The 226,760-nt window shown below is 65.6% G+C and carries 202 protein-coding genes, 8 tRNA genes and 1 riboswitch (2 of these 211 cut by a window edge); of the genes, 123 read left to right on the top strand and 87 right to left on the bottom strand.

The features are described 5' to 3' along the window. On the top strand, positions 1-2,353 hold the 3' portion of the coding sequence (locus RPB_RS15395) for a type I restriction endonuclease subunit R (protein ID WP_011441938.1). 764 nt of this gene lie to the left of the window's left edge; only the last 2,353 of its 3,117 coding nucleotides appear in the window; its start codon lies beyond the left edge, outside the window; the stop codon is at positions 2,351-2,353. Positions 2,354-3,274: 921 nt separating this feature from the next. On the opposite strand, the gene RPB_RS15390 is transcribed toward RPB_RS15395, so the two are convergent. From RPB_RS15390 to RPB_RS24640, 3 genes are read right to left on the bottom strand one after another with little or no spacing between them, the layout of a single operon-like run. After that, the gene (locus RPB_RS15390) at positions 3,275-3,709 is read right to left on the bottom strand and encodes a hypothetical protein (RefSeq protein ID WP_011441937.1); all 435 of its coding nucleotides are present in this window, start codon (positions 3,707-3,709) and stop codon (positions 3,275-3,277) included. Next, positions 3,706-5,778 carry a relaxase/mobilization nuclease domain-containing protein gene (locus RPB_RS15385; RefSeq protein ID WP_245258235.1) on the bottom strand — a complete coding sequence of 691 codons (2,073 nt, stop codon included), beginning with the start codon at positions 5,776-5,778 and terminating at the stop codon, positions 3,706-3,708. Before RPB_RS15385 ends, RPB_RS15390 begins: the two co-directional genes overlap by 4 nt. Before the next feature lie 50 nt (positions 5,779-5,828). Next, positions 5,829-6,227, bottom strand: coding sequence for a hypothetical protein (locus tag RPB_RS24640; protein WP_157038835.1), 399 nt, complete (start codon positions 6,225-6,227; stop codon positions 5,829-5,831). Between the two features lie 455 nt (positions 6,228-6,682). Between RPB_RS24640 and RPB_RS24635 the strand changes: the two genes are divergently transcribed. Next, complete coding sequence (locus RPB_RS24635) at positions 6,683-6,910, top strand: hypothetical protein (protein WP_157038834.1); 228 nt, start codon at positions 6,683-6,685, stop codon at positions 6,908-6,910. Positions 6,911-6,990: 80 nt separating this feature from the next. On the opposite strand, the gene RPB_RS15375 is transcribed toward RPB_RS24635, so the two are convergent. From RPB_RS15375 to RPB_RS15355, 5 genes are all read right to left on the bottom strand, one after another. After that, positions 6,991-7,434, bottom strand: coding sequence for a hypothetical protein (locus RPB_RS15375; protein WP_011441935.1), 444 nt, complete (start codon positions 7,432-7,434; stop codon positions 6,991-6,993). A gap of 205 nt (positions 7,435-7,639) precedes the next feature. Continuing rightward, positions 7,640-7,909: a hypothetical protein gene (locus RPB_RS24630; protein ID WP_157038833.1), complete on the bottom strand. Its 270-nt coding sequence runs from the start codon at positions 7,907-7,909 to the stop codon at positions 7,640-7,642. A gap of 265 nt (positions 7,910-8,174) precedes the next feature. Then, positions 8,175-9,860: a hypothetical protein gene (locus tag RPB_RS24625; RefSeq protein ID WP_157038832.1), complete on the bottom strand. Its 1,686-nt coding sequence runs from the start codon at positions 9,858-9,860 to the stop codon at positions 8,175-8,177. A 552-nt stretch (positions 9,861-10,412) separates the two neighbouring features. Then, positions 10,413-12,059, bottom strand: a complete 1,647-nt coding sequence (locus RPB_RS15360; RefSeq protein ID WP_011441932.1) for a site-specific integrase — start codon at positions 12,057-12,059, stop codon at positions 10,413-10,415. Positions 12,060-12,144: 85 nt separating this feature from the next. After that, positions 12,145-12,234: transfer RNA gene (locus RPB_RS15355), tRNA-Ser, on the bottom strand. A gap of 338 nt (positions 12,235-12,572) precedes the next feature. On the opposite strand from RPB_RS15355, the gene RPB_RS15350 reads away from it, so the two are divergent. The 4 genes from RPB_RS15350 to RPB_RS24620 all read left to right on the top strand — a co-directional run bounded on the left by RPB_RS15350 (position 12,573) and on the right by RPB_RS24620 (position 15,759). After that, positions 12,573-13,565 (top strand): AraC family transcriptional regulator, encoded by a 993-nt coding sequence (locus RPB_RS15350; protein WP_011441931.1) that lies wholly within the window; start codon positions 12,573-12,575, stop codon positions 13,563-13,565. Between the two features lie 182 nt (positions 13,566-13,747). Beyond that, positions 13,748-14,506 carry an NAD(+)--dinitrogen-reductase ADP-D-ribosyltransferase gene (locus tag RPB_RS15345; protein WP_433993738.1) on the top strand — a complete coding sequence of 253 codons (759 nt, stop codon included), beginning with the start codon at positions 13,748-13,750 and terminating at the stop codon, positions 14,504-14,506. An 8-nt stretch (positions 14,507-14,514) separates the two neighbouring features. Further along, positions 14,515-15,411, top strand: a complete 897-nt coding sequence (gene draG, locus RPB_RS15340) for an ADP-ribosyl-[dinitrogen reductase] hydrolase (RefSeq protein ID WP_011441929.1) — start codon at positions 14,515-14,517, stop codon at positions 15,409-15,411. A gap of 66 nt (positions 15,412-15,477) precedes the next feature. Further along, the gene (locus RPB_RS24620; RefSeq protein WP_157038831.1) at positions 15,478-15,759 is read left to right on the top strand and encodes a hypothetical protein; all 282 of its coding nucleotides are present in this window, start codon (positions 15,478-15,480) and stop codon (positions 15,757-15,759) included. 18 nt (positions 15,760-15,777) lie between these two features. On the opposite strand, the gene RPB_RS15335 is transcribed toward RPB_RS24620, so the two are convergent. The 3 genes from RPB_RS15335 to nikR all read right to left on the bottom strand — a co-directional run bounded on the left by RPB_RS15335 (position 15,778) and on the right by nikR (position 17,045). Next, entirely contained in the window at positions 15,778-16,047 is a 270-nt protein-coding gene (locus RPB_RS15335) for a PilZ domain-containing protein (RefSeq protein WP_049824754.1), read from the bottom strand. Positions 16,048-16,113: 66 nt separating this feature from the next. Then, the gene (locus RPB_RS15330; protein WP_245258233.1) at positions 16,114-16,383 is read right to left on the bottom strand and encodes a hypothetical protein; all 270 of its coding nucleotides are present in this window, start codon (positions 16,381-16,383) and stop codon (positions 16,114-16,116) included. Positions 16,384-16,625: 242 nt separating this feature from the next. Further along, positions 16,626-17,045: a nickel-responsive transcriptional regulator NikR gene (gene nikR / locus RPB_RS15325; protein WP_011441925.1), complete on the bottom strand. Its 420-nt coding sequence runs from the start codon at positions 17,043-17,045 to the stop codon at positions 16,626-16,628. A 173-nt stretch (positions 17,046-17,218) separates the two neighbouring features. Here nikR and RPB_RS15320 point away from each other — a divergent pair, with 173 nt between their 5' ends. Both RPB_RS15320 and RPB_RS15315 read left to right on the top strand, forming a co-directional pair. Then, complete coding sequence (locus tag RPB_RS15320; protein WP_041798270.1) at positions 17,219-19,417, top strand: TonB-dependent receptor; 2,199 nt, start codon at positions 17,219-17,221, stop codon at positions 19,415-19,417. 99 nt (positions 19,418-19,516) lie between these two features. Next, complete coding sequence (locus RPB_RS15315; RefSeq protein ID WP_011441923.1) at positions 19,517-20,035, top strand: nuclear transport factor 2 family protein; 519 nt, start codon at positions 19,517-19,519, stop codon at positions 20,033-20,035. Between the two features lie 107 nt (positions 20,036-20,142). On the opposite strand, the gene RPB_RS15310 is transcribed toward RPB_RS15315, so the two are convergent. After that, positions 20,143-20,236 (bottom strand) — tRNA-Ser (locus RPB_RS15310). Between the two features lie 646 nt (positions 20,237-20,882). On the opposite strand from RPB_RS15310, the gene RPB_RS15305 reads away from it, so the two are divergent. Further along, on the top strand, positions 20,883-22,325 hold the full coding sequence (locus RPB_RS15305; protein WP_011441922.1) for a porin: 1,443 nt from the start codon (positions 20,883-20,885) through the stop codon (positions 22,323-22,325). A gap of 414 nt (positions 22,326-22,739) precedes the next feature. Here the strand turns inward: RPB_RS15305 and RPB_RS15300 are convergent, their stop codons facing one another. Continuing rightward, positions 22,740-25,031 carry a lytic transglycosylase domain-containing protein gene (locus RPB_RS15300; protein ID WP_433993719.1) on the bottom strand — a complete coding sequence of 764 codons (2,292 nt, stop codon included), beginning with the start codon at positions 25,029-25,031 and terminating at the stop codon, positions 22,740-22,742. Positions 25,032-25,250: 219 nt separating this feature from the next. Here RPB_RS15300 and RPB_RS15295 point away from each other — a divergent pair, with 219 nt between their 5' ends. After that, positions 25,251-26,147: a DMT family transporter gene (locus RPB_RS15295; protein WP_011441920.1), complete on the top strand. Its 897-nt coding sequence runs from the start codon at positions 25,251-25,253 to the stop codon at positions 26,145-26,147. A gap of 59 nt (positions 26,148-26,206) precedes the next feature. On the opposite strand, the gene RPB_RS23845 is transcribed toward RPB_RS15295, so the two are convergent. After that, positions 26,207-26,812 carry a BA14K family protein gene (locus RPB_RS23845; RefSeq protein ID WP_011441919.1) on the bottom strand — a complete coding sequence of 202 codons (606 nt, stop codon included), beginning with the start codon at positions 26,810-26,812 and terminating at the stop codon, positions 26,207-26,209. A gap of 237 nt (positions 26,813-27,049) precedes the next feature. Between RPB_RS23845 and RPB_RS15285 the strand changes: the two genes are divergently transcribed. Further along, complete coding sequence (locus RPB_RS15285) at positions 27,050-27,460, top strand: NADH:ubiquinone oxidoreductase subunit NDUFA12 (protein ID WP_011441918.1); 411 nt, start codon at positions 27,050-27,052, stop codon at positions 27,458-27,460. A 46-nt stretch (positions 27,461-27,506) separates the two neighbouring features. On the opposite strand, the gene RPB_RS15280 is transcribed toward RPB_RS15285, so the two are convergent. Further along, the gene (locus tag RPB_RS15280; RefSeq protein WP_011441917.1) at positions 27,507-28,211 is read right to left on the bottom strand and encodes a DJ-1/PfpI family protein; all 705 of its coding nucleotides are present in this window, start codon (positions 28,209-28,211) and stop codon (positions 27,507-27,509) included. Positions 28,212-28,339: 128 nt separating this feature from the next. On the opposite strand from RPB_RS15280, the gene RPB_RS15275 reads away from it, so the two are divergent. Then, on the top strand, positions 28,340-29,278 hold the full coding sequence (locus tag RPB_RS15275) for a GlxA family transcriptional regulator (protein WP_011441916.1): 939 nt from the start codon (positions 28,340-28,342) through the stop codon (positions 29,276-29,278). Here RPB_RS15275 and RPB_RS15270 read toward each other — a convergent pair whose 3' ends face one another. The 3 genes from RPB_RS15270 to RPB_RS15260 form a co-directional block, all read right to left on the bottom strand. Then, entirely contained in the window at positions 29,279-30,634 is a 1,356-nt protein-coding gene (locus RPB_RS15270) for a hypothetical protein (protein WP_011441915.1), read from the bottom strand. It abuts the gene before it with no gap. Between the two features lie 100 nt (positions 30,635-30,734). Continuing rightward, entirely contained in the window at positions 30,735-31,679 is a 945-nt protein-coding gene (locus RPB_RS15265; RefSeq protein ID WP_011441914.1) for an alpha/beta hydrolase, read from the bottom strand. Between the two features lie 30 nt (positions 31,680-31,709). Then, the gene (locus tag RPB_RS15260; RefSeq protein ID WP_011441913.1) at positions 31,710-32,489 is read right to left on the bottom strand and encodes an SDR family NAD(P)-dependent oxidoreductase; all 780 of its coding nucleotides are present in this window, start codon (positions 32,487-32,489) and stop codon (positions 31,710-31,712) included. Positions 32,490-32,720: 231 nt separating this feature from the next. On the opposite strand from RPB_RS15260, the gene RPB_RS15255 reads away from it, so the two are divergent. Beyond that, entirely contained in the window at positions 32,721-33,641 is a 921-nt protein-coding gene (locus RPB_RS15255) for a DUF2155 domain-containing protein (RefSeq protein WP_041798269.1), read from the top strand. A gap of 39 nt (positions 33,642-33,680) precedes the next feature. Here the strand turns inward: RPB_RS15255 and aat are convergent, their stop codons facing one another. From aat to aroQ, 8 genes are all read right to left on the bottom strand, one after another. Then, positions 33,681-34,355 carry a leucyl/phenylalanyl-tRNA--protein transferase gene (gene aat / locus RPB_RS15250; protein ID WP_011441911.1) on the bottom strand — a complete coding sequence of 225 codons (675 nt, stop codon included), beginning with the start codon at positions 34,353-34,355 and terminating at the stop codon, positions 33,681-33,683. 74 nt (positions 34,356-34,429) lie between these two features. After that, the gene (locus tag RPB_RS15245) at positions 34,430-35,650 is read right to left on the bottom strand and encodes a citrate transporter (protein WP_041798268.1); all 1,221 of its coding nucleotides are present in this window, start codon (positions 35,648-35,650) and stop codon (positions 34,430-34,432) included. A 235-nt stretch (positions 35,651-35,885) separates the two neighbouring features. After that, a complete protein-coding gene (locus RPB_RS15240; protein ID WP_011441909.1) occupies positions 35,886-36,971 on the bottom strand; it encodes a response regulator in 1,086 nt (361 codons plus the stop codon). Further along, positions 36,968-37,411: a response regulator gene (locus RPB_RS15235; RefSeq protein ID WP_011441908.1), complete on the bottom strand. Its 444-nt coding sequence runs from the start codon at positions 37,409-37,411 to the stop codon at positions 36,968-36,970. Before RPB_RS15235 ends, RPB_RS15240 begins: the two co-directional genes overlap by 4 nt. Next, positions 37,408-38,940 carry a sensor histidine kinase gene (locus tag RPB_RS15230; protein WP_011441907.1) on the bottom strand — a complete coding sequence of 511 codons (1,533 nt, stop codon included), beginning with the start codon at positions 38,938-38,940 and terminating at the stop codon, positions 37,408-37,410. Before RPB_RS15230 ends, RPB_RS15235 begins: the two co-directional genes overlap by 4 nt. A 116-nt stretch (positions 38,941-39,056) precedes the next feature. Beyond that, entirely contained in the window at positions 39,057-40,412 is a 1,356-nt protein-coding gene (accC, locus tag RPB_RS15225) for an acetyl-CoA carboxylase biotin carboxylase subunit (protein WP_011441906.1), read from the bottom strand. A 103-nt stretch (positions 40,413-40,515) separates the two neighbouring features. Continuing rightward, positions 40,516-41,028 carry an acetyl-CoA carboxylase biotin carboxyl carrier protein gene (gene accB, locus RPB_RS15220; protein WP_011441905.1) on the bottom strand — a complete coding sequence of 171 codons (513 nt, stop codon included), beginning with the start codon at positions 41,026-41,028 and terminating at the stop codon, positions 40,516-40,518. Between the two features lie 47 nt (positions 41,029-41,075). Beyond that, positions 41,076-41,531, bottom strand: a complete 456-nt coding sequence (gene aroQ, locus RPB_RS15215; RefSeq protein ID WP_011441904.1) for a type II 3-dehydroquinate dehydratase — start codon at positions 41,529-41,531, stop codon at positions 41,076-41,078. Between the two features lie 597 nt (positions 41,532-42,128). Between aroQ and RPB_RS15210 the strand changes: the two genes are divergently transcribed. After that, positions 42,129-42,341, top strand: coding sequence for a hypothetical protein (locus tag RPB_RS15210; protein ID WP_011441903.1), 213 nt, complete (start codon positions 42,129-42,131; stop codon positions 42,339-42,341). Positions 42,342-42,457: 116 nt separating this feature from the next. Here RPB_RS15210 and RPB_RS15205 read toward each other — a convergent pair whose 3' ends face one another. The 4 genes from RPB_RS15205 to RPB_RS15190 form a co-directional block, all read right to left on the bottom strand. Then, positions 42,458-43,225 (bottom strand): DsbA family protein, encoded by a 768-nt coding sequence (locus tag RPB_RS15205; protein WP_011441902.1) that lies wholly within the window; start codon positions 43,223-43,225, stop codon positions 42,458-42,460. A 220-nt stretch (positions 43,226-43,445) separates the two neighbouring features. Continuing rightward, a complete protein-coding gene (locus RPB_RS15200) occupies positions 43,446-44,075 on the bottom strand; it encodes a peroxiredoxin (RefSeq protein WP_011441901.1) in 630 nt (209 codons plus the stop codon). 205 nt (positions 44,076-44,280) lie between these two features. Next, a complete protein-coding gene (locus RPB_RS15195; protein WP_011441900.1) occupies positions 44,281-44,682 on the bottom strand; it encodes a BA14K family protein in 402 nt (133 codons plus the stop codon). A 158-nt stretch (positions 44,683-44,840) separates the two neighbouring features. Continuing rightward, positions 44,841-46,256: a M48 family metalloprotease gene (locus RPB_RS15190; RefSeq protein ID WP_041798743.1), complete on the bottom strand. Its 1,416-nt coding sequence runs from the start codon at positions 46,254-46,256 to the stop codon at positions 44,841-44,843. Between the two features lie 120 nt (positions 46,257-46,376). Here RPB_RS15190 and RPB_RS15185 point away from each other — a divergent pair, with 120 nt between their 5' ends. The 3 genes from RPB_RS15185 (at position 46,377) to RPB_RS15175 (ending at position 49,730) form a co-directional block, all read left to right on the top strand. Beyond that, the gene (locus RPB_RS15185) at positions 46,377-47,564 is read left to right on the top strand and encodes a pyridoxal phosphate-dependent aminotransferase (protein WP_011441898.1); all 1,188 of its coding nucleotides are present in this window, start codon (positions 46,377-46,379) and stop codon (positions 47,562-47,564) included. 156 nt (positions 47,565-47,720) lie between these two features. Further along, positions 47,721-48,284 (top strand): biotin transporter BioY, encoded by a 564-nt coding sequence (locus tag RPB_RS15180; RefSeq protein ID WP_011441897.1) that lies wholly within the window; start codon positions 47,721-47,723, stop codon positions 48,282-48,284. 108 nt (positions 48,285-48,392) lie between these two features. Further along, positions 48,393-49,730, top strand: coding sequence for a dicarboxylate/amino acid:cation symporter (locus RPB_RS15175; RefSeq protein WP_011441896.1), 1,338 nt, complete (start codon positions 48,393-48,395; stop codon positions 49,728-49,730). Between the two features lie 76 nt (positions 49,731-49,806). On the opposite strand, the gene RPB_RS15170 is transcribed toward RPB_RS15175, so the two are convergent. After that, positions 49,807-52,989 carry an Rne/Rng family ribonuclease gene (locus tag RPB_RS15170; RefSeq protein WP_011441895.1) on the bottom strand — a complete coding sequence of 1,061 codons (3,183 nt, stop codon included), beginning with the start codon at positions 52,987-52,989 and terminating at the stop codon, positions 49,807-49,809. A gap of 699 nt (positions 52,990-53,688) precedes the next feature. Between RPB_RS15170 and RPB_RS15165 the strand changes: the two genes are divergently transcribed. The 5 genes from RPB_RS15165 to RPB_RS15145 all read left to right on the top strand — a co-directional run bounded on the left by RPB_RS15165 (position 53,689) and on the right by RPB_RS15145 (position 60,843). Continuing rightward, entirely contained in the window at positions 53,689-54,999 is a 1,311-nt protein-coding gene (locus RPB_RS15165) for an N-acetylmuramoyl-L-alanine amidase (RefSeq protein ID WP_011441894.1), read from the top strand. A 193-nt stretch (positions 55,000-55,192) separates the two neighbouring features. Then, on the top strand, positions 55,193-57,685 hold the full coding sequence (locus tag RPB_RS15160) for a penicillin-binding protein 1A (protein ID WP_011441893.1): 2,493 nt from the start codon (positions 55,193-55,195) through the stop codon (positions 57,683-57,685). Positions 57,686-57,791: 106 nt separating this feature from the next. Continuing rightward, a protein-coding gene (gene prfB, locus RPB_RS15155) for a peptide chain release factor 2 (RefSeq protein WP_157038830.1) occupies positions 57,792-58,923 on the top strand; the annotation gives its coding sequence in 2 pieces (ribosomal slippage) (positions 57,792-57,860 and positions 57,862-58,923; 1,131 coding nt in all). Between the two features lie 2 nt (positions 58,924-58,925). Further along, positions 58,926-59,813: an NAD(P)-dependent oxidoreductase gene (locus RPB_RS15150; RefSeq protein ID WP_011441891.1), complete on the top strand. Its 888-nt coding sequence runs from the start codon at positions 58,926-58,928 to the stop codon at positions 59,811-59,813. A gap of 103 nt (positions 59,814-59,916) precedes the next feature. Continuing rightward, positions 59,917-60,843 carry a DMT family transporter gene (locus RPB_RS15145; protein ID WP_011441890.1) on the top strand — a complete coding sequence of 309 codons (927 nt, stop codon included), beginning with the start codon at positions 59,917-59,919 and terminating at the stop codon, positions 60,841-60,843. Here RPB_RS15145 and RPB_RS15140 read toward each other — a convergent pair. Both RPB_RS15140 and RPB_RS24200 read right to left on the bottom strand, forming a co-directional pair. Continuing rightward, complete coding sequence (locus RPB_RS15140) at positions 60,840-62,213, bottom strand: M23 family metallopeptidase (RefSeq protein ID WP_011441889.1); 1,374 nt, start codon at positions 62,211-62,213, stop codon at positions 60,840-60,842. The genes RPB_RS15145 and RPB_RS15140 overlap by 4 nt on opposite strands. 88 nt (positions 62,214-62,301) lie before the next feature. Beyond that, the gene (locus RPB_RS24200; RefSeq protein WP_011441888.1) at positions 62,302-62,970 is read right to left on the bottom strand and encodes a peroxiredoxin; all 669 of its coding nucleotides are present in this window, start codon (positions 62,968-62,970) and stop codon (positions 62,302-62,304) included. Positions 62,971-63,160: 190 nt separating this feature from the next. Between RPB_RS24200 and RPB_RS15130 the strand changes: the two genes are divergently transcribed. Further along, entirely contained in the window at positions 63,161-66,895 is a 3,735-nt protein-coding gene (locus RPB_RS15130; protein ID WP_011441887.1) for a YhdP family protein, read from the top strand. Between the two features lie 36 nt (positions 66,896-66,931). On the opposite strand, the gene RPB_RS15125 is transcribed toward RPB_RS15130, so the two are convergent. From RPB_RS15125 to tyrS, 3 genes are all read right to left on the bottom strand, one after another. After that, entirely contained in the window at positions 66,932-67,498 is a 567-nt protein-coding gene (locus RPB_RS15125; protein WP_011441886.1) for a cytochrome b, read from the bottom strand. A gap of 192 nt (positions 67,499-67,690) precedes the next feature. Then, entirely contained in the window at positions 67,691-68,917 is a 1,227-nt protein-coding gene (locus RPB_RS15120; protein WP_011441885.1) for an MFS transporter, read from the bottom strand. 77 nt (positions 68,918-68,994) lie between these two features. Then, positions 68,995-70,251: a tyrosine--tRNA ligase gene (gene tyrS, locus RPB_RS15115; protein ID WP_011441884.1), complete on the bottom strand. Its 1,257-nt coding sequence runs from the start codon at positions 70,249-70,251 to the stop codon at positions 68,995-68,997. A gap of 157 nt (positions 70,252-70,408) precedes the next feature. Here tyrS and RPB_RS15110 point away from each other — a divergent pair, with 157 nt between their 5' ends. Next, the gene (locus RPB_RS15110; RefSeq protein WP_041798266.1) at positions 70,409-71,512 is read left to right on the top strand and encodes an anhydro-N-acetylmuramic acid kinase; all 1,104 of its coding nucleotides are present in this window, start codon (positions 70,409-70,411) and stop codon (positions 71,510-71,512) included. Between the two features lie 172 nt (positions 71,513-71,684). Here the strand turns inward: RPB_RS15110 and RPB_RS15105 are convergent, their stop codons facing one another. Then, positions 71,685-72,332, bottom strand: a complete 648-nt coding sequence (locus RPB_RS15105) for an alpha/beta hydrolase (protein WP_011441882.1) — start codon at positions 72,330-72,332, stop codon at positions 71,685-71,687. Between the two features lie 243 nt (positions 72,333-72,575). On the opposite strand from RPB_RS15105, the gene RPB_RS15100 reads away from it, so the two are divergent. The 9 genes from RPB_RS15100 to RPB_RS15060 all read left to right on the top strand — a co-directional run bounded on the left by RPB_RS15100 (position 72,576) and on the right by RPB_RS15060 (position 80,648). Continuing rightward, on the top strand, positions 72,576-73,742 hold the full coding sequence (locus tag RPB_RS15100; protein WP_011441881.1) for a cysteine desulfurase family protein: 1,167 nt from the start codon (positions 72,576-72,578) through the stop codon (positions 73,740-73,742). Positions 73,743-73,824: 82 nt separating this feature from the next. Next, positions 73,825-75,321, top strand: a complete 1,497-nt coding sequence (sufB, locus tag RPB_RS15095) for a Fe-S cluster assembly protein SufB (RefSeq protein ID WP_011441880.1) — start codon at positions 73,825-73,827, stop codon at positions 75,319-75,321. An 84-nt stretch (positions 75,322-75,405) separates the two neighbouring features. After that, entirely contained in the window at positions 75,406-75,624 is a 219-nt protein-coding gene (locus tag RPB_RS15090) for a hypothetical protein (RefSeq protein ID WP_011441879.1), read from the top strand. 56 nt (positions 75,625-75,680) lie between these two features. Next, a complete protein-coding gene (gene sufC, locus RPB_RS15085) occupies positions 75,681-76,439 on the top strand; it encodes a Fe-S cluster assembly ATPase SufC (protein ID WP_011441878.1) in 759 nt (252 codons plus the stop codon). A 19-nt stretch (positions 76,440-76,458) separates the two neighbouring features. Next, positions 76,459-77,772 (top strand): Fe-S cluster assembly protein SufD, encoded by a 1,314-nt coding sequence (sufD, locus tag RPB_RS15080; RefSeq protein WP_011441877.1) that lies wholly within the window; start codon positions 76,459-76,461, stop codon positions 77,770-77,772. 231 nt (positions 77,773-78,003) lie between these two features. Next, positions 78,004-79,248, top strand: a complete 1,245-nt coding sequence (locus tag RPB_RS15075) for a cysteine desulfurase (RefSeq protein ID WP_041798265.1) — start codon at positions 78,004-78,006, stop codon at positions 79,246-79,248. Continuing rightward, positions 79,245-79,613, top strand: coding sequence for an SUF system Fe-S cluster assembly protein (locus RPB_RS15070; RefSeq protein WP_011441875.1), 369 nt, complete (start codon positions 79,245-79,247; stop codon positions 79,611-79,613). The genes RPB_RS15075 and RPB_RS15070 overlap by 4 nt, the downstream gene beginning before the upstream one ends. A 163-nt stretch (positions 79,614-79,776) precedes the next feature. Further along, positions 79,777-80,181, top strand: coding sequence for a HesB/IscA family protein (locus RPB_RS15065; RefSeq protein WP_011441874.1), 405 nt, complete (start codon positions 79,777-79,779; stop codon positions 80,179-80,181). Between the two features lie 65 nt (positions 80,182-80,246). Continuing rightward, entirely contained in the window at positions 80,247-80,648 is a 402-nt protein-coding gene (locus tag RPB_RS15060) for a TfoX/Sxy family protein (protein ID WP_011441873.1), read from the top strand. A gap of 8 nt (positions 80,649-80,656) precedes the next feature. Here the strand turns inward: RPB_RS15060 and RPB_RS15055 are convergent, their stop codons facing one another. From RPB_RS15055 to RPB_RS23840, 3 genes are all read right to left on the bottom strand, one after another. Then, complete coding sequence (locus RPB_RS15055) at positions 80,657-81,724, bottom strand: GGDEF domain-containing protein (RefSeq protein ID WP_085978200.1); 1,068 nt, start codon at positions 81,722-81,724, stop codon at positions 80,657-80,659. Between the two features lie 106 nt (positions 81,725-81,830). Beyond that, entirely contained in the window at positions 81,831-83,381 is a 1,551-nt protein-coding gene (locus tag RPB_RS15050) for a DEAD/DEAH box helicase (protein WP_011441871.1), read from the bottom strand. Between the two features lie 390 nt (positions 83,382-83,771). Beyond that, positions 83,772-84,872 (bottom strand): AraC family transcriptional regulator, encoded by a 1,101-nt coding sequence (locus RPB_RS23840; protein ID WP_245258231.1) that lies wholly within the window; start codon positions 84,870-84,872, stop codon positions 83,772-83,774. Between the two features lie 338 nt (positions 84,873-85,210). On the opposite strand from RPB_RS23840, the gene RPB_RS15040 reads away from it, so the two are divergent. Continuing rightward, positions 85,211-86,896, top strand: a complete 1,686-nt coding sequence (locus tag RPB_RS15040; protein WP_011441869.1) for a methyl-accepting chemotaxis protein — start codon at positions 85,211-85,213, stop codon at positions 86,894-86,896. A 153-nt stretch (positions 86,897-87,049) separates the two neighbouring features. Continuing rightward, on the top strand, positions 87,050-88,558 hold the full coding sequence (locus RPB_RS15035; protein ID WP_011441868.1) for a caspase family protein: 1,509 nt from the start codon (positions 87,050-87,052) through the stop codon (positions 88,556-88,558). 128 nt (positions 88,559-88,686) lie between these two features. Here the strand turns inward: RPB_RS15035 and RPB_RS15030 are convergent, their stop codons facing one another. From RPB_RS15030 to parE, 4 genes are all read right to left on the bottom strand, one after another. Continuing rightward, positions 88,687-88,875 (bottom strand): hypothetical protein, encoded by a 189-nt coding sequence (locus RPB_RS15030; protein ID WP_011441867.1) that lies wholly within the window; start codon positions 88,873-88,875, stop codon positions 88,687-88,689. Positions 88,876-88,941: 66 nt separating this feature from the next. Beyond that, complete coding sequence (locus tag RPB_RS24615; protein ID WP_011441866.1) at positions 88,942-89,445, bottom strand: hypothetical protein; 504 nt, start codon at positions 89,443-89,445, stop codon at positions 88,942-88,944. Continuing rightward, on the bottom strand, positions 89,429-90,823 hold the full coding sequence (locus tag RPB_RS15025) for an AAA family ATPase (protein WP_011441865.1): 1,395 nt from the start codon (positions 90,821-90,823) through the stop codon (positions 89,429-89,431). Before RPB_RS15025 ends, RPB_RS24615 begins: the two co-directional genes overlap by 17 nt. Positions 90,824-90,845: 22 nt before the next feature. Then, positions 90,846-92,900 carry a DNA topoisomerase IV subunit B gene (parE, locus tag RPB_RS15020; protein WP_011441864.1) on the bottom strand — a complete coding sequence of 685 codons (2,055 nt, stop codon included), beginning with the start codon at positions 92,898-92,900 and terminating at the stop codon, positions 90,846-90,848. 478 nt (positions 92,901-93,378) lie between these two features. On the opposite strand from parE, the gene RPB_RS15015 reads away from it, so the two are divergent. Both RPB_RS15015 and RPB_RS15010 read left to right on the top strand, forming a co-directional pair. Next, positions 93,379-93,909, top strand: coding sequence for a DedA family protein (locus RPB_RS15015; RefSeq protein ID WP_011441863.1), 531 nt, complete (start codon positions 93,379-93,381; stop codon positions 93,907-93,909). A 155-nt stretch (positions 93,910-94,064) separates the two neighbouring features. After that, on the top strand, positions 94,065-95,054 hold the full coding sequence (locus RPB_RS15010; RefSeq protein WP_011441862.1) for an MBL fold metallo-hydrolase: 990 nt from the start codon (positions 94,065-94,067) through the stop codon (positions 95,052-95,054). Between the two features lie 328 nt (positions 95,055-95,382). Here the strand turns inward: RPB_RS15010 and RPB_RS15005 are convergent, their stop codons facing one another. Both RPB_RS15005 and RPB_RS15000 read right to left on the bottom strand, forming a co-directional pair. Further along, positions 95,383-96,291, bottom strand: a complete 909-nt coding sequence (locus tag RPB_RS15005; protein ID WP_011441861.1) for an alpha/beta fold hydrolase — start codon at positions 96,289-96,291, stop codon at positions 95,383-95,385. Between the two features lie 34 nt (positions 96,292-96,325). Continuing rightward, on the bottom strand, positions 96,326-96,871 hold the full coding sequence (locus tag RPB_RS15000; protein WP_011441860.1) for a DUF2087 domain-containing protein: 546 nt from the start codon (positions 96,869-96,871) through the stop codon (positions 96,326-96,328). Between the two features lie 183 nt (positions 96,872-97,054). On the opposite strand from RPB_RS15000, the gene RPB_RS24610 reads away from it, so the two are divergent. The 5 genes from RPB_RS24610 to RPB_RS14980 all read left to right on the top strand — a co-directional run bounded on the left by RPB_RS24610 (position 97,055) and on the right by RPB_RS14980 (position 100,085). Next, complete coding sequence (locus RPB_RS24610) at positions 97,055-97,219, top strand: hypothetical protein (protein ID WP_157038829.1); 165 nt, start codon at positions 97,055-97,057, stop codon at positions 97,217-97,219. Positions 97,220-97,323: 104 nt separating this feature from the next. Further along, positions 97,324-97,992 carry an FMN-binding negative transcriptional regulator gene (locus tag RPB_RS14995; protein WP_011441859.1) on the top strand — a complete coding sequence of 223 codons (669 nt, stop codon included), beginning with the start codon at positions 97,324-97,326 and terminating at the stop codon, positions 97,990-97,992. An 11-nt stretch (positions 97,993-98,003) separates the two neighbouring features. Continuing rightward, positions 98,004-98,999 (top strand): N-acetyl-gamma-glutamyl-phosphate reductase, encoded by a 996-nt coding sequence (argC, locus tag RPB_RS14990; protein WP_011441858.1) that lies wholly within the window; start codon positions 98,004-98,006, stop codon positions 98,997-98,999. Positions 99,000-99,007: 8 nt separating this feature from the next. After that, positions 99,008-99,610 carry a class I SAM-dependent methyltransferase gene (locus RPB_RS14985; RefSeq protein ID WP_011441857.1) on the top strand — a complete coding sequence of 201 codons (603 nt, stop codon included), beginning with the start codon at positions 99,008-99,010 and terminating at the stop codon, positions 99,608-99,610. Positions 99,611-99,722: 112 nt separating this feature from the next. After that, positions 99,723-100,085, top strand: a complete 363-nt coding sequence (locus tag RPB_RS14980) for a hypothetical protein (RefSeq protein ID WP_011441856.1) — start codon at positions 99,723-99,725, stop codon at positions 100,083-100,085. Between the two features lie 25 nt (positions 100,086-100,110). Here RPB_RS14980 and RPB_RS14975 read toward each other — a convergent pair whose 3' ends face one another. Then, positions 100,111-101,916, bottom strand: a complete 1,806-nt coding sequence (locus tag RPB_RS14975) for a PHA/PHB synthase family protein (protein WP_011441855.1) — start codon at positions 101,914-101,916, stop codon at positions 100,111-100,113. Between the two features lie 342 nt (positions 101,917-102,258). On the opposite strand from RPB_RS14975, the gene RPB_RS14970 reads away from it, so the two are divergent. The 8 genes from RPB_RS14970 (at position 102,259) to RPB_RS14935 (ending at position 111,934) form a co-directional block, all read left to right on the top strand. After that, entirely contained in the window at positions 102,259-102,570 is a 312-nt protein-coding gene (locus tag RPB_RS14970) for a hypothetical protein (protein WP_011441854.1), read from the top strand. Between the two features lie 190 nt (positions 102,571-102,760). Further along, the gene (locus RPB_RS14965; RefSeq protein WP_011441853.1) at positions 102,761-103,981 is read left to right on the top strand and encodes an LL-diaminopimelate aminotransferase; all 1,221 of its coding nucleotides are present in this window, start codon (positions 102,761-102,763) and stop codon (positions 103,979-103,981) included. 120 nt (positions 103,982-104,101) lie between these two features. Beyond that, positions 104,102-105,424, top strand: coding sequence for a homoserine dehydrogenase (locus RPB_RS14960; protein ID WP_011441852.1), 1,323 nt, complete (start codon positions 104,102-104,104; stop codon positions 105,422-105,424). Between the two features lie 163 nt (positions 105,425-105,587). Continuing rightward, a complete protein-coding gene (gene glpX / locus RPB_RS14955; protein WP_011441851.1) occupies positions 105,588-106,592 on the top strand; it encodes a class II fructose-bisphosphatase in 1,005 nt (334 codons plus the stop codon). Positions 106,593-106,604: 12 nt separating this feature from the next. Beyond that, entirely contained in the window at positions 106,605-107,048 is a 444-nt protein-coding gene (locus RPB_RS14950; protein ID WP_011441850.1) for a GNAT family N-acetyltransferase, read from the top strand. A gap of 129 nt (positions 107,049-107,177) precedes the next feature. After that, a complete protein-coding gene (locus RPB_RS14945) occupies positions 107,178-107,903 on the top strand; it encodes a haloacid dehalogenase type II (RefSeq protein ID WP_011441849.1) in 726 nt (241 codons plus the stop codon). 218 nt (positions 107,904-108,121) lie between these two features. Further along, entirely contained in the window at positions 108,122-109,963 is a 1,842-nt protein-coding gene (gene recJ / locus RPB_RS14940) for a single-stranded-DNA-specific exonuclease RecJ (RefSeq protein WP_011441848.1), read from the top strand. A gap of 279 nt (positions 109,964-110,242) precedes the next feature. Then, positions 110,243-111,934 (top strand): methyl-accepting chemotaxis protein, encoded by a 1,692-nt coding sequence (locus RPB_RS14935; RefSeq protein WP_011441847.1) that lies wholly within the window; start codon positions 110,243-110,245, stop codon positions 111,932-111,934. A gap of 91 nt (positions 111,935-112,025) precedes the next feature. On the opposite strand, the gene RPB_RS14930 is transcribed toward RPB_RS14935, so the two are convergent. The 5 genes from RPB_RS14930 to efp form a co-directional block, all read right to left on the bottom strand. Then, complete coding sequence (locus tag RPB_RS14930) at positions 112,026-112,316, bottom strand: hypothetical protein (protein WP_011441846.1); 291 nt, start codon at positions 112,314-112,316, stop codon at positions 112,026-112,028. Between the two features lie 94 nt (positions 112,317-112,410). Continuing rightward, positions 112,411-113,526, bottom strand: a complete 1,116-nt coding sequence (locus tag RPB_RS14925; protein WP_011441845.1) for an FUSC family protein — start codon at positions 113,524-113,526, stop codon at positions 112,411-112,413. A gap of 12 nt (positions 113,527-113,538) precedes the next feature. Continuing rightward, positions 113,539-114,765, bottom strand: coding sequence for a lytic murein transglycosylase (locus RPB_RS14920; protein ID WP_011441844.1), 1,227 nt, complete (start codon positions 114,763-114,765; stop codon positions 113,539-113,541). A gap of 90 nt (positions 114,766-114,855) precedes the next feature. Beyond that, positions 114,856-116,478 (bottom strand): peptidoglycan DD-metalloendopeptidase family protein, encoded by a 1,623-nt coding sequence (locus RPB_RS14915; protein WP_011441843.1) that lies wholly within the window; start codon positions 116,476-116,478, stop codon positions 114,856-114,858. Between the two features lie 161 nt (positions 116,479-116,639). Beyond that, positions 116,640-117,206, bottom strand: coding sequence for an elongation factor P (gene efp, locus RPB_RS14910; RefSeq protein ID WP_011441842.1), 567 nt, complete (start codon positions 117,204-117,206; stop codon positions 116,640-116,642). Positions 117,207-117,346: 140 nt separating this feature from the next. Here efp and epmA point away from each other — a divergent pair, with 140 nt between their 5' ends. The 3 genes from epmA (at position 117,347) to RPB_RS14895 (ending at position 119,913) form a co-directional block, all read left to right on the top strand. Beyond that, positions 117,347-118,402, top strand: coding sequence for an EF-P lysine aminoacylase EpmA (gene epmA, locus RPB_RS14905; protein WP_011441841.1), 1,056 nt, complete (start codon positions 117,347-117,349; stop codon positions 118,400-118,402). After that, on the top strand, positions 118,399-119,490 hold the full coding sequence (locus RPB_RS14900) for a lysine-2,3-aminomutase-like protein (RefSeq protein WP_011441840.1): 1,092 nt from the start codon (positions 118,399-118,401) through the stop codon (positions 119,488-119,490). Before epmA ends, RPB_RS14900 begins: the two co-directional genes overlap by 4 nt. A gap of 96 nt (positions 119,491-119,586) precedes the next feature. Next, on the top strand, positions 119,587-119,913 hold the full coding sequence (locus RPB_RS14895) for a hypothetical protein (RefSeq protein ID WP_011441839.1): 327 nt from the start codon (positions 119,587-119,589) through the stop codon (positions 119,911-119,913). A gap of 40 nt (positions 119,914-119,953) precedes the next feature. On the opposite strand, the gene RPB_RS14890 is transcribed toward RPB_RS14895, so the two are convergent. Beyond that, the gene (locus tag RPB_RS14890) at positions 119,954-120,532 is read right to left on the bottom strand and encodes an HdeD family acid-resistance protein (protein WP_011441838.1); all 579 of its coding nucleotides are present in this window, start codon (positions 120,530-120,532) and stop codon (positions 119,954-119,956) included. Between the two features lie 289 nt (positions 120,533-120,821). Between RPB_RS14890 and RPB_RS14885 the strand changes: the two genes are divergently transcribed. After that, on the top strand, positions 120,822-121,022 hold the full coding sequence (locus RPB_RS14885) for a hypothetical protein (RefSeq protein WP_011441837.1): 201 nt from the start codon (positions 120,822-120,824) through the stop codon (positions 121,020-121,022). Positions 121,023-121,102: 80 nt separating this feature from the next. Here the strand turns inward: RPB_RS14885 and RPB_RS14880 are convergent, their stop codons facing one another. Continuing rightward, positions 121,103-121,477 (bottom strand): hypothetical protein, encoded by a 375-nt coding sequence (locus RPB_RS14880; RefSeq protein ID WP_011441836.1) that lies wholly within the window; start codon positions 121,475-121,477, stop codon positions 121,103-121,105. Positions 121,478-121,720: 243 nt separating this feature from the next. Beyond that, a riboswitch (Fluoride riboswitch) is annotated at positions 121,721-121,781 on the bottom strand. 363 nt (positions 121,782-122,144) lie between these two features. On the opposite strand from RPB_RS14880, the gene crcB (RPB_RS14875) reads away from it, so the two are divergent. The 8 genes from crcB (RPB_RS14875) to RPB_RS14845 all read left to right on the top strand — a co-directional run bounded on the left by crcB (RPB_RS14875) (position 122,145) and on the right by RPB_RS14845 (position 128,261). Then, positions 122,145-122,540, top strand: a complete 396-nt coding sequence (crcB, locus tag RPB_RS14875; RefSeq protein ID WP_011441835.1) for a fluoride efflux transporter CrcB — start codon at positions 122,145-122,147, stop codon at positions 122,538-122,540. Continuing rightward, positions 122,541-123,389, top strand: a complete 849-nt coding sequence (gene crcB / locus RPB_RS25275; RefSeq protein WP_433993718.1) for a fluoride efflux transporter CrcB — start codon at positions 122,541-122,543, stop codon at positions 123,387-123,389. A gap of 67 nt (positions 123,390-123,456) precedes the next feature. After that, positions 123,457-123,801 (top strand): DUF190 domain-containing protein, encoded by a 345-nt coding sequence (locus RPB_RS14865; protein WP_011441833.1) that lies wholly within the window; start codon positions 123,457-123,459, stop codon positions 123,799-123,801. 529 nt (positions 123,802-124,330) lie between these two features. Beyond that, positions 124,331-125,380 carry a sensor histidine kinase gene (locus tag RPB_RS14860; RefSeq protein ID WP_011441832.1) on the top strand — a complete coding sequence of 350 codons (1,050 nt, stop codon included), beginning with the start codon at positions 124,331-124,333 and terminating at the stop codon, positions 125,378-125,380. A gap of 60 nt (positions 125,381-125,440) precedes the next feature. Then, positions 125,441-125,815 (top strand): response regulator, encoded by a 375-nt coding sequence (locus tag RPB_RS14855; RefSeq protein WP_011441831.1) that lies wholly within the window; start codon positions 125,441-125,443, stop codon positions 125,813-125,815. A gap of 358 nt (positions 125,816-126,173) precedes the next feature. Further along, the gene (locus RPB_RS24195; RefSeq protein WP_011441830.1) at positions 126,174-126,338 is read left to right on the top strand and encodes a DUF3309 family protein; all 165 of its coding nucleotides are present in this window, start codon (positions 126,174-126,176) and stop codon (positions 126,336-126,338) included. A 127-nt stretch (positions 126,339-126,465) separates the two neighbouring features. Then, positions 126,466-126,831 (top strand): Spy/CpxP family protein refolding chaperone, encoded by a 366-nt coding sequence (locus RPB_RS14850; protein WP_245258230.1) that lies wholly within the window; start codon positions 126,466-126,468, stop codon positions 126,829-126,831. A 95-nt stretch (positions 126,832-126,926) separates the two neighbouring features. Then, positions 126,927-128,261 (top strand): ferredoxin reductase family protein, encoded by a 1,335-nt coding sequence (locus RPB_RS14845; protein ID WP_011441828.1) that lies wholly within the window; start codon positions 126,927-126,929, stop codon positions 128,259-128,261. A 191-nt stretch (positions 128,262-128,452) separates the two neighbouring features. On the opposite strand, the gene RPB_RS14840 is transcribed toward RPB_RS14845, so the two are convergent. Continuing rightward, a tRNA-Glu gene (locus RPB_RS14840) sits at positions 128,453-128,527 on the bottom strand. A 282-nt stretch (positions 128,528-128,809) separates the two neighbouring features. Between RPB_RS14840 and RPB_RS14835 the strand changes: the two genes are divergently transcribed. Next, positions 128,810-129,067, top strand: coding sequence for a PilZ domain-containing protein (locus RPB_RS14835; RefSeq protein WP_011441827.1), 258 nt, complete (start codon positions 128,810-128,812; stop codon positions 129,065-129,067). 327 nt (positions 129,068-129,394) lie between these two features. Here RPB_RS14835 and RPB_RS14830 read toward each other — a convergent pair whose 3' ends face one another. Next, the gene (locus tag RPB_RS14830) at positions 129,395-129,844 is read right to left on the bottom strand and encodes a VOC family protein (protein ID WP_011441826.1); all 450 of its coding nucleotides are present in this window, start codon (positions 129,842-129,844) and stop codon (positions 129,395-129,397) included. Between the two features lie 556 nt (positions 129,845-130,400). On the opposite strand from RPB_RS14830, the gene RPB_RS14825 reads away from it, so the two are divergent. The 4 genes from RPB_RS14825 (at position 130,401) to RPB_RS14810 (ending at position 132,811) form a co-directional block, all read left to right on the top strand. Continuing rightward, on the top strand, positions 130,401-131,162 hold the full coding sequence (locus RPB_RS14825; protein ID WP_011441825.1) for an SIR2 family NAD-dependent protein deacylase: 762 nt from the start codon (positions 130,401-130,403) through the stop codon (positions 131,160-131,162). A gap of 206 nt (positions 131,163-131,368) precedes the next feature. Continuing rightward, entirely contained in the window at positions 131,369-132,034 is a 666-nt protein-coding gene (locus RPB_RS14820; protein WP_011441824.1) for a cold-shock protein, read from the top strand. 163 nt (positions 132,035-132,197) lie between these two features. Beyond that, complete coding sequence (locus tag RPB_RS14815; RefSeq protein WP_011441823.1) at positions 132,198-132,677, top strand: DUF192 domain-containing protein; 480 nt, start codon at positions 132,198-132,200, stop codon at positions 132,675-132,677. A 57-nt stretch (positions 132,678-132,734) separates the two neighbouring features. After that, positions 132,735-132,811 (top strand) — tRNA-Pro (locus RPB_RS14810). Positions 132,812-132,862: 51 nt separating this feature from the next. Here the strand turns inward: RPB_RS14810 and RPB_RS14805 are convergent. Continuing rightward, complete coding sequence (locus tag RPB_RS14805) at positions 132,863-134,155, bottom strand: OpgC domain-containing protein (protein ID WP_011441822.1); 1,293 nt, start codon at positions 134,153-134,155, stop codon at positions 132,863-132,865. 266 nt (positions 134,156-134,421) lie between these two features. Here RPB_RS14805 and RPB_RS14800 point away from each other — a divergent pair, with 266 nt between their 5' ends. From RPB_RS14800 to RPB_RS14780, 5 genes are all read left to right on the top strand, one after another. After that, complete coding sequence (locus tag RPB_RS14800) at positions 134,422-134,727, top strand: ETC complex I subunit (protein ID WP_011441821.1); 306 nt, start codon at positions 134,422-134,424, stop codon at positions 134,725-134,727. A 234-nt stretch (positions 134,728-134,961) separates the two neighbouring features. Further along, complete coding sequence (locus tag RPB_RS14795) at positions 134,962-136,566, top strand: carboxyl transferase domain-containing protein (RefSeq protein ID WP_011441820.1); 1,605 nt, start codon at positions 134,962-134,964, stop codon at positions 136,564-136,566. 2 nt (positions 136,567-136,568) lie between these two features. Continuing rightward, entirely contained in the window at positions 136,569-138,581 is a 2,013-nt protein-coding gene (locus RPB_RS14790) for an acetyl/propionyl/methylcrotonyl-CoA carboxylase subunit alpha (RefSeq protein ID WP_085978199.1), read from the top strand. 6 nt (positions 138,582-138,587) lie between these two features. Continuing rightward, complete coding sequence (locus tag RPB_RS14785) at positions 138,588-139,493, top strand: hydroxymethylglutaryl-CoA lyase (RefSeq protein WP_011441818.1); 906 nt, start codon at positions 138,588-138,590, stop codon at positions 139,491-139,493. Between the two features lie 204 nt (positions 139,494-139,697). Next, positions 139,698-139,934 carry a pentapeptide MXKDX repeat protein gene (locus RPB_RS14780; RefSeq protein WP_011441817.1) on the top strand — a complete coding sequence of 79 codons (237 nt, stop codon included), beginning with the start codon at positions 139,698-139,700 and terminating at the stop codon, positions 139,932-139,934. 56 nt (positions 139,935-139,990) lie between these two features. Here RPB_RS14780 and RPB_RS14775 read toward each other — a convergent pair whose 3' ends face one another. Further along, positions 139,991-140,341: a GrlR family regulatory protein gene (locus RPB_RS14775; RefSeq protein ID WP_011441816.1), complete on the bottom strand. Its 351-nt coding sequence runs from the start codon at positions 140,339-140,341 to the stop codon at positions 139,991-139,993. A gap of 182 nt (positions 140,342-140,523) precedes the next feature. Between RPB_RS14775 and RPB_RS14770 the strand changes: the two genes are divergently transcribed. Further along, positions 140,524-140,988, top strand: a complete 465-nt coding sequence (locus RPB_RS14770; protein WP_011441815.1) for an FKBP-type peptidyl-prolyl cis-trans isomerase — start codon at positions 140,524-140,526, stop codon at positions 140,986-140,988. A 60-nt stretch (positions 140,989-141,048) separates the two neighbouring features. Here the strand turns inward: RPB_RS14770 and RPB_RS14765 are convergent, their stop codons facing one another. Further along, positions 141,049-141,474 carry a hypothetical protein gene (locus RPB_RS14765; protein WP_245258228.1) on the bottom strand — a complete coding sequence of 142 codons (426 nt, stop codon included), beginning with the start codon at positions 141,472-141,474 and terminating at the stop codon, positions 141,049-141,051. A 140-nt stretch (positions 141,475-141,614) separates the two neighbouring features. Between RPB_RS14765 and RPB_RS14760 the strand changes: the two genes are divergently transcribed. The 4 genes from RPB_RS14760 to RPB_RS14745 all read left to right on the top strand — a co-directional run bounded on the left by RPB_RS14760 (position 141,615) and on the right by RPB_RS14745 (position 145,037). Beyond that, on the top strand, positions 141,615-142,418 hold the full coding sequence (locus RPB_RS14760; RefSeq protein WP_011441813.1) for a threonine/serine exporter family protein: 804 nt from the start codon (positions 141,615-141,617) through the stop codon (positions 142,416-142,418). Then, the gene (locus tag RPB_RS14755; protein WP_011441812.1) at positions 142,415-142,894 is read left to right on the top strand and encodes a threonine/serine exporter family protein; all 480 of its coding nucleotides are present in this window, start codon (positions 142,415-142,417) and stop codon (positions 142,892-142,894) included. Before RPB_RS14760 ends, RPB_RS14755 begins: the two co-directional genes overlap by 4 nt. Before the next feature lie 46 nt (positions 142,895-142,940). Next, a complete protein-coding gene (locus RPB_RS14750) occupies positions 142,941-144,062 on the top strand; it encodes a glycosyltransferase family 4 protein (protein WP_011441811.1) in 1,122 nt (373 codons plus the stop codon). Between the two features lie 66 nt (positions 144,063-144,128). After that, entirely contained in the window at positions 144,129-145,037 is a 909-nt protein-coding gene (locus RPB_RS14745; protein ID WP_011441810.1) for a hypothetical protein, read from the top strand. 12 nt (positions 145,038-145,049) lie between these two features. Here RPB_RS14745 and RPB_RS14740 read toward each other — a convergent pair whose 3' ends face one another. Beyond that, positions 145,050-145,529: a DUF3833 family protein gene (locus RPB_RS14740; RefSeq protein WP_011441809.1), complete on the bottom strand. Its 480-nt coding sequence runs from the start codon at positions 145,527-145,529 to the stop codon at positions 145,050-145,052. A 159-nt stretch (positions 145,530-145,688) separates the two neighbouring features. Here RPB_RS14740 and RPB_RS14735 point away from each other — a divergent pair, with 159 nt between their 5' ends. Beyond that, a complete protein-coding gene (locus RPB_RS14735; protein ID WP_011441808.1) occupies positions 145,689-146,432 on the top strand; it encodes a DUF4336 domain-containing protein in 744 nt (247 codons plus the stop codon). Positions 146,433-146,618: 186 nt separating this feature from the next. Continuing rightward, positions 146,619-147,062, top strand: coding sequence for a hypothetical protein (locus tag RPB_RS14730; protein WP_011441807.1), 444 nt, complete (start codon positions 146,619-146,621; stop codon positions 147,060-147,062). A gap of 172 nt (positions 147,063-147,234) precedes the next feature. Here the strand turns inward: RPB_RS14730 and RPB_RS25270 are convergent, their stop codons facing one another. The 3 genes from RPB_RS25270 to RPB_RS14720 all read right to left on the bottom strand — a co-directional run bounded on the left by RPB_RS25270 (position 147,235) and on the right by RPB_RS14720 (position 148,362). Next, entirely contained in the window at positions 147,235-147,429 is a 195-nt protein-coding gene (locus RPB_RS25270; RefSeq protein WP_041798264.1) for a DUF2158 domain-containing protein, read from the bottom strand. A gap of 17 nt (positions 147,430-147,446) precedes the next feature. Continuing rightward, the gene (locus RPB_RS24185) at positions 147,447-148,163 is read right to left on the bottom strand and encodes a phosphatidylserine/phosphatidylglycerophosphate/cardiolipin synthase family protein (protein WP_157038828.1); all 717 of its coding nucleotides are present in this window, start codon (positions 148,161-148,163) and stop codon (positions 147,447-147,449) included. A 122-nt stretch (positions 148,164-148,285) separates the two neighbouring features. After that, positions 148,286-148,362: transfer RNA gene (locus tag RPB_RS14720), tRNA-Arg, on the bottom strand. A 312-nt stretch (positions 148,363-148,674) separates the two neighbouring features. Between RPB_RS14720 and RPB_RS14715 the strand changes: the two genes are divergently transcribed. From RPB_RS14715 to RPB_RS14690, 6 genes are all read left to right on the top strand, one after another. Then, the gene (locus RPB_RS14715; protein ID WP_011441805.1) at positions 148,675-153,888 is read left to right on the top strand and encodes an alpha-2-macroglobulin family protein; all 5,214 of its coding nucleotides are present in this window, start codon (positions 148,675-148,677) and stop codon (positions 153,886-153,888) included. Then, positions 153,885-156,080, top strand: a complete 2,196-nt coding sequence (pbpC, locus tag RPB_RS14710; RefSeq protein ID WP_011441804.1) for a penicillin-binding protein 1C — start codon at positions 153,885-153,887, stop codon at positions 156,078-156,080. Before RPB_RS14715 ends, pbpC begins: the two co-directional genes overlap by 4 nt. Before the next feature lie 51 nt (positions 156,081-156,131). After that, entirely contained in the window at positions 156,132-157,874 is a 1,743-nt protein-coding gene (locus RPB_RS14705; RefSeq protein ID WP_011441803.1) for an ArnT family glycosyltransferase, read from the top strand. A 1-nt stretch (position 157,875) separates the two neighbouring features. Then, positions 157,876-158,721 carry a phosphatase PAP2 family protein gene (locus RPB_RS14700; RefSeq protein ID WP_049824694.1) on the top strand — a complete coding sequence of 282 codons (846 nt, stop codon included), beginning with the start codon at positions 157,876-157,878 and terminating at the stop codon, positions 158,719-158,721. A gap of 95 nt (positions 158,722-158,816) precedes the next feature. Further along, positions 158,817-159,575, top strand: coding sequence for a glycosyltransferase family 2 protein (locus RPB_RS14695; RefSeq protein ID WP_011441801.1), 759 nt, complete (start codon positions 158,817-158,819; stop codon positions 159,573-159,575). Continuing rightward, on the top strand, positions 159,569-159,907 hold the full coding sequence (locus tag RPB_RS14690) for a lipid-A-disaccharide synthase N-terminal domain-containing protein (protein WP_011441800.1): 339 nt from the start codon (positions 159,569-159,571) through the stop codon (positions 159,905-159,907). The genes RPB_RS14695 and RPB_RS14690 overlap by 7 nt, the downstream gene beginning before the upstream one ends. Before the next feature lie 174 nt (positions 159,908-160,081). Here RPB_RS14690 and metC read toward each other — a convergent pair whose 3' ends face one another. Continuing rightward, a complete protein-coding gene (gene metC, locus RPB_RS14685) occupies positions 160,082-161,278 on the bottom strand; it encodes a cystathionine beta-lyase (RefSeq protein WP_011441799.1) in 1,197 nt (398 codons plus the stop codon). 330 nt (positions 161,279-161,608) lie between these two features. Here metC and RPB_RS14680 point away from each other — a divergent pair, with 330 nt between their 5' ends. Genes RPB_RS14680 through RPB_RS14665 form a run of 4 tightly spaced genes read left to right on the top strand, consistent with a single transcriptional unit; the run spans position 161,609 to position 166,103 of the window. After that, positions 161,609-162,622, top strand: coding sequence for an amino acid ABC transporter substrate-binding protein (locus tag RPB_RS14680; protein ID WP_011441798.1), 1,014 nt, complete (start codon positions 161,609-161,611; stop codon positions 162,620-162,622). Between the two features lie 16 nt (positions 162,623-162,638). Further along, positions 162,639-163,844: an amino acid ABC transporter permease gene (locus RPB_RS14675; RefSeq protein WP_011441797.1), complete on the top strand. Its 1,206-nt coding sequence runs from the start codon at positions 162,639-162,641 to the stop codon at positions 163,842-163,844. Continuing rightward, a complete protein-coding gene (locus tag RPB_RS14670; protein WP_011441796.1) occupies positions 163,841-165,346 on the top strand; it encodes an amino acid ABC transporter permease in 1,506 nt (501 codons plus the stop codon). The genes RPB_RS14675 and RPB_RS14670 overlap by 4 nt, the downstream gene beginning before the upstream one ends. A gap of 16 nt (positions 165,347-165,362) precedes the next feature. Continuing rightward, positions 165,363-166,103 carry an amino acid ABC transporter ATP-binding protein gene (locus RPB_RS14665; protein WP_011441795.1) on the top strand — a complete coding sequence of 247 codons (741 nt, stop codon included), beginning with the start codon at positions 165,363-165,365 and terminating at the stop codon, positions 166,101-166,103. 27 nt (positions 166,104-166,130) lie between these two features. Here RPB_RS14665 and RPB_RS14660 read toward each other — a convergent pair whose 3' ends face one another. The 5 genes from RPB_RS14660 to RPB_RS14640 all read right to left on the bottom strand — a co-directional run bounded on the left by RPB_RS14660 (position 166,131) and on the right by RPB_RS14640 (position 171,815). Continuing rightward, entirely contained in the window at positions 166,131-166,409 is a 279-nt protein-coding gene (locus tag RPB_RS14660; protein WP_011441794.1) for a hypothetical protein, read from the bottom strand. Positions 166,410-167,217: 808 nt separating this feature from the next. Continuing rightward, on the bottom strand, positions 167,218-168,255 hold the full coding sequence (locus RPB_RS14655; RefSeq protein WP_041798736.1) for a cysteine synthase A: 1,038 nt from the start codon (positions 168,253-168,255) through the stop codon (positions 167,218-167,220). 114 nt (positions 168,256-168,369) lie between these two features. Then, complete coding sequence (locus RPB_RS14650) at positions 168,370-169,599, bottom strand: SAM-dependent methyltransferase (RefSeq protein ID WP_011441792.1); 1,230 nt, start codon at positions 169,597-169,599, stop codon at positions 168,370-168,372. Between the two features lie 48 nt (positions 169,600-169,647). After that, positions 169,648-170,499 (bottom strand): DUF1365 domain-containing protein, encoded by an 852-nt coding sequence (locus tag RPB_RS14645; RefSeq protein ID WP_011441791.1) that lies wholly within the window; start codon positions 170,497-170,499, stop codon positions 169,648-169,650. A gap of 2 nt (positions 170,500-170,501) precedes the next feature. Further along, positions 170,502-171,815 (bottom strand): NAD(P)/FAD-dependent oxidoreductase, encoded by a 1,314-nt coding sequence (locus RPB_RS14640; protein ID WP_011441790.1) that lies wholly within the window; start codon positions 171,813-171,815, stop codon positions 170,502-170,504. Positions 171,816-172,248: 433 nt separating this feature from the next. On the opposite strand from RPB_RS14640, the gene RPB_RS14635 reads away from it, so the two are divergent. From RPB_RS14635 to RPB_RS14615, 5 genes are read left to right on the top strand one after another with little or no spacing between them, the layout of a single operon-like run. Next, on the top strand, positions 172,249-173,697 hold the full coding sequence (locus tag RPB_RS14635; protein ID WP_011441789.1) for an efflux transporter outer membrane subunit: 1,449 nt from the start codon (positions 172,249-172,251) through the stop codon (positions 173,695-173,697). Further along, on the top strand, positions 173,687-175,081 hold the full coding sequence (locus tag RPB_RS14630; RefSeq protein ID WP_011441788.1) for an efflux RND transporter periplasmic adaptor subunit: 1,395 nt from the start codon (positions 173,687-173,689) through the stop codon (positions 175,079-175,081). The genes RPB_RS14635 and RPB_RS14630 overlap by 11 nt, the downstream gene beginning before the upstream one ends. 54 nt (positions 175,082-175,135) lie before the next feature. Then, complete coding sequence (locus RPB_RS14625) at positions 175,136-178,252, top strand: multidrug efflux RND transporter permease subunit (protein WP_011441787.1); 3,117 nt, start codon at positions 175,136-175,138, stop codon at positions 178,250-178,252. Next, entirely contained in the window at positions 178,252-181,365 is a 3,114-nt protein-coding gene (locus RPB_RS14620) for an efflux RND transporter permease subunit (RefSeq protein ID WP_011441786.1), read from the top strand. Before RPB_RS14625 ends, RPB_RS14620 begins: the two co-directional genes overlap by 1 nt. An 8-nt stretch (positions 181,366-181,373) precedes the next feature. Then, positions 181,374-182,105: a tRNA-uridine aminocarboxypropyltransferase gene (locus RPB_RS14615; RefSeq protein ID WP_011441785.1), complete on the top strand. Its 732-nt coding sequence runs from the start codon at positions 181,374-181,376 to the stop codon at positions 182,103-182,105. A gap of 4 nt (positions 182,106-182,109) precedes the next feature. On the opposite strand, the gene RPB_RS24605 is transcribed toward RPB_RS14615, so the two are convergent. Beyond that, positions 182,110-182,274: a hypothetical protein gene (locus RPB_RS24605; RefSeq protein WP_157038827.1), complete on the bottom strand. Its 165-nt coding sequence runs from the start codon at positions 182,272-182,274 to the stop codon at positions 182,110-182,112. A 79-nt stretch (positions 182,275-182,353) separates the two neighbouring features. On the opposite strand from RPB_RS24605, the gene RPB_RS14610 reads away from it, so the two are divergent. Together RPB_RS14610 and RPB_RS14605 are read left to right on the top strand one after the other, a co-directional pair. Next, the gene (locus tag RPB_RS14610) at positions 182,354-183,127 is read left to right on the top strand and encodes an exodeoxyribonuclease III (protein WP_041798734.1); all 774 of its coding nucleotides are present in this window, start codon (positions 182,354-182,356) and stop codon (positions 183,125-183,127) included. Positions 183,128-183,243: 116 nt separating this feature from the next. After that, positions 183,244-183,317, top strand: a tRNA-Cys gene (locus RPB_RS14605). 84 nt (positions 183,318-183,401) lie between these two features. Here the strand turns inward: RPB_RS14605 and RPB_RS24895 are convergent. From RPB_RS24895 to RPB_RS14590, 3 genes are all read right to left on the bottom strand, one after another. Then, entirely contained in the window at positions 183,402-183,575 is a 174-nt protein-coding gene (locus RPB_RS24895; protein WP_011441783.1) for a hypothetical protein, read from the bottom strand. A gap of 242 nt (positions 183,576-183,817) precedes the next feature. Then, a complete protein-coding gene (locus tag RPB_RS14595; RefSeq protein ID WP_011441782.1) occupies positions 183,818-184,120 on the bottom strand; it encodes a hypothetical protein in 303 nt (100 codons plus the stop codon). Positions 184,121-184,679: 559 nt separating this feature from the next. Then, positions 184,680-184,754, bottom strand: a tRNA-Asn gene (locus RPB_RS14590). A 246-nt stretch (positions 184,755-185,000) separates the two neighbouring features. On the opposite strand from RPB_RS14590, the gene RPB_RS14585 reads away from it, so the two are divergent. From RPB_RS14585 to RPB_RS14560, 6 genes are all read left to right on the top strand, one after another. Further along, positions 185,001-185,669 (top strand): protein-L-isoaspartate O-methyltransferase family protein, encoded by a 669-nt coding sequence (locus RPB_RS14585; RefSeq protein WP_011441781.1) that lies wholly within the window; start codon positions 185,001-185,003, stop codon positions 185,667-185,669. Positions 185,670-185,873: 204 nt separating this feature from the next. Beyond that, entirely contained in the window at positions 185,874-187,265 is a 1,392-nt protein-coding gene (locus tag RPB_RS14580; protein ID WP_041798261.1) for a TolC family outer membrane protein, read from the top strand. A 290-nt stretch (positions 187,266-187,555) separates the two neighbouring features. Next, positions 187,556-188,386, top strand: coding sequence for a PopZ family protein (locus RPB_RS14575; protein WP_011441779.1), 831 nt, complete (start codon positions 187,556-187,558; stop codon positions 188,384-188,386). A 141-nt stretch (positions 188,387-188,527) separates the two neighbouring features. Further along, entirely contained in the window at positions 188,528-191,398 is a 2,871-nt protein-coding gene (locus RPB_RS14570) for a valine--tRNA ligase (protein ID WP_041798733.1), read from the top strand. A 240-nt stretch (positions 191,399-191,638) separates the two neighbouring features. Continuing rightward, a complete protein-coding gene (locus RPB_RS14565; RefSeq protein ID WP_011441777.1) occupies positions 191,639-191,821 on the top strand; it encodes a hypothetical protein in 183 nt (60 codons plus the stop codon). 217 nt (positions 191,822-192,038) lie between these two features. Further along, the gene (locus RPB_RS14560; protein WP_011441776.1) at positions 192,039-192,767 is read left to right on the top strand and encodes a hypothetical protein; all 729 of its coding nucleotides are present in this window, start codon (positions 192,039-192,041) and stop codon (positions 192,765-192,767) included. A 61-nt stretch (positions 192,768-192,828) separates the two neighbouring features. Here the strand turns inward: RPB_RS14560 and RPB_RS14555 are convergent, their stop codons facing one another. Continuing rightward, the gene (locus RPB_RS14555) at positions 192,829-193,434 is read right to left on the bottom strand and encodes a DNA-3-methyladenine glycosylase (protein ID WP_011441775.1); all 606 of its coding nucleotides are present in this window, start codon (positions 193,432-193,434) and stop codon (positions 192,829-192,831) included. A 155-nt stretch (positions 193,435-193,589) separates the two neighbouring features. Between RPB_RS14555 and lipA the strand changes: the two genes are divergently transcribed. Then, complete coding sequence (gene lipA / locus RPB_RS14550) at positions 193,590-194,549, top strand: lipoyl synthase (RefSeq protein ID WP_011441774.1); 960 nt, start codon at positions 193,590-193,592, stop codon at positions 194,547-194,549. Positions 194,550-194,573: 24 nt separating this feature from the next. Beyond that, positions 194,574-195,047: a type II toxin-antitoxin system RatA family toxin gene (locus tag RPB_RS14545; RefSeq protein ID WP_011441773.1), complete on the top strand. Its 474-nt coding sequence runs from the start codon at positions 194,574-194,576 to the stop codon at positions 195,045-195,047. Between the two features lie 342 nt (positions 195,048-195,389). Here RPB_RS14545 and RPB_RS14540 read toward each other — a convergent pair whose 3' ends face one another. Together RPB_RS14540 and RPB_RS14535 are read right to left on the bottom strand one after the other, a co-directional pair. Continuing rightward, positions 195,390-196,025: a CinA family protein gene (locus tag RPB_RS14540; protein WP_011441772.1), complete on the bottom strand. Its 636-nt coding sequence runs from the start codon at positions 196,023-196,025 to the stop codon at positions 195,390-195,392. A gap of 2 nt (positions 196,026-196,027) precedes the next feature. Then, on the bottom strand, positions 196,028-197,233 hold the full coding sequence (locus tag RPB_RS14535) for a bifunctional 2-C-methyl-D-erythritol 4-phosphate cytidylyltransferase/2-C-methyl-D-erythritol 2,4-cyclodiphosphate synthase (RefSeq protein WP_011441771.1): 1,206 nt from the start codon (positions 197,231-197,233) through the stop codon (positions 196,028-196,030). 198 nt (positions 197,234-197,431) lie between these two features. On the opposite strand from RPB_RS14535, the gene dusB reads away from it, so the two are divergent. The 9 genes from dusB to gyrA all read left to right on the top strand — a co-directional run bounded on the left by dusB (position 197,432) and on the right by gyrA (position 210,607). Next, positions 197,432-198,496 (top strand): tRNA dihydrouridine synthase DusB, encoded by a 1,065-nt coding sequence (gene dusB / locus RPB_RS14530; protein WP_011441770.1) that lies wholly within the window; start codon positions 197,432-197,434, stop codon positions 198,494-198,496. Then, the gene (locus RPB_RS14525) at positions 198,493-199,662 is read left to right on the top strand and encodes a two-component system sensor histidine kinase NtrB (protein ID WP_011441769.1); all 1,170 of its coding nucleotides are present in this window, start codon (positions 198,493-198,495) and stop codon (positions 199,660-199,662) included. Before dusB ends, RPB_RS14525 begins: the two co-directional genes overlap by 4 nt. Before the next feature lie 9 nt (positions 199,663-199,671). Next, the gene (ntrC, locus tag RPB_RS14520; RefSeq protein ID WP_011441768.1) at positions 199,672-201,114 is read left to right on the top strand and encodes a nitrogen regulation protein NR(I); all 1,443 of its coding nucleotides are present in this window, start codon (positions 199,672-199,674) and stop codon (positions 201,112-201,114) included. 156 nt (positions 201,115-201,270) lie between these two features. Next, a complete protein-coding gene (locus tag RPB_RS14515) occupies positions 201,271-203,559 on the top strand; it encodes a sensor histidine kinase NtrY-like (RefSeq protein ID WP_011441767.1) in 2,289 nt (762 codons plus the stop codon). 17 nt (positions 203,560-203,576) lie between these two features. Continuing rightward, positions 203,577-204,944 (top strand): sigma-54-dependent transcriptional regulator, encoded by a 1,368-nt coding sequence (locus RPB_RS14510; RefSeq protein ID WP_011441766.1) that lies wholly within the window; start codon positions 203,577-203,579, stop codon positions 204,942-204,944. 35 nt (positions 204,945-204,979) lie between these two features. Further along, positions 204,980-205,837 (top strand): D-amino-acid transaminase, encoded by an 858-nt coding sequence (locus RPB_RS14505; protein WP_011441765.1) that lies wholly within the window; start codon positions 204,980-204,982, stop codon positions 205,835-205,837. A 178-nt stretch (positions 205,838-206,015) separates the two neighbouring features. After that, positions 206,016-206,264, top strand: coding sequence for an RNA chaperone Hfq (gene hfq / locus RPB_RS14500; RefSeq protein ID WP_002711839.1), 249 nt, complete (start codon positions 206,016-206,018; stop codon positions 206,262-206,264). Positions 206,265-206,275: 11 nt separating this feature from the next. After that, on the top strand, positions 206,276-207,649 hold the full coding sequence (gene hflX, locus RPB_RS14495; protein WP_011441764.1) for a GTPase HflX: 1,374 nt from the start codon (positions 206,276-206,278) through the stop codon (positions 207,647-207,649). A 180-nt stretch (positions 207,650-207,829) separates the two neighbouring features. Continuing rightward, complete coding sequence (gene gyrA, locus RPB_RS14490; protein WP_011441763.1) at positions 207,830-210,607, top strand: DNA gyrase subunit A; 2,778 nt, start codon at positions 207,830-207,832, stop codon at positions 210,605-210,607. A 134-nt stretch (positions 210,608-210,741) separates the two neighbouring features. On the opposite strand, the gene RPB_RS14485 is transcribed toward gyrA, so the two are convergent. Then, positions 210,742-210,999 (bottom strand): hypothetical protein, encoded by a 258-nt coding sequence (locus RPB_RS14485; RefSeq protein WP_011441762.1) that lies wholly within the window; start codon positions 210,997-210,999, stop codon positions 210,742-210,744. A gap of 311 nt (positions 211,000-211,310) precedes the next feature. On the opposite strand from RPB_RS14485, the gene coaD reads away from it, so the two are divergent. The 6 genes from coaD to tgt all read left to right on the top strand — a co-directional run bounded on the left by coaD (position 211,311) and on the right by tgt (position 215,635). Continuing rightward, on the top strand, positions 211,311-211,808 hold the full coding sequence (gene coaD, locus RPB_RS14480; protein WP_011441761.1) for a pantetheine-phosphate adenylyltransferase: 498 nt from the start codon (positions 211,311-211,313) through the stop codon (positions 211,806-211,808). 25 nt (positions 211,809-211,833) lie between these two features. Further along, the gene (locus RPB_RS14475) at positions 211,834-212,397 is read left to right on the top strand and encodes a peptidylprolyl isomerase (protein ID WP_011441760.1); all 564 of its coding nucleotides are present in this window, start codon (positions 211,834-211,836) and stop codon (positions 212,395-212,397) included. 9 nt (positions 212,398-212,406) lie between these two features. Then, entirely contained in the window at positions 212,407-212,850 is a 444-nt protein-coding gene (locus tag RPB_RS14470; protein WP_011441759.1) for a hypothetical protein, read from the top strand. Then, a complete protein-coding gene (locus RPB_RS14465) occupies positions 212,826-213,293 on the top strand; it encodes a peptidylprolyl isomerase (RefSeq protein WP_011441758.1) in 468 nt (155 codons plus the stop codon). The genes RPB_RS14470 and RPB_RS14465 overlap by 25 nt, the downstream gene beginning before the upstream one ends. 126 nt (positions 213,294-213,419) lie before the next feature. Then, entirely contained in the window at positions 213,420-214,496 is a 1,077-nt protein-coding gene (gene queA, locus RPB_RS14460; protein ID WP_041798732.1) for a tRNA preQ1(34) S-adenosylmethionine ribosyltransferase-isomerase QueA, read from the top strand. Then, positions 214,493-215,635, top strand: a complete 1,143-nt coding sequence (gene tgt, locus RPB_RS14455; protein WP_011441756.1) for a tRNA guanosine(34) transglycosylase Tgt — start codon at positions 214,493-214,495, stop codon at positions 215,633-215,635. Before queA ends, tgt begins: the two co-directional genes overlap by 4 nt. A gap of 23 nt (positions 215,636-215,658) precedes the next feature. On the opposite strand, the gene RPB_RS14450 is transcribed toward tgt, so the two are convergent. Further along, complete coding sequence (locus tag RPB_RS14450; RefSeq protein ID WP_011441755.1) at positions 215,659-215,874, bottom strand: hypothetical protein; 216 nt, start codon at positions 215,872-215,874, stop codon at positions 215,659-215,661. A gap of 340 nt (positions 215,875-216,214) precedes the next feature. On the opposite strand from RPB_RS14450, the gene RPB_RS14445 reads away from it, so the two are divergent. Then, entirely contained in the window at positions 216,215-216,457 is a 243-nt protein-coding gene (locus RPB_RS14445) for a BrnA antitoxin family protein (RefSeq protein ID WP_011441754.1), read from the top strand. Positions 216,458-216,484: 27 nt separating this feature from the next. Here the strand turns inward: RPB_RS14445 and RPB_RS14440 are convergent, their stop codons facing one another. Next, the gene (locus RPB_RS14440) at positions 216,485-217,366 is read right to left on the bottom strand and encodes a DMT family transporter (protein ID WP_011441753.1); all 882 of its coding nucleotides are present in this window, start codon (positions 217,364-217,366) and stop codon (positions 216,485-216,487) included. Positions 217,367-217,542: 176 nt separating this feature from the next. Here RPB_RS14440 and RPB_RS14435 point away from each other — a divergent pair, with 176 nt between their 5' ends. Together RPB_RS14435 and RPB_RS14430 are read left to right on the top strand one after the other, a co-directional pair. After that, the gene (locus tag RPB_RS14435) at positions 217,543-217,944 is read left to right on the top strand and encodes a RidA family protein (RefSeq protein ID WP_011441752.1); all 402 of its coding nucleotides are present in this window, start codon (positions 217,543-217,545) and stop codon (positions 217,942-217,944) included. Between the two features lie 77 nt (positions 217,945-218,021). Next, positions 218,022-218,225 (top strand): hypothetical protein, encoded by a 204-nt coding sequence (locus tag RPB_RS14430; protein ID WP_011441751.1) that lies wholly within the window; start codon positions 218,022-218,024, stop codon positions 218,223-218,225. Between the two features lie 115 nt (positions 218,226-218,340). On the opposite strand, the gene RPB_RS14425 is transcribed toward RPB_RS14430, so the two are convergent. The 6 genes from RPB_RS14425 to RPB_RS14400 all read right to left on the bottom strand — a co-directional run bounded on the left by RPB_RS14425 (position 218,341) and on the right by RPB_RS14400 (position 223,217). Beyond that, positions 218,341-218,520: a light-harvesting protein gene (locus RPB_RS14425; RefSeq protein ID WP_011441750.1), complete on the bottom strand. Its 180-nt coding sequence runs from the start codon at positions 218,518-218,520 to the stop codon at positions 218,341-218,343. 12 nt (positions 218,521-218,532) lie between these two features. Beyond that, positions 218,533-218,676: a light-harvesting antenna LH1, beta subunit gene (pufB, locus tag RPB_RS14420; RefSeq protein WP_011441749.1), complete on the bottom strand. Its 144-nt coding sequence runs from the start codon at positions 218,674-218,676 to the stop codon at positions 218,533-218,535. A 173-nt stretch (positions 218,677-218,849) separates the two neighbouring features. Further along, complete coding sequence (locus RPB_RS14415) at positions 218,850-219,440, bottom strand: formyltransferase family protein (protein ID WP_011441748.1); 591 nt, start codon at positions 219,438-219,440, stop codon at positions 218,850-218,852. A gap of 61 nt (positions 219,441-219,501) precedes the next feature. Then, positions 219,502-219,577: transfer RNA gene (locus RPB_RS14410), tRNA-Lys, on the bottom strand. A 153-nt stretch (positions 219,578-219,730) separates the two neighbouring features. Further along, a complete protein-coding gene (locus RPB_RS14405) occupies positions 219,731-222,430 on the bottom strand; it encodes a glycosyltransferase (RefSeq protein WP_011441747.1) in 2,700 nt (899 codons plus the stop codon). A 184-nt stretch (positions 222,431-222,614) separates the two neighbouring features. Continuing rightward, positions 222,615-223,217, bottom strand: coding sequence for a hypothetical protein (locus RPB_RS14400; protein WP_011441746.1), 603 nt, complete (start codon positions 223,215-223,217; stop codon positions 222,615-222,617). A 218-nt stretch (positions 223,218-223,435) separates the two neighbouring features. Between RPB_RS14400 and RPB_RS14395 the strand changes: the two genes are divergently transcribed. Then, positions 223,436-225,112 (top strand): beta-1,6-glucan synthase, encoded by a 1,677-nt coding sequence (locus RPB_RS14395; RefSeq protein ID WP_011441745.1) that lies wholly within the window; start codon positions 223,436-223,438, stop codon positions 225,110-225,112. Here RPB_RS14395 and RPB_RS14390 read toward each other — a convergent pair. Together RPB_RS14390 and RPB_RS14385 are read right to left on the bottom strand one after the other, a co-directional pair. Continuing rightward, positions 225,072-225,452 (bottom strand): hypothetical protein, encoded by a 381-nt coding sequence (locus tag RPB_RS14390; RefSeq protein WP_011441744.1) that lies wholly within the window; start codon positions 225,450-225,452, stop codon positions 225,072-225,074. The genes RPB_RS14395 and RPB_RS14390 overlap by 41 nt on opposite strands. A 65-nt stretch (positions 225,453-225,517) precedes the next feature. Beyond that, a protein-coding gene (locus RPB_RS14385; protein ID WP_011441743.1) for an SPOR domain-containing protein crosses the window boundary here: on the bottom strand, positions 225,518-226,760 show its 3' portion. It continues 56 nt past the right edge of the window; only the last 1,243 of its 1,299 coding nucleotides appear in the window; its start codon lies off the right edge, out of view; it ends in the stop codon at positions 225,518-225,520.

The following is a 226,760-nucleotide window of genomic DNA, read 5'->3' as shown; positions in this document are numbered from 1 at the left end:
GAAGGTGTTGCTGGACTATTCCGTGTTTGATGTAAGCGATACCCTTTTGGTGATGCGCCCCTACCAGATCGCGGCGACAGAACGCATCCTAAGGAAAATCAGAAGCTCCTTCGAAGCCAAGACCTCTGAAGGCAAGATTTTGGGCAAGCCCGAAAGCGGCGGATTTATCTGGCACACGACAGGTTCAGGCAAGACGCTGACCAGCTTTAAGGCGGCGCGCCTCGCCACACAGCTCGACTTCATCGACAAGGTCTTTTTCGTGGTCGACCGCAAAGATCTCGATTACCAGACGATGAAGGAGTATCAGCGCTTCTCTCCGGACAGCGTGAACGGTTCAGACAGTACCGCCGGTTTGAAGCGCAATCTGTCCAAGGACGACAACAAAATCATCGTGACGACGATTCAGAAGCTCAACAATCTGATGAAAAGCGAAGGCGACCTGCCTGTCTATAGCCAGCGCGTTGTCGTCATTTTCGATGAGTGTCACCGCAGCCAGTTTGGTGAGGCGCAGAAGAACCTCAAACGCAAATTCAAATCCTTCTGCCAGTTTGGCTTCACTGGCACGCCGATCTTCCCTGAAAATGCTTCGGGTGGGGAGACAACGGCCAGCGTCTTCGGGAGCGAGCTTCACTCCTACGTCATCACCGACGCCATCCGTGACGAAAAGGTGCTGAAATTCAAGGTTGATTATAACGATGTGCGCCCGCAATTTAAGGTCATTGAGACCGAGCAGGATGAGAAGAAGCTGACTGCCGCTGAGAATAGGCAGGCGCTTCAGAATCCTCAGCGCATCGGCGAGATTTCCCAGTACATCCTAGACAACTTTCGCCGCAAAACGCATCGACTGTATGGGGACAATAAGGGCTTCAATGCCATGTTTGCCGTGAGCAGTGTCGAGGCGGCAAAGCTCTATTATGAGAGCCTGAACAAGCTGCAGGCAGACAGCGATAAAACATTGAAAATCGCGACGATCTTTTCATTTGCGGCTAATGAGGAGCAGGACGCAATTGGCGACATTCCCGACGAGAGCTTTGAGGTTTCCGCGCTAAACAGCAGCGCCAAGGAGTTCCTGAGCGCGGCCATCGCGGATTACAATGCGTTTTTCAAAACGAACTTCAGCGTCGATAGCAAAGGCTTCCAGAACTATTATCGGGATCTGGCCAAGCGGGTGAAGTCCAAAGAAGTGGATCTGCTCATTGTGGTGGGCATGTTCCTGACTGGCTTTGATGCGCCGACGCTCAACACGCTGTTCGTGGACAAGAACCTGCGCTTTCATGGTCTCATTCAGGCCTATTCCCGTACCAACCGCATTTATGATGCGACCAAGTCATTCGGAAACATCGTCACCTTCCGCGACCTTGAAGAGGCGACCGTCAAAGCGATTACGCTGTTCGGTAATGCGAACACCAGGAACGTCGTCCTCGAAAAAAGCTACTCGGAATACATGGAGGGCTTTACGGACCAGACGACCGGAGAAGCAAGACGCGGCTTCATGGATGTTGTGAAGGAGCTTGAAGAGCGTTTCCCCGACCCCTCGGCGATTGCAAAGGAGGCTGACAAAAAGGCCTTTGCGAAGCTCTTCGGTGAGTATCTCCGTGTTGAGAATATCCTGCAGAACTACGATGAATTTGCCAACCTCAGAGAGCTTCAGGAGATCGATCAGAGGGATGCCGAAGCTCTAACAGCCTTCAAAGAACGGCATCATCTGAGCGATGATGACGTTGAAAACCTGAAGACTGTCAAAATGCCCGAAGACCGGAGGATCCAGGACTACCGTTCGACCTACAACGATATCCGGGACTGGCTTCGCCGAGAAAAGGCAAGCTCTGAGCAAGTCGAGTCGAATATTGATTGGGGCGATGTTGTCTTCGAGGTTGATCTGCTGAAATCCCAGGAAATCAATCTTGATTACATTCTTGAGCTCATTTTTGAGCATAATAAAAAGACGAAAAGCAAGTCTGAGCTCGTCGGTGAAATTCGCCGCGTCATCCGCGCGAGTATCGGCAACCGTGCAAAGGAAAGCCTCATCGTCGATTTCATAAATCAGACAAATCTCGATGAACTCGGGGACAAAGCGGGGGTGATCGAGGCCTTCTTTGCATTCGCACAAGCGGAACAACGCCGCGAAGCGGAAGAGCTCATTATCGGCGAAAAGCTGAATCCGGACGCTGCGAAGCGCTATATCGCGACATCAATTAAGCGAGAGTATGCGAGCGAGAACGGTACGGAGCTGAATTCGATCCTGCCAAAAATGAGCCCCCTCAATCCGGAGTATCTCAACAAGAAACGCAACGTGTTCCAGCGCATTTCTGCTTTCGTTGAAAAGTTTAAAGGTGTTGGTGGAAAAATCTAATTGGAAGTATTCTCGGACGAGTATTGTTCGGCGCACTTCTCGCACTTGGGAAGGTTTCATTCGAGTTTTGTGGGTGAATGGATGCCAGCAGGCGGGCTGGCGTTTTCTGTGTCTGGTTTAAGGGGTCTGCGGCTCCGTCCTCCGTCAAGAGCAAGCCTTGGCGTTCACTTCGGCGCAGCTAGCGGTTTCCCCGACCTTCCGCGCTTCGCTTGTGCATGACGGGTGACCCCTCCGCTGGCGGCAGTTTTGACGGCTTCCCCCCGCTCATTGGCGCATTGGCGCGGGCCTAGTCCGGTTGCAGGGCAACCGACCATCCGAGAAATAAATGCGTTGGCAACGAAGCCAACCGCATCTGGTTTTGCGCAGCCGCATCAACTCCTGATGCGCAATCGTGCGCCGTGCTTTGATATCTTGCTGGAGTGCCTGGCGATCTTCGAGGTTCTTCAGGACAAGTGCGTCCTTTTCCGCGCGGTCACGGCGGAAGGCTTGGAGCGTTTCGCGCTCGTTCTCAGCCGCCTGCTATCGTCTTTCCCTGAGCGGAGCGAGCCCATTCCCCCCTCTGTCGTCCTGCCGCCGGTGCGGCAGTCATCTCCCAGCGGTGATGACCTTTCCCATCGCATCGCTCGCCCCGCGACCGTGAAGGCGCGCCGGTGCGTCGGCGCAAGGGGAGTGGTGCGGGCGCACGTAGGCCGAAGGCCGGAGGAGCCTCGGTCCCCTTGCGAGGCCCAGCAGGGGCCGCCCGGCGTGCCGATGTGCCAGGTCGAGGAAGGGGCGAGTGATGCGATGGGAAAGCGGTACTCAAAGACCAATTCGAAAAATGTGGCGGAAGCCTGCCACAATTCGAAGCATTTGCGCTTGTGTTTCTTGGCCTCCACGAGGGGGGCGTGGATGATTGCTCATCCCGAAAACGAACCCATCAGATCAACGCGGCAGCATGCTGCGCGGACCGGTGCCGCGAGACTCCGGCCAGTCGGATAGTGGTCCTCCGAAAGCCTCCGTGTTCGGATCGACGGCGGCGAGGATGAGCGCGCCGGCGGCGCGCCAGGACTTCAGGCAGCGGGTCGGATGCTGCATGACCTCGATCGCGAGGCGAGACCAGCCATCCGACGCGATTGTGAGAAAATACGTCTGCAATTGCAGGTCGTCCGCCACCTCAGTGCGATGACCGAGGACGTCGCACCACGGTACCCCGTCGATCCGGACTCGCCGGTGATGCTCGTAACGTCGCGCGGACGCCTCGACAGCGAGGATCCAAGCGCCAATGTCCGGCGCGTAGTATGACCATTCCGGGCGGGGCATGCGTCCGGCGGCTCGGTCGAGCACGTACCGCCGCAGGATATGCGGGGCGACGGTCATTGCGAATACGTGTGCGCGGCGTTGCGGTCGCGATCATCGCGACGCGGCTTCGGCGGCGTGAACGTGCGGCCGGTGCGCTCGTATTCCTCGAGTTCAGACTGACCGAGGTCGCGGAAGCGCGGCAAGGCGGCGGTGATGTCGGCGACGGACTGCCCAGACAGATGCCTGCGCTGATCGTCGTCGAGGTGTGAGACGACGAAGGCCTGCAACGGCTGCGGAAGCCGGTGCATAGCTTCGAGATCACCGGCGGCGGCATCGCGAACGTCTGTAGCTTCTGCGATTGCGGATCGCGCGGCGCAAATCGTTTTTATGGATTTCGCGGATGCGGCTTGCTCCCGCTGCCACGCATCTTGAATCGACAGCGACGGCTGGCAATTTTCGACTTTTACGCCCGCGCGCTGGGCGGCGATCCAGAGCTTATCTTGCTCATCTTGAGTCCAGTCGCCGTCGAGATACACGCCGCCGCCCCAAGCTTCCTTTGCTTTCAGGATCGTTGCATCGATGACTTTGACCGTCAGGCCGCCGTGAATCTCAAGCTGATCGCCAGTGTCTCGGATGCGAGCGTAGCCTGCCGTGACCCAGCATCCGTCTGGGCCGTCGGTCGCCGAATAGCCACGAGCGGTCCACCACAAAACCAGCGAGTTGACTGTGTCTTCCGACACTTTTGTCACTTTCAGAGCGTCGACATCGGCTCCGACTGATGCGGTTTTCGCCAGATGCTCCGGCTCGACGCCGAGCTTATCGGCGAGCGCGGCGGCGAGTATTTGCGCGCGGCCGGTGGGACCCCATGTTCGGATGCTACGCCCGGCTGCATCGTACTCAAGCCAGCCGCCATCGATCATCATAATCCGAGCCGCCGGTCGCGCGGGCGTCGGTTTCTGAATCATGCGCAGATCATCGGAAAATGCATGCGCGTTGAACCCCGCGGGGGCGACTTCTGCGAGGATTTTCGCCTTAAAGTTCTGAGCTCTTATCTTTGCCATCACTTCCCCCTTGTTACGAATTAAGTCTTGCAGATCGATGTCGCCTATGCGTTGCGCGGCGGCGTGGTCACGGATGCGCTTTCGAGCCGCTGCAACGCGCTCGTGTGATGACCCAAAATCTCGACGATCGCCTGCAACAAGCCCTTGAGCTCGTCCAACGGGCTCGTCTCGCCGGTCTGCTCGTCGAGGAGGCTCAGGAGCGGTAACAGGCGCTCCGATGCCTCCCGCGCGCCGGTCGCCTGAGTTAGTATTGCGTCGTTCTGATCGGGCATTTTTGGCTTCCTCCACATTTTGAAAGTTGATGCCGCGCAAGCGTGAGCGGACAGCCGCGGAGGTGATCTTTTCCACGCCTTCTGCACGTGCAGCTGCAGCGAGGACGCGATTCAGGCTATGCACGCTCCCGGACCGGTCGATCAGGACGTAGCCGCTCTCGCCGGTCGCGACCGAAAAATCAAAGGAGTGGAGCGCGACGGCGAACGACCGCGCGTCGTCCGATGCTTGCCACGCTGCGAGAGCTTGCGTCCGGATTTCGTCGAGCGGCACGGCAGTGCGCTCGGCTTGGGCGCGTTGGCGCGGCGTCGAATGCGCCACCGGTCGGCGACCATCGAGCAAACCGGCAGCAAGCATTGCGTCGGAAACGTCGGCGCGGCCCTCTTTCAGGAGCGCTGCCGCCGCACTGCGATTGTGTTTGCCCTTCGTGAACGGCAAACCGCATTCAAACTCCACGATTCTGCTGACTTTTTCTCTTCGCGCGTGATCGTGCGCGAGCGAGACAACGGAGCCGTCGTCACGAACGAGAGACCAGACGACGTGAGCGTGTTTGCGACCGGCCTTGACGTGATAAACACCCGCGCGCTGCGAGTTTTGTAGCCCGAATTCGGCTTCGTAACGATCGAGAAATGTCGCGATAACCGCGTCCGGATCGGAGCAGTCCGGCGGAGGATCGATATGCACGTGGTGCACCGGACGATCCGTCCGGCCGTGAGCGGATGACGCTACAAGCTCCCGAAGCTGATCGCGCAGATGCTCCGCCGCCAGCCCGCGTGCGGGCATGACTTCAACCGTTTGGCCGCCTTTGCGGGACATGAGATGTCGAGCAAGGGCGGGGCCGCCGGAACCTCGGGTTGCGCCTGCGATCACTCGGTCGCCTCTGCCGCTCGGAGACGATCGACGACGCTGACCAGATCGGCCTGCGTTGCGCGCAAATCGCGCAGAATCGTCTCAGTCGTCTCATGCTCCGGAGCGCAGCCCGTCTCACGCAGTGATCGCGCGAGTTGAATCGTCGCGCCTGTCAGTCTGCCGACTTCACCGGTGAGGCGAGAGACGGCGGCAACGTCATCAGACGGGATGCGGACAGGACGGCGACGCGGGCTCGGCGGCAACGGCGGAAGTGTCGCGCCGCCGTCCGGAAGGCGCATCCGGGCGGCGGCGCGGAGCCAGCCGGACACTGTGGTGCCTGCGGCGCGTGCGGCCTCCTGGACTGCTGTGCGGGTCGGCAAATCCGCGCGAAAAAATAGAACGGGAGGGATGGACATGACGCGGCCTCTTGATGAGTACTACGTCATGATGAGATCACCGGCGGAAATCGGACAAGCCATGTCGTCCGACGCGTGTGCCAGACAAGCCATGGTGTATGACGACAGCGGTGAGATAGCGCACCCATGTCGTCATACGGTGACGACGGAAAGGGCTCTCTGAAGCCGTCTGGTGGGGGTCCATGGGGGGGCACGCCTCCCCCTAGCCAGCTTGGGGTCATCGCGAAGCGTATGACACTATGGCTGGCTATCTTCGAGTTCGATAGTCAGGAATGATCAGTAAGCCATGTTATATGACGGTGGGGCGGTTCAAAAGAAAACGGCCCCTATACCGGGGCCATCTTCGTCTCGTTTACATTGTACAGCTCGCGTTCGTACTACGCATTCCGGGAATGATGATCTAGGGTGCCCCTCTGCGCGTCGGTAATAGCAAAGCGGAGTTCTTGGAGTTTATCGTGAACCTCGTAAGCAAGTCTGCCGAGTGCGAAGCACGTTGCAGCTTCATCAATATCGACCGTGCGACGATGAACGAGAGCGTTGTACGCATGCGCTACGTCTCTGAGGTCGTCAGCAAGCGCAACCACTCGTTCGTGTGTGATGGGCTTCTTGTCATCTGGCAACTCCGAAAACGCAAGCCCGTCGGTGTGAATTCGCTCGAACTTCATCACATGATTTCCCTCTAGTTCACTCGTTTCCAGCTAGCTTGGCCTTCTCGGATCGCAGCCGGGCTGTGGGCGTCATTCTTGACATCCTTCCCTCGCACTTATGCTGCGGCCGCAAAGTCGGAATCGACCAGAGACCTCACCGTCACGCGCAGGCGACGTCGCATCGTGTCGAACGACTTTTCCGCCTGGGCGGGTGTGATTTCGATTCTGATCCGCTCGGCGGTGCAGGGATACACATTACAGCAACTATAGTCAGTCATGCGCCAGCCGTCCTTTGCGCGACGCAGAACGACTTCCGCGCCGATCACAGAATATTTGTACGCCGTCGACGCCGGTCCAGCCGAGCGAGCCGTGACGCAAGCTCCGCGCCGGTGGGTCGTCGCGACGAACATTTGTTCGAGCCGTTGCTCGGCCAGATCGGCGATGCGACGGACGTCAGGCGCGGAAAGCGTCCAGGACCTCGCTTTTCCGCGGACTTTATCAATGTGCGTTTCAAGCGATGCGACGTCCGTCACCGCGAGTCCTGAAATTCGCTTTGCCATCGTTGTTAGCTCCTTCTACTGGTGTCCTACCGCAGTGAATGACTTAGTAGGTCACTCACAGACAGATGCTGTCCGCGCTCAGCAGAGAGAGTCAACTGCTTCGACGGAAGCGCTAGGGAGGCAATCGACGAAAATCCCGGGGATTGATTGAGGAATCGCCGATGAAGATTATTTTTCGGGCATAGGCGGGCGACGGTGCGTCTAGCTATCGCCCGCCATCATGATGCCTCTCAGCGAGGTGTCGTGTTGCAGCGGCAATCGCAACAGTTGTTGCGGCACTTATTGTGTCGACAAAGCCGCTGGCGATGACGTCATCCGCGACATTGACGATCTCCCAATACCATCCATCTGGCTCGGCGGCTTCGACGCCGAGCCCAACGACTACGGTAGAAGTGGATGCCTCCGCGCACTGAATTTCATCGCAGCCGGTCCAAAGCGAGAGTTCTGGTTGGGGCTGCAAAGTCATGATGGTCACTGCGTCTCTCCTGTAGTGAAAGAACATGGGTATCCGTGCTACGTCAGCGCCATCTATGAGTCCAGGGACTGGATGTCGCGTAACTAATCGAAATTGATCATCAAGAACTCAGGCCAAGGATTCGATTGGCGCACTCGTAAAGACTCGCCAATTGTTGACAAGGAATCGATGGATTGTCGGGAAGGAGTCGAAATTGTTGACAAGGAGTCGTGCGGTTAGAAAATGAATTCATTGGATGACGCGGTCACGGGTCGCAGAGCCGGTGTCAGGCTGCGCGTTGAACCACGCATTCCCTCATTTGAAACAAATCAGCTAGCACGCCTCTAAGGAGCGGCATTGCTGCTTCCGGGTGACCGTCAGCCCGTAGTGATGCGATGCGCTGTTCAATCATTCTATTGATGCTGAGCGGGTCTCGTTTTGCGCTGTGCAATACATGATAAGCGATGTTGCGCGTGATGATGCGTCGAACCTCCGCGTGTCCGGCGGCTTCGTCGGCGGCGTTTCTCTGGACTTTCGCGGCGCGTTTTAGAATGATGATGCCTTCCTGCCGGTCTGCATCAGCGGTTGTTTCGGCGACGAGACGTTCAAACCCGTCTCCGGAGATGTCTCCCGAGACCGTCTCGATCCGGGACAAGAATGTCCCGGCCAGTTTTGTTCGCAGAAAGCGGAGCCAAGTGAAAGTGTCGAGGTGTCCGACGACTTGTCCGCCGTCTTCGAACTGCTGATCGCCGCCGAGTTCGTCGTCTGCGGGAAGATTCAGAGTCTCCCGGAGTTTCGCGGTAATGACGCATGACCGAGTTCCTGGCATCACCTCAGCGTACTCGCGGAAACGCGCGTAAGCGTCGGTATCGCCTGCGTCGGCGTCTTCGACAATTTGCCAAATCGTTTGGCCCTTGGCATCGCTCTTATGTGCGACGCCGCCAGCCAGTTCCCATGACGTCCCCTTTGCGATGTAATCGCTTGCTGCCTCCGGGCTAGCGGCGATCTCGATGCCCTGGCCATCGATGACAGTCGTTCCGCCGCGTTTAGCGACTTGAGCGCGGAAATTCTCGATGAGAATGCGTCCAGCGGCGAGTGCTGCGTCCTCAATGGCTTCCGACTCTGCGTCGGTCAGTTCGTCGTCGCCATCGCAGGAAATGCACGAGACTCCGAAGTGCAAGTGAAAATGCCAGCCGTGGCGACCGTAGGTAACCTCGGGAGCGACTAGAACTCCGGCAACCCCCGCTTCTTCCGCAGCGCGCGCCCAGTTCTTCTGGCGGCGCGCGGCGGCGAAAGAGTCCGTCACGAGCTTCTTAACGTCCGCAAGCTTGTCCTTCTTCACGTGATGTACGGTAACCAGACCCATCAGAAACATGCCGTCGGCTTCCGTCGTCGCCTTAACGACCTCCCGGACAGCCTCCTGGCGCTTCCTGGCGACGGCCGGTGCGCAGGTTGGACATAGCCAGCCCGATTTGCAGCGATAGACGCCAGAAACCCAGGCGCGGCCTGCGTCGTTACGATGAACCGGGATTTGGAGACGGGCACCGTCGTCTTCATCGCGGTCGTAAGCGGCAGCACCGCAGCCGCAGACTGCGTGAGAGCGCTCGTCTTCGCTGAGACCGGTGCGGAGCATCCGGACCACGGCGTGTTTCAAATCGTACCGGTGCTTAGTCTCAGAAACCTCGGCGTTGGATTCCTCTATTTTCGCGTTGCCTCGTCCTTCGTTGGCATTGTCCAATTGATTGTTGATGTTTTCGTTGTCCGCGAATGTAGCTCCTCTACTGGCAAGCGACCGCCTGTCGGCGGTCGTGTCGGTATCACCCCAAAGCAGATCGATTCCAGCGGCGATTCCGGCGGGCAATGTGATAAACGGGCGACTGCATGCATCGATCGAGAGGTCGCGATCGAAACCATCGCGGCTGATATCACCGCCACGACTATTGTTGACATATCCTAGATTTGTAGTGACCATGATCTCACCCGTTGATGACCCCTGGCGAGCGCCTGCGAAGCGCGAAGACCCAGGGGTTGTCATCAATGGTGGGTATCAACTCACGCGCAGGTCAAACGCGCTCGGACCGTGCCGGTCGGCTCAACGCGCAAAATCCCAACGATTCATTGGGAAAGAATATTTTCGGGAGGATCGCGGTAAACGGGTCGGCAGCCGACAGCATATGACCGATCGTCATGCAAAAGTTGGAATCTTCAGAACGGAAGAACGCCAATACTTTCTTGGGTGCTCCGATGCAAAGCTGGATCGAGCGCGGTCTCCCTCGCTCCCCCCATGACGATTCTTCGTGGCTCTCGGCCGGGCCACGGGTCCCGGCCTTCGTGCGCCGTGCCGGCGCACCGCCACTCTCGGATAGTCATGGGGCCCCGTCGCTCGGTGACTAGTCGTTCGGGCCGCTCGCCCCGCGCAAGAGCGCGCGCCTAAGAAGGCGCTGCCGTCGAGCCCCTTGGGCTCGACGCAGGGACGAGTGTAGGCGGCCCTCGCGACCGTCAACCGCGTTCTGTTTGCTCGGTCTTACAAGCGTTTTTGGGAAAGATATGGAGCGATGTCGACACCCGGAAAGCTGACGCGCTCGATGACTGCGGTTTCGACATCCTCAAGTTCGGGATCGGTGTAGTGACCTTGGGCTCCGACGACGAGGTGGCCCATGATCCTGTCTTTCGTGCGATGGGGCACAAGCGCCCGCTCTAATGCAGCCGCGAAATTGTGGCGGAGACTGTAGAACGAGGTATCGTCGGTTTTCGCGCCAGCGCTCTTGATGTCGCGGTTTAGCCGTTTCCCGACGGCGGATGAAAAATATCCGTATTGATCCGGCCGCAGGTTGGGAAACAGGCGCGTGTACTTGGGGTGATTTCTCCGCTGATCGACAAAATCAATAAATCCGATCTTGATCAGGTCGTCGTGAATAGGAATTTGTCGGCGCGCCGATGCGGTCTTCAGTTTCAATCTCGCAGCAGACTTTTCCTCTTTTTTCATTCCTTTCACCGCGCGCTCGATCTCATCTCGATCGTAAATCGTCAGCAAATCGATATGCCAGCGGCCATTGTGTAGAATAATCCGGCGCGGCTCGATCTGGCAGAGTTCATTGAGGCGAGCACCGGTATATAGAGCCAGGATCGGCAGCCAAAAGTCTTCTGTCGCTCGCGATCGTTTCTGGACGATGTACCGGAAATAGGCATTGATCGGATCGGGCTTGAAAGCTCGCCGACCTTCGTCAGGTCGGTCGGTCCTGCGGCTTTCGCGTGTCCGCGAGGAGACGATGCCGATGGCAGGGGTCGCGGGAATCCAGAGATTCCGAACAAGATGCATGAAGAACGTTTTGACGGGTGTCAGATAGTCGTCGTCGACGGTTTTGTCATCGATAACTTCAAAGGGCCGTGCGCGCTTTTCGTTCCTTTCGGCGGCATCGGCAAGATTGTTGGTTTTGAACCGGTCGAAAGCTCGTTTCGGCGTGCGGTCCAAGATATCGCGATATCGTTCAAAATCCTGGCGTGTGTAGTCGCGGAGTGGCTTGTCGCCGATCGTTTCCAGAAAATTCCTGATCCGCGGCCCAATTGTCGAAACATGCTTCGTGCCGCCAAGCTCTTTGGCCTTGGCCTGAACGTAATCGTCGATCTTGGTCGACAGGAGGTCGGCGGACCACTGATTCTTGTGCGCGTTTTGAACGTCATTCCGGACCTTCGCCATCTCGTTCATCAAGTCGGCACGAAGGTCGGCAATCTCGCTTGAGGGAGCCTTCGCCGGTGCGGCGGTCAAGGCCGCTACGCGGTCGCCGATTACACGGATACGTTGATTGATCCCCGAAAGACGCTCCCGAGTTCCGGCCGTCGCCTTGTACTCGGTGATGGCTGCCTGGATTGCGTCCGCCTGCTGCCGGGTGCTGTCGGTCGCCTGCTGGCTTTCGACGAGACCCATCGCGTCGTCGAACATTTTCAGCAAAAGGGCGCGGTCGGGTTGTTCCAGATCATTCAATTGTGCTTGCCGGACCGCCTCCGACCATTCATCCATCGTCACTGCCAGCCTCATTGCCCGTCTCCGGGCCTTCCTACGGTCGCCGGTCCGGAGACTCGCGGCGGCGTCATTCGAGCCAACGTGAGCCTTCAGATCCTGCGGGATTGATCGGCGAAACCAATAAACGGTGCCGCGTTTCCATAGGTACATGAGCGCCTCGAAACGTTACATCAAATTGTAACAGAATCGAGTCGCTAGAATGCTTCTTACATTAGTAAAATCAATTGCTTAGACATGGCGGAAGGGGTGGGATTCGAACCCACGGTACCCTTGCGGGCACGCCGGTTTTCAAGACCGGTGCCTTAAACCGCTCGGCCACCCTTCCGTGCCGGAACAACAGCGGCATAGCAAAGCGCGACGGCGGGGGGAAGCGTCGCGCGATCGCGGGACGGCAGAGCTCGGAGACGGGTCCCCGGCGCCACAGTCGGGTCGGCGGCTCATCGGATTGGCGCTCGATCTGTGTCGCGCGGGGCTCTCGCGAGGGAGCGGTCTGTCAATATTGCGGCATTATTGCTACACTTTGCTGTAAATTTGTCATATGCGCGGTGGTTGAGCGAAGATGTTCGGTATTGAGCGGTGGGAGCGGTGTCGGACATCTAGGCTGGCGCCGAGCCTGGCTCGTCACAGCCGGGCAAAACTGGTTCTGGACGGAGTCCTCACCGCATGTCCGACGCTTCCGCGAGCGCCATCGTCCCCGATTACCCGCTGAATCGGACCCCGGTCGTCCACACCACAGACATCGCGGAAATGCGCCACGCACTGATCAATTTCTATGGTGCACGGGCGTTCTCGGCGGAGGCCGAGGGGTTCGAGGGGTTCGGCAGCTTCGTCAAGCTCGACGTGACGGCGTTCGGCTTTTGCCGCTACGCCTCGCAGGCTGTCGCGGAGTTTTCCGAAACCGATTTCGCGCGGCTGCAGATCGCGTTATGCGGCACCGGCCGGACCACCTCGGGCGGCTCGAGTGTCGAGGTCGACCCTTCGCGCTGGTGTGTTTCGTCGCCGGGGGCGCCGACGGTGCTGGAGTTCGGCGCCGACTACGAGCAGCTCATCATCCGGTTCTCCAATGAAAAGCTGATGGCCACGCTGGAGGCGATGCTGGGTGTCAAGCCGCGCGGCCGGCTGGTGTTCGCGCCATCGGTGCGGATCGACGATTGCGGCGCGCGTGCGCTGCGCGATCTCGGCCTGTTTCTCGCCCGGCATGTCGATCCGGCGCAGGCCCCGCTGCCGCCGCTGATGCTGCGCGAACTCGAACATACGCTGATGGTGTCGCTGCTCAGCGTGGCGCGGCACAATTTCAGCGACCAGCTCGACCGCGATGCGCCGGACTGCGCGCCGGACTATGTTCGCGTCGCGGAGGAGTTCATCGCGGCGTCTTGGAACAGGGCGATCACCATCAACGATCTCGCCGCCGTGACCAATGTCGGGGTCCGCAGCCTGTTCAAATCGTTTCAAAAGCACCGTGGCTATTCGCCGATGGCGTTCGCCAAGACGGTGCGGCTCAACAAGGCCCGCGAAATGCTGCTGCAGGGCGATCCGTCGCGCTCGGTCACCTCGGTCGCGTTCGCCTGCGGCTTCAGCAATCTCGGCCATTTCGCCCACGACTATCGCCAGAAACACGGAGAATTGCCGTCGGAAACGTTGGCCCGGGCGCGCTGACCGGACGCGCCCCTGGCGGCGGCGTGCGACGGTTAGCCGAGATGCGCATAGGCAGCTGCAGCCGGCTCCGCTAGACGGGGAGTGTGATATCACTGAAGCGCCCGCGGGCGCGAACGGCAGAGCCGGCACCATTGACCTCAACAGGGGGCATCGGTCATTCCACCAACCTCGTCGGCGTGCCGATGGGCTTCCTCACCGATGTCGGCTTCAACGACCAGCCGGTGCCGCTGCACATCGCCGGCGTACGCGAGATGAATCCGAGCCTGTTCGAGATGCTCGGTCAGGCGGCCGATCTCGCCGACGCTGGCGAGGCGTTCTCGTGCTACATGGCCGCGCTGTTCGGCATCGATGCGGAGCAACGGGTGCGCAGGGCCGACGGCCGCAGCCGCTTCCGCTCGTCGTTTCTCGATCTGATCAAGGGCTGGGGCTTCGACAGCAACGGGCCGGAGGGCGCCGTGCTGAAGGGCTGGGTGGAGAGCCGGTTCGGCATTTTTCCGACGTTTCACAAGGACGCGATCCGGCGGATCGCGAGCCCGGCATGGACGACCTATGTCGAAGAGAAGATGTCGAGCCGCTTCCACAACAACGCGATCTACGTGCAGCTCGATTTGCTGTTCGAATTCTGCCAATGGGCGCTGGCGCATTTTTCCGCCGCCGGCAGCACCCACGTCACACTCTATCGCGGCGTCAACGCATTCGACGAACACCAGATCGTACAGCGGATCGACAAGCGTCACGTGGTGATGCGGCTGAACAATCTGACGTCGTTCTCGTCGGACCGTAGCGTCGCCGACTGTTTCGGCGACACCATCCTGACCGTGCGGGTGCCGGTGCCGAAGATCCTGTTCTTCAACCGGCTGCTCGCCGCGCATCCCTTGAAGGGCGAAAGCGAGTATCTGGTGATCGGCGGCGCGTATCGCGTCACCGCGAGCTATTTCTGAGGACCGCCATGACGCAACCGAGCATCGAGGATCGGGCGCTGGCGGCCTATCTCGGCTTCGCCGTCGGCGATGCGCTCGGCGCCACCGTCGAATTCATGACGCCGTCCGAGATCGTCGAGCGTCACGGCGTTCACAAGGAGATCATCGGCGGCGGCTGGCTGCGGCTGAAGCCGGGGCAGGTGACCGACGACACCGACATGGCGCTGGCACTCGGCCGCTCGCTGATCCGCTGCGGCGGCTTCGACGTGCGTGACGTCTGCGACGAGTTCGCCGCCTGGCTCAGAACCGGCCCGGTCGATGTCGGCAGCACCTGCCGCCGTGGCATCCGCCGCTACATCACCAGCGGCACCGTCGAGGGGCCGTATTTCGAAGGCGACGCTGGCAACGGCGCCGCGATGCGGATCCTGCCGGTGGCGTTGGCGACATTCGGCCGGCCGGCGGAGGAGGCGGCAGCATGGACCGTGGCTCAGGGCCACATCACCCATCATCATCCGTTGTCCGACGGCGCGGCGCTGGCGCTGGTGCGGATGCTGCAGGCACTGCTCGCGGGCGAGGGGCGAACTGGTGCCCGTGTGATCGCGGACGAACTGGTCGAAGCGCACCGCAGCTTCAGGTTCGAGCCGTTTCGTTGCCAGTCGTCGGCCTACGTCGTCGATACGATGCAGACCGTGCTGCACTACTACTTCAACACGACGACGTTCGCGGATTGCGTGATCGCGACCGTCAACCACGGCGGCGATGCCGACACCACCGGGGCACTCGCGGCGATGCTCGCCGGCGCGACCTATGGTTCGGCCGCGATCCCGAAGCGCTGGCTGGACCGGCTCGATCGCCATGTCACAGCGGCGATCCACGATCAGGTGCCGCATCTCCTGGCCATCGCCCGACGCGACGGCGGCGCGTAAAATTCGCGCGGATTGACGCATCTCCCGCACTCAATTGTCACTGGTATTCCCCGGCATCCGGCCCATATGCTGATCATCGCAACGTCAGGCAGCCATCGTGATACGACGCGCGTTGCGCTCCCGCCGCCGCGCATGACAGGGAGACCTAGGATGCATTCACCACCGCCTCACGATCCAAAGCCTCTGCATCAACGGCCGCCCGAGCGAGCCGGCGAATGGCGCGAGCGGACCGAGGAGCGCGCGCCGACTGCCGAACGCGAGCGCCTGATCAAGCAGGCGCGCGAGCTCGATACCGCTGCGAACATTCAGGGATGGTTGTCGTCACCGGAACTGGAGCCGCCGAAATGATAGGTGCGGGCGGGCTGTTCAGCGCTTCACCTTCAGGAATCTGACGCCGATCTCGTCGCCGTTGACCCACGCCACCTCGCACCGCCGATAAGCGAGTCCGGTGGAAGACAGCAGAAGAAAAAACTCCTTCTCCTTCAATCCTTGCAGCGATGCCGGCATCAGCCGTGCGCCTTGGGCGGAGGCGTCCAGCATCTTGCAGGCGAGCCGCCATGTGCCGTCGATCGACATGATCCAGGCGTCGACGCCGCGATCGAATCCGACGCGAGGGAATTTGCGCTTTTCGGGGATGGAGACCACGGCGGACCTGCTTCAGATCGTGGCGCCCGGGGGCGCCGGAGGCCGATACTGGGCGGCCTAGTCCCCGATGCGCTTGAGGAGCGCGCGCATCGACAGGCTCGGCGTTTCTCGGGCGGAACCCTCGATCGAGACGTAGCCGTCGCTGGCGACGCCGTCGAAATCGACGTCGACCGGATCGATGCCGAACACCGAGTAGTGATCGGGATGATCGGCGTTGGCGTGACGGGTGCCGCGCAGATTGCCGAACACGCGGGCGCCGTCCTGGGTATAGGAGCCGACATAGGCGAAGCTGGAATCTCCGCCGCGGATCTGGCCATCCTGCAACATGACGACCCCGTGCGCCTTCTTCCGGGCCGTTTCAAATTCCGCCGTGTAAAAGCCCCTGAGACAATTCGTCATGTCAATCTCGCACGCTATGAATATGCGGCTGTCTACCACCGGAGCTTTACGGCTTTGCTAATGCGCTCGGTGCGCTTCCGACTTTTCACTCTGCGCCACAGCGTCGCGCGGCTGCGCTGATCGCCGCGACGGTGCCGGCTCGCGCTCGGGCGCCTGACGACCCGGGCCTGTCAGTCGTGCGCGTGTCCGTCGCCGCTTGTGGGGATCGTCACCAGCCGGCCGTAGCGCACGCCGCGTTCCGAAAAGATGTGATCGGCAAAATGCTGAATCTCGTTCGCCTTGCCGTCGAGGATGGTGACTTCGAGGCATTGGTCGTGATCGAGATGCACGTGCATGGTCGCGCGCGACAGCTCGTGGTGATTGTGGAAGCTCTGCGTCAGCTTGCGCGGAAGATCGCGCTTGGAATGATCGTAGGTGTAGACCATCGCCCCGACGCAGTGTTCTGCACTGGCGTGCGCCGAGGTCTGCTGAATTCCGATCCGCGCCAGATCGCGGATCGCCTCGGAGCGGTTCTGGTAGCCGCGGGCCTCGATGATGGCGTCGAGCTTCTTCATCAGATCGTCGTCCAGCGTGACGGTGACGCGGTGCATCGCAGGCCTCTATTGGTATGCAGATTTATTGACATTGTCATACTGCCCGTGCCACGCTTCCAGTTCGGGCGATCTGCCGGGACCGCCTGCGATAGCAGATTTGGGGTGCACGCGTCTTGCAGCCACGCAGCGACGCGGTGGGGGCGGGCGTGCTTGGTATTGATCTCCGGCAGATGGCTGGACGCGGCATCGCGGTCGGCTGTGTGATTTTCAGCAGCGGCTTATCATCGGCAACGGCGCAGGAGCAAACACCCCGGGCGCCGGTCGAAACCTTGCCGCAGATCGCGGTCGATGCCCCGCCGCGCGTGGCGCGCAGCGCGGTACGACGTCCGGTACGCCCGTCCGCGACATTCCCGGAACGTCGGGTGCCCGCACCGGCGCCAGCCGCGATCGCGGATGCGGCGCTCGCCGCCGCCAGCTCCGGGCCGGCGCCGCTCAGCGCCCCACAGAACCAGGCCGCCAGCGCGCGCGTGATCAGCGGTGCCGAAATCAACGCGATGCCGGTCGCACGGGTCGGTGAGGTGCTGGAGGCGGTGCCCGGGCTGGTCGTCACCCAGCACTCCGGCGAGGGCAAAGCGAACCAGTATTTCCTCCGCGGCTTCAATCTCGACCACGGCACCGATCTGGCGATCACCGTCGACGGCATGCCGGTCAACATGCCGACGCACGGCCACGGCCAGGGCTATGCCGATATCAATTTCATGATTCCGGAGTTGATCAGCGCCCTGACGCTACGCAAGGGACCCTATTTCGCCGATGTCGGCGATTTTGGTTCGGCAGGCGCCGTGGGTATCGATTATTTTCGCGCGATGCCGAAGACCATCGCCGAAGTCACGATGGGCAGCTTCGGCTATCGACGGCTGCTCGGCACCGGCTCGACGAAGGCGGGCGAGGGGACGGTGCTCGCCGCCTTCGAAGCACAAACCTATAACGGCCCCTGGGACGTGCCCGACAACGTCCGCAAGCTGAACGGCGTGCTGCGCTACAGCCAGGGCACGGTAACGGACGGCTTCTCGCTGACCGGCATGGCCTATGCCAACCGCTGGACCTCGACCGATCAGGTCGCGCAGCGCGCGATCGATCAGGGCGTGATCGGCCGCTACGGCTCGCTCGATCCGACCGACGGCGGCAATTCCAGCCGATTCAGCCTGTCCGGACGGTTCGCGCGCTCGAGCGACATCGGCCAGACCGATCTCAATGCCTATGTGATCCGGTCGTCGATGCAGCTCTACAACAATTTCACTTACTATCTCGACGATCCGGTCGACGGTGATCAGTTCAACCAGTACGACCGCCGCATGGTGATCGGGCTGAACGGCACCCAGCGCTTCGACTATCGGTTCGCAGGGCTACCGGTGGAAACGCGCGTCGGGCTTCAGAGCCGCGCCGACAGTATCGATCTGGGCCTCACCAAGACGTTGCAACGCAATTGGCTGTCGACGGTGCGCGCCGACGACGTCACCGAGCAGTCGCTCGGACTGTGGACCGACACCACGGTGCGCTGGACCGACTGGCTGCGCACCACGGCGGGTGTCCGCGAAGATTATGTCGGCGGCCGCGTGCGCAGCGACACGCCGGCGAATTCCGGCTCGGCCTCCGCGACGATGACCAGTCCCAAGGTCGGGATCGTGCTCGGCCCGTGGCTCGCGACCGAGTTCTTCGGCAATGCCGGCACCGGCCTGCACAGCAACGACATTCGCGGTGCGACCATCACTGTCGATCCGACCGACAAGATCACGCCGGCAGACCGTGTGCCGCTGCTGGTGCGCTCGAAAGGCGCCGAACTCGGCGTCCGCAATCGCCTGGTCCCTGGGTTGACCACGTCGCTGGCGGTGTTCGTGCTCGATTTCGATTCCGAACTGCTGTTCGTCGGTGACGCCGGCACCACCGAGGCGAGCCGGCCGAGCCGGCGCGTCGGCGTCGAGTGGACCAGCCAGTACAGGCCGCTGCCGTGGCTGGGGTTCGATTTCGACGTCGCCTACACGCGGGCTCGCTTCACCGATGTCGATCCGGCCGGCGATCTGATTCCCGGCGCGCCCGCCTGGGTGGCGAGCACCGGGCTGACGTTCGGACGGGAAACCGGCTGGTTCGGCGCGCTGAAAGGCCGCTATTTCGGACCCCGGCCGCTGATCGAGGACGGCAGCGAGCGCTCGCTGGCGTCACTGATTTTCAATGCCCGTGCGGGCTATCGCTTCGAAAACGGGCTGCGGTTTCAGCTCGACGTCTTGAACCTGTTCAACGCCAAGACCAACCAGATCGAGTACTACTATCTTTCCCGCCTGCCGGGCGAGCCGCTCGATGGCGTCGGCGACCGCCACGTCCATCCGGCGGAACCGCTGGCCGTGCGGCTGACATTGGCCGGCGCATTCTGACCGGATCGTTCCGACAGCCCCGCTGCCGCGACGGGTGGTGTCGCGCTTTGCAAATCGTCGATACGATGCCGCGCGATGCATTCGAACGTGGAGACCGGGATGACCCTCGATGAATTTCGACGCCTGCTCACGGAATTGACGCTCGCAGCGGAGGCAGCCGATGGCGAGCGCTTCGCCCGCTGTTTCACCGACGATGGCGTCTACTACGATTACATCTATGGTGTGCATCGCGGTCGCAAGGAGATCGCCCACATGCTGGTCGAATTGTTCCGGCGCGACGCCGACGATGACTATCGCTGGGAGATGTTCGACCCGGTGTTCGACGGCACCATGGGTTATGCTTGGTCGCTGTCGAGCTTCACCTCGCTGGTACCTCAGTTCAAAGGCCGGTTCGTCGTCATCGACGGCATGAGCCGCTTCGTCGTGCGAGACGGCCTGTTCAGCGAATACCGTGAATCGGTCAATGGCGGCGTCGCGATGCAGCAGCTCGGCGTCGAGCCCGCGCGGATGGCGAAAATCTTCAATCGCTGGGGTGGCTGGCTGAAAGAGCGGCCGGAAACGGTCGAGTATCTGGCGCGTCCGCGCGCGCTCGCCGCAAAGGCGCCTCGGCCGCGGTGAGAATCACAGGCGCCGCAGGCGGCCCTGATTGCCGGCAGCCCGGATCGCGCGGACGCGTTGCCGCGTTCCGTTATGAATAAAAATCTTCATTTTGGTCAGATGGTTAGTGGCGGAGACGGAGGGATTCGAACCCTCGATAGGGCTTTACAACCCTATAACGGTTTAGCAAACCGCCGCCTTCAGCCACTCGGCCACGTCTCCGGCTGGCCCGATATGCCCGACGCGGTCGCGGGCCGCAAGCGGGATTCCATGCTTGATAACCGCAACTTCCGGACCTGGGCCGTCCGGCCGCCGCGGAAATGCGGCGGTTCCGTTTCGGCGGGTGGCCGCGGCGGCCGCTCGACGCAATCCCGCCGATCGAGCCGGAAGATTCGCCCGTTGCAGGATTCGATTCTCAGCGATTTCGGGTGTGGTCCGCCGGAATCCGTCCGCGTCCCGCGTGCAACGGCAAATCTGGATGTTGCCAGCCAATGCTGCAGGGCGGTAGAGAGTTTGCATGAAGATTTGTAAAAGTACAATAAAAACAAAAGCTTGAACGAGTTCCAAAGTGGAAACGCAAGTGTTATTTGTGCAACACCACCCCAAAAACGGCGAGACTCCAGCCGTTCTGAGGCGTTCCTTTGTTGCGTGTGCATCACGGTTAGGTAATTCTCGTGACTGCGACGGAGGGGGGCATCCCGAGGTCGTCCCGGATTAGGTGGTTCGCTTAAGTCCCTCGCGTTCAGCGGGTGTGTCCGAAGGCGCGAAGCGGCTAGGCGGGTTTGATTGGGACAAGGGGACCACCCTGCGGATGCGACAGCATCCTGCGGTCAGGAACCTTCCCTAGAGAGCAAACTTGGAGGTTTACATGAACATGGTTAAGAGCCTTTTCCTTGGCTCCGCGGCGGCTCTCGTCGCCATGAGCGGCGCGCAGGCGGCCGATCTTCCGTTGAAGGCCAAAGCGGTCGAGTACGTGAAGGTTTGCTCGATCTACGGCGCCGGCTTCTACTACATCCCGGGCACCGACACCTGCATCAAGCTCGGCGGCTATCTGCGCGCCGACGTGACGATGTACGGTGGCGCCGCCTATAACGCCCCGGCCTGGAACGGCAACGCCGGCCAGCAGAACCGCCTCGCGAACAACACCATCTTCCGTTCGCGCCAGGACATCAACATCGACACCCGCACCGCCACTGAATACGGCGTGGTTCGCACCTACTTCGATGCGACCTTCAACTGGACCACGGGCGACGCCGTCGCCGGCGGTACGCTCGGCGTCTACTACGCCTTCATCCAGTTCGCCGGCTTCACCTTCGGTAAGGCCGTGTCGCAGTTCGATACGCCCTGGACCGGTTATCCGGGCAACAACACCTCGTTCCTGATCGGCGGCTACGACGACGTCACCGGCATCAACCAGGTCGCCTACACTGCGGAATTCGGCAACGGCGTGTCGGGCTCGATCTCGCTCGAAGACCAGTCGTCCTACCTGCAGTCGGCGCTGTACAACACCTCCGGCCTGACCAACGCCGGCTTCGCCTCGGGCGTGTTCGGCACCAACTCCTACGCCGGTACCCAGATCCCCGACATCGTCGGTAAGATCCGCGTCGACCAGGCCTGGGGTCTGTTCCAGGTGTCGGCTGCGGCCCACCAGGTTCGCGCTTCCTACTACACGCCGGCTCTCGAGACCTCGGGTCATCCGAGCGACACTTGGGGCTACGCGGTGCAGGGCGCAATCTCGCTCAAGAACCTGCCGACCGGCCCCGGCGACAGCATCAACTTCACGGCGACCTACTCGAACGGTGCGACCCGTTACGTGCTCGGCGGCGTGAGCCCGAGCTCGTTCGCGATGTACGGCAGCTCCGGCGTCGGCTACCAGAGCCTGGCTCTGGCGGGTGCGGCCGATGGTATCTTCGCGGGCACCAACAACATCAACGGCACCGGCATCACCAAGACCGATGCCTGGGGCGTCCGTGGCGCGTTCAACCACAACTGGAACCCCAACTGGTCGACCTCGCTGTTCGGTTCGTACACCTCGATCGACTACAACGGCACGGCGACTGCCCAGATCTGCGCCACGGCTGTCGGGTTCACCTGTAACCCGGACTTCCGTATCGCTCAGATCGGCACCGTCACCCGCTGGACCCCGGTCAAGAACCTGACGTTCTCGGGCGAAGTGATGTACACCTACCTCGACCAGAGCCATTCGGGTCTGGTGGCCCTGGCTCCGGGCGCGACCAAGCCGGCCGCGAACTACGAGCTCAAGGACCTCGGCACCTGGAGCGGCAACCTCCGCGTTCAGCGCGTGTTCTGATCCTGATCGTTCCGCAAGGAACGGGTCACGAAACCCCGGCGGGCAACCGCCGGGGTTTTTCGTTGTGGCATGAGCATTTGGCGGAAGGTGCGGGAGCCGGGGCCCCGGGGGGCGCTCTGGGTCGGCGGGAGCGAAGGCGAATCATCGGCGCAGTGAAGGCGGGCCCGCTGCCGGCCGGGTGTGGCCCGGGCGCATCAATCGGCTGATGCCAATCCATTGACGATTCGATCGGAAGGCGGGTGCCGAACTACCGGCGTCGGCGATCGACAGGGCCGACGCGGCGCTCGATGTCTTGCGGCAAACCGGTGGCAAAGCTGGGGCAGGCGTGCCGCAAGCGGACCAACCTGCCGAACCGCAGGCCGGGGCTCGCCGCAGCCGGCCTGATCCCCCAACGCGGATGGCGCGGGTGGGCTGCTACTCGACCGCCGCGGCGCCGCGGCGCAGATCGGCGTCGATCTGCAGACGATTGCCGCCGCCGAATCGCGCGCGATAGACCTGCAGGTTCTCCATGATGCGCTGCACGTAGTTGCGGGTCTCGGAGAACGGAATCAGTTCGACCCAGTCGACCGCGTCGACCTTCGGATCGCGGGGGTCGCCGTAACGCTCGACCCATTTGCGCACACTGCCGCGGCCGGCATTGTAGCCGGCGAAGGTCATGATGTAGGAGCCGCGGTAATCCTCGATCAGTCCGCCCAGCTCGGCCGCGCCGAGCGCGGCGTTGTAGACCGAATCGTCCTTCAATCGCCTGGCGTCGTAGGTGCAGCCGTGACGGCGACAGACATACTTCGCCGCGTCGGGCGTCACCTGCATCAGGCCATAGGCCTGCGCCGGCGACACCACGGCCGGATTGAAGCCGCTTTCCTGGCGCGCGATCGCGTAGACGATGCTGCGCTCGACCTCCGGGCCGAACTGCTTGAACTGCGGAATGCCCACCATCGGATAGGCGTAGTGATCGAACGGCAGGCCGCGGTTGAGCGCCGCCTTGCCGACCAGCAGCATCGCGCGCGCATCGTTGTTGCGGGCCGCGAGTTCGGACAGGCCGAGCAGGGCGTCGGTGTCGCCGTTCTCGCCGACATCGGCGAAAATCGGGATCGCGACGTCGCCTTCACCGATGGCGTAGAGCAATTGCACCGCGCGCACGACTTCGAGGCGCTCGACGCCGCGCCCATGGCTCGACGGTGCGCCGTTGAGGTCGAGCTGCGGCAGGCCGAGCTTGGCGCGCGCCAATTGCCCGTAATAGCTGGTCGATTGGGCGGCCGCCGCCGAGTAGGCCGCACGCGCATCCTGCGTCCGGCCCATCGCCTCCGCGGCCCGGCCCTGCCAATAGCCGGCGCGCGCCAGCGCGGTCGGATTGGTGGTGTCGGTGCCGATCCGGGCGAAATGCTGGGCGGCGGTCGCCGGGTCCTTGAGCAACCGCAGCGCGATCCATCCCGCGGTGAATTCATGCTCGGTCTTGTAGACTTCGCGCGTCGGCGTCGCGGCGTTGCGGGCGACCAGATAGGCCAGCCGATAGTCGCCGATATCGATCAGCTTGCGCGCCAGCAGCCGCCGCTCGATCCACCATTCGTCGAGATTGTGCAGCCGGTTGGGGTCGCGCGGGACGGTCAGCATCAGGCGTCCGGCCTCGGCGATCTTCTCATCGCGGCGCAACGTCTGGATGCTGGCGAACATATAGCCCGGGTCGCTGTGCAGGTCGGACGGCACCGCATCGAGCAAAGCCTTGCCCTGTCCGGACTTGTTGTCGACCGCGAGGCGGGCTCGCGCCAGCGCGAACTGCGCGGCACCCAGCCGTTTCGCGGCGCGTAGTCCGGGATCATTGTCGTTGCCGTAAAGGAACGCGTCCATCCGCGCCTTGTGATCACCCGGTGTGAGCAGCGCGCCGAACATCTCGATCGCGGAGGTTTCGAGCGCAGCCGACATCGAATCGTTGCGCCAGGCGTCGCGCACGAGCTGCTCCGCCGTGCGACGGTCGCCGCGCGCCAGCATCGCACGCGCCAGCGCCAGCTTGCCCTTTGCAGACAGGGGTCTCTCGTTGTCGAAATAGGCCAGCACCGCGTCGTCGTTGCGGTTGTCGTCCCACAGCGCGGCTTCGGCGCGGCGGCGGAAGAATGTCTGCGACGGCCAGCTCGGATTGGCGCGCACGAAGGCGCGATAGCGCTCGACGCTGGCGCCGTTGTATTCCGCGCGCAGGATGATCCATTCGGCGAGCTTGCGCGCCAGCGGATCGGACATCGTGTCCGCGATCTGCGTCGCATCGGCGGCCTTGCGCTTGCGGACCTGCTCGATGACGTTTTCGAGCGCGTTGGCGTCGGCCTGCGATGTCTGCGCCGTGGCCGCCACTGCCGACCGCGTGGCCGGCTTGCGAGTCACCATCGGGGGCGCCGCATGCGGACGCGCGGCATCGATCGCCGGCGCGGTGGGCGCGGCGATCGCGAGCGGCGCCGAGGGCTTGGGAATGGAGGCGACAGTCGCGGGGGCGGTCTTCGGCACGATGCTGCGCGAGATCGGTCGCGGCTTCGGCAGCGGGACTTTCTTGGAAGCGGCCTGGGCCTCGATCGAAAACCCGCTGAGTCCGATGCTCAACGCCAGCGTCGCCGTCGACGCACGCAACAGGGCGGCGAGGTGGGGGATGCGTCGGATGGATCGGTTGCTATGCAATCGCTGTGGTCCCCGGTGAGCGGGCGATTCGTGCGATTCTGTCAGCATCGGCCAGACAAGTGAAGGCAGTCCGGCGTCCAGGAACGTACGCTTCCCGCCGCTTGCACCCGAATACAGCGGCAAAAACAGGGCAAAGTCGGGCCTGCGACATGATCCGCCCGATGCCGCGACGAATAGCCCGCCTTGCTCCGGGCCACTTTCCCGGTGGCCGCGCCATTGGTTTTCAGTCATCGTGGCGTGAAAAGCACAGTCGGGGGCAACGCCTAGATGACGACGGTTCAAGACGCTTCGCGCGGCCGCATGTCGCCGCTCGGGCTGGCGTGTCTCGGCGTGGCCTCGATCGGCTGGGGCCTGAATTTCCCGATCATGAAGCACCTGCTGACCGAACTGCCGCCGCTGTCCTCGCGCGGCCTGTCGGGGATCATCGGCGCCATCGCGCTGGGGGCGATCGCGGTCTGGCGCGGGCAGACGATCACGGTGCCGCGTGGCCTATGGTCGCGACTTGTCCTGGTGTCGCTGCTGACGATCGGCGGATGGGTCGCGTGCATGGGGCTGGCGCTGTTGTGGCTGCGGGCAAGTGACGCGGCGGTGCTCGGCATTTCGATTCCGTTGTGGGTCGTGTTGCTGGCGTGGCCGGTGCTCGGCGAGCGGCCCTCGGCGGTTCGCGCGGTCACCTTGCTGATCTCGCTCGGCGGCATCACGGTGCTGATCGGCGGCGGTGGCTTCGACGCCAGTCTCGACAAGCTGCCCGGCATCCTGTTCGCGCTCGCCGGCGCCATCTGCGTCGCATCCGGCACCGTGCTGACGAAACACTTCCCTCTGGCGCTGCCGCCTTTGTCGCTCGCGGCCTGGCAGATCGGGCTGGGCTGCATCCCCGTGGCGGTTGCCGGGCTCGCGCTCGAGGATCCGCATTTCGCGGCTCTGTCGACGATCGGCTGGGCGTCGATGGTCTACATGACGCTGGTGCAGTTCTGCGTCTGCTACGTCTGCTGGTTCGTGGCGCTCGAGCGCTTGCCGGCGGCGACGGCCTCGATCGGCACGCTGCTGGTGCCGGTGGTCGGCGTGTTGGCGGCGGCGGCGATGCTGCACGAGCCGCTCGGGCTGCGCGAAGTGATCGCGCTGACGGTGACTCTGGCCGGCGTTGCGCTGGCCTTGCGATCCTGAGCCAAGCAGAAACGGCGCCCGGATGGGCGCCGTTCGAGCAGCTTCATTGCAGCCGGTGATTACGGGCAGGGATGACGCTTGCCGTCATAGCCCAGATAGGTGCCCGAGGCCGGATCGTAGGACTTGAAGCGCCGCGAGCAATAGGCGTCGTCGCGATCCTCGCCCGGTACGACGACCACAGAGGGTTCGTCGTAGTAACCGTAGCCATAGGGATCATTGTAGTAATAGGACGAGCCGAGGCCGCCGACGAAGGCGCCCGCATAGGCTCCCGGCCAATAACCGCCGTAATATCCGCCGCGATAGCCGCCGCCCGAAAACCGCGGGCCACGCGGGCCGCCGCCGTGGTAGCCGGGACGAGGCCCACCACCCTGGAAGCCGGGGCGAGGTCCGCCGCCGCCGGCGAATCCCGGACCGCGCGATCCACCGCCGCCGATCGCGGGTCCACCGCCACCGCCGCCACCGCGGCCGATGCTGCCACCGCCACCAATGCTGCCGGCGCCGCCGCCGCCGATCGCGGGTCCGCCGCCACCCCCGCCGCCGCCGCCACCCCCGCCGGCGGCACCGCCGCCACCGATGCTGCCTTGGGCGAAGCTGAGTTCAGCGGACGCCAGAGGCATCGCCATCGCGAGCGCGGCCACGGCGGTCAATGTCTTGAGATTCAACATCTTGGACTCCATCAGTGGGAAATCGAATGAAACCTTCCCCGACACAACACGCTCGAACTGGCGTCGTTCCGGCTTTTCAGACGAGCCTCCCAGATTGCGGTTGTATCGCTGATGAACGGATTGCGTTCATTTTGCGGAACAGGTGAATCCCGATGTTGGCATCCACTCGCAACGGCTGGACTTTCGCCGTCGCCGGTGGCATCAGGGGAGCCTGCCGCTATCGGATGGATGATCCTCATGAAACTGTTTTTGCTGCGGATTTTTACCTGGTGGAACGGTTTCACGTTCGGCACCCAAGTGTGGACTTGGCGGTTCGGCGAACTGGTCGGCACCGATGAGGGCGGAAACCGATACTTCCGCACCAAGGGCGGCAAGATCGATCCGACGCTCGGCTTCGAACGGCGCTGGGTGCTTTACAATGGCCTCGCCGAGGCCACGCGCGTTCCGCCGGAATGGCACGGCTGGCTGCATCACATCGTCGACGTGCCGCCGACAGAAGAGACCTATCAGCCGCGCGAGTGGCAGAAGCCGCATCAGCCCAACCTGACCGGCACGCCGCTGGCGTATCGCCCGTCCGGCTCGACGCTGGCGGCTGGCCGCCGGCCGAAGGCGACCGGCGACTATCAGCCCTGGACGCCGGGCAGCTGACGTCCGGCAACTGGCCGAGGACGTCTCGACCTGTTTCCGCGGCGGCTCAGGCCGCCGTTTCTGTTTCGGCCTGCAACCGCGCCGCGGCGCGCGCGACCGACTCGCTGCGGCGCTGCCGCGCACCCTGCAGCCGCTCTTTCAGCATCGCTACCACCGGCTCCGGCGCGGTCTCGGGCGAGCCGGCATTGAACGGCGGCGCCGGGTTGTACTCCAGCGTCAGTTGGATCGCCTGCGCGGTTGTGCGATCGGCCAGCAGTTCGACCAGCGTCAGCGCGAAATCGATGCCGGCGGTGACGCCGCCGCCGGTGATGCGGTTGCGGTCGATGCAGACGCGGCTGCGGTCGGGGATGGCGCCGAACGCCGCAAGGTCGTCGATCGCCGACCAATGCGTCGTGGCGCGATAGCCGCGCAGCAGTCCCGCCGCGCCGAGCACCAGCGAACCGGTGCACACCGAGGTCACATAGCGCGCGCCTTCCGCCTGCCGGCGCAGGAAGTCCAGCGTGTCGTCGTCGCCCACGAGGTCGTCGGTGCCGTATCCGCCGGGGACGCAGATCACGTCGAGCTGCGGGCAGTCCGCGAAGGTGATCGTCGGCGGCAGCAACAGCACCGCGTCGCTCGGCACCGGCGCCATCGTCTTGCTGATCAGATGCACGGTCGCGCCGGGAATGCGCGAGAGCACCTGCAGCGGCCCGGTGAGGTCGAGCTGGGTGAGGTTGGGAAACAGCAATAGTCCGATCTGCAACTGGGCCATGGGGGTCCTCCTCGATGCCTGGGTCGGCGCTTGACGAGGCGATCCTGGCATGGTCGGCTGATGTCCGAAATGGCATATATCCCTCGATTTCAGACAAGAGGTCGCGTGGACCATCGGCGGAGGGGGCGATGATCGGCGTATTGATCTATCCCGATTTCCAGTTGCTCGACGCGGCCGGTCCGATCGCCGCGTTCGAAATCGCCGGCCGCTACGCGCGCAATACCGAGCCGATCAGAACCATCGCCGCCACGCCCGGTGCGGTACGGAGTTCGTCCGGCGTCGAGATGCTGGCGCGCGGATTGCGGCACGACCGGGCGATGCGGACGCTGATCATCGCCGGAGGCGACGGGGTGCGCGCGGCCGCCGGCTGCTCCCGGACGCTGGCGTTCCTGAGGGCCGCGGCAGCGCGCGGCTGCCGCATCGCCAGTGTCTGTTCGGGCGCATACTTGCTCGCCGAGGCCGGGCTGCTCGACGGTCGGCGTGCGACCACGCATTGGAGTCGCACCCGCGATTTCCTCGAGCGCTATCCGCGGGTGCGGCTGGAGCCGGACCGAATCTTCGTCCGCGACGGCGAGGTCTGGACCTCGGCCGGGATCAGCGCCGGCATCGACCTGGCGCTGGCGATCATCGCCGAGCAGCATTCCGACGCCATCGCGCGCGACACCGCGCGGCAATTGGTGCTGGCACAGCGCCGCGCCGGTGGGCAGTCGCAATTCTCATCGTTGCTGGAGCTGCAGGCGCCGTCCGGACGGTTCGCGGCCTTGCTCGGCTGGGTGCGCGAACATCTCGGCGAACACCTCACCGTCGAGCGGCTGGCCGAGCAGGCCGGCATGAGCGCGCGACATTTCACCCGCGCCTTCATCGCCGAGACCGGGTCGACGCCGGCGAAAGCGGTGGAGCGGCTGCGGGTCGAGGCGGCGAAGAGCCGCGTGCAGGCGTCCGGCGAAGCGATCGAGCAGGTCGCAAGGACGACCGGCTTCGGCGATCCGGAGCGGATGCGCCGCGCCTTCCTTCGCGCCTTCGGCCAGCCGCCGCAGGCGTTGCGCCGGGCGGCGCGGGCGGCCTGATCAGGCCGCCGACGGCGTTGCGATGTGTCGCCGGACCTGCGCTGCGCCGGCGTGCAGCCATTCGGCGTCGTCATTGACCACCGTCATCGCCTCGGTCAGTTCGACATAAACCTCATCGTCGATGGTGACGACGCCGTAGTTGGAATTCTCGCCGTCCCAGCGGCCTTCCGCCGGCTGATCGGCGTGCAGGAACCAGTGATAGCCGATCAGGTTCGGGTGGCGCAGGCCGGCACCGACATAGCGCGCAAAGCCTGCGGCGCGATCCGCCTGCGTCTCGACGCGCGGCCCGGCGCCTTGCGTGTTCGGCAACCCGGCGTCGTCGCCGCGGAACGAGAACTCGCCGATCAGGCAGGGCCGGCCGCATTCGGCATAGGCGTCGATCACTGCGTCGGGCAAAGCGTCGTAGCAATTGATGCTGATGACGTCGCAATGCCGGCCGGCGGCAGCGATGACCTGCGGCTGCGGCGCGTAGGCGAAGCGGCTGCCGAGCACGAGATGATGCGGCGCGGCCGCGCGGATCGCCGCGGCGCTCACCGCCATGTAGCGCTCGGCGAGCAGCCCGGCGAAGGCATCGCAATCGGCGAAGTAACGCCCGCGCAACGGATCGCGTTCCTGCGCGTGATCATGTGTGAAGAAATTGCGGGTGAAGGGCGGGGCCGCGATCGGCACGGTCGCCAGCGCGTCCCACGATGATGCAGAGCATCGCCACGCTGTGTTGAACTCTGCGACGCTGGCGTAGCGGCGGCGCAGCAGGTCGACCGCTACCTGGCGTGAATGCGGCGCCGCGTTGTCGCGCAGGATCACCGGCAGCAGTTCGTTCTCGCCGCGCCAGTCCGGGCCCCATTGCAACTCGTTGTCGATGAACCAGCCGAGCACGCTCGGATCGTCACGCCGCGGCGCGCAGATCTCGCGGGCGCGTTGCTGCGCGAAGGTCTCGAAGGCCGGAGCGAACGGATCGGATTGCGGCCAGCCGCGGCCGTCACTGTAGGCGGTGGCGAGATAGACCACGCCGGCGGCCGAGGCCAGCGGGGCGCAGCCGGCCGATGCCACCTCCGGCTCCGACCACGCCCCGATCGTGTTGAAGCCCCAGCGGTGCAGGCGATCGGCGACGGCGCTGCGCCAGGCGTTGCGGCTGCCGTATTTGTGCAGGCTCGCCTCGCGATAGGGGTGACGCTCGGTGCCTTTGATACTGTCGTGGTCGAAATTCACCGCGGTGACGCCCTTCGACAGGAAGCGGCCGCCGTCCGGATCGATGAACCACCACACGCCGTCGATCTGCGCGACGCGGAAAAAGCCGGTGGCCGCAGCCTTGTCTTCGGCGAGGCCGCCCCAGCGGGTTCTCGGAATGTCGGTCATCGAACGCCGTTGCGCCGCGCGTCGGCGGCCCTCTGATTGCGGGGGGCCAACCTCGCCGGTTCGGCGCGCGACGACGTTGACGCCGGTCAATCCGCGCTGGCTACAGCGCCTTCAGCCAATCGCCGATTTCGACGACCGCGTCGTTCGCCTTCGGCAGCAGCTTGCCCATGGTGAAGAAGCCGTGGAATTGGCCGGGATAAGTCCGATGCGTCACCGGCACGCCGGCATCGGCGAGGCGACGCGCGTATTCGTCGCCTTCGTCGCGCAGCGGGTCGGCGCCGGCGGTGATGACGAAGGCCGGCGGCAGCCCGGCCAGGGTTTCGACGCGGGCCGGGGAGGCGCGCCAGTCCTGTTCGACCGGTGCGCCGCCGAGATAGTGATCGCGAAACCATCTGATCACGGAATGCGTCAGCAGCACGCTGGTCTCCGGTTCGCTGTGCGACGGATGGTCCATCGCGAAGTCGGTGGCCGGATAGATCAGCACCTGGCCGGCGAGCATCGGCCCGCCATGGTCGCGGGCGTGGATCGTCACCACGGCCGACAGATTGCCGCCGGCGCTGTCGCCGCCGACGCTGATGCGTTCGGGATCGATGCCGAGCTTGCGCGCATTGTCGGCGACCCATTGGGTCGCCGCGATCGCGTCCTCGACGGCGGCCGGGAATTTGTGCTCGGGGGCGAGCCGGTAGTCGACCGAGATGACGATCAGTTGGCCTTCGTCGGCGATGGCGCGGCAGACGACGTCATGGGTGTCGAGATTGCCGATCACCCAGCCGCCGCCGTGAAAGAACACCAGCGCCGGCGCCAGACCGTTGTCCTGACGCAGTGTCTTCGGCGTGTAGACGCGGGCCGGGATGTCGCCTGCGGGTCCAGGGATCGCGATCGACTGGATCGAGGCGAGTTCGCGCGGGTCGGGATTGCTGACGAGCCGGGCGGCGTCGTAGTACGCGCGCGCTTCCTCGGCCGTGAGATCTTCATAGGCGGGGCGGCCCGCGTCCTGGAACGCCTTGTAGACGGCGGCGGCATCGGGATCGAGTTTTGCTGGCATGGTTTTGCTGGACCTGGTGAGAGAGAACGATCAGCTCGCGGTGCGGCCGCCGTCGACGGTGTAGGCCGCGCCCGACACGTAGCTCGCCTCGTCGGAGGCGAGAAACGCCACCACCGAGGCGACCTCCGCGGCATGACCGAGCCGCCGCGCCGGAATCCGGTCGACGATCTTGTCGTTGGGCACCGGCGTCGGGCCGGGATTGCGGCCTTCGACGATCGCGCTGAGCATCCGGCTGTCGATCAGTCCGGGGCAGACGCAATTGACGCGCACGCCGCTGTCGCCGCATTCCAGCGCCGCCGTTTTCGTCATGCCGATCACGGCGTGTTTGCTGGCGGTGTAGGCGATGATGTCGTTGGAGCCGATCAATCCGGCGATCGAGGCGGTGTTGATGATGCTGCCGGAGCCCAGCTGCAGCATCGCCGGCAGCACGTGCTTCATGCCGAGAAACACGCCGACGACGTTGACGTCGAGCACGCGGCGGAAGGCGTCGAGCGAGGTGCGCACGATCGGCGCGATATCACCCTCGATACCGGCATTGTTGTAGAACACGTCGATCCGCCCGCAGCGCTCGAGCGCGGCGCGCACATAGGCCGCGACTTGATCTTCCTGGGTGACGTCGGCGGTGAGCGCCAGCGGTTGCGCCGAGGCGGGCAGGGCGGCGACCGCCTGATCGAGCGCCGTCCGATCGCGGTCGATGGCGACGATCCGGGCACCACGTTCTGCGAGCAGGTCGATGGTCGCGCGGCCGATCACTCCCGCGGCGCCGGTGACCAGCGCCACCCTGCCGTCCAGCCGAATTCGGTCGGTCATGCCCGTCGTCTCCCCGGTTCCTTCCGGTTCGATCCGGAATGGTGGCGGCGTCGGGTTGATCCCGCGCTTGCGCCTGCGACGATTATTTCAGCTGCGGCGGCGGATGGCCAGCGGGCAGGCCGCCGGCGGGTCGCCCTTCCCCCGCCGTATTCGGCGTGTTAACCGGGACCGATGCAAGCGGCCGAAGCTGTAGAATGTCGCAAGCCTGATTCGTCATTGAAGCCGCGCGGAATGTCCCGAAGCCTCTGTTTTGTCGGTCTTGCGGCGCTGATCGCCGCCCCGTTGATCACGCTCGCGCCGCCGGCGCAGGCGCAGATCGGCAATATTTTCTCCGACCCGGCGCCGCGTCCGCCCGGTGCGATCCCGCGTGGCGCGCCGCAGATGGACGACGAGGAAGAGGTTCCCGACCTGCCGCCGCAAGGCCGCGTGCTGCCGGCGCCGACCCGGCCGCCGCAGGGCTCGGCACTTCCAGGCCCGGTGCAGTCTCAGCCGCTGCCGCCGCCGCCCGGCACCACGATCATTCCGCAGACCCCGCCGGCCACGGCCAACGTGCCGCCCGGCCAGCCCGACAGCGGCGTCGCCAACGCGCCGCCGGGTGCCAATCCGCTGCCGGGCCTGCCGCCCGGTCAGCGCCAGCCGCGTGGCGCGCCGCCGACGCCGGCGACGCTGCAGCCCGGCGACGAGATCGTCACCGAGCCGCCGGCGCAGAAGATCGTCAACAAGAAGGCGAGCTTCACCGGCCTCGACAAGATCACCGGTCGCACCATCAATTTCGACGCCGACATCGGCGAGACGGTGCAGTTCGGCGCGTTGCGCGTGAAGACCGACGCCTGCTACACGCGGCCCTCGACCGAGGCTGCCAACACCGACGCCTTCGTCGAGGTCGACGAGATCACGCTGCAGGGCGAGGTGAAGCGGATCTTCTCCGGCTGGATGTTCGCCGCCAGTCCCGGCCTGCACGCGGTCGAGCATCCGATCTACGATATCTGGCTGACCGATTGTAAGAACCCCGAGACGCCGGTCGTCAGCGCCCAACCCGATGCGCCGAAGCCCGCCGCTGCACAACCGCAGCAGCAGCAGCGCCGCCGCCAGCCGCCACCGCGCCAGACCCAGCAGGCGCCGCCGCCGCCTTTGCCGGCATTCCGGCAGTAACCGCTCCCGGTCTGACAGAGGGATCGTTGATCGCCGTGCTCAGTGCGCCGCGATGATCTCCAGCGCTTTGGCGCCCGTCACGGGCTGATCCACCGGCAGCGCATCGAAGGCGGCGATGCCCTGCAGTGCGTCGTCGAGCATCGAACGGTAGCGTTGCCGCGGGACTTCGATTGCGCCGAAGCTGCGCAGATGGTCGGTGACGAACTGGGTGTCGAGCAGTTCATAACCGCCTGCAAGCAACCGGGCGACGAGATGCACCAGCGCCACCTTGGAGGCGTCGCGGGCGCGGTGAAACATGCTCTCGCCGAAGAAGGCGCGGCCGAGGCTGACGCCGTACAGACCGCCGGCGAGGTCGCCGTCCTGCCAGACCTCGACGCTGTGGCAATGGCCGATGCCGTGCAGGCCGATATACAGCTCGCGAATCCGGCGGTTGATCCAGGTGTCGTCGCGGCCTGGCTGCGGCGCGGCGCAGCCGTCGATCACGCCCTTGAAGTCGCGATTGACGGTGACGGTGAAAGCGTCCGACCGCACCGTGCGGGCGAGCCGGGAGGCGACGCGAAAGCCGCCGAGCGGAATGATGCCGCGCAATTCCGGCTCGACCCAGAACAGCGTCGGATCGTCGACGCTTTCGGCCATCGGAAAGATGCCGCAGGCATAAGCGCGCAGCAGCACTTCGGGGGTGATCTCGGCGGCGGCGGAGTCGCGGGATGTCATGCCCGAGCATAGCAGGGCGGGACGGAGGTCGCGAGCCGGGGCGGAAGCGAATGCCGATTGGGACCGGAGCGCGGTCAGCGGATCGGATCGGGATTCCAGCCGACCAGTGTCAGCAATGCGAAGAAGCCGATGAGATAGGCCACGGGGACGGGCCAGCCGAAGCGCAGCCATAGATAAACGGACTTGCCTTCGGGAAACATGTTGGTGAGGGCGACGCCGGCGGACGAGCCGAACCACATCATCGAGCCGCCGAAGCCGACGGCGTAAGCGAGGAATCCCCAGTCGTAGCCGCCCTGATTGAGCGCCAGCGCGGTGAGGGGAATGTTGTCGAAACCCGCCGAGACGAGTCCGAGGCCGAGCGCTGTTTGCCATGTTGCGGCCGGCAGCCGCTCGACCGGCATCAGCGATGCGATCACGACGAGCGCCAGCAGAAAGATGGTGCCCTTGAAGGTCGACGGCATCAGCTTCCAATCCGGCCGGCGAATCGGCGCGGTCAGTAGCAACACCGCCCAGATGGTGAGGCCGAGCAACGGAAGCCGGTGAAGCAGGTCCGGGAAATAGACATTGGCGCTGATATTGGCGGCCAGCGCCGCAATCAGGATCGCAGCGACGATGCCGACGCGGACCCATTCGATCCTCAGCCCGCGCGGCGCGTCCTTGACGATCGGCGCAAAGTTGTGCTGCTGGATCGAAGCCGGGACGGCGAACACCAGCAGCGCGGTGCCGGCAGCGACATAGGCCTCGACCACGCTGAGCGGGTTGACGCCGGCGATCCACATCATCGTGGTGGTGGTGTCGCCGATCACGCTGCCGGCCCCTCCGGCGTTGGAAGCCGCGACGATCGCCGCCAGGTAGCCGATATGGACCTTGCCGCGGAAGACGTGCCGCGCCACCGTGCCGCCGATCAGCGCGGCGGCGATGTTGTCGAGGAAACTCGACAAGACGAACACGATGCCCAGCAGCACGACCGGGCCCCTCCAATCGTTCGGCAGCAGCGCCGGCATTTCGTCGGGAATGCCGCTCTTCTCGAAATGCGCCGACAGCAGCGCGAAGCCCATCAGCAACAGGAACAGATTCGTCAGCGTCACCCATTCGTGGCCGAGATGGAGCGTCAATCCGAGCAGCCCGGGGCCGGTCGCGAAGCCGGTGAACATCAGCTTGTAAGCGATGGTGGCGGCGAGGCCGGTGAGTGCGATCCACAACGTGTGGCGGTGGAAAATCGCAACCCCCAAGAGGGTCAGCCCGAACAGGAAGAAGTCGAGCGGAATGCCCAGGATCAGGACTGGAGTCGTCACAAGCGCTTGGCCCTTCGCGCGGACTCGCGACTGGAGAGTTTGTTCGCCCGGGCGTGATCGACGCAGCGATGCCACGCGAGCCCTGCCTGCGAAAGCAAAGTCCCTGATGTGATGAGAAGATTCCGCCGCGTTCCCGCAGCGGCGCGCGCGGAACCTGCCCGAGCTCCGGCAAAATGGCAAGGCGGCTTTGGGATAGTGCGGCCGGATTCGTGGCCCGATTTGGCGGGGCGGCCGACTACGCGATGGCCGGCGTCGGCGCGGCGATGTTGGTGCGGCGGAATCGCAGCACCATGCGGGTGCCGGCATGCGCGGGGTCGCGCTCGACGCTGGCGTCGAGCTTGGTCGCCATCGCATTGACGATGCGCTGGCCCATGCCGGTCGAGTGCGGATTGGCCTTGACCGCAAGACCGACGCCGTCATCGGAAATTGCGAGTTCGAGGTCGTCGCCCTGGGCCTTCAGCACCACGTGGATCGGGCCCTTGCCTTCCGGATAGGCGTACTTCACCGCGTTCATCACCAACTCGTTGACGACGATGCCGATCGCGACCGCGCGGTCGGGATCGATCTCGACCGCCTCCGCATCGAGCGTCAGGCGCGACATCCGGTTGCCTTCGGCCGAACGACGCAAATCCTCGAGCAACGCTTCGAGATACTGGTTCAGCATCACGCTCTTGAGGTCGTGCGAGGTGTAGAGCCGGCGGTGGACTTGCGCCACCGCAGCGACGCGGCCCATCGCGTTGGTGAGCGCCGCCTTGACCTCGCTCTCCTTGCTGGACGAAGCCTGCAGATGCAGCAGCGACGCGATGATCTGCAGCGAATTGCCGACCCGGTGGTTGACCTCGCGCAGCAGCATTTCGCGCTCTGCGGCCAGCGCCGCATAGCGATCACGCGAGGCGCGGACTTCGGCTTCGGCGTCGTCGCGGGCCTTGCGGATCACGGCTTGGCGCAGCGCCTGATCGGCGGCGACCTGGAGCAGGGGGACGAAGTCGCCCTGGGTATCTTTCACCAGATAATCCGCGGCGCCGGCCTTCAGCGCGGTCACGGCGATGCTGGAATCCTGCGATGCGGTAACGAAGACCACCGGCGGCGCATCCGGAATGTTCTGGATCTGCTCCAGCGTTTCCAGCCCGTCGAGGCCGGGCATGTACTGATCCAGCGCCACCACGTCGACGCCGCCCTTGCGCAATCGCTCCAGCCCCGCCTCGCCGCTCAGCACGTGCTCGACGCAGAAACCCTGTCGCTTCAGGCCGCGTGAGACCAGGCGCCCGAGCGCCTCGTCGTCGTCGATATACAGCAGAGTCGGCGCAGCAGCAGGAGTCATGGAGCCTCGGTTTGAGGGACCTGGATCACGGAAAAGAACAGGCCGAGCTGACGGATCGCGTTGGCGAAGCTCTCGTAGTTCACCGGCTTGGTGATGTAGACGTTGCAGCCGAGCTCGTAGCAACGCTTGATTTCCTGCGCGTCGTCGGTGGTGGTCAACACCACGACGGGCGTGCATTTGAGATGATCGTTTTCCTTGACGCGCCGGAGAATATCGATGCCGCTGGTGTCGGGGAGGTTGAGATCGAGCAGCACCAGGAGCGCGCGATTCTGATGCTCGATGCCCGAGCCGTCGGCCCCGAACAGGTAGTTCAGCGCGGCTGTACCGGACGTGAACGGAACGATCTCGTTGTTGACGCCGGACCGGCGAATATTGCGCTCGATCAGGCGCGCGTGGCCCTCGTCGTCCTCGATCATGATGATGGTGACTGGGTTACTCATGAGCGGGGTTCCCGTTTGGTGGCCGTGGTCCATTTCATCGGCAAGGTGATGGTGAAGGTCGAGCCCTCGCCGAGCGCCGAGGACACCGACATGGTTCCACCCAGGCGGCGCACGAGCGCGCGAACATGAGCGAGCCCGATCCCCTGACCCGGCCTGTCCTGTGTACCGGCACGGCGGAAAAGATCAAAGATTCTCTGATGGTCCTTGGGATCGATCCCCCGTCCGTTGTCGGCGATCTCGAAGATCGCGAAGCCGAGCTTCTGGCGACCGCGGATCCGGATGTCTCCGGGGACACCGTTCCTGAGATATTTCAGAGCGTTGTCGATGAGATTCGAAAAGATCTGTTCGAGCGCGAGGCGGTCGCTGACGATTTCCGGCAACGGCTCGATGCGGATCTCGGCGTTGGCCTCGGCGGCCTGATGCGCCACCGTCGAGACGATGTTCTCGATCAGCTCCCGGGTGTCGATCGAAACCGGCTGGAACTGACGGCGGCCTTCGCGCGTGAGGTTGAGGATCGCGCTGATCAGCCGGTCCATCTTGCCGATCGACGATTTGATGAAGGCGAGTGCCTCGGTGAAGTCCTCCGACAATTGTTGGTCGGCCGGCTGCAGCTCCGGCTCGCCGTCGCTGTCGGCCTTCTCCGGCATCTGCTTGTCGGCGACTTCGCGGCTCAGCGTGGCGATGCGGCGAAAGATGTCGCTGCGCAGTTCTTCGAGCTCGCTGGTGAATCCCATGATGTTCACCAGCGGCGAGCGCAAATCGTGGCTCACGATATAGGCGAAGCGCTGGATCTCTTCGTTGGCCTCGCGCAGGTCGGCGGTGCGCTCGGACACGGTGCTCTCGAGGTTGAGATTGTTCTCGCGTAGCAGCGCTTCGGCGTCGTCACGGGCGCGCGCGGAGCGCCGCACCAGGAAGATCGAGAGCCCGGCCAGCACCAGCACCAGGCCGGAGCCGGTGGTGGTGACGATCGACGCCAGAGACTGGCTGCGATCGGCCGCCGCCGTCCGCATCACGAATAGCTTGTTTTCTTCGGCCCGCATCGCCGCCATGAAGTTGGCGAACTGGTTCATGGCCTCACGGCCGCTTTCGGCGCGCACGATGCGCCGAGCTTCCTCGGCGCGGTCCGCCTGCGCGAGCGCGATCAGTTCCCTGAACCGCTCGATCCTCGCCTGTGCGATGACGATGCTCTTGTCGACCAACCCGCGCTGCACCGGATTGTCGGCTACCCGCTGCTGCAGGCGTTGCAGCATCGGCACCACCTGGCCGGAGGAATTCTCGAACTCTTCGACGAATTCAGGCTGACTCGTCAGCAGAAAGCCTCGCTCCGCGCTTTCGGCACGGCGCATCTGCAGCTGGGCGAGGGAAATCTGGTTCTCGACTTCGAGCGTGTGGGCGACCCAGGCGCTGTCCTCCCGGGCTTTCTGCAACAGAAACACCGAGGCGACGCTGATCAGAACCAGCACGGCAAAAGACAGCGACAGCAACGTGATCTGGATGAAAGCGCGTCGCCGCGTGGATTCCGGCGTCACCGCGCGGTCTCCGACCATTTGAAACAAAGCAAGAACAATCCCCGCAAGGCGGCCAAATCTGCAGCCACGCTAACGCGGGAGCCGGAACTTGGTTCCACGCCCGACGCAAATATTCTTCAGCGGCCCTCGAGGGCGACGCCGGCGAGATACTGCTCCAGCCAGTGGATATGATAATCGCCGTCGATGATCCCCGGTTCCCGCACCAGTGCGCGGAACAGCGGCAGTGTGGTCTCGATGCCGTCGACCACCATCTCGTCCAGCGCCCGCCGCAGCCGCATCAGGCACTCGCCGCGGGTCTTGCCGTGGACGATCAGCTTGCCGACAAGCGAGTCGTAATAAGGCGGGATGGTGTAGCCTTGGAAGACTGCGGAATCGATCCGGACGCCGAGGCCGCCGGGTGGATGATAACGCGCGATCTTGCCCGGCGACGGCCGGAAGCTCACCGGATTCTCGGCGTTGATCCGGCACTCGATGGCGTGGCCGTTGAGCACGATCTCGTCCTGCGACACCGGCAGGTCGCCGCCGGCGGCGATCCGGATCTGCTCCAGCACCAGATCGATCCCGGTGATCATCTCCGTGACCGGATGCTCGACCTGGATCCGGGTGTTCATCTCGATGAAGTAGAATTCGCCGTCCTCGTAGAGGAATTCGATGGTGCCGACGCCGACATAGCTCATGTCCTGCATCGCCTTGGCGCAGATGCCGCCGATCCGGGCGCGGGCTTCCGCGCTGATCACCGGGGAGGGGCTCTCTTCCCAGACCTTCTGGTGCCGCCGCTGCAGCGAGCAGTCACGCTCGCCGAGATGGATCGCGCCGCCGCGGCCGTCACCCAGCACCTGGATTTCGATGTGGCGCGGCTTCTGCAGATACTTCTCCAGATAGACCGAGGCGTCGCCGAAGGCGGCCTTGGCCTCGTTGCCCGCGGTCGAGATCGCCATCGACAGGTCTTCGGCGGTGTGCGCGACCTTCATGCCGCGGCCACCGCCGCCGGCGGCGGCCTTGACCAGCACCGGAAAGCCGATCTCCCTGGCGATCGACATCGCGTCGTCGTCCGGGCCGACCGCGCCGTCCGAGCCCGGCACCACGGGGATGCCCAGGCGCCTGGCGGTCTTCTTCGCCTCGATCTTGTCGCCCATCAGCCGGATGTGCTCGGCCTTGGGGCCGATGAAATGCAGATTGTGGTCGGCGAGAATCTCGGCGAAACGGGCATTCTCGGATAGAAATCCATAGCCCGGATGCACCGCGTCGGCGCCGGTGATCTCGCAGGCCGCCAGCAGCGCCGGGATGTTGAGATAGCTGTCCTTGGACGGCGGCGGGCCGATACAGACGCTTTCGTCCGCGAGCCGGACATGCATCGCGTCCGCGTCGGCGGTCGAATGCACGGCGACCGTGGCAATGCCCAGTTCCTTGCACGCACGCAGAACCCGCAGAGCGATCTCGCCGCGATTGGCTATGAGAATTTTATCGAACATCGGGGCCACCGGATTGAGAGGCGAATTGCAAATGGCGAGTGGCGAATGGGGGGCGGATGGCGTTGCGATGCAGCTCTATTCGCCACTCGCCATTCGCGACTCGCTATTCGACCACCACCAGCGGCTCGCCGAACTCGACCGGTTGGCCGTCCTCGACGAGGATCTGGGTGACGGTGCCGGCCCGCGGCGACGGGATCTGGTTCATGGTCTTCATCGCCTCGATGATGAACAGCGTCTCGCCGGCGGACACCCGGGAGCCGACCTCGATGAACGGCTTGGCGCCGGGCTCGGGTGCCCAATACACGGTGCCGACCATCGGCGAGGGCACCACGCCAGGATGCTTGGCGATGTCGATCGCCGCGGTCTCGATCGCAGTGATCGCGCCTCCTGCGGCGGACGTCGGGGCGTAGCCCATCGGCACCGAGGCGGCGATGCTGACGTTGCGGGCGACGCGGACGCGAAGCCCGGCGCGCTCGATCTCGATCTCGGTGAGGTTGGTCTCGTCGAGCAGCAGCGCGAGATCGCGGATCAGCGTGCTGTCGTCGATCGCCGCCTTGTCCTCGGTTGCGGCGTCCTTCGGCTTGGCGGCGGTCTTGGTGTCAGGCTGGCGGGCCATGTTTCGATCCAGATGTCTTGAGTGAGTGGGGCGGGTCCGGCCTCGGGTCAGGCCTTGGCGCTGGTACCGATTTTCGCGGCGAGGCCGAGGATGGCCAGCCGGTAGCCGTCGATGCCGAAGCCGCACAGGCTGGCAAAGGCGGCCTTCGCGATGAAGGAATGATGGCGGAAGCTGTCGCGGGCGAAGACGTTGGAGACGTGGACTTCCACCGCCGGGATCTGCACGCCGACGAGCGCGTCATGCAGCGCCACCGAGGTGTGGGTGTAGCCGCCGGCGTTGAGCACAATTCCCACCGCCTGCTCGTCGCGCGCCTGGTGGATCCAGTCGATCAACTCGCCCTCGTGGTTGGACTGCCGGCAAACGGCTGAAAGACCACAACTGGCAGCGGTCTCGGTGCACAATCGTTCGACGTCGGCCAGCGTCGCGTGGCCGTAAATCGCCGGCTCCCGGGTCCCGAGCAGATTCAAGTTCGGGCCATTGAGCACGTAAATCGTTTGAGGCATCCGACTTTCCGGCAATGTCAGCGAAGGTCTCCGGCGGACGCGCCGTCGGGCCGAAATCCGGCGCTGCAGCACCGGTCCGGGCAAAATTCACTTGATTGTCGGCGTTATAGGTAACCTCACGGCTGAGGGGAAGCCTGAACACGGTCCAGCGGAGCCTGAATCGGGTGATGCTTTGGACGAGCATGCCGAGGCAAGCGCCGGGAAGTGCTTGCGATCCGTTTGCAGAGGGCTCCGCGAGAGCGGTTGTGGGTGGCTGATCGGCACACAGATAATGCCGTCTGCTCGTCCCGATTTCGCATCTTCGCTTGCGGGCGGCGATCCGATCGGCGGGGTTCGCGTGGAACAATCGCAGGGCGAGATCATTTCATTGAAAGACCAGCGCCGATCCGGCAGCCGCGACCAAACTTGACGAGCGTTGTCGCGGTTTTGTTTTGGCATCCGGAAACGGGAGGCGTAGTCTCCGAAATGACGATCCGGCGCGTCTCCGACGCGCCGATGCGCACGATGCCCCACCGCCCGAGCAACATGCCCGCGGTCGGACGCGCCTGATATCAGGCATGTGTCTTGAATGAAGAAGACGCTTAAACGGGAGGCACTATGGCCCGCTATACTGTGCGATTCATGAAGGACATCCTCGGCGAGAACGGCCGGCAGGCCGAGATTTGCCAGAGCTCCCTGGAGATCGAGGCGGCGAACAGCCGCGACGCGACCGAGATCGCCAAAGAAAAATTCTGTCAGATGGAGCGGCTGAAGGAATGGTCGCTCCATGCCGACCGTGTCCATGTCGCAGAGGCCGATTTTCCGTCGTAGACGACCGGACTCGACACGATGGCCGCAACACCGCCTGCGCAAGATCGCCGTGAGGCGGCGACCTCGGGAGTTCCCAATCAGCGACGTCGTCGGGTCGCCCGCGGATCCCGCAGGGCTCAGCACTTCTCCTTGCCGCAGCGGGCGAGCGCCACCTTCTGGCGCAGCGTGTCGAGGCCGACTGCGCCGACCACCACCTGCTTGCCGATCACGTAGCTCGGCGTGCCGTTCATGCCCATCGCTTCGGCGAGCTTGAAGCTCTCCTCGATGGTGGCGCGGACTTCCGGGCTCGCCATGTCCTTCTCGAGCCGGGCCATGTCGAAGCCGGCCTCCTTGGCGGCCGCCATCGCGCGGGCCTTGTCGGCCTGACCGCGGCCGCCCATCAGCTTCTGGTGGAAGTCGAGATACTTCTTACCATCGGGAGTCTGCATCCGCACCGCGATCGCAACCTGCGCCGCCTCGACCGAGGGCGGGCCGAGCACCGGAAATTCCTTCAGCACGATCTTGAGCTTGGGATCTTCCTTCATCAGCGCGATCATGTCGGTCATCGCGCGCTTGCAGTAGCCGCAATTGTAATCGAAGAATTCGACGAAGGTGACGTCGCCGTCCTTGTTGCCGAGCGTGATGCCGCGCGGCGAATTGAAGATCGCTTCGGCGTTGTCCTTGATCGCGGCCTGGTGCTTTTCGGCCGCGGCGTTGGCCTGCCGCTTGCCCAATTCGTCGGACGCTTCTTCCAGCACCTCGGGGTGAGACACCAGATAGTCCTTGATGATCTGTTCGATCTGGCTGCGCTGCTCGTCGGAGAATTTCTGCGCCGCGGCGGCAACTGGCGCGCCGACCAACAAGAGCGCGAGCAGGGCGGCGGCAAACGGACGGAACGACGGCATGGGCAATCCCTTCAGGGCAGAAATCGGACACGATCGGCGCACGGATTCGTGTGCTTCATAGCGCTTTTCCCGCCCAAATACGCGCAATTTGTGAACACGTGTCGGTCAGGCGCGCCGAAAACCCGCCGGCCGCGATGCGGCGGCGGCGGTGGCGATCGGGGCCGGCGCCGGCGTTCGTCGTCACGACCGCCGGCGCCGTCTGACTGTGGGGTGCCGCGGGCTACTTGACGGTGGTCAGGCGCAGATAGGGACGCGGCGCATCCCAGCCCTGGGGGAATGCCTTCACGGCGTCTTCGCCCTGCAGCGACAGCGGGATGATCACCTTGTCGCCTGGGCGCCAGTCGGCCGGCGCGGCGACGGTGTACTTGTCGGCCATCTGCAGCGCATCGATCACGCGCAGGATCTCGTCGAAGTTGCGCCCGACATTCATCGGGTAGGTCATGGTCAGGCGGACTTTCTTGTTCGGATCGATGATGAACACCGAACGCACCGCCGCGGTGTTGCTCTGGTTCGGGTGGATCATGTCGTAGAGCTTGGCGACCTTCAGCTCCTTGTCGGCGACGATCGGGAATTGCAGATCGGTCTGCTGGGTGTCGTTGACGTCCGCGATCCATTTGAGGTGCTCGTCGACGGTGTCGGTCGACAGCCCGATCGGCTTGACGTTGCGGGCGGCGAACTGTTGCGCGAGCTTCGAGGTTCTGCCCATCTCGGTGGTGCAGACCGGCGTGAAGTCGGCGGGATGGCTGAAGAAGAAGACCCAGGAATCGCCGATGAAGTCGTGAAACGAAATCGGCCCCTGGGTGGTGTCGGCGGTGAAATCGGGCGCGGTGTCGCCGATGTGGAGAGACATTGATCGAACTCCTGTGTGCCTATGAAATGAGCAAGCCCGCGCGCGGCGCGGGGAAGCCCGACAGTAGCGACGCTTTTTGGCACCGTGAAAGCGGGAACGGCTCGAGCCGTATCGAGGCGGCGCGGTGCGCGATCACCACTTCATTATAGCGAACGATCGCGCACCGTGGTCAGTGCTTTCAACGCAGATCAACCACGCATTTCGACTACGGGCAGGGGCGAGCCCGGCCGTCGTTGCCGATATAGGTCATGGTCGCCGGGTTGAACGAGCGGTAGCGCTGCGCGCAGTAGCCGATCGCATCGCGGCGGCGGGACTCTTCCGCGGCACTTGCCGCGATCGCGCCGCCGATGATCGCGGCGCCGATGCCGAGCCCGATCGCTGCGCCGGCATTGCCGCCGCCACCCCAGCCACGTCCACGCCCACCACCGCGTCCTCCGCCACGTCCGCGGCCGCGCTGTGCGTGGGCCGGCGTCACGCTCGCCGTCATCGCCAAGCCCGTGGTCGCGATCATGCCGAAGCCGTACATCGTCAGCAGCATGACGCCCGCCAACGCGCGCGTGATCAGCTTGCGCGCAGTGCCGCCGTCTTGCGTCCTCGATTTCATCATGGATGTCTCTCCCTCTTTTGGTCGCCGCGCGACTCTAGGCGCGAGGGCGCAGCATGGCAAACATCGAGACACTTTGTCGCCGCGATGTATTTGACATGGCCCAGACTGCGCCCGTGCGCGGCCGATGCTGCGTGTGATCCGCAATCACACGCAGTGCGCTATTTGGATGTTGATTTCGCTTCGACGATATCGTCCGCCTTGACCCAGCCCGGCGAGCCGACCGGGAAGCGGGTCTTGGCGCGCGCCGCGAGTGCGCGCGCGGTCTTGTTGTCGCCGCGCAGAAAGGCCGCCTGGGCCGACGCGAGATCGGCTTCGGCGTAGTCGCCCTTGCGGCCATAGGCCATCGCGAGTTGGCTGTAGCCGAGCGGCGCTTCAGCCTCGCGCGACAGCGCCGACTTCAGAATCCGGATCGCCTCTTCGGTCGAGGCGGCGCTGCCCGAGGCCACCAGCGCCTGGCCGAGCAGCATCTCGATCAGCGGGGCGCTGCGGCTGAGCGACAACGCCTTGCGCAGTGGCGCGATCGCTTCCTGCGGCCGACCGCCCTCGAGCAGCGCCTGGCCGCGCAACTCGTAGAAATAGGGATTGTTCGGCTCGGCCTGAATCAGGCCGTCGATCTGGGCCAGCGCCGAGCGCGGATCGCCGTGCAGATAGGTCGAGATGGCGCGGGCGTAGCGCGCGGGCAGGCTGGTGTTCGACGACGGATAGCGCCGGTAAACGGTGTCGGGACGCTCCATGAAGCCGGACGTCTTGGCACGCATCATGTCGTGGCGGAGCTGCAGTGCGGCGTCGTCCTTCTTGTCCCAATTCGGGCTGGAGCGCGCCAGCTCTTCCAGCGCGCGGACGCGTTCGGCCGGCATCGGATGCGACTGCGCATAAGGATCGGCGCCGCGCGCGGCGAACAGGCTCTCGTCGGTGAAACGACGGAACGTTTCGTACATGCCCTTCGCCGACTGGCCGGTGGCGTCGAGAAATTTCACTGCGGCCTTGTCGGCGTTCTCTTCCTGCTGCCGCTGATAGGACAGCAGATTGCGCCGGATCAATTCCTGCGGCGCCGAGATCGCGGCCGCACCGATATTGCCGGCGCCGCTGTTCGGGCCGGCCTTGGAGCCCGCCACCATCGCGCCGACGCCGAGCAGCATCGCCACGATCATCTGCGTCTGTGCTTGCGCGAGCTGGGTGCGGAGCTTGGACAGATGGCCGCCGGCGAGATGGCCGGTCTCGTGCGCCAGCACGCCGATCAACTGGTTCGGGGTTTGCGACTGCATCAGCGCACCGTAATTGACGAAGATGCGGCGGCCGTCGGCGACGAAGGCGTTGAAATTCGGATCGTTGATGATGGCGATCTGGATGTTCTGCTTTTCGAGGCCGGCGACGCGCAGGATCGGTCGCGTATAGTCGCGCAGCAGATTCTCGATCTCGGTGTCGCGCAGCAGCGGCGGCCCCTTCGGCTGCGGCGCCTGCGCGAGGCCGGGAACCGGGGCGAGCGCCAGCGCGGCGGCGCTCAGGATCGCCACCAGCCGCGACGCCTGCGCGCAGGCCTTCCGGCGCAATCCTCCGGGCAGAGTTTCAATCATCACATTGGGCATTGGCCGAGGTTCGAATAACGGATATCCCCTGATCAGCCCAGCAATACGGCAGCAGCGCGACGCCGCCGGGTTTCGCCGAACCGAACCGCGCGGGAGTAGCAGATTTCAATGCGCGATGCGACCACGACAGCCGCGGCGATTCGATCGTTGACAGCGTCCGCCCGGAGCGATGTGCCGCCCTTCATGGTGATGGACGTGATGGCGGCCGCGGAACGGATCGAGGCCGCCGGCGGTCACGTCATCCACATGGAGGTCGGTCAGCCGTGGGCGTCGGCACCACGCACGGCGCTCGCCGCCGCGCATCAGGCGCTGGAGCAGGGCCGCATCGACTACACGTCGGCGCTCGGCATTCCCTCGCTGCGCGCGCGGATCGCGCGGCACTATCGCGACGTCTACGGCGCCGACGTCGATCCGGACCGCATCGTCGTCACCACCGGGTCCTCCGGCGCCTTCATCCTGTCGTTCCTGGCGCTGTTCGAACCCGGCGATCGGGTCGCGGTGACGGTGCCCGGCTATCCGCCGTATCGCCACATCCTCACTGCGCTCGGCTGCGAGCCGGTGCTGATCGAGACCCACAGCGAGACGCGACATGCGTTGACCGGCGAGGCGCTGCTCGCCGCCCATCGCAAGGCGCCGCTGAAGGGCGTGCTGGTCGCCAGCCCGGCGAATCCGACCGGCACGATGATGACGCGTGCCGCGCTGACCGAACTGATCGCCGTCGCCGAGAGCGAGGGCATCCGGTTCATTTCCGACGAAATCTATCACGGCCTCGACTACGCATTCCCGGCGGTGACCGCGGCCGAGCTGTCGCCGAATGCCGTCGTGATCAATTCGTTCTCGAAGTACTTCTGCATGACCGGCTGGCGGGTCGGCTGGATGGTGCTGCCCGAGCCGCTGGTGCGGCCGGTCGAACGTCTGCAGCAGAATCTGGCGATCTCGGTGCCGACGCTGTCGCAGATCGCGGCCGAAGCGGCGTTCGAGGGCGGTGCCGAGATGGAGGCGGTGAAACGCGGCTACGAGGAGAACCGCAAAATCCTGATCACCGGTTTGCCGCAAGCGGGCCTGACGGATTTCCTGCCGGCCGACGGCGCGTTCTATCTCTACGCGGACGTCTCGAAATTCACCTCCGACAGTTTCGTCTTCACCAAGCGGATGCTGGCGGAAGCGCATGTCGCAGCCACCCCCGGGACCGATTTCGATCCGGTGCGTGGCATGAATTTCGTCCGTTTGTCCTATGCCCGCTCGGCCGACGATATGCGCGAAGCCGTGCGCCGGATTGCGGCCTGGCTCGCGTAAATCCGGCAATGTGACGGTGGAATGCAGATTCGAGGGTTGCTCTCAGCGGCATTTCGTCGCTATAGGCACCCGCGACTAATTCCTTCCTGGAGAAATCCCTTGCAGATCGCTTCGTCCGCGCCGCCGTCCTCGGGACGGCACGCCGCGCTTGCCGCGATGCTGTGGCCGCAGCGCGCGGGACAGTCCGCAGCCATTTGGCGCGCGATCGCCCTGATCGCCGTCGGCGCCGTGCTTCTGACCGCCTCGGCGAAATTCAACCTGCCGTTGCCGCTGGTGCCGATGACCCTTCAAACGCTGGTGGTCTTGCTGATCGGCGCGGCCTATGGCGCGCGGTTGGGTGGTGCGACCGTGCTGGCCTATCTGGCCGCGGGGGCGCTCGGCCTGCCGGTGTTCGCCGGACCGGCCGGCGGTCTGGCGCCGTTGACGGGGCCGACAGCCGGGTATCTGGCGGGCTTCGTCGCCGCCGCCGTCGTCGTCGGTTGGTTCGCCGAACGGGGCTGGGATCGCTCCGTGCCCAGGCTGTTCGTGGCGATGGCGCTCGGTCACATCGCGATCCTTGCGCTCGGCTTCGGCTGGCTCGCTTACGGCCTGCATCTCGGCGCGGCGAAGGCGTGGTCGGTGGGCGTGGTTCCCTTCCTCGCGGGGGCGCTGGTCAAGAACGCGCTCGGCGCGGCGATGCTGCCCACGGTCCGGCGGCTGGCCGACGGCCGGCGAGGGTGATCCGGCACGGCTCCGTTCAATTCTGAATCGATTTGGCCGACCGGTCTGCCTGCGGTCGTCCCGACGTCGTCGTCAAGACAGGCACATCGAGACCATTGGAGTGATGCCATGTCGACGATGACCGATGTCGGCGTTCCTGAAACGTCGCGACCGTCCAACGCCAAGCCTTGGTACAAGGTGCTCTATATCCAGGTCTTGATCGCGATCGTGCTCGGCGTGCTGGTCGGCTGGCTGTCTCCGCATCTGGCGACCAATCCGTGGATCAAGGCGCTCGGCGACGGATTCGTCAAACTGATCAAGATGGTGATAGCGCCGATCATCTTCTGCACGGTCGTCTCCGGCATCGCGCATATCCAGGACGCCCGCAAGGTCGGCCGGGTGGGCATCAAGGCACTGGTGTATTTCGAAGTGGTGTCGTCGTTCGCGCTGATCCTCGGTCTCGTCGTCGGCAATCTTCTGCCGGTCGGGCATGGGCTCGCAGCCAAGCCGGACGCCGGAGCCGTGGCGAAGTACGTCGACCAGGCCAGCCACATGCACGCGGTCGACTTCTTTCTCAACATCATTCCCGAGAGCGTCGTCGGCGCGTTCGCGAAGGGCGACATCCTGCAGGTGCTGCTGTTCGCCATCCTGTTCGGCTTCGCGCTGATGGCGCTCGGTGAGCGCGGGCATCGGCTGCGCGACGTGATCGACGACACCGCTCATGCGGTGTTCGGCGTGATCGCGATCGTGATGAAGGCCGCGCCGGTCGGTGCCTTCGGCGCGATGGCCTTCACCATCGGCAAATACGGCCCGGCCGCGCTCGGCAATCTGATCGGCCTGGTCGCGCTGTTCTATGCGACCGCGGCGTTGTTCGTGTTCGTGGTGCTGGGGGTGATCGCCAAATTCGTCGGCTTCAACATCTTCAAGTTCCTCGGCTACATCAAGGACGAGCTGTTGATCGTGCTCGGCACCTCGTCGTCCGAGAGCGCGCTGCCGCAACTGATGGAGAAGCTCGAGCGGCTGGGCTGCTCGAAGTCGGTTGTGGGCCTGGTGGTGCCGACCGGATACTCGTTCAATCTCGACGGCACCAACATCTACATGACGCTGGCGACGCTGTTCATCGCGCAGGCGCTCGGCATCGAGCTGTCGTTCTCCGAACAGGTCACGATCCTGCTGGTTGCGATGCTGACCTCGAAGGGCGCCAGCGGCGTCACCGGCGCTGGTTTCGTCACGCTGGCGGGGACGCTCGCCGCGGTCAATCCGGCTCTGGTGCCGGGCATGGCGATCGTATTCTCGATCGACAAGTTCATGAGCGAGGTGCGCGCGCTCACCAACATCACCGGCAACGGCGTCGCCACCGTGTTCGTGTCGTGGTGGGAGGGCGAGCTCGACCACGATCGGCTGCACGCCAATCTCGACAAGACGATCGACCCGTCGGACGTCGAGACTGCGGTCACCACCGGCTGATCGGTCGTTGCTGCCTGAAACGAAAACCGCCCGGCCTGATGGCCGGGCGGTTTCTTGTCGAGTTGACTGCGGCTGATCAGTTGCCGCCGCCGAAGCGGCGCGACCACCATCCGGCGCGACGGGAAGGTTCGGGAGCCGGCTCGGCAGCGGCCTGTGGCTCCGGAATGGCCGGTGCCGGTTCGGGCTGCTGCGCTGCCGGCTCGATCGCCAGCGGCGTCGACGCCTCCACCTTCGGTTCCGAGGACCCGAAATTCACCTTTTCGCGCACCGTCGACCGGCGGCGTGCGGCGGCGCGCTCGGCTGCGGCGTCGTCCTGGGCCTGCGCCGACGGAGCGGCGTCTTGGGCGGGGGCCGAGGCGACCGGCTCGCTCTGCTGCGCCTGCACCGGCTCTGCGCGTTCTTCCGGCTCGCTGGCAACGGGGGAAAGCGTAGCCGTGACCGGCTCTGCCATCTCATCGTCATCGATGTCCGGCTCGTGCCGCTTGCCGAGCAAGCGTCCGTCCGATCCACCGCCGTCCATATCGGCGGCCGCCTCGGCGGCCTCCGAGGTCTCCAACTCTCCGATGTCGTCGACGATCGAGCCGGAGGCGCCTTCTTCGAGGCCTCCCTCGGCAGCGCCACGCCGGCGGCGACCGCCGCGGCGGCCACGGCGACGCGGACGACGCTCGCCATTCGCCTGATCGGCCCGCGCGTCACCGTCCCCTTCAGCGCCGTCGGCGCTGTCGTCGCCGTCTTCGCTGTCGTCTTCGGAAACGGCTTCCAAAACCTCGGGAACGAGCGCAGCATCGCCGTCCTCGCGCGGCGCGCCCGCTTCACGGGCCTCGCCGGTGCGCGAGCGGCGGCGGCGGCGGCGCTTGCGCTTGCGGGCGTCGCCTTCTCCTTCGCCTTCGCCACTGTCGCTGGCGTGCTCATCGGCCAGGCCGACGGTCTCGTCGGTTTCGATCTCGGCCTCGAACTCGTAACCCTCGTCGTCCTCAAAAGGCTCTTCGGCCTGGACCGGATAGGCCGCGACCTGCGCCGCGAGCAGCGCCTTGGCGGATTCCAACGTGTGAACCTGCTCGCCGCGATCGATCACGAACGACTGCTGTCCGGTCACGGTCGGATCCGACACGACCGACAGCGTCACCCTGAAGCCGGTTTCGAGATCGCGCAGGTGCCCGCGCTTCTGATTGAGGACATAGAGGGCGACATCGGCGCGGGTGCGCACGATCAGATTATGGGTCGCGCCCTTCATCAGGATCTCTTCGAGACCGCGCAGCAATTGCAGCGCCACCGACGAGACCGACCGCACGTGGCCGGAGCCGCCGCAATGCGGGCAGGGCTCGGTCGAGCTTTCCAGCACGCTGGCGCGGATGCGCTGGCGCGACATTTCGAGCAGGCCGAAATGCGAGATCCGACCGACCTGGATGCGGGCGCGATCCTGCCGCAGGCAATCGCTGAGCTTGCGCTCGACAGCGCGATTGTTGCGCTTCTCGTCCATGTCGATGAAGTCGATGACGATCAGGCCGGCGAGGTCGCGCAGGCGCAGCTGCCGCGCGACTTCCTCCGAGGCCTCGAGGTTGGTCTTGAGCGCGGTGTCCTCGATATGGTGCTCGCGGGTCGAGCGACCGGAGTTGACGTCGATCGAGACCAACGCCTCGGTCTGGTTGATCACGATGTAGCCGCCGGACCGCAACTGCACGGTCGGCGAGAACATCGCGTCGAGCTGGCTCTCGACTCCCATTCGCGAGAACAGAGGTTGCCCGTCGCGATACAGCTTCACCGCGCGAACGTTGGACGGCATCAGCATGTGCATGAAGTCGCGCGCTTCCTGGTAGCCGGCTTCGCCCGCGACCTGGATTTCGTCGATCTCCTTGTTGTAGAGATCGCGTAGCGAGCGCTTGATCAGCGAGCCTTCCTCGTAGACGAGCGTCGGCGCCTGCGACTTCAGCGTGACGTCGCGGACCGTCTCCCACATCCGGATCAGATATTCGAAGTCGCGCTTGATCTCCGGCTTGGTGCGCGAGGCGCCGGCGGTGCGCAGGATGATGCCCATGCCTTCCGGCACGTCGAGATCCTGAACCACTTCCTTGAGGCGGGAGCGATCCTGCGCCGACGTGATCTTGCGGCTGATGCCGCCGCCGCGCGCGGTGTTCGGCATCAGAACGGCGTAACGGCCGGCGAGCGACAGGTAGGTCGTCAGCGCCGCGCCCTTGTTGCCGCGCTCTTCCTTGACCACCTGCACCAGCATCACCTGACGGCGCTTGATGACTTCCTGGATTTTGTACTGCCGGCGCGGCCGGAAGGCGCGTTCGGGAACTTCTTCCAGCACATCGTCGCCGCCGACGGATTCGACGATGTCTTCCTCGGCCTCGTCGTCCTCGTCCTCGTCTTCATCCTCGTCGTCTGCTTCGGTGTCGGACCGGGCAGCGTCCTCCAGGTCCGCGTCGCCATCCGCGTCGTTCAATTCGTCGCCGGCGTCATCGCCATGTTCTTGCTCAGCGCCTTCGGCGATCGGGAACGGCGCATCTTCGGCGTGACCGCTATTCTCTTCAACGTCCTGGGAGAGGGTCTGGGCGTGCGGCGTGGCGCCGAAGTCGGGCAGGGTGGGCTGCTCGCCGTCGGCGATGCTCGGCGCGACCGCCGTCTCGTCGAGATACTCAGCCGAAGCCGCATGGTATCCCTGGCGCTCGGCGTCGTGATGACCGTCGTGGCCTTCGGCATTGTCCGCCGAGGCCTGCGTCACATCGCCGGCGTCATCCGCAGGAATGTCGTGCATCGGCCGTTCGTGGTCGGCGTGCGCGTGTCCATTGTCGGCAGGATCGCTGTCGGCAAGATCGCTGAATTGATCGTGCGGCTCGGCCACGGCGCCGGCGGAAGCCTCGACGATCTCGCTGGTGACCCGTTCGCCACTGCCGCGGCGGCGATGGCTGCGGTGCCTCGACCGGCGGCGGGTCGAGCGCTGCTCGTTTTCTTCCTCGGCCTCGCGATGCGCCCGCTCGTCGGCCTCGATCAGGGCCTGACGATCGGCGACGGGGATCTGGTAGTAGTCGGGATGGATTTCGCTGAAAGCGAGGAATCCGTGCCGGTTGCCGCCGTATTCGATGAAGGCGGCCTGCAACGACGGTTCGACCCGTGTCACTTTGGCGAGGTAGATGTTGCCACGCAGTTGTTTGCGCTGTGCGGTCTCGAAATCAAACTCTTCGACGCGGTTGCCGCGGACCACGACCACCCGGGTCTCTTCCGGGTGGGTGGCGTCGATCAGCATCTTGTTGGGCATTTTTGAACTCTTGGCGGCGGAAAGCGCGCGAGACGGCCAGCGCAATAAGCGCGACCGGATAACGCGACGGTCCACCTGATTCGGGGGTGAGGGGAAGGCCGAAACGCACTTCACCGCGCCGTGCCGGCGTCGAACCCGAGGCGGTGCGCGTGGCGAAGCTGTTGCTTCGCGGCGGCGCGGCCTTTGCGTGGGTCCGGTTCGGCATCGCAATATGGCGCATCAAGCGTCGGCCCGTCTGAACGAGTGGCGGCAAAGCATCCGCCGTGTCTTCTTGCTGAAGGACCGGCCTTGCGCCGAAGCGCTCACCGGCATGGATCATCCGGCCGAAAGGCCGGACTGGTCGGTCATGAAGAGTCTGAACCGTCCCTGGTAGGATAGAGGCCCGGGGACCGGAAGCCGCTCGGGCTGAACCGACGCACCTGCCTGGCCGCGCACTGCGCTGGCTCGGAGGGGACGGAAAAACGCTAAACCCCACTGCTTGATTGTCGAGGGATTTGGCGCTGCGCCGATAGGCTGAACGCGACACAACCGGAAGATTAGACCGTCAGCACCAGATACATACGTGGATTGGGTCTCGCTTGCAAGGAGAGCGTCGCTGCCCGGCAACACTGCCTATTATTCGAATCGCGCGCCTTAAGCCGCGATTAACCACGCACTTCTAATGCAGTAAAAGGACCAGCGGAGAGGGGTCGGGATTCGTTGCAGGGGCGCGCAAATCATTTTGTTTTGTTCAGCGCCGTCTTCGCGTGCGCTGCAGCATGGATGTGCGCGTCGCCGACCCAGGGGTGGGCCGTGGAAGCCCTGCCTGCCCCCTCGACCCCAACCCAAAGCACTGCAGCGCCGGTCACAAACGGCTTTCCGATCGCGTCCGATGCCCGTCTGGCGGGTGACGAGAAGCAGACCCGGTTCATCGTCGATTTCGACACCAAGGTTCCGATCCGCGCGTTCGCGCTGGCGGATCCGTATCGCATCGTCATCGATCTGCCGCAGATCAATTTCCGCCTGCCGTCGGCCGCCAATGGTGCAAGTCGTGGCCTGATCAAGGCTTTTCGGTACGGCCTGGTGATGCCCGGCGGCTCGCGGATCGTGCTCGAACTGGCGGGGCCGGCGAAGATCGCCAAGGCCGATATGCTCGACGCAGCCAATGGGCAGCCGGCGCGGCTGGTGATCGAACTCGATTCGGTTGACCGCACGGCCTTCGTCGCGGCGCTTAGTGCCGAGAAGGCGCCCGAACTGCGACCTTCGGTCAGTATGGCGGATGCGACCTCGTCAGTGCCAGCTGCCGATGCGGCGAAGGACGATCCGCGGCCGGTCGTCGTGCTCGATCCGGGACATGGCGGGATCGACAACGGCACCCAATCCGCCAGTGGCATCGCCGAGAAGACGCTGGTGCTGGATTTCGCGCTGGCGTTGCGCGACCAGATGGAAAAGGGCGGCAAGTACCGCGTGGTGCTGACCCGCGCCGACGACACCTTCATTCCGCTCAACGACCGGGTGAAGATCGCGCGCGCGCAGTCCGCCGCGCTGTTCGTGTCGATTCATGCCGACGCGCTGCCGCGCGGCGAGGGCGATGCCCAGGGCGCCACCATCTACACGCTGTCCGACAGGGCCTCCGATGCCGAGGCGCAGCGGCTGGCGGATGCCGAAAACAGGGCCGACGCGATCGGCGGGGTCGATCTGACCGAAGAGCCGACCGAGGTCGCCGATATCCTGATCGACCTCGCGCAGCGCGAGACCAAGACGTTCTCGAACAGCTTCGCCCGGACCTTGATGCGGGAAATGAAGGGCGCGACCCGGCTGCACAAGAATCCTCTCAAATCCGCCGGCTTCCGGGTCCTGAAGGCGCCCGACGTGCCGTCGGTGCTGATCGAACTCGGCTATGTCTCCAACAAAGGCGACCTCAAGCAGCTGATTTCCGAACAGTGGCGCACCAAGACCGTCGGCGCGGTCTCCCAGGCGATCGATTCGTTTTTCGCCAGGCGGTTGGTCTCGGCCGGAAAGCCGAACTGACGCGGCATTGCGCGTGGCCGGGCCCTAGTTTGGCCACAGCGGAAGTTCTATAAGACCACGTTGCAGTTCGCGATTTCGGTGACGAAACGAGGCCGGCCCCGGCGAAGACGGGGGACTGGTTGCGGACAGTGCCAATCTCGTTCAAGGGAATTTCGCCGCGTCGCGCGGTCCTCGGTGAAACGGAACTCAATCGATGCGCTTGCTGCTGCGGTTTTTCGGCTTTCTGTTCGCAGCCGGGACCATCGTGTTCCTGGTCGGCGTGGCCGCTGCGGCCGGGATGATCTGGCATTTTTCCAAGGACTTGCCCGACTACTCTCAGCTCCAGGATTACGAACCGCCGGTGATGACGCGCGTCCATGCGACGGACGGCTCGCTGCTCGGCGAATATTCGAAAGAGCGACGGCTGTATCTGCCGATCCAGGCCGTGCCGAAGCTGGTGATCAACGCCTTCCTCGCCGCCGAAGACAAGAATTTCTACGAGCACGGCGGCATCGACTATCAGGGCATGGCGCGCGCCGCGATCCTGTACGCGCAGAACATCGGGTCCAACCGGCGGCCGCAGGGTGCGTCGACGATCACCCAGCAGGTCGCCAAGAACTTCCTGCTCACCAACGAAGTGTCGTTCACCCGTAAGATCAAGGAAGCCTTGCTGGCGATGCGGATCGAGCGGGCCTATTCGAAGGACCGCATCCTCGAACTGTATCTCAACGAGATCTATCTGGGACTCGGCGCTTACGGCGTCGCCGCCGCCTCACTGGTGTATTTCGACAAATCGGTCAACGAACTGACCCTGTCGGAAGCGGCCTATCTGGCGGCGCTGCCGAAGGCCCCCGCGGCGCTGCACCCGATCCGCAACCACGATCGCGCGGTCGAGCGCCGCAACTACGTCATCGACCGCCTGGTCGAAAACGGCTGGACCAAGCAGGCCGACGCCGACAAGGCGCGCAAGGAGCCGCTGACCGTCACCAGCCGCGGCACCGGCGCGCACACGTTCGCCGGCGAGTATTTCGCCGAGGAGGTCCGCCGCGATATCCTCGAGCGCTACGGCGAAAAGAAGCTCTACGAAGGCGGCCTGTCGGTCCGCACCTCGCTCGATCCGAAGCTGCAGGTCGAGGCGCGCAAGACGATGACCGCGGGCCTCGTCAAATTCGACGAGGCGCAGGGCTGGCGCGGGCCGGTCTCGAAGCTGGATATCAGCGGCGACTGGGGTGTGAAGCTGGCCGACGTCAAATCGCTGTCCGACATCTCGCCGTGGCGCATGGCTGTGGTGCTCGAGACCTCCGACCAGTCGGCGCGGATCGGCTTCCAGCCCGGCCGCGAACTCGGCGGCGCGGTGTCGAAGAAGCGCGAGACCGGATTGATCGCTCTCGACGGCGTGAAATGGGCGAAAGCCGCGGCGGGTCCGCAGCGCGGCCGGACGCCGGGCTCGGTGTCGCAGGTGTTGGCGGCCGGCGACGTCATCTATGCGGATTCGCTGCTCGACAAGGAAGGCAAGCCCGTCGAGGGCCAGTACCGGCTGCGACAGATCCCCGAAGTGTCGGGCGCGATGGTGGCGATGGATCCCTGGACCGGCCGCGTGGTGGCGATGGTCGGCGGCTTCTCGTTCGACCAGAGCCAGTTCAACCGCGCCACACAGGCCTATCGCCAGCCCGGCTCGTCGTTCAAGCCGCTGGTGTATTCGGCGGCGATGGACAACGGCTATACGCCGTCCACCGTGGTGATCGACGCGCCGATCGAAATCGATCAGGGGCAGGGCGCCGGCGTGTGGCGACCGGAGAACTATTCGACCGGCAAATATTACGGACCGGTCACGCTGCGCAACGCGCTGCAGCGCTCGCTCAACACCGTGACGGTGCGGCTGGCGCAGGACGTCGGCATGCCGCTGATCGGCGAATACGCCAAGCGCTTCGGCGTCTATGACGAATTGCCGAACTATCTGTCCTATGCGCTCGGCGCCGGCGAGACCACGGTGATGCGGATGGTCACCGCCTATTCGATGTTCGCCAATGGCGGACGGCGGGTGAAGGCGACGCTGATCGACCGCATTCAGGATCGCTACGGCCGCACCATCTTCAAGCACGACGCCCGCGAATGCCGCGGCTGCGATGCGCCGGAGGGTTGGAAGAACCAGCCCGAGCCGCAGCTCGTCGACCGTCGCGAGCAGGTGCTCGATCCGATGACCGCCTACCAGATCACGTCGATGATGGAGGGCGTGGTGCAGGCCGGCACCGCGACGGTGGTGCGCGAGGTCGGCAAGCCGATCGCCGGCAAGACCGGCACCACCAATGACGAGAAGGATGCCTGGTTCATCGGGTTCTCGCCGGACCTCGTGGTCGGGATCTATTTCGGCTACGACAAGCCGCGCAATCTCGGCCGCGGCGCCACCGGCGGCCATCTCGCCGCCCCCGTCGCCAAGGATTTCTTCAAGCTCGCGCTCGCCGACAAGCCGGCGGTGCCGTTCCGCGTGCCGGCGGGAATCAAGCTGGTCCGCGTCGACGCCAAGAGCGGGATGCGCGCCGGCCCGGGCGACGGCGGCCGCACCATCCTCGAGGCGTTCAAGCCGGGCACCGCGCCGCCCGACAATTATTCGGTGATCGGCGTCGCCGATGCCGATGGCCGCCAGCAGCAGGCGCCGCCGCCGGACGATCGCGGATTTTTCCGCCCCGGCACCGGCGGACTGTACTGACCGCCTTCCGGCCCAACGGGCGATTGCGCTTTGCCGCGTCGCCCGCTAAATCGCGTTTGACACATTCGCGGTCGCCTCGCGGTGGCCGCCGCCCAGCAGAGATTCCATGCGCGCAGAAATCGAACGCCTCGTCGAAGAGATCAAGCAGTCAGTCGGGCTGCTGAGGAGGCATCTTTGACGTCGACCAGTCGACCGTCCGCCTCGCGGAGCTGAACAAGCTCGCCGAGGATCCAGACCTCTGGAACGATCCGCAGAAGGCCCAGAAGCTGATGCAGGAGCGCACCTCGCTGGAGGATTCGCTCACCGGCATCGGCAAGGTCGAGCGTGAGCTCAGCGACAATATCGAGATGATCGAACTCGGCGAGGCCGAGGGCGACGAGGGCGTCGTCCGCGAGGCCGAGGCTGCGCTCAAGGCGCTGAAGAAGGAAGTCGCGCGGCGCGAACTCGAAGCGCTGCTGTCCGGCGAGGCCGATCGCTTCGACACTTATCTCGAAGTCCACGCCGGCGCCGGCGGCACCGAGAGCCAGGACTGGGCCTCGATGCTGCTGCGGATGTACACGCGCTGGGCCGAGAAGCACGGCTTCAAGGTCGAGTATCTCGAAGAATCCGAGGGCGAAGAGGCGGGGATCAAATCGGCGACGATCCAGATCTCGGGTCACAACGCCTATGGCTGGCTCAAGACCGAGGCCGGCGTGCACCGGCTGGTGCGCATCTCGCCGTTCGATTCCAACGCGCGGCGGCACACCTCGTTCTCGTCGGTGCAGATTTTCCCGGTGATCGACAATTCGATCAAGATCGACATCGCCGAGTCCGACGTCCGGGTCGACACGATGCGCTCCGGCGGCGCCGGCGGCCAGCACGTCAACAAGACCGAATCCGCGGTGCGCCTGACGCACGTCCCGACCGGCGTCGCGGTGGTCTGTCAGGCCGGCCGCTCGCAGCACAAGAACCGCGCCCAGGCGTGGGACATGCTGCGCGCGCGTCTTTACGAAATCGAGCTGAAGAAGCGCGAAGAGCAGGCTGCCGCCGATCAGGCCGCCAAGACCGAAATCGGCTGGGGCCACCAGATCCGCTCCTACGTGCTGCAGCCCTACCAGATGGTCAAGGACCTGCGCACCGGCGTGCAGACCTCCGACACCGCCGGCGTGCTCGACGGCGACCTCGACGAATTCATGGCCGCGACCCTGGCGCAGCGCGCGTTCGGCACGGGGCCGGGCAGTGTCGAGGACGTGGACTAAGCGTGGGCGCTCCCACAAAGGTCGGCTTCATCGGTCTCGGCAAGATGGGCCATGGCATGGCCGGCCGGCTGCTCGACGCCGGCTTCGACGTCGCGGTATGGAATCGCAATCCGGCAAAGGCCGACGCTCTGATCAGCCGCGGCGCGCGCCGCGCTGCGACGCCGGCCGAGGCCGCACACGCCGCCGATGCGATCGTGACCATGGTCGCCGATGACGAAGCGTCGCAAGCCGTCTGGCTCGGCGCCGATGGTGTCGCGACGACGGCCAAGGTTGGTGCTGTCGCGATCGAATGTTCGACCGTCTCGCATCAACATGCGCTCGAACTCGCCGCGGCGCTGCGCGCGCGTGGGTTGATCTACATCGATTGTCCCGTCACGGGCCTGCCCGACGCTGCCGCACGCGGCGAACTCACCTTGCTGATTGGCGCCGAGCCGAACGATCTCGACGCGGCGCGCCCCTATCTTGCGCCGCTTGGCCGGACGATCCGGCATTTCGGTCCGGTCGGGTCCGGCACTGTCTACAAGCTGATCAACAATCTGATGGGCGCGATCCAGATCGCCGGCCTTGCCGAAGGCATCGCGATCGCGGAGCGCGCCGGACTCGACATGGCACTGGTGCGTGAAGCGATCGCGGGCAGTGTCGTTGCCAGTCCGCAGGTGCTGCGGCAGGCACCTCGGATGATCGACCGCGACTTCACCAACGCCACCTTTACCGCGGGGCTCCGGCACAAAGACGCGCGCTACGCGATCGAACTGGCGAAAGCGCTGCGATTGGAGCTGCCGCTGTCGCTCGCAGCGGTCGCGAGTTATGCGCACGCGACCGATGCCGCGCCCGACGACGACGAGGCAAAGATCGTCGAGATCGTCTCGAAGCCACGCCCGCGCGAGTAACTCCCGGCACCGCGCCGTTGAACGGCCGTGCGCAACCGGCTTTCGGAATTCGGGTGGCGGCGTGACACTCTCTGCAGGATGACTGGCGTCGCGAGGTGCGATCATGGCGTCAGGAATTCATCCTATTCATCCACGGGATTGGACGCTGCTGATCGCGCTGTCGATCCTGTGGGGCGCATCGTTCTTTTTCGTGGGCGTGGCCCTGAAAGAGCTGCCGCCTTTCACCATCGTTTTTCTTCGGGCCGCGATCGCGGCGCTGGTCCTGTTCCTGATCGTTTGGGTCCGCAGGATTCCGATGCCGCGCGGTGTCGTCGGCTGGTGGCCCTTTGTCGGAATGGCCTGTCTCAACTTCGTCGTTCCGTTCTCCTGTCTCGTGACCGGTCAGACATTCATCTCGACCGGACTGGCGTCCGTGCTCAATGCGACGACACCTTTGTTCACCGTTGTCGTCATGGCGGCGGCCGGAGAGGAACGGCTGACGGCACGGCGTGTCATCGGAGTCGTGGCTGGCGTGGTCGGAGTCGCCGTCCTCCGTGGCCTGGACCTGCGGGAAGCCGAGACGGGGATCGGCGTGGCACTGTGTCTTTGCGCGGCGCTCTCGTATGGGCTGTCGGCGCTACTGGCCCGAAGGCTTCTGATCGGTTTCGCGCCGCTGACCACGGCGACTTCGCAGATGCTGGCGGCGGCCATCATCACGGGCGTCGTCGCGGCGTGTGTCGATCAGCCATTGAGCCTGCCGGTTCCGAGCTTGTCGGTCATTCTGGCTGTGGTGGCGCTCGGCACGCTCTCGACCGCGCTCGGCTACGTGCTGTTCTTCCGGATTGTCGCGCGGTCCGGGTCGACCAACGTCATGCTGGTGACGCTCCTGATCCCAGTCACTGCCATTCTGCTCGGCACCGTCGTGCTGCACGAAGATATAGGCCTTCGTGAACTGATGGGCGGCAGCATGATTGCCAGCGCGCTTCTTATCATCGACGGCCGAGCCTTGGCATGGATCGAAGCGCGCCGGTGGCGGACCGAGCGATCCTAACCCGCCCCCGCCAGCCGCACCCCCGCGCGCAGAAACTTCTGCGGGTCGACCGCTTCACCGTCGATGCGCGTTTCGTAGTGCAGATGCGGGCCGGTGGAGCGGCCGGTGGAGCCGATCTCGCCGATCATCTGGCCGATCTGGACGCTCTGGCCGACCTTGGCGATGATCTTCGACAGATGGCCGTAGCGCGTCGACAGGCCGTTGCCGTGGTCGATCTCGACCATCTGGCCGTAGCCGCCCTGCCAGCCCGCGTTGACCACCTTGCCGATCGCCGTGGCGCGGACCGGGTCGCCGCTGTTGCCGCGGAAATCGAGGCCGGTGTGCATGGCCGGACGGCCGAGAAACGGATCGGTGCGGACGCCGAAGCCCGAGGAGAATTCGACCTCGCCGACCACCGGCTTGCGATACGGCACCAGCGTCAGCGCGCGGTTGAGGCGGTCGAGCTGCGATCGGCTGAGATTGATCCGATAGAGCTGGCGGTCGAACGCGCTGGCATTGGCAGACGGCGCTTTCAGCGGCACGAACGGACCGCCGACGCCGGCCCGGGGCGCCGCGGCTTCCAGACCGCGGGCGGCGAGGCCGAGATCGGCCAGCACGCCGCGCATCCGGCGCGCGCGGGACTCGAAACTTTCCTCGACCGAGCCGAGCGTTGCGATCTGCCGCTTCTCGACCTGGTCGAGCGACTGCTCGAGTTTCGTCAGCGCGGTGTCGAGGCCCTGGGCCTTGGCGTATTGCGTCGTCGGCAGCGACGGCGCTGCAGCGGGGGAGCGTGATTCCAGCCGCGCTTCACGATCCGGCGGAGCGACGAAGATCACCGTGTCGTTGATCGGCGACGGCTTCAGCGGGCCGGCGGGCGTGCTGTCCGGTGCGGGCGTCCGTGAACTCTTGATGCTGCCGGTGACGGCGACGTCGGGCAGGGTGCTCATCGCGCTGGCGCGCGATTCCAGCATGGTCTGGCGGCGCATCACCTGGTCGAGCTTCTGGTCGAACTGCTCCTGATCGAGTAACTGCCGGCTGGTGGTGCGGTCGACCTTGGCGCGCAGCTCGGCGATGCGGTCCTCGTAGGCGTATTGCATCTCGGCCTGGCGGGCGATCAGCCGGGTCAGGACGTCGTCGCGGAACGCGAAATAGGTGGCGGTGGCGGCAGACCAGCAGCCGAGCGCGACGATGGTGCCGACGACGATCCAGAACAGCACGGGCCCGATCCGCACCTGCCGGCCGGCGTGAGCGAAGGTGTAGCTCGAGGCCTCCGCTGCGATCTGAGGCTGAGGCCCCGGCTGCGGGCGGCGAGCCCGGTACGGCGCTTGGCGGCCGTGATGCGGTGCGTGGTGCTGCGGATGGTCGGAATGGTGGCCAGAACGGTAGGGCATCGATACTCCCGCGCCGGACGGATACAGGTCGTCGGCTCAATGCGCGGGCAGATTTGACCCCCTCATGGTTAATTTTCGGAGAACGCAGTCACAGCAATTGCGCGGCGGCGAGGACCTGATCGGCATGGCCGTCGACCTTCACATTGCGCCACACCCGCGCGATTTTACCGTCGCGGCCGATCAGAACCGTACTGCGAACAATGCCCTCGAACTTTCGGCCGTATAAGGATTTTTCGCCCCATGCGCCGTACGCTTCGAGCATCGCGTGAGTGGGGTCGGACAGCAGCGGTGTCGCCAGGCCGTGCTTGTCGCGGAAGGAATCCTGCGCCTTGACCGAATCCGCCGAGACGCCGACCACCGCGGCGCCGCAGGTCTCGAAGGCGGGCTTCAGTCGGGTGAAGTCGATCGCCTCCTTGGTGCAGCCCGGCGTGTTGGCGCGCGGGTAGAAGAACAGCACGAGCTTCTTTCCGGAAAAGCTTGCCAGTGTGACGGTTTCGCCGCCGTCGCGGGTCAGCGTGAAGGCCGGCGCCTGGGCGCCCTCGGCAAGACCGGCGACAGCCGGAGCGGCGGGTTTGGCCGCGGGCGTTTTGGCCTTGGCCGGGCTCGCCGGCTTCGCCTTGGCCTTGGTCGTCTTGGTGGGGGACGACTTCTTGGTAGGGGACGACTTGGCAGCCATTCCGGCCGCGGCTGCCGATTTCGCCGCCGGCGTCTTCAGGCTTTCGGATTTCGAGGGATTCTTGCGCGTTTGCTTGGACATACGCCTTCCTTTCGTCGCTTTCGACGGGTCAAACAAGGCGCTCCGGAGTTCGCTGCGGCACTGCCGCTGCTGGGCAAATCCGCCGGCCTCGGGATATGGTTGCAAGGATTCGGCGTCCAGACCACCCGATTGTTGCGTCGGCCGCGGGCCGGCGGGCGAGTTCAAGAGTTCAACCGAGGATCGGGCAGAAATGCCGCCACAGGAGCGTATCCTGCGCGTCGGCGCAAAACCCTCCCTCGGCGATCAGGCTGCGACAAAGCGCGTGCACCGAGAGGCCATGGCCAGCGACCCATCGCAAAACGCATCCGGGCCGCATCCCCACCACGACGCCGATCATTGGCAGGAGAGCGGCTGGGATCCCGAGCACGAGGAGGCCGGGCGCCATCGCGCCCGCAAATTGCTGGCGAGACGGGGGCTCGGCTTTCACCGGGTGGACGATTCGATGCGGCGCTGGCAGCACCGATTGTCGGGAGCCCCCTGGTTGAGGCGGATGGCGATCGCACTGCTGGTGGTCGGCTTCGTGCTGGCGGCCGGTTTTGGTGGTCTGTGGCTGCGGCTCGGTGCCGGACCGATCAATCTCGATATGGCGACGCCCTGGCTGGCCGACGCGATCGAAGAGAACATCGGCAACGGCAACACCGTCGAGGTCGGCGGAACCCAGATCGAGCGGGTCGGACGGATTCGCGTCGCGGTTCGGATCCGCGATATCGTGGTGCGCGACCGCGACCATGTGGTTGTTGCCACTGCGCCGAAAGCGGAAGTCCGGCTGTCGGGCCGCGCCCTGCTGATCGGCAAATTGCGCGCGGAGAGTCTGCGCCTGGTCGATGCCGAACTGGCGATCCGGATCACGCCGGATGGCCAGGTGACGGTGTCGACCGGCGACACCGAGCGGCCGATTGCGACTGGCGTCGCCTCGACTCGCAAGCCACCGGAATTCACCTTGCCGGGCCAGTCGCCCGCCGCTGCCACGGCGCCCGGACAAGACGGCACAGTGTCGCCGGCGCAGCCGGGCGGTGCGGCGCCGCCCGCTGCGGCCGACCGGGACGGCGATGCGATGAAGAGCCTGCTCGCCGGGCTCGATTGGCTCGACAGCCTGAGCCTGACGGGGCTCGATGGCCAGAACCTCAACGAGATCGGCCTGAAGAACGGCAATCTCGTCGTCGACGACCAGCAGCGCGGCAATCGCTGGAGCTTCGAGAACATCAGTCTCAGCCTGCGCCGTCCCAGCCGCGGCGGCGTCGCGCTCAGCTTCGGCGAGGAGGGGGCGAAGGCGTGGTCGCTGCGGGTTCAGGTCGGTCCGCCTCAGGATGGCGTGCGCACCGTCGAGTTGCACGCCAATCAGGTGCCCACGCGCAACATCCTGCTGGCGCTGCGGCTGAAGAACCTGACTTACGGCGCCGACTTCCCGCTCACCGGCGATCTCAAGGGTGAAATCGGTCGCGACGGTCTGCCGACCTATTTCCGCGGCAAGCTGGTCGCCGGCGCCGGCACCGTGATCGATTACGACACGCCCGATTATCCGATGGCGATCGATCAGGCGGAATTCAATTTCGAATGGGATGCCAACCGCCGCGTGCTGATGGCGCCGTTCAAGATCATCGCCGGCGCCAACCGCGTCACGCTGCTGGCGGCGCTCGAGCCGCCGAACGGCAGTACACCGGATTGGCGGCTCGCTTTGTCGGGCGGCACCATCGTGCTGCCCGGCGCGGAAGGCGAAGCGCCGCTGATCTTCAACCGCATCGCCGTTCGAGTCAGCTTCGACACCGACCATCGCCGGGTGCTGCTGACCCAGGCCGACATCAACAACGGCGAGATCGGCGTCGCCGGCTCCGGCAGCATCGACTACAGCGGCGAGCCGCGACTGCAACTCGGACTGGCCGGTACGCCGATGTCGGTGTCGGCGCTGAAGCGGATGTGGCCGATCCTGGTGGTGCCGGAAGTTCGGGAATGGGTCTATGAGCGGATCGACAAGGGATCGATCCAGAGCATCGATATCGCCGTCAATTCACCGGTGAAAAACCTGTCGCGGCGAGGGCCGCCGATTCCGGACGAAGGGCTGCTGGTCAATATCATCGGCACCGGTGCGACCATCCACCCGGTCGACGGCATGCCTTGGGTGCGCGACGCAGATATGCGGGTTCGCGTCACCGGCCGCACCGCTGCGGTCGCGATCGCGCAAGCCGGCGCCGATACGCCCAGCGGCCGCAAGATCGCGCTATCGGATATCCTGTTCGAGGTGCCGGACATGGCGCCGAAGCCGTCGCCGTCGCGGATCAAGTTCAAGCTGGACGCACCGGTGCCGGCCGTCGCCGAGGTGCTGTCGTCGGGCCGGCTCAGCGACGTCAGCGACGTCCCGATGGATCCCAACACCAGCAAGGGCGCCGTCAGCGCGCAGGTCATGCTCGGCATGCCGATCCAGCGCGAACTGACCAAGGCCGACACCACTTATTCGATCAATGCCGACGTCACCGGCTTTTCCGCCGACAAGCTGGTGATGGGGCAGAAGCTCGAGGCGAACACGCTGAAGGTGAACGCCAACAATCAGGGCTATCAGGTCAAGGGCGACGTCAAGATCAACGGGCAGCCCGCGACGCTCGACTATCGCAAGCCGGCGCAGGGCGAGGCCGATGTCCGGTTGCAGTCGACGCTGGATGACGCCAGTCGCGCCAAGTTGGGGCTCGATCTCGGCAGCGCGGTTTCCGGCGCCGTGCCTGTGAAGCTGGTCGGCAAGATCGGCGACAGCGACCACGAGACCAAGTTCGGTATCGACGCGGACCTCACCGCCCTGAAGCTCGACAACATCCTGCCCGGCTGGACCAAGCCGTCGGGCAAGACGACCCGCGCGACGTTCAACGTCATTCAGAAGCCGCAGGCGATCCGGTTCGAGGACATTCAGATCGAAGGCAACGGCACGCTGATCAAGGGCTCGCTCGAAGTCGATGGCGACGGCGACCTGATCAACGCGAACTTTCCGGTGTATTCGCCCTCCGAAGGCGACAAGACGACGCTGAAGGCCGAGCGCGGCCAGGACGGCGTGCTCAAGGTGGTGATGCGCGGCGACGTGTTCGACGGCCGCGGTTTCATCAAGTCGGCGCTGTCGGGCACCCAGGCCGAACCGAAGGCCAAGACCAAGAGCCTCGATTTCGATCTCGATCTCAAGCTCGGCGCTGTCGCAGGCTATTTCGGCGAGGCGCTGCGCAGCCTCGACGTCAAAATGGTCCGCCGCAACGGTGCATTCCGCACCTTCACGCTGAGCGGCAAGCTCGGCCGCGATACGCCGATCACCGCCGAATTGCGCGGCAAGAATCGCGGCCGCGAGGTGATCGCTCTCGAGACCAACGACGCCGGCGCATTCCTGCGCTTCTCCGACACCTACTCGAAAATGTACGGCGGCCAGCTTGCGCTGGCGGTCGAGCCGCCGACCGCGGAGCCCCGCCAGAAGGAAGGGCTGATCAACGTCCGCGACTTCACCGTCAAGGGAGAGGCCGCCCTCGAGCGCGCCGCCGCCGGCGCGCCCGGCGGCACGTCGACGGGGGTGGCGTTCTCACGGCTGCGGGCCGAGTTCACCCGGGACAACGGCCAGCTGTCGGTGCGCGACGGCGTGGTGAAGGGGCCGACGATCGGTGCGACGATCGAGGGCTCGATCGACTATCCCGCCAACCAGGTCCGGATGAGCGGCACCTTCGTGCCGATGTATGGTTTGAACAACATGTTCGGGCAGATCCCGATCGTCGGCCTGTTTCTCGGCGGCGGCAGCAACGAGGGCCTGATCGGCGTGACCTATGAGGTCGTCGGGACGCCGGGGCAGCCGGTGCTGCGCGTCAATCCGATCTCGGCGATGGCGCCCGGCGTGCTGCGCAAGATCTTCGAATTCAACACCGGCCGGCAGAACAGCGGCGCCGATTTCCCGGCGCCGCCGAATTGATCCGCAATGCAATCGTCGTGGTGAGGCGCGAGGCGCTCACTCCTTGACGCGCAGCCAGGGCACCATGCGGCCGAGCGTGGCGTCGTGGCGGCCGTATTGATGCCACAGCGCGCCGATGACGTGGATGAACACCACGATGACCGTCGCCAGGAACAGCGGTCCGTGGGCCGCGTGCAGTGCGCCGGCCACCGCCTTGTTGGCTTCGAGCAGCGGCGGGATGCCGAGCAGATCGATGCCGCGGCCGGAGAACAGCGTCATGCCGACGCCGGTGGCGGGCAGGGCGATCAGCAGCAGATACAGCAGGCCGTGGCTGATCCGGGCGATCACCTCGGTGATCCGCGGCGACGGCACCAGGTCCGGCGCACCGTGGATCCTGATCCACAGAACGCGCAGCACCGCGAGGCCCAGCACCACCGTGCCGATCGCCTTGTGCCAATTGTACAGCGTGCCGCGCAGCGGGTCGGCTTTCTCCAGGCCCTGGGCATAATTCATGGAGGCGAACAGCGCGATCACGGCGAAGAAGATCAGCCAATGAAGGGCGACGGCGAAGCCGCCATACGTGCTCGGGCTCTTCCCCGTGGATTCAAAGGTGGTCGTGGTCATGATGTCTCCGAACAGTTTGGGCGCGCGAATGGCAGCGGCGCGAATAGCCGCTACGCTATCTTGCGCGCCGGGAGCGCCGGGGCGCTGATCGAGCGCAAATCGCCGTACACGATTTTCTGATTGGCGGCGTCGCATTGCCGCAATCCGCCGGCGATAACATGCGTTTTTGCGAATATATTGCAGGTGCTCGGATCAGGACCGCTCGCGCAGCGCCGGCACCACCAGAAACGGAATCATCCCGAGCAGCACGGCGACCAGCGCGAAGCCGATCACCGGGTCGTAGCTGCCGCTGAGGTCGTGGATCAGGCCGCCGCACCAGGAGCCGAACGCCGAGCCGAGCCCGCTGCCGATCGCGATCGTGCCGTAGATCAGGCCGACGTGCCGGCCGCGAAACAGCTTCATCGCGGTCGCGGTGATCAGCGGGCCGCGCGAGCCGATCATGCTGCCGAAGCAGACGACGAAGCCGGTCAGCAGGACGTAGTCGGGATAGGATTTCAGCAGCCACAGCATCACGATGCCGGCGATCGAGACCGCATAGGAGAAAAGGATCGAGGGCCGGCGGCCGATCACGCCGTCGAGCCAGCTCACGCCGAGCATGCCGATCACCAGCACCACGCCGGAGAAGCCCCAGGCGGTCGCCGCCTGCAGCGGCGGAAAGCCGGCGTCGATCAGATAGGCGACGACTTGGGCTGCGATCGCGTACATCCCGATCGCGGTGAAGAAGAACGTCGCGAACAGCGCCCAGAACGCGTGGTGCCGCATCGCCGCGCGCAGCGTCCAGCCGTCGTCGGGTGCGTCGAGCGAGGCGGCGTGCGCCGCGATGCCGCCCGGCGCACCCTGGGCATAGCGCCGCCACGGCAGCATCAGCAGCGGCACCAGCAGCAGCAGCATCGCCGCGCCCAGCAACTCGTAGGCGCCGCGCCAGCCGGAACGCTCGATCAGCAGCTGGGCGATCGGCAGCAGCAGCAGCACGCCGGCGCCGGTCGCGGAATACACCACGGCCATCGCGGTTGGCAGCCGCGGTCCGAACCAGCGGCCGAGCAGGATCGAGTTCGGCACGGTGCCGGTGAAGGCGATGCCGAGCCCGACGCAGAGGCCGACGGCGAGCTGCAATTGCCAGAGCTGCTGCGCGATGGCCGCACCGAGGAAGGCGCCGCCGAGCAGCAGCAGTCCGAGCATATAGACGAGGCGCGGGCCGGAGCGGTCGAACAGACGGCCGACGAAGGGCGAGGCGATGCCGCTGCACAGCGCAGTCAGCGAATAGATCGACACCACCTCGGCGCGGTCCCAGCCGAACGATTGCGAGATCGGCAGCAGGAAGACGGTGAAGCTCTCGCCCAGGCCGCGGCCGAGCAGCGACAGCACGAAGCACACGCCGAGCACGACGAGGCCGGTCCGCTGCGATGCGCGCTGGTCCAAGGTGCGGTCCTTCCCGAAAACGTTGGCTCCATGGAGCGCGTTTCCGCCGGAATGAACAGCGCCGCCGGCGAATGGGGCTATGCGAGCCTGAGCAGGACGTGCTTCTTCTTGCCCATCGACAGCTTGATCACGCCCTCAGGGGTGAGATCTGCCGGGGTCAGCGTCATCTTCTCGTCGGTCACGAGGACGTCGTTGACCCGCAGGCCGCCGGCCTTGATCTGCCGCCGCGCCTCGCCGTTGGAGGCGACGAGGCCGGCCTTCTCGGCGAACGCCGCGAGCACGCCGATCCCGGCGTCGAGCTCGGCGCGGGTGACGTCGATGCTCGGCAGGTCCTGCGCGGTGCCGCCTTGTTCGAACGTCGTCCGCGCCGTCGCCTCCGCCTTCTCCGCCGTCTCACGGCCGTGCATCAGTGCGGTCGCCTCGGTGGCGAGCACCTTCTTCGCCTCGTTGATCTCGGCTCCCTGCAGCTTCGCCAGCCGTTCGACCTCGTCGATCGGCAGCAGCGTGAACAGTTTGAGGAAGCGGCCGACGTCGGCGTCCTCGGTGTTGCGCCAGTACTGCCAGTAGTCGTAGGGCGCCAGCATGTCGCCGTTGAGCCAGACCGCGCCGGCGGCGGTCTTGCCCATCTTGGCGCCGGACGATGTCGTCAGCAGCGGGCAAGTCAGCGCGTGAAGCTGGTGCGTCCCCATGCGGCGGCCGAGGTCGACGCCGGTGACGATGTTGCCCCACTGGTCGGAGCCGCCCATCTGAAGGTTGCAATTGTAGCGCCGCGCCAGCTCGACGAAGTCGTAGGACTGCAGGATCATGTAATTGAACTCGATGAACGACAGCTCCTGCTCGCGCTCGAGCCGCATCCGCACCGAATCCATCGTCAGCATGCGGTTGATCGAGAAGTGGCGGCCGATGTCGCGCAGCATCTCGATGTAGTTCAGCTTGGTCAGCCATTCGGCGTTGTCGGCCATCAGCGCGTCGCTGGCGCCGTCGCCGAACTTGATGAACTTCGCGAACGTGCCCTTGATCGACTCCTTGTTGGCGTCGATCTGGTCGTAGGTGAGGATCTTGCGGGTCTCGTCGCGGCCGGACGGATCGCCGACGCGCGTGGTGCCGCCGCCCATCAGCGCGATCGGCTTGTTGCCGGTGGCCTGCAGCCAGTGCAGCATCATGATCGACAAGAGATGACCGACATGCAGCGACGGCGCGGTGCAGTCGTAGCCGACATAGGCGACGACCTCGCCGCGCGCTGCCAGCGCGTCCAGCGATTCCGGGTCGGACATCTGATGAACGAAGCCCCGCTGCTGGAGCACGTTCATAAAATCAGACTTAAATGCGGTCATCTTTTTGGATCTCTGATCACTGTTATTTCACGCTCGCCGCAGATCGGCAGCGCGGAATGCCTGCAAGGGCTTTCGATCGCGTTACCGTGTGGCATTATAAGAACTGGGTGTTTGACACAAGTTGGACCTTCCTCGGCTGCCGGAAAGGCGCGTTGCCATGATGATGACGGCGATCGGACTGATGAGCGGGACGTCGCTCGACGGGGTCGACGTCGCCCTGATCAAGACCGACGGCCGGCACGTGGCGGCGCTCGGCCCCTCCGGCTATCGCCCCTATACCGAGACCGAGCGCGGCCTGCTGCGCCAGGCTCTGGCGGAGGCGACCGGTCTCGACCGCCGTGACGCGCGGCCGGGCATCCTCGCCGAGGCCGAGCGCGCAGTGACGATCGCACACGCCGAGGCGGTCGCGGCCTTCGTCGCGCAGAACCGGATCACCGCCGGCGCCATCGACATCGTCGGCTTCCACGGCCAGACCGTGTTGCACCGGCCCGCGGCCAAATTGACGGTGCAGATCGGCGACGCCCAGGCACTGGCGAAGGCGATCCGGATTCCGGTGATGCACGATTTTCGCGCGGCCGATGTCGCGGCCGGCGGGCAGGGGGCGCCGTTCGTCCCGGTCTATCACCGCGCGCTGGCGCAATCGCTCGGCCGCGATGGGCCGATCGTGGTGGTCAATATCGGCGGCGTCTCCAACGTCACCTATATCGACGGAAACGATGCGCTGATCGCCTGCGATACAGGGCCTGGCAATGCGCTGCTCGACGATTTCGTGTTCCGCGCGATCGGCAAGCCGTTCGATTGTGAGGGCCGGCTCGCGGCCCAGGGCACAGCGGACGAAGGCTGGATCGCGGACGCCCTGCAGCATCCGTTCTTCGCCCAGCGGCCGCCGAAATCGCTCGACCGCAACGACTTCGCCTCGCTGGGATTGCGCGATTGGTCGCCGGCCGATGGCGCGGCGACGTTGACGGCGTTTACCGCGGGCGCGATCGCGGCCATCGTGCCGCTGCTGCCGAAGCCGCCGACCAGCTTCGTGATCACGGGCGGCGGTGCGCGCAATCTGACGATGATGCGGATGCTGCGCGAGCAACTCGAGCCGGCGCGGGTCGAAAGCGCCGACGCGCTCGGCTGGTCGGCCGATGCGATGGAGGCGCAGGCCTTTGGATTCCTGGCCGCGCGCGGCCTGAAAGGCCTGCCGCTCAGCTATCCGGCGACCACCGGGGTGTCGTTCCCGATGACCGGCGGGCTGCTGGCGCGACCGTAGTCCTTCTGCGTCATTGCGAGCCAACGGGTCGGCGCGAAGCGCCGCCCGATGACAGGCTCCGCGAAGCAATCCAGAGCGCAGTGCACGGAGCTGGATTGCTTCGTCGCGGAGCCTGTGCCCGGACGGCGCGCAGCGCCGATCCGGGTGCTCCTCGCAATGACGGGCGGAAGCGTCAGCGGACGTTGGCCAGCCGCATGTCGAGATAGGACGTCACCGTCTCCATCAGCGGCTCCATCTTGTCCTCGAAGAAGTGGTTGGCGCCGGGGATGGTCTGCTGGTCGATGATGATGCCCTTCTGGGTCTTCAGCTTTTCGACCAGCGTGTTGACGTCCTTGGCGGGCGCCACGATGTCCTTTTCGCCGTGCACGATCAGGCCGGACGACGGGCAGGGCGCCAGGAACGAGAAATCGTAGCGATTCGGCTCCGGCGCGATCGAGATGAAGCCCTCGACCTCGGGCCGCCGCATCAGGAGCTGCATGCCGATCCAGGCGCCGAACGAGAAGCCGGCGACCCAGCAGGCGCGCGCCTCGGGGTTGATGGTCTGGGCCCAGTCGAGCGCCGAGGCAGCATCGGACAATTCGCCGGTGCCGTGGTCGAACGACCCCTGGCTGCGGCCGACACCGCGGAAATTGAAGCGCAGCACCGAGAAACCGCGCGCCACGAAGGCGTAATACACCTGATAGACGATCGGGTGGTTCATGCTGCCGCGGAACTGCGGATGCGGGTGCAACACCATCGCGATCGGCGCGTTCTTCTGCTTGGCGGGGTGGTAGCGGCCCTCGAGGCGGCCTGCGGGACCGGTGAAAATGACTTCAGGCATCAGCGATCCTTGGTAGATTGGGGTGGGCCGGCGCGTCGGGCGCACGCGGGCCCTGCCAAAACGGCCGTTGGCCGCCGTCCGGCAGATCAGGCAACGGCGGGATGAACGGGGAGATGCGTTCTAGCATGGAGCGCAGGGCCAATTGCAAGCATATTGAACAGGGCAGCGCGCCAGATCCGACCCCGGATCGCGGGTTCTAAAAAATGGAACCGGCTCAGGCTGTTACAGAAGGACAGGAAATTCGTGACGGCCGACCGGGTGTATCTCGACTGGAATGCGACGACGCCGCTGCGGCCGCAGGCGCGGGCGGCGATGGCCGCGGCGATGGAGCTGGCAGGCAACCCCTCCTCGATTCACGCCGAGGGCCGGGCTGCGCGTGGGCTGGTCGAGCAGGCGCGGGCGATGGTCGCGGCGGCGGTCGGGGCCGCGCCGCGCAATGTCGTGTTTACGTCAGGCGGCACCGAGGCCAACACGCTGGCGCTCACGCCCGGACTCGGGATCGGCTCCCAACGCATTGAGCAGCTTGTCGTTTCGGCGATCGAACATGCTTCGGTGCTGACCGGCGGGCGGTTTCCGCACGGCAGCGTCGCGACCGTTCAAGTCTCACGTGAAGGCGTTGTCGATCTGGATCACCTGCGCGGGTTGCTGGCCGGCGGGCACCCGGCGCTGGTGTCGGTGATGCTCGCCAACAACGAGACCGGCGCGCTGCAACCCCTTCCGGCGATTGCTGAAATCGTCCATGCCGCGGACGGCCTGCTGCATGTCGATGCGATTCAGGCGCTGGGGAAAATCCCGTTCACGGTCAATGAATTGGGAGCCGACTTGGTGTCGCTGTCGGCACACAAGCTGGGCGGGCCGACCGGTGTCGGCGCTCTCGTGTTGACGGAGCGGCTGGCCGGTCTGGAGCCTCTGCTGCGGGGCGGCGGCCAGGAGCTGGGTCGGCGGGCCGGAACCGAGAATGTCGCCGGGATCGCAGGCTTCGGCGCGGCGGTTGCGGCGGCGATGGCGGGGATGGAATCCGACATGGCGCGGATCGAAAACCTGCGGAATCGGCTCGAGGCAAACCTGAGGCAAACCGAAGGCAGCGTCATCATCGCCGAATCCGTGCCGCGGCTGCCGAACACCACGCTGGTCGCGCTGCCCGGATTGCGCGCCGAGACCGCGGTGATCGGCTTCGACCTCGCCGGCGTCGCGGTGTCGTCCGGCTCCGCGTGTTCGTCGGGCAAAGTTCGCGCGTCGCATGTGCTGGAGGCGATGGGGTTTGGTCCGGAACTTGCTCAGTCGGCGATACGGCTCAGTCTCGGCTGGTCGAGTAGCGAATCCGACATTGATCGATGCTTGAAGGCTTGGCGAAAGCTTGCGGGCAACCTAACTAAAAGGGATCATGAAACAGAGCTTGAACGGTTCTAAGAGGGTTTCATCCCGCGCCGGATCGTGTAAGCATGTTCCAGTAGATCCACCGCGGTCCTTGAAACCGCGAGCGGAGGTTTAAATGGCTGCCGTCCAAGAGACCGTCGATCGGGTTCGCCAGATCGACGTCGATCAATATCGATATGGATTCGAGACGCTGATCGAATCCGACAAGGCCCCGAAGGGGCTTTCGGAAGACATCGTCCGCTTCATCTCAGCGAAGAAGAACGAGCCGGACTGGATGCTGCAGTGGCGGCTCGAGGCCTATCGTCGCTGGCTGACCATGACCGAGCCGACCTGGGCGCGGGTGGACTACCCGAAGATCGATTTCCAGGATCTCTATTACTATTCGGCGCCGAAGCCGAAGAAGACGATCGGCTCGCTCGACGAGATCGATCCCGAGATCCTGAAGACCTACGAGAAGCTCGGCATTCCGCTGCGTGAAGTCGCGCTGCTGGAAGGCGTCGAGCCGCGGCCGGGCGAGCCGAACACGCCGAGCCGCAAGATCGCGGTCGATGCGGTGTTCGATTCGGTCTCGGTGGCGACCACGTTCCAGGCCGAGCTGAAGAAGGCCGGCGTGATCTTCATGCCGATCTCGGAAGCGATCAAAGAACATCCCGACCTGGTGAAGAAATATCTCGGCACCGTGGTGCCGACGTCGGACAATTATTACGCGACGTTGAACTCCGCGGTGTTCTCCGACGGCTCGTTCGTCTACGTGCCGCCGGGCGTGCGCTGTCCGATGGAGCTGTCGACCTATTTCCGCATCAACGAGCGCAACACCGGCCAGTTCGAGCGCACGCTGATCATCGCCGACAAGGGCTCCTACGTTTCTTATCTCGAAGGCTGCACCGCGCCGCAGCGCGACGAGAACCAGTTGCACGCCGCGGTGGTCGAACTGGTCACGCACGACGACGCCGAGATCAAGTACTCGACGGTGCAGAACTGGTACCCGGGCAATTCGGAAGGCAAGGGCGGTATCTACAATTTCGTCACCAAGCGTGGCGATTGCCGCGGCAATAATTCCAAGATCTCCTGGACCCAGGTCGAGACCGGTTCGGCGATCACCTGGAAATATCCGAGCTGCATCCTGCGCGGTGATAATTCGCGCGGCGAGTTCTACTCGATCGCGATCTCGAACGGCTATCAGCAGGTCGATTCGGGCACCAAGATGATCCACCTCGGCAACAACACCACCAGCCGGATCATCTCCAAGGGCATCGCCGCAGGCCGATCGCAGAACACCTATCGCGGCCTCGTCACCGCGCATCGCAAGGCTAAGGGCGCGCGCAACTTCACCGCCTGCGATTCGCTGCTGATCGGCGACCAGTGCGGCGCGCACACTGTGCCGTATATCGAGGCGAAGAATTCCTCGGCGCTGTTCGAGCACGAAGCCACCACGTCGAAGATTTCCGAGGACGTGCTGTTCTACTGCGTCCAGCGTGGCCTCAGCCAGGAGGAGGCCGTCGGCCTCGTCGTCAACGGCTTCGTCAAGGACGTGCTGCAGCAACTGCCGATGGAATTCGCGGTGGAAGCGCAGAAGTTGATCTCGATCTCGCTCGAGGGGAGCGTCGGCTAACCAAAACGACAAGGACGTTTTGGCGCTGGCCAACAAAGCAAAGTCCGCCGATAGCCGTGTTGGAGAGAAGGACGGAGGTGGGTGATGGTCGAGCCGGACAATCTTGTGCTTGAGTATCTTCGCGAGATCCGGGGCGATATGGCCAAGATGTCGGACCGGATCAGCACGATGAGTGCGGAGATGACCACCGTCCGACAGTATCTCGCCGGCTTGGTGACCCTCGTTGAACACGATCACAGCGATATCGCCGTGATCAAAACCCGTCTCGACCGCATCGAAAAGCGGCTCGATCTCGTGGATTGAATTTACGGGGATGGCGCGCGCGTCGCGTATCTCCGACTGAGATAAAGGAAGCACCGATGTCCGCATTGCTCGAAGTCAAGAATCTCCAGGTCCGCGTCGCCGAGCGCGAGATCCTGCATGGGCTGACGCTCAGCGTGAATCCGGGTGAGGTGCACGCGATCATGGGGCCGAACGGCTCCGGCAAGTCGACGCTGTCGCATGTGATCGCCGGCAAGCCGGGCTACGAAGTCACCGGCGGCGAGATCCTGTTCAAGGGCGAGGATCTGCTGGCGATGGCGCCGGACGAGCGCGCCGCCAAGGGCGTGTTCCTGGCATTTCAGTATCCGGTCGAAATTCCCGGCGTGGCGACGATGACGTTCCTGCGCACCGCGCTGAACGCGCAGCGCAAGTCGCGCGGCGAAGCCGAACTGTCGACGCCGGATTTCCTCAAGCGCGTGCGTGAAGTGGCGGGTTCGCTCGGCATTCCGCAGGAGATGCTGAAGCGCGGCGTCAATGTCGGCTTCTCCGGCGGCGAGAAGAAGCGCAACGAAGTGCTGCAGATGGCGCTGTTTCAGCCGAGCCTGTGCATCCTCGACGAGATGGATTCCGGCCTCGACATCGACGCGCTGCGCATCGCCTCCGAAGGCGTCAACGCGCTGCGCACGCCGGACCGGGCGATGGTGGTGATCACGCATTATCAGCGGCTGCTCGACTACATCGTGCCGGACTTCGTGCATGTGATGTCGCGCGGCAAGGTGGTGAAGAGCGGCGGCAAGGAGCTGGCGCTCGAACTCGAAGCCAATGGCTACGCGCAATATCAGGACGCGGCGGCCTGAGGCGGATCGGACGGATCAGATGAATATCGCAGTGGCGAAGACCGACAAGATGGATATGGCCGGGGCGAATTTGGCCAGCGTCGTCGCGCGCCAGCCGGATGCCGGCCAGGTCGCCGACGCGCGCCGCGACGCGCTGGCCGCGTTCCAGCGCATCGGCCTGCCGCATCGCCGGATCGAGGATTGGAAGTACACCGACCTGCGCGCGCTGATGCGCGAGGTGCTGCCGGTGGCGCCGGCGCCGGATGCGGCTGCGCTGGCGCGCGCCGAAGCGGCGGTGAAGCTGCATGCGATCGACGGCGTGCGCCGGCTGGTGCTGGTCGACGGCGCGCTGGTGCCGTCGCTGTCCGATCTGACGGCGCTGGAGGCCGGGCTATCGATCCGCAGCCTGCGCGATGCGCTCGACGCCGGCGACGACCGGCTGCTGTCGCTCGACAATGCCAATCCGATGACGGCGCTCAACACCGCGCTGATGACCGACGGCGTGGTGATCGAGGTGGCCGACGGTGCCAAGCCGGCGCGGCCGCTGCACATTCTCCACATCGCGTCCGGTGGCGCACCCGCGGCGATGTTCACGCGCTCGCTGATTTCGATCGGCAACAATGCCGCCGCGACGGTGGTCGAAAGCTATGTCGCGAGCGAGGGTGCCGGCGTCTATCAGGTCCACGACGCGGCGGTGATCGCGATCGGCGACGGCGCGCGGCTGGATCACGTCCGGTTGATCGAAGATTCGCGCGAGGCGTTCAGCATCGCCGCCGCCGAAGTGCGCGTCGGCGCGCATGCACACTACAACGTCGTCGGAATCGCGACCGGCGCGCTGGTCAGCCGCTATTCGTCGACCGTGACGATCGCCGGCGAGCACGCGCAGGTCGAGACCAACGGCGTCAATCTGTTGAACGGCAAGCAGCATGCCGACACCACGCTGGTGATGAATCACGACGTGCCGCATTGCGTCAGCCGCGAAGGGTTTCGCGCGGTGGCCGATGATCGCGGACACTCGGTGTTCCAGGGCCGTATCAATGTGCGCCAGCCGGCGCAGCAGACCGATGCCAAGATGATGACGCGGGCGCTGCTGCTTTCCGACGAGGCCGAGGCCGACAACAAGCCGGAACTCGAGATCTTCGCCGACGACGTCACCTGCGGCCACGGCGCCGCGATCGGCGCGCTCGACGATCAACTGCTGTTCTATCTGCGCGCGCGCGGTCTCGCCGAGAAGGAGGCCGAGGCGCTGCTGATCCAGGCCTTCGTCGGCGAGGCGATCGAGGCGATCGCCGACGACAATCTGCGCGAACTCGCGATCGGCGCCGCCGAGCGCTGGCTGGCGGCGCGGGGGTAGGGCGGACAATCATGCAGTCGGCGTCCCGGAGCCAGAAGCGAGCACGCACTTCACCTCTCCCCGCGTGCGGGGAGAGGTCGGATCGTCGCGTAGCGATGATCCGGGTGAGGGGGCGTCTCGCCGAGTCTCGGCCTCGCGGACACGCCCCCTCACCCCAGCCCTCTCCCCGCGCGCGGGGAGAGGGAGTCGATGCGGCACTGCTGCGATCGCTCTCGAGTTGGAAGGCCTGACATGGCGCATCCCGCGGTTTCGAATGGGTCCTACGACGTCGCCAAAGTCCGCGAGGATTTTCCGGCGCTGGCGCTGAAGGTTTACGGCAAGGATCTGGTGTATCTCGACAACGCCGCCTCGGCGCAGAAGCCGCGCGCCGTGCTGGAGCGGATGACCAAGGCGTATGAGAGCGAATACGCCAATGTGCATCGCGGGCTGCATTATCTCGCCAACGCGGCGACCGAAGCCTATGAGGGCGGTCGCACCCGCGTGCAGCATTTCCTCAACGCCAAGCGGCCGGAAGAGATCATCTTCACCCGCAACGCCACCGAGGCGATCAATCTGGTGGCGTCGTCGTTCGGCGCGCCGAATATCGGCGAGGGCGACGAGATCGTGCTCTCGATCATGGAGCACCATTCCAACATCGTGCCGTGGCACTTCTTGCGCGAACGTCAGGGTGCTGTTCTCAAATGGGCGCCGGTCGACGACGACGGCAATTTCCTGATCGACGAATTCGAGAAGCTGCTGTCGCCGAAGACCAAGCTGGTCGCGATCACGCAGATGTCGAACGCGCTCGGCACCATCGTGCCGGTGAAAGAGGTGGTGAAGCTGGCGCACGACCGCGGCATTCCGGTGCTGGTCGACGGCAGCCAGGGCGCGGTGCATCTCACCATCGACGTCCAGGACATCGACTGCGATTTCTACATCATGACCGGCCACAAGCTGTACGGCCCGACCGGGATCGGCGTGCTGTACGGCAAATACGACGTCCTCGCCAAGATGCGGCCGTTCAACGGCGGCGGCGAGATGATTCGCGAAGTGGCGCAGGACTGGGTGACCTACGGCGACCCGCCGCACCGGTTCGAGGCCGGCACCCCGGCGATCGTCGAGGCGGTCGGGCTCGGGGCGGCGATCGACTACGTCAATTCGATCGGCAAGGAGCGCATCGCCGCGCACGAACACGATCTTTTGACGTATGCGGAACAGCGATTGCGCGAGATCAATTCGCTGCGCATCATCGGCACCGCCAAGGGCAAGGGGCCGGTGATTTCCTTCGAGATGAAGGGCGCGCACCCGCACGACATCGCCACCGTGATCGACCGCCAGGGCATCGCGGTGCGGGCGGGAACCCATTGCGTGATGCCGTTGCTGGAGCGGTTCCAGGTCACGGCGACGTGCCGGGCGTCGTTCGGCATGTATAATACCCGTGAGGAAGTCGACCAACTCGCTAATGCGCTGATCAAGGCGCGGGACCTGTTCGCATGACCGATACGATCGAAGCCAAGGCCAATATGCAGACCGTCTCGGCGCTGCCGCCCGAGGAGACCGAGCGGCTCGGCACCGAGATCGTCGCGGCGCTGAAGACGGTGTTCGACCCGGAAATTCCGGCCGACATTTACGAACTCGGCCTGATCTACAAGGTCGAGATCAAGGACGACCGCACCGTCGACGTCGACATGACGCTGACGACGCCGAACTGCCCAGCGGCGGCGGAACTGCCGACCATGGTCGAGAACGCGGTCGCCACCGTGCCCGGCGTCGGCGTGGTCAACGTCGCCATCGTCTGGGAGCCGCCGTGGACGCCGGAGCGGATGAGCGACGAGGCGCGGCTCGTGCTGAATATGTGGTGAGGTGACGTGCGAGGCCTCGCCGTCATTGCGAGGAGCGCAGCGACGAAGCAATCCATGCCCCGTGCACTGAACTGGATTGCTTCGCTTCGCTCGCAATGACGGGGTGAGGGTCTTAGATAATCAACCAACCGGGCGGCCTTGAACCGCCACGAGGATGGAAACGATGACCGAGACGACACCAGCAACGACCCCGACCAAGCCCGCGCGCCGCCCGCGGCCGCAGGTGATGCGCCTGACCGAGGCCGCCGCGACCCGCGTCAAGGACCTGATGTCGCGCGCCGACGGCGAGATCGTCGGGCTGCGCGTCGGCATCAAGAACGGCGGCTGCGCCGGCCAGTCCTACACGGTGGAATACGCCCGCGATCTGCAGGCGACCGACGAGGTGATCGAGGACAAGGGCGTCAAGATCCTGATCGACCCCAAGGCCGTGCTGTTCCTGCTCGGCACCGAGATGGACTACAAGGCCGACAAGATGCAGGCGCAGTTCGTGTTCAACAATCCGAACCAGATCTCGGCCTGCGGCTGCGGCGAGTCGGTCGAGCTGGTGCCGGCCAACGTCGACGGCTGAGGCGTCCGCCGTCGCGATCGCACGGGGGTAGACCCGGTGACGGGTCGAGAGCGGCGGGGGCGCCGATGGACCGCGAATTCCTCATCGATTTGTTTTCGCCGTTCGGGCCGGTGACGATCCGCCGGATGTTTTCCGGCTTCGGCATCTCCGCCGACGGCGTCAATTTCGCGCTGGTGATCCAGGGCGCGATTTATCTGCGCGCCGACGCCGAGACGATTCCGCGTTTCCAGGCCGAGGGCACGGCGCCGTTCCACTACACCACGCGGCTGCGCACGGTGACGGTCGGTTCGTATTGGCGGCTGCCGGACCGGCTGCTCGACGATCCCGACGAACTGGCGCAATGGGCGCGGGCGTCGCTCGCGGCGGCGGAGCGCGCGGCGCTGACGAAGACGCGGAAGCCGAAGAGCAAGCCGCGCGCGGCGGCCAGCGCCGCGAAGCCGAAGCGCGTGCGGCAGCGCGGAGCTTAGTTGCGGCGCTACGCGACCTTGGCGGGCGCGACGCTGCGGAATTCAGGATCGGTTTCGCAGATCACCCGGTTGCGGCCGTTGCGCTTGGCCGAATACAGGCAGGCGTCGGCGCGTTCGATCAGCGCGTCGGCGTCGTCGTCCGGCTTCAGCGTCGAGACGCCGGCCGACAGCGTCACCCGGCCGAGGATCTCGCCGGTCGACTTCTTCTTCAATTCCTTCGACATCACCACGCGGCGGATGTCGTCGGCGACCATCAGCGCCTGGCGCAGCGGCGTGTCCGGCAGCACCACGGCGAATTCCTCGCCGCCGTAGCGCGCCGGGACGTTCTTGGTCTTGATGCTCTGCTTCAACGTCATGCCGACCAGCCGCAGCACCTGATCGCCGGTGAGGTGGCCGTAATTGTCGTTGAACGACTTGAAGTGATCGATGTCCATCATCAGCAGCGACAGCGGCAGCCGGCTCACCGTGGCGCTGCGCACCGCTTCGGTGACGACGCGGTCGAAATGCTTGCGGTTGCCGAGGCCGGTCAAGGGATCGGTCAGGCTCTCGGCGCTGATCGCCTCGAGGCTGGCCTGCAGATTGGTGATTTCCTGCCGCGACGAGGACAGCCGCTCTTCGAGGGCGTGGTTGGCCTGCTGCATCTCGCGGGTCGACCCGACCAGCCGCTCGATGATCGCCTTGATCTGCTCGTGGTCGGTGGCGATCGACAGGTTCTGGCTCGCGCCCTGCAGGTTGTCGCCGAACGTCGCGGTGGTGCCGAGCGCATCGGACAGCAGCGACATCATGTCGTCGATCTCGTTGACGACGCGGGCGCCGATCCGGTCGATGCGCTCGTGGGTGCGGCCGTGCGACAAATAGCTATCGTGTAGCTGCTCGAGGTCGGCGTCCGACAGCCGGCCGTTCTGGGCCAGCGCCTCGTTGATCGCCTTGTTGAGCTCGGCGTTGTAGCCGGTGGCGTAGACGTACCAGATCTCGTAGTTGCGCGGCATCGCGCCCTGCCGCAGCGCCCGGATCTGGTTCAGCGCCAGCTCGGCATACGCCATGCTGCGTTCGTGGTCATTCTGCATGGCGGCCAGATGCTCCCCGTCGTGGGGGGACTGCCCCCAACCCTGCATCAACGGTTGCAAGGCTACGTTGCGAGGGTGAATGCCGGGTAAATGTCCCGGGTCAAACGACCGCGCGTCAGCCCCGTGCGCGCACAGGACGCAGCAGGAAGGCGGGCAGATGCGAATGGTCGCCCGGCTCGGACGACAGGTCGCGTGCCGGCGGCGCCGACCCGAACGAGGCATGGGCAGCCGGCGCGGCGGCGGGCGCCGCCGGCGCGTTGCGCGGTTCGCGGCGCGGCTTGCGGGCCTCGCGCGGTTCACGCGGCTCGCGAACCTCACGGGGCGCCTCACGGGCCTCGACCGGTGCGCGGGCCTCCCGCGGCTCACGCGCAGGGCGCGCTTCGCCACGTCCCTCGCCGCGCGGTTCGCGCCGCGGGCCACGCGACTCGCGGGCCGGGCGGTCTTCGCCCCGCACTTCGCGGCTGCGCGATTCGGACGAGCGCCGCGACGACCGCGCGGGCCGGTCGGTGTCTTCGGCCTGCTCGCGGTCGGCTTCGCCGACCGGGCCGGCGTCGACGCGGGGGATTTCCTTGCCGATCAGCTTCTCGATCGCGGCGATCGATTTCTGGTCGGACGGCGCGACGATCGAGATCGCGGTGCCGAGCCGTCCGGCGCGGCCGGTGCGGCCGACGCGATGGACGTAGTCGTCGGGATGATGCGGCACGTCGAAATTGAAGACGTGGCTGACTTCCGGAATGTCGAGGCCGCGCGCGGCGACGTCCGAGGCCACCAGGATCGGCAATTCGCCCTTGCGGAATTGATCCAGCGCCGCGGTGCGGGCGCTCTGGTCCATGTCGCCGTGTAGCGCGCCGACGCTGAAGCCGTGCTTCTGCAGCGATTTCGCCAGCAACGCCACTTCGCGCTTGCGGTTGCAGAAGATGATCGCGTTCTGCAGGTCGGTGGCGGCGCGGATCAGGCTGCGCAAGGTCTCGCGCTTCTCGTGCGGCTCGCGACCGCAGGCCACCTGCGACTGCGCCACCGTCACGGCGGTGGAAGCCGGCTTGGAGACTTCGATCTTCTCGGGATTGTGCAGGAAGGTCTCGGTGACGCGGCGGATTTCCGGCGGCATCGTCGCGGTGAAGAACAGCGTCTGGCGGGTGAACGGCACCAGCTTGCAGACCCGCTCGATGTCCGGAATGAAGCCCATGTCGAGCATCCGGTCGGCTTCGTCGATGATCAGCATCTCGACGCCGGTGAGCAGCAGGCCGCCGCGTTCGGTGTGGTCGAGCAGGCGGCCCGGGGTGGCGATCAGCACGTCGACGCCGCGGGTGAGTTTGAGGTCCTGATCACCGAACGAGACGCCGCCGATCAGCAAAGCGACGTTGAGCTTCTGGCCGGCGCCGTATTTGTCGAACTGTTCCTTGACCTGGGCGGCGAGCTCGCGGGTCGGCTCGAGGATCAGGGTGCGCGGCATCCGCGCGCGGGCGCGGCCCTTTTCCAGCATCGTCAGCATCGGCAGCACGAACGCCGCGGTCTTGCCGGTGCCGGTCTGGGCGATGCCGAGGACGTCTCGCCGGGCGAGCACGTGGGGGATCGCCTGTTCCTGGATCGGGGTGGGCGTCGTGTAGCCGCTGGCTGCGACAGCGGCGAGGACCTTGTCTGAAAGGCCGAGATTGTTGAAGGACATTGAGCCTCTGTTGTCGGCGCAACCTGACCCGGACCGAAATTTCGGAGTTCGGGATCACGCCATTGGTCGAAACCGCCGCCTTGAATCTGGAAATAGGCTGTCGCGCCCAACCCCGGAGCGGCACGCATTGTTGCACGGGGAAGTCTGATCGCTGACAGACGGCACAACGGGCATCGCGCTTCGATACCGGGCCGCTTCAAGGCCGGAACATAGGCCGGAATCGGCCAAAGTCAATGCGGCGGCGCATGAAACCGCTCGAAACACTTAATGAAACGGCGTTTCTGGCGGCATTTTGAGCAGCGCGGCCGGGGGAAGCCGACTCCGGCGACGGAGCGCGGTCGCGGGTGATGCGCAAGACGGAGGCGATCAGCGGATCGAAGCCGTCGATCGTCAGTCTTGCGGTCGCCGTCGCCGCAGCGTCTCGGTCGGCGACTCCCCGAACGCCTCGCGATAGTCCTTGGCGAAGCGGCTCGGATTGGCGAAGCCGCAGCGCAGCGCGACGCCGACCACCGTGCTGGCTGCGCGGGATTCGAGTAACTGTCTGGCGCGCGCCAGTTTGGCGCGCTTGATGAAAGCGGCGGGCGAGTAGCCGCGGTACTTCATAAACATCCGGGTCAGAGTCGAGACGCTGACGGCGCACGCTCGCGCAATATCGTCGACGCTGGCGTCGGACTCGCAGCGGCTCTCGATATAATGCTCGGCGATGCGGACCAGGCTGGGCACCGCGCCGAAATCTTCCGGACAGAGCACGCGACGGAGATTGTGCGATGTGCAGTACAGAAGTTGCGACACGCAGGCCAGCTCGAGTTGCGCGATCGTCGCCTTTGGCCAGGCGGAGAATGCGGCATCGAGGCTTCCGGCGAGCAGCAGCACGAGATCGCGGAAGCCTGCATAGTGCGGATCGTCGGTGATGATCTCGGGCTCGAACGCGATCGTCGTGTGCGGCCCCAACCCGGTCAGCGCGGCGAAGGTTCGCTCCAGCATCGGCACCGGGACGTGCAGCGCCAGTTCCTCATAGCCTGCGGCGAAATCGAGCAAAGCAGGCTTGCCGGGCGAACAGACGAACGCCTCGCCTTCGCCGATCTCGATGCGGCGGCGGTCATGTATCAGCGTGCCGCGGCCGCGCAGGCACAGGTGCACATGAGCGCCCTTGCTGTTCGGGATCTGCAGCGCGACGGGCGTGGAGTTGGCGCAGAAATATAGCGAAACATTTGGCAGTTCCGCGATGTTGGCCCGGGAGAAGAATCCTTCAATCCTCGGCGTCGATAGATTGAGGCCGAACCGACTCCAGACCAGCTTGCGCGCGGTGTCCGGATCATTGGTGCGAAGGATCGCGAAGTCCTTCAGTAGCTCGGTGGGAGGTGTCTGGCAGGTCGAATGAGCGTCGGACGGCGGTGGCATTGCGTACAGCGATCGACGGATGCCTGTTAGTTCGGCGCCAGCGTCGTCGTCGGCTTGAGCTATGTCAATCAGGTCGTGCCGTTTGTCCATTCTGACCGAATTCGTACACACGTGAGATTATGTGTTTGGCCTCATGCTGATCCCGTTGATTCAGAATCGCGATCGAGGGATGCCAATGCCGACTATGATCTGAGCTTCATCGCCTGCAACGCGCATTTTGTCGCTCCCTTGCTGACCACGGAATCCGACGTCGCGCGTTCACCAAAGCCTTGCGATTGCGCGGTTCGCGAGATGTGACCGGACATGCGCTGTTGTTGCGCCACTTCACCGACCAATGGCGACGTCACCGGCTGAGCTGCCGACCGCCGTCGATAGCATCGACGTCCGCAATTGGGGCGTCGCCTGAAATCTCAACATGGGGCACGGCCGTGAAACTTTCCAACGTCAAGATCCTCTACAAAATTCTCGCATGTTTTGTGCTGCTCAGCGTCGTGGTCGCGGGTGGCGTCTGGTTCGCTGCGGCGAAAATGGGCGAGATCGAGCGGCTGTATGCCGAGATGCTGGACAGGGATGTGCAGAGCATGAAGGCCAACATCCGGGCCAATGCGCGCGTCTACAATCTCGGTCGGCTGTCCTGGCGCGTGATCGCGGAGACCGATCAGGCCGAGCTGCAGAAGGTCAGTCAGGAGGCCGCGGCGGCGCAGAGAGAATTCGTCGACTACATCGCCGAGGCCAAGAAGGGGCTTCCCACCTATGCGGCGGATTTCGACCGCATCGTGCGGCAGTTCGAGGACGTCGTCGTGGCCAAATACGTACTCGTCGAGAAGGCGGCCATGGCCAATCAGAAAGAAGCGGCCGTGAAGCTGGCGAAAAGCATGGGGGACGACAACCAGGCGTTGCGTGTGGCGCAGACTGCGATCACAGTCCGTATCGACAAGGACATCCATGCGCGTCAGCAGGGCATTTCCGCCGACGTGGCGAGCGCCATCCGCCTCACCGTGCTGATGATCGGCGGCGCCTTCCTCGCGGTGCTGGCGATCGCCTTCGCGATCGTGCAGTTCGGCGTCGCGCGTCCGATCGGGCGGCTGGTCGGCGATCTGCAGGCGATGGCCCGCGGTGAGACGGTCGTGATCTCTGGCACCGAGCGTCGCGACGAAATCGGTCAGACTGCCAATGCCGTCGAAGGCATCAAGACGATGCTCGCCGACAAGGCGAAGCAGGAGGCCGAAGCCAAGGTCGAGCAGGACCTCAAGCTCGCGGCGCAGCGCAAGCAGGACATGAACAAGCTGGCGCACGACTTCGAAGCCGCGGTCGGCGAGGTGATCCAGACGGTGTCGTCGGCGTCGACCGAACTGGAAGCTTCCGCGACGACGCTGACCTCCAACGCGCGCCACGCCCAGGAAGTGACGACAACGGTCGCGGCGGCGTCCGAGCAGGCCTCCGCCAACGTGCAGTCGGTGGCGTCCGCGACCGAGGAGATGGCGTCGTCGGTGACCGAGATCAGCCGCCAGGTGCAGGAGTCCGCACGCATCGCCCGGGAAGCCGTGGGCCAGGCGCAGATCACCAACGAGCGCGTCGGCGAATTGTCCACCGCCGCGGCGCGGATCGGCGACGTGGTCGACCTGATCAACACCATCGCCGGCCAGACCAACCTGCTGGCGCTCAACGCCACCATCGAGGCGGCGCGCGCCGGCGATGCCGGGCGCGGCTTCGCGGTGGTCGCCTCTGAGGTGAAGGCGCTCGCCGAACAGACCGCGAAGGCGACCGGCGAGATCAGCCAGCAGATCAGCGGCATCCAGGCCGCGACCGATCAGTCGGTGTCGGCGATTCGGGAAATCGGCGCGACGATCGGCAAGATGTCCGAGATCGCCTCGACCATCGCCTCGGCGGTGGAAGAGCAGGGCGCCGCGACGCAGGAGATTTCGCGCAACGTGCAGCAGGCGGCGCAGGGCACCCAGCAGGTGTCGTCGAGCGTGATCGACGTCCAGCGCGGCGCCAGCGAAACCGGCTCGGCGTCGAGCCAGGTGCTGTCGGCGGCGCAGTCGCTCGCCAACGACAGCAACCGCCTCAAGCTCGAAGTCGGCAAGTTCCTCGAGACCGTCCGCGCAGCGTGAGCGCGGACGTGGCGCGGACCTCCCCCAGGTCCGCGCCACCCCCAAGGCCGGATCGCCTGCGATGCGCCATTTTCGGTTGAACCCGCTTCGGGTTTTGACCGACTATGGCGCAGGCGGCGCGATCCGGCCGTCTTGCTGTTCGGGGACTTCTGAATGCGATCGCTGGCGCGGTGGGGACTATCGGCGATCGGGATGATCGCCGCGGTGCTGATCGGCAGCGCGCCCGCCGAGGCCGCCAAGCGCGTCGCGCTGGTGGTCGGCAACAACGATTATCGCAACGTTCCGAAGCTGCAGAAAGCGGTGAACGACGCCCGCACCATGGGCGACGCGCTGCGCACGCTCGGCTTTCAGGTGATGGTGGCGGAGAATCAGAACCGCACGGCATTCAGCCAGAGCCTGCTGGCGTTCGATCAGGCGATCGAGCCCGGCGACACAGCGTTCTTCTTCTACGCCGGCCACGGTTTCGAAATTTCCGGCCAGAACTTCCTGCTGCCGACCGATGTGCCGGCGGCGACCGAAGGCCAGGAGGAGCTGGTCCGCGACGCCTCGGTGCTCGCCGACCGCATCGTCGAGCGGCTGCAGAATCGCGGCGCGCGCACTGCGATCCTGGTGTTCGACGCCTGCCGCAACAATCCGTTCGAGCGCCGCGGCGTCCGCGCGCTGAGTGGCCGCGGCGGGCTGGCGCCGATGACGACGCTGCCCGAGGGCGTGTTCTCGGTGTTCTCGGCCGGGCCGCGGCAGACCGCGCTCGACCGGCTGTCGGACACCGACGCCGATCCGAATTCGGTGTTCACCCGGGTGTTCGCCAAGCAACTGCTCGATCCCGGCGAGAACCTGGTGCAGGTCGCGCAGCGGACGCGCCGCGCCGTCAGCGAGATGGCCGACACCGTCGGCCATCGGCAGGTGCCGGTGTATTTCGACCAGATGGTCGACGACGTGTTTCTGAACGGCGCGGCGAAGCCCGCCGCAGCCGCGGCCGCGCCGGTAGCGTCCGCCGCGCCGCCGCAGAAGGTCGCCGCGCTGCCGCCGGTGGCGCCGCTGAAGCCGCCGACCTCGGAGAGTCTCAACGCGCCGATCGCCAGCTTCTCCCGCCACAATGGCGGCTGGACCGTGGTGTTCTCGATCGCTGATCCGACGCTCGGCATCTCCTGGCGGCTCGGCGACAGCGGCGAGTTCCGCGAGACCGGCTTCATGGACACGCTCGATCCGCGCACCCGCAAGCGGATGCCGAACCCGTCGATCCAGCTCCCCGCCGATGCCCAGGCCTCGACCATCGAGGTGCGCTATGTCGATGCGCTCGGCGAGACGCAGGGGCCGTTTCCGATCCGGTTCGAGCCGGAGGCTGCATTGCTGCGCGACCAGCGCAAGATCCTCGACATGACCGCGACGAGCTGGCTGTCGTTTCGCGACTACAACGGCCTGCTGGTCTACTACACGCATCTGATGTCGTATCGCTGCGCGATCCGCGAGGTGAGGATCGGCATCGACAGCGCGGTGCCCGACAAGGTGCTGAAACTGCCCGCCTGCGACCTGCGCGACCCGGTCGCGATCCCGAGCAGCGCCACGCCCTATCTGAAATTGTCGCCCGGCGTGAAGTCGGTGTCGGTCGAACTGACCTATCGCGACGGCTCGGTGTCGGAGATCAAGACGTTCCGGCGGTGAGGGGGTGGAAAGCCGGGTAGGGTGGGCAAAGGCGCGCAGCGCCGTGCCCACGCGTGATCCGGCAAAATCGCTCGTCGCGCGTGGGCTTCGCTGCGCTCAGCGCCACCCTACGTTCAGTGCTACGGACGTCACAACTTGCGCGAGATCATGATCAGCAGGAAGCCGCCGAACGCGGTGGAAGCGCCGTACCACATCCATTGCGACTGATTGATCATGAAGCTCTGTTCCGGCCATTGAATCAGCCCGGCGCCCTGGCCGGTCCAGACCAGGCCCATCAACAGGGCGATGATGCCGATGACGAGGAAGAGTATGCGCATGGGGAGGTCTCCAATTGTCATCGGCCTCGCTAAGCAGTGCCCTTTAAAGCCCTTGTATGGCCTTCGTTAGCCTTTTCGAAGACAGTCAGGGCATAGTTCAACGACCTCCACCCCAAACGAGCTTAAGTCTTTAATGTGAATTGAGTAGTCGCTGTCCACTGCATTTAAGATTGAACATCGATCAGACACCGCGCAAGCAAGTGCTACAAAGATCCGATCTGCTGGATCGAAGCGAGCTAAGCTAGCATCGACAGGAAAATCGGCAAAGCTGCCATCTTCGTTCCTTCTGAGTGCCTGTCTTCGAACCTTTCTAGGATTGTATTGATTCTCGACAATGTGCCGGAGGAATGCATCGCCAACGCCTGGCAGTCCCCGGCCATTCAGGTAATGGCGATATTTCGCAAGCACCTCACCCGCGTCATCCAATACAACAATCCCATTCTTAACAACTTTTTTCAGCGCATCGATGCACGCCATTCGACAAGCGATCGAGGCTTGAGGGGCTTGTTTGATCTGCCGCGAAACATCATTTGCGACAATCGCCACGTTTTCATCAACGATTGCGCGCACGTTTGCTCAATGCGGCTTGTTTCTGGATAGCCGCCTCCTCGCGCGCTGCGATCTCTCCAAATTGATCGCCGAAGAAATCGGTTGGCCAATTCTCGATCGAGCCGAACAAGTTCACCTTCAATTCCTCCGCTCGTGATTCTCCGTCACGAGCTTGGCAAAAATAAACCTTCATATCTTGGGGTTCAATCTCGGGATATGGTGACTTGTTACCCTCGGCTACTCGCCTCAATAGTCGCATGAGCAGATGCTCGCTGTGGCTCTCGAGAATGACCTGTATGTTGCGGGTCTTAATTGCGGTTATGATCAAGTCTGCAAGAGAAGACTGAATTGCGGGATGAAGATGTATTTCTGGTTGTTCGAGTACGATCGTCGATCCCTCAGGTGCGTAGTATAGTAGAACGAGAGCGGGAAGAATCTGAGAAATTCCGAATCCAACATCCGTTATAAGCGTTTCTGGAGATTCAGGGTCGCGCTTGATTACAGTTCGATAAAGTCCAGCACCAGAACCGATCTCCACGAGTTTAAATGAGTGGATGAGGCCCATTTCCCTAAGCCACCAAGCTATCATCTCTTGAAATGGCCTTAGTCGAGCTTTGGCGCGAAGGTTTCTGACTTCGTTCCGGGAGGTGGCGGCAAGTATAGCCTCGATAGTCCGCTCGCCGGTCCGCCCAACGTCGATCGGGCTAGATCCAGCCCAAATATACTGACGTTTGGGGTAGTCTCGGAGCGGGCCAAGATGAATCAGGCTATCCATCTGTTTGACGTACTCGTTCTCAAATTCGCTCAGAAACTGAGAATTTTGGAAGTAGAGTCGAGCTTGATCGGGAAAGGCGTAGGATTTTGTTGGGCCCGGCAAATCCCACTTGCGTCCCAGCGTTCGGATGAACCGAAAGTCGTTCGGACCTTGCGTGTCTAATTGAAACGCAGGTCGTTCTCTTGCGCGTTTGAGAGTAAATTGTGTTCCTGCAAAATCGTATTCGAGATACTCGCCGACCGCCTGCTTGTTACGAAGTCTAACTGAGGAAGAAATCTTGATCTCCCTTCCTTCAAACAGATAGTCAGTTCGCTTTCCGGATGGGTCTGCAATTTTTAGGTCGCTCTTGAGATGCCAGTCGAGTTGCCAGGAGATGGCATTATCTTCCTGGTGAAAGAAGACTGCATCCTTGAATGATCCAAGGTCTGCGGGGGATTCGACTCCTCCGAAGTCGAGCGCTAACGACCGGTCCTGCGAGTCCTTCGTTTGCTTCAGCATCAATAAGAACTGAATTATGCTGCTTTTCCCGGATGAATTAGCGCCATAGAGGGCTGTAAGTGGCGCGAGTGCGATATTGGCATTTCTCCAAGATTTGAAGTTTTGTAGTTTTAAATGCGTAAGCATGCGCAGCGCTTTCGTATCGGGTTCACACGTCCAGCAGATCCTCGCTCGCGAATTCCGCCTTGTCGCTGATGAAGGCGAACCTTGCTTCGGCCTTGGTGCCCATCAGGCGCTCGACGGAATCGGCGGTGCCGTCGCGGTCGATGTCCAGCAGGCTGACGCGCAGCAACGTGCGGCGCGCCGGGTCCATGGTGGTTTCCTTGAGCTGGGCGGGCATCATCTCGCCGAGGCCTTTGAAGCGGCCGACATCGACCTTGGCGTTGGCGTTGAATTCCTTCTTCAGCAGCTCGTCCTTGTGGGCGTCGTCGCGGGCGTAGACGGTCTTGGCGCCATGGGTCAGGCGGTACAGCGGCGGCACCGCGAGATAGAGGTGGCCTTCGTCGATCAGCTTCGGCATCTGCCGATAGAAGAAGGTGATCAGCAGCGAGGCGATATGCGCGCCGTCGACGTCGGCGTCGGTCATGATGATGATGCGCGCGTAGCGCAGATCTTCCTCGCGGTAGTTCACGCCGGTGCCGCAGCCGATCGCCTGCATCAGGTCGGAGAGCTGGGCGTTCGCCACCACCTTGTCCTTGGTCGCCGAGGCGACGTTGAGGATTTTGCCGCGCAAGGGGAGCACAGCTTGCGTCTTGCGGTCGCGCGCCTGCTTGGCGCTGCCGCCGGCCGAATCGCCCTCGACGATGAACAGTTCGGAGCCTTCGGCGGCGGTGTTGGTGCAGTCGGCGAGCTTGCCGGGCAGCCGCAGCTTCTTCACCGCGGTCTTGCGCGAGATTTCCTTTTCCTGGCGGCGGCGCAGCCGCTCCTCGGCGCGCTCGACGACGAAGTCCAGGAGCTTGTTGGCCTGCACCGGGTTGCCGGACAGCCAATGGTCGAACGGGTCCTTGATCGCCTGTTCGACGATCTTCTGCGCTTCGGCGGTGGCGAGGCGGTCCTTGGTCTGGCCCTGGAATTCCGGCTCGCGCACGAACACGCTGAGCATCACCGCGGCGCCGACCATGACGTCTTCGGAGGTGATCGACGAGGCGCGCTTGCCCTGGCCGACGCGCTCGGCGTGATCCTTGAGGCCGCGCAGCAAAGCGGAGCGCATGCCGGATTCATGGGTGCCGCCGTCGGGCGTCGGCACCGTGTTGCAGTAGGACGACAGGAAGCCGTCGGCGTCCGCGGTCCAGGCGACGGCCCATTCGCAGGCGCCGTGGGCGCCGTTGCGGCCGGACTTGCCGGAGAAAATGTCGGGATGCACCAGCGTGTCGGCGTGGATCGCCGCGCCGAGATAGTCCTTCAGGCCGCCGGGGAAGTGGAAGGTGTCCTCGGGCGGAACATCCTCGACACCCTTCAGCAATTCGGGGTCGCACTTCCAGCGGATCTCGACGCCGCCGAACAGATACGCCTTCGACCGCGCCATCTTGAACAGCCGCTGCGGCTTGAACGCCGCTTTGGCGCCGAAGATGTCGGTGTCGGGCTTGAAGCGGACGCGGGTGCCGCGGCGGTTGTTGATCTTGCCCAGGCTCTCCAGCTTGCCCTGCGGGATGCCGCGCGCGAACACCATGCGGTAGAGTTGCTGGCCGCGCGCGACTTCCACTTCAAGCAGCGACGACAACGCATTGACGACGCTGACGCCGACGCCGTGCAGACCGCCCGAGGTCTCGTACACCTTGCTGTCGAATTTGCCGCCGGCATGCAGCGTGCACATGATCACTTCGAGCGCCGACTTTTTCGGAAATTTCGGATGCGGATCAACGGGGATGCCGCGGCCGTTGTCGGAGACGGTGAGGTAGCCGTCGGCGCCGAGCTCGACCTCGATGAAGGTGGCGTGGCCGGCCAGCGCCTCGTCCATCGAGTTGTCGATCACTTCGGCGAACAGGTGATGCAGCGCCTTCTCGTCGGTGCCGCCGATATACATGCCGGGGCGGCGCCGCACCGGCTCCAGCCCTTCGAGCACCTCGATGTCGGCGGCGGTGTAACCGGCCTCGGCGCCGCCGGTCGGCTTGGCGGCCGCGCGCGGCGCACCGGATTTCGCCGCGGCTCCGAACAGGTCGGAGGCCGGTTTCGATTTGCTGCTCGCCTTCAATGCCTTGGCCATGAGTCCTGAAGCTGTGCTGGAGTCGTCTCGAGATCGGATTGCCTGCCGCCGGCGCCGCGCGCCCGCCGAATCGGTGCGGTCAACTATGCCATGGAAGCGCTGCGGATGGTGACGCCGGCAGGCCGGAGCGGGCATCCGGTCGCAGTCGCCGCCCTGCCGCGACCACCCGGCCGGCCCACCGCCGGAACGCGCATATAGGCCGGAGCCGGCGGAATGGGAAGGGCAGAGCCTGTCGCCATCCGCCGCATGATACCGCCGATCGCGGCTCGGTCGCGGTGGTGTGACGTGCAAACCGTCACCTGGGCGTGCAGAACCCCGGTTGCGAGCCCGTCGGCCGCATTCGGGCCATCGCGGTCTGCTTTGCGACCGGCCCCGGGCAATCCGTCACGGGGGGCGGCGCTTGTCGGAAGGGCGGGGGGCCGTGCTATGCGACAGCAAGATGAACCGCCGGCGGGTCGCCCGCAGGTCGGAAGGGACAATGGAAGAAGCATTTCGCGGCCTCATCGATTTCGTGCGCGAGCACCAGGCCTGGGCCGCGCCGGTGGTGCTGGTGCTGGCGTTCGGGGAATCGCTCGCCTTCATCTCGCTGGTGGTGCCGGCCTGGGGCGCGCTGGTGGCGATCGGCGCGCTGGTCGGCGCCAGCGGCATCAGTTTCTGGCCGGTGTGGCTCGGCGCTGCGCTCGGTGCCTCGCTTGGCGATTGGCTGTCGTACTGGTTCGGCTATCGCTACAAGGACAGCGTCGCCCAGATGTGGCCGCTGTCGAAGTTCCCCGGGCTGCTGCTGCGCGGCGAGGACTTCGTGCAGAAATGGGGGGTGCCGAGCATCTTCATCGGCCGCTTCTTCGGGCCGCTGCGCGCCTCGGTGCCGCTCGCGGCGGGCATCTTCGAGATGCCGTATTGGCATTTCCAGATCGCCAATGTGCTGTCGGCGCTGGTGTGGTCGGCGGTGCTGCTGCTGTTCGGCGATGCGCTGTCGATCGGAGCGAACTGGCTGGTGCGGTCGATCTGACGCAGAGCGGCAGCGGAATATGCAACGCCCGGCGGTGTTGTGGATCGGGTCGCGTGCTGCGTCCCGCGCGATCAAACTGTCGTCATGACGCAAACAAGTCATCGGCCGCGGCGTAGAGTGCCGCCGGCCCGAACCAACCCATCCGAGGAACCGCCATGGACATGACCCGACGTCACGCCCTGACTGCCGCCGCCGCACTCGCGGCCGCGCCGTTGCTGCGCAGTGCTCCCGCCGAGGCGGCCGCCCCGCTCGCCGACAAGCAGGCGCCGAGCTTCTACCGTTACAAGGTCGGCGACGCACAGGTGAACGTGATCTCCGACGGCGTGAACAGCTTTCCGCTCGGCGACAGCTTCGTGCTCAACGCCAAGAAGGACGAGGTCAACAAGGCGCTCGAAGCGGCCTTCCTGCCCAAGGACAGGATCTCGATCAACTTCGCCCCGCTGGTGATCAACACCGGCGGCAAGCTGGTCGTGGTCGACACCGGCAACGGCCCCGCCGCGTTTGCGTCGAGCAAGGGCAATGTCGGGCAGTTCGCCGGCAACATGGCGGCCGCCGGCCTCGATCCCAAGGCGGTCGACATCGTGGTGATCTCGCATTTCCACGGCGACCACATCAACGGCCTGCTCGGCGCCGACAACCAGCCGGCGTTTCCCAATGCCGAGGTGCTGGTGCCGGCGGCGGAGTGGAAGTACTTCATGGACGACGGCGAGATGAGCCGCGCCTCCGGCGAGCGGATGCAGGGCGTGTTCAAGAACGCCCGCCGGGTGTTCGAGGCCGGGCTGAACAAGAAGGTCACGCCGTATGAATGGGGCAAGGACGTCGCACCCGGCCTGCTCGCGGTGGAATCGGCCGGCCACACCCCGGGGCACACCTCGTTCGTGCTGTCGTCCGGTTCGGACAAGGTGTTCATTCAGTCCGACATCACCAATTTGCCGGCGCTGTTCGTCGCCAATCCCGGCTGGCACCTGATGTTCGACCAGGACCCGGCGATGGCCGAGACCACCCGCCGCAAGGTCTACGACATGCTGGTCGCCGACAAGATGCGGGTGCAGGGCTTCCACTATCCGTTCCCCGCCAACGGCTACGTCCAGAAGGACGGCAGCGGCTATCGCCTGGTGCCGGCGCCGTGGAGCCCGGTGATCTGAAGACCGTCGTCGGCGCGCGCTGATTTCGTCATTGCGAGCGAAGCGAAGCAATCCAGTGATCGATGCACTAATCTGGATTGCTTCGTCGCTTCGCTCCTCGCAATGACGGGAAGTCACCTCTCCCCGCGCGCGGGGAGAGGTCGTCCGGCGGAGCGCAGCGAAGCCGGGCGGGTGAGGGGGCGTCTCGACGAGGCCGAGCGCATCTGTTCTGCACTTGAGGCGAGAGTCCGCGACTCGTGTCGCCCCTCACCCCAACCCTCTCCCCGCAAGGGCGGGGCGAGGGAGCTCGCTGCCGGCTTGGCTGACGCCGCGATCAGATCGCGAGTGATCACGTGGAGCAGCATTTGCTGACGAAATCACCGACCCGCGCGCGCACCTCGTCGAGGTGGGTGAAGAGGCTGACGTGCTCGCCTCCCTCGATCGCCAGCAGCTCGCCGTGCGGCGCGGCGCGGGCGACGCGCTCGGCGTGGGCGAACGGCACCACCGCGTCGGCTGTGCCGTGGATCGCCAGCAGCGGCGGCGCCAGGGCCGAGACGTCGATCGGCGGCATCGCGGCAAAGGTCGCGGTGTCGGTCAGCGTGCCGGGCAGCCGCTGCGCCATCCGGGTGAACACGCCGGTCTGCAACTCTGCCAGCATCGCGCCGGCGATGGGGTGAGCCAGCGTCCGCGCGCGCAGCTCCGGATCGCGGATCGAGCGGCTTGCCGCCTTGTCCGGATCGCGCGCCGCACCCCAGCGCATCAGCGCGACGAGGCCCGGCACCCGGGCGATCCATTTCATCATCGGCAGGCGCGACCGTACCTGTGGCGGCACCTCGAGCGTGCCGGTGCAGCACGACACCAGCACCACGCCGGCGCAGCGCGACGGATGGCGCAGCCCGAAATGCAGTGCCGACGGCCCGCCGGCCGAGACCGCGATGACGATCGCTCTGTCGATGCCGAGTGTGTCGAGCAGCGCGGCATAGAGATCGGCCTGCTGCTCGGGCGTTGCGCCGCGCGCCTGCGGCGTGCCGAGATAGCCGGGGCGCGACAGCGCCAGCACGCGATGGCGTGGATCGTCGCCGAGCGTCGCGCGCGCCAGCAGCAGGCTCTGGTCATAGCCGCCCATGCCGCCATGCAGCGCCAGCACGGCAGGGCCGTCGCCGGATTCGGCGAGTTCGATGATGCCTCGCGCGGTGGGTACGAGGACGGGCAGGGCGGCGCGCGCAAAGGCGCGGCCCCGGTTCAGGGGATTCAGCATGGTGTGCCTCTTGAAATTGTCAGCCGGCGTGCCGTCAGGCCGCGCGGCGCGGCGCGAGGGCGCGGATCAGGGCCACGGCTTCGGGCGGCGGCTTCTGCTCGATCCGGCGATAGACCCGGCCGTCGCGCGTCCGCGTCATCAGGCCGTGATCGCACAGCTCGCGGCGCAGCAGCGCGTGGTCGCCGAAGCCGTGATGCGCGGCGAGCCATTCGTTGAACGGCTTCTCGCTCATCTCCTGGCCGGCGGGGACGCGCGACCACAGCACCCACAGGCACAACACGCGGTGGCTGGCCTTTTTCGGCCAGCGCGTCAGCCCGCCTGCGCCGTCGAAATAGCGGGCGACGCGGGCGACCTTTTGCAGATCCGCCACCGGCTCGGGTTCGGGCTGCCGCTGCAACTCGTCCGCGGCGTCGAACTGGGCGCGGAAATGCTGGAAGTTGCGGAAACCGGCGGCGCGGGTCAGGAGGTTCAGCAGCTGGACGTGGCCGAGCTTGCGGTCCTGCGCTTCGAGTTCGCGGCCGAGCGCGCGTGCCAGCGTCGAGACATCGGGCGCCGCATAGGGGAAAATAGTTCTGGTCATGACCTCATCCTCGATCGTGCCGAACGAAAATGTCGATGGTCGCTGACTTTCGACGCGGCACGGGACAAGTGTCTGCCGGATCAGGGAACGTGGCAGGTTTAGCTTCCCTTGCGGGACAGCGACGCCTTGGTGAACTGCCGACCAGTGCGCGGGAAATACAGCGCACCCGGTCGATTTGCAAGTATGCCGGGCGTTGCCGCCGATTTGTCAGAGCAGTGTTGCGGAGCCGCATCGCGGCTTGACGGTATCAATTTCTGCAACTATCAACGCGGCATGATCAACGCCGTGACCATCGCCAAAGCCAACCGCCGCCGCATTTGCGCGGTGGGAGCGGCTGTTCGCGATTGACAGCGTTGCCCCTGCCGCCGGTTTCGGTCCGCGGCAGGTCGATCTTCTTCCCCCCTTCCACACGCGAACTGATCCCGGCGGCTCCGTCTTAACAGGAGCCTGCCATGTACGTGCCGCCACCCTTCAAGTCCGACCGGTCGCAATGCCTTGCCTTTGCGGCGGCGCGTGGCTTTGGTCTCGTCTGCGCCCATGACGGCCGCAAGCCGGTGGCGTCGCCGCTGCCGTTCGCGGTCGGCTATTCCAGCAACGGCACGCCGCTGCTGTCGTTTCACGTCGCGCGCGGCAATCCGCTGGCGGCGCTCGCCGACAGCCGCACGTCGTGGCTGATGGCGGTGAGCGGGCCGGGGGCTTATGTCTCGGCGGACTGGTATGCCTCGCCCGATCAGGTGCCGACCTGGCTGTATCAGAGCGTGCATCTGACGGGGGCCGCCGCGGTGATGTCGGAGGCCGAGCTCGACTCCCATCTTGACGAGGTCAGCGCGGTCTTCGAAAGCTCGCTGGCGCCGAAGCGGCCGTGGACGGCGGCGAAGATGACGGCCGGGCGGCGCAGCGCGATGAAGAAGGCGATCGTCGGCGTCATGATGCGGGTGGATCTGGTCGAGGGCAGCTTCAAGCTGAACCAGCACAAATCCGACGCCGATCATGTCGCGGTGGCCATCGCGCTGGCGCGGCAGGGCGACCCGGCGGCGCAAGAGATCGCCGCGCAGATGATCGCGCTGCGGCCGCAGTTGGACTACATAGAGCCCGCGACGGCGTTCGCGCCGGCATTGTGAAGGAAACCGAGATGACCCTGACGGACACTCCAACGAACGATGCCGCCTCCGGCCGGAGCGGCAAGCCGGTCGTGTTCATCGACGGCGCCGCCGGCACCACCGGGCTCGGCATCCGCGAGCGGCTGGCCCGCCACGGTCAGGTCATCGTCAAGGATATCGCCGACGACAAGCGCAAGGACACGGCCGCCAAGCGCGCGCTGATGGCCGAGGTCGATCTCGTGATCCTGTGCCTGCCGGACGATGCGGCGAAAGAGACCGTGGCGACGATCGACGGCATGGGCGGCGACGCGCCGAAAGTGCTCGACGCCTCGACCGCGTTTCGCGTCGCGCCGGACTGGGCCTATGGCTTCGCCGAGCTGGCGCCGGACCAGCCCGAGAAGATCCGCGCCGCGCGAAAAGTCTCCAATCCGGGCTGCTACCCGACCGGCGGGGTCGCGCTGCTGCGGCCGCTGGTCGACGCCGGCCTGATCCCGCCGGACCACCCGGTGTCGATCAACGCGGTCAGCGGTTATTCCGGCGGCGGCAAGGCGATGATCGCGGCCTACGAGGCCGGCACCGCGCCGGCGTTCGAGCTCTACGGGCTCGGCTTCGCGCACAAGCATCTGGCCGAGACGCAGCTTTATGCGAAGCTGACGCGGCGGCCGATCTTCATCCCGTCGGTCGGCAATTTCCGGCAGGGCATGCTGGTGTCGGTGCCGCTGCATCTTGACACATTGCCGGGCAAGCCCGCGGTGGCGGACCTGCAGGCTGCTCTGGAGGCGCGCTATGCCGGCTGCGCCTATGTGTCGGTGCTGCCGCAGGACAGCGCGGCGATCAGCGACGGCCGGATCGAGCCGGAGGCGCTGAACGAGACCAACCGGCTGGAACTCTGCGTGTTCGGCAGCGATGCGCATCGTCAGGCGGTGCTGGTGGCGCGGCTCGACAATCTCGGCAAGGGCGCCTCGGGCGCCGCGGTGCAGAACATGCGGCTGATGCTGGGGTTGCCGGAAACGCCGGGTCTGGATTAGGCGCCGCCATGACCGACGCATTCGATCCGGAGACGCTCGCGTTCTATCAGGGCAACGCCGCGGACTACGCGGCGTGGAGCAAGCACCGCCATCTGCGGCTGAACCAGTTTCTGGCGTTGTTGCCGGCGGGCGCAGCGATCCTCGAACTCGGCTGCGGCGCCGGCGCCGACAGCGCGCATATGCTGGCGCAGGGCTTCGACGTCCGCCCGACCGACGGTTCGCCGCAGATGGCCGCGCAGGCCGCGCTCAAACTCGGCCGCCCGGTCGAGACGCTGCTGTTTCACCAGCTCGATGCCGAGGCGCTGTATGAGGGCGTCTGGGCCAATGCCTGTCTGCTGCACGTGCCGCGCGACCAGCTCGGCGACGTGCTGGCGCGAGTCCGGCGCGCGCTGAAGCCCGGCGGGTTGTTCTATGCGAGCTACAAGGCCGGCGACGGCGAGGGTCGCGACAAGCTCGCGCGCTACTACAACTACCCGTCGGAAGACTGGCTGCGCGAACGCTATGCCGAAGCCGGCACGTGGTCGTCGCTGGCGATCGAGGCCAATCGGGATGTGGGCTACGACAATGAGGCGGTGACCATCCTGCACGTCACCGCGCAAAAGGCGAACTGACGACTCCAGCATCCCGCGGCGCGTCGAGATCTGCGTCTCAGGTCGGACTTACCAGACGCGCCGGGCCGTGATTAGATCGCGACCTTTACCCGGCGCGACATGCGGAGGCGGTATGACGGCAACTCCTGTCCTGGTGATCCTGAGCGCTGCGACGGCGCTCGGGCTGTATCTGCTGCTGTTGTTCATGCGCGGCGAGCGCAGGCAGGGGCTGGTGGCGCTGCATCTGCTGCTCGGCTTCGGCGGGCTCGAGACGCTGGTGATGCTGCTGCACGGCACGCCGGACGGCGCGGCGCCGATGGGGGGCATTTCGTTCGGCAAGATCGCCGCCGGCCTGTTCGCGGTGTCGGCGTTCTCCGGCTTCATCGCCGCGCTGGCCCGCCGCTCGCCGGTGGCCGCCAATGTGCTGCTCGGCACCCACGTCACCGTGGGCCTCGCCGGCTTCGCGCTGGTGCTGGCCTGGGTGTCGGGGACCTGAGCCGCCGTCTATTCGCGACCGCCGCTCAGGATCGCACCCGGACGTAGCTGCCGGGGGCGTCCTCGATCGGCTGATAGGTCTCGTTGCCGATGCCGCGGGCAGGGACCTGTTCGGGATCGAAACTGCCGACCCATTCGCGCCAGTCCGGCCACCACGAACCCTTGTGCTCCTGCGCGCCCTTCAGCCATTCGGCGACCGAGCCGGCGCGGATGGTCTCGCTGGTCCAGTACTGATATTTGTTCGCCGCCGGCGGATTGATCACGCCGGCGATGTGGCCGGAGCCGGACAGCACGTATTTCACCGGGCCGCCGAAGAATTGCGAACCGTACAGCACGGATTCCGCCGGCGCGATGTGGTCCTCGCGGGTGGCGAGGTTGTAGATCGGCACCTTGACCTTCGACAGATCGAGCGGGGTGTCGTCGAGCACCATGGTGCCGGCCGACAGCTTGTTGTCGAGATAACAGTTGCGCAGATAGTAAGAGTGGTTCGCCGCCGGCATCCGGGTGGCGTCGGAATTCCAGTGCAGCAGGTCGAACGCGGCGGGCGGCTGGCCCTTCAGATAGTTGCTGACCACATAGGACCAGATCAGGTCGTTCGACCGCAGCATGTTGAACGCCATCGCCATCCTGGCGCCTTCGAGCACGCCGGTCGTCTGCATGTCGCGCTCCAGCGCCGAGATCTGGCCCTCGTCGACGAACACGCTGAGGTCGCCGGCATGGGTGAAATCGACCTGGGTGGTCAGGAAGGTCGCCGAGGTGACGCGCTGGCGGCGGCGCTCGGCCAGCCAGGCCAGCGTCGAGGCGAGCAGGGTGCCGCCGACGCAATAGCCGATGGTGTGCACCTTCAGCTCGCCGGTGACCTTCTCGATCACGTCCATCGCGGTCAGCGGCCCGAGCTTCATGTAGTCGGCGAAGCTCTTGTCGGCGAGGCGCTTGTCGGGATTGACCCAGGAGATCACGAACACGGTGAGACCCTGGTCGACGCAGTATTTGATGAACGACTTCTCGGGCTTGAGATCGAGAATGTAGAACTTGTTGATCCATGGCGGCACGATCAGCAGAGGCGTGCGCAGCACCGTCTCGGTCGCGGGCGTGTACTGGATCAGTTGCATGATCTCGTTCTGGAAGATCACCTTGCCGGGCGTCGTCGCCATGTTGACGCCGACTTCCAGATTGGACGGGTCGGACTGGCGAATCTTGAGATGGCCTTTGCCGGCGGCGATGTCCTCGGCGAGCATCTTCATGCCGCGCACCAGATTGTCGCCGCTGTTCTCGAGCGTCAGCCGGGTCAATTCCGGATTGGTCGGCACGAAGTTCGACGGCGCCATCGCGTTGGTGATCTGCTGGATGTAGAATGCGGCCTTTCGCTTGGTGTGCGGGTCGAGGCCGTCGGCCTTCTCGACCAGCTCGTTGGCCCATTGCGAGGTCAACAGATAGGCCTGCATGATGAATTCGTAGAACTGGTTCTTTCGCCAGTCCGGATCGGCGAAACGCTTGTCGCGCGCCGGCGGCTCGATGGTCGGGGCGACGGCCGTCTCGCCGGCGAGCTTCTTGGAGGCGTTGCCCCACAGCTCGAGATAGGATTTGCCGAGCTTCGTCTGCAGCTCCGCGGCGCGGGTCTGGTCGGACATCCAGTAGGTGGCGACGCTGGTGAGCGTCTTGACGATCTCCGTCAGTTCGGTCGGCGGCTTGACACCGTCGATCGGCTCGCTCGGCTTCAGCATCGTCGCCAGCGCCTGGCTGCCGCACTCCATCGCCTGCGCCAGATTACGCGCGAAAGCCTCGGGATCGAACTTCTTCGCCGTGCTGGTTTCTGGTAGCATGTCGCTCATGACCGGACGCTTCAACCCTGTTCGAAGACCTTAGACGATTTTGTCGTTGTCTCGCCGATGATGGCATAGTTCGGTAAACGGTGCTGAACTCGATGTGCTGCAGTGCGACAATTTGCGCTTGATTTAGCCACATTGGCATCCCACTGACTCGGGGCCGGATCGCCTAAGGTGCAACACCGTTCGCGGTTCATGTGCTGGCCGGCTCTGGGTCGCAGCGGGTTCGGCAGGATAAGATTTGACGGCCGCCTTGGTTCGGGCGGATCACGAAGAGGGCTCCGGTGCGCGTCTGGCCGCCGCGAGCAAGGGAACAGCGTTTTGCGCGTGATGCGAGAGGCGGGGCCGATGCCCGGAGCGAACGGCGGAGATCGGGGTCATCGGCGCGCCGGTCTGGCCGCGGCGGTGCTGCTGGCCGGGCTCTGCCTCGGCGGTTGCTCGATCTCGCTGTCCGACATGCCGCTGATGGGCGCCAGCGACAAGGTCGAGAAGCCGAAGGAGGCGGAAGCCTTCCCGGCGGTCAACGATTTGCCGGCCAACCGCGACGAGGCCGTGCTGGCTCCCGCCGAGCGCAACAAGATCGAGCAGGAACTGATTGCCGCCCGCGAGCGCCAGGCGAACGCCAATGCCAGCGCCGCCAAGCCGGCCGCCGCCAAATAGCCGTCAGCGTCGCCGGTGCACGAACGGCGACGGTGGCGGGTCACCGTTCGCAGGTCGGCGCAGCACAAACACCGTCCTCGACCCGATCCGCCGCAAAATCGTGCCAATGGGAGCGTTTCTGCGCCTGAATCGGATTCCCCTCCGATCAAGAACGCGGTAACGATCCAGCCGCACCCCGGAGTCGAGAACCATGGAAGAATTTTACCGCATCCGCCGCCTGCCGCCTTACGTGTTCGAACAGGTCAACCGGGCCAAGGCGGCCGCGCGGAATGCCGGGGCCGACATCATCGACATGGGGATGGGCAACCCGGACCTGCCGGCGCCGCCGCACGTGCTGGAGAAGCTCAAGGAGACGCTCGGCAAGCCGCGCACCGACCGCTATTCCGCCTCGCGCGGCATCACCGGGCTGCGCAAGGCCCAGGCGGCCTATTACGACCGCCGGTTCGGGGTGAAGCTGAATCCCGACACCCAGGTGGTCGCCACGCTCGGCTCCAAGGAAGGCTTCGCCAACGTCGCCCAGGCGATCACCGCGCCAGGCGACGTCGTGCTGTGCCCGAATCCGAGCTACCCGATCCACGCCTTCGGCTTCCTGATGGCCGGCGGCGTGATCCGCTCGGTGCCGTCCGAGCCGACCCCGGAATTCTTCGCCGCGGCCGAGCGCGCCATCATCCATTCGATCCCGAAGCCGATCGCGCTGATCGCCTGCTATCCGTCGAATCCGACCGCCTATGTGGCCAGCCTCGATTTCTACAAGGATCTGGTGGCGTTCGCGAAGAAGCACGAGATCATGATCCTGTCGGATCTGGCCTATGCCGAAGTCTATTTCGACGATGCCAACCCGCCGCCGTCGGTGCTGCAGGTGCCGGGCGCGATGGACGTCACCGTCGAGTTCACCTCGATGTCGAAGACGTTCTCGATGGCCGGCTGGCGGATGGGCTTTGCGGTCGGCAACGAGCGCATCATCGCCGCCCTGGCGCGGGTGAAGTCGTATCTCGATTACGGTGCGTTCACGCCGGTGCAGGTCGCCGCCACCGCGGCGCTGAACGGCCCGGACGATTGTATCCGCGAGATGCGCGAGACCTACAAGAAGCGCCGCGACGCGCTGGTCGAGAGCTTCGGCCGGGCCGGCTGGGAGATCCCGCCGCCGTCGGCCTCGATGTTCGCCTGGGCGCCGCTGCCGCCGGCATTTCGCGAGATCGGCAGCATGCAGTTCGCCACCCTGATGGTGGAGAAATCCGGCGTCGTGGTGTCGCCCGGCGTCGCCTTCGGCGAGCACGGCGAAGGCTATGTTCGCATCGCCATGGTGGAAAACGAGCAGCGCATCCGCCAGGCGGCGCGCGGCGTCCGGCGCTTCCTTGAAAGCGGCGTCGAAACGTTGCACAACGTGGTGCCTCTCGCCACCCGGCGATAGGCACGGTCGCCGAGGGCCTGCGCGGCCTTCGGCGCAGGTGCTTTGGTTTCTGGCCAGTCCGTTCGGGGCCGTCTCCGGTCCTTTCCGTCTCAACTCTTCCGGCAGCAGGTTCAGCGCGTCATGGTCGCGCCACTCAGAGTGGGTATTGCGGGTCTCGGCACCGTCGGCGCCGAAGTGGTCCGCGTCATCGAACAGCAGCAGCGCACGCTCGCGGCGCGCTGCGGCCGTCCCGTGCGTGTCGTCGCCGTCACCGCGCGGTCGAAGGCCAAGAAGCGCGGCGTCGACCTCTCCGGCATTAGATGGGCCAAGAGCCCGCTGGCGATCGCCACCGATCCCGAAGTCGACTGCTTCGTCGAACTGATCGGCGGCGTCGACGAGCCGGCCGGGCCGGCGATCGAGGCGGCGCTCGCCGCCGGCAAATCGGTGGTCACCGCCAACAAGGCGCTGATCGCCAAGCACGGCCTGAAACTCGCGGCGCTCGCCGAGAAGCACGGCGTCGCGCTGAACTACGAGGCCGCCGTCGGCGCCGCTATTCCCGTCATCAAGACGCTGCGCGAGGGCCTCGCCGGCACCGACATTCATCGCATCTACGGCATCCTCAACGGCACCTGCAACTACATCCTGACCCGGATGGAGCAGGAAGGGCTGTCGTTCGACGCGTGCCTGAAGGACGCGCAGCGGCTCGGCTACGCCGAGGCCAATCCGGCGTTCGACATCGACGGCCACGACACCGCGCAGAAGCTGTCCATTCTCGCCAGTCTGGCCTTCGGCACCAAGGTCGCGCAGAGCGCGGTCCATGTCGAAGGCATCACCTCGATTACGCCGGAGGATCTGCGCGCCGCCGCCGATCTCGGCTACCGCGTCAAGCTGCTCGGCGTCGCGGTGCGCACGCCGCAGGGCATCGAGCAGCGCGTGCATCCGACCATGGTGCCGAAGACCTCGTCGATCGCGCAAGTGATGGGCGTCACCAATGCGGTGACGATCGACGGCGACGGCATTCCGCCGATCACGCTGGTCGGCGCCGGCGCCGGCGCGGCCGCGACGGCCTCGGCCGTGGTCGCCGATATCGCCGACGTCGCGCGCGGCATTCGCGCCGAGCCGTTCGGCCGGCCGGTGGGCAAGCTCAAGGTGATCACCAAGGCGCCGATGCAGCGCCACGAGGGCGGCTATTATCTGCGGCTGATGGCGCGCGACCACGCCGGCACCGCGGCGACGATCGCGACCCGTCTGGCCGAACAGGAGATCTCGATCGAATCGATCGTGCAGCGCCAGCCCGAGCGGGCGATGGATGCCAACGGCAAGCCGTTGAAATCCGCGCCGGTGCCGGTGATCCTGATCACTTATGCGACCAGCGAAGACGCGGTGCGCCGCGCGCTGCAGGCGGTGCAGCGCGACAAGGTGATCAGCGGCCGGCCGCAGGTCATCCGGATCGAGAAGAACTAGAGCATGATCCCGAAAAGTGGATACCGGTTTTCGGATAAGATCATGCTCGAACAAGTAACCAGATCAGGATGACGGTTCGAAGATAAGTCATCCTGCTTTGGACCACGTCAGAGACAAGTACGCCCGCGCCGCTGGGGTGCAGGCAGAGTTCGAGGAGACGCCGATGTCGACCACCATTTCCGTTCCGCCGCAATTGCTGCTGGAGCGCATCCTGACGCTCGAGATCGTGCGCGTGACGGAGCGTGCGGCGGTGTCGGCGGCGCGGCTTCGCGGCCACGGCAACGAAAAGGGCGCCGACCAGGCCGCGGTCGACGCGATGCGCCGCGAACTCAACAAGATGCCGATCGAAGGCACCGTGGTGATCGGCGAGGGCGAGCGCGACGAGGCGCCGATGCTGTTCATCGGCGAGAAGGTCGGCGCCGGCATCGACGCCGGGCCGAAGGTCGACATCGCGGTCGATCCGCTCGAAGGCACCACGCTGTGCGCCAAGAACATGCCGGGCTCGATCGCCACCATGGCGATGGCCGAAGGCGGCACGCTGCTGCACGCGCCCGACGTCTACATGCAGAAGATCGCGATCGGCCCGGGCTACGACAAGGGCCTGATCGATATCGACGCGCCGCCGGAAGAGAACATCCGCCGCCTGGCGCAGGCCAAGGACGTGTCGGTGCACGACATCACCGTGCTGGTGCTCGACCGCCCGCGCCATGCCGAGCTGATCGCCAAGATCCGCGCCACCGGCGCCGGCGTCCAGCTGATCACCGACGGCGACGTCGCCGGCGTGATCCATTGCGCCGACCCGGACAACACCGGCGTCGACATCTACATGGGCACCGGCGGCGCGCCGGAGGGCGTGCTGGCTGCGGCGGCGCTGCGCTGCATCGGCGGCCAGATGCAGTGCCGGTTGCTGCTCGACACCTATTCGAAGCGCAATCGCGCCGAGTCGATGGGCATCGAGGACCCGAACTTCGTCTACCAGATCGAGGACATGGTGAAGGGTGACTGCCTGTTCGCCGCCACCGGCGTCACCGACGGCTCGCTCTTGTCCGGCGTCAAGTTCCGCAAGCACGTGATCCAGACCGAGACCGTGGTGATGCGCTCGGTGACCGGCACGGTGCGCTACATCAAGGCGGATCACCGCCAGTTCGAGAAATTCCACCTCGATTAAGGAGAGCCGGCCATGGCCGTCGAGATTCGTCCTGTCGGCCCCGACGAGCGCGCCGCCTGGGAGCCGCTGTGGGCCGGCTACCTCGAATTCTACAAGGCGACGCTCGCGCCGGGGACCAGTGACGTCACCTGGGCGCGGTTCCACGACGCCGCCGAGCCGATGTATCTGCTCGGCGCCTATGTCGACGGACGGCTCACCGGCATCGTGCAGTTCCTGTATCACCGCTCGTGCTGGACGGCCGGCGATTACTGCTACTTGCAGGACCTGTTCGTCGCCGACAGCGCGCGCGGGCTCGGCCTCGGCCGCAAGCTGATCGAGGCGGTGTACGCCCGCGCCAAGGCCGACGGCTGCAGCCGGGTGCATTGGCTGACGCAAACCGGCAACGCCACCGCGCGGCTGCTCTACGACCGCATCGCCGACGATTCCGGCTTCATGCAATATCGGAAGATTCTCTAGCCCGTCATTCCGGGCGCGCGCAGCGAAGCCGCGGGCGAACCCGGAATCTCGGACTTGCGCGGCGAGATTCCGGGTTCGCGCGTTCCGCGCGCCCCGGAATGACAACAAGAACAACAAGGGAGACGACCCATGCCCGCTGCCGAACCGATCGACGTCAAGGCCCTGGTGTTCGACATCTTCGGCACTGTGGTCGACTGGCGCTCCAGCCTGATCGCCGACTTCACGGCGTGGTCGGCGACGCGCGGCATCAGCGGCGACTGGGCCGGGCTGGTCGATGCGTGGCGGCAGGCCTATGTGCCGTCGATGGACGCGGTCCGCAAGAATCCGTCTGCCGGCTTCATCATGCTCGACGATCTGCATCGCCGCTCGCTGGAGAAGCTGGTGGTCGAGTTCGGCATCGCGGGGCTGACCGAGGACGATCTGCACTACATGACGACCGGCTGGCACCGGCTGAAGCCGTGGCCGGATGTCGTCGCGGGGCTCGCCCGGCTGAAATCGACCTACATCATCAGCCCGCTGTCGAACGGCAATGTCGGGCTGCTGACGCGGATGGCCAAGACAGTCGGGCTGCCGTGGGACCTGATCCTCGGCGGCGATCTGTTCGAGCACTACAAGCCCGACCCCGAGACTTATCTCGGCGCCGCGCGGCTGCTGAATCTTCCGCCCGGGCAGGTGATGATGGTCGCCGCCCACAACAACGACCTCGACGCGGCGCAGAAGCTCGGCCTGAAGACTGCCTTCGTCGCCCGGCCGACCGAATACGGCCCGCTGCAGAAGCAGGATTACGAGGCGACCGGCGCCTGGGACATCGTCGCCGCGGATTTCGGCGGCATCGCCGATCGGCTGGGGTGCTGATCTTCGGGTCTACCACAAGGCTTCCGTCATCCTGAGGTGCGCGCTCTTTCTTGCGCGCCTCGAAGGATGCGCGACGAGGGTCGTGCTCGCTGCCGCATCCTTCGAGGCGCGCCGTGCGGGCGAGCGCCTCAGGATGACGACGCGGTGCAGGTTGCGAGGCCCGCCGGCAAGAGGCATCGGTTTGCCTCGCCCTCGCTTCGTGCTTATCTCCACGCGCCATGACCTTGCCCGCATCCGCATTGCCGCCTGATCCCGTGTCGGCGTTTCTCGGCGTGACCCGTTCCGCCACCGGCAAGCTGTGGCGCGACCGGCTGGATGCGCGCGGCACCGCCAAGGCGCAGGCGATCGCGCAGCGCTATCAATTGCCGGAGATGCTGGCGCGGGTGATCGCCGGGCGCGGCATCGAGATCGACGCGGTCGCCGATTTCCTCGACCCGACCATCCGCAAGCTGATGCCCGATCCATCGACGGTGACGCAGATGGAGGCCGGCGCCAGCCGCATCGCCGACGCCGCGACGAAACGCGAGAAGGTGGCGATCTTCGGCGATTACGACGTCGACGGCGCGACCTCGGCCGCATTGCTGGCCTGGCATCTGCGGCATTGCGGGCTCGATCCGCTGATCCACATTCCCGACCGCATCTTCGAGGGCTACGGCCCGAATGTCGACGCCATCCGGATGCTGGCGGACAAGGGCGCGACGCTGCTGATCACGGTGGATTGCGGCACCACCAGCCTCGAGCCGCTGGCCGAGGCGCGCCGGCTCGGCATGAGCGTGGTGGTGATCGATCATCACCAGACCGCCGACGAACTGCCCGAGGTCGACGCGCTGATCAATCCGAACCGGCCCGATGATCTGTCCGGCCTCGGCCATCTCGCCGCCGTCGGGCTGGTGATGATGACGCTGGTCGCGGTCAATCGCGAGCTGCGCCATCGCGGCTTCTGGACGCTGGAGCGGCCGGAGCCGAATCTGCTCGACATGCTGCATCACGTCGCGCTCGGCACTGTCGCCGACGTGGCGCCCCTGATCGGGCTCAACCGCGCCTTCGTCGCCAAGGGGCTGATCGCGCTGCGCCGCCGCGATCATGTCGGCCACACCGCGCTGATGGACGTGGCGCGGCTCAACGGGCCACCCGAAGTCTGGCATCTCGGCTTCATGCTCGGGCCGCGGATCAATGCCGGCGGCCGGATCGGCCGCGCCGATCTCGGGGTGCGGCTGCTGCTCGAAGGTGATGTTTCGGAAGCCGCGCGGATCGCCGCCGAACTCGATCGCCTCAACACCGAGCGCCGCGTCATCGAGCAACACGCCGAAGCGCAGGCGGAGGCCGAGGCGATCGCCGCGCTCGGCCTCGAGGACAAGGGCGCGGTGATCGTCACCGCGTCCGAGGGCTGGCATCCCGGCGTGGTCGGCCTCGTCGCGTCGCGGCTGAAGGAAAAATTCGGCCGGCCGGCGTTCGCCATCGCGCTGGAGCCCGGCGGCATCGGCACCGGCTCGGGCCGCTCGATCGGCGGCGTCGATCTCGGCCGCGCGGTGCGCAACGCCGTGACCGAGGGCATCCTGATGAAAGGCGGCGGCCACGCGATGGCCGCCGGCGTGACGCTGCGCAAGGAACGCCTCGCCGAATTCCGCGGCTGGCTCGAAACCGCGCTCGCCGCCGACGTCGCCAAGTCGCGCCACGTCAACGAATTGTCGATCGACGGCGCGGTGTCGGCACGCGGTATCACGCCGGAATTCGCCGCCACGCTCAATCGCGCCGGGCCGTTCGGCGCCGGCAATCCCGAGCCGGTCATCGCGCTGCCGGCGCATCAACTGGTCTATGCCGACGAAGTCGGGCAGGCGCATCTGCGGCTGCGCTTCAAATCCGGCGACGGCGCCATCGTCAACGGCATTGCATTCCGCAGCGTCGGGCAGAAGCTCGGGCAGGCGCTCGCCGAGAACCGCGGCCATCCGCTGCATGTCGCCGGCTCGCTCGCGATCGACCGCTGGCAGGGCGCCGAACGCGTGCAGTTTCGCGTGATCGACGTCGCGGTGCCGGATCCCGGGCCGGCGATGATCAGATAGTCGACCGACGCGGTGATCACGCGGTACCTCGTACTAATACGGGGTATGCCTGCGGAGTGTCCAAAGGCGGGAACTATCAACGGCCGATTAACTGCACTCTCCTAAAGTTAGTTGCGGATCGTTCTTAGTAGCTGCGCGGGCCTGGCTCAACTTTGTCGTGCATCGGCTTTCATCGGTTCGTCGTGCGTCTGTGTCCCCAACTCACGCCGGACGTCCCCTCCGGCTGGGCCCGCCTCGTCAAAACCCGCCTTCTTGGCCATCGTGAAAGATCGTCCCCCTATGTGGAAAGCCCTGCTGAATATCAGAACGTCCTACAAGCTCGCCATCATCTTCACACTTCTCGGTCTCGTCGCGATCGCGTCCAACGTGGTCATCGCCCGAAACCTGTCGGTTCTCGAACAGAACAACGAGCGGACGACGCACACCTACAAGGTCATCGACCGCGCCAAGGCGATCGTCGCCGCGATGGTCGATGGTGAAACCGGCGTGCGTGGATTTCTGGTGAGCGGCGACGACAAATTCCTCGAGCCGTATCGAAACTCGGACAAGGCCTTGAAGACGGCGTGGAGCGAGATCAAGACTCTGACTTCGGACAATCCTGCGCAGCAGAAGCGGCTCGACCAGATCGATGCAGCGGCCTCCGAATGGCGGCAGAAGGTCGCCGAGCGTGAAATTGCTCTGATGAAGAATCCGCAGACGGTCAATGAAGCGCGCGGCCTCGAAGCTTCGGGCGCCGGCAAGGCGACGATGGATGCGATCCGCTCGCTGGTCGACGAGATCGTCAAGGCCGAGGCCTCGCTGCTGACGGTGCGTGCCGAAGCTGCGGCGGCTGCGGCGTCGTCGTCGTTCACGGCGATCATTGCGAGCGGCGTGGCCATGGTCGTGCTGATTGTTCTCGGCCTGCTGTTTCTCGGCCGCGTCGTCACCCGCGGCATCGTCGACATGACCTCCGCGATGGGAAAACTGGCGCAGAACGATCTGACGGTCGATATTCCGCACGCCGACCGGCGCGACGAGATCGGCAAGATGGCGATGGCGGTTCAGGTGTTCAAGGACAACGCCATCCGCGTCCGCCAGCTCGAGGCCGAGCAGCAGGAAAGCGACCGGATCCGCGCCGAGCAGCGCAAGGCGGAAATGAACAAGCTCGCTTCGGGCTTCGAAGCGGCCGTCGGCGAGATCGTCGGCACGGTGTCATCGGCCTCCACCGAGCTCGAGGCATCCGCACAAACGCTGACGTCGTCGGCGGAGCGCGCCCAGCATCTCAGCTCCACCGTCGCTGCAGCTTCCGAAGAAGCCTCCGCCAACGTCCAGTCGGTGGCTTCGGCGACCGAAGAGCTCAGCTCGTCGATCAGCGAGATCAGCCGGCAGGTTCAGGAGTCGGCGCGAATCGCGGTCGATGCGGTCAATCAGACGCGCAGCACCAACGAGCGGGTGAGCGAATTGTCCAAGGCCGCGGCGCGGATCGGCGACATCATCGAACTGATCAATACGATCGCCGGCCAGACCAATCTGCTGGCGCTCAACGCCACCATCGAGGCGGCCCGTGCCGGCGAGGCGGGGCGTGGCTTCGCTGTCGTCGCGTCCGAGGTCAAGGCGCTGGCGGAACAGACGGCCAAGGCCACCGGGGAGATCAGCCAGCAGATCTCCGGCATCCAGTCGGCGACCGGCGAGTCGGTCGACGCGATCAAGCAGGTCAGCATCACCATCGAGCGGCTGTCCGAGATCGCCTCCACGATCGCCGCGGCGGTCGAGGAGCAGGGCGCCGCGACGCAGGAGATTTCGCGCAACGTGCAGCAGGCCGCGCACGGCACGCAGCAGGTTTCGTCCAACGTCATCGACGTCCAGCGCGGCGCCACGGAGACCGGTTCGGCCTCATCTCAGGTGTTGTCGTCGGCACAATTGCTGGCGAAGGACAGCGCCCGGCTGAAGCTGGAAGTGTCGAAATTCGTCGACACGGTGAGGGCCGCCTGAGCGCTCGGCCGACACCGGCAAGTCATTCAACGAACACGTCGCCGGACGCGAGTCCGGCGACGTCTTCTTGACGAGCCGGGCCGGCGCGAACCTACGTACAGATCTCGCCCTGCATCACCATCTCGCGGAACAGCTCGACGGCTTTCGGGTTGAGCGCGCCTTCGTCGGGCAGCACCAGCGGCAAATCAGGCGGGGCGAGGATGGCGAACTGGCGGCCCCATTCGTAGACCCAGGCGAGACCGTCCTGAAACATCAGCTCGTCGTCGAATTTCGGCAAGCGCCCGGAGCGGGCTTCGGCGAAGCCGCGGCGGAAGGCGGTGTTCCAGACGATCTCGTCGAGCGGGGCCTGAAAGGTCTCGGCCTGCGGGCGCACATCGGTCACGGCACGATCCTGCGACACATCCAGCAATGAGGGCGAAGGCGGGTATTATCCCACGGCGGCCGGCGATCCGCACCCGGACTTTTGGCGGATTTTGTCACGGCTGCCGCGGCGCGCGGTCCGGCACCAGCCGCAGCGGCGTCAACCGGCGGATCATGGGCCGCACCAGCCGGCGGAAGCCGGCATTGTGCAGCAGGATGCCGCCGAAAAACCCGACCAGACAGCCCAGCACGGTGTCGATCAGCCGCGCCTCGATGATCTCGACCGGGATGCCGTGGCCGAGCGTGGCGGCATCGGCGAGGAAGATCGTCAGCGGCGTGATGAAGATGACTGCGAAGCCGTAATGCCGGATCACCGCGATCTCGATCACGAAGCTGAGGCCGAGCACCAGAAATGCGATGCTCCATTTTTCCAGCGGCAGCGACAGCAATCCCGCGGCGATCACCAGGCCGAGCACGGTGCCGAGAATGCGGTGCAGCTGCCGGTTCCAGATCGCGCGCACCGACAGGCCCTGGATCACCGCCAGGCAGCTCACCGGCACCCAATAGGGTCGCTCCAGTTGCAGCGCCTGCGCCAGCGCCAGCGAGACGCCGACGGCGCAGCCGATCAGCACCGAGTCGAGCACGACGACATCGAAATCGGCTTGCGCCAACGGCTCGATCGGCAACGGATCGCGGATCCGCGACACGTAGAGCGTGTAGACGAGGGCGATCAGGGTGGCGAGCAGGCTGCCCATCGCGAACAGCCCGACCTTCAGCGGCACCTGCATCAGATCGCTCGGCGTGTAGGCGGCGATCGAGGCCGCCATCACGAAGAACAGGCTACCGGGCGGTCCGACCCGATAGAACCGGCACACCATCGTCACCATGATGGCGACGAAGGTGAGCGCCGGCACGAGCAGGAACGGCAGCAGATGCACCACCAGGCCGACCGTGTAGCAGGCGAGGAAGCCGAACGACGCCGCCATCATCGCCGCCATGCGGTGATGCAGCGGCGTGCGCGGCAGATACAGAAACGCCATGCCGCCGAGCGACGAGATCAGGCCGTAATCGAGATGATCGAAATACGCGCCGATCAGCATCGGCAGCCCGGCGGCGAGCGCCACCGACGCCGGCATCTGCCAGGGCCGGTCGCTCGGATTGATGGTGACCAGCGCGCGCCACTCCTCGTGCGCGAGCGCCTTCACCCGGTGCCAGGTCCAATGATGTCGCATTGCGGAAATGACTTACGGGCCCTGCCGCAGCCGCGCAAGCAGCTTGAGGCCGCCATAGCCGTCGGCCGGCTGCATGCCGGCGCGCGCCTGATAATCGCGCACCGCTTTCATCGTATCGTTGCCGACGCGGCCGTCGGTGCCGCCGGTGTCGAAGCCGGCGCGGGTCAGCCGGGTCTGCATCTCCTGCACTTCGGCCAGCGTCATCGCCCGCTCCGAGCCCGGGAACGGATTCGCGAACGGGCCGGCGCCGAGGATGCGGTCGCCGAGATGGCAGATCGCGAGTGCGTAGTTCATCGACGGGTTGTAGCTGCGCACCGCGTAGAAATTCGGTCCCAGCAGAAACTGCGGACCGCCCGCGACCGGCACCCACATCTGCGCCATCGCCTGCGGATCGGGAAACGGCTCGCCGTCGACGCGGCTGACGCCGGAGCGCGACCACGCGAGATACGAACGGCTGCCGCTGATCGCGCCGCCGGGCCCGCGGACCTCGTAGCCCCAATGCTCGCCGCGGCGATATTTGCCGCGATTGACCAGATATTTTGCGCTGGAGCCGAGGGCGTCGTCGGGGCGGCCGAACGGCGAGACGCGACCGTCGCGGTCGTAGTCGATGCCGACATTGAGCCAGACTTCCGGCATCCATTGGGTATGCCCCATCGCGCCGGCCCAGGAGCCGCGCATCTCCTCGGGCGTCGACCAGCCGCGATCGACGATTCTGAGCGCGTTGATCAGTTCGGTTTCCCAATAGGCTTTGCGGCGCGGCTCGTTCCAGGCCAGCGCCGCGAGCGAGGGAAACACCGGCCGCATGTGGTTCTGCTGCACCAAGGGATCGCCATAGGCGCTCTCGACGCCCCACAGCGCCAGCAGCGTGCCGCGCTCGACGCCGAAGTCGCGCTCGATCCGGGCGAACAGCGGCTCGGTCTTCTGCAGCGCCAAGCGGCCGTTGGTGATGCGCCAGTCGGAGACGCGGCGGTTGATGTATTGCCAGAGCTGCTCGTGGAATTCGGGCTGCTTCTGGAAATTCTTGAACACGCTCATGTCCGGCTCGAGCCGGGCCATCGCGCGGTCCCAGGTCTGCGGCGTGATGCCCTTGGCGAGCGCGCGGCTGCGGAACCCGTCGCGCCACGCGTCGAAGCCGGCCGGGGCGGCGCGCGCGATGGCCGGCCACATCACAGCCGCGCCGAGCGCGGTTTGCAGCAGGCGGCGGCGGGTCGGCGTGAAGCGGGAATCGAAGCTGGCCATACGGCGCAGTGTAGCGGCTGAAGCCGGCGCGGGGCAGAGGCCCGCGAGCAATTGATCTCGGGCAGGGCAGAACGGCAGCCGCGGCGACGATCAGGGCGTGTCGACCGGATCATGGCCCGCGCGCGCCGCCGCGGCGCGGGTCACGTCCTCGGAGGCGGCGCTGACCTCGCTCTCCACCGGCTGTCCATCGGGCGCGACCTCCCGGCCGCGGCCGCCGAGCAGGCGTTCATAGGCGGCGACCAGCGTGGTGTAGGGATTGACCCAGAGCCAGCCGTCCGGGGTGAACACCTGGACGTCGAAATGCAGATGGCGTGAGGTGCCGTTGGGGCGATCGAGATAATTGCCGACCACGCCGAAGCGCTCGCCTTCATCGACGCGGCGGCCGTTGAGCACGCCATCGGCGTCGAGTTCCGTCGGCGACATGTGCATATAGCGGAAGCGGATGTGCTCGCGGCCGGTGTTGACCTGCAGCGTCACCGCCTGCTGCTTCGGCGAACGGATCAGCACACCGTCGCGGACCGCGACCACGCCCTGCTGCTTGACGTCGCAATCGGCCTGGCCCGGCAGGCAGGCGCCGGGGCGGATGTCCTGGCCCTGATGGCCGAAGCCGGTGGCGCACTGGCCGACGCCGAAGCTGCGGCTCTCGCAAAAATTGTCCCGCCACGGATAGGCATAGGGGCTGTGCGCGCCGACCGCGGGACGGTGCGGCACATAGGACTGCGACCGCGCATAGGCCGGCGGCTGCTCGATCGGAAACCGCATCTGAGCGTAAACGGTGGCATCGGGCCGGCCCTGCTGCTTGCGGAAGCCCGAATTGGCAATGATGTCGCCACTTGCCCGATAGGTGAAATCCGGCGACGGCGCCGCCGGCCGCTCGGCGGTCGCGGGCGCGATGTCGCGGCGCGGGCGATACGGCCGGCCGCCGGCGAGCCGCAGCGCTTTCAGGAAACGCTCGGCCACCGGATAGCTTTCGCGGCAGGCGAGGCGCTTGGCTTTCGGCACCGAGTCGAGGCACTGGATCGACACCACATAGGCAATGCCGAACCGCGTGAAGGCGTAACGCACGTAGCCTTCGCGGATGAAGCGGCGCAGGTCTGGATATTGCGCGGCCAGCGCCTTGACCGGCTCGCCTCTGCCGCCGAACGGGTCGGCGATGTCGTAGACTAGGTTCGACCCGGTGATCTGCACCTCGATGGGGCTGACGAATACCCGCGGCGGCATGTCGTCGCCGCCGGGCGCGAGCGCGAACACCGCGTCGTAGCCGGAGGGGCCGGCGTCGAACATCTCGGCCGGGCGGAAGCCGACCTGGACCCGCGCCAGCAATTCGGGATCCGGTTCGGCCTTCGGATCGGCGTCGAGCAGGGCGGCGATATCGAACGGCAGCAGCACCGGCACCGCGCTGCGGCCGATGCCGGGGAAGAACCGGGCGCTGATGCCATTGAGCCGGACCAGCGCCGGGATCCGGCGCGGATCATAGGCAGGAAGCCCGCGACGGCCGCTGAAGACGAACTCGGTGGCGACGGCGGGCGTGCCGGCCAGTTCGGAGCGCAACTGGTTCAGCGCCGCGCCCCAGTCGGCCCGCAGCGTGGTCACATTGGGGGTGCGGAAGTCGTCTGCGGCGGCCGGCGTAGCGGCGACGAGAGCGGCGATCAGCAGCAGCGGCAGCCCGCGCACCCGCCGCAGCAATGTCCGGCCGATCGATCCCGATCTCAAAACGCGACGCGCCTCCTGCAGTTCGGAGGCAATCTACCGGGGTTTTCGTCCGCCGGCCAAGCCCGGGGCGTTCGCAGGTGCCGCATGTGGGCTCCGTACCCACGAAAAAGCCCGCCGGGATGCGGCGGGCTGGTCGTGTTCGACAGGGAGATCGAGGCGCCTCAGTCCTTGGCGCGCTCGACATAGGAGCCGTCTTCGGTCAGCACCACGATCCGGGTGCCGACTCCGACATGCGGCGGGACCGCGGTGCGGACGCCGTTCGACAGCACCGCCGGCTTGTAGGACGACGACGCGGTCTGGCCCTTGGTGACCGGCTCGGTCTCGACCACTTCGAGGGTGGCGCGCTGCGGCAGCGTGATCGCGACCGCGACGGTGTCGTGCATCGACAGCTTCACCACCATGCCTTCCTGCAGATAGGGCGCGCTGTTGCCGACCACGTCCTTGGTGACCTGAACCTGGTCGAAGGATTCCGGCTCCATGAAGTGGAAGCCTTCGCCGTCTTCATACAGGAAGCTGTAATTGCGCTCTTCGATCGTGGCCTTTTCGACCTGGTCGGTGGTCTTGTAGCGCTCCGAGATCTTCACGCCGTCGCTGATTCGGCGCATTTCGATCTGGCTGACCGGAGTTCCCTTGCCGGGATGGATGTTTTCGGCTGACAGGACGACGTAAAGCTTCCCATCTTGCTCGAGGACGTTGCCCTTGCGAATAGAACTGGCGATGACTCTCAAAGGAATATTTCCTGTGGTTCAGATCCGGGCCCGATCCGGGCATTGGCATCCGGCGGCCTGCGAAACGGTTTCGGGCCGCAACATACCCATTTGCCCCGACTATGCCAGCGTTTTGCGCTTTCCGGCGGGGGCGACTTGAGATGCACAAAGAGGCCGGCGCGTCGCCCTGGTGGAATCGGGACAGGTATCTGGACCGACAGCCTTTTTTGCGCGCGCGGGGCGCCGTGACCCGGGCGGCCCGGGACTGGTTCGCGACCGCGGATTTCGCCGAGGTGGAGACCGCGATCCTGCAACTGTCGCCCGGCAACGAGACTCATCTGCACGCGCCGCGTACCGAACTCAAGGGCCCCGACGGCGCGCGGCGGACGCGATACCTGCGCACCTCGCCGGAATTCGCCTGCAAGAAGCTATTGGCCGCCGGCGAGCAGCGGATCTTCGAATTCGCCCGGGTGTTCCGCGACCGCGAGCGCGGGCGGTTGCATTTGCCGGAATTCACCATGCTGGAATGGTACCGGGCCTGCGAGCGCTATGAGGCGGTGATCGCCGATTGCGTCGCGCTGATCGCGCTGGCGGCGCGCACCACGGGAATCGGCGGCTTCACGTTGCGGGACCGGAGCTGCGATCCGCAGGCGGAGGCCGAGTTGCTGACGGTGGCCGCCGCGTTCGAGCGCTTCGCCGCGATCGATCTGCTGGCGACCATCATCGACGGCGAGGGCGATCGCGACGCGCTGGCGCGCGCGGCCGCCGCGAAAGTGCGCGTCGCCACCGACGACAATTGGTCGGATATTTTCAGCAAGGTGCTGGTCGAGCATGTCGAGCCGCGGCTCGGCGAGGGGCGGATGACGGTGCTGTGCGATTATCCGGCGCCGGAGGCGGCGCTGGCGCGGACCAAGGCCGGCGACCCGCGGGTCGCCGAGCGCTTCGAGGTCTATGCCTGCGGCGTCGAACTCGCCAACGGCTTCGGCGAACTGACTGATGCCGCCGAGCAGCGCGCGCGCTTCACCGCGGCGATGGACGAGAAGCAGCGCCGCTATGGCGAGCGCTATCCGCTCGACGAGGATTTCCTCGCCGCGGTCGGACAGATGCCCGAGGCGAGCGGCGTGGCGCTCGGCTTCGACCGGCTGGTGATGCTGGCGGCGGGCGCGACCAGCATCGATCAGGTGGTGTGGACGCCGCCGGCGGGCGAGGCGTCATGAGCAGGGTCACACGATTGCAAACGCCCGCCGCCACAACACTGCGGCAACCCTCTGAGCTGATCGCGCAAGGTCTCGCGCCGGCGGAGTCGCGCGACGATCTCGAACAGGTCGCGGCACGCTACGCGATCGCGGTGACGCCCGATGTCGCGGCGCTGATCGATCCGAACGATCCCCACGATCCGATCGCGCGGCAATACATCCCGCGTGCCGACGAACTCGTCACGCTGCCGATCGAGCGCGACGATCCGATCGGCGACGGCGCCCATGCGCCGGTCGAGGGCATCGTGCATCGCCACCGCGACCGCGTGCTGCTGAAGCTGGTGCATGTCTGCGCGGTGTATTGCCGGTTCTGTTTCCGCCGCGAGACGATCGGCCCCGGCAAGGACAACGCGCTGTCGCGCGAGGCGACCGCGGCGGCGCTCGACTACATCCGGGCCCACCCGGAAATCTGGGAGGTGATCTTCACCGGCGGCGATCCGTTGATGCTGTCGCCGCGCCGGATGGCCGAGATCATGGCCGAACTGGCGACCATCGCGCACGTCAAGATCATCCGCTTCCACACCCGCGTGCCGGTTGCCGATCCTGCGCGGATCACGCCGGAGCTGGTGCGGGCGTTGCAGACACCCGGGAAAACCACCTGGGTCGCGCTTCACGCCAACCACCCGCGCGAGCTCACCGCGGCTGCGCGCGCCGCGTGTGCGATGCTGATAGATGCCGGGATTCCGATGGTCAGCCAGTCGGTGCTGTTGCGCGGTGTGAACGATGATTCGGAGACGCTGGAAGCCTTGATGCGCGGCTTCGTCGAATGCCGGATCAAGCCGTATTATCTGCATCACGGCGACCTCGCGCCGGGCACCGCGCATCTGCGCACCACGATCGCGGAAGGGCAGGCGCTGATGCGGGCGCTGCGCGGCCGCGTCTCCGGCCTGTGCCAGCCGGAATACGTGCTCGACATTCCCGGCGGCTACGGCAAGGCGCCGATCGGTCCGAACTATTTGACGGGCGAGGATGGAACAGTCGCGGATTCGCGCTATCGTGTCCGCGACTATTGCGGTGACGTCCATCTCTATCCGCCCGGCTCGTGCTGAGCGACCTCGCGACGCAACGGGAGACGGCAACCGCAACGTCGATCATGCGTTGTCGCGCTGGATGCGGCCCGACAGCGCCACGGCAAGGAGAACGAGATGAGAAAGCTGATCATTGCGGCCACGGCCCTGACGCTCGCGAGTGGCGGTCTGGCGTTGGCGCAGTCGGGTGGTAGCGGCTCCGGCGGCATGAGCGGCGGAGCCGGATCCGGCGCCCGCAGTGGCGGCGCGGGCGGTGTGGGTGGTCCGGCCAACCCGTCGGTGCCGCCGGCCCTGACCAAGGATCAGGGCGTCACCGGGCAGGCCCCCGTCGGCCATCGGCAGCCGCGGCGCACGGACGTTCCGCCCGAGCGTTCGATCGACCAGGTCGATCCGGCCGATGCGGCGCTCGACCGCAAGATCAAGAGCATCTGCCGCGGCTGCTGAGCCGCGGCCAGACGCGTTTCAGCGGCGTCGCCTTACGGCATCATGACGCCTTGTTGCGGGCGGCGAGCGCCATCGCGATCAGCGAGGTGCCGCCGAACACCAGATTGATGCCGACCAGAAGGCCGACCGCCCAGGCCGCGGTGCCGGGCCATCCCGAGATGATGATGAACGCCACCAGGATGTCGAGCACGCCGGCGGCGAGCATCCAGCCCCAGCGTTCCGACAGCCGGCCGCGGTGCTGGAGCGCGTACATGATCGTCGCCACGCCTTCGGCCAGGAAGTAGATGCCGATCACCAAGGTGAGCGTCACCGTGATCTCCACCGGCATCGAGATCACGACGATGCCGGCGATCACCGCCAGGATTGCGGAGGCCAGCGACCACCAGAACCCCGGCGCCTGCCGCGCCCAGAAGCTGAAGGCGAGGCCGGCGATGCCGCTGACCAGGAAAAGCCAGCCGAGCAGGATCGTGATCGCGAGGCTGGCGAGCAGCGGCAGCAGGATCGCGGCGAAGCCGAAGACCAGAAGCAGGATGCCTTCGACCAGATAGGCCTTCCAGTGCTTGCCGATCGCCGCCTCGACCGTGGCCTGAAGCCGCTCGGGTCCGTCTGAGAGTGTCATGGGAATCTCCTGTGCCGTGAACACGCGGAACATACCCCTGCGCAACGGGTGGTGGCGCAAATTGTTCGCCGGTATTCCCGCTTGGCGCCGATTTGGCGCCGCCGGACGCGCAGGGCAGATGCGCGCCGCGCGAGGTCGTCCGAGACCATCCGAAGGTCGGCGGCGTCGAATTCCGACCGTCGGCCATGCGCGGCTTGCTCTGCGTCAATATCCGCGCGCGTCGCCGCCGTATCGTGATTCGCAGACTCAGGGCTCACAGTCGCCCGCTGCTACCTGATCAGGACCTGTCATGGATCGACGACGACGGCCCGAATGCACCGCATGCGGAGAGCGGACGGCGCTGGCGCGGATTTTTCCGATCGAGAACATCCACGAACTGCGCACCTTCGAATGCCTGACCTGCGGCCACGTCGACCGCTACGCCGTCAAGGCCGGGCCGGAATCATATTGGGTGCTGCTGCGCGAGCCGGGTGCACCGGCGGTCGCGTGAGAGCCTTGACGCGGCGCGGGTCGAAAGCTCCTCCCGAAACCCGCCCGTGGTCCATCGACCTGTTTCTGCGCGATGCCGAGTCACTCGGGTCGACCGTCGTGCGAGGTCGCTCGCTGAAGCTTCGCATTCCTGTTGTGCCGCATCCACGCGAGGATATCGGCGGCTTTGCCGGAAATCACCTTGAGGTGCTGGGTTTTGTGCGGCGCCGCCTTGGCGTCGTAAAAATTCCAAAGTTCGCCGATGATGACGACATGCCATGGCGGCTGCCCTTGCGCCTTCGATCGCAACTGGAGAATCTCGAGGGCGAACGAGTAGCTTGGTCCATTGTATCGGTGTCGTTCGCGAGAGCATTCCACGCCGTGAACCGTCCACGTGGCCTGGTCGGTGGCAGGGCTTGGCGCATCGATGACGAATTCAATGTCTGCAATCGTGCGGGCGTTCCCGATCCTGGCCATCGATCCCCCAAAGCGGCAACAACACGAGCTTCTGCTTCGCACCCGGGCCCAACGCCGGCATCATTTTCGCCGCAACGGCGGCCAAAGCGCAGAGCGCACAAGTACGTCCCGCGAGCATGACCAGCAAGGCACGCAGCGCGGCGACAAACGACATCGCTCGGCGACCTCTGCAGGTCGTCGAAACTGAAGTGTGTCGGGGGTTCTGTCGAAGGAGAGTTGGACACACTCCTACCGACGCGAACGCGCCCGGTAGGAGTCATCAGCCTCGCGGCGGTTGTCGGGGGACTCCATCCCCATCGCCGTTTTCCATACAAAGGACGCAACGGATCGTCAATCCGACAATGGCTTGGCGGCAGAGCGCGACAATACGTTCTTCTACGGTGTCGAAGCACTCGCCCGTTCGATAGGAGTCCAACCGGCGATGACAACTGATCACGAACGTTTGCGCAGTCTCGAGCTGCACAACAGCTTTGTTGATCGCTACACATTCGTTCGGTAGATCGTCGTGACCGTTTTGTTCGGGGCGGTATATTCAGCCCCCGAATGCACGGGTGTCCCACCGGGCGAACGCAACGGCGCTCTCCCGTTGCCGGCAACACCGTTGATAGTTGCCGCACAGCCGTGAATTCGTCGGCCAACACACGACACGTCGTAGCGAGCAGTGAGTATGGACATCATCTACGGGGCCATCTGGGTCGCACTCGGCAGCATGTTCGGCGGGGTGGCTCGATTTGGGATCTCTGGATTCGTCGCCCGCACTATTGGCGAGACGTTCCCGTGGGGCACCTTGACGGTCAACGCGACGGGAGCTCTTGCCATCGGGATTCTCGGTGGCTTGGCCAACAGTGGGCACGGGCTGTTGTCTCAGCCGGCCCCCTGGCTGTTCGCGGTCACGGGGTTTCTGGGGTGCTACACCACCGTCTCGTCCTTCAGCTTGCAGACCCTGACGCTTGCGCGTGAAGGCGAACGCTGGAGAGCCATCGGCAACGTCGCGATCTCCTTGATCCTATGTCTCGGCCTTGCCGCTATCGGTTTTATGCTCGCAACCGGGGATCTGCCGTGATTGCCATTCCAGCCGCCCGGAAACGGCAGTTTCGTCATGACAGATCGTAGAATTCCCGATTGGGCGATGCGCGCATGGGAGCGCTTCACGCTCTATGGCCTCATTGCATTGGGCAGCGTCATCGGCGGGTTGTCGCGGTACCTCGTCGGCGTTGCGCAATTGGCGCTCGTCGGCCCACCCTTTCCGTGGGCGATCCTGTTCGTCAACGTCACCGGATCTTTCATTATCGGCTTTTATGCCACCCTGACCGGGCCCGACGGGCGGATCTTTGCGGGGACACGCCAACGCCAATTCGTGATGACCGGAATCTGTGGGGGCTATACGACCTTCTCGGGATTCAGCCTCGACACGCTCCAGTTGATCCATCATGGCCATCGCGCCGCCGCATTGGCCAATGTCGCCGCATCTCCGGTCGCGTGGCTGATTGCCGTCTGGGTCGGATACGCCGTTGCGACAAGGCTGAACCGCTTGCGAACCGTGGCTGCGACAGGAGCGGAGGCTGAGAATCTCCAGATCCCCCGTCACGCGACGCTGCTGCGGATTTTCGTCGACGAATCCGACCAACACGACGGTATGCCGCTCTACGAGGCGATCGTGCTGAAGGCCCGTGAAATGCAGCTGGCCGGTGCCACCGTATTTCGCGGACCTGCCGGCTATGGGCAGTCCAGCCAGATGCATCTGGCAAACGCCCTCGGCGTTCCGGACACTCTCCCCCTGATCATCGAGATCATCGACGGCGAAGATGCTGTTTCGCGTTTTCTGCCCGCACTCGACGAGATGATGCCCGGCGGGATGGTGACGATGGAGAAGGTTGAAGTCCTGCAGTATGGACGGCCGGCCGGCCGCTAGCGGCGCGAGCAGGCAAGACGTGTTCGATGACCAATGCCGGTCCGAGCGAACCAATAGGACGAGTTCGATGCAACTACCTCGTGATGCCGTACTTCTCCGCATCTTCATCGGTGAAGACGACCGCTTCGACGGTCGGCCCCTCCATGAAGCGATCGTTCTGAAGGCGCGGGAGATGCACCTGGGCGGGGCGACCGTCTTGAGAGGGGCCGTCGGGTTCGGGCATTCAAGCCGTCTGCATACCAGCAAAATCCTGAGGCTCTCCGAAGACCTGCCGATCGTCATTGAAATCGTCGACGCGCCGGACAGGATCGATGCATTCCTTCCAGTACTGGACGGCATGATGGGCGGCGGTCTGATTACGAAGGAAAAGGTCCAGGTTCTGCAATACGGACCCGGACCGACTGAACGGTGAGGGCGGGCGGCCGAATGGTCTGAATACGGGGAGAAGAAAACGGCGCTCCCTCGCGGACGGCTAATTCGAATCGACGCTCACCAACTGAAAGCACGGAAAAGCGCCTTCGAACTGTGTCGGTTGAGCCTTCGAACTGTGTCGGTTGAGGTGTGTAGAATTGTGCCGCTGACGGCACCCAAGCATTGACCATCGCTGGTCGTAAGGTGAGCAACGGCGTGCCGACTGCGCACCCATGCTTCCTGCATTTGCTTCCTGCATTTGGGGCTCGTGACCCACCTCGGTCACGCGGAGATGGCGCGACCAGGGCCTCGCAGCCGACCCGGGGGGCCAGGGGCATGAACGCATGTGCGCTTGGCCCGGTTGGAGAGACCGTCCCATTTCGTGATCTTGGGGCGGGCCGCCCTAGCGGGATGCATTGTTGCACCCCACATGTTAGAGTAACTCAGGGCGTCAACCTTAGGCTGTGGAACCCGGCGCTCTTGCCGAGCTATGACTCCCATCGCGAGTCTCCGGCCCTAGAGGGCCAAATATGCTTCAGACCCCGACCGAACATTTCGAGGCAGCGAGCACACTTGCCGTTGTGGTGTCCTCGCACGAACCGCTCCTTTTCCTCTCGGAGGAGCAGAGGGTCATTGCGGCGAGCGCGTCGTTCTGCCGGGCCTTCGCGATCGATCCTGCGACGGTTTCGGGCAAATGCCTCAGCGAACTCGGCAACGGTGAGTGGGCGATGCCCAAGCTTGCTTCGCTGCTGAGGGCGACAGCGTCGGGAAGTGCACAGATCGAAGCCTATGAAATCGACCTCGAGAGGCCGAACCAGACAGCCCGGAACTTGGTCGTCAATGCCCGGACTCTCGATGACGGAGACAGAGATCATGTCCGGCTGCTCCTGGCGGTTACCGATGTGACCGATGAGCGCGCCGCAGCGCGACTCAAAGACGATCTCATCCGTGAAAAGGCGATCCTTCTGCAAGAAGTGCAGCATCGGGTTGCGAACAGCCTCCAGATCATTGCAAGCGTGCTTATGCAGAGCGCCCGTCGGGTCCAGTCCGAAGAAGCGCGCGGTCAGCTCCGCAATGCCCACAACCGGGTCATGTCGATCGCTGCTCTCCAACGCCAGCTCTCGACCGCGAGTGGGGAAACCGTAGAACTCCGGACCTATTTTATCCAACTCTCCCAGAGCCTCGGTGCGTCGATGATCGATGACCCGGACCGCCTCTCGATCCTTGTAAAATCGGACGACACCACGGTGAGCGCGGGAGTATCCGTCAGTCTCGGCCTTATCGTCACCGAACTGGTGATCAATGCCCTCAAGCACGCATTCCCGGATCAGCCCACGGGCCAAATCGTGATCGACTATCATTCGTCCGGCAAGGACTGGACACTTTCGGTTGCGGATAACGGCGTCGGCATGCCTTTGGGTGGCGATGCGCCAAAGGCAGGTTTGGGCACCGGAATCGTCGAGGCGCTCGCGAAGAACCTGTCAGGAACGGTTGCCGCGACGGACGCAAACCCCGGCACGATTGTGACGATCAGCCATCGGGAGAATTCCGATAGCCGAGATGGCCTTCCACAGGCGTGACAGCACCGTGCCTTCAAATCTTCGGACGAACCGAACACCACTTACGAAGCTGAGTGACTTATGAACAACGGCAAGGCAGTTGTCTTGGTAGTCGAAGACAGCACCATCATTCGGATGGGAGCTGTCGATCTTGTGCTGTCAGCCGGGTACGAAGCGCTGGAGGCGAACGACGCGGAGGAGGCGATTCGCATTCTCGAATCCCGAAATGACGTCGATCTGGTTTTTACCGACGTGCAGATGCCGGGTACGATGGACGGCATCAAGCTATCGCACTACATCCGCGATCGATGGCCGCCTGTTCAGCTGATCGTTGCGTCCGGCGAGGCCATTCTTGAAGAGAGCAGTCTGCCGACAGGAAGTAAGTTCTTCTCGAAGCCCTATGACGAGCGCACGATCATCGAGACGATGGCGTTGCTGATGTTGAAGGACGTTTGAGCGATTCACGGAGGAGTGTTTCCGCTTTAGCGAGGGATGTCACGTGGTGTCCCGACGGGACCATCCTTCACGCACCTCGATGCACAAGTGGCAAACCGCGGGCTCTCGTCGTTGGGACTTGTTCGCAACAAGCCGCCTTCGCGATTTAGTTCTGCCGGAATGGAACTATCGAGTTCCAAGTGCGTCGTCGCGAGTGACGATGCCAGCTCGCTGAGCGACCAATCCTCAACGCCATTGATGACTGATTGTCGACGAGAGCACCGTCCGAGCCACATCATGGCAGGCCCTTGAATCCTGATCATTCGTTCTCGTTCTGACGTCCCGACGCTGTTGGAACGACACCAGACAGGAGTCTCACATGTCACTCGGAACGATCATTCTCATCATCCTGATCATCGCGCTGTTGGGAGGCTTCACCGGAATCGGAGGTGGGCCGTTCTACGGCACTGGATATTACGGCGGCGGCGGTCTCGGCCTTGTGGTCGTCATTCTGCTGATTCTGCTGTTGCTCGGAAAGCTATGAACGCAGGAACTCAACTCCGGAAAAGGACGATATCATGCGAAGAACCATCACATCATTGGCGGTCGCTGCTGTGTTGATCGGGTCGGCGACAATCGGGCCCGCGATGGCGCGGGATCGATCCGACCGTGTGGAATTGACTGCGAGCCAGCTCGCGGATCACGCCGCGGCCCGTGCCGCCCAGCTCAAGGCGGACCTTCGGTTGACGCCCGAACAGGACAAGAACTGGTCGGGCGTCCAGGCCGAACTGGTCAATGTCTGGAGGAAGCAGGGCGAACAGCGCCAATCGTGGCGGAATGCGCGCGCCAACCAGGCGAGCAACGTCGACCTGATCGAGCAGATGCGCAAGGACGGCGACTCTCGGATCGAACACGGCAACGATCTGAAGAAGCTCGCCGACGCGGCTCAGCCTCTCTACGCATCGCTCGACGATCGGCAGAAGCGGCGCTTCGGCGAGGCGCTGTTTCAGCGCTCGCGTGATCGCCGCTCGGACTAGAGCGCAGGATTTCCCACGAGCAGTTTCGCAAGAGCGGGCTTGCCCTCCGGGCGGCCCGCAAATCTTGCATTTGGCGATGGCGATCGAGGCGAACCATGCAGACTCCGAGAGTGGCGACCGCATTCGTTGGAGCAGTCGGTATACTGCTGGGATTGTGGCTGCTCAGCCTGGCGCCGGACGACTTCAGGCAAGGGTTCTGGGCCACACGCACGACGCTGGTTTATGGCACCGGCGTGATGGCGCTCGGCCTGATGTCGATCGGCGTGATTCTGGCGGCCCGGCCGGTGTGGTTCGAGACCCCCTTGGGTGGTCTCGACAAATTCTATCGCCTGCACAAATGGCTCGGGATTTCAGTGCTGGGGTTCGCGATTGCGCATTGGCTGCTGCGCAAGGGGCCGTCGTGGATCAGCGAAACTGGGCTGTTCGCGATCCCGCCGAAGCCGCCGCATGCGGAAGGAGTTGAACCCGGCTTCAACCTGTTTGCATACCTCAAGCATCCGGCCGCGGAAATCGGCGAGTGGGCGCTCTATGCCCTCATTGCATTGGTGGCGATCGCGCTGTGGAAACGGTTTCCCTACAAATATTTCTTCATGACGCATCGGCTGATGCCGGCGGTCTATCTGGTGCTGGTGTTTCACGCCTTCATCCTGATCGACCGCAGCTACTGGACCAAACCGCTCGGTCCGGTGCTGGCAGTTCTGTTGCTCGCCGGCACGGTTGCGGCGCTGACCTCGCTGTTTGGGCGGATCGGCAGATCGCGAAAGGCAACCGGAGCGATCGCGACGCTGTCGCTGCACGATGACAACCAGATGCTCGAAGTCGGTGTCCGGCTGCAAACCGCCTGGCGCGGGCACGAGGCCGGCCAATTTGCATTCGTCGACTTCGATGATGTCGAGGCGGCACATCCGTTCACCATCACCTCGGCCTGGCACGACGACGGGTTGCTCGAGTTCTCGATCAAGGGGCTCGGCGACTACACACGAACGCTCGCGGCCAGCTTGCACGTGGGGCAGGGGGTCGTTGTCGAGGGTCCCTATGGCCGGTTCGATTTCCAGGGCGATGGCAGCCGGCAGATCTGGATCGGCGGCGGGGTCGGAATTACGCCCTTCATTGCGCGCCTGAAACAACTCGTTCGGGTCGGCCGGTCTGATCCGATCGACCTGTTCTATGCGACGAATACGCCGGACTCCGGCTTCATCGCTCCAATCCGGCGACTAGCTCAGCAGACCGGGACCGTGTTTCATCTGGTGGATGGTTCGCAGAACGACCGCCTCACCGTGGAGAAGCTCGCCGCCATGGTGCCGGAATGGAAGCAAGCCGACATCTGGTTTTGCGGCCCAAGCGCCTTCGGCGACGCCATGCGCCGAACGATGATCACGCAAGGACTGCCGGCTTCCCGCTTTCATCAGGAGCTGTTCGAAATGCGTTAGTCAATCGGCCAGTGAAGTGGGCCGGCTTAGCCGCCGGCCACAATCGTAAGTGCCCCGGATCCGCCAGACAGCGCGCCCGACCAAAGCGTCAATGTTGCCTGCACTGGCCGTGCCACCACGTGTGAAAAACTATCCTTGCGAAAAACATAGGCCGAATTGCATTTTTCTAAATGATTTCAGAAGGTTGGATTTGGCGCTCCCTAGCGGAATCGAACCGCTCTCTCCACCGTGAAAGGGTGGCGTCCTAACCGATAGACGAAGGGAGCGAAGCCGCGTGGCTGGCGAACCGGATTCGGGATCGCTGGCCGGCGGAAACGCACGGTCGTACGTCGTATTCACGAGCCGTATCAACGGGTTACGTTGACGGTCGGAGCCTCCGCGCAAGCGGCCCAAGGGCCCCGGGCGTCAGCGGCGCGCGAACGTATAGTGGCGTTTGCCGGGTCGGGCAAGTCCGCCGCGTCAAGAAGCGTGAATACCCGGACATTTCGATCAAGTTTGCAACGTTTTTTCAATGTCGCGGGGCTAGACCGGAATGCAACGGAGCGGACATGGCCAAAGAGCGAAGCAAGCGCGAATCGCGCAAATCGGTTCGGCAAAGCGGGTGGATCACGCTGGACGGCGGATTCGCGGCGCGGCCCTGCGAGGTGATCGACCTGTCCACCACCGGCGCCAAGCTCAATCTCGCCGACGCGCTCTCGCTCGGACCCAAGCTCCGGCTGGCGTTTTCACGCGATTCCCGGACCGGCCGGAATTGCGAAGTGGTCTGGCGGCGCGGCACGACGGTCGGAGTCAAATTCGTCGTCTGAACGTGCAGCCGCATCGGCCCCGTCGCTCGACATTCGTCGCTCTGCACGCAAACAGGCCCCGCGATGACGGGGCCTGTTGCGTTTCGATGGTCGATCGCACTCAGCTGCCGAAGAACAGCCAGAGCAGAATGATGATCGGGATCGGAATGCCGATCAGCCAGAGAAGTAGTCCACGTGCCATGTCAGCCTCCATGATTTGCAGGACCAACGTCATGCAATGGTGCTGGTTCCTGGAAGCCGACTGATTTCGAAGCCCGATCATCCGGAACAAAACGCATCGATGTGAATGCGATGCGTGTTAGTTCGCCGCGCTGCGGGCCGCCGCGATTACCAGTGGCCGGTGTTGGGCATCGATGCCCACGGCTCCTGCGGCGGCAACGCATCGCCCTTCTGCAGCAACTCGACGGAATGCAGATCGGGAGAACGCACGAACGCCATCTGACCGTCGCGCGGCGGCCTGTTGATGGTGATGCCCATCTTCATCAGCCGCTCGCACGTGGCGTAGATGTCGTCGACCTCGTAAGCGAGATGGCCGAAGAAGCGATCCTCGCCGTACGATTCCGCGTCCCAATTGTGCGTGAGTTCGATCGTCGGCGCCGGGCGCCCGGGCGATTGCCTGACCAGTTCCACGTCTTCTGGCGCGCACAGAAACAGCAGCGTGAATCGTCCCTTGTCGTTGTCGATGCGTCGGACTTCCTGAAGGCCGAGCGCGCCGCTGAAGAATTGCAGCGCGGTGTCGAGATCGCGGACGCGCAGCATGGTGTGCAGAAAACGCATGTTGGTGGTGTCTCCGTGAGGCGAGCGAGAGCGCGATCTTGCGACGAAACGGCGGCTTTGGAAAGCGCTGGCGGAGCGCGCTCGGCCGCGCGGGCGATGGCGCAAAGCGTCACTCGCGTGATGGCGATATCGGACGCGCGGGATGACAGCGGCATCGCGGAAAGAAATAGGGCCCCGGAGCAGTGCTCCGGGGCCCGTCGTTTCTCGAACGCATGCAGGGGAGTGCGGCGAACCAGACGAAAATCGAAGGACGACCCGGCCGACGAAGCAGCGAAACGGACGGACGCAGGTCCAGCGGAACGAAGTCCGACGAAAAAAGAGCCCCGCCTTGGAGGTCACGGGGCTCTTTTCGGGGAGGTCATCCGTAGAGACGCCCCGACTATCGGCTCGGTTCGGCCCCGTTGCAATTCAAAAAAATGTGGGTTCGAATCCGTGCATCGGGAACCCGGACCGGCGAGGCGCGTGGTCGAGCCGGTCGCATATCCGGGCCGCGTCCGATCGGCTTGCGGAAGGCGCGGCAAATTGCGAGATGTCGAATGTCACGGGACTGGAAGCCATGATCGCACCCGACCTGCGTAGCGGCGTCGAGCGGCTCGGCGACATGATCGCCGGCGCCTCGGTGATCGTGCCGTTCACCGGCGCCGGGATTTCCACCGAATCCGGCATTCCGGATTTTCGCTCGCCGGGCGGGCTGTGGACCCGCAACCGGCCGATCCCGTTCGAGGAATTCGTCGCGCGGCAGGATGCGCGCGACGAGGCCTGGCGGCGGCGCTTCGCGATGGACGACACCTTCGCGGCGGCGCAGCCGGGACGCGGCCATCGCGCGCTCGCGGCGCTGTACAAGGCCGGCAAGGTGCCGGCGATCATCACCCAGAACATCGACAATCTGCATCAGGCTTCCGGCTTCGCCGCTGGCGATGTCGTGGAGCTGCACGGTAACACCACCTATGCGCGCTGCATCGGCTGCGGCAAACGCCACGAGCTCGATTGGGTGCGGCAGTGGTTTCGACGCGCCGGCCATGCGCCGCATTGCACCGCCTGCGACGAGCCGGTGAAGACCGCGACGATCTCGTTCGGCCAGGCGATGCCCGTCGACGAGATGCGCTACGCGAGCCAGCTCGCGCAGAATTGCGATTTGTTTCTGGTGATCGGATCGTCGCTGGTGGTGTGGCCGGCCGCGGGGATTCCGATGCTCGCGAAAGAGTCCGGCGCCAAGCTCGTGATCATCAACAACGAGCCGACCGAGCAGGACGAGATCGCCGATCTGGTGATCCGGCACGACATCGGCGAGACGCTCGGACCGTTCGTCGGCAACTGAATCCCCGTATGATTCGCAGGTATTCAAGCCTGTTCATAGCTGTCGCATCACGCGTTTTTTGTCTTTGCGGCGGGCATCGCGGTGTTATCTTTAGATTAATAGATTCGCGGCGGCGCAATCCTGATTAGTCATGGAACTGGGGCACGCGGATTGCTGGCGTCGCAGGAGCGGCACGGTTGAAATTTTGACGCGCGGGGTCCGGGGTCATGGGGTCGGACGGTTTTGAGTCCAAAAAGCCAGGCGTGATGGCGACCGGCGGTGCCGGGCGGTCAGGGGCCGTTGAATTCGCGCCTCGCGACGAATTCACGCATCGCGACGGTGTCGGCGCTGCCTTCGCCGGCATCGGCGAAACCGCGAACCTGGTCGAGATCGGCGGCGTCATCAAATGGTTCGACGCCTCGAAGGGGTACGGCTTCATCGTCCCCGACAACGGCGCTGCGGATGTGTTGCTGCACGTCACCGTGCTGCGCCGGGACGGCTATCAGACCGCCTATGAGGGCGCACGGATCGTCGTCGAATGCGTCCAGCGCGCCAAGGGCTATCAGGCGTTCCGGGTCGTCTCGATGGACGAATCCACCGCGATCCATCCGGCCCAGATGCTGCCGCCGCGCACCCATGTCAGCGTCACGCCGACCAGCGGGCTCGAGCGCGCCCAGGTGAAATGGTTCAACCGGCTGCGCGGTTTCGGCTTCCTGACCTGCGGAGAGGGCACGCCGGACATCTTCGTACACATGGAGACGCTGCGCCGCTACGGCATGACCGAGCTGCGCCCCGGCCAGTATGTGCTGGTGCGGTTCGGGCCGGGCTCCAAGGGGATGATGGCGGCGGAGATCCAGCCGGAGAACGGCGCCCCCGGCCTGTCCTCGCACTGACGGTCCCCGCGTCGGCCTTTCAGACCACGCCGCTCCCCAGATCGCCGATTTGTGATCCGTCGCCGCCTTGGCGCGGCCGTTCCGTTCATCGCGGTCTGGCGTTGGCCATGATCGTCGCGCTAGGGTCGCGCCGATTTCAATCCGGACTGACGGACAGGTCGCGATGACAAGCTTTCGTTTTGGACGTTTCGGCCGCCTGCTGGGCGCGCTGGCTGCTGCGTTGCTGTTGTGCGCGTTCGCCGCGCAGACCGCGCAGGCGGCCAAGATGGAGACGCTGGAGATCGTCACCCGGACCGGCGTGCATGTGTTCAGCGTCGAGATCGCCACCACCGAGCAGGAGCGCGAGACCGGCCTGATGTATCGCAAGCAATTGCCCGAAGGGCAGGGCATGCTGTTCGACTTCCGGCCGGAGCAGCCGGTGTCGATGTGGATGAAGAACACCTACATCCCGCTCGACATGATCTTCATCAGCGCCGACGGCCGCATCCTGCGGATCGCCGAGAACACCGAACCGCTGTCGACGAAGATCATCGCCTCCGGCGGGCCGGTGACCGGCGTGCTCGAAGTCGTCGGCGGCACCGCGAAGAAGCTCGGCATCGCAGCCGGCGACCGGGTCGGGCATCCGCTGTTCAAGGGCCGCTGAGCCGGTGGCTTGCTGGGGTCGGCGGAAGCGTGTATCGACGGCGGACCGACACGGCATCGGGGTATAGCGCAGCCTGGTAGCGCGGCAGTTTTGGGTACTGCAGGTCACAGGTTCGAATCCTGTTGCCCCGACCACATTCGCAGCGGAACGTCCGCGACGCCTCGCGCCGGCTCAGCCTTTCAAAATCACGTCTTCGTCGCTCCGGCCGACGGCACCGATTGCGTCGCCGCCGCAGAGGCTGGGGGTGAGGCGGCCGCACGGGAGGCGTCCGGCCCGAGCCCGGCCGCCGCCACGCTCGTCGCCGACGCCGCCATGCCGGCCGGCTGGGCCGCCGGTGCCGCCGCGGCGACCGCCGGCCTCAGCGGCTTGTCCTGCTTCTTCGACCAGGTGATGTAATAGGCCACCAGCGTCATCAGAGCGATGCCGGTGACGCTGACCACGATCTGCGCCAGCAGCGAGCCCGAGCTCATCATCAGTTCGAAATGGGCGACGAAGGACAGGAATACGCCGACGCAGAACACCGCGAGCGACTGCTGGCCGCATTTGATCAGCGGGTCGAAAATCGGCGACTCCAGACCTTTCCACTCCTTCGGCACGAACCGGACCACCAGCACGACCAGCACCGCGAAATGCAGGAAGCGATAGGGCGCCAGATTGGTCTTGTCGTTGGGGTTGAAGGTCTCGAACAGCCAGGTCGGGAACATTTCGCCGAGGGTCGGAAACCGGCCGGCCATCGTCATCACCAGCGCGAACAGCATGTAGGCGATGCAGAACCACAGCATATAGCTGGAGTTGATGATCGAGCGCGAGCGCATGGTGCCGCCGAGCGCGCACCATGCGCCGAACACGAACAACAGCTGCCAGCAGAACGGGTTGAAGTACCAGGTGCCGGCCGGATAGGACGGCAGATTCCATTCGTAATAGCGCGCGGCGAAATACAGCGCGATCGAGGCGATCATCACCGTGTCGGGCTTGCGCAGCATCAGCCACAGCACCGGCGGAAACAGCCCCATCAGCACGATATAGAGCGGCAGCACGTCGAGATTGACCGGCTTGAATTTCAGCAGCAGGCCCTGGCGCAGCGTCTCGATCGGGTTGTCGACCAGGCCCGCGACATTGAACTCGTTGATGATGTCGGGATCGCTGAAACGCACCGCGACATAGCCGATCGCGACGATGTAGATCACGAACAGCACGATGTGGGCGACGTAGAGCTGCCACACCCGCTTGGTCAGCCTTGTGCCGCCGACGATGAAGCCGCGCTCCAGCATCATCTTGGCGTAGACGAAGGAGGCGGTGTAGCCGGAAATGAACACGAACAGGTCGGCGGCGTCGCTGAAACCGTAGTTCCGGGTGGTGATCCAGTTCACCACATTGTCCGGGATGTGATCCAGGTAGATCGCCCAGTTGGCCACGCCGCGGAACAGATCCAGCCGCAGATCGCGGCCCTTGCCGGGGAGAATTGCCTGAATTTCCATGGAGCCGTTCGTCCCGTGTCTTATTCTGAAACCGTTGTGGTCCGGTCCCGATCGATTGTCATGGCGTCGGGGACCGAATATACCCATTTCCGAAACCAGCCGCCTCGCGATGGAATCACAAGTGGCCCGTACCGATCACGAACTCCTGCGTTTCGCGACCCTTGTCATGTCACGCAAATGTTCGACTTCGATAGACACACCAAGGTACACTATGAGCGCCGCTTTCACCAAACCGCAGCAATGCACCTGACAGGCCCGAACCTTCGATGACCGCACGGATCTTCAAGCCCGCCAAGAACGCGATGCAGTCCGGGACCGCCAAGACCCGCGACTGGCAGCTCGACTACGAGCCCGAGCAACCCCGGATGATCGAGCCGCTGATGGGCTGGACCTCGTCCACCGACATGCAGCAGCAGATCAGCCTGCGCTTCCACAGCCGCGAGGAGGCGATCGCCTATTGCGAGCGTGAAGGCATCCCGTATCAGGTGCTGGAGCCGAAGGAGCCGGTGCGCCGGCGCGCGGCCTATGCCGACAATTTCGCCTTCCGCCGCGGCGAGCCCTGGACGCACTGACCGGATACGCCGGCCGTCCTCTCCGCCGGACCGCCCGCCGATGGCAGGCTCCGGCGCCGAGGCGTTTTGATCGGCCGGCGCGTGACCTGTCGGCGCAAGCCGGAGGCGAGCCGTACCGCTATGGGCTGCGCCTGTTCGGAGCGCCGCAGGTTGGGGTTGCGTCCTGCGCCCGCGCGATGACACCATGATCCGAACGCTTCATCCCCGAGGCGAGCCATAAAAGCCGGAAACGCCATGTCGCTGCATTCCCAGATCGATCCCGGCTCGTCCGAATTCGCGCGCAATGCCGAGGCGATGCGCGCGCTGGTCGCAGAGCTGAAGGACAAGCTCGACGACGTCGCCGGCGGTGGTGGCGGGGCGTCGCGCGCCAAGCACACCGCGCGCGGCAAGCTGCTGGCGCGCGACCGCGTCGACCTACTGCTCGACCCCGGCACCGCGTTTCTCGAACTGTCGCCGCTCGCCGCCAACGGCCTCTATGGCGGCGACGTGCATTCGGCCTCGATCGTCACCGGCGTCGGTCGCGTCATGGGCCGCGAATGCATGATCGTCGCCAACGACGCCACGGTGAAGGGCGGCACCTATTATCCGCTGACGGTGAAGAAGCATCTGCGCGCGCAGGACATCGCGCGGCAGAACAACTTGCCGTGCATCTACATGGTCGACTCCGGCGGCGCCTTCCTGCCGCAGCAGGACGAGGTGTTTCCCGACGAGCGGCATTTCGGCCGGATCTTCTTCAACCAGGCCAACATGTCGGCTGCGGGCATCCCGCAGATCGCAGTGGTGATGGGCTCGTGCACCGCCGGCGGCGCTTACGTGCCGGCGATGTCGGACGAGAGCATCATCGTGCGCAATCAGGGCACCATCTTCCTCGGCGGCCCGCCGCTGGTGAAGGCCGCGACCGGCGAGGTGGTCTCCGCCGAAGAGCTCGGCGGCGCCGACGTGCATTCCCGGCAGTCCGGCGTCACCGATCACTACGCGCAGAACGACGCCCACGCCATCGGCATCGCGCGGAAAATCGTCGGCACCTTGAAGCCGCCGCAGCGGGCGCTTCTCAACATGCGCGCGCCGCGCGAGCCGCTGTATCCGGCCGAGCAGCTCTATGGAATTGTCCCGGCTGAGCAGCGCAAGCCGTTCGACGTGCGCGATATCATCGCCCGGATCGTCGACGGCTCGGAGTTCGACGAGTTCAAGAAGCTGTACGGCCAGACGCTGGTCTGCGGCTTCGCGCATATCTGGGGCTTTCCGGTCGGCATCATCGCCAATAACGGCATCCTGTTCAGCGAATCTTCGCTGAAGGGCGCGCATTTCATCGAGCTGTGCTGCCAGCGCGGCATCCCGCTGGTGTTCCTGCAGAACATCACCGGCTTCATGGTCGGCAAGAAGTACGAGGCCGGCGGCATTGCCCGCGACGGCGCCAAGCTGGTCACCGCGGTCGCCACCGCCAATGTGCCGAAATTCACCATCGTGATCGGCGGCTCCTACGGCGCGGGCAATTACGGCATGTGCGGCCGGGCCTATTCGCCGCGATTTCTGTGGATGTGGCCGAACGCGCGGATCTCGGTGATGGGCGGCGAGCAGGCGGCGATGGTGCTGAGCACGCTGCGCCGCGACAACATCGAGGCCAAGGGCGGCGCCTGGAGCACGGAGGAGGAAGAGGAATTCCGCTCCCCGATCCGCGCCCAATACGAGACGCAGGGCAGCCCGTATTACGCGACCGCGCGGCTGTGGGACGACGGGGTGATCGACCCCGCCGACACCCGGCTGGTGCTGGGTCTCGGGCTGTCGGCGTCGGCGAATGCGCCGATCGAGCCGACGACATTCGGCCTGTTCAGGATGTGATGATGGCAACGACAGGCTTGTACAAGCGCTTCCGCACGCTGCTGATCGCCAACCGCGGCGAGATCGCCTGCCGCGTCATCCGCACCGCGCGGGCGATGGGACTGCGCACCGTCGCGGTGTATTCCGAAGCCGATGCCGGCGCGCTGCATGTCGGCGAGGCGGACGAGGCGGTGCTGATCGGCCCGGCGAAGGCGGCCGACAGCTATCTGAACATTCCGCGCATCATTGAAGCCGCGCGCGCGAGCGGCGCCGAGGCGGTGCATCCGGGTTACGGCTTTCTCTCCGAGAGTGCCGAATTCGCGCAGGCCTGCGCCGATGCCGGTCTGGTGTTCGTCGGGCCGACGCCGCAGATGATCATCGCGATGGGCTCGAAATCGGGCTCCAAGGCGCTGATGGAGAAGGCCGGCGTGCCGCTGGTGCCGGGCTATCACGGCGCCGCGCAGGACGAGGCGACGCTGTCGGCCGCGGCCGACAAGATCGGCTTTCCGGTGCTGGTGAAGGCCTCGGCCGGCGGCGGCGGTCGCGGCATGCGCGTGGTGCGGGCGGCGAGCGAACTCATTGATGCGATCGCCAGCGCCAAGCGCGAGGCCAAGGCGGCGTTCGGCGACGACACGCTGCTGATCGAGAAATACGTCGACAATCCGCGCCATATCGAAGTGCAGATCGTCGGCGACAGCCACGGCAATCTGGTGTCGCTGTTCGAGCGCGAATGCACGCTGCAGCGCCGCCACCAGAAGGTTATCGAGGAGGCGCCGTCGCCGACGCTCGACGCCGCCGGGCGCGACAAAGTCTGCGAGGCGGCGCGGCGCGCGGCCGGCGCTGTGAATTATGTCGGTGCCGGCACCATCGAATTCGTCTCCGACGGCCGCGACGTGTTCTTCATCGAGATGAACACCCGCCTGCAGGTCGAGCATCCGGTCACCGAACTGATCTCGGGCGTCGATCTGGTCGAATGGCAGCTTCGCGTCGCGTTCGGCGAGGCATTGCCGATGACGCAGGACCAACTCGTACTGCGCGGCCACGCCATCGAGGCGCGGGTCTATGCGGAAAATCCGGCGAAGAATTTCATGCCGTCGGTCGGCAAGATCACGACCTGGCGGACGCCGGCCGAGACAGACGGTCTGCGGATCGACGCCGGCTATCGCGCCGGGGACAGCGTGTCGCCGTATTACGATGCGATGCTCGCCAAGGTGATCGCGTTCGCGCCGACGCGCGAAGCTGCGATCGACCGGATCGACCGCGGCCTGAACGAGACCGATATCCGTGGCGTCGTGACGAATATTCCGTTTTTGTCGGCGCTGGTGACGCACCCCGAGGTGGGCGCCAACGCCATCGACACCGGCTTCATCGAGCGCCATCTCGCGGCGCTCACCGCGGCGCCGGAGACGGTCGGCGATCTCGAACTGGCGACCGCGGTCGCGGCGATCCTGCGCAGCGAGGACGACGCCGCGCGTGCCGAAGGGCCGACGCCGTGGCGCGCGTCGGGCTGGATGCCGGTCGGACGGCGCAAGCGCAGCTTTGTGTTCCGGCGCGGGCAGGGACACGACCACACCGATCACGCGGCGCAACTCGCTTACGGCGTCGGCGCCGCAACACTGACGATCGACGGCCGCGATGTCGTGTTCGCGTGGTCGGTCAATGGCGAGGGTATCGACGTGACGCTCGGCGAGACGCGCTCGCGCGTTCACGCCGTGCTCGACGGGCACGAATTGTATTTGCGCACGCGCAACGGCCGGTTCGATCTGCACCTCGTCGATCCGTTCGGCGGCGAGAGCGAGGAGGCCGTCGGCGAGGACAAGATTGTCGCGCCGCTGCCCGGCACCGTGGTCGCGTTGCTCGCGGAAGCCGGCGCCAGGCTCGACAAGGGCGCGGCGATCCTGACCCTCGAAGTGATGAAGATGGAGCAGACCCTGCGCGCGCCGTTCGCCGGCACGCTGACGGCGATCAAGTGCAAGGTCGGCGACATCGTCCAGGAGGGCGCCGAACTCGCCGAGATCGAGCCGGACGCGGAGTAGCGCAGCATGACCGACACCGTCCGCATCGTCGAAGTCGGCCCACGCGACGGGCTGCAGAACGAGAAGACGCCGATCAGCGTCGCGGATCGGATCGCCTTCGTCGAGGGCCTCGTCGCGGCTGGCCTGTCCATCGTCGAGGTCGGTGCGTTCGTGTCGCCGAAGGCGGTGCCACAGATGCAAGGTTCCGACGAGGTGCTGCGCGCATCGCTGAAACTGCCCGGCGAATTCCACGTGCTGGTGCCCAACGAGAAGGGCTACGATGCCGCGCGCGCCGCCGGCGCGCAGGTGGTCGCGGTGTTCGCCTCGGCGTCGGAAGGCTTTTCACGCGCCAACATCAATTGCTCGGTCGCGGAATCGATCGAGCGGTTCAAGCCGGTGATCGCGCGGGCGCAGGCGGACAATGTGAAAGTCCGCGGTTATGTGTCCTGCGTGCTCGGCTGTCCCTTTGATGGAAATGTGCCGGTGCAGGCGGTGGTCGATACCGCGACCACGCTGTGGGATCTCGGCTGCTACGAAGTCTCGCTCGGCGACACGATCGGGGTCGGCACGCCGAACAAGGTCCGCGAATTGCTGCGCGCCTGCGCCGACGCGGTCCCGATGGCCGCGCTGGCGATGCATTTCCACGACACCTACGGCCAGGCCCTTGCCAATCTCTATGCCGGGCTGGAGGAGGGCGCGCGCGTCATCGACAGCGCCGCCGGCGGCCTTGGCGGCTGTCCTTACGCGCCGGGTGCCACCGGCAATGTCGCGACGGAGGACGTCGTGTACATGCTGGAAGGCATGGGGATCGCGACCGGCATCGACATGGACAAGCTCATCGCCGCGACCAACGGCGTCGCGTCGCTACTCGGCCGCCCGCCGGTCAGTCGGGTGGTGAATGCGTTGAATGCCAAGCGGAAGCGGGCGGGTTAGCAAAAGCTTGCGTTCGGCTGCTCTGAGCGAAGCTCACGCCGGTATGTTCGACGCAGCGCGTGCATCGTGTTGCGGTGCACCCGGATAATCGCGAGGCATTCGGGAATATTCGCCGTCCGCGCGTAACAAAGTCATCGCCGCGTCCGTCTGGACCTGTAGCGGCTCTCGCCGCGTCCCGATTGATCGCAACAGGATGACAGCAACATGACCATCAGCACCCGTATCGCTCTCGGCCTCACCGCCGCCGTCGTCTCTCTCAGCCTCGCCGCCGCGCCGGCGGCCTTCGCCATGGACAAGACCGACACCATGAAGAAGGACACCATGTCCAAGGACGGCATGAAAAAGGACACGATGGCGAAGGATTCGATGTCGAAAGACGGCATGAAGAAGGACGACGGCATGCACAAGGACAACATGTCGAAGGACGGCATGAAGAAGTAAGCGCGGCCTGCGGTGGGCCCGTTCCGGTACGATCGGGCCCAGCCGGGCCGACGATGTCAGTTGATATCGGAGAGCCGGCGCAGCGTGGCGCGGAAGCTGACGCTGCGGCTTCCGACCAGCGACGTGCCGAACACTTCGGAGCGATCGTCGGCGAAGGTGCCGGTGAAGCCTGTCGTGACGTCGCGCCCGGCGAACACCGGCCGGGCCGGGGTCTCCGCATAGGGCGTGTGCTGGCGCGTCAGCAATTCGCCCTTCCAATGGCCGTCGCCGATCGTGTAGTCGCCCACCGTCCAGAAATACGGATCGCCGCCGAGCAGCCTGCCGTCGCGCAGGATGATGATCCCGTTGGACCGGCCACGGACCCCGTCGAGCATCCTGATGTGGATCGAATACAGCCCGTTTCGCATCGGTGCGCCAATGTCCCGCCTGAGCTTACCGCCGGGAGCGGTTCGCGCAATGCGCGAGTGGCCGGAACGGCCCCCGATTGTGGGCGGGCGGATGAGTTCCGCCGGGCGGTTGTGATGTGGGTCTGTTCTGTCTAGAACGGGGCCTCGCTCGCGATCGACCCGACCTGTCCGAGGACAATCCGATGCCTTTCGCCCCCCGCGCCAGCGCCATGCTGGCCATCGCTTTCGTCGCGGCGCTGTCCGCAACCGCGACCCTGACAATGAGTACCCCAGCAATGTCCGAATCCGCCAAGACCGTCACCACGCCCTCCGGCCTCAAGATCGAGGATGCCACCGTCGGCAGCGGCGCATCGCCCGCGCGCGGCCAGATCTGCGTGATGCACTACACCGGCTGGCTGTACGAGAACGGCGTCAAGGGCAAGAAATTCGACTCCTCGGTCGATCGCAACGAGCCGTTCGAATTCCCGATCGGAATGGGCCGTGTGATCAAGGGCTGGGACGAGGGCGTCGCCAGCATGAAGGTCGGCGGCAAGCGCACGCTGATCATTCCGCCCGAGCTCGGCTACGGCGCGCGGGGCGCCGGCGGCGTGATTCCGCCGAATGCCACGCTGATCTTCGAGGTCGAGCTGCTCGGCGTGAAGGGCTGAGCGGTCGAACGGATCGTGCGGCCGCCCGCCATCGCAGGCGGCTGCACGTCGGTGGCCGGCTTATGGGCGACCGCAATAGACCAGGATGCTACCCGCCTTGTTGCCGCAGGTCGCGGTCATCTTGTCCTGTTCGACCCGCAGCATATCGGAGAAGCGGCCCTTGCTGCCGCTGATGCAGATCGCCGACAGCAGGATCTCGCCCGACTCGCACGACACCGGGCAACCGTCCGAGGCGCAGCTGGACGAGGTGAGGGTCCTGACCGGGCTGATCGGTGCAAGCGCGCTCACCGACGGGTCGGTGGTCGACGCGTTCGGTGCGACCTCGCGTTGGGAGTTCATCGCGACAAATGCAATCACTGCGGCGGCGACGAGCGCCACGATCAACACCGGAAATTTCATGTCCAACCTCATTCCTCGAAAGGGCATCACGCCAGGAACCGGGTCAGCATAGTCCTGTGCTTCTGAATTGGAAGTGATCGCAATCAATGACTCGCGATCTCATTCGGCGAACTACCACATGTTACCATCGTCCGAATATCGTGCGTCAGGCGCGGAATCGCCACGAAGTTTGCGGATCGCCGAGGTTCGAACGTCCCTTTCACGGGCCTGATAACTGAAATCGCAAGATGGAAACCCATTCGGATACCGCTGACGGAGATCGTCTGCATCACCACGCGCTCGACCGCATCGCGCATGCGACGTTGCGCGCCGGCGCCATCCTGGCGCAGAGCGGCGCCTCCGTCCGCGTCGTGCATGAAGGCGCGCGGATGATCGCCGGCGGGCTCGGCGTTGAGGTGCTGGGGATACGATCCGGCTATGCCTCGTTCGAGATCACGCTGGAACGCGACCGCCATACCATCACCCGCATGACGCAGATCGGCCCCCACGGCGTCAATCACCGGCTCGACTTCGCGGTGCGCGATCTGGTGCTGCGCGTCTCGCGCGGGGGAATGTCCCCGGAGGAGATCGAAAGCGAGCTCGACCGGCTGCTGCGCGACACCCCACGGCATCCGCCGTGGCTGGTGGCGATCGCCACCGGCGCCGCCTGCGCGGCGTTCGGCCGGCTGCTCGGCGCCGACTGGCTGTCGTTCGGGCCGATGCTGGCGGCGGCAGGGATCGGCCAGCGGCTCCGGCATGCGCTGCTCGGGCGCCATGTCAACGTGTTCGTGGTCGCCGCGATCATCGGTTGCGTCGCCGCGACCCTCGGCGGCCTCGGCGCGCGTCTGGCCGGCAGCAGCACGGTCGAGCTGGCGATGATGGCCTCGATCCTGCTGCTGGTGCCGGGCGTGCCATCGACCAACGCGCAGACCGACGTGCTCGACGGCTACCCGACGATGGGCAGCGCCCGCGCGGTCTGGGTGGTGATGATCATGGTGTTTGCGGTCACCGGGCTGTGGATCGCCGAATTCGTATTGAGGGTGCCGGTGTGAGCAATGAACTGATCGCCATGCTTGCTCACCTCGCGCATCAGGCCGCGTTCGGCGCTGTCGCTGCCGCCGGCTTCGGCGTGCTGTTCAATTTCGGCTGGCGCTCGCTGGCGTGGTGCGCGGTCGCCGGCGCGCTGGCGCTCGGCATCCGCACCTTCAGCCAGACATCCGGTGCCAGCCTCGAGGCCGCGACCTTCCTCGCCGCGATCGGCACCTCCTGCATCGCGATCCTGGCGCGGCGCTGGCTCGGCGTCGCCTGCAACGCCATCGCGCTCGCCGGCTGCATCCCGATGGTGCCGGGCGCGTTTTTCGGCCAGGCGATGATCGGCTACATCTCGGTCGCCGCCGATACGTCGGGGCAGTCGGTCGAACAGCTCGTCGCGTCGGCCCAGGCTTTCATTCGCGTCGTCTCCATCGTCGGCGCGATCGGCGCGGGGCTGGCGATCCCGGCCTATCTGTTGCGGAGCCGGCAGTTCTGAGCAACCCTCACGCTTCCGGCGTCGCCGCCGCTTCGAAAGTCGATCGATGAAAATTGCGTTCGCCATCGTCACGTTGTTTTCCGCCGGTGGTCTGCAGCGCGACTGCATGGCGATCGCGGCGCGGCTCGCGGCGCGTGGTCACGAGGTGACGATCTTCGCCGAGCGCTGCAAGGGCGACATCCCGGCCGGCCTCAACGTCGAATTGCTGCCCAACCGCGCCGTCAGCAATCACCGCCGCGACCTGAAATTCGCCGAGGCGGTGGTCGCGCGCTGCGCGGGCCGGTTCGATCGGGTGGTCGGGTTCGGCAAGCTGCTCGGCCTCGACGTGCTGTATTGCGCCGATCCGTGCCTCGCGGCGCGCCGCGTCGGCTGGCTGGCGCGATGGAGCGCGCGCCGACGGATTCAGTTGCTGCTCGAAGCCGACAGTTTCAGGCAGGGGCTGGCGACGGTCTGCATGCTGCTGAGCGACAATCAGGCGCGCGACTATCGCAGCGTCTGGTCGACCGAACCCGACCGCGTCGAGGTCCTGCCGCCGACCATCGATCTCGGGCGGCGGCATCCCGAGTATCGCACCGACGGCACCCGCGAGCGGCTGCGCGAGGGCCTGGGCATTGCGGCTTCGGATCAGCTCTGGCTCTCGATCGCCAACCAGCCGAGCGTCAAGGGGCTGGATCGGACGTTGACGGCGATGCGGCCGCTGCCGGAGGTCCGACTGGCGGTTGCCGGAATCAAGCAGGGCAGCAAGCAGGCCGGGCAGGTGCTGAGCTGGGCCCGCGGCGTCGGCGTCGCCGACCGCGTTCACCTGCTCGGCTTCCGAGCCGACATCCCGGAACTGATGGCGGCGGCGGATCTGTTGGTGCACCCGGCGCGCTACGACACCACCGGCACCGTGATCCTCGAAAGCCTGATCAACGGCCTGCCGGTGATCACCACGGCCGATTGCGGCTACGCGGCCCACGTCGTCAAGGCGAAGGCGGGGCAGGTGATTTCGACGCCGTTCACCGAGGAGGCGCTGACCGCGGCCCTGGCCGCGGCGGCGCCTGCGGTGCAGCGCGACCGCTGGAGCGCGAACGGCATCGCCTACGGCCTGGCCGAGGATCTGTATCGCGGACTCGACAGGGCCGCCGACATCATCGAGAACCCGCAGCTTCTGGCCGACGGCCGATGAGTGCGCGCGACGACTGCCGCGGCCGCGCGGGCCGCCGATTCACCTGAAAGCGTTGCGGACGACAGCATGCCGAAGCCGTTGAGCGAATACACCTGGGCGGACTGGAAGCGATTGCGGCCGCTGTCGCACGGCCTCAAGACCGCGCGCTATCGCTGGATCGACCGGCAGTATCGCCGCGCGCCGGCGTTGGTCGGCGATCCCGCCGCCGTGGCGCGGACCATCACCGGCCGCAAGGTGCTGGTGACGGTTGCCTATAGGGACCCGGAGGCGATCGACCTGCAGGCGACGCTGCTGCGGCATTTCTTTCCCGAGACGTTGTATGTCGTGGTCGACAATTCGCCGGAGGACGAGGTCGCGCGACAGATCGAACGCGTCGCCGCGGAGCACGGCGTCGCTTATCTGCGCGCCCCGGAGAACCCGTGGAAGAAGAGCAGCCGCTCGCACGGCATCGCGCTGAACTGGATCTGGCACAATGTGCTGCGGCCGGGCGCGCCGGAAGCGTTCGGGCTGCTCGATCACGACCTGTTTCCGACCGCGCCCGACGATCCGTTCGCGCCGCTGGCGGCGCAGGACATCTACGGCTACGTCCGCTTCGCCGAGCCGGACAACGGCCGCTGGTTTCTGTGGGCCGGCTTCACGATGATGCGGTTCGGCGCGGTGCGCGACCTCGCGCTCGATTTCGGTCAGGACTGGTTCATCGGGCTCGACACCGGCGGCGCCAATTGGGGGCCGGTGTTCAGCCGGTACGAACTCGGCAAGCTCGAACAATCGCCATCGCGCTTCGTGCCGTATTGCGACGGCATCGGCACCTATGACGGCCCGCTGCAATGGTGCGGCTCCTGGCTGCACGAAGTCGGCCAGATGGGCGAGCCCGAGGTGATGCGCGACAAGCGCCGCGTGGTGAAGGAGATCCTCGCGCCGCATCTCGACGCGGCGCGGGCAGGGTCGGCTCCGGCGATCAGCACGGAGCGGTGATACAAGCTCGCCTCATGTCAGCTTGCGATAGGTCACATGCGCGGTCGCAAACGGAATGCCGGCGCGGCCGGCGCTGCCGCGCACCATGCAGGCGCTTTCGTCGATCCGGTAGAACCAGTCGTCGAAATTGAGCCTGGTGGTCGAGCCGTCCGGCTGCGGCGTGTCGCGGGTGTATTGCCAATGGAAGGCGCAGCCGGCCTGTTCGCCTTGGGCCTCGCCGTCGAGCCGCGGTTCGGCGCCGCTGTAGCGGCCCGGCGCGAGCTTGCGGATGGTCCAGTGCAGCGTGTCGACGTGGCCATCGTCGAACCGGTAGGTCTCGGTGAAATGCACCGATTGGGTCTGCTCGTCCCATCGGCCCTCGGCCTCGATGGTGCTGCGCTTCTGCAGCCCGCCGATCAGGCTCTCCAGCACGCCCCAGCCTTCCAGCCGGCCGTCGAAGAATTCCTCGGGCAGGAACGCCGGCGTAGTCCCTTTGAAATCGTCGATGGACATGTCGTCTCCTCCGTTGCGGGACACGAACCCTGATCTGTCGATGCTGTTCCGCCGCGCCGCGAGGTTCTGGAACGAAAAGGTCGGGAGCGCCTTGGAGCCAGCAAGAGCAATGGCCGATCCGCGGCCACCGCCGACCCGAACCCGACGAAAGAGCACGCGATGCCCGAGCCGCACGCCGTCGCCTATCAGCCGACCGACACGTTGAAGCCGGTGGCCGAGGATATCTGGATCGTCGACAGCGGCCCGCTCAGCGCGATGGGGCTGGAGGTTCCGGTGCGGATGACCGTGGTTCGGCTGGCGTCGGGCGAAGTCTGGCTGCATTCGCCGACAAGCTATTCCGATGATCTGAAAGCCGCGATCGAGCGTCTCGGGCCGATTGCGCATCTGGTCGCGCCGAACGTCGCGCACTGGCAGTTCGTGAAGGAGTGGAAAGACCGCTGTCCGGATGCGAAGACCTGGGCCGTCCCGGGCCTGCGGACGCGCGCGCCCGTGATCAAGTCGGGCGTGGTGCTGGACCAGGACCTCGGCGAATCGCCGCCCGGCGCATGGTCCGCCGATCTCGACCAGTTGCTGATCACCGGCGGCTTCGGCGTCAACGAAGTCGCGTTCTTTCATCGCGCCAGCAAGACGCTGATCCTGACCGATTTCGTCGAGAACCTCGAGCCCGCGAAGCTCGGCCCGGTGGCGCGTCCGCTGGCGTGGCTGGCGGGCGCGACGGCGCCCGACGGCATGGCGCCTGCGCATTATCGCTTCGCGATGAACCGGCAGCGCGACGCCACCAAAGACGCCGCGCGCCATCTGTTGGGGTGGGCACCGGAGCGCGTGATCTTCGCCCACGGAAGCTGGTTCGAGACCGACGGCACAAAGCGCCTGCGCCATTCGCTGCGCTGGCTGCTGGACTGAGGCGCGCCGTTACGGGCGAGGCGAGGGCGGCCACGCCCGACGTTGGCACATCGACGGTCACGTCGGCCGTGTGGACAATGCAAAGACCTTTGACCCTGCGTCTCATCTGCGGCCTCCGCCGGCGGCGCGGGCTTGAATTCCCTCTGAAACGTTGCGCTTTGGTGCGCCGGTAACAGGGGGATTAGGATGCGCTTGTGGATTGGCGCGGTTTCGGCCGCATTGCTGCTGTCGGGCTGCGCGTCGGTGACGCGCGGCACCACCGAAACCATCTCGATCGCCAGCACGCCGTCCGGCGCGCTGGCCAATGTCGCAGGCACCGATGCCCCGTTCTCCTGCGTCACGCCCTGCGTCGTCGAGGTCAACCGCAACGCCGACATCACCGTCAGCCTCAGCAAAGAAGGCTACCAGCCGCAGATCATCCCGCTGACCCGCGAAATCTCCGGCGGCGGCGGCGCCGGCTTTGCCGGCAACATCCTGCTCGGCGGCGTCGTCGGCATGGGCGTCGACGCGGCGACGGGGGCCGCGATGGATCACAAGCCGAACCCGGTGGTGGTGACGCTGCAGCCGGTTGCGCCAGCGGCGGTGGCGCCGGTGGTGAGGAAGCGGAAGCCGAGGGTGCCGGTGAGCTAGTAGTAGAAGGGAGTAATTACACCAACGAAATGTGCACGGCGTGAGTGGTGAAGGTCAACTATCGTTCGTGCGGTGCTGCGGTTGGCGCGGTAGTAGCCTATTGGTCTCGCCATGGGGCGGCGAGTACGGCCCGCAGATCGATTCCCGTCAGATGTGTCAGCGTCTTCAATCTCTATGGTTCAAGCAATTTCAAGGAAGACAATGGAAATAGCTTTTCCTCGGCCTTCCACGGAGCTTTGTCTTGAACGAACCACTGACAGAGTGCCCCATGCTCGCCGAGTCCGTTCTCGCCAACCCATTTCACCGTCATTGAGGGGCCCCCTGATTTAAGACGAACTACGCTTCCATCTGTGATTTCTTCAGTCATGGTGTGTCTTGTCTTTCTCAAGGGCAAAGTTGAGCTGCGTGCCAAAGGGCGTCGTACGCGGAGATCTTCAATGAAGCAGTATCATCGACCCGTACAAGTTCGGCGGGTGATCTTTTCGCAAGATCCTTTAGTGACTGAGTGACAGTCCAAGCTATTGCATTGTCAATAAAGATCGCTCGGTCGTGAAGCGTACGCGCAGGCGATAAGCGAACTTCGACTGGTCGAGAAGGGTACTGCACCTTCCAACGGGCTACCGCCGGCGCAAGGCTGGGTTTGACAGTGGCTTCGTCTGTTAACAAGCGGACCGGAACGCCTTCCGGAGCGCAGCCTCCAAAGTCGACCAAGACCGAATCGTCCAGATATGGGTCGACGAGCAATACGTCGTGACGTGCCGAGCCCAGTATCTTTGAAACCGCAGAGAATGCATCGAATGTATTACCAACGGGGACAAACGAGCCCTTCGCATCAGCAGGCGCAATCAGTTCCGCTTCACCCAGGGCCTTGTATAGCGTAATCATAATTTTCTGAAATGAATCCGCGCGGCCTGGATGCTGTAAACCGTCAATCGCAATTGATATTTCAGCCTGCAGCAGCAAATTTTTCGTGTCCGCGATGACTGCGGACACCTGTCCTACCCAGCGCATTAGTTCCAGCGACAAATTATCATTGCGAGGCGCCGGCGGAGCAATTTCTATCAGGCGTCCAATTTGGCGATAACGCTGATCGGGCTGCATGTACAATCCAAATGTTCCGGTGCCGTTGGGAAGCTGTTGCGATGAGATTCTTGATGACCATAGATTTGCGGTAAAAGCCACAAAACGGAATTACGGGGGAATTGCGATCTTAGAGAATAAGGTGGCGATCCCAGCAGGATTCGAACCTGCAACCCGCGGAGTAGAAATCCGCTACTCTATCCAGTTGAGCTATGGGACCGTCGGGGACTTTCTAGCACCGCGGATACAAAAAATCCGCTTCCGCGGCAACCGCGTCGAACCAATTGCGGAGATCGGCCGTCCAAGGGGGGCGGCGCGTTGTGTTCGGCGCGCCGGCGCGCGAAGATGCGAATCTGATGGACCCGATACAAGACACCGGACGGCAGACATTGGACCGTCACGGTCATCCGGCTAGGCTGCGGCGCCCGGCGGTGCGGACGCGGGGCCATCGGCGCGTCATTTTCAGGCATTTGTTTCAGGCATTTGCTTTCGTCTCGGAACGCGGCGCACGTCCGCGGCAGGGGAGTTCGACATGATCGGTTTGGTTCGCGCCATCACGCTTTGCGCCACGCTGGCGCTCGGGCTGGCCACCGCGCAGGCCGCCGACAAGGCGTTCAAACGCGACGATCTGGCGGATTCGGCGATCAAGCTCGAGGCCCAGATCAAGAGCGAGGCCGGCGCCATCGCCAAGCCGGCGGCGGGCCTGCGCACCGACGCCGACGCCGCCTTCAAGCGCGGCGACTACCGCACCGGGCTGCAGATCATGGGCCAGATCGCCACCGTCGATCCGTCCGACGGCAGCAACTGGCTGCGACTCGCCAAGACCGTGTTCCAGATCAAGGCGCCGACCAGCTCGGAACGGACCTTCCTGCTGGAGCGCGCCTCGACCGCCGCCTATCTCGCCTATCAGCGCGCCGGCAATGCCGGCGAGGAGGCCGAGGCGCTGGCGGTGCTCGGCCGCGCCATGGCCGACCGGCGGCTGTGGCGGCCGGCGCTGGATGCGCTGCGGCTGTCGCTCGACCTGCGCGAAGTCGCCGAGGTTCGCGGCCAATACGAGAAGCTGCGCGACGATCACGGTTTCCGGCTGCTCGATTATACCGTCGACTCGGATTCGGCGTCGCCGCGGGCGTGCTTCCAGTTCTCCGAGGACCTCGCCAAGCGCACCGACTTCGCGCCCTATTTGGCGCTGGCCGGCACCGACAAGCCGGCGCTGACCTCCGAAGACAAGCAGCTCTGCGTCGAAGGGCTCAAGCACGGCGAGCGCTACAACATCAATCTGCGCGCCGGACTGCCGTCGACCGTCAAGGAGACGCTGCCGAAATCGGCCGAGTTCAACATCTATGTCCGCGACCGCAAGCCGCTGGTGCGCTTCACCGGCCGCGCCTATGTGCTGCCGCGCACCGGCCAGCGCGGCATTCCGCTCGTCAGCGTCAACACGCCCACGGTGTCGGCGCAGGTGTTCCGGATCGGCGACCGCAATTTGATCAACACCGTGGTCGACAGCGACTTCCAGCGCACGCTGAGCCGCTACCAGCTCGACGAGCTCGGCAGCCAGCGCGGCGTCAAGGTGTGGTCGGGCGAACTCGACACCGCGCCGGCGGCGCTCAATGCCGACGTCACCACCGCGTTCGCGGTGGATCAGGTGCTCGGCGACCTGCAACCCGGCGTCTATGTGATGACCGCGTCGCCGAAAGGGCCGGTCGCCAATGCCGACGACGACGGCCAGCTCGCGACGCAATGGTTCATCGTCTCCGATCTCGGCGTCACCGCGTTCTCCGGCAATGACGGCATCCACGTCTTCGTCAATTCGCTGGCCTCGACCGACCCGGTCGGCAAAGCCGATGTCCGGCTGATCGCCCGCAACAACGAGATTCTGGCCACCCGCAAAACCGACGCCTCCGGCCACGTGCTGTTCGAGGCCGGGCTGGCGCGCGGCGAGGGCGGGATGTCGCCGGCACTGCTGACGGTCACCGGCGAGAAGGCCGACTATGCCTTCCTCAGCCTCAAATCCAACGCCTTCGACCTGTCCGACCGCGGCGTCACCGGCCGCGCGGTGCCGGCCGGCGCCGACGCCTTCGTCTATGCCGAGCGCGGCGTCTATCGCGGCAGCGAGACCGTGCATCTCACCGCGCTGCTGCGCGACGGCCAGGGCAACGCGCTCGTCGGCGGCCCGATGACGCTGGTGATCGAGCGGCCGGACGGCGTCGAATTCCGCCGCGCCGTGCTGTCCGATCAGGGCGCCGGCGGCCGCAGCCTCGACGTCGCGCTCAACTCGGCGGTGCCGACCGGCACCTGGCGGGTGCGCGCCTTCACCGACCCGAAGGGCGCCAGCATCGGCGAGACCACCTTCATGGTCGAGGACTACGTCCCCGACCGGATCGAATTCGATATCTCCACCAAGGACAAGCAGATCAAAGCTGATGCTCCTGTGGAACTGAAGGTCGACGGTCGCTTCCTGTATGGCGCGCCGGCCTCCGGGCTGGCGCTGGAAGGCGACCTGCTGGTCGCGCCGGCCGCGAGTCGTCCCGGTTTTCCCGGCTACCAGTTCGGCGTCGCCGACGCGGAGACCACCAGCAACGAGCGCGCCCCGCTGGAGAACCTGCCCGAAGCCGACGACAACGGCAGCGCGACCTTCCCGTTGGTCCTGCCGAAGCCGCCGTCGTCGACCCGGCCGCAGGAGGCGCAGATCTTCATCCGGATGCGCGAGGCCGGCGGCCGCGCCGTCGAGCGCAAGCTGGTGCTGCCGGTCGCGCCGACTGCGGCGATGATCGGCGTCAAGCCGCTGTTCGCCGACAAGAACGTCGCCGACGGCGACGCCGCCAAGTTCGAGGTCGCCTTCGTCGATCCGGACGGCACCGCGCTGACGCGATCCGGCCTGCGCTACGAGCTGCTGAAAATTGAATCGCATTATCAATGGTACCGGCAGAATTCCTCATGGGATTTCGAGCCGGTGAAATCGACCAAGCGGGTCGCCGATGGCGACCTTGCGGTCGCGCCCGGCCAACCCGGACAATTGTCGTTCCAGCCCGAAAGCGGCCGCTACCGGCTCGACGTCAAGACCGCCGATGCCGACGGCCCGGTCACCTCGGTGCAGTTCGACGTCGGCTGGTATTCCGACGGCTCGGCCGATACGCCCGATCTGCTGGAGACCTCCGTCGACAAACCCGAATACGCCTCCGGCGACACCATGACGGTGACGGTCAATGCGCGGACCGCAGGGCTGCTGACCGTCAACGTGCTCGGCGACCGGCTGCTGACGACGCAGTCGGTGGCGGTGAAGCAGGGCACGTCGCAGGTCAAGATCCCGGTCGGCAAGGATTGGGGCACCGGCGCCTATGTGGTGACGACGCTGCGCCGGCCGCTCGATGCCGCCGCCCAGCGGATGCCCGGCCGCGCCATCGGCGTGCAATGGGTGTCGATCGACAGGAAGGCGCGGACGCTGCAGGTCGCGCTGTCGCCGCCGGCGCTGGTGCGGCCGTCGACCACGTTGAAACTGCCGGTCAAGCTCGGCGGACTCGCGCCCGGCGAGGACGCCAAGATCGTGGTCGCCGCGGTCGACGTCGGCATTCTCAACCTCACCAACTACAAGCCGCCGGCGCCGGACGATTATTATCTCGGCCAGCGCCGCATGACCTCCGAGATCCGCGATCTCTATGGCCAATTGATCGACGGCATGCAGGGCACGCGCGGCCAGATTCGCTCCGGCGGCGACGGCGCCGGCGCCGAGCTGCAGGGCAGCCCGCCGACGCAGAAGCCGCTGGCGCTGTATTCGGGGATCGTCACCGTCGGAGCCGACGGCAGCGCCGAGATCAGCTTCGAGATTCCTGAATTCGCCGGCACCGCGCGGGTGATGGCGGTGGCGTGGACCGCCACCAAGGTCGGCCGCGCCAATGTTGACGTGACGGTGCGCGACCCGGTGGTGCTGACCACGACGCTGCCGCGCTTCCTGCGCAATGGCGATCGCGGCACCATGGCGTTCGACCTCGACAATGTCGAAGGCGCGCCCGGTGATTTCACCATCAAGGTGACCGCGACGGGGCCCGTGAAGTTCGCAGGGCCGGCGTCGACCACGCTGAAGCTCGCCGCCAAACAGCGCGGCTCGGCCTCGCTCGCCGTCGAGGCCGGCGGCGCCGGCACCGCAGCGCTCGACGTCGCCATCAGCGGCCCGAACGGGCTGACGCTGGCACGGCACTACGCGCTCGACGTCCGCCCCGCCAACCAGACGCTGGCGCGGCGTTCGATCCGCACGCTCGCCAAGCAGGAAAGCCTGACGCTGACCTCGGACATGTTCGCCGATCTGGTGCCGGGCACCGGCGGGGTGTCACTGTCGGTTAGTCTCTCGACCGCGCTGGACGCGGCGACCATTCTCAAGGCGCTCGATCGCTATCCGTTCGGCTGCTCCGAGCAGATCGCCAGCCGCGCGCTGCCGCTGTTGTACGTCAACGATCTCGCCGCCGGCGCGCATCTGGCGATGGATGCGAGCGCCGACGAGCGGATCAGGACCTCGATCGATCGGCTGCTGGCGCGGCAGGGCTCGAATGGTTCATTCGGGCTGTGGTCGACCGGCGGCGACGATGCCTGGCTCGATGCTTACGTCACCGACTTCCTGACCCGCGCCCGCGAGAAGAACTTCGTGGTGCCGGACGTGGCGTTCCGCAGCGCGCTCGACCGCATCCGCAACGCGGTGGTGAACGCCGAGGAGCCGGAGAAGGACGGCGGCCGCAATCTCGCTTACGGGCTGTATGTGCTGGCCCGCAACGGCGCGGCGCCGATCGGCGATCTGCGCTATCTCGCCGACACCAAGCTCGACAAGCTGGCGACGCCGATCGCCAAGGCGCAGCTCGCCGCCGCGCTGGCGCTGGTTGGGGATCGCGCGCGTGCGGAGCGGGTCTATGCGGTGGCGGCGGGCGATCTCGCGCCGAAGCCGGTGATCCAGTTCGGCCGGGTCGACTACGGCTCGGCACTGCGCGACGCCGCGGCATTGGTGTCGCTCGCCAGCGAGGGCAACGCGCCGAAAGCGACGCTGACCACGGCGGTGCAGCGCGTCGAAGCGGCGAGGGGCCTGACGCCCTACACCTCGACGCAGGAAAATGCCTGGCTGGTGCTGGCGGCGCGCGCGCTCGCCAAGGAGACGATGAGCCTCGACATCAACGGCAGCGCGGCGAAGTCCGCGGTGTATCGCAGCTACAAGGCCGACGAGCTGCGCGGCCAGCCGATCCGCATCGCCAACACCGGCGACGCGCCGGTGCAGGCGGTGGTCACCGTCAGCGGTTCGCCGGTGACGCCGGAGCCGGCCGCCAGCAACGGCTTCAAGATCGAGCGCAACTACTTCACGCTCAGTGGCGAGCCGGCCGACATCACCAAGGCGAAGCAGAACGATCGCTTCGCGGTGGTGCTGACGGTCACCGAGGCCAAGCCGGAGTACGGTCACATCATGGTGGCGGACTATCTGCCGGCCGGCCTCGAGATCGACAATCCGCATCTGGTGTCGTCCGGCGATAGCGGCACGCTCGACTGGATCGAGAACGGCGAGGAGCCGGTCAACACCGAATTCCGCGACGACCGCTTCACCGCCGCGATCGACCGTGGCACCGAGGACAAGGCGGTGTTCACGGTGGCCTATATCGTCCGCGCGGTGTCGCCCGGCAAATACGTGCTCCCGCAGGCCATCGTCGAGGACATGTACAACCCCTCGCGTTACGGCCGCACCGGCACCGGCAGCGTCGAGGTGACTAAGGCGAAATGAGCGGGGACCGCCTCACACGCTTGCTCTCGTCATTGCGAGGAGCGGAGCGACGAAGCAATCCAGAGGTGGCAACCGTGGCCCCTGGATTGCTTCGCTCCGCTCGCAATGACGGGTGGAAAGGGTGGTGGTGGATCAAGACGACAGCAATCGTTTCGGCCGTCCTCGTCATCGCTGCGATCGGCGCCATCGCGGCCTACGTCGCCTCGCTCGGGCCGCTGCCGCTCGACGAGGCGCGCCGGACCTCGGTCAGCGTGGTGGATCGCCAGGGCAAGCTGCTGCGCGCTTATGCGATGGCCGACGGCCGCTGGCGGCTGCCGGTCGATGCGCAGACGCAGGTCGATCCGCGCTATCTCACGCAACTGATCGCCTATGAGGACAAGCGGTTCTGGTCGCATCGCGGCGTCGATCCCTGGGCGATCGGCCGCGCCGCGCTGCAGCTCGCGACCCATGGCCAGATCGTGTCCGGCGGATCGACCATCACCATGCAGCTCGCCCGGCTGATGGAGCCACGGCGGGAACGCTCGCTCTCGGCCAAGCTGCGCCAGATGGTCCGCGCCATCGAGCTCGAACGCACACTGAGCAAGCCGCAGATCCTCGATCTGTATCTGGCGCTGGCGCCGTATGGCGGCAATCTCGAAGGCATCCGCGCCGCCTCGATCGCGTATTTCGGCAAGGAGCCCAAGCGGCTGACATTGGCCGAATCCGCGTTGCTGGTGGCGATTCCGCAATCGCCCGAGCGGCGGCGGCTCGACCGCCATCCGGCGACGGCGCAGGCGGCGCGCGATCGCGTGCTGACGCGGCTGGTCGAGGATCAGGTGGTCAGCACCGAGGACGCCGCGCAGGCGAGGGCGGTGCCGGTCGCGCGCGCGCGCAAGCCGATGCCGGTGCTGGCGCCGCATTCGGCCGATCAGGCGACCGCCGTGATCAAAGACAAGCCGGTGATCCGGTTGACGCTCGACGCCGGCATTCAGCACGCGCTGGAAGCGCTGGCGCGCGACCGTGCTGTGGCGCTCGGCCCCGACATCTCGATCGGCATCGTCGCGGTGGATAACGAAACCGGCGACGTGCTGGCCCATGTCGGCTCGGCCGACTATTTCGACGACCGCCGTGCCGGCCAGGTCGACATGACCCGCGCGGTGCGCTCGCCCGGCTCGACACTGAAGCCATTCATCTACGGGCTCGCCTTCGAGGACGGTTTCGTCCATCCGGAGAGCTTGATCGACGACCGGCCGGTCCGCTACGGCGCCTATGCGCCGGAGAATTTCGACATGACGTTCCAGGGCACGGTGCCGGTGCGCAAGGCGCTGCAATTGTCGCTCAACGTCCCGGCGATCGAGCTGCTCGACCGGGTCGGTCCGCACCGGCTGGCGTCGCGGCTGAAGCAGGCCGGCGTCGGCCTGGTGCTGCCGAAGGACGAAGCGCCCGGGCTGGCGATGGGGCTCGGCGGCGTCGGCGTTCGGCTGACCGATCTGGTGCAGCTCTTCAGCGGCGTCGCGCGCCTCGGCAGCGTCGTGCCGTTGCGGGAAATCGCCAGCGATGCCAAGGACGAACGCGAGACTCTGCGACTCCTGGATAAAGTCGCGGCCTGGCAGGTCGGCAACGTCCTGCTCGGCACCCCGCCGCCGGACAACGCCGCCCGCAACCAGATCGCGTTCAAGACCGGCACCTCTTACGGCTATCGCGACGCCTGGTCGGTGGGTTTCGACGGCCGGATGACGATCGGCGTCTGGGTCGGCCGGCCCGACGGCGCGCCGGTGCCGGGCCTGATCGGCCGCGTCGCCGCCGCGCCGGTGCTGTTCGACGCCTTCGCCCGCACCGGCCAATTGCGCGCGCCGCTGCCGAAACCGCCACGCGGAACGCTGATCGCCGGCAACGCCCAGTTGCCGCTGCCGCTGCGCCGGTTCCGGCCGGCGGGCGAGCTGGTTCGTGCCGGCGGCGAGCAGGCTTTGAAGATCCAGTTTCCGCTGAACGGCTCGCGGATCGACGCGCTGAGCCAGGCGTCCACCGGCGCACTGCCCGTCAAGGTCTCCGGCGGCGTGCTGCCGATGACGGTGATGGTCAACGGCCTGTCGGCCGGCGAAATCGACGGCCGGCGTCAGCGGCTGATCGCGCCGCCCGGCCCGGGCTTCGTCCGGCTCACCGTGATGGACGCCGTCGGCGCGGCGGCAACAGTCGTGGTGAGAATCCAGTAGCAGCCCGGCCAAGTGGTTGTCCGACTATCGGTTTCAGCGTATGCGAAACCGATGATCGAGACCTCTGCAACACGCCGCTTTGGCGCCCCCCGCGAGCCGAAATCCGCCATCGACCCCGGCCGCGGGCTGGTGGCCGTGCTGGATTTCGTGTCCGTCAGCCACTTTCGCGCCGTGATCTTTCTCGCTCTGGTCGGGCTGGTGTTCTTCCTGCCGGGCTTCTTCAACATCCCGCCGATCGACCGCGACGAGGCCCGCTTCGCGCAGGCCACCAAGCAGATGGTCGAGACCGGCGATTTCGTCGACATCCGTTTCCAGGACGAGGTCCGCTACAAGAAGCCGGTCGGGATCTACTGGCTGCAGGCCGCGGTGGTCGAGACCGCGTCGAAACTCGGCCTACCGCGCGCCCAGGTCCGGATCTGGCTGTACCGCGTGCCGTCGATGGCGGGTGCGATCGGCGCCGTGCTGATGACCTATTGGGCGGCGCTGGCCTTCATCGGCCGGCGCGGCGCCGTCGTCGCCGGGCTGCTGTTGTGCAGTTCGATCCTGCTCGGGGTCGAGGCGCGGCTGGCCAAGACCGACGCCTTCCTGCTGTTCACCGTCACCGCCGCATTGGGCGCGATGGCGCACGTCTATCTCGCCTGGCAGCGCGGCGACGATCGCACCAATTCATGGGCGACGCCGGCGGTGTTCTGGACCGCGCTCGCCGCGGGCATCCTGCTCAAGGGCCCGCTGATCCTGATGTTCATCGCGCTGACGGTGATCCCGCTGGCGATCATGGATCGTTCGGTGGCTTGGCTGTGGCGGCTGAAGCCGCTCGCAGGCATCCCGTGGATGCTGCTGCTGGTGCTGCCCTGGTTCATCGCGATCTTCCTGCGCGCCGGCGATACGTTCTTCACCGATTCGGTCGGCGGTGACATGCTGAGCAAGATCGCCAGCCCGAAGGAATCTCACGGCGCGCCGCCGGGCCTGTATTTCCTGCTGTTCTGGGTGACGTTCTGGCCCGGCGCGCCGCTCGCCGCGATGGCGGCGCCGGCGATCTGGCGGGCCCGGCGCGAGCCCGGCGCGCAATTTCTGCTGGCGTGGCTGATCCCGTCCTGGGTCGTGTTCGAGATCGTGATCACCAAGCTGCCGCACTACGTGCTGCCGCTGTATCCGGCGATCGCGATCATGACCGCGGGCGCGATCGAGCGCAGCGTGCTGTCGCGCTCGTGGCTGACCCGCGGCGCGGCGTGGTGGTTCGGAATCCCTGTGGTGGTGCTGTCGCTGGCGATCGTCGGTGCGATGGTCCTGACCCGGCAGCCGGCGTTTCTGGCCTGGCCGTTCGTGGCGGCGTCGCTGATCTTCGGGCTGTTCGCCTGGCGGCTGTTCGACGAGAATCGCGCCGAGGCTTCGCTGCTCAACGCCTCGCTGGCGTCGCTGTTTCTGATCACCGCGACGCTCGGCGTGGTGGTGCCGACGCTGCGGCCGGTGTTCCCGAGTGTCGAGATCGCGCAGGCGCTGCGCAAGGTGGTGTGCGTCGGGCCGAAGGTCGCGGCCGTCGGCTATCACGAGCCGAGCCTGGTGTTCATGACCGGCACCGACACGCTGCTGACCGACGGCTCCGGCGCCGCCGACTTCCTGCTCGGCGGCAGCTGCCGCTTCGCCCTGGTGGAAGCCCGCAGCGAGCGCGTCTTCGCGCAGCGGGCCGAGGCGATCGGGCTGCGCTACAACGTGGCGACGCGCATCGACGGCTACAATTTCTCGCAGGGCAAGCCGGTCTCGATCGCGATCTTCCGCTCCGAAGGCACGCAGTGAGATGAAGCCGGGCGAGGGCGCCGTGACGTCGCGCGGCTATGCGGTGGACTTGATCATGCTGGTCGGGCAGTCGCTGGCGCGGCTTTTGCGCACGCCGTCGCATTCGCGCCGGTCCATCGCCGCACGGCGCGGGGCGCGGCACATGCTGCTGGTGTCGGCGGTTCTGGCTGCGGTGATCGTGATCCTGATGGTCGCGGTCGATGCGTTCGAGATCGGGCTGATGCCGCCGCGTGGCACGCCCAGTCTGTGGCCGCTCAAGATCGTCAACGATTTCGGCAAGTCCACCTACGTGCTGTGGGCTCTGCTGGCGCTGATGGTCGCCGTGGCGGTGCTGCTGCCGCGGCTCGCCGGGGCGTCGCGCGCGGTGATGATCGGGATCGGCACCCGCGTGCAATACGTGTTCCTCGCCGTGCTGGTGCCTGTGCTCGCCGGCGAGGTGCTGAAGGGCGCGATCGGGCGTGGCCGACCATTCGTCGGGGGCGCGGCCAATCCGTTCAATTTCTCGGCTTTCTCGTGGAGCGAGGCCTATGCCAGCCTGCCGTCGGGCCACGCCATCACCGCCTTCGCGCTGGCCGCCGCGGTGTCGGCGCTGTTCCCGCGGTTGCGGCTGTTGATGTTTCTGTATGCGATCACGATCGGCGTCTGCCGGCTGGTGCTGCTGGCGCATCACCCGAGCGACGTCGTTGCCGGCGCCCTGCTGGGGATCATCGGCGCGCTCGCCGTGCGCTATTGGTTCGCCGCGCGTCGGCTGGCGTTCACGATCCGCCCGGACGGCACCATCGAACCGCTGCCCGGGCCGTCCTGGGAGCGCGTCAAAAGGGTTGCCCGGGACGCCTTTGCCCCATAAGCCTTTGCCCCATAAGCCTTGGCCCCGTAAGAAGCGGTCGCGCCGGCGTGCGCCCCGGCCGCAAGTTCCCGACGCCCCCCGGATTGTCCCGAGCCATGCCTGAATTGATGCCAGACTCCGGTGCGCCGCCTGCGGTGTCCATTGTGGTGCCGGTGCGCAACGAGGCCGACAATGTCGCCCCGCTGATTGCCGAGATCGCCGCCGCGCTCGACGGGCGCTGGGCCTACGAGATCGTCTATGTCGACGACGGCTCGACCGACGCCACGCCGCAACGCCTGATGGCGCTGCGCCGCGAGCGCGCCAATCTGCGCCAGATCCGCCATGCGAAGTCCTGCGGCCAGTCGGCGGCGGTGCGCACCGGCGTCCGCGCCGCGCGCGGCGGGATCGTGGCGACGCTCGACGGCGACGGCCAGAACAATCCGGCGTTCATCCCCGATCTGATCCGGGCGCTGGAACAGGGCGGCGAGCGCTGCGGTCTCGCCGCCGGTCAGCGTGTCGGCCGCAAGGACACCGGCTTCAAGAAGCTGCAGTCCCGCGTCGCCAACAAGGTGCGCGACGCCATCCTGCGCGACGGAACCCGCGATTCCGGTTGCGGCCTGAAGGCGTTTCGCCGCGAGGTGTTCTTGGCGCTGCCGTATTTCGATGGCTTGCATCGTTTCCTGCCGGCGCTGGTGCGCCGCGAAGGCTACGACATCGTTTATGTCGACGTTGCCGACCGGCCGCGGCTGTCCGGCGTATCCAACTATGGCTTCTTCGATCGGCTGTGGGTCGGTCTGATGGATCTCGCCGGCGTGTGGTGGCTGATCCGCCGCAAGAAGGCCGTGCCCGCAGCGGCCGAGGTGAACGAATGCTGATTCAATACGGGCAAGCGCTCGGCGACTATCTCTACGACGTGTTCGTCGCCAAGTTCGATTTCTGGCTGGCCTTCGGCCTGGTCGCGCAATTGCTGTTCACCGCGCGCTTCGTGGTGCAGTGGATTTCCAGCGAGCGCGCCGGCAAGAGCGTGGTGCCGATGGCGTTCTGGTTCTTCTCGATGGGCGGCGGGCTGATGACGCTGGTCTACGGCATCGCCAAGCGCGAGCCGGTGATCATCCTCGGCCAGTCGATGGCGACGGTGATCTACATCCGCAACATCATGCTGATCATCAAGAACCATTCGAAAGGCTCGGAGAGCCTGCCGAACTGATATCGACCTGTTTGCCTGACCGTCATCCTGAGGTGCGAGCGCAGCGAGCCTCGAAGGATGACTGCGTCGCGTGCCTGTGGCTCATCCTTCGAGGCCCATCGCACCGCGCTTGATGCGCGGTTCGATGGGCACCTCAGGATGACGCTTCCGGGTATCAAATCAAATAGCGCGCGCTCAGCGCGCCGCGTTGAACGCCGCGAAGCCGCGTTCCAGATCGGCCTTGAGATCGTCGGTGCTCTCGAGCCCGATATGCAGCCGCAGCGCCGGTCCACCGGGGTTCCATTGCGTCGCGCTGCGATACGTCGTGCAGTCGAACGGGATCGCCAAACTCTCGAATCCTCCCCAGGAATAGCCCATGCCGAACAGCTTCACGGTGTCGAGCAGCGCATCGACGGCCTTCTGCGGCGCGGGCTGCAGCACGATCGAGAACAGGCCGGACGCGCCGGTGAAATCGCGCTTCCAGATCGCGTGTCCCGGGTCGCTTTCCAGCGCCGGGTGCAGCACGCGCTGCACCTCGGGGCGCTCGCCGAGCCAGCGCGCCATCTCCAGCCCGGATTGCTGATGCTGCGCCAGCCGCACCGCCAGCGTGCGCAGGCCGCGCAGCGCCAGGAACACGTCGTCCGGCCCGGCGCAGACGCCGAGCTGGCGAATCCCCTCGGCCACCTGCGGCCACGCCCTTTTGTTGGCTGCGATGGTGCCGAACATGATGTCGGAATGGCCGCCGATATATTTGGTGCCGGCCTGGATCGAGATGTCGACGCCCTGATCGAGCGAGCGGTGATACAGCGGCGTCGCCCAGGTGTTGTCGTCGATCACCAGCGCGCCATGCGCATGCGCGACCTCGGCGATCGCCGGAATGTCGGGCATTTCGAAGGACTGCGAGCCGGGCGCCTCGACCATCACCACGGCCGTATTGGGCTTGAGGTGCGCGGCGATTCCGGCCCCGATCAAGGGATCGAAATAGCTGGTCTCGATGCCGTAGCGCTTCAGCATCTGGTCGCAGAACAGCCGGGTCGGGCGATAGGCGTTGTCACACACCAGGACATGATCGCCGGCTTTCAGCACCGCCAGCAGGGCGGTCGAGATCGCCGAGACGCCGGACGGCGCCAGGCCGACGCCGGCGCATTGCGGGCCTTCCAGCGCCATCAGCGCCTGCTGCAGCGCCCTCGTGGTCGGCGTGCCGTGGCGTCCATACGAATACTCGCCGCGGTGCGCGTGCAGGTCTTCGGCCGTCGGGTACAATACCGTCGAGCCGCGCACCACCGGGGGATTGACGAAGCCCTTCTGCGCCTTGGTGTCGCGGCCGGAGGTGACCAGCCGGGTCTGCGGGCTGAGCGGCGATGCCGGGTCGCCGTGATCGGAAGAGTTCATACTGGCTCGCTGATGAATTAACCGCCATGGTGATCGCGCAACGAGCGCCGGGCGGCTGCCGAAACGATCTGCCTAATAGCAGGCTTGGGAAGACGGCCGTCAACCCCTTGACCCGGCGTCCAACTCGTTCTGTGATGCAACAAGCTGTCTGGACGCCGTGCGGAGGGACTCGCGCAGATGTCGACCCGGGGTCATCCCTCACGGAGCCACAGCGACGGCCATGCGGGCAAGATGCGCGGATCCACCGGCTGCTCCTGCTGCGCTTGCCGCAACCACGCAACACCGCGATGCCGGCCAGACGCCGCAACTCATTCCTTGAAAGGTTTTTCGATGAAACGCGTATCCCTCGTCGCCGCCGCCGTCGTCGCCTGCTTCGCGGCCCAGAGCGCGGGCGCGCAGACGCTGAAGACGGTCAAGGACCGCGGCATTCTGTCCTGCGGCGTCAGCCAGGGGCTTCCGGGATTCTCGGCGCCCGACGACAAGGGCAACTGGACCGGCCTCGACGTCGACGTCTGCCGCGGCATCGCGGCGGCGATCTTCGACGACCCGAGCAAGGTGAAATTCGTGCCGCTGTCGGCCAAGGACCGCTTCACCGCGCTGCAATCCGGCGAGATCGACGTGCTGTCGCGCAACACCACCTGGACGCTGTCGCGCGACACCTCGCTCGGCGTCAACTTCGCCGGCGTCAGCTATTACGACGGGCAGGGCTTCCTGGTGAAGAAGGCGCTCAAGGTCAATTCCGCGCTCGAGCTCAACAGCGCCTCGGTCTGCGTGCAGACCGGCACCACCAACGAGCAGAACGTCGCCGACTACTTCAAGGGCAACAACATGAAGTACGAGGTGATCGCTTTCGCCAACGCCGACGAGGCGATCAAGGCCTATGAGTCCGGCCGCTGCGACGTGTTCACCTCGGACGTGTCCCAGCTCTACGCGCAGCGGCTGAAGCTGGCGACGCCGGCCGACCACGTCGTGCTGCCGGAAGTGATCTCCAAGGAGCCGCTCGGTCCGCTGGTCCGGCACGGCGACGACCAGTGGTTCGACGTGGTCAAGTGGACGCTGTTCGCGATGATCAATGCCGAGGAACTCGGCGTCACCCAGAGCAACGTCGCCGAGATGGCCAAGTCCGACAAGCCGGAACTGCGGCGCGTGTTCGGCACCGACGGCAATCTCGGCGAGCAGCTCGGCCTGACCAAGGACTGGGTCGCGCGGATCATCAAGGCGACCGGCAATTACGGCGAATCGTTCGAGCGCAACGTCGGCGCCGGCTCCAAGCTCGAAATCGCCCGCGGCCTGAACAAGCCCTGGAACAAGGGCGGCATCATGTACGCGCCGCCGATCCGCTGACGCGCGGATCACGGCCGTGGCGATCGACGCCCGACCACCGCCGTCGCAATTCGGCGCGAGATTGCGCCGGGCGCTCGGCGGTCGATCCGGCTGGAAGGGGCTGATCGCGCAGCTGCTGTTCGTCGCGGTGCTGTGCTGGATCGGCTACGCGATCGTCGACAATGCGCGCGACAACCTCACCAATCAGCGGATCGCGTCCGGCTTCGGCTTCATGTCGCAGACCGCCGGCTTCGGCGTCAGCCAGACGCTGATCCCGTATGCGGAGTCGGACAGCTACACCCGGGTTTTTCTGGTCGGCCTCGTCAATACGCTGGTGGTGTCGGTGATCGGCATCTTCTTCGCGACGCTGCTCGGCTTTCTCGTGGCACTCGGCCGGCTGTCGCCGAACTGGCTGATCGCGCGGATCGCCGGCGGTTATGTCGAGCTGATCCGCAACCTGCCGCTGCTGTTCCAGATCCTGTTCTGGTATCTCGCCGTGCTCGGCGCGCTGCCGGGCCCGCGCCAGAGTGTGTCGGTGTTCGACAGCTTCTTTCTGTCGAACCGCGGCATCGTCGTGCCGCGTCCGGTCGGCGAAGCCGGGCTCGACGGTTTTCTCGTGGCGCTGCTGATCGCCGTGATCGCGGCGATCGTGCTGCCGATCTATGCGCGGCGGCGATTGTTCGACACCGGCAAGCCGATGAAGGTCTGGCCGTGGAGCGTCGGCCTGCTGATCGGCCTGCCGCTGATCGCGGTGCTGATCTTCGGCCGGCCGTTCGGCTTTGAAATCCCGGCGCTGAAAGGTTTCAATTTCGCCGGCGGCGCGCGGATCGCGCCGGAGTTCGTGGCGCTGACGCTGGCGCTCGCGACCTACACGGCGGGGTTCATCGCCGAGATCGTCCGCGCCGGCATCCTGTCGGTGCACAAGGGCCAGATGGAAGCCGGCGCGTCGCTCGGCCTGTCGCGCGGTGCGACGTTGCGGCTCGTCGTGATCCCGCAGGCGATGCGGGTGATCCTGCCGCCACTGACCAACCAATATCTCAACCTGACCAAGAATTCGTCGCTGGCGGTGGCGATCGGCTATCCCGATCTGTTCTCGGTGTTCGCCGGCACCACGCTGAGCCAGACCGGGCAGGCGATCGAGGTGATCGCGATCACCATGGGCGTGTATCTGCTGATCTCGCTGATCACCAGCGCGCTGATGAGCCTGTACAGTTGGCGGATCAACCGGAGCATGGGCGCATGAGCGAACTCGGTTCGATCACGCCGGCCTTCGTGCGCGCCGAGCTGGTGCCCGAGCGCGCCGCGCCGGTGAAGACCACCGGCTTCATCGGCGTGATGCGGGGGCGGCTGTTCAATTCGCCCACCAACATCCTGCTGACCATCGTCGGCGCGCTGCTGATGTACTTCACCGTGGTGCCGACGGTGAAATTTCTGCTGGTGGACGCGGTCTGGACCGGCAGCAACCGCACCGATTGCCTGGCCGAAACGCTGCATCGCGACGTCGGCGCGTGCTGGCCGTTCGTGCAGGCGAAGGCTTCGCAATTCGTCTACGGCTTCTATCCGCAGCCGGAGCGCTGGCGCGTCGACCTGACCTTCGCGCTCGCCGCCTTGCTGCTGCTGCCGCTCTTGATCCCGCGCGCGCCGGCGAAGACGTTGAATGCCGGATTGTTCTTCGTCGCTTTCCCGGTGCTTGCGTTCTTTCTGCTGCATGGCGGCGGGCTGCAGGGCTTCATGGTGAGCTGGACCGCGGACCTGCTGTCCGGCCTGGTCGGCAGTCTCGGCGAAGCGGGCAGCGAGCTCGCGCGCGGCGGCGCGCTCGCGGTCGGCATCGGCAAGCCGGTGCTGTGGATCGCCACCGCGCTGAGCTGGCTGATCGCGCCGCTGGTCTGGCTGCGCGACTGGATCGCGGCCTCCGGCCAGCCGGTGTGGATCGATCTCGGCCTGACGGCGCTGATCGTCACCGCGCTGGTCGCCGTTCTGACCGGGCTGCGCAACGGCGGACGACCGCTGCTAATGACGCTCGCGACCTTCATCGGCATCGCCGTGGTGATTGCTTGGCTGCGGCTCGATCGCGGCGGCTTGCCGATCGTCGGCACGCGGCAATGGGGCGGATTGCTGGTGACGCTGGTCGTCTCGGTCACCGGCATCGTCGCCTCGATGCCGATCGGCATCGCGCTGGCGCTCGGCCGGCGCTCGACGATTCCGCTGATCCGGCTGTTCTCGGTCGGCTTCATCGAGTTCTGGCGCGGCGTGCCGCTGATCACCGTGCTGTTCTTCGCGACCTATATGCTGCCGCTGTTCCTGCCCGGCAACTTCACCATCGACGGGCTGATGCGGGTGCTGATCGGCGTCGCGCTGTTCGCCGGCGCCTACAACGCCGAAGTGGTGCGCGGCGGGCTCAACGCGATTCCGCGCGGCCAGGCCGAAGCCGCCAGCGCGCTCGGGCTGTCCTATGCCAAGACCACGGGTCTGATCGTGCTGCCGCAGGCGCTGCGCCACGTCATCCCGGGCCTCGTCAACAGCTTCATCGCGCTGTTCAAGGACACCTCGCTGGTGTCGATCGTGGCGCTGTTCGATCTCCTGGGCCAGCTCCGCGCCGCCTTCGCCGATCCGACCTGGTCGACGCCGACCACGCTGTTCACCGGCTTCGCCTTCACCGGGCTGATCTACTTCGTGTTCTGCTTCGGCATGTCGCGCTATTCGTTGTTCGTCGAACATCGGCTCAATGCCCACCGGCGCACCTGACAGAGGACTCTCGTTGATGGCGGAGAAACCGATCGTCTCGATCGCGGCGCTGAACAAATGGTACGGCGATTTCCACGTGCTGCGCGACATCAATCTCGATGTCCGTCGCGGCGAGCGCATTGTGATCTGCGGCCCGTCGGGCTCCGGCAAGTCGACGCTGATCCGCTGCATCAACGCGCTCGAGGAATTTCAGGAAGGCGAGATCGTGGTCGACGGCATCGACCTCGGCCCGAGCCTGAAGCATGTCGACGCCGTCCGCCGCGAAGTCGGCATGGTGTTCCAGAGCTTCAACCTGTTTCCGCATCTCACCGTGCTGGAGAACTGCACGCTGGCGCCGATCTGGGTCCGCAACGTCCCGAAGAAGGACGCCGAGGCGACCGCGATGAAATATCTCGAGCGGGTGCGGATTCCCGACAAGGCCGGCAAATATCCGGGCCAGATTTCCGGCGGTCAGCAGCAGCGCGTGGCGATAGCGCGGGCGCTGTCGATGAACCCGAAGGTGATGCTGTTCGACGAGCCGACCTCGGCGCTCGATCCCGAAATGGTCAAGGAAGTGCTCGACACCATGGTCGACCTCGCCGACGAGGGCATGACCATGCTGGTCGTCACCCACGAGATGGGCTTCGCCCGCGAAGTCGCGAATCGCGTGGTGTTCATGGATGCGGGCCAGATCATCGAGGCCAACGAGCCCGAGGAGTTCTTCGCGCATCCGCAGCACGCGCGGACCAAATTGTTCTTGAGCCAGATCCTGCGCTGACGTCGAAGGGTCCGAGGCGCCGGCGCGTCAGATCGCGCGGGATGCCGCCGAGGCGCGCTTCAGACGTTTGCCGTCGCTCGCCGAGAATTGTCCGAACACCTGCCTGACGCGATCGGCCGGCGTGACGTCGTCGGCGAAGCTGCGCTCGCGTCGCGCGTCGGCGGCCGCCACGCGAGGCGCATAGATGGCGCTGCTGAAGATGGCGTCGTTGAACCGCGGCGGTCCCTCCCCGTACACGGCATCGATGACGATCAGCAGTGCCAGCAAGGCCGGCCCGACGGTGACGAAGTATCTGAAGACGGGCATGACGCGCTCCTTGTTCGCCGTAGGAAGCGCCGTCAGGCGTGAAGGTCGGGTTGATGACGCCGCCGGCGCTACGAGTGCGGTTGCCGCCCGGTTAACCGGATCGCGACAATGCGTCGGTTGCGGGCGATCCCAAGCGTCAATCTGTCAAACAGCCACGGCGATGTGCTCTCGCGGCGCCGGAGCGTCCGAGGTTTGCACCCGTCGCTGTCACAGCGAGGGGTGGGGGCGCGCCGGTCGGCGCGGTTTGGTGGTGGTTCTCGCGATGACTTGCGAAGTCATCGCGCAACGCCTTCCGGCGCGCCCACCGCGGCGCTTTCTGTCTTCGGGCCCGTGCTTCCGTCGACAGGCAAGGGTAGTGAAACCCCACGGTCCGGCGGATTACGCCGCCTTCGCCTGCCCCCGTGCAGCGAACTAACAAGTCGCAGAGCCTCGTAGTAGGCCCGGACGGGTCCCCGAAGCCTCCCGGACGTGCGGGTGCGAGCCGCAACGCGCAGGACGCCGCGTCCGTTCGACTCCACCGGCGCCATGCCGGCTTGATCGAACTATCATCGGGGCCGGTGACCCGGCCCGTCCGATCTGTCCCGCTTGTACGACGCCTCGCGAAGCGCCCCTCACGGACAGGACGAGCGGACTATAAGCCTATTAGGAATGTAGTCAAGAGGCTTGCGAAGCTTTTTGCTACTTCAACCCATGATCCCCGAACGAGAGGGATTTACGACATCACGCCGGAGAGTTCATCGAGCGTGCACGCGGTCCTCGATTGCGCTTCGCTTCATCGAGGCTATGGTCTCGGCGCTTCGCTGCCTGCTCACACCGCCGCGAACGGCACGGCGATCGTGCTCTTGGTCTCCATCCACTCCGGCACCGGCAGGTTCTTGCTGCGCATGAAGTCCGGGTTGAACAGTTTGGACTGATAGCGGCTGCCATAGTCGCACAGAATGGTGACGATGGTGGCGCCGGGGCCGAGATCCTTGGCGAGGCGGATCGCGCCGGCGACGTTGATGCCGCTGCTGCCGCCGAGGCAGAGGCCCTCGTGCTCGAGCAGATCGTAGACGATCGCGACCGCTTCCTCGTCGGGGATCTGATAGGCGTCATCGATCACCGCGCCGTCGAGATTGGCGGTGATGCGGCCCTGGCCGATGCCTTCGGTGATCGATGAGCCTTCGGATTTCAGCGCGCCGTTCTTGTAGTAATTGTAAAGCGCCGAGCCCATCGGGTCGGCGAGCACGGCGCGGATCTTCGGGTTGTTCTGCTTGAGCCCGATCGAGACGCCGGCCAGCGTGCCGCCGGAGCCGACCGCGGCGACGAAGCCGTCGACCTTGCCGTCGGTCTGATTCCAGATCTCCGGCGCCGTGGTGTCGATATGCGCCTGGCGGTTGGCGACGTTGTCGAACTGATTGGCCCAGATCGCGCCGTTCGGCTCGGTCTCGGCAAGCTGCGCGGCGAGCCGGCCGGACAGTTTCACGTAGTTGTTGGGGTTGGCGTAGGGCACCGCCGGCACCTCGATCAGTTCGGCGCCGCACAGCCGCAGCATGTCCTTCTTTTCCTGGCTCTGCGTGTTCGGGATCACGATCACGGTGCGGAAGCCGAGCGCGTTGGCGACCAGCGCCAGCCCGATGCCGGTGTTGCCCGCGGTACCCTCGACCACGACCCCACCGGGGCGCAGCGCGCCGCGCGCGATCGCATCCTTGATGATGAACAGCGCCGCACGGTCCTTCACCGACTGGCCCGGATTCATAAACTCGGCCTTGCCGAGAATGGTGCAGCCGGTCGCCTCCGACGCGCGCTTCAACTTGATCAGGGGCGTGTTGCCGATGGCGTCGACGACGTCGTTCTTGATGATCATCATATCCGGAGCTGGGATGCGGTTGCGGGACCACAACCTAGGTGACGCGCCGGCACGGCACAAGGCAGCGCTGCTGCTTCATTGTGCAGCGCATGCGGTCGCGGGGGCGCGGTCTCAGTTGGTCTTGGCGAACACCACCTGCCGGACGTCGATATTGCCGGACAGGAATCCGGCCTCGCAATAAGCGAGATAGTACTCCCACAGCCGCCGGAAGCGGTCGTCGAAGCCGAGCGGCGTCAGGGTCGGCCACGCCTCGCGGAAATTGTCTCTCCAGGTCGCGAGCGTCTTGGCATAATCTTCTCCGAAGATGCGCTCGCGAATGACCGGGACGCCGAACCTGTCGCCGAGCGATTTCAGCACGCCGGGCGAGGGCAGCATCCCGCCGGGGAACACGTAGCGCTGGATGAAGTCGACCTCGCGGCGATAGGCCTGGAAGAAGCGGTCCTGAATCGTGATCGCCTGAATCCCGACCAGCCCGCCGGGCATCAGCCGGTCGCGCAATTGTGAGAAATAGCGCGGCCAGAATTCCTCGCCGACCGCCTCGATCATTTCGATCGAGGCGATGCGGTCGTATTGGCCGCGTTCGTCGCGATAGTCCTGCAGCCGGATTTCGACCTTGTCGGCGAGGCCGGCGCGCTGCATCCGCTCCTGGGCGAAGTCGCGCTGTTCCTTGCTGATGGTGAGGCCGACGACGCGGGCGTCGAAATTCTTCGCGGCGTATTCGGCGAAACCGCCCCAGCCGCAGCCGATCTCCAGCACGGTCTGGCCCGGCCGCAGGTCGATCGCTTCGGCGAGCCGCTGATATTTGTTGATCTGCGCCGCGGTCAGGTCCTGGGTGTGATCCTCGAACAGCGCCGAGGAATAGGTCATGCTCGGATCGAGCCAGGCCGAATAGAACGCGTTGCCGATGTCGTAATGCGCGTAGATGTTGCGCCGCGCCTGCCGCTTGGTGTTGCGGTTGAACCAGTGCCGGACCACCTGGACGAAGCGCATCATCGGATTGTCGCCGAGCATCGCCTGGATCAGCTCGTGATTGACGCAGAACAGATACAGGAACTGGGTCAGGTCCGGCGTGTCCCAATCGCCGTTGAGATAGGCTTCGGCGATGCCGATGTCGCCGCCGTTGATCAGCCGCGAGGCGAAGGCGTAATTGTGCAGCCGCATTTCGGCGGCGGGGCCCGGCTCGGCGCCGCCCATGCGGAACCTGCGGCCATCGGGCAGGGTGACGTCGAGCGTGCCGCGGCGCAGCCGCGCACCGAAGGCGAGCGCCATTCGCACCACGCGCGGCATCCCGGCGAGCTTCGAGTCAACATTGTCGGGGGTCAGCAGCACCAGCTCGTACATTTCACTTCCATCGATCTCGCCCAGGTCGGACAGATGGAAACGCTGGGCTCACGTATGATTACTATAAGCATCGTGCGGCCGCGCTGCAAAGCCGTTCGACGGCGGCGGCGCAGGCGGACGCGGCACCAATCGCGCACCTTTGATCCACAGACGCAGCGCTTCCCAGTGAATCGCCGCCATCACCTTGATGGTCATCAGCGGCAGCGCGACGAACGAGCGCAGCAGCGATGCGCTCGACAGCGGCCGGCGACGGCCGTTGAAGGTGGCCGACAGCAGCGGACCGGTGGCATCGGTCTCGAGAATCCGGACTTTCACGGCCTCGCCGGGCGGCGACACCCGGAAATGGTAGCGCATCGCCATCTCGATGAAGGGCGAGACGTAGAACAGCTTGTCCTGCGCCTGGCGCAGGCCGGCGGCGGTGATCTCGCCGGGTTTCACCGGCAGCGCGTATGAATGGATGTCGCCGAAGGTGTTGCGGACCTCGTAGACCACCATCGCGAGATCGCCGTCGGCGCCGTAACAGAAATACACCGACAGCGGATTGAAGGTGTAGCCGAGCAGGCGCGGATAGGTCAGCAGCAGCACGCGGCCGCCCGCGAGATCGACGCCCTGCGCCACGGCGCAGCGCTCGACATAGCCGCGCAGCGGCGCGCCGTCGCGATCGCCGTGATCCTTTTCGTGAAAGGCGTACAGCGCGCGGCGGTTGACGCCGAACAGCGGCGTCATCCGGTCAGCCTCGGCCAACCGGTCGAGGTCGATCAGCAGCGACATCACCCGGTAGTTGAAGCGGTGGCCCATCGGCTTCAGCCGGGCATGCATCACGTCGCCGAAATACAGCACGGCTGCGGCAGCGGGCGGGCCGCCGGTCGTCGCTGGAGCCTTGTCGGCGGGCTGCGTCATGATTATTCCGCGGCTTCCCTGACTTCGGGCCGCGGCGCCCGCCACGGCACCGGCGCCCCCAGATTTTCGGCAACCGCGAGGCCGGAGCGCAGCCCGTCCTCGTGGAAGCCGTAGCCGGTCCAGGCGCCGCAGAACCAGGTGCGGCGCTGGCCCTGGATCTCGCCGATCCGGCGCTGCGCGGCGAAGGCTGCGGCCGTGTACTGCGGATGGTCGCAGTCGTAACGCCCGAAGGTCAAGGCCGGATCGGGCGCGAACGGCGGGTTGAGGCTGACGAACAACGGCTTGGAGTCGTCGATGCCCTGCAGCCGGTTCATCCAATAGGTCACCGCGACGTCGTTGACCGGCGAGCCGTCGCGCTGCCAGCGCAGGAAGTTCCACGACGCCCAGGCGTGCTTGCGCTTCGGCATCAGCCGCGGATCGCGGTGCAGATAGACCAGGTTCGGCGCATAGCCGATCGCGCCCAGAATATCCCGCTCCTCGTCGCTGGGATCGGCCAGCATCGCCAGCGCCTGATTGCTGTGCGCGCCGATCACGACGTGATCATAGACGTCGGCGTGGCCGAGGCTGTCGCGCACGATCACGCCCTTCGGCGAGCGCTCGATCGCCGTCACCGCCGCACCGAGCCGGAGATGATCCTTGAAGCCCGCGGTGAGCTTCTCGACATAGCGCGCGCTGCCGCCCTTGACGGTGCGCCAGATCGGACGTTCGTAATGCAGCAGCCGATGGTTGTTGAAGAAGGCGACGAAATTCTCGGCCGGGAAGTCGAGGATTTCCGCCGCCGGCGCCGACCAGATCGCAGCGCCCATCGGCGCCAGATAATCGGTCAAGAGCCGCGGCGCGAATTTTCGACTGGTGAAATATTCGCCGAGCGACAGACCCGCCAGCGCGCCGGACTTGAAGTCGGCGACGCTCTGCTCGTTGAACACCAGAATGTGCCGCAGCATCTTCAGATAAGACGGCGACAGCAGATTGCTCGGCTGCGCGAACAGGCCGCGCGCGGTTTCGAGCCAGTTCGAGCCGCCGCCTTTCCATTCGAATCGGCCGGCATCTGCCGAGACCGCGAAGCTCATGCAGCTCTCGACCGTTTCGATGCCGAGATGGGCGAACAGCGCGGTGAGATCGGGATAATTGAGCTGGTTGTAGACGATGAAGCCGATATCGACCGGGATCGGTGTGCCGCCGTAATCGACCGTGACGGTGTGGCTGTGACCGCCCGCGCGCAATTCGCGCTCATAGACCGTCACGGGATATCGCGACGACAGTGCCCAAGCGGCGGCATTGCCTGCGATTCCCGTTCCAACAACTGCGACGCGCATTCTCTAAGCCCCCTTAGCCCGCTGGTTCCCGAGTTACGACGGGGCGCCGCAGGAGTTTCAGCACGATCGAAAGTGCTTTGACGGGGTGAGCGGGCAGTGTCGAATCCACAGGCGGGCAACAATCAGATGAAATCTTGGTAAGCTTTGCCGTATTCGCCAAACCCGTCAAGTTGGTTAGAACCCTACAAAATAAGGCGATCCTCGCTGTCGCACGTCGCCGCCGTCGCGCCTCGACCGCTCTGCCGGCGCCGTCTCGGGCGCGGACGGGTCTGTGCGGCGTGAATTCCTGCAGCTAGAATGCCAATGGGCTTCGAGAAAGCATTCTCCCGGTGATCGTTTTGCAAGTGGCTGGCAAGAGGCGTCGTCCGTCGGAATTGATTCCGGCGCGGGGTGCGTGGCGAAACGCCGCGCCCTGCGATGAGTCGCGGCCCGCATGAGCACCATATTGCGCTACCTTGGTCGGTCCGTGAGGATGGTTGCCGCCTCGGCGTTCGTCCTCGGCGCCGGCGGCTGCATCCTGACCAAGGACCTGCCGGACCCGGCGCTGGATCTGCCGCCGCGCTACAAGTCGGCGTCGCTGAACACCGTCGACGCGCCGCCGGCGCTCGACTGGTGGCGCGGCTTCCGTTCGGCCGAGCTGACGCAATTGATGGAAGAGGCGCAGACCGTCAATCTCGACATTGCCGCGGCGACCGCGCGCATCCTGCAGGCGGACGCCCAGGCGCGGATCACCGGGGCGGCGCTGCTGCCCTCGATCACCGGCAACGGCAGCGGCTCGCAGAACAAGACCTCGGGCAGCAATGTCTCGAACACCACGATCGCCGGCCGCCGCTACGCCACCTATTCGGCATCGCTGAGCGCGAGCTACGAAATCGATTTCTGGGGCAAAAATCACGACGCCGCGCTGGCGGCCGAGGAGACCGCGACCGCCACGAGGTTCGACCGCGACGTGGTCGCGCTGACCACGATGGCGAGCGTCGCCAACGCCTATTTCCAGGTGCTGGCGACCCAGGACCGGCTCCGCACCTCGCGCGAGAACATCGCCAGCGCGCAGCGGATTCTCGACGCCATCAAGCAGCGGCTCGCCGCCGGCACCGGTAGCGATCTCGACGTCGCCCAGCAGGAGAGCGTGCTGGCGAATCAGCGCGCCGCGGTGCCGCCGCTGCAATTGACGCTGGCGCAGAACATCAACACGCTGGCGACGCTGGTGTCCCGTCCGCCGGAAAGCGTGAAGATCGTCGGCGGCTCGCTGAACCGGATCTCGTCGCCGCGGGTGACGCCGGGGCTGCCGTCCGAACTGCTGACGCAGCGGCCGGACATCCGCCGCCAGGAGGCGCAGCTCGCGTCCGCGACGGCCAATGTCGGCAGCGCGCGGGCGCAGTTCTTCCCGAGCATTCAATTGACCGGGCAGGGCGGCTATCAGAGCGCGGTGCTGGCCTCGCTGTTCACGCCGCAGGCGACCTTCTCCAGCCTCGCGGCCGGGCTGACCCAGCCGATCTTCGACGGCGGCCGCATCCAGGGCAATTTCGACCTGACCCGGGCGCAGCAGGAGGAACTGCTGCAGACCTACCGCAAGACCGTGGTGTCGGCCTTCGCCGACGTCGACAACGCGCTCGAATCGATCAAGCAGAACACCGAGCGGCTGCGTCTGCAGCGACAGGTGGTGGCGTCGTCGCGGCGGGCTTTCAATTTGGCCGAACAGCAACTACGTGCAGGAACGGCCGACATCGTCACCGTTCTCAACACGCAACTGACACTGTTCACGGCGGAAGATGCGCTGATCCAGACGCAATTGGCGCGCTATCTGGCGATCGTCAGCCTGTTTCAGGCGCTCGGGGGCGGCTGGGAGCCGAGGATGGAAAGACCGCTCAATGCTCTTTAAGCCGGAGACCAACGACGCGTCCGGCACCGGGCCCGGCGCAAACAGTCTGGCGTCGCGCGCCCGGCGGCGGACGGTGTCGTTGCTGGTGACCGCGATCATCCTCGCCGGGCTCGGCTACATCGCCTGGACCGCGTTCCAGACCAAGCCGGCGGCCGTCACGGGGCGCGGTGGACCGCGTGGCGACATGGCGGTGCCGGTGCTGGCGGCGACGCCCAAGATTCAGGACGTGCCGGTGTATCTCGACGGCGTCGGCTCGGTGAAGGCGCTCGCCAATGTCACCGTGCGCGCCCAGGTCGACGGCAAGCTGGTCGCGGTGAACTTCACCGAAGGTCAGGACGTCAAGGCCGGGGATGTGCTGGCCGAGATCGATCCGGCGATCTATCAGGCGCAATACGATCAGGCGGTGGCGAAAAAGGCGCAGGACGAGGCGCAGCTCGCCAACGCCAAGATCGATCTCGCCCGCTATCAGCAACTCGCGGCGTCGAACGCCGGCTCGAAGCAGCAGGCCGACACCCAGAAGGCGACCGTGGCGCAGCTCGACGCGCTGGTGCGCTCCGATCAGGCGGCGATCGACAACGCCGCGGCGACGCTGAGCTACACCAAGGTGGTGGCGCCGATCTCCGGCCGCGCCGGCCTGCGCCAGGTCGACAAGGGCAATCTCGTCAAGTCGGCCGACACCACCGGCATCGTGGTGATCACGCAGTTGCAGCCGATCGCGGTGCAGTTCAGCCTGCCGCAACAGCAGATCGTGCGCGTCAACGCCGCGTCGGCGAAGGGCGCGCTGGCGGTCGACGTGTTCGGCAATGACGGCGTCACCGTCATCGATACCGGCGTGCTCAGGGGCATCGACAATCAGGTCGATCAAACCACCGGCACGGTGAAGCTGAAGGCGGAATTTCCGAACACCAGATTCCAGCTCTGGCCCGGGCAATTCGTCAATGTCCGACTCAAGGTCGAGACGCTGAACCAGGTCGTGGTGGTGCCGACCTCGGCGGTGCAGCGCGGACCGGCCGGGACATTCAGCTACGTCATCGACCAGGACAATGTGGTGCATGCGCAGCCCGTCAAGGTGACGCAGCAGAACGAAACCGAGGCGGTAATCGCCAGCGGGCTGACGCCCGCGGATCGTGTCGTCACCACCGGATTCGCCAATCTGTCCGAGGGTGCCAAGGTCAGGATCGGCGACGGCGGCCAGGCGCCGGCCGTCGATCTGGCGCCGCGCAAGCGCCGCGGCCCGCCCGGCGATCAGGCCAAGCCGGGCGAAGGTGGCGCCGCCGAACAGGGCAAGCGCCGCCGCGGCGAGGGCGGCGCAGGGGCGCCGGGACAGACCGGGCAGGCGCCCGCGGCGGGCGCCGAACCGGCGGGGGCTGCGAAGGCGCAGTGAGCCTTCGCCGCCGCCGATGTGACGACATGAAGCCGCAGCGCTGAGGACAGAAGCATGAGCGTCTCCGAGCCGTTCATCCGGCGCCCGATCGCAACCTCGCTGCTCGGCGTGGCGTTGCTGCTCGGCGGCGTGCTCGGCTATTTTTCGCTACCGGTGTCGGCGCTGCCTCAGGTCGATTTTCCGACCGTGCAGGTCTCGACCCGGCTGCCGGGCGCGAGCCCCGACGTGGTGGCGTCGCTGATCACCGCGCCGCTGGAGCGGCAGCTCGGCCAGATTCCGTCGCTGACGGCGATGACCTCGACCTCATCGTTCGGCGTCAGCCAGGTGTCGCTGCAGTTCGACCTCAACCGCGATATCGACGGCGCCACCCAGGACGTTCAGGCGGCGATCAACGCCGCCGCCGGCATCCTGCCGAAGAACCTGCCGTACCCGCCGACCTACGCCAAGGTGAACCCGGCCGACGCCCCGGTGATGACGCTGGCGCTGACCTCGACCACCGCCTCGCTGCGGGCGATGAGCGACATCGCCGATACGATGCTGGCGCAGCGGCTGGCGCAGATCAGCGGCGTCGGCCGGGTCGCGGTGCTCGGCGGATTGAAGCCGGCGGTGCGGGTCCAGGCCGATCTCGCCCGGCTCGCCGCCTATGGCATCTCGATGGAAGACCTGCGCACGGCGATCGCCGGCGCCAATGTCTCCGGCCCGAAGGGCTCGCTCGACGGCGCGCAACAGGCCTACACCATCGCCGCCAACGACCAGATCGCCACGGCAGAGGCTTACAAGCCGATCATCGTTGCCTATCGCAACGGCTCGCCGGTGACGATCGGCGACGTCGCGAATATTCTCGATGGATTGGAGAACGACCGCACCGGCGCCTGGTACCAAGGCACGCCCTCGGTGATCCTCGACATCCAGCGCCAGCCGGGCGCCAATGTCATCGAAGTGGTCCGCGGCATCCGCGCCGAGATCCCCAAGCTGCAACGCATCATCCCGGCCGGCGTCAAGCTCACCGTGGTCAGCGACCGCACCGAGACGATCCGCGCCTCGGTCAACGACGTGCAGTTCACGCTGCTGCTCAGCGTCGGGCTGGTGACGCTGGTGGTGCTGCTGTTCCTGCGCTCGATGCGGGCGACGATCATCGCCGGCGTGGCGCTGCCGCTGTCGCTGATCACCTCGTTCGGGGTGATGTATTTCGCCGGCTTCAGCCTCGACAATCTGTCGCTGATGGCGCTGACGATCGGCACCGGCTTCGTCGTCGACGACGCCATCGTGATGATCGAGAACATCGTCCGCCATATGGAGGAGGGCGAAAACCCGATGCAGGCGGCGCTGTCCGGCGCCTCCGAAATCGGCTTCACCGTGATCTCGCTGACGATGTCGCTGATCGCGGTATTCATCCCGCTGTTGTTCATGTCGGGCCTGGTCGGCCGGATGTTCCGCGAATTCGCGCTGACGCTGACGATCGCCGTGGTGACGTCCGCCATCGTGTCGCTGACGCTGACGCCGATGATGTGCTCGCGGCTGCTCAAACACGCCCACGAGGAGCGCCAGGTGCCCGGCCTCGCGGCCATCACCCGCTGGATCGATCGCGGTGCCGAGGCCTATCACCGCAGCCTGCTCTGGGTACTGAAGCATCAGCGCGCCACGCTGGTGGTGACGTTCCTCACCATCGTGGCGACGCTGGCGCTCTATGTGGTCGCGCCGAAGGGCTTCCTGCCGCTGCAGGACACCGCCTCGATCACCGCCGTGACGGAGGCCGGGCAGGACGTCTCCTTCGCCGAGATGCAGGCGCGGCAGACCGAGGCGGCCGACGCGATCAAGGCCGATCCGGACGTGATCGGCGTGGTGTCGGTGATCGGCGCCGGCACGGTCAATCCGACCACCAATGTCGGCCGGCTGGTGATGACGCTGAAGCCGCGCGGTGACCGCAAGGCCGGCGTCGCCGAGGTGATCGAGCGGCTGAAGCAGCGGGTGGCGTCGATCCCCGGCATGACGGTGTACTTCCAGGCGGTGCAGGACGTGCAGATCTCGACCCAGTCGAGCCGCTCGCAATATCAGTACACGCTGACCGCCACGGATGCGGCGCTGGTCTCGGAATGGGCGGCGAAGCTGGTCGCCGAGCTGCGCGACGATCCCTTGTTCCGCGACGTCTCGTCGGAAGCGCAGGAGCGGGGCCTGCGCGCCGCGCTCGACGTCAATCGGCAGCGCGCCGGCCAGCTCGGCGTCAGCCTCCAGGCGATCAACGACACGCTGAACGACGCCTTCGCGCAACGTCAGATCTCGACGATCTACGGCCAGGCCAACCAGTACCGCGTGGTGCTGGAGGCGATGCCGATTTACCAGAAGGACCCGTCGATCCTGTCGAAGCTGTACGTGCCCGGCACCGACGGCGCGCAGGTGCCGATCTCGGCGGTGGCGGAATTGAAGCGGACCACCGCGCCGCTGTCGATCTCGCACCAGGCGCAGTTTCCGTCGGTGGCGCTGAGCTTCAATCTGGCGCCGGGGGCGTCGCTCGGCGAGGCGGTCGACGAGATCAAGGTGATCGAGACCCGGATCGGGATGCCCGGCAGCATCGTCGGCGTGTTCTACGGCGACGCCGCCGAGTTCTCGAAATCGCTGTCCGGCCAGCCCTGGCTGATCCTCGCAGCACTGGTGACGATCTACATCGTGCTCGGCGTGCTGTACGAGAGCTTCATCCACCCGATCACCATCCTGTCGACGCTGCCCTCTGCGGGCGTCGGCGCGATCCTGGCCTTGATGCTGTTCGGGCAGGACCTCTCGGTGATCGGGCTGATCGGCATCATCCTGTTGATGGGTATCGTCAAGAAGAACGCGATCATGATGATCGACTTCGCGCTGGAGGCGGAGCGGCACAAGGGGATGTCGTCCTACGACGCGATCGTGCAGGCCTGCCGGCTGCGGTTCCGTCCGATCATGATGACGACGCTGGCGGCGCTGTTCGGCGCGCTGCCGCTCGCGGTCGAAAGCGGCACCGGCTCCGAGCTGCGGTTTCCGCTCGGCATCTCGATCATCGGCGGCCTGCTGCTCAGCCAGTTGTTGACGCTGTACACCACGCCGGTGATCTATCTGGCGCTCGACCGGATCAACCGGAAGTTCGAGCGGGCGCTGCCGCCGGCGCCGCCGCTGGCCGGCCCGGCGGAGGAGGCGCGCTGATGGCCTCGATGTCCGGGCCTTTCATCGCCCGACCGGTCGGCACCACGCTGCTGGCGATCGGGCTGTTTCTGCTCGGCATGGTGTCCTACGCCGTGCTGCCGGTGGCGGCGATCCCCAACGTCGATTTCCCGATGGTGATGGTGACGGCGTCGCGGCCGGGCGCGGCACCCTCGGTGATGGCGGCGACGGTCGCCGCGCCGCTGGAGCGGCGGCTCGGCGAGATCGCGGGGCTGGACAAAATCACCTCGACCAGTTCGCTCGGCACCACGCGGATCCAGTTGCAGTTCTCGATCGGCCGCAACATCGACAAGGCCGCCCGCGACGTCCAGGCGGCGATCAACGCCTCGGTCAGCGACCTGCCGACCGACCTGCCGACGCTGCCGAAATTCCGCAAATTCAACTCCGCCGCGGCGCCGGTGTTCATCCTGGCGCTGACCTCCAAGACGATGCCGGTGAGCGCGATCTACGACGTCGCCGACACCGTGCTGGCGCAACGCATCTCGCAGGTGCCCGGCGTCGGCGACGTCACGGTCTCCGGCGCCGACCAGCCGGCGGTGCGGATCGCGCTCAATCCGGTGGCGCTGTCGAATGCAGGCATCGCGACCGACGACGTTCGCACCGCGATCATCAACGCCAATCCGGTCGGCCCGGTCGGCACCTTCGACGGCGACCGCCAGAGCGAGACGATCGCGACCAATCCGCAGATGCGCACCGCGGCGCAATTCCGGGACATCGTGATCAAAAGCGGCAACGGCAACACGCTGCGGCTGTCGGACGTCGCCACGGTGTCCGACGCCACCCGCAACAGCCGTCAGATCGCCTGGTACAACAAGCAGCCCGCGGTGCTGATCCAGATCACCAAACAGGGCGACGCCAACGTGATCGAGACGGTCGATCGCGTGAAGGCGCTGCTGCCGGAACTGAAACGCTGGATGCCGGCGTCGGTGGAGATCTCGGTGGTGACCGACCGCACCGGAACGATCCGCGCCAGCGTCGACGACATGCTGTGGACGCTGCTGGCCACCGCCGTGCTGGTGATGGTGGTGGTGCTGACCTTCCTCCGGCGGCTGACGCCGACGATCGCCGCCGGCGTCTCGGTGCCGCTGGCGCTGGCCGGCACCTGCGCCGGGATGTGGCTCACCGGCTTCTCGATCAACAATCTGTCGCTGATGGCGCTGGCGATCGCGGTCGGCTTCGTCGTCGACGACGCCATCGTGATGATCGAGAACATGTACCGCAATCTCGAGCGCGGAATGGAGCCGGTCCGCGCCGCGACCGAAGGGGCGAAGCAGATCGGCTTCACCGTGCTGTCGATCAGCCTGTCGCTGGTCGCGGCGTTCGCGCCGCTGATCTTCATGGACGGGCTGGTCGGCCGGCTGTTGCGCGAATTCTCGCTGACGCTGACCTATGCGATCGCGGTGTCGACCGTGGTGTCGCTGACGGTGACGCCGATGATTTGTGCGCATTTCATTCGCGCCGAAACGACGCCGCGCCAGCCGAACTGGTACGACCGCGTGGTCGACGGCACGCTGAACCGCATCGTCGGATTCTATGCCTGGACGCTGCGCGCGGTACTCGGCTTTCCCGGCCTCACCATGCTGGTGTTCTTCGCCACTATCGCACTGACCGTGACGCTCTACGTCAAGGTGCCGAAGGGCTTCTTCCCGATCGACGATTCGGGCTTCGTGATCGGATCGACGCGCGCTTCGGCCGACGTCTCGTTCCAGGCGATGCGCAAGCTGCAGGAACAACTCGCCGACATCGTGATGGCCGATCCCGCCGTCGCCGGCGTCGGTTCGGTGCTGGGCGGCGGCGGCGGGCCGGGCGGCGGCGGCTCCAATCGCGGCACCATGTTCATCAATCTCAAGCCGTCGGCGGAGCGCGACGGCGTCACCACGCAGCAGGTGATCGACCGGCTGCGCCGCCAGCTCGGCCAGGTCGCCGGCATCCGGCTGTTCATGTTCGCGGCGCAGGATCTGCGCGCTGGCGGGCGGCAGAGCGATTCCAATTATCAGTACACCATCGCCAGCCCGGACCTCGATCTGTTGCAGAAATGGGCGCCGATCATCGGCACGCGGATGCAGACGGTGGAGGGCATCACCGACGTCTCCAGCGACCGCGACGACGGCGGCCTCGAACTGACGCTGTCGATCGACCGCAACATGGCGTCGCGGCTCGGCGTCTCGGTGCAGGACATCGACAACGCCCTCAACAACGCGTTTTCGCAGCGTCAGATCGCGACGATCTATACCCAGCGCAACCAGTATCAGGTGGTGCTGGAGATCGACCCGAAATTCCAGAACGACCCGACCGATCTGGATCGGATCTTCGTCGCCGGCGCCGATGGCGCGCAGGTGCCGCTGTCGGCGGTGGTGAAGGCCAGACGCGGGCTGTCGCCGCTGGCGGTGTTCCACTCGCAGTCGATCCCCTCGACCACGGTGTCGTTCAACCTGCTGCCGGATGTGCCGTTGCAAGACGCGACGGCCAATATCCAGCGCGCGGTCGACGAATTGCACATGCCGGAGGGCATCCGCGGCTCGTTCGACGGCACCGCCGGCGATTTCGGCGCCGCCTCCAGCAAGCAGCCGCTGCTGCTGCTGGCGGCCCTGATTGCGATGTACATCGTGCTCGGCGTGCTCTACGAGAGCCTGGCGCATCCGCTGACGATCATTTCGACGCTGCCCTCCGCCGGTCTCGGCGCGCTGCTGGCGCTGTTGGTCACCGGCACGCAACTGACGGTGATCGCGTTCGTCGGCATCATCATGCTGATCGGCATCGTCAAGAAAAACGGAATCATGATGGTGGATTTTGCGCTGGAGGCCGAACGCGTGCGCGGGATGTCGTCCGCGGACGCGATCTTCGAGGCCTGCATCGTCCGCTTTCGGCCGATCCTGATGACCACGCTGGCCGCCTTGTTCGCCGCGATCCCGCTGGTGGTCGCGGTCGGGCCCGGCACCGAGCTGCGCCGGCCGCTCGGCATCACCATCATCGGCGGATTGTTGGTGTCGCAGGTGCTGACGCTGTACACCACGCCGGTGATCTATCTGCTGATCGACCGGGCGCGACAATGGCGCAGGCGCAAGCCCGCGCCCGTCGCGGCCCCCGCGGAGTAGGCGACACCATGGCAACCCCGTCGAAACCCCAGACGCCGCCGCGCGCCGAGCCGATCCCGGAATGCGCGCGCTGCGGCAAGCCGCTGCCGCTGTGCATCTGCGACAGCGTCGAGCCGCTGACCAGCAAGATCCAGCTCCTGGTCCTGCAGCATCCGCAGGAGCAGGACCGCGGGCTCGGCAGCGCGCGGCTGGCCGCGCAGCATTTCGACAACGCCGTGGTCAAGATCGGGCTGTCGTGGCCGAGCCTGTCGAAGGCGCTCGGCCGCACCGTGCACGATCCGTCGCGCTGGGCGGTGCTGTATCTCGGCTCGGCGCGTGCGTCGGAGCTCGCCACCGGCGCCGAGATCATCGCGATCGATCGCAAGGGCCAGGCCGAGCCGTATCAGGACGACATTCTCGACAGCATCCAGGGCGTGATCCTGCTCGACGGCACCTGGAGCCAGGCCAAGGCGCTGTGGTGGCGCAATGCCTGGATGCTGAAATGCCAGCGCGTGATCCTCGATCCGGCGGCGCCCTCGCGCTACGGCAAGCTGCGCAAGGAGCCGCGCAGCGACGGCCTGTCGACGCTGGAAGCCGCCGCGCTGTTGCTCAGCCGGCTGCAGCATCGCCCCGACATCGAGACCACGCTGCTGGCCGCGTTCGACCGCATGCTGGCGCGCTATCGCGAGGTCCAGGCGGAGATGCCGGAGCTGGCGCCGAAGCCGAAGAAGCGGGACTACCGTCGCAAGAAGCGCGGGTGAGGTGCTAACCCTTTTCGGATTCGCGTTTGGCCGCCGCGGCGTCTTCGGCCGCGCCCGGCGAGGGATTGTCGCCGGTGCCGGGCGCCTGCTGCTGGCCCTTGGTCGCCGCCGGATCGACGGTGGCCGCGCGGCCCGCGATCGGGGTGGGCTGATGGTCGTCTTTGGACATGATGGCCTCCTGCAATGAACAGCCATGCAACTGCCGCCCGACGCACGCGTTCCCTCGTGGAGCGAGCGAGGAAGCGCCCCTGAAGATCGCCACCTTCAACGTCAACAACGTCAACAAGCGGCTGCCGGTGCTGCTCGGCTGGCTGAAGGCGGCGAAGCCGGACATCGTCTGCCTGCAGGAGCTGAAGGCGGCGCAGGACGACTTTCCGGAAGCGGCGCTGCTCAAGGCTGGCTATTCCGCCGCCTGGGTCGGACAGAAGACCTGGAACGGTGTCGCGATTCTCGCCCGCAAGCGCGCCGAGATCGTGGTCACCCGCCGGGCCTTGCCGGGCGACGCCAAGGATCTGCAGAGCCGCTATCTGGAAGCCGCGGTCGCCGGGATGATCGTCGGCTGCCTGTACGCGCCGAACGGCAATCCACAGCCCGGGCCGAAATTCCAGTACAAGCTGGCCTGGATGAAACGGCTCAACCGGCATGCGGCCAAGCTGCTGAAGAGCGGTGTGCCGGTGGTGCTGGCCGGCGATTTCAACGTGGTGCCGACGCCGGCCGACATCTACCCGACGCGGTCGTGGGACAAGGATGCGCTGCTGCAGCCGGAGCCGCGGGCGCTGTTCGCCGCCTTGCTGAAGCAGGGCTGGACTGACGCGCTGCGCGCGCTGCATCCCGAGCAGGCGCCGTACACGTTCTGGACCTACTGGCGAAACCGGTTCGAGCGCGACCACGGGCTGCGGATCGATCATTTGCTGCTCGACCCGGCCAGTGCGCAGCGGCTGGCGCGCGGCGGCGTCGACCGCGCGATCCGCGGCGCTCCGGACGCCAGCGACCATGCGCCGGCCTGGATCGTGCTGAAATAGAGCGGCGCGCCGGTCCGCCGCGACGGCAGGAGAGGCGGGGATCGCAGCCTCGGCGCATTGGTCCGGCGCGAGGCTGTTGCCTCTCCGGCTCCGGGCCTATAGAAGTCCGCCGTTGGGGCCACGTGGCGGAGTGGTTACGCGCCGGTCTGCAAAACCGTTTACTCGGGTTCGATTCCCGACGTGGCCTCCAACCATCCCAGCCGAATTCCAGCGCGATCGACGGTCGGAGCGGGCAGGCGACAACAGTCGCCTGATCGGACGCGTCGCCGTGGTGTCAGGACGCGTGAAAGTCGGACGGGAACGGGATCAGCGGCCATTCGATCGAATTGTCGTTGGCGGCGCGGCGCATCGACATCACCTGACCCGGCATGCGGGCATTGTCCTGGTCGCCTTCGGCGAAAGCGTGGCTGACGTCGTCCAGCAAACGGGCGTATTCGGCTTCACTCATGGTCGGCTCCCTGTCGAGCCGCACTGTGCCGAGTACATTTTGGGTTCAGGTTGAACCGATCATTCGAATTTTATCGATCCCCGTTTTTTCGCTGCGAGCCGGGTGCCTGATCGAGCGCTGCGGGATCAATCGATTATGGTTGATACTTCGTTGCGACGACGCATCCGCCCGGCGTCGAACCGGCACCCAGCAAAAAGCCGCCCCCGAAGGGACGGCTTTCGCTCACAGCCTTTGCGCGCTGCTTACTGGCAGAGATGCATCCGGCCGTCTTCGCCGCGGAAGGTGGTGCCGGGCATGCAGACGAAGCCGTTGCGCCGGGCGTAGGATTCGGTGACGCCGCCGTTCCATCCGTAGTCCTGCTGGTAGCCGGTCTGGAACGGCGCGGTAGCGATCGCGCCGGCTGCGCCGATCGCGCCGCCGACCACGCCGGCGGCGACATTGCCCGGCCAGAACGCATTGCTGTCGCGATAGTGACGGCGCGCCTGATGCGTGCCGTTATACGGGCTGTTCATGTTGTAGCCGCGGCAGTCCGCGTTCGGATACATCTGCGAGCAGGCGCCCGGATATTGCGCGGCGCGCTGCGCCGAGGCGGGGGTGGCGATGGCCAGCGCAACGGTCGCTGCAGCAGCGGCAAAAGCGATTGATCGAAACTTGGGAGGGTCTCCTGTTGATGATCTTGATCACGTCGATCCCGATAGCGACGCAACGTGATGCAGGGAGAGAGGTTCCCGCGATGCAACAGGCCCGTTTCAATGCAGCGTGAGCAGTCGACCTTGATCAGGGGCGCATGGGCCGCGCGACTGCCGCCAGAGCGAGTCGATGGGCCGCGACGGATCGGATCGGGGCAACCGGCCCGTCACGCGCGCTTGCAATGCGCGGAGGGTGCCGGTCGCGGATCAGGGGTGCGCGAGCGGGCGCTGCATGTGGATCGCGCGAACCACGAGGATTTGATGGGTGCGCACCCGACCGGACGATCACGCAGTGAGCTGCGCACGCAGTGAGTTGCGGCGCGACCAGGAGCACGCCGCTCGCGGTCGATCGCCGTCGTCGGTCGCCATCGTCGAGCGACGGCGCCAGATCGATGGCGATGTCCGAAAAAAATGTTGGCTCCCCGGGCCGGATTCGAACCAGCGACCAACCGGTTAACAGCCGGTTGCTCTACCACTGAGCTACCAGGGAACGAGGCGAAGCGAACTTCGCGGGGCAGCGTATAACAAAGCCGTTCGGCAATGGAAAGCGGAAATCCACATGTCGTGACGCCGGAATGACGCCGCCGCCGATCGGGCCGACTCGCTCTTTCATCTGGTGTTTTCCGCGTCGATCAAAAGGGGCGCCGGCCCGGTGTTTTGCAGGGTTTGCGGATTGTTGCGTTTTCGACCGCGTTGCATCATGGATGGCGCGGCTTCACCTCTGCAGGGAACACCGATGTCCGATTTCGCACGCGCACGCTTGAACATGGTCGACGGTCAGATCCGGCCGCACAGCGTGACGGACTGGCGAATCATCGATGCGATGCGGGTGGTCCCGCGTGAGGCGTTCGTGCGGGACGATCAGAAGTGTCTGGCCTATCTCGACCAGGACATCGATCTCGACGGAACCGGCGGCGACTTTCGCCATGTGCTGCTCGATCCGACCGTGACGGCACGGCTGCTGCAATCGGCCGAGATCGGCCATGGCGAGAATGTCCTGGTGGTCGGCGGCGCCACCGGCTACGTCGCCGCGCTGGTCGCCAAGCTGGCGGATCGGGTCGTCACCACGGTCGACGACGAAGCGATGGCCGCGCAGGCGAGGGCGACTCTCGCCGAACTCGGACTGGCCAATGTGACGGTCCGCGTCGCGCCGTGCGGCGAAGGCGCGCCGGCCGACGCGCCGTTCGACGTCATCATCCTCAACGGCGCCACCGAAATCGAGCCAACCGGGCTGTACGACCAGCTGAAGCTCAACGGCCGTCTGGTCGGGGCATTCGCCACCGAGCGGCCGCAGCGGGCCACCGTGATCACCCGGTCGCATTGCGATTTCGGATCGCGGGTGCTGTTCGATACCTCGGTCCCGGTTTTGCCGGGCCTTCGACGGGTTCCAACCTTCGTTTTCTAGCGCAATCGGACGAATTTCCGTTGCAAAACAGAAGTGTGGCCCGGATGCCCCAATTCAGAAGTTTCAGCCGGCGGGAAGCGGCGGGGGTTCCTTCGCTTCGTTCGGTGTCTTAATGTTCGGCGGGACTTGCGGCGGCTGAATGCCGGCGTGATACGCAGGGTTGCTCGCCCCGCGGTAATGAACTGCAAGATTGGATTGCCTGGGATGAATGGGGTGAAGCGGTTATCCGGTCTTATGACTGCCGGCGTCGTTCTGGCGTGTTTGGGTCCGGCCCCTGTGCTGGCCGAAACGATCGAGGCTGCCTTGATCCGCGCCTACCAGACCAACCCCCAGCTCAATGCCCAACGCGCCTCGGTGCGCTCGACCGACGAATCGGTTCCGCAGGCGCTGTCGGGCTATCGTCCCAAGGTTTCGGTGACGGCGAGCGGCGGCTATCAATACACCGACGTCGCCGGCGTCCAACTCGGCAACCGGTATCAGCTCAACGGCACGCAGGTTCCGCGGTCGGTCGGCATCACCGCGACGCAGACGCTGTTCAACGGCAACCAGACCGCCAACCGCACTCGCGCGGCCGAGGGCCAGGTCTCATCGGCGCGCGAGGGACTTCGCGTGCTGGAACAATCCGTGCTGCTGTCGGCCGCGACCATCTACATGGACTATCTGCGCGACGCGGCGACGGTCGAGGTGCAGAAGTCCAACGTCCGCGTGCTCGACCAGACGCTGAAGCAGACCAACGACCGCTTCAATGTCGGCGAGGTCACCCGTACCGACGTCGCGCAATCGCAGGCGCAGCTTGCGGCCGGTAACACCCAGTTGCTCACCGCCGAATCCAATCTCACGACCACCCGCGCGAATTACCGCCGGATCATCGGCAGCGAGCCGACCGGGCTGGCGCCGGGATCGCCCGTCGATCGCTTCCTGCCGGCAACGCTGGCGAAGGCGGTCGAACTCGGCATGGTCGAGAATCCGAACGTCACCTCGGCGATGTACGGGGTCGACGTCAATTATCTCAACGTGAAGATCAACGAAGGCGCGCTGTTCCCGACCGTCACTCTGCAGGCGAACGCGCAGCAATCATGGGAATCGTCGATCACGACGAGCAAGCAGTTCGTCGCCGGGGCGACCGCCCAAGTGTCGATTCCGATCTATCAGGGTGGCTCCGAATATTCGCTGATCAGGCAATCGAAGGAATCGCTGGCGCAGCAGCGTCTCTATCTCGAGCAGGTGCGCGACCAGACCCGCGCGACCATCGTGCAGGCCTGGGGCCAGCTCGAAGCGGGCCGGGCCCAGGTCGCCTCGGCACAGTCCCAGGTCAAGGCATCGGAGATCGCGCTTAACGGCGTGCGCGAAGAGGCGCGGGCCGGCCAGCGCACCACGCTCGACGTCCTCAACGCGCAGCAGGCGCTGGTCAATGCGCGGGTGTCGCTGGTGACGGCGCAGCATGATCGCGTGGTGGCGTCGTATTCGGTGCTGAGTGCGATCGGGCGGCTGGCGCCGCAGGTGCTCGGCCTGAAGACCGATGTCTACGATCCGAGTGTGCACTACCATCAGGTCCGCGATTCCTGGGTCGGCGTTCGGACGCCCGACGGTCGCTGATCTCGTCCCGGACGGCGCGCCGTTTCGGCGCGCGTCGTCTCCCTTGCTTGCAAACAATTCGTCGCGTGCCGTAGCGTAGTCGGTATGGTCGGAGGCGATTCGTGTCGCCCACGCATGATCGCGTGTCGCTTCGCGATGCGTGGCGTGCCGACCGTCGATCGCACGGCACTTGAGCTGGGGACAAGTCGGGCGTTCGCTGATGAAAGTCGGCCGCGCCGATCCGGAACCGGGCCGTCCCGCAGAGCTTTGGTGTACAACGCCGACAAGGGCGTGATGATGTGGAGTCGGAGATGACGCAGCCTGCAAGGGCCCAAGAGCCTTCCATGGAGGAGATTCTGGCGTCGATCCGTCGTATCATCGCGGACGATGAAGCCAAGCCCGCGACCGCGGCCAAACCGCCGGTCGCCGCCGCCCCGAAGCCGGAGCCGCCGAAACCGGTTCCAACGCCGAGCAAGCCCGCGGCCATGACCCCACCTCCGCCCGCCCCGAGCCCGGCCCCGCAGGCCGCAGCCCCCAAGCCAGTCGCGCCGCCGAAACCGGCGCCTGCGCCACCGCCGCCCGCGCCGGCCGCGGCGGAGGCCAGCAACAATCAGGACGACATCGACGCGCTGCTGGCGGGGCTCGATGCCTCGACCACCGAGGAAGAGGTGCGGCCGCCGCAGCCCGACGGCGACGTGCTCGAACTGACCGACGAGATGGCCCTGCCGGAGCCTGAGCCGGAGCCGGAGCCGGAGCCTGCTCCGACGCCGACCCCGCTGCCGCAGGCGTCGTACCGCAAGCCGGTCGAAGACGATCTCGAATTCGCCGAAGCCGCGGCGCCCAGGCCGGCGGCGCCGGAGCCGAAGCCGGCGATGCCGGAGCCCGCCTACCAGCCGTCGACATCCTCCTGGTCCGAGGATCCGCCGCAGGCGCCGATCATGTCGCGCGCCACGGTGTCGGCCGTGGAATCGGCGTTCAATTCGCTCGCCAACACGGTGCTCAGCAACAACGCGCGCACCCTCGAGGATCTCGTCAAGGAGATGCTCCGGCCGATGCTGAAATCCTGGCTCGACGACAATCTGCCGACCCTGGTCGAGCGGATCGTGCGCCAGGAAATCGAGCGGGTGTCGCGCGGCCGCTAGGCGAGGGCGCTCCGCTGCGGGGCGCCGGTTCGAATTGCTGGTCTTCCCCATGTTGACTTGCGGCGCGCCGGCGGGTTTCTAGCCGCGTACCGGATGCGCGCGCTCGCCCGCCCGGCAAGCCCCCATTTTGATTGCATGGCCATGATCGAGAAAACCTACCAGCCCGCCGACATCGAAAGCCGCATCGCGCGCGCCTGGGAAGACGCCGAGGCGTTCAAGGCCGGCCGCGCCGACCGCCGCGACGCCGAGCCGTATTCGATCGTGATCCCGCCGCCGAACGTCACCGGCTCGCTGCATATGGGCCACGCGCTCAACAATACGCTCCAGGACATCCTGTGCCGGTTCGAGCGGATGCGCGGCCGCGACGTGCTGTGGCAGCCCGGCACCGACCACGCCGGCATCGCCACCCAGATGGTCGTCGAGCGGCAACTGATGGAGCGGCAGGAGCCGGGCCGGCGTGAGATGGGCCGGGCGAAATTCCTGGAGCGGGTGTGGCAGTGGAAGGCCGAGAGCGGTGGCGTCATCGTCAACCAGCTCAAGCGGCTCGGCGCCTCCTGCGACTGGTCGCGCGAGCGCTTCACCATGGACGAGGGCCTGTCCCGCGCGGTGGTGAAGGTGTTCGTCGAACTGCACCGGCAGGGGCTGATCTACAAGGACAAGCGGCTGGTCAATTGGGACCCGAAGCTGCTCACCGCGATCTCCGATCTCGAAGTGCAGCAGATCGAAGTGAAGGGCCATCTCTGGCACCTGCGCTACCCGCTCGAAGGCGTGCCGTTCGATCCCGAGAATCCGTCGAGCTACATCGTCGTCGCCACCACGCGGCCGGAAACCATGCTCGGCGATACCGCGGTCGCGGTGAATCCGGACGATGATCGCTATGTCGATCTGATCGGCAAGCACGTCGTCCTGCCGCTGGTCGGCCGGCGGATTCCGATCGTCGCCGACGAATATTCCGATCCCGAGAAGGGCTCCGGCGCGGTGAAGATCACGCCGGCGCACGACTTCAACGATTTCGAGGTCGGCCGCCGGCACCACCTGCCGCAGATCAACGTGCTCGACATCGAGGGCCGCATCGCGGTCGCCGACAACAGCGCCTATCTCGACGGCCTGCCGGAAGGCGCGCGCGACTTCGCCGCCGAGATGGAAGGCGTCGATCGATTCGTCGCGCGAAAGATCATCGTGCAGCGGCTCGACGATTTCGGCTTCCTGGAGAAGATCGAGCCCAACGTCCACATGGTGCCGCATGGCGACCGATCGGGCGTGGTGATCGAGCCGTTCCTGACCGACCAATGGTACGTCGACGCCAAGACCATGGCGCAGCCGGCGATCGCCGCGGTGCGCTCGGGTGCGACGAATTTCGTGCCGAAGAACTGGGAGAAGACCTACTACGAGTGGATGGAGAACATCCAGCCCTGGTGCATTTCACGGCAATTGTGGTGGGGCCATCAGATCCCGGCCTGGTACGGGCCGGACGGCCGTGTGTTCGTCGCCGAGACCGAGGAAGAGGCGGTGGGCAATGCGCTCGGCTATTATGTCGAGCAGGAGGTGCTGACACCCGAGCAGGCGCACGACATGGCGGAAGATCCGCTCAAGCGCGAGGGCTTCATCACCCGCGATGAAGACGTGCTCGACACCTGGTTCTCCTCGGCGCTGTGGCCGTTCTCGACGCTGGGCTGGCCGGACGAGACGCCGGAGCTCGATCGCTACTACCCGACCAACGTGCTGGTCACCGGCTTCGACATCATCTTCTTCTGGGTCGCCCGGATGATGATGATGGGGCTGCACTTCAAGAGCGATGTGCCGTTCCCGACGGTCTACATCCACGCCCTCGTCCGCGATGAGAAGGGCGCCAAGATGTCGAAGTCGAAGGGCAACGTCATCGATCCGCTCAACCTGATCGACCAATACGGCGCCGACGCGCTGCGCTTCACACTGGCGGCGATGGCGGCGCAGGGCCGCGACATCAAGCTGGCGTCGAGCCGCGTCGAAGGCTATCGCAACTTCGCCACCAAGCTGTGGAACGCCTGCCGCTTCGCCGAAATGAACGGCTGCGCGGCGCCGAAGGAATTCGACTACACCGCGGCGAAGGAAACGCTGAACCGCTGGATCGCGCACGAGGCGGTGCGCGCGACCCGCGAGGTCACCGAGGCGATCGAGAGCTATCGCTTCAACGACGCGGCGGGCGCGGCCTATCGCTTCGTCTGGAACGTGTATTGCGACTGGTATCTCGAACTCGCCAAACCCGTGCTGATGGGCGAGGAGAGCGCCGCCAAGGCCGAGACCCGCGCGATGGTGGCGTGGGCGCGCGACGAGATCCTCAAACTGCTGCATCCGTTCATGCCGTTCATCACCGAGGAGCTGTGGGCGGTGACGGCGTCGCGTGACGGCCTGCTGGTGCTGGCGCCGTGGTCGCGCAAATCCGGGATGAGTGACGAGCAGATCGCGGTGATGAGCGCGTCGGCGGCGAGCGATCCGATGGTCGGGGCGGCGCTGCTCAGCATTCCGGCCGCTGCGCCGGACTTCACCGACGACGCGGCCGAAGCCGAGATCGGCTGGGTGGTCGATCTGATCACCGCGATGCGCTCGGTGCGCGCCGAGATGAACATCACGCCGGCGACGCTAACGCCGCTGGTGCTGGTCGGCGCCTCCGCCGCCACGCGCGGCCGCGCCGAGCGCTGGAGCGACGTGATCAAGCGGCTGGCGCGCGTCGGCGAGATTTCGTTCGCCGACAGCGCACCGCAGGGCGCCGTGCAGTTGCTGGTGCGCGGCGACGTCGCCGCCTTGCCGCTGAAAGGGCTGATCGACTTCGCCGCCGAGCAGGCGCGGCTGGAGAAGGAGCTCGGCAAGGCCGAAGCCGACATCAAGCGCGCGGAAGCCAAGCTGGCCAACGAGAAATTCGTCGCCAACGCCGCCGAAGAAGTCGTCGAGGAAGAGAAGGAAAAGCGCGAGGCCGCGGTCGCCCGCAAGATGAAGATCCTCGAAGCGCTGCTGCGGATCAAGAACGCGTCGTAACCGTCTCATTCAAGGCAGTGCCGTCATCCTGAGGTGCTCGCGCAGCGAGCCTCGAAGGGTGACAGCCACGGTGTGTGTGGCTCATCCTTCGAGACGCCCGGCTGCCCTGCGGGCTGCCGGGCTCCTTAAGGATGACGCGTCGGTGACAAGGCGACGCGGAACGCTGCTGTTGATCCGCGCCAAGGACGCGCGTGGGTCGTCTTGTCTGGGATCGGCGCATCTCAACAGGATCCGCGCCCGATGCTCGCCGTCGTCAAGATCGTGCTCTCCTTCGCCCCCTGGCTGTCGTTTCTGATTATCGCCCGCGCTTTGTCGGAGCTCGGCTACGAGCTGATCTCCTACGCCATCCTGATCGGTACCGCGATCTTCACAGCCTGGTATCCGGAGCATTTGCGCCGCGCACGGGCGGCGATGCGGTCGTAGAGTTGAACGTTGCGACAAGTCGATCGTTATCATCACTGGTAAACGATGACCGATCGATGTCGTCATGATGGTAACTAATCACTTGTTGATGGATAGTTCTTTTCGTTGCTGCTTTGTGTTAAATTGCAACTTATTGTTCGCGTGCCTAGCGTTATTCTCATTTCACGGCGGGAGCGGTCATCCCGATCCGCGCCCCGCGATTTGGGAGGGGCATTTCATGATCACGCTGAAGTTTCTATCCGGCTGTTTCGTGGCCGCATTGGCGGCACAGCTGGCATTGTGGCCCACCGCTGCGGCTGCGCAGCCGGCCGGCCACGGAATCTCGGAGGCGCAGGCGGAGATCTCGTTCCGCGAAGCGGTCGACGATTTCATTTCCAAGCAGGTTGTGACCAACGACTACAGCCGCGTGCGCGTCCGGCTGTACAATCTGGTTCGCGTCTACAATCCCAAGATCGGTTGGATCGCGATCGCTGAGTTCGACGGCGCGGTGGTGCCGAACAAATGGATGCCGGGCGAAACCCAGAAATACTACCACGGCATCATCAAGATCGCCGCGGACAAGAGCGGGATGCCGCAGGCGCCCGTGATCAACGAGGGCCAGGGTCTGTGGGAGAGCGAAGCGAAGGTGGCCAATCTCTACAAGGAACTGCAGGAGGACGTCGGACAATGGAAGGACTGGGTCGGCGACCGGATGGCGCCGCGCGCGCCAAGCAGCACGGCGACGGTCGTGCCCAATGTCACGGGGCCGCAGTTTCCTCTTCCGGTCGGTCCGCCGTCGACGAAGCCGAACACCGGCGATCCGGCGATCCGGCAGAAATATGCCGAGATGAATGCCCTGAAGACGAAGTGTTTTGATCGGAACAATCCCAATCGGCAGAAGGATTGCGCGGACTACCAGAAGCTGTATCAGGAGTTGACCGGGCAGATCGCCAATATTCCATTTTAGCCGCGGTGATCTTTCGGACGGTCGCCGGGGCGGTCGTGGCGCAGGCGGTGCGAATGATCGGCTATTTGAAGGGGACGCTGACGAACCGCGACCCCTTCAGCCCGAACCGCCACGGATAGTCCGCCGCCTTGGTGATGCCGATGCGCGGGCCGGTGACGATGTCCGGCTCGCCGATCCGGCGATGGATCGCGAATGGCGGGGCGTCGAGTGGCAGGCCGTTGTGGGCGATGCTGATGCCGAGCGCCTGGGCCAGCTTGCCGGGGCCGGAACAGAGGCTGCGCGCGTCGTCGAGGCCGCGGCGGGCGCGCATCGCTTCCACCCCGTGGGTCGGCTGCAGCGCGCGGATCAGCACGGCGCTGGCCGAGCCCTCCGCCTCGCAGACGACATTGACGCACCAATGGATGCCGTAGGAGCGATACACATAGGCGAATCCGGGCGGACCGAACATCACGGCGTTGCGCGCGGTCTGCCCGCCGTAGGAATGCGCCGCCGGGTCGGTGTGGTGATAGGCCTCGACCTCGACGATGACGCCGCCGACACCCTCGACTAACAGCGTCGCGCCGATCAGCTCGGGTGCCACCTCGTGCACGCTGCGCGCGAAGAAACGCCGTCGGAGCGGCGGGCCGAGCGCGCCGGGCGCCGGGGCGGAAACGCGGGAGGACATCATGGGGCCGAGGGCTCGCGAGGGCGGGCAGCGCCGCGCGCCGCCGGAATGCCGAGAAATCGAGCATTATTCCAAGGGATAAGCGCCCGCAAGCAGCCCGGGTTGCGGGACGGGGGCGCTCGGATTAGGTAGGGTTCTCGCTCACCTTCAGGCAGCCCATGGTCGTCCTCGTCGATACGGTCTCGTCCACCCCCGTCCGCCCCCGGCATCCGGAGAAGGCGGCGCGGCCGGACGCGCTGTCGCCGAAGAAGCCGGACTGGATCCGCGTCCGCGCGCCGACCACCCGCGGCTATGGCGAGACCCGCTCGATCGTCAAGGAGAACGGCCTCGTCACGGTGTGCGAGGAGGCCGGCTGCCCGAATATCGGCGAGTGCTGGGACAAGAAGCACGCCACCTTCATGATCATGGGGGACACCTGCACCCGGGCCTGCGCGTTCTGCAACGTCAAGACCGGGATGCCCGGCGCGCTCGATCCGAACGAGCCGGCCTATGTGGCTGAAGCCACCCGCAAGCTCGGGCTCGAACATCTGGTGATCACCTCGGTCGACCGCGACGATCTCGCCGACGGCGGCGCCGCGCATTTCGCCGCGACCATCCGCGCGGTCCGCGAGGCGTGCCCGACCACCACGATCGAAATTCTCACGCCGGACTTTTTGCGCAAGGACGGCGCGCTCGAGGTCGTGGTCGCCGCCAAGCCGGACGTGTTCAACCACAATCTCGAAACCGTGCCGTCGCGCTACCTGTCGGTGCGGCCGGGCGCGCGCTACTTCCATTCGATCCGGCTGTTGCAGCGGGTGAAGGAGCTGGACCCGACGCTGTTCACCAAATCCGGCATCATGGTCGGGCTCGGCGAGGAGCGCCACGAGGTGTTGCAGGTGATGGACGATCTGCGCTCCGCCGAGGTCGATTTCCTCACCATCGGGCAATATCTGCAGCCGACCCGCAAGCATCACGCGGTGATGCGCTACGTCACGCCGGACGAGTTCGGCGGCTACGCCAAGACGGCTTACGCCAAGGGCTTCCTGATGGTGTCGGCGAGCCCGATGACGCGCTCTTCGCATCACGCCGGCGACGATTTCGCCAAGCTGCGGGCAGCGCGCGCGGCGCTGGCGCGCTGAGTTCAGGACGCCGGGTTCGCAACGATGCCGCAATTTTCCAGCAAGCGCCGGGTGCCGCACAGCGCCGAACAGATGTTCGATCTGGTCGCCGACGTCGAGCGCTATCCGCAATTCGTGCCGCTCTGCAAGGCGCTGAAGATCCGGCAGCGCACGCCGCAGGACGACGGCACCGAAGTGATCATCGCCGACATGACGGTGTCGTTCAAACTGGTGCAGGAAACCTTCACCAGCCGCGTCACGCTCGACCGCGCCAATCTCAAGATTCTCGTCGAATATCTGCAGGGCCCGTTCAGCAATCTGGAAAACCGCTGGACCTTCGTGGCGAAGACCGAGCGCGCCAGCGAAGTCGGCTTCTTCATCGCCTATGAATTCAAGAGTCGCATCCTGGCGACGCTGATGGGCGCGATGTTCGACACCGCCTTCCACCGCTTCGCCGCCGCCTTCGAGAGCCGCGCCGATCAGGTCTATGGCGGCGCCCCGAAGCTGTCGCGGGCGTAGTGCTTCGTCATTGCGAGCGAAGCGAAGCAATCCAGCGCGCCGAGCACAAGCGTCTGGATTGCTTCGTCGCGGAGCCTGTGCCCGGACGGCGCAAAGCGCCGATCCGGGTGCTCCTCGCAATGACGCTGAGGTCTAGCAATAACGGGATCCCTCTCGCCACACTCCCTCGTCATCGCCCGGCTTGTCCGGGCGACCCGGTATTCCAGAGCGCTTCGAAAGAACACGTGCGCTCTGGGATACTGGGCCCTCCGCTTTCGCGGAGGGTGACGGCGATGGCGGGGCCATGCCGTGCACCTCCTGTCGCCGCAAGATCGCACGTCGCCGCGACGCGTGACGTCGTCGCTAAGTCTTCTTCGGCTTGACCGGCCGCTTCGGCGGCACGCGCTTGCTGGCGGCGGTGCGCCTCGGCGAGCGGGCGACGCGTTTGTGCAGGCCGGTGGCGGCTGTGCGCTTCGCCTTCACCGCCGGCTTTGGGCCGCGTGCGACCTCCAGCAGCATCCGCAATGCTTCGACGACGGAACGCTGACGCACATTGCTGCGGCCGATCGCGCCGAAGCGCTGCTCGCGATGGGTGATGCGGCCGTCGCGCGCCGCCACCGCAAAATGCACAAGCCCGACCGGCTTGCCCGGGGTCGCGCCGCCGGGGCCGGCGATGCCGGTGATCGACACCGCCAGATCGACGTCGGCATGCTCCAGCGCGCCGACCGCCATCGCCAGCGCAGTCTCCTTGCTGACGGCGCCGAAGGTGGTGAGCGTCGCGGTCTCGACGCCGAGCATGTCGTGCTTGGCTTCGTTCGAATAGGTGACGAAGCCGCGGTCGATCACGTCGGACGAGCCGGGGATGTCGGTGAGGGCGCCGGCGACCAAGCCGCCGGTGCAGGATTCAGCCGTGGCGATGGTGAGCTTGCGCGAGCGGCAGAGGTCGAGCAACGAGCGGGCCAAGGCACGGGAATCGGTGCGGGCGTCGTTGCCGCTCATCGTCAGGAGGCCTGTCCTTCGGCGCCCCAAGGGGACCAAGGCAGCCGGATGGTGGCCGACGCGGTGGCGGCGATGCCTTCCTCGCGGCCGGTGAAGCCGAGCCGCTCGCTGGTGGTCGCCTTCACGGCGACGCGCGACACCGGAACGCCGGTGATCTCGGCGATGCGCTGCCGCATCGGGTCGCGCAGCGGGCCGATCTTCGGCCGCTCGCAGATCATCGTCACTTCGAGATTGGCGATGCGGCCGCCGCGCGCGGCGACGCGGTCGACCGCGTATTTCAGGAACTTGTCGGAGGCCGCGCCCTTCCATTGCGGGTCGGTCGGCGGGAAGTGCGAGCCGATGTCGCCGTCGGCCAGCGCGCCGAGGATGGCGTCGACCAGCGCGTGCAGTCCGACGTCGCCGTCGGAATGCGCCAGGAAGCCGCGATTGTGCGGCACCTTCAGCCCGCACAGCCAGACGTGATCGCCGTCGCCGAAGGCGTGGACGTCGTAGCCGGTGCCGGTGCGGATGTCGCCGAGCGCCGCGGTGAGGCGGCTCTCTTCGCGCGAGAAGTCTTCCGGCGTGGTCAGTTTCATGTTGGCAGCATCGCCCTCGAACGTGGACACCGTCAATCCCGCCCATTCGGCGATCGCGGCGTCGTCGGTGAAGTCATCGCGACCATCGCGCGCGGCGCGGCGGTGCGCGTCGAGAATCACGTCGAAACGGAAGGCCTGCGGCGTCTGCGCGATCCGCAATTGCGCGCGGTCCGGCGTCGCCACGACGCAGCCCTCGGCATCGACCTGCTTGACGGTGTCGTTGACCGCGATCACCGGCAGCGCCGCGCCGGTCTGGCCGGCCGCGACGATCGCACGCGAGATCAGATCCGGCGTGACAAAGGGACGCGCCGCGTCGTGGATCAGCACGATGTCGGGGTTCAGTTCGGCCAGCGCTTCCAGCCCGGCGCGAACCGACGCCTGCCGGGTCGCGCCGCCACCGACCGCAGGTCGGAAATCGAGCCCGGCGACCGCCTCGTTGAACGTCGCGGTGTCGTCCGGATTGGTCACGGGCTGGACCGCAAAGACCTCCGGGTGCGTACAAAACGGCTGCAAAGCCCTGGCAATCACCGGCCGTCCGGCGAGCGTGCGGTATTGTTTGGGGCCGCCCGCGCCAGCGCGGAGGCCGCGGCCGGCGGCGACGATGATGGCGGCGGTACGGGGAGGTTTCTGCATCGGCAAGGATCAGTTTCTCGATCGGGGACAGCAGGCGAGGGGGCGGGGAGAGCCCTTAGCATGCCTGAGCGTCGATTCCGCGTGATTCGCGCGCCGTCAGGCGGGAGAATTGCTGCAACGCACTTGCATGTCTGGTATAACTGGCTAAACTGTAGGCAATGACCTATAATGCTCAAACATTGAGCTAGACCGGTCGCAATGACGCGCTGGCGACAGAATGAGCAGCTTGTGACCCGACCTACAGTAACAGGTTCGCCGCCTTTGAGAATTGGCAAAATTGCGGTGGCCAATCGCGTGCTGCTGGCGCCGATGTCCGGCATTACAGATGCGCCGTTTCGCAAACAGGTCGCAGCTCTCGGCGCCGGGCTCGTGGTATCCGAGATGACCGCCAGCGAAGATCTTGTGCAGGGGCGCGCGATGTCTGTCCGCCGCTGCGACGCCATCGACGACGGGCCGCATGTGGTTCAGCTCGCCGGCTGCGAGCCGCACTGGATGGCGGAAGCCGCCCGGATCGCGGAAGCCGGCGGCGCCGATATCATCGACATCAATATGGGCTGCCCGGCGCGGCATGTGACCGGCGGCCAGTCCGGATCGGCCTTGATGCGTGATCTCGATCACGCGCTGACGCTGATCGAGGCAACGATCGGCGCGGTGCGCGTGCCGGTGACGCTGAAGATGCGGCTCGGCTGGGACGATCGCTCGCGCAACGCGCCGGAACTGGCGCGGCGAGCCGAGGCCGCCGGCGTGCAACTCGTGACCGTGCATGGCCGCACCCGCAGTCAGTTCTACAAGGGCGAAGCCGACTGGCGTGCCGTCCGCGCGGTCCGCGACGCCGTCGGCATTCCGCTGGTCGTCAATGGCGATATCACCTCGTATCAGATGGCGGTCGAGGCGCTGGATCAGTCCGGCGCCGACGCGGTGATGATCGGCCGCGGGGCGCAGGGGCAGCCGTGGCTGCCGGGCCAGATCGGTCGCCGCCTGCAGACCGGGATCGCCGAAGCGATGCCGTCGCTCACCGATCAGCTCGCTTATCTGCGCGCGCTGTATGACGGCGTGCTCGGCCTGTATGGCGAGCGCATCGGGCTGCGCCATGCGCGCAAACATCTCGGCTGGTCGCTCGACGTCGCCGCCGCCGCCAGCGGCGCGCCGCCGGCGACGCTGAAGCGGTGGAGGACGACGATCCTCACCGACGACAGCCCGACCCGTGTGCATCATGCGCTCACTGACGCCTACGACGATTTCGCCTGGAGAGCCGCCGCATGAACGCCGTCCTCGAACCGCGCCACGCCAAGCCGACCGAAAGCGATGCGATCCTCAACGCGCTGCCGAATCCCGTGCTGTTGATCGGCCCGGACGGCAAGATCATCGACGCCAACATGGCGGCGGAATCGTTCTTCGAGATTTCGACGCAGCTCCTTCGGCGCCAATCGCTGACCGAGCTGGTGCCGTTCGGCAGCCCGCTGCTGGCGTTGATCGAGCAGGTGCGTAGCGGCAATTCGCCGGTCAACGAGTACAAGGTCGATCTCGGCACGCCGCGGATCGGCGCCGACCGTCAGGTCGATCTGCATGTTGCGCCGCTGAACGAACGCCCCGGCCACATCGTGGTGATGCTGCAGGAGCGCACCATCGCCGACAAGATGGACCGGCAGCTCACCCATCGCAGCGCCGCGCGTTCGGTGATCGCGCTGGCGGCGATGCTGGCGCACGAGATCAAGAACCCGCTGTCCGGCATCCGCGGCGCGGCTCAGCTCCTCGAGCAGCAGGCGTCGTCGGAAGACCGGATGCTGACGCGGCTGATCTGCGACGAGGCCGATCGGATCGTCACGCTGGTCGATCGGATGGAAGTTTTCGGCGACGACCGCCCGGTGGCGCGCGGCCCGGTCAACATCCATTCGGTGCTCGATCACGTCAAACGGCTCGCGCAGTCCGGCTTCGCGCGCAACATCAAGTTCGTCGAGGACTACGACCCGTCGCTGCCGCCGGTGCTCGCCAATCAGGATCAACTGATCCAGGTGTTTCTGAATCTGGTGAAGAACGCCGCCGAGGCCGTGATCGATCTCGGCAGCGACGCCGAGATCCAGCTCACCACCGCGTTCCGTCCCGGCGTGCGGCTGTCGGTGCCCGGCAAGAAGACCCGGGTGTCGCTGCCGCTGGAATTCTGCGTCAAGGACAACGGGCCCGGCGTGCCGGAAGACCTGATGCCGAACCTGTTCGATCCGTTCGTCACCACCAAGGCGTCGGGCTCAGGCCTCGGCCTCGCGCTCGTCGCCAAGATCGTCGGCGACCACGGCGGAATCATCGAATGTGAATCGCAGCCGCGCAAGACCACGTTTCGCGTGCTGCTGCCGATGTACAACACGGCGAAGAACTACAATCAGAGCAACGGCGAGGACGTGCCGGCGTCATCCGCCTCACAGACTGCAAGATGAGGACGAGCAATGCCCGCAGGTAGTATTCTTGTCGCCGATGACGACACCGCCATCCGCACGGTGTTGAACCAGGCGCTGTCGCGCGCCGGATACGAAGTGCGGCTGACCGGCAATGCCGCGACGCTGTGGCGCTGGGTCAGCCAGGGCGAGGGCGATCTGGTGATCACCGACGTGGTGATGCCGGACGAAAACGCCTTCGACCTGCTGCCGCGGATCAAGAAGATGCGGCCGAACCTGCCGGTCATCGTGATGAGCGCGCAGAACACCTTCATGACCGCGATCCGCGCCTCGGAGAAGGGCGCCTACGAATATCTGCCGAAGCCGTTCGACCTCAAGGAGCTGATCGCGATCGTCGGCCGCGCGCTGGCCGAGCCGAAGGAGCGCTCCAGCAACCAGAACGACGAGAGCGAATTCGATTCGATCCCGCTGGTCGGCCGCTCGCCGGCGATGCAGGAAATCTACCGCGTGCTGGCGCGGCTGATGCAGACCGACCTCACCGTGATGATCTCCGGCGAGAGCGGCACCGGCAAGGAACTGGTGGCGCGCGCGCTGCACGATTACGGCAAGCGCCGCAACGGCCCGTTCGTCGCGGTCAACATGGCGGCGATCCCGCGCGACCTGATCGAGTCGGAATTGTTCGGCCACGAGCGCGGCGCCTTTACCGGTGCCAACACCCGCGCCTCCGGCCGGTTCGAACAGGCCGAGGGCGGCACGCTGTTTCTCGACGAGATCGGCGACATGCCGATGGAGGCGCAGACGCGGTTGCTGCGGGTGCTGCAGCAGGGCGAATACACCACCGTCGGCGGCCGCACCCCGATCAAGACCGACGTGCGGATCGTTGCAGCCTCCAACAAGGATTTGCGCATCCTGATCCAGCAGGGTCTGTTCCGGGAGGATTTGTTCTTTCGTCTCAACGTGGTGCCGCTGCGGCTTCCTCCATTGCGCGAACACATCGAGGATCTGCCGGACCTGGTGCGGCACTTCTTCGCGCTGGCGGAGAAGGACGGCCTACCGGCCAAGAAGCTCGACAGCGCGGCGCTGGAGCGGATGAAGCAGCATCGCTGGCCGGGCAACGTCCGCGAGCTGGAGAATCTGGCGCGGCGGCTGGCGGCGCTGTATCCGCAGGACGTCATCACCGCCTCGGTGATCGACGGCGAACTGGCACCGCCCGCGGTGGTGTCCGGCGGCAGCGTCGCCCACACCGTCGACAATCTCGGCGGAGCGGTCGAAATGTACCTTTCGTCGCATTTTTCGGGCTTCCCGAACGGCGTCCCGCCGCCGGGGCTCTACCATCGCGTGCTGCGCGAGATCGAAGTGCCGCTCTTGACCGCGGCGCTGGCGGCGACTCGCGGCAACCAGATCAGGGCGGCCGATCTGCTCGGTCTGAACCGCAATACGCTGCGGAAGAAGATCCGCGACCTCGATATTCAGGTTTATCGGACCGGCGGCTGACACGCTGGGTCAAGGTTTTATGCTGTGCACTGCGTAGCCGCCCGAGGTTCTTCGGGCGGCGCGCCGCGATATTGTCGTAATTGAGCAACAATGTTGTAGGAATGCATCACTTGCCTTTGCGGCGGTGACCCGTCGCATTCATTGATTATTGCCAGAATGACCAGCGCAGAGACGTCGACCCCAACCGTTGACGACCCGTCGATCGCCGAGCCGCGCGCCGCCTTCTGGCGCCGGCTGCTGGCGCCGATCGCGGTGTGCGTGGCGCTGCTGTCGGCCTTCCTCACCTTCGTCATCCTGACCGGACTGACGCCGATTGCGCCCACCCGGGCCGTCGTCGTCACCTTCCTGCTGATCAACGGCGCCACCATCCTGCTGCTGGTGGCGATCATCGTCCGCGAGGTCTGGAAGATCATCCAGGCCCGGCGGCGCGGACGGGCGGCGGCGCGGCTCCACGTCCAGATCGTCAGCCTGTTCTCGGTGATCGCCGTGCTGCCGGCGGTGCTGGTGTCGGTCGTCGCCAATGTCACGCTCGACCGCGGCCTCGACCGGCTGTTCTCAGGGCCGACCCGGGCGGTGATCCAGAATTCGCTGATCGTCGCCAATGCCTATCTGCACGAACACGGCCAGCTGATCCGCGGCGACATCATCGGCATGGCGAACGACATCTCGCGGGTCCGGCCGCTGTTCGACCAGGACCGCAAGTCCTTCCGCGAATTTCTCACCACCGATGCCGCGTCGCGCAATCTTCCCGGCGCGATGCTGATCGACAAGGACCGCAACATCGTGGAGTCGGCCCAGACCGGCATCCAGCGCGATTTCGACACGCCGGCCCCCGAATTCCTCAGCAATGTCGACGACACCGAGCCGCAGATCGCGGTGTTCATCGAGGCCAATTACGTCGCCGCGGTGATCCGGCTGAAGGGCTTCGACGACACCTTCCTGTATGTCGCGCGGCTGCTCGACCCCCGCGTGGTGGCGCAATTGCGGCAGACCCAGGCCAGCGTCGCCGAATATGCCGAGATCGAGGCGCGCCGGCTCGGCGTTCAGGTCGCGTTCGCGCTGATGTTCACGGTGATCGCGCTGACGGTGCTGATGTCGTCGGTGCTGATCGGGCTGAACTTCGCCAATTGGCTGGTGGCGCCGATCCGCCGCCTGATGGGCGCGGCGCAGATGGTCTCGACCGGCGATCTGCACGTCCAGGTGCCGGTGTTCAAATCCGAGGGCGACCTGTCGCAACTCGGCGAGACTTTCAACAAGATGACGCAGGAGCTGCGGACCCAGCGCGACGAACTGGTCAGCGCCAGCGATCTGATCGACAGTCGCCGCCGCTTCATCGAAGCGGTGCTGTCGTCGGCCAGCGCCGGCATCATCGGCGTCGACGGCTCGCTCAGCATCGGCATTCTCAACCGCTCGGCGGAGAAGCTGATCGGGCATTCGGAATCCGAGACGCTGGGGCATCCGCTGTCCGAGGTGATTCCCGAGCTCGACGAAATGATGGCCGCGGCCTGCGAAGGCGCGCAGCGTCTGGTGCAGGGCCAGATCACCATCACCCGCGATGGCCGCGAACGCATTCTCTCGGTGCGCGTCACGGCCGAGCAGACCGGCCACGCCCGCGACAGCTACATCATCACGCTCGACGATATCACCGAGCTGGTGTCGGCGCAGCGGACCTCGGCCTGGGGCGATGTCGCGCGCCGGATCGCGCACGAGATCAAGAACCCGCTGACCCCGATCCAGCTGTCGGCGGAGCGGATCAAGCGCAAGTTCGGCAAGGTGATCGTCGAGGACAAGGGCATCTTCGAGCAGTGCACCGACACCATCGTGCGCCAGGTCGACGACATCCGCCGCATGGTCGACGAATTCTCGCGCTTCGCGCGGATGCCGAAGCCGGTAATCGAAGGCGAGGATGTCGCCGACACCGTGCGCCAGGTGGTGTTCCTGATGCGCGTCGGCCATCCCGAGGTCGAGATCGAGACCGAGATCAAGGACGACCCGCTGCGGGCGCGGTTCGACCGCCGTCTGATTTCGCAGGCGTTGACCAACATCATCAAGAACGCGGCCGAGGCGATCGAGGCGGTGCCGCCGGAGGAACTCGGCAAGGGCAGGATCGAGGTGGTGGCGGCGCGCGACGGCGACGACGTCGTCATCGACGTCGTCGACAACGGCATCGGTCTGCCCAAACAAAGCCGCTCACGCCTGCTCGAACCCTACGTGACCACGCGCGAGAAGGGCACCGGCCTCGGGCTCGCGATCGTCGGGCGCGTGCTGGTCGATCATGGCGGCGGCATCGAACTCAACGACGCATCCGACTTCCGGCCCGGGCAACGTGGCGCGTGGATGCGGTTACGATTTGCGATGTCCGGACAGCCCGTGGCACCGCCTGCCGGTGAACCAAAAGCCAAGGCCGGCAACGAACCGAAGATAGAAGCGGCGAACAGCGGCTAGAATGACAGGCTCGACAAATGGCGAATGACATTTTGATCGTCGATGACGAAGCGGATATCCGCGATCTCGTCGCCGGCATTCTCGAGGACGAAGGCTTCACGTCGCGCACCGCGCGCGACAGCGATTCCGCGTTGGCGGAGATCGCGAACCGGCGTCCGAATTTGATCTTCCTCGACATCTGGCTGCAGGGCAGCAAGCTCGACGGCCTGCAGTTGCTCGAGCAGATCAAGAAGGAGCACGCCGAGGTGCCGGTGGTGATGATCTCCGGCCACGGCAACATCGAGACCGCGGTGGCGGCGATCAAACGCGGCGCCTACGACTTCATCGAGAAGCCGTTCAAATCCGACCGCCTGCTTCTGGTCGCGACGCGTGCGCTGGAGACCTCGCGGCTGAAACGCGAGGTGCGCGAACTGAAGCAGCAGGCGCCGTCGGCCTCGACGCTGATGGGCCGCTCGGCCTGCATGAACCAGTTGCGCCAGACCATCGAGCGCGCCGCCAAGGCCAACAGCCGGATTCTGATCGTCGGCCCGTCGGGGGCCGGCAAGGAACTCGCGGCGCGGACGCTGCACAACGCCTCCGGCCGCGCCGATGGCCCGTTCGTGGTGATCAACGCCGCCGCGATCACGCCGGAGCGGATGGAGGTCGAGCTGTTCGGCATCGAGCCGAACGGCGAGCACGCGCGCAAGGCGGGAGCGCTGGAAGAGGCCCATGGCGGCACGCTGTTCATCGACGAAATCGCCGACATGCCGCGCGAGACCCAGAACAAGATCCTGCGGGTGCTGGTCGAGCAGACCTTCCAGCGCTCCGGCGGCACCGCCAAGGTCAATGTCGACGTTCGCATCATCTCGTCGACGGCGCGCAATCTCGAAGAGGAGATCGCCGAGGGACGCTTCCGCGAGGACCTGTATCACCGGCTGTCGGTGGTGCCGATCCGGGTGCCGCCGCTGTCGGAACGGCGCGAGGACATTCCCGAATTGATCGAGTATTTCATGGACCAGATTTCGGCAGCGACCGGCCTGCCGAAGCGGCAGATCGGGCAGGATGCGATGGCCGTGCTGCAGTCGCATGTCTGGCCGGGCAACGTCCGTCAGCTCCGCAACAATGTCGAGCGGGTGATGATCCTCGCCGGCGGCGGCCCGGATGCGGTGATCACCGCCGACATGCTGCCGCAGGACGTCGGCTCGATGGTGCCGACGATGCCGACCGGCAACAATGGCGAGCACATCATGGGGCTGCCGCTGCGCGAGGCCCGCGAGGTGTTCGAGCGCGACTACCTCATCGCGCAGATCAGCCGGTTCTCCGGCAACATCTCGCGCACCGCCGAATTCGTCGGCATGGAGCGCTCGGCGCTGCATCGCAAGCTCAAGGCGCTCGGCGTCGGCTGATCGTTTTTCTCTGACCTCTCAACCGGAATTGCTCGATGTCGCGCATCGCCTATGTGAACGGCCGCTATCAGGAGATGCGCGACGCCAGCGTCAGCATCGAGGATCGCGGCTATCAGTTTGCCGACGGCGTCTACGAGGTCTGCGAGGTGCGCGACGGCCGGCTGGTCGACATGCCGCGGCATCTGACGCGGCTGCAGCGATCCCTGAGCGAATTGCGGATCGCGCTGCCGATGCCGCTGTCGTCGCTGGCTGTGATCCTGCACGAGGTGGTGCGGCGTAATCGCGTGCGCTTCGGGATCGTCTATCTGCAGATCAGCCGCGGCGTTGCGCGGCGGGACCACGGTTTTCCGCTGAGCCGTGTGAAGCCCAGTCTGGTGGTGACCGCGCGCACGATCAATCCGGCCAAGGGCGCGGAGAATGCGGCGCGCGGCATCAAGGTGATCACCGTGCCGGAGAATCGCTGGCCGCGGGTCGACATCAAGTCGACCGCGCTGCTGCCGAATGTGCTGGCGAAGCAGGCGGCACGCGAAGCCGGCGCCTACGAAGCCTGGTATGTCGACGGCGACGGCTTCGTCACCGAAGGCTCGTCGAGCAATGCCTGGATCGTCACCAAGCAGGGGCGGGTGGTGACCCGGCCCGACAGCTCGGGGATTCTGTCGGGTATCACCCGGGGCGTGCTGATCGAGGCGCTGGAGGCGCTGCAGATCCGGTTCGAGGAGCGTCCGTTCACGCCCGCCGAGGCGGCCGACGCAGCAGAGGCCTTCGTCACGGCGGCGAGCATGATCGTGATGCCGGTGGTCGCGATCGACGGCCATGCCATCGGAAGTGGCACGCCGGGCCCAGTTGCCCGCCGCCTGCGCGAACAGTTTCACCGATTTGCGGCCTTTTCCTGAATTTTGTGTCGCGCGCAGCACGGCGTCCGATTTAGCTGCTTGCCTAACAAGCACGCGTGCCGTCTAATCTCCTTGTCAGCCTCCGGAGGGGGATCTCAGGGGGGCCGACAACCGAGGTGAAGCTCCGCAGAGAGACGCGCCGCGGCAAAAAAAGACAATTCCAATTGCGGGAATAAAAATGGCGGCAGACCGCGCACAAAATCTACAAGACACCTTCCTGAACCACGTTCGAAAGACCAAGACTCCTTTGACGATTTTCCTGGTGAACGGGGTCAAATTGCAAGGCATTGTCACTTGGTTCGATAATTTTTGCCTGTTGCTGCGGCGCGATGGTCATTCGCAGCTGGTCTACAAGCATGCGATTTCGACGATTATGCCAGGCGCGCCGATCCAGTTGTTCGAAGGCGGCGAGGATTCTCCAGCTTGAGAAGGTCCTGATTGGAACCCCGCAGCTTTGACGGGGGCGCCGACCGGCCGCGGTCGGCGACAGACGGCCAGACCGGGCGGGTAATCGTCGTCGGGCCGTATCTTCGTGTCCGCAAGACCGATCCCGATGCCGGCGGAATGAATGCCGTGCGCGACAGCGACGCCCGCCTCGACGAGGCGGCGGGGCTTGCGCGCGCCATCGATCTGGAGATCGCCGAGGCGGTGCTGACGCCGATCAGTCAGATCCGCCCGGCGACCTATCTCGGCAAGGGCAAGGTCGAAGAGATCCTCGGCATCATCAAAGGCCACGAGGCCGATCTCGTGGTGATGGATTGCGCGCTGTCGCCGATCCAGCAGCGCAATCTGGAGAAGGCGTGGAGCGCCAAGGTGCTCGATCGTACCGGGCTGATCCTGGAGATCTTCGGCCGCCGCGCCAAGACCAAGGAAGGCGCGCTGCAGGTCGAACTCGCGCATCTGAACTATCAACGCTCGCGGCTGGTGCGATCCTGGACCCATCTCGAACGCCAGCGCGGCGGCTTCGGCTTCATGGGCGGCCCCGGCGAAACCCAGATCGAGGCCGACCGGCGGCTGATCGGCGATCGAATCTCGCGGCTCGAAAACGAACTGAAGAAGGTGCAGGCGACGCGGCGGCTGCACCGCGCCGGCCGCCAGCGCGTGCCGTATCGCGTCGTCGCACTGGTCGGCTACACCAATGCCGGCAAGTCGACGCTGTTCAACCGGCTGACCCGCGCCGACGTGCAGGCCGCCGACATGCTGTTCGCGACGCTGGACCCGACGCTGCGCGCCTTGACCTTGCCGCACGGCGGCAAGGCGATGCTGTCCGACACCGTGGGTTTCATTTCCAACCTCCCGACCCAACTCGTTGCGGCGTTCCGCGCCACGCTGGAGGAGGTGCTGGAAGCCGATCTGATCCTGCACGTCCGCGACATCTCGCACGAAGATGCCGAGGCCCAGGAGCGCGACGTCGACGCGGTGCTGCGCCAGCTCGGCGTCGAGGCCGACGGCGGGCGCATCCTCGAAATCTGGAACAAGATCGACCGCTTCGAGCCGGAGCAGCGCGAAGAGCTGCGCAACATCGCGGCGCGGCGGTCCGAGGATCGCCCGTGCTTCATGGTGTCGGCGGTGAGCGGCGAGGGCGTCGACGAGCTGTTGCTGGCGATCGAGCAGCGGCTGGCGGCCTGGCGTTCGGTGCTCGACCTGACCATCGACGCCGCCGACGGGGCCGGCGTGAGCTGGCTGCATCGCAACGCCGAGGTGCTGTCCAAGGAGCTGCGCGACGGCCGCTACGCCATGACGGTGCGGGTCGACGAGACCAAGCGCGACGTCGTCGTCGAGCGCTTCGGCGCGGTGCTGCGCGAGGACTGATCGGGGCGCGCCGCCGACGTTTCGGGGCGATCCGGGAAGGCGCTTCGGGCGCCCAGCCAAACTCCGGCTAAGTCATTGGAAAATCGGCTGGAAAAAGCCGCGAAAAGGCGACCGCGAGGGTGGCTTGCGCGGCCTCGATGCGGTATATGATTCGCATCAGAATCTGACCGGAACTCACCCTTGTCCGACAAAGACGACGAGAAGCCCGGGGAGCCTCAGGCGCCCTCGGATATTCGCCCCGTATCCATTCTCGACGAGATGAAGCGCAGCTATCTCGATTACGCGATGAGCGTGATCGTGGCGCGAGCGCTGCCGGATGCGCGCGACGGATTGAAACCGGTGCATCGCCGGATTCTCTTCGGCATGTACGAGAACGGATTCGAGTGGAACAAGCCGTATCGCAAATCGGCGCGCACCGTCGGCGACGTCATCGGTAAGTATCACCCGCACGGCGACCAGTCGGTGTACGACGCGATGGTGCGCATGGCGCAGGACTTTTCCATGCGCGTGCCGCTGATCGACGGTCAGGGCAATTTCGGCTCGGTCGACGGCGACGCGCCGGCCGCGATGCGATACACCGAATCGCGCCTGACCAAGATCGCGCAATTGCTGCTCGACGATCTCGACAAGGACACCGTCGACTATCAGGACAACTACGACGGCTCGTTCAACGAGCCGCAGGTGCTGCCGGCGAAGTTCCCGAACCTGCTGGTCAACGGCGCCGGCGGCATCGCCGTCGGCATGGCGACCAACATTCCGCCGCACAATCTCGGCGAGGTGATCGACGCCTGTATCGCATTGATCGACGATCCGGCGCTGTCGATCGACGATCTGAACGTCATCATCCCGGGCCCCGACTTCCCGACCGGCGGCATCATTCTCGGCCGCGCCGGCATTCGTCTCGCCTACCACACCGGCCGCGGTTCGATCGTGATGCGCGGCAAGGTCGAGATCGAAACGGTCCGCAAGGACCGCGAGGCGATCATCATCTCGGAGATCCCTTACCAGGTGAACAAGGCCACCATGGTCGAGCGGATCGCCGATCTGGTGCGCGAGAAGAAGATCGAGGGCATCTCCGATCTGCGCGATGAATCCGACCGCGACGGCTTCCGCGTCGTGATCGAGCTGCGGCGGGACGCGGTGCCGGACGTGGTGCTGAACCAGCTCTACCGCTTCACGCCACTGCAGACCAATTTCGGCGCCAACATGGTGGCGCTCGACGCCGGCCGTCCGCAACTGATGAACCTCAAGGATCTGCTGACGCTGTTCGTCGCGTTCCGCGAGCAGGTGGTCACGCGGCGGACCAAATATCTGCTGAACAAGGCGCGCGACCGCGCTCATATTTTGGTCGGCCTCGCCATCGCGGTGGCGAATATCGACGAGATCATTCGCGTCATCCGCAATTCGCCCGATCCGAACACGGCGCGCGAAACCCTGATGTCGCGCGACTGGCCGGCGGCCGACGTCGCCGCGATGATCACGTTGATCGACGACCCGCGCCACAAGCTCAACGAGGACGGCACCGCGCGGCTGTCGTTCGAGCAGGCCAAGGCGATCCTCGATCTGCGGCTGCAGCGCCTGACGGCGTTGGGTCGCGAGGAAATCGCCGAGGAACTCGACAAGCTCGCGCTCGAGATCGCCGACTATCTCGACATCCTGCGTTCGCGGGCGCGGGTGCAGACCATCGTCAAGGACGAACTGATCGCGGTGAAGACGGAATTCGCCACGCCGCGCAAGACCGTGATCATCGAGCAGGAAGGCGAGGTCGAAGACGAGGACCTGATCCAGCGCGAGGACATGGTGGTGACGGTGTCGCACGCCGGCTACGTCAAGCGCGTGCCGCTGTCGACCTATCGGGCGCAACGCCGCGGCGGCAAGGGCCGCTCCGGCATGGCGACCCGCGAGGAGGATTTCGTCTCCAGGCTGTTCGTCGCCTCGACGCACACGCCGGTGCTGTTCTTCTCGTCGCGCGGCCAGGTCTACAAAGAAAAGGTGTGGCGGCTGCCGATCGCGCCGCCGAACGGCCGCGGCAAGGCGCTGATCAACATCCTGCCGCTGGAGCAGGGCGAGCGCATCACCACGATCATGCCGCTGCCGGAGGACGAGCAGTCCTGGGCCGCGCTCGACGTGATGTTCGCGACCACCGGCGGCAATGTCCGCCGCAACAAGCTGTCCGACTTCGTCGACGTGCGCCGCTCCGGCATCATCGCGATGAAGCTCGACGACGGCGAGGCGATCGTCGACGTGCAGATCTGCACCGAGCGCGACGACGTGTTGCTGACAACTGCCAATGGTCAGTGCATTCGATTTCCTGTCTCGGACCAAAGAGACGGCAAGGAATTCGGTGTCCGAGTCTTCCAAGGTCGTTCATCCATGGGCGTGCGCGGCATTGCTCTAGCGCCCGAGGACAAGGTGATCTCGCTTAGCATCCTGCGCCATCTCGACGCCGGATCCGAGGAGCGCGCCGCCTATCTGCGCCGCGCCAATGCGGTGCGTCGCGGCGGCGTCGAGGAGCGGGCGGCGGTGGAGGACGAGGCCGCGGGGGTCGAGGGCGAGGACGCCTCGGTCGGCGCGATCGAGCTCGGCGAGCAGCGCTATGTCGAGATGTCGGCGTCCGAGCAGTTCGTGCTGACGATCTCGGAGAACGGCTACGGCAAGCGGACCTCGTCGTTCGAGTACCGCACAACCAACCGCGGCGGCAAAGGCATCGTGGCGATGTCGGTCAACAACCGCAACGGCAAGCTGGTGGCGTCGTTCCCGGTGGAGGATTCGGACCAGATCATGCTGGTGACCGACAACGGCCAGTTGATCCGCTGCCCGGTCGAAGGCATCCGGGTCGCTGGGCGCTCGACCCAGGGCGTGATCGTGTTCGACACCGCAGACGACGAGAAGGTGGTGTCGGTCGAGCACATTCCCGAGGCGGAAGAGACCGAGAACGGAAACGGTAACGGCGGCTGATCAGCCGCCGGAATCCATAGAGAACCCAAGCAAAGCACGAATCGAAAGGCCCCCGGCGGGCACACCGGGGGCCTTCGAAGAGCGCTCCTGGAGGACAGCGCTTGGGTGGTTCTGTGTATCCTAACGCACGATCCTTAAGGACGTTCCGCGGTGACCAGACGGGCTTCGCGGACCGGCGCGGTGCGGGTTTCGGCATTGCGCAGGCAGGACGGCTCGAAATTCGGCCAAGCCTGTGCGGAGCAATTCGTTCCCAGCGGGCGGATGTCGAGCCGGTCGCCCTTGGCGAGCGCCACCGGCACGCTGGCTTCGACGCGCGGCGCAAAGCCCGGGAGAATGGTGAGGGCGGCAGCGACGAACGCTGCAATGGCGACTGCGGAAAGAGCCTTGATCATGACGGTCCCCTGTCGTCGGGCCTTGCGACCCGTTGGATTGTCGCTTCCCAATGCCGGTGGTGTAGCCAAGCCCGGTTTCAGAACATCTTCGTCGCCGCACCAATTGGTTTCATGGCCGCGCAAATTTGTTTCTCCGGTAAAGGCTCCGTGAAACAATGCGGAAAAAACCGTAATGTTTTCAGCAGCCCACCTGTCGCGGAATAGACGCGCGAGGTGGCCTTCCGGTTCGATCCGCAGAGCGAAATAAAACCCCGGACAGGGCCGGAACCAGATCGGCTTGCGGGCGTCATGCGGCCGCGCTAGACGGAAGCATGTCCCGTATCGCGCTGTATCCCGGCTCCTTCGACCCCGTCACCAACGGCCATCTCGACGTCGTCCGCCACGCGGTCGAATTGTGCGACAGGCTGGTGGTGGCGATCGGCATCCACCCCGGCAAGAAGCCGCTGTTCACCACCGAGGAGCGGCTGGTGATGGTGCGACGCGTGTTCGAGCCGGTCGCCGAGGCCGCCGGCTGTGCGTTCGATTGCACCACCTACGACAATCTCACGGTCACCGCGGCGCAGCAGGTCGGCGCGTCGCTGATGATCCGCGGGCTGCGCGACGGCACTGATCTCGACTACGAAATGCAGATCGCCGGCATGAACGAGACCATGGCGCCGGGGGTCCACACGGTGTTTTTGCCGGCGTCGGTCGGCGTGCGCCCGATCACCGCCACACTGGTGCGGCAGATCGCTGCGATGGGCGGCGACGTCTCCGCCTTCGTGCCGCCCGATGTCGCGGCCAGTCTGAAATCGAAATTCGCCGGCTAGCCGGCTTTTGCAATCCGGAGTTTCCATGATCCGTTTGATAGGCATCATCGCCGCGCTGGTGTTCGCTCTGCCCGCGCTGGCGCAGCCGCTGCCCGCCGGCCTCGACAAGCAGAACGCCATCGTCATCGACAGCACCAAGGGGCGGATCGTGATCCAGCTCCGGCCGGACATCGCGCCGCAGCACGCCGAACGCATCAAGCAGCTCGCCCGCGACGGCTTCTACAACAACGTGCCGTTCCACCGCGTGATGGCCGGCTTCATGGCGCAGACCGGCGACGGCGAGAAGTTCAACGGCACCGGCGGTTCGAAATATCCGAACCTGAAGCAGGAGTTCTCCAAGGTGCCGTTCAAACGCGGCATCGTCGGCATGGCCCGGCGCGGCGACAGCGTCGACAGCGCGAACGCGCAGTTCTTCATCATGTTCGACGACGGGCCGAGCCTGAACGGGCAGTACACCGTGATCGGCGAAGTGGTGTCCGGCATGGATGTCGTCGACAAGCTGAAGAAGGCCTCGCCCGGCTCGCCCGGCGGCTCGGTGACCGACCCCGACAAGATGGTCAAGGTCCAGGTCGCCGCCGACGTCAAGTAAGCGGCCGACATGCCGCCGCGCCGACGAAACGTTGTCGCGGCGGTGCTGATCGCATCTGCGATCGGCGCATTGGGCCGTGCCGCGGTCGCGCAGGAGGCACGGATCGACAATCTCGACGGGTTGTTTGCGGCGCTGAAACAATGCTGGCGTCCGCCACAGCTCGCGCCCGGCGATCCGGGCAAGCAGATCACGGTGCTGGTGAGTTTCAAGCGCGACGGCCAGATCCTCGGCAAGCCGCGGATCACCTTCGAAAGTGCGACGACGCCGGGATTCGACAGTCTCGCTTATCGGATCGCGGTGATGGAGACATTGCAGCGGTGTACGCCGTTGCCGTTCACGCAAAGCATGGGCAACGCAGTTGCCGGACGTCCCTTCACGCTGCGGTTCGACGATCGCAGAACATTCCCCCAACCGAACGAGAAGAGAGCATGGCTGACAACGACAACATCCTGATCCTCGAAACCACCCAAGGCGACGTCAAGATCGAGATGCGTCCCGATCTGGCGCCGAACCACGTCGCCCGCATCAAGGAGCTGGTGCGCGAAGGCTTCTACGACGGCATCGTGTTTCACCGCGTGATCGAGGGCTTCATGGCGCAGACCGGCTGCCCGCAGGGCACCGGCACCGGCGGCTCCGGCAAGAAGCTGAAGGCCGAGTTCAACAAGGAGCCGCACGTTCGCGGCACGACCTCGATGGCGCGCGCCGCCAGCCCGGATTCCGGCGACAGCCAGTTCTTCATCTGCTTCGACGACGCCCGCTTCCTCGACAACCAGTACACGGTGTGGGGCAAGGTGATCGAGGGCATGGAGAACGTCGACAAGATCAAGCGCGGCGAACCGGTGCAGAACCCCGACAAGATCGTCAAGGCGACGATGGCCGCCGACGCGGCGGCTTGAGCTGCCGAGGTCGGCTCCTGACGCCGACGGCGCCACATAGAAGGTGTCATGCCCGGGCTTGACCCGGGCATCCATCTTTCGAAGAGGATGGATCGCCGGATCAAGTCCGGCGATGACGGATACCGGATGCGCACCGACCTGTTCGACTTCGACCTGCCTGCCGAGAACATCGCGCTGCGGCCGATGAGCCCGCGCGATGCCGCGCGGATGCTGGTGGTGCGCCCCGGCGCGGCGCCGGAGGATCGCGTCGTGCGCGACCTGCCGGCGCTGCTGCAGCCCGGCGATCAGCTCGTCGTCAACGATACGCGGGTGATCGCCGCGCAGCTCTCAGGCCGCCGGATCGGCCGCGCCACCGAGCCGAAGATCGAGGCGACGCTGATCAAGCGGCTCGACGGCTCGCGCTGGCAGGCGCTGGTCAAGCCGGCGAAGAAGCTCGCCGAGGGCGACGTCGTCCGCTTCGGCCATGACGGGCGGGTCTGTCTGCTCGGCCATCTCGACGCCACCGTCGAGGTCAAGGGCGAGGCCGGCGAGGTGACGCTGGCGTTCTGCTTCCACGGGCCCGCGCTCGATCAGGCGATCGCCGAGCTCGGCGCGACGCCGCTGCCGCCCTATATCGCGTCCAAGCGCGCGCCCGACGATCGGGACGCGGCCGACTATCAGACCATGTTCGCCGCCAACGAGGGCGCCGTCGCGGCGCCGACCGCGGGGCTGCACTTCACGCCGGAACTCGACGCGGCACTCGCGGCGCGGGGCGTGACGGTGCACCGGGTGACGCTGCATGTCGGGGCGGGGACGTTCCTGCCGGTGAAGACCGACGACACCGCCGAGCATCGGATGCACGCCGAATGGGGCACGATCGGCCGTGACACCGCCGCGGCGCTGAACGCGGCGCGCGCGCAAGGCGGCCGCATCGTCGCGGTCGGCACCACCTCGCTGCGGCTGCTGGAAAGCGCGGCGCGCGACGACGGCACGATCGCGCCGTTCGCCGACGAAACCGCGATCTTCATCACGCCGGGCTACAAATTTCGTGCGGTCGACGTGCTGATGACCAATTTCCATCTGCCGCGGTCGACGCTGTTCATGCTGGTGTCTGCGTTCTGCGGGCTGGAGACGATGCAGGCGGCCTACCGCCACGCCATCGAAACCGGCTATCGGTTCTATTCCTATGGCGACGCCAGCCTGCTGTTCCGGGAGCCCACATGAGCGTGCCGAACCATTTCGACCTGCTCGCGACCGACGGCGCGGCCCGCACCGGCCGGCTGACCACGCCGCATGGCGTGGTGCGGACGCCGGCCTTCATGCCGGTCGGCACCGCGGGCGCGATGAAGGGGCTGCACTGGCGCGAGGTGCGCGACGCCGGCGCCGATATCGTGCTCGGCAACACCTATCATCTGATGCTGCGCCCGGGTGCGGAGCGGATCGCGGCGCTCGGCGGCTTGCAGCGCTTCACCACCTGGAACGGGCCGATGCTGACCGACAGCGGCGGCTTCCAGGTGATGTCGCTGGCGCAGCTCCGCAAAGTCTCCGAGAAGGCGGTGAACTTCCGCTCGCATATCGACGGCGCCGCAATCGAATTGTCGCCGGAACGCGCCATCGAAGTGCAGCTTCTGCTCGGCAGCGACATCGCGATGCAGCTCGACGAATGCGTCCGGCTGCCGGCGGAGCGCGCCGACATCGAGCGCGCGATGCAACTGTCGCTGCGCTGGGCCGAGCGCTGCAAGCGCGCGTTCGAGACGGCGCCGGACGGCCACATGCTGTTCGGCATCGTCCAGGGCGGCGACGTGCCGGAACTGCGCCACGCCAGCGCGCGCGGGCTGATCGAGCTCGGCTTCCACGGCTATGCGATCGGCGGCCTCGCGGTCGGCGAGCCGCAGGAGGTGATGCTTGCGATGATCGAGGAGGCGGCGCCGATCCTGCCGGCCGACCGGCCGCGCTATCTGATGGGCGTCGGTACGCCCGAGGACATGCTCGAAGCGGTGGCGCGCGGCATCGACATGTTCGACTGCGTGATGCCGACCCGCAACGGCCGCCACGGCGTGGCGTTCACCAGGTTCGGACCGGTCAATCTGCGCAACGCCCGCCACGCCGACGATCCGCGCCCGCTGGACGAGGCGAGCGACTGGCCCTCGACCCGCAACTGCTCACGGGCCTATCTCCATCATCTGATCAAGTCGGGCGAAACGCTCGGCGCGATGCTGCTGTCGGAGATCAACATCGCGTACTATCAGCGGCTGATGCGCGATATCCGCGAAGCGATCACGCGCGGCTCGTTCGAGACGTTCCGGATGCAGACCCGAGCCGACTGGGAGCAGGGCGATATCGCATCAAGAGACCCCGCATGACCGCGAGAAACGCAGCGCCGAGATCAGTTACAGGCGAAGCGTTTCATCGAATGCTTGGTTACAAAGCCATACCCGCAGGTGTCGCAGGTCCAGAGATAGCTCACGATGCTCTCCGTCAGAAACGCAGAGGCTTCCGCCGCGACCATCGAATCTGCGCAGACCGGGCAGGTCGGCAGATCGTTTCCACGCGGCGCAGGACGAGGGGCGTTGGTCGACAGAACTTCAGCGATCGCTGGCATCGTGACCTCCTCAACATCCAGTGGATTGAGCAGTGGACTTAGCCTTCCGTTGCATGAACTCTACACCAGGAACTCTGACGATGTCGCAACACAAATGCGGTCGTTCTGCGAAATTCGATTCTGCAATGCAGCGGGACGATGGCGGTTGGAAAACCTGCCGAATTGTCGCCGGTTCAGTTGATTCATTCGTGCGCAGTTCCCATCGTGGTCATCCGCGTGCGATGCATCGTGAACGGTTGGTTACCGCGTCTCGTCAAGTCATCGTGAAACCTCGTCGCGCTGCGTATTCCGTGCTCGTTCCGTCCGTCGTTCCGACTCAAGACTCATCGAAGAGGACCTCATGTCTCAGCCGCCACGCCGCCCGCGCACATTGAACGATGCCCGCACCGAAGCTGAAGCCGCCTTCAAGAAGGCGACCACCAAGCCCGTCGAGGCGCCGGTGGTTCAGAGGCGTGCGCTTCCCGGCGTCAAGGAAATGGTCTCGCTGCGGATCGATCAGGACGTGCTCGAGCACTTCCAGGGCGATGGTCCCGGCTGGCAGGAGCGCATCAACGCCGCGCTGCGCAAGGCCGCGGGGCTGTAGGGGCCTGTCGAGCGCTGTGGGGCCGTCTCACGTCTTGCTGGGTGCGACGGTGGCCGATCGGGCGGTGCGCAGGTTGAGCAGGTTTCCGGCGAGAATCAGCACCGCACCGAGCACGGTGTAGGCATCGAGCCGTTCGCCGTAGAGCAGCCAACCGGCGGTTGCGCTGAGTGGCACGCGCAGGAAGTCCATCGGCACCACCACCGTGGCGTCGGCATAGGACAGCGCCCGCGCCATGCAGTAGTGCGAGAACGTGCCGCAGAACGCGATCACCACGATCCAGATCCAGGCGTAATTCGACGGCCACTGCCAGACATACAGCGCCGGGAAGAAGCCGAGCGCCGACTGGATGATCAGCATCCAGAAGATGATCGTCAGCGTGCTCTCGGTCCGCGTCAGCGCCTTGACCAGCGTGATCGTCACAGCGAAGCCGAAGGCGGCGCCGAGCGCGATCAGCTGGCCGGGATCGATCGTCCCGGTGGCAGGGCGGACGATCACGATGACGCCGAGGAGTCCCAATGCGACCGCCGCGACTCTCCAGACGTTCAGGCGTTCGCCCAGAAAGGTCGCCGCAAGGATCGCGATCCAGATCGGCATGGTGAACTCGATCGCGACGACCTGGCCGATCGGGATCAGCGTCAGCGCGAAGAACCAGCCGAGCTGCGCCGCATAGTGCACCAGATTGCGGGCGAGGTGCGGCAGCGGTCGCGCCGTCGCCATGGTGGCAAAGCCGCCGGCGGCGTGCACCAGCGGATACAGCATCGCAAAGCCGATCACCGATCGCAGTTCCATGACCTGGAACACGTTCAGCTCGCGCAACGTCTCGCGACCGGCGACCGCGATGATCAGCATCAGGCTGAGCCAGCCGGACATCCACAGCGCGGCCATGCTCTTCGAAGGGGGGCGGGTCATCGGCGGATTGTTCTGCTGTTCTGTCGCCAGGCGTTTCCGCTTGCTCTATCGGCGACCGTGCCGGGATTGGCAACCCGCGCGAATGCAGATCGGCGTGGTTGATTTCCGGCGGCTGCTGTGCCCGACTGGGCCGAAGAGCCGCGCAAGCCGGCTCGCAGACAATGGGAGGATCAGTGATGCGAACCTTGCAGCCGGCCGACTGGGCGAAGCCACGCGGTTTCTCACACGGCGTTGCCTTCATCGGGCCAGGGCAGTGGCTGGTGCTGGCCGGCCAGACCGGCACCAACGACAAAGGCGAATACGAATCGGACGATCTCGCCGACCAGGTCGGCGCGGCTTTGAAGCGGATCGTGACGCTGCTGGCCGAGGCTGCCGCAGGACCGGAGCACATCGTCCGGCTGACCTGGTATCTCACCAGCCGCGAGGATTACGCCGCCGCCGGTCCCGGCATCGCCGCGGCATGGCGTGACACGCTGGGGCGGCACTTTCCGCCGTCGACCTTGCTCTACATCTCCGGGCTGGTCGATCCCCGCGCCAAGGTCGAAATCGAGGTCACCGCCTTCGTGCCGGCGCGATAGCGCGGCAGACGCGGACGGCCCTTGCAAGGAACCCGGGTTTCGGCCAACAAGCCGGCACCTTGCAAGGAGTTCGATCGATGACCCAGCGTTCCACTTCGGCGGATTTCGTCACCGCGTTCGCCACCGGCTGGCCGGAACACCAGCCCGATGTGCTGATTCTGTCGCTGACGACGCAGAAGGGCGTGCAGGATTTCGCGCTGACCAAGGAGCAGGCGCTGCTGGTCGCCAAGACGATCAAGCGCACCGCGACGCAGTTGGCCGCGCCGAAGCGGCAGTCCTGAGCGGGCCGGCGGGCGGCATCTCCTCAAGGGCGCGTCTTCTCAGACGCATCGGCCCAAACAAAAACCGGGCCCCCAATGGGAGCCCGGTCCTGTCGCGAAGCTCGATTGAGCCGAATCAGCCGACCTGCACGGTCGAGGTGATCGCCGCGGTCTTGCCGTTCCAGTACTTCGGGAACCAGGTGGTGTTGCTGAGAACAGCGGCATGCACCAGGATCGCGATGACGGTGACGCTGCCGAGCAGCAGGGGCAGGCCGACGGTCGGGCTGACCACAGTCCAGATTCTACCTTGATTCATGGTCAGTACTCCTTAGTGCAGCCAGGGCGAGTAAACGTAGGCGAGGAAGTGAGCGACGATCGCGATCGCACCGAAGATGCGGGTGCCATCGATCACGTGCTTGTGGAGCTCTTCCGACTCCTCGACCGACAGGCCGGTCAGTGTCTTTTCAGCCATTTTGAAAACCTCAAACGAGTTGTTCTGTGAATCGAACAGCCGCAAGCAGCGTGTTCGATGGACGCACTATGGTCGCGAGCGGGGGCGGCCACATTGCGCAGGAACAATTTTTCGTGAGTACGAAAGTCGTAGATTTGGTGGTGGCCGGTATCGAGATGGCGATCCGGCTTGCGTCACATTGTCGTTCGGGGCGCTCGCGTGGCGAATCGCTCGTCTTGCGGCTGCGCCGGCAGTTCCGCATGGGTGCGGGCGTGGTCGATCACCTGCGCCAGCAGTTTGATCCCGAGCGGCGCCAGCACGCGCTCCCACAATTCGCGGGCGGTTTCGCCCTTGTGCACGAAGCACCATTCCTGCAGCGCGATCGCACCGGCATCCATCCGGTCGGCGAGGTGATAGACCGTGCCGCCGGCGATCGGATCGCCCTCGCGGATGGTCCATTCCACCGCGGCGATGCCGCGATGCCGCGGCAGCAGCGACGGGTGATAGCCGATGCCGCCGAGCCGGGCCGCCGCCAGCGCGTCGCGATCGACCCGGGCGTGGCAGTGCGCGGCGACGATCAGATCAGTGTCCGGTGCGATCTCCGCGGCGGTGACGAGCTTCGGGCTGGCCTGCACCGTCACCGCAATCCCGGCCGTCTCGGCCGCTAGCGCCAGCCGGTCGCCGCCGTCCGCCACAACCACGCGCGGCACCGCGATGCCGCGGCTGCGCAGCATCTCCAGGGTGGCCACGCCGAAATGTCGCGAGCCGACGAGGGTGATGCGCATGAACTCTGTGGTCCGAGGAGGATCGGGATGGGCGAAGCGACTGCACCGGAATCGGTCAGTGTGGTGAGCGCGGAGGGACTCGAACCCTCGACCCCATGATTAAAAGTCACGTGCTCTACCGGCTGAGCTACGCGCTCACGTGCCGCGCTGTGTAGGGGGCGGGGCGGCCCGGGTCAATAGCCGCGGGCCGGGCGACCGGCGCCGGTTTGCGTGAAATTGGTCCGAGCACACAGATATTTACGCGCCTCTCCTCGTCCAACCAGTCAGCCGCCGATGGGTCTGAAAAGTCCTCAGGCGGCGTCGTGGTGGATTTCCTGGGCGACCTTCTGCCGGGCCGGGATCGCCGGGGGCAGCGTCACCGGGCGCAGACCGATCAGCTCGGCGGTACGGATTCGGGTGTCGGTCCACCACTGGAACGAATTGATTCGCGAATTCTCCAGGATCGCGATCGCCACCGCCGCCAGGAACGGCAGGCTCTGCAACACCAGCACGCCGGCGAAGATATAGATCTCGTGAATCTGGCGGAAGGAGTTCGAGGCGATCAGAACGCCGGCGCCGATCAGCAGCAGCACGCCGATCACGGCCTCCCAGAACGCCTGGAATTCGACCGACATCAGGGTGAGGCCGCCTTTCGAGGTGCGGGCGAAGGCGAGGTGCTCGGTGATCAGGCCCTGCGCCACCGCGCGGGACACCGTCCACTGCACCGACATCGCCGCGATCATGGCGCCGAACATCCGCGGCGCGTTGATCTTCACCCGCAGCCGGTACAGCACCACGAAATGCGCCAGCGTCACCACGAAGGACGCGATGATCGGCAACGTCAGGATCTTGTCGGGAATGGCGATGTCGGCGAAGGCGACGATCGGCACCCAGATCAGATTGAGGATCGCCACCACCACGCCGAGGCTCTCGGCGCCGAGCCAGTTCAGCCAGCCGAGACCGAATTCGCGACGCTGGTCGCGGGAGAGGCGGCTGTTGCCGGGCAGGAAGCGGCGCCAGTGCTTCTTGATGATCTGGAAGCCGCCATAGGCCCAGCGGTGGCGCTGCTTCTTGAACGCCTCGTAGGTGTCCGGCAGCAGGCCGTAGCCGTAGCGGGTGTTGGTGTAGTGGGTGAGCCAGCCATGCTCCATGATCTCGAGGCCGAGGTCGGAATCCTCGCAGATCGTGTCGCTCGACCAGCCGCCGGCCATGTCCATCGCGGCGCGGCGGATCAGGCACATCGTGCCGTGCACGATGATGCCGTTGACCTCGTTGCGCTGGACCATGCCGATGTCGAAGAAGCCGGCATATTCGCCGTTCATGATGTAGTGCATCAGCGAGCGGTCGCCGTCGCGATGCTCCTGCGGGGCCTGGACCAGGCCGACCCGGGGATCGTCGAACGCCGGCACCAGATCCTTCAGCCAGTCCGGCGTCACCACATAGTCGGCGTCGATGATGCCGATGATCTCGGCATCGGCGGCGGTGCGGTCCATCGCGATCCGCAAGGCGCCGGCCTTGAAGCCCTGGACTTTCTCGGCGTTGATGAATTTGAAGCGCTCGCCGAGCTCGCGGCAATGGTCCTGGATCGGCTGGGTGAAGGCCGGGTCCGGCGTGTTGTTGATGATCACCACGCATTCGAAATTCGGATAGTCGAGCCTGGCCACCGCATCGAGCGTCTGTTTGAGCATCTCCGGCGGTTCGAAATAGGCCGGGACGTGGATCGACACTTTGGGGAAGCGCACCGGTTCGCCCTTGGCCAGCGCCGCGGTCTGCTTCTTCTCCTGGACGTCTGTCATCGCGCGGGTGATCAGCCGCCGCGGCTTGCGGCCGAACGCGACGACGGCGATTTCCTCGATCCGCGCCAGCGCGATCGCGACCAAAGGCACCAGCAGGATCATGCCGAGCGTGAGCGCGAAGGCCGAGCCGAACAGGAAGTAGTGCCCGGTCCAATAGGCGAACACCGTGGCGACCCAGGCGCCGACGCCGTGCGCGGCCGACGACAACAGCAGCGTCTGCATCGCCGTGGGGGCGGCGAGCTGCAGAATCGGCAGCGACAGCAGAATGCCGACCAGCAGCGCGATGCCGGCGAGCTTCCAATAGGCCGGGTCGACCACCGGGCCGGTCCAGGCGAATTTCGGCTCACGCGACGCGTTGAGGATGCCCCAATACGGCCCGACGCCGCCTTCGAAGAACTTCCACGGCTGATCGATCGCCTCGACGATGTTGTATTCCATCCCGATGGCTTCGGCGCGGCTGACGAAATTGCGCAGCGTCACCGCCTGCTCGAACGGGCCGGGGATCGCCGATTTGAGATTGTAGCCCGCGCTCGGCCAGCCGAATTCGGCGATCACGATGCGCTTGCCGGGGAAGGCGTCGCGCAGTTTCTGGTAGATGATCAGCGCCTGATCGACCGCCTGCTTGTCCGAGAACCCTTCCCAATAGGGCAGGATGTGGGCGGCGATGAAGTCGACCGAGGACGCCAGTTCGGGATTCTCGATCCAGATGTTCCAGATCTCGCCGGTGGTGACCGGCACGTTGACCTGGCTCTTCACCCGCTGGATCAGTTTGATCAGGTCCTCGACCTTCTGGTCGGCGCGGTAGATCGTTTCGTTGCCGACGACGATGCCGTTGACGTTGCTGTTGCGCTTGGCGAGCTCGATCGCCGCCTGCATTTCGCGCTCGTTGCGGTCGCTGAACTTGTCGATCCAGGCGCCGACCGTGACTTTCAGGCCGACCTCGTTGGCGATCGGCGGCACCAGCTCGACGCCGCCGGTCGACGAGTACAGACGGATCGCCCGGGTCATCGGCGACAGCGTCTTCAGGTCGCTGCGGATGCGCTCGGCGCTCGGAATGTTGTCGACGTCGGGATGCGCCGAGCCGTCGAACGGCGCGTAAGACACGCTCGGCAGAATGCCGGTGAAGTCGGGAGCTTTCTGTTTGTCCCTGAGCAGCCCCCAGAGACCAGCGTGAGCGGCAACGACCAGCAGCAGAACAGCGACGACGGCGCGCATCGCACTAAACCATACGGGGGCCAGAGGGCTGGTCAGCGGACCCGTCCCCGAGGTCCGACCAAGGCGGTAGCACTTCAAGCATAACGCTGAGCCCCGTCGGCGATCAATTCATACGCCGCCGTGGCGATTTAAGGGCGAACGCACGCCAACCGCGAAAATATCAGAACGTTCCGACTGCGCCGGCTTATTTGGCCGGCGCAGGGGATGGGGCCTGACCCGGCGCCGGTGCCGGCGTTGCCGGCGCAGCAGGCTGCGGGTTCGCCGCCGGCTTTCCGGACGGTGTCGCCGGAGCCGCCGCCGCGGCCGGCTGAGGCTGCGCATTGGGATTGATCCAGCAGGCGTGGACGCGTCCGCTCAGGCCTTCCGGCACCTTCGGATCGATCGGGCCGGAGCGGACCAGGCAGCGGAACGAGGCCTGGATATGGCCGGTCGGGCAACCGAAGCGGTCATACAGATCGAGGTGGCGGAACGCGGTGTCGAGGTCGTCGCGCCACATCAGCACCACGACGCGGCGACCGAGCCAGACGCATTCCGGGTTGCCGGCAGGCCCGTTGATCGCTTGCGCGGCCTCGACGAACTCGTCGGTCTTGCGCTGGCTTTCCTTGAGGGCATCGGCAGGAGCCTGCGCCGGCTGATTGGCATTGGTCGCGGGCTTGTTGTTCTGATCCTGGGCGCGCAGGTCACCGCTCTGGGCGATCGCGCCGCCGATGCCGATCAGCAGGGCAAGTCCGGTCGCGGCCAGGCCACGCCACAGCGCGTTCTGGAACTCAAGGAATACTCGTCGCATAGCGTCCCCGATCTGGTTGGCAGGATCACAACGGCCTCGATCCCCATCCGCCCCGACGCTACCGAATTTGCGCCGAATACAGCCTGACCCTGCACGATTTTCCATGACGGACATTTCGCGATTTGTCCAGCAATGGCAATCGATCGGCGACGACATGGCGGCGAATTCACGTTGCTTAACGCGCGTTCATTTTGGAGCGCGTCGGGTTGCGTCAGCTTATGCCCTTGGCAGATTGCCTGCGAGCGGGTAATCGACGGTCATTCTGGAGGACGGAACCCATTTCTTTTCGCACGCCGCTGGCGCTTCTCCCGATTTCTCTCGGCATCATCTTCGGCGTCTGGTGGTGGATCGCCACGCCGGTCGATCTGGCGCGCGCGCCGATCGATCCGAACGACAAGCTCGAATGCGTTTCTTATGCGCCGTTCCGTGGCGCGCAGACGCCGCTCGATCCGACGACGCAGATCGGCGCCGACCAGATCGAGCAGGATCTGACGCAGCTCGCCAAGATATCCAAATGCGTGCGCACTTACTCGGTCGACAACGGCCTCGAAAAACTGCCGGCGATCGCCGGCAAGGTCGGGCTGAAGGTGCTGCAGGGCATCTGGCTCGGCAACGAGCGCGCCAAGAACCTGGCGCAGATCGCCGTCGCCGTCGGTCTCGCCAAGGACTATCCGGATGTCATCAGTTCACTGGTAGTCGGCAACGAAGTGCTGTTGCGCGGCGAGATGACCGCGGGCGATCTCGCCGCGACGATTCGTCTGGTGAAGTCGCAGGTGAAGACGCCCGTGACCTACGCGGATGTCTGGGAATACTGGCTGCGTCATCGCGAGATCTACGAGGCGGTCGATTTCGTCACGATCCACATCCTGCCGTATTGGGAAGACCTGCCGATTCGCGCGCGCAATGCCGCCGCGCACGTCGATCAGATTCGCAAGCGCGTCGCGGTCGCATTCCCGGCCAAGGAAATCCTGATCGGCGAGACCGGCTGGCCGAGCGCGGGACGGATGCGCGAGGGCGCGCTGCCGTCGCGCACCAACCAGGCGCGGGTCGTGTCGGAAATTCTGGGGCTCGCCAAGGCGGAGAACTTTCGCGTCAACCTGATCGAAGCCTACGATCAGCCGTGGAAGCGCGATCTCGAGGGCACGGTCGGTGGTTACTGGGGCCTGATCGACGCCGACAATCGCGCGCTGAAGTACCCGGCAGGTGTGCCGATCAGCAATTTCCCGCAGTGGAAATTGTCGATGGCCGCCGGCATGGCGCTCAGCCTGGTGGTGTTTGCGACCGCGATGCTGACGCTGCGGCGCAGGCCCTGGGCGCCGCGGCTGGCCGCCTGGCTCGCCGTGGGGGTGTCGGCGACAGCGGGCGGCGTGCTGCTCGGCATCGCCGTCGACAAGATGCTGGTGGAGAGCTACGGCTGGGGCCGCTGGCTGCAATGGGGATTGCTGCTGGCGAGCGGCGTGCTGACGCCGATTCTGGCGGCGCATGCGCTGATGGTGGGCCGGGCGGTCCCGACCTTCCTCGAACTGTTCGGCCCGCTGGAGCAGCGCAACCGATCGTTCCTGACCTATGCGCTCGGTTTGTCGGTCGTGGTGACCACGCTGATCGGCGCCCAGACCGCGCTCGGCTTCACCTTCGATCCGCGCTATCGCGATTTCCCGTTCGCGTCGTTGACGATGGCGGTGCTGCCGCTGTTCCTGTTGATGCTGCTGAACCGTCCGCAGCAGGGCGCGCGGCCGATCGCCGAGGCGGTGTTCGCCGGGGTGTTCGCGGTCTGCGCGCTTTACATCGTCTTCAACGAAGGGCCGAAGAACTGGCAGTCGCTGTGGACCTGCGCGGTGTACGCGATGCTGGCGCTTACGCTGTGGCGGGCGCGGGTCGTGCAAATCCCAAAATAAGCAGCCCGATCGCGATCCCCGACAGGCCGATATTGTAGAGCACGATGCCGAAGCCGGCGGCGACCAGACCCGCGGTCAGCAGCACGATCGACGGCCGGATGACATGCAGCACGGCGATCACCACCGCCGCGATTCCGAACACGGAATTGCGGAACAGGTAGGTCATCAGCAGCCGCGTCTTGCACAGCATCGATTGCAGCCCGGCGTCGCAGGCGAGCCCCACGGTCGAGAGTTCGATCGCGAGATAGCGCAGATACAACGCATAACCCACGGTGAGGAAGCCGACGATCAGGAGCCACTGCACCTGATACGGGGTGAGGCGGAACGGGTGTTTTTTCATGCGGCGATTATGCTGCGGTTTGCGGCTGCGAACAAGCCGCCGCGCTGGACCGGCTCCGACCGGCGTCAGCGGATGCCGAGAAACGTCGTCAGCGATGCCGGCTTCGGCGCGGGCTGCGGCGGCTCCGGTGGGGGCGGCGGCTCGGGTGCTGCGGTGACTTTGGGCGGGCGTTTGCGCGGCGCCCGGGACGGCGGAGCCGTCGAAATCAGTGGCAGGCGCTGGCCGTCGAACACCGATGTCTCGCAGCCGGCGGCGCCGAGCGTCGCGCAAAGCCTGGCCGCGGCGGCCGCGTCATTGAGCGGGCCGACCACGAGCCGGAGTTGGCCGCCACCGGCGTTTTCCTTGACCATGATGATCGGCCGCATCTCCTTCAGCTCCGGGTGAGCCTTGGACAACCGGCGCCACAGATTGCGCAGTCCCTCGACCGAATTGGATCCACCCAGTTCGGCGCCGAATTCGGTCCGGGGTACGATGACCGGCGTCTCTTCCGGTGAGTCGGAGTCCGGCTCGGCGTCCGGGGTGCCGGGTGGGGCGAGCGCCTGCGGCTCGAGCAGCTTGCCGGCGGCGGCATCCGGCGGCGCCAGCATCGACCGGGACGGCATCAAGGGGGAAGTGGGGGAGGCCGCGGCCAGCGTCAACTTGTCGGCCCGCTTGGCTTCCGCCTGAACGGGAGGCGGCGCCGGCGCCGGTGCCGAGGCAGACGGCGTTGCGGCTGCCACCGGGGCCGGCGGCTCGGGCGGTTCGATCCTGGCCGATGCAGGCGCGGCTTCGGCCGCCGCTGCGGCGGCGGGGCGTTTCGATGGCGAGGGCGGCGGCTGCACCACGGCAACAGCGGGCTGAGCCGGCGGGGGCGCCGGTGAACTGGCTCTGGAATCGACCGCGGCGATCGGCGGCGCCGGCGAATCCTTGACCGGAATATCCGGGAGCGTCGTGGCGACCGCTTTGTCCGGACCCGTCGCCGGCTTGGCGGAGGCCTGCACGCGCGCGATCGAGCCGGTCACCGATTCCAATCCCTGCTCGAGCGAGCCGAGCCGCGAATACAGCCGGTCGCGATCGGTGTTCAGCGTTTCGATCGCCGCGGCCAGCCGGCTGGCCTCGCTCTGGCTTTCCTTGGCGACCCGCTGAATCTGCTGCGACTGTCGCGCCAGATCGACCGCGGCCACCTGGTCGCGCTTGCGCTCGGTGGCCGTCTGCGTCGCGAGGATCGCGATCACCAGGGCGCCGAGGGAACCAGCCGCCCATGATGCCAGCCGCCATTTGGCGCGGGTGTCGAGGTCTTCCTCGTCGGCCACGAAACGCGCCAGCCAG

The sequence above is a fragment of the Rhodopseudomonas palustris HaA2 genome, from assembly GCF_000013365.1.
GTDB classification, from domain to species: domain Bacteria; phylum Pseudomonadota; class Alphaproteobacteria; order Rhizobiales; family Xanthobacteraceae; genus Rhodopseudomonas; species Rhodopseudomonas palustris_J.
Note: the sequence above shows the minus strand (reverse complement) of the source record. Positions and strands in the feature narration are given on the sequence as shown.

What these genes read in the sequence shown, in the direction of transcription:
- RPB_RS15390 (WP_011441937.1), bottom strand. Translation starts at nt 3,709, where the DNA reads ATGACCGTCGCCCCGCATATCCTGCGGCGGTACGTGCTCGACCGAGCC.
- RPB_RS15385 (WP_245258235.1), bottom strand. Translation starts at nt 5,778, where the DNA reads ATGTCCCGCAAAGGCGGCCAAACGGTTGAAGTCATGCCCGCACGCGGG.
- RPB_RS24640 (WP_157038835.1), bottom strand. Translation starts at nt 6,227, where the DNA reads ATGTCCATCCCTCCCGTTCTATTTTTTCGCGCGGATTTGCCGACCCGC.
- RPB_RS15375 (WP_011441935.1), bottom strand. Translation starts at nt 7,434, where the DNA reads ATGGCAAAGCGAATTTCAGGACTCGCGGTGACGGACGTCGCATCGCTT.
- RPB_RS24625 (WP_157038832.1), bottom strand. Translation starts at nt 9,860, where the DNA reads ATGGTCACTACAAATCTAGGATATGTCAACAATAGTCGTGGCGGTGAT.
- RPB_RS15360 (WP_011441932.1), bottom strand. Translation starts at nt 12,059, where the DNA reads ATGTACCTATGGAAACGCGGCACCGTTTATTGGTTTCGCCGATCAATC.
- RPB_RS15350 (WP_011441931.1), top strand. Translation starts at nt 12,573, where the DNA reads ATGTCCGACGCTTCCGCGAGCGCCATCGTCCCCGATTACCCGCTGAAT.
- RPB_RS15345 (WP_433993738.1), top strand. Translation starts at nt 13,748, where the DNA reads ATGGGCTTCCTCACCGATGTCGGCTTCAACGACCAGCCGGTGCCGCTG.
- draG (WP_011441929.1), top strand. Translation starts at nt 14,515, where the DNA reads ATGACGCAACCGAGCATCGAGGATCGGGCGCTGGCGGCCTATCTCGGC.
- RPB_RS24620 (WP_157038831.1), top strand. Translation starts at nt 15,478, where the DNA reads ATGCTGATCATCGCAACGTCAGGCAGCCATCGTGATACGACGCGCGTT.
- RPB_RS15330 (WP_245258233.1), bottom strand. Translation starts at nt 16,383, where the DNA reads ATGTTGCAGGATGGCCAGATCCGCGGCGGAGATTCCAGCTTCGCCTAT.
- nikR (WP_011441925.1), bottom strand. Translation starts at nt 17,045, where the DNA reads ATGCACCGCGTCACCGTCACGCTGGACGACGATCTGATGAAGAAGCTC.
- RPB_RS15320 (WP_041798270.1), top strand. Translation starts at nt 17,219, where the DNA reads ATGGCTGGACGCGGCATCGCGGTCGGCTGTGTGATTTTCAGCAGCGGC.
- RPB_RS15315 (WP_011441923.1), top strand. Translation starts at nt 19,517, where the DNA reads ATGACCCTCGATGAATTTCGACGCCTGCTCACGGAATTGACGCTCGCA.
- RPB_RS15305 (WP_011441922.1), top strand. Translation starts at nt 20,883, where the DNA reads ATGAACATGGTTAAGAGCCTTTTCCTTGGCTCCGCGGCGGCTCTCGTC.
- RPB_RS15300 (WP_433993719.1), bottom strand. Translation starts at nt 25,031, where the DNA reads ATGCTGACAGAATCGCACGAATCGCCCGCTCACCGGGGACCACAGCGA.
- RPB_RS15295 (WP_011441920.1), top strand. Translation starts at nt 25,251, where the DNA reads ATGACGACGGTTCAAGACGCTTCGCGCGGCCGCATGTCGCCGCTCGGG.
- RPB_RS23845 (WP_011441919.1), bottom strand. Translation starts at nt 26,812, where the DNA reads ATGTTGAATCTCAAGACATTGACCGCCGTGGCCGCGCTCGCGATGGCG.
- RPB_RS15285 (WP_011441918.1), top strand. Translation starts at nt 27,050, where the DNA reads ATGAAACTGTTTTTGCTGCGGATTTTTACCTGGTGGAACGGTTTCACG.
- RPB_RS15280 (WP_011441917.1), bottom strand. Translation starts at nt 28,211, where the DNA reads ATGGCCCAGTTGCAGATCGGACTATTGCTGTTTCCCAACCTCACCCAG.
- RPB_RS15275 (WP_011441916.1), top strand. Translation starts at nt 28,340, where the DNA reads ATGATCGGCGTATTGATCTATCCCGATTTCCAGTTGCTCGACGCGGCC.
- RPB_RS15270 (WP_011441915.1), bottom strand. Translation starts at nt 30,634, where the DNA reads ATGACCGACATTCCGAGAACCCGCTGGGGCGGCCTCGCCGAAGACAAG.
- RPB_RS15265 (WP_011441914.1), bottom strand. Translation starts at nt 31,679, where the DNA reads ATGCCAGCAAAACTCGATCCCGATGCCGCCGCCGTCTACAAGGCGTTC.
- RPB_RS15260 (WP_011441913.1), bottom strand. Translation starts at nt 32,489, where the DNA reads ATGACCGACCGAATTCGGCTGGACGGCAGGGTGGCGCTGGTCACCGGC.
- RPB_RS15255 (WP_041798269.1), top strand. Translation starts at nt 32,721, where the DNA reads ATGTCCCGAAGCCTCTGTTTTGTCGGTCTTGCGGCGCTGATCGCCGCC.
- aat (WP_011441911.1), bottom strand. Translation starts at nt 34,355, where the DNA reads ATGACATCCCGCGACTCCGCCGCCGCCGAGATCACCCCCGAAGTGCTG.
- RPB_RS15240 (WP_011441909.1), bottom strand. Translation starts at nt 36,971, where the DNA reads ATGACTCCTGCTGCTGCGCCGACTCTGCTGTATATCGACGACGACGAG.
- RPB_RS15235 (WP_011441908.1), bottom strand. Translation starts at nt 37,411, where the DNA reads ATGAGTAACCCAGTCACCATCATCATGATCGAGGACGACGAGGGCCAC.
- accC (WP_011441906.1), bottom strand. Translation starts at nt 40,412, where the DNA reads ATGTTCGATAAAATTCTCATAGCCAATCGCGGCGAGATCGCTCTGCGG.
- accB (WP_011441905.1), bottom strand. Translation starts at nt 41,028, where the DNA reads ATGGCCCGCCAGCCTGACACCAAGACCGCCGCCAAGCCGAAGGACGCC.
- aroQ (WP_011441904.1), bottom strand. Translation starts at nt 41,531, where the DNA reads ATGCCTCAAACGATTTACGTGCTCAATGGCCCGAACTTGAATCTGCTC.
- RPB_RS15210 (WP_011441903.1), top strand. Translation starts at nt 42,129, where the DNA reads ATGGCCCGCTATACTGTGCGATTCATGAAGGACATCCTCGGCGAGAAC.
- RPB_RS15205 (WP_011441902.1), bottom strand. Translation starts at nt 43,225, where the DNA reads ATGCCGTCGTTCCGTCCGTTTGCCGCCGCCCTGCTCGCGCTCTTGTTG.
- RPB_RS15200 (WP_011441901.1), bottom strand. Translation starts at nt 44,075, where the DNA reads ATGTCTCTCCACATCGGCGACACCGCGCCCGATTTCACCGCCGACACC.
- RPB_RS15195 (WP_011441900.1), bottom strand. Translation starts at nt 44,682, where the DNA reads ATGATGAAATCGAGGACGCAAGACGGCGGCACTGCGCGCAAGCTGATC.
- RPB_RS15190 (WP_041798743.1), bottom strand. Translation starts at nt 46,256, where the DNA reads ATGATTGAAACTCTGCCCGGAGGATTGCGCCGGAAGGCCTGCGCGCAG.
- RPB_RS15185 (WP_011441898.1), top strand. Translation starts at nt 46,377, where the DNA reads ATGCGCGATGCGACCACGACAGCCGCGGCGATTCGATCGTTGACAGCG.
- RPB_RS15180 (WP_011441897.1), top strand. Translation starts at nt 47,721, where the DNA reads ATGCTGTGGCCGCAGCGCGCGGGACAGTCCGCAGCCATTTGGCGCGCG.
- RPB_RS15175 (WP_011441896.1), top strand. Translation starts at nt 48,393, where the DNA reads ATGTCGACGATGACCGATGTCGGCGTTCCTGAAACGTCGCGACCGTCC.
- RPB_RS15170 (WP_011441895.1), bottom strand. Translation starts at nt 52,989, where the DNA reads ATGCCCAACAAGATGCTGATCGACGCCACCCACCCGGAAGAGACCCGG.
- RPB_RS15160 (WP_011441893.1), top strand. Translation starts at nt 55,193, where the DNA reads ATGCGCTTGCTGCTGCGGTTTTTCGGCTTTCTGTTCGCAGCCGGGACC.
- RPB_RS15145 (WP_011441890.1), top strand. Translation starts at nt 59,917, where the DNA reads ATGGCGTCAGGAATTCATCCTATTCATCCACGGGATTGGACGCTGCTG.
- RPB_RS15140 (WP_011441889.1), bottom strand. Translation starts at nt 62,213, where the DNA reads ATGCCCTACCGTTCTGGCCACCATTCCGACCATCCGCAGCACCACGCA.
- RPB_RS24200 (WP_011441888.1), bottom strand. Translation starts at nt 62,970, where the DNA reads ATGTCCAAGCAAACGCGCAAGAATCCCTCGAAATCCGAAAGCCTGAAG.
- RPB_RS15130 (WP_011441887.1), top strand. Translation starts at nt 63,161, where the DNA reads ATGCCGCCACAGGAGCGTATCCTGCGCGTCGGCGCAAAACCCTCCCTC.
- RPB_RS15125 (WP_011441886.1), bottom strand. Translation starts at nt 67,498, where the DNA reads ATGACCACGACCACCTTTGAATCCACGGGGAAGAGCCCGAGCACGTAT.
- tyrS (WP_011441884.1), bottom strand. Translation starts at nt 70,251, where the DNA reads ATGACCGCATTTAAGTCTGATTTTATGAACGTGCTCCAGCAGCGGGGC.
- RPB_RS15110 (WP_041798266.1), top strand. Translation starts at nt 70,409, where the DNA reads ATGATGATGACGGCGATCGGACTGATGAGCGGGACGTCGCTCGACGGG.
- RPB_RS15105 (WP_011441882.1), bottom strand. Translation starts at nt 72,332, where the DNA reads ATGCCTGAAGTCATTTTCACCGGTCCCGCAGGCCGCCTCGAGGGCCGC.
- sufB (WP_011441880.1), top strand. Translation starts at nt 73,825, where the DNA reads ATGGCTGCCGTCCAAGAGACCGTCGATCGGGTTCGCCAGATCGACGTC.
- RPB_RS15090 (WP_011441879.1), top strand. Translation starts at nt 75,406, where the DNA reads ATGGTCGAGCCGGACAATCTTGTGCTTGAGTATCTTCGCGAGATCCGG.
- sufC (WP_011441878.1), top strand. Translation starts at nt 75,681, where the DNA reads ATGTCCGCATTGCTCGAAGTCAAGAATCTCCAGGTCCGCGTCGCCGAG.
- sufD (WP_011441877.1), top strand. Translation starts at nt 76,459, where the DNA reads ATGAATATCGCAGTGGCGAAGACCGACAAGATGGATATGGCCGGGGCG.
- RPB_RS15075 (WP_041798265.1), top strand. Translation starts at nt 78,004, where the DNA reads ATGGCGCATCCCGCGGTTTCGAATGGGTCCTACGACGTCGCCAAAGTC.
- RPB_RS15070 (WP_011441875.1), top strand. Translation starts at nt 79,245, where the DNA reads ATGACCGATACGATCGAAGCCAAGGCCAATATGCAGACCGTCTCGGCG.
- RPB_RS15065 (WP_011441874.1), top strand. Translation starts at nt 79,777, where the DNA reads ATGACCGAGACGACACCAGCAACGACCCCGACCAAGCCCGCGCGCCGC.
- RPB_RS15060 (WP_011441873.1), top strand. Translation starts at nt 80,247, where the DNA reads ATGGACCGCGAATTCCTCATCGATTTGTTTTCGCCGTTCGGGCCGGTG.
- RPB_RS15050 (WP_011441871.1), bottom strand. Translation starts at nt 83,381, where the DNA reads ATGTCCTTCAACAATCTCGGCCTTTCAGACAAGGTCCTCGCCGCTGTC.
- RPB_RS23840 (WP_245258231.1), bottom strand. Translation starts at nt 84,872, where the DNA reads ATGGACAAACGGCACGACCTGATTGACATAGCTCAAGCCGACGACGAC.
- RPB_RS15035 (WP_011441868.1), top strand. Translation starts at nt 87,050, where the DNA reads ATGCGATCGCTGGCGCGGTGGGGACTATCGGCGATCGGGATGATCGCC.
- RPB_RS15030 (WP_011441867.1), bottom strand. Translation starts at nt 88,875, where the DNA reads ATGCGCATACTCTTCCTCGTCATCGGCATCATCGCCCTGTTGATGGGC.
- RPB_RS15025 (WP_011441865.1), bottom strand. Translation starts at nt 90,823, where the DNA reads ATGCTTACGCATTTAAAACTACAAAACTTCAAATCTTGGAGAAATGCC.
- parE (WP_011441864.1), bottom strand. Translation starts at nt 92,900, where the DNA reads ATGGCCAAGGCATTGAAGGCGAGCAGCAAATCGAAACCGGCCTCCGAC.
- RPB_RS15015 (WP_011441863.1), top strand. Translation starts at nt 93,379, where the DNA reads ATGGAAGAAGCATTTCGCGGCCTCATCGATTTCGTGCGCGAGCACCAG.
- RPB_RS15010 (WP_011441862.1), top strand. Translation starts at nt 94,065, where the DNA reads ATGGACATGACCCGACGTCACGCCCTGACTGCCGCCGCCGCACTCGCG.
- RPB_RS15005 (WP_011441861.1), bottom strand. Translation starts at nt 96,291, where the DNA reads ATGCTGAATCCCCTGAACCGGGGCCGCGCCTTTGCGCGCGCCGCCCTG.
- RPB_RS15000 (WP_011441860.1), bottom strand. Translation starts at nt 96,871, where the DNA reads ATGACCAGAACTATTTTCCCCTATGCGGCGCCCGATGTCTCGACGCTG.
- RPB_RS24610 (WP_157038829.1), top strand. Translation starts at nt 97,055, where the DNA reads ATGCCGGGCGTTGCCGCCGATTTGTCAGAGCAGTGTTGCGGAGCCGCA.
- RPB_RS14995 (WP_011441859.1), top strand. Translation starts at nt 97,324, where the DNA reads ATGTACGTGCCGCCACCCTTCAAGTCCGACCGGTCGCAATGCCTTGCC.
- argC (WP_011441858.1), top strand. Translation starts at nt 98,004, where the DNA reads ATGACCCTGACGGACACTCCAACGAACGATGCCGCCTCCGGCCGGAGC.
- RPB_RS14985 (WP_011441857.1), top strand. Translation starts at nt 99,008, where the DNA reads ATGACCGACGCATTCGATCCGGAGACGCTCGCGTTCTATCAGGGCAAC.
- RPB_RS14980 (WP_011441856.1), top strand. Translation starts at nt 99,723, where the DNA reads ATGACGGCAACTCCTGTCCTGGTGATCCTGAGCGCTGCGACGGCGCTC.
- RPB_RS14975 (WP_011441855.1), bottom strand. Translation starts at nt 101,916, where the DNA reads ATGAGCGACATGCTACCAGAAACCAGCACGGCGAAGAAGTTCGATCCC.
- RPB_RS14970 (WP_011441854.1), top strand. Translation starts at nt 102,259, where the DNA reads ATGCCCGGAGCGAACGGCGGAGATCGGGGTCATCGGCGCGCCGGTCTG.
- RPB_RS14965 (WP_011441853.1), top strand. Translation starts at nt 102,761, where the DNA reads ATGGAAGAATTTTACCGCATCCGCCGCCTGCCGCCTTACGTGTTCGAA.
- RPB_RS14960 (WP_011441852.1), top strand. Translation starts at nt 104,102, where the DNA reads ATGGTCGCGCCACTCAGAGTGGGTATTGCGGGTCTCGGCACCGTCGGC.
- glpX (WP_011441851.1), top strand. Translation starts at nt 105,588, where the DNA reads ATGTCGACCACCATTTCCGTTCCGCCGCAATTGCTGCTGGAGCGCATC.
- RPB_RS14950 (WP_011441850.1), top strand. Translation starts at nt 106,605, where the DNA reads ATGGCCGTCGAGATTCGTCCTGTCGGCCCCGACGAGCGCGCCGCCTGG.
- RPB_RS14945 (WP_011441849.1), top strand. Translation starts at nt 107,178, where the DNA reads ATGCCCGCTGCCGAACCGATCGACGTCAAGGCCCTGGTGTTCGACATC.
- recJ (WP_011441848.1), top strand. Translation starts at nt 108,122, where the DNA reads ATGACCTTGCCCGCATCCGCATTGCCGCCTGATCCCGTGTCGGCGTTT.
- RPB_RS14935 (WP_011441847.1), top strand. Translation starts at nt 110,243, where the DNA reads ATGTGGAAAGCCCTGCTGAATATCAGAACGTCCTACAAGCTCGCCATC.
- RPB_RS14925 (WP_011441845.1), bottom strand. Translation starts at nt 113,526, where the DNA reads ATGCGACATCATTGGACCTGGCACCGGGTGAAGGCGCTCGCGCACGAG.
- RPB_RS14920 (WP_011441844.1), bottom strand. Translation starts at nt 114,765, where the DNA reads ATGGCCAGCTTCGATTCCCGCTTCACGCCGACCCGCCGCCGCCTGCTG.
- epmA (WP_011441841.1), top strand. Translation starts at nt 117,347, where the DNA reads ATGCACAAAGAGGCCGGCGCGTCGCCCTGGTGGAATCGGGACAGGTAT.
- RPB_RS14900 (WP_011441840.1), top strand. Translation starts at nt 118,399, where the DNA reads ATGAGCAGGGTCACACGATTGCAAACGCCCGCCGCCACAACACTGCGG.
- RPB_RS14895 (WP_011441839.1), top strand. Translation starts at nt 119,587, where the DNA reads ATGAGAAAGCTGATCATTGCGGCCACGGCCCTGACGCTCGCGAGTGGC.
- RPB_RS14890 (WP_011441838.1), bottom strand. Translation starts at nt 120,532, where the DNA reads ATGACACTCTCAGACGGACCCGAGCGGCTTCAGGCCACGGTCGAGGCG.
- RPB_RS14885 (WP_011441837.1), top strand. Translation starts at nt 120,822, where the DNA reads ATGGATCGACGACGACGGCCCGAATGCACCGCATGCGGAGAGCGGACG.
- RPB_RS14880 (WP_011441836.1), bottom strand. Translation starts at nt 121,477, where the DNA reads ATGGCCAGGATCGGGAACGCCCGCACGATTGCAGACATTGAATTCGTC.
- crcB (WP_011441835.1), top strand. Translation starts at nt 122,145, where the DNA reads ATGGACATCATCTACGGGGCCATCTGGGTCGCACTCGGCAGCATGTTC.
- RPB_RS14865 (WP_011441833.1), top strand. Translation starts at nt 123,457, where the DNA reads ATGCAACTACCTCGTGATGCCGTACTTCTCCGCATCTTCATCGGTGAA.
- RPB_RS14860 (WP_011441832.1), top strand. Translation starts at nt 124,331, where the DNA reads ATGCTTCAGACCCCGACCGAACATTTCGAGGCAGCGAGCACACTTGCC.
- RPB_RS14855 (WP_011441831.1), top strand. Translation starts at nt 125,441, where the DNA reads ATGAACAACGGCAAGGCAGTTGTCTTGGTAGTCGAAGACAGCACCATC.
- RPB_RS24195 (WP_011441830.1), top strand. Translation starts at nt 126,174, where the DNA reads ATGTCACTCGGAACGATCATTCTCATCATCCTGATCATCGCGCTGTTG.
- RPB_RS14845 (WP_011441828.1), top strand. Translation starts at nt 126,927, where the DNA reads ATGCAGACTCCGAGAGTGGCGACCGCATTCGTTGGAGCAGTCGGTATA.
- RPB_RS14835 (WP_011441827.1), top strand. Translation starts at nt 128,810, where the DNA reads ATGGCCAAAGAGCGAAGCAAGCGCGAATCGCGCAAATCGGTTCGGCAA.
- RPB_RS14830 (WP_011441826.1), bottom strand. Translation starts at nt 129,844, where the DNA reads ATGCGTTTTCTGCACACCATGCTGCGCGTCCGCGATCTCGACACCGCG.
- RPB_RS14825 (WP_011441825.1), top strand. Translation starts at nt 130,401, where the DNA reads ATGATCGCACCCGACCTGCGTAGCGGCGTCGAGCGGCTCGGCGACATG.
- RPB_RS14820 (WP_011441824.1), top strand. Translation starts at nt 131,369, where the DNA reads ATGGGGTCGGACGGTTTTGAGTCCAAAAAGCCAGGCGTGATGGCGACC.
- RPB_RS14815 (WP_011441823.1), top strand. Translation starts at nt 132,198, where the DNA reads ATGACAAGCTTTCGTTTTGGACGTTTCGGCCGCCTGCTGGGCGCGCTG.
- RPB_RS14805 (WP_011441822.1), bottom strand. Translation starts at nt 134,155, where the DNA reads ATGGAAATTCAGGCAATTCTCCCCGGCAAGGGCCGCGATCTGCGGCTG.
- RPB_RS14800 (WP_011441821.1), top strand. Translation starts at nt 134,422, where the DNA reads ATGACCGCACGGATCTTCAAGCCCGCCAAGAACGCGATGCAGTCCGGG.
- RPB_RS14795 (WP_011441820.1), top strand. Translation starts at nt 134,962, where the DNA reads ATGTCGCTGCATTCCCAGATCGATCCCGGCTCGTCCGAATTCGCGCGC.
- RPB_RS14790 (WP_085978199.1), top strand. Translation starts at nt 136,569, where the DNA reads ATGGCAACGACAGGCTTGTACAAGCGCTTCCGCACGCTGCTGATCGCC.
- RPB_RS14785 (WP_011441818.1), top strand. Translation starts at nt 138,588, where the DNA reads ATGACCGACACCGTCCGCATCGTCGAAGTCGGCCCACGCGACGGGCTG.
- RPB_RS14780 (WP_011441817.1), top strand. Translation starts at nt 139,698, where the DNA reads ATGACCATCAGCACCCGTATCGCTCTCGGCCTCACCGCCGCCGTCGTC.
- RPB_RS14775 (WP_011441816.1), bottom strand. Translation starts at nt 140,341, where the DNA reads ATGCGAAACGGGCTGTATTCGATCCACATCAGGATGCTCGACGGGGTC.
- RPB_RS14770 (WP_011441815.1), top strand. Translation starts at nt 140,524, where the DNA reads ATGCCTTTCGCCCCCCGCGCCAGCGCCATGCTGGCCATCGCTTTCGTC.
- RPB_RS14760 (WP_011441813.1), top strand. Translation starts at nt 141,615, where the DNA reads ATGGAAACCCATTCGGATACCGCTGACGGAGATCGTCTGCATCACCAC.
- RPB_RS14750 (WP_011441811.1), top strand. Translation starts at nt 142,941, where the DNA reads ATGAAAATTGCGTTCGCCATCGTCACGTTGTTTTCCGCCGGTGGTCTG.
- RPB_RS14745 (WP_011441810.1), top strand. Translation starts at nt 144,129, where the DNA reads ATGCCGAAGCCGTTGAGCGAATACACCTGGGCGGACTGGAAGCGATTG.
- RPB_RS14740 (WP_011441809.1), bottom strand. Translation starts at nt 145,529, where the DNA reads ATGTCCATCGACGATTTCAAAGGGACTACGCCGGCGTTCCTGCCCGAG.
- RPB_RS14735 (WP_011441808.1), top strand. Translation starts at nt 145,689, where the DNA reads ATGCCCGAGCCGCACGCCGTCGCCTATCAGCCGACCGACACGTTGAAG.
- RPB_RS14730 (WP_011441807.1), top strand. Translation starts at nt 146,619, where the DNA reads ATGCGCTTGTGGATTGGCGCGGTTTCGGCCGCATTGCTGCTGTCGGGC.
- RPB_RS25270 (WP_041798264.1), bottom strand. Translation starts at nt 147,429, where the DNA reads ATGACTGAAGAAATCACAGATGGAAGCGTAGTTCGTCTTAAATCAGGG.
- RPB_RS24185 (WP_157038828.1), bottom strand. Translation starts at nt 148,163, where the DNA reads ATGCAGCCCGATCAGCGTTATCGCCAAATTGGACGCCTGATAGAAATT.
- RPB_RS14715 (WP_011441805.1), top strand. Translation starts at nt 148,675, where the DNA reads ATGATCGGTTTGGTTCGCGCCATCACGCTTTGCGCCACGCTGGCGCTC.
- pbpC (WP_011441804.1), top strand. Translation starts at nt 153,885, where the DNA reads ATGAGCGGGGACCGCCTCACACGCTTGCTCTCGTCATTGCGAGGAGCG.
- RPB_RS14705 (WP_011441803.1), top strand. Translation starts at nt 156,132, where the DNA reads ATGATCGAGACCTCTGCAACACGCCGCTTTGGCGCCCCCCGCGAGCCG.
- RPB_RS14700 (WP_049824694.1), top strand. Translation starts at nt 157,876, where the DNA reads ATGAAGCCGGGCGAGGGCGCCGTGACGTCGCGCGGCTATGCGGTGGAC.
- RPB_RS14695 (WP_011441801.1), top strand. Translation starts at nt 158,817, where the DNA reads ATGCCTGAATTGATGCCAGACTCCGGTGCGCCGCCTGCGGTGTCCATT.
- RPB_RS14690 (WP_011441800.1), top strand. Translation starts at nt 159,569, where the DNA reads ATGCTGATTCAATACGGGCAAGCGCTCGGCGACTATCTCTACGACGTG.
- metC (WP_011441799.1), bottom strand. Translation starts at nt 161,278, where the DNA reads ATGAACTCTTCCGATCACGGCGACCCGGCATCGCCGCTCAGCCCGCAG.
- RPB_RS14680 (WP_011441798.1), top strand. Translation starts at nt 161,609, where the DNA reads ATGAAACGCGTATCCCTCGTCGCCGCCGCCGTCGTCGCCTGCTTCGCG.
- RPB_RS14670 (WP_011441796.1), top strand. Translation starts at nt 163,841, where the DNA reads ATGAGCGAACTCGGTTCGATCACGCCGGCCTTCGTGCGCGCCGAGCTG.
- RPB_RS14665 (WP_011441795.1), top strand. Translation starts at nt 165,363, where the DNA reads ATGGCGGAGAAACCGATCGTCTCGATCGCGGCGCTGAACAAATGGTAC.
- RPB_RS14660 (WP_011441794.1), bottom strand. Translation starts at nt 166,409, where the DNA reads ATGCCCGTCTTCAGATACTTCGTCACCGTCGGGCCGGCCTTGCTGGCA.
- RPB_RS14655 (WP_041798736.1), bottom strand. Translation starts at nt 168,255, where the DNA reads ATGATCATCAAGAACGACGTCGTCGACGCCATCGGCAACACGCCCCTG.
- RPB_RS14650 (WP_011441792.1), bottom strand. Translation starts at nt 169,599, where the DNA reads ATGTACGAGCTGGTGCTGCTGACCCCCGACAATGTTGACTCGAAGCTC.
- RPB_RS14645 (WP_011441791.1), bottom strand. Translation starts at nt 170,499, where the DNA reads ATGACGCAGCCCGCCGACAAGGCTCCAGCGACGACCGGCGGCCCGCCC.
- RPB_RS14640 (WP_011441790.1), bottom strand. Translation starts at nt 171,815, where the DNA reads ATGCGCGTCGCAGTTGTTGGAACGGGAATCGCAGGCAATGCCGCCGCT.
- RPB_RS14635 (WP_011441789.1), top strand. Translation starts at nt 172,249, where the DNA reads ATGAGCACCATATTGCGCTACCTTGGTCGGTCCGTGAGGATGGTTGCC.
- RPB_RS14630 (WP_011441788.1), top strand. Translation starts at nt 173,687, where the DNA reads ATGCTCTTTAAGCCGGAGACCAACGACGCGTCCGGCACCGGGCCCGGC.
- RPB_RS14625 (WP_011441787.1), top strand. Translation starts at nt 175,136, where the DNA reads ATGAGCGTCTCCGAGCCGTTCATCCGGCGCCCGATCGCAACCTCGCTG.
- RPB_RS14620 (WP_011441786.1), top strand. Translation starts at nt 178,252, where the DNA reads ATGGCCTCGATGTCCGGGCCTTTCATCGCCCGACCGGTCGGCACCACG.
- RPB_RS14615 (WP_011441785.1), top strand. Translation starts at nt 181,374, where the DNA reads ATGGCAACCCCGTCGAAACCCCAGACGCCGCCGCGCGCCGAGCCGATC.
- RPB_RS24605 (WP_157038827.1), bottom strand. Translation starts at nt 182,274, where the DNA reads ATGTCCAAAGACGACCATCAGCCCACCCCGATCGCGGGCCGCGCGGCC.
- RPB_RS24895 (WP_011441783.1), bottom strand. Translation starts at nt 183,575, where the DNA reads ATGAGTGAAGCCGAATACGCCCGTTTGCTGGACGACGTCAGCCACGCT.
- RPB_RS14595 (WP_011441782.1), bottom strand. Translation starts at nt 184,120, where the DNA reads ATGTATCCGAACGCGGACTGCCGCGGCTACAACATGAACAGCCCGTAT.
- RPB_RS14585 (WP_011441781.1), top strand. Translation starts at nt 185,001, where the DNA reads ATGTCCGATTTCGCACGCGCACGCTTGAACATGGTCGACGGTCAGATC.
- RPB_RS14580 (WP_041798261.1), top strand. Translation starts at nt 185,874, where the DNA reads ATGAATGGGGTGAAGCGGTTATCCGGTCTTATGACTGCCGGCGTCGTT.
- RPB_RS14575 (WP_011441779.1), top strand. Translation starts at nt 187,556, where the DNA reads ATGACGCAGCCTGCAAGGGCCCAAGAGCCTTCCATGGAGGAGATTCTG.
- RPB_RS14570 (WP_041798733.1), top strand. Translation starts at nt 188,528, where the DNA reads ATGATCGAGAAAACCTACCAGCCCGCCGACATCGAAAGCCGCATCGCG.
- RPB_RS14565 (WP_011441777.1), top strand. Translation starts at nt 191,639, where the DNA reads ATGCTCGCCGTCGTCAAGATCGTGCTCTCCTTCGCCCCCTGGCTGTCG.
- RPB_RS14560 (WP_011441776.1), top strand. Translation starts at nt 192,039, where the DNA reads ATGATCACGCTGAAGTTTCTATCCGGCTGTTTCGTGGCCGCATTGGCG.
- RPB_RS14555 (WP_011441775.1), bottom strand. Translation starts at nt 193,434, where the DNA reads ATGATGTCCTCCCGCGTTTCCGCCCCGGCGCCCGGCGCGCTCGGCCCG.
- lipA (WP_011441774.1), top strand. Translation starts at nt 193,590, where the DNA reads ATGGTCGTCCTCGTCGATACGGTCTCGTCCACCCCCGTCCGCCCCCGG.
- RPB_RS14545 (WP_011441773.1), top strand. Translation starts at nt 194,574, where the DNA reads ATGCCGCAATTTTCCAGCAAGCGCCGGGTGCCGCACAGCGCCGAACAG.
- RPB_RS14540 (WP_011441772.1), bottom strand. Translation starts at nt 196,025, where the DNA reads ATGAGCGGCAACGACGCCCGCACCGATTCCCGTGCCTTGGCCCGCTCG.
- RPB_RS14535 (WP_011441771.1), bottom strand. Translation starts at nt 197,233, where the DNA reads ATGCAGAAACCTCCCCGTACCGCCGCCATCATCGTCGCCGCCGGCCGC.
- dusB (WP_011441770.1), top strand. Translation starts at nt 197,432, where the DNA reads ATGACGCGCTGGCGACAGAATGAGCAGCTTGTGACCCGACCTACAGTA.
- RPB_RS14525 (WP_011441769.1), top strand. Translation starts at nt 198,493, where the DNA reads ATGAACGCCGTCCTCGAACCGCGCCACGCCAAGCCGACCGAAAGCGAT.
- ntrC (WP_011441768.1), top strand. Translation starts at nt 199,672, where the DNA reads ATGCCCGCAGGTAGTATTCTTGTCGCCGATGACGACACCGCCATCCGC.
- RPB_RS14515 (WP_011441767.1), top strand. Translation starts at nt 201,271, where the DNA reads ATGACCAGCGCAGAGACGTCGACCCCAACCGTTGACGACCCGTCGATC.
- RPB_RS14510 (WP_011441766.1), top strand. Translation starts at nt 203,577, where the DNA reads ATGGCGAATGACATTTTGATCGTCGATGACGAAGCGGATATCCGCGAT.
- RPB_RS14505 (WP_011441765.1), top strand. Translation starts at nt 204,980, where the DNA reads ATGTCGCGCATCGCCTATGTGAACGGCCGCTATCAGGAGATGCGCGAC.
- hfq (WP_002711839.1), top strand. Translation starts at nt 206,016, where the DNA reads ATGGCGGCAGACCGCGCACAAAATCTACAAGACACCTTCCTGAACCAC.
- RPB_RS14485 (WP_011441762.1), bottom strand. Translation starts at nt 210,999, where the DNA reads ATGATCAAGGCTCTTTCCGCAGTCGCCATTGCAGCGTTCGTCGCTGCC.
- coaD (WP_011441761.1), top strand. Translation starts at nt 211,311, where the DNA reads ATGTCCCGTATCGCGCTGTATCCCGGCTCCTTCGACCCCGTCACCAAC.
- RPB_RS14475 (WP_011441760.1), top strand. Translation starts at nt 211,834, where the DNA reads ATGATCCGTTTGATAGGCATCATCGCCGCGCTGGTGTTCGCTCTGCCC.
- RPB_RS14470 (WP_011441759.1), top strand. Translation starts at nt 212,407, where the DNA reads ATGCCGCCGCGCCGACGAAACGTTGTCGCGGCGGTGCTGATCGCATCT.
- RPB_RS14465 (WP_011441758.1), top strand. Translation starts at nt 212,826, where the DNA reads ATGGCTGACAACGACAACATCCTGATCCTCGAAACCACCCAAGGCGAC.
- queA (WP_041798732.1), top strand. Translation starts at nt 213,420, where the DNA reads ATGCGCACCGACCTGTTCGACTTCGACCTGCCTGCCGAGAACATCGCG.
- tgt (WP_011441756.1), top strand. Translation starts at nt 214,493, where the DNA reads ATGAGCGTGCCGAACCATTTCGACCTGCTCGCGACCGACGGCGCGGCC.
- RPB_RS14450 (WP_011441755.1), bottom strand. Translation starts at nt 215,874, where the DNA reads ATGCCAGCGATCGCTGAAGTTCTGTCGACCAACGCCCCTCGTCCTGCG.
- RPB_RS14445 (WP_011441754.1), top strand. Translation starts at nt 216,215, where the DNA reads ATGTCTCAGCCGCCACGCCGCCCGCGCACATTGAACGATGCCCGCACC.
- RPB_RS14440 (WP_011441753.1), bottom strand. Translation starts at nt 217,366, where the DNA reads ATGACCCGCCCCCCTTCGAAGAGCATGGCCGCGCTGTGGATGTCCGGC.
- RPB_RS14435 (WP_011441752.1), top strand. Translation starts at nt 217,543, where the DNA reads ATGCGAACCTTGCAGCCGGCCGACTGGGCGAAGCCACGCGGTTTCTCA.
- RPB_RS14430 (WP_011441751.1), top strand. Translation starts at nt 218,022, where the DNA reads ATGACCCAGCGTTCCACTTCGGCGGATTTCGTCACCGCGTTCGCCACC.
- RPB_RS14425 (WP_011441750.1), bottom strand. Translation starts at nt 218,520, where the DNA reads ATGAATCAAGGTAGAATCTGGACTGTGGTCAGCCCGACCGTCGGCCTG.
- pufB (WP_011441749.1), bottom strand. Translation starts at nt 218,676, where the DNA reads ATGGCTGAAAAGACACTGACCGGCCTGTCGGTCGAGGAGTCGGAAGAG.
- RPB_RS14415 (WP_011441748.1), bottom strand. Translation starts at nt 219,440, where the DNA reads ATGCGCATCACCCTCGTCGGCTCGCGACATTTCGGCGTGGCCACCCTG.
- RPB_RS14405 (WP_011441747.1), bottom strand. Translation starts at nt 222,430, where the DNA reads ATGCGCGCCGTCGTCGCTGTTCTGCTGCTGGTCGTTGCCGCTCACGCT.
- RPB_RS14400 (WP_011441746.1), bottom strand. Translation starts at nt 223,217, where the DNA reads ATGCGACGAGTATTCCTTGAGTTCCAGAACGCGCTGTGGCGTGGCCTG.
- RPB_RS14395 (WP_011441745.1), top strand. Translation starts at nt 223,436, where the DNA reads ATGCCCTTGGCAGATTGCCTGCGAGCGGGTAATCGACGGTCATTCTGG.
- RPB_RS14390 (WP_011441744.1), bottom strand. Translation starts at nt 225,452, where the DNA reads ATGAAAAAACACCCGTTCCGCCTCACCCCGTATCAGGTGCAGTGGCTC.